Here is a 187,824-nt window from a genome sequence, read left to right as displayed (position 1 = left end):
AGGCCGCGCGGATCATCGACGCCATACCGCCCCAGCAGCGGCGGACGCGCTACCTTACGGCCGCGCGGATGGCACTGGACCTCGCCCCCGAGAACGCACGCTCGCTCCCCGCGGCAAAGGAACTACGCGAACTTATCGAAGGCGCCTAATGCCTTCTGACATGGCGGCGCTTCGCGGCCCGCGAGCCGCGAAGCGCCAACCGCGGACTGCGGCAGCGGGACAGACGCATGACACCACCCAGACAAACGACGCCTGACCGCACATTGCCCCAGCCCGGACGCCAGACACAACCCGACCTCCCACAGCGCACCCACAGAAGCAACGAACCCCCAGCACAGCAGATCGTTCTTGCAGACGCGCCGTGACCTGTGGGCGTCGCCAAGCGCCATGCGCCACTTGGTGCATAGGTGCGGGCGGTGTGCTGAGCCTGGACGGCCCGGTGCCTTGGAGTTGGAAGGCTCGGTATGTGAGGCCGCATGGTGCGGTGCTGCGGGCGCGGACGGCTCAGTGCTCTGGTTGGGGCCCCGGAGCGCGGTGTTCTGACGGCCGGTGCCTGAGGTGGGCCGCTCGGTGCGGCGATAGGAGGCATCTGCGACCGGCTGGAGGTCGTGGAGGTCGGTGGCCTCGGCCGCCCCTGCGCGCAGCTCGGCTGCGGCGGCGCGGTGGCGCGCGAGGTTGCGTGCGAGATCGTGGACGAGATCGCCGCGCCGGTCACCGGCTGCAGGAGCAGCACGCCCAGTTCACCCGCGTCCTCGATCTGATCAGCGTTGGAATGCTCGGGCGGTGTCGACGGGGGCACGACAGCGCCCGAGCTCGACGAGGACCATACAGGGCGCGCCGCGCGGCCGATCAAGCGGGGTATGCCCGTGTCGGTGTGGAATGCGGGTAGTGGCCGTTGAACAGGGGGTTTCCCGGATTGGCCATCCCGTCGCCCGGGTCGAAGTCGTCGAAGTCATCGTCCAGGTCGAAGTCGGGCATCAGGGTGTGAGTGCCCGGGTGCGAGGTCGCGCCGTTGCCTCCGGCGCCGCGCGGTGCATACAGGACGGCCCACACGGTGGTGACGCCCTCCTCGTGACGGACGCCCCAGCCCTCCGCGAGGGCCTCCACGATGCTGAGGCCGCGTCCGCCGAGCGAGGACAGGGTGCCCGGTCCCCGCCGGGGCTCGGTGCTGGCGCCGCCGTCGCTGACGGCGACCTCCAGCCGCTCCCCGCGCCGCACCCACGTCACGCGGATTTGCCCGGACGGCAGCGGCCTGGCGTGCCGCAGGGCGTTGCTCAGCAGTTCGCTGACGATGACGCCGGCGTCGTCCACGACCGACTCGAAGACCCCGGAGGCGAGCAGCTCGGAGCTGAGGCGCCGGCGCGCCACGGCAACGCTGGACGGCGCATGAGGCAACAATACGACGCTCGACGCCCTCACCTCCTTGTCGTCATCTCCGCTGGTCGGAGACCCGTCGCCCTCGTCGGTACCGACCGAAATGCCCTGATGATATTGTCCGGAAACCCGGGCGAATCACCCGTCTCTCCAACAACGAGCGACGTCCCCTTAGGTCACGCACACAGGACCATCACAGGATCTATCCACCCTCCGGGTGGTTACTCCTCCTGCGAGCGTTTCGTCCGTCACACTGAAGATTCACCGGACTTTCACCGGCGTATCCGGTTCTCCGGCTGTCACGGCATCCGTCCGAATCTGGTCAGCCGTCCTCCTCGGCCCGGCACAGCACCAGGCGCATGCGGGTGCCGCGGCCCTCGGGCCCCGGGTGGGCGCTGACGTGGCCGCCCTGCGCCTCCGTCAGGCGTTTGACGATGTAGAGGCCGAGACCGATACCCCCGAACCGGCGGCGGTCGCCCGCCTCGCCCTGGACGAACCGCTCGAACACCCGCTCGTGGTCGCCGGGCGCGATGCCGATGCCCTCGTCCTCCACCGTGACGACGATCGACCCGTCCTCCGGCCAGGCCCGCACGGTGACCGTGCCGCCCTCCGGGGAGTACTTCACCGCGTTCTCCAGCAGCTGGCCGAGGACGATGTCGGTGGCCATCGCGTCGCCCCGCGCCGGCGGCAGCCCGGGCGCCACCTCCAGCCGCACCGGGTGCGCCTCCGACAGCGACCGGAACCCCGCCACCACGCCCTCCAGCACGCGGGCCAGGTCGAACGTGTCGATGGTCACCGCCAGCTCGTCGCGTCCGGCCCGCGACCCCAGCAGCAGATGCTCCACGAGACGGCCGAGCGACTGGGCCCGTTCGGCGATCGTCGCGACGGCGGAGCGGCGGTCGGCGTCGGCCAGCTCGTCCCACCGGTTGACCAGCGTGCTGGCGAAACCCTGCACCACCGTGATCGGGGTGCGCAGCTCGTGGCTGGTGGTGGCCAGGAACAGGTCCTTGGCCTCCTCGAGCGCCTTGGCCTCGCTGACGTCGCGGAAGTCGACCACGACCTCGCCGGTCTCCTCGATCTCGGCGGCCAGCACGTTCAGCCAGATGCCCGATGGCAGCGGGAAGGTGGTCATCTCGCCGGGGGCGGGCGCCTCGAACGGCAGCGGCCGGCCGATCGCCTCCTGCGGCGGCACCCCGGTGAGGTGGTGCGCGGCCGGGTTCCACTGCCGCACCACGCCGTCGCGGTCGAGCACGGCGATGCCGTCCGCGCTGGAGTCGATCACGGCGCGTTCGTGCGCACGCTGCCGGACCACCTCGGCGTAGGCCACCGCGTTGCCGACCGCGACCCCGGCGTGCCCGGCGAGCAGCTCCAGCAGCTCCAGCTCGGTGTGCCCGACGCGGCGGCCGGAGAACAGCGCGTACAGCGCCCCGTACGGCTCGTTCTGCAGGAACGACAGGCCCAGCGCCACGGTGTGCAGCCCGGGCAGCTCGGACCAGATCAGGTCGTCCAGCCGCCGCTCCCCGCCCGCCAGCATCACGGTCTTGCCCGAGCGCAGCAGCTCCCCGACGAGGCTGGTGCGCAGGTCGGCGGTGGCGCCGCGCATGTGCTCGGGCAGCCCGTTGACGGTGACCAGCCGCAGCCGGTCCCGCTCCAGCCGCACGAAGCCGCCCGCATCCGCGCCGGTCAGCTCGATCAGCGCGCCGGTGATCCGGTCCAGCACCGTGTCCAGGTCCAGTTCGGCGTTCAGGTCGGCGACGATGTCGTTGAGCCGCCGCACCAGCCGGGCCCGCTCGGCCATGTGGTGCTGGACGACCTCGTCCTCCTCGACCGGGCGGTACACCCCGACCCAGCCGAGCAGCCGGCCGTCGCGGTCCTGCAGGACGCTGGTGTCGATGCGCACGTCGATGAGCCGCCCGTCGCGGTGCAGGCGCCGGGTGGCGATGGAGATCTGCCCGGTTTCGGCGCTCTCCAGGCCCTCGGCCCCGCGCCGGGTCAGCAGCCGCTCCTGGACGGCGTTGTGCTCGGCCTTCAGCTCGTCCGGCACGATCGGCGCGATGCGGCCGAGCACCTCCTCGGCCGTCCAGCCGAACATGCGCTCGGCCGCCGGGTTCCACACGGTGACGCGCTGCCGGTCGTCGACGGCCACGATCGCGTCGGCCGCGCACTCGACGACGGCGCGCGCGATCGGGCCGTGGACGTCGTGCTGCACGTCTGCCATCGTGCCACCGGACCTCGTCCCGCCGAGAGCCAACGACTTGCGAAAGGTTCTCACGTCGCGGCGCTCTCCGCCGGAAGAACGCGTCTGTTCGCCCTATCGGCCGCGGAACCGGGCGATCCGCCCCACCAGCAGGGTGACCAGCGCGGCCACCAGGAAAGACAGCAGCGACGCGCTCATCCAGGACGGCGGCGCGACCCCCAGCGCCTCCCGCACGTCCCGCCACAGCGCCGCCCACCAGCCGACCGACCCGGGGTTGACCAGCTGGTATGCCGCGAACCCGACCGCCCAGGCGGCGATCATGCTCCATCGGGCCGGGGCGGTGCGGGAGACGTCCCAGCCGGTGCGGCCGCGGCCGAGGAAGAAGTCGGCGGCCAGCACGCCCAGCATGGGAACGAACACCGACCCGATCAGCGACAGGAAACCGGCGTAGTCGCCGATGTTCAGCACCAGCGCCAGCGCGGTGGTGCCCGCCCCCAGCGTCACCGTCAGCCCCCTGCGGTCGGCGCGCGGCACCAGGTTCTGGATCGACACGGCGGTGGAGTAGACGTTGGTGAACGACTGGTCCGCCTCGCGCAGCACGAACACCGCGAAGACCACCGCCCCCAGCGTGACGTGCAGGAACGGGTCGAACACCTTCGTCGAGTCGCCCGCCACCAGGGCCAGCGCCAGCAGCCCGAGGACATAGGCGACGATCTGGGTGGCCGAGTAGCCGACGGCGGCGGCGCCGAACGCGCCGCGCACGCTGCGGGCGTGCCGGGTGTAGTCGGCCGCGACCGGCACCCACGAGATCGACACGGCCAGCGCCGCGTCCGCGCCGACCCAGAAGCCGCCCCACGACCCCTCGGTCAGGTCGGGCAGCGGCTCGCGCAGCAGCTGGACGTAGAAGTAGACCAGCGCGGCCAGCACCGCGACGGTGACGTACCGGCGCAGCAGCCGCACCGACCCGAGCGGACGGATCGTCAGCGCCGTGGTCAGCACCCCGGCGGCCACCACGTACGCCCACCGCGGCACCCCGTCGTACAGGGCCCGCGCCGCGTCCGCGATCACGATCAGCTCGAACGTGCCCCACCCGACGAGCTGGGCGACGTTCAGCACGGTCGGCGCGTATGACAGCCGCGCCCCGAACAGGCCGCGCAGCAGCACCATCGCGGGCTGCCCGGTGCGCGCGCCCGGCACCGCCGACAGGCCGAGCATCAGCCCGCCGATCGCGGTGCCGACGATCATCGCGACGATGCCCGCCGCGATCGACAGGGTCGGCGCGCCGTTCTCGTCGGGCGCCAGCACCGTGTACGCGCCGGAGAACGCGAACAGGCTGACGCCCAGGTTGGCCCAGAACGCGCTCTGGTCCCAGAAACCGAGGACCTTCGGCGCGGGCTCGTCGAGGGTGTAGGGGACCTCGTCGCGAGGAGTTGTTCCGTGGACGGCGGACGACGACGTCAAGGGTCACGCTCCCTACGCCGGCATTACCCGGACAGGTTCATGCGGTCGGCGACGCCGTGCGCTGCCCGGCCGGGTGCCGTTGCGGCGGCCCGGCCGCAGTCGCCCTCTCAGCCCGGTGTGTCGGCCCGAGCTCCCGCGGTCAGACGGTGAACGCTGCAGATCGTACAGTCAGCGTCAAACTCCGACAAAGACCCCCTCGGTCAGGCCACGTAGGCGGGTCCGTCGCCCGCGGCCACCATGGGCCGTCCGACCTCGGCCCAGCGCTTCATCCCCCCGTCGACGTTCTTGGCCAGCCATCCCGCGTTGTTGAGCGCGATGGTCACCTGCGCCGAGCGCATGCCGGAGCGGCAGATGACGTAGACGTCCCGGTCTCGCGGCACCTCGGCGGCGCGGTCGCTCAGCTCGCCCATCGGGATGTGCACCGCCTGAGGCGCGTGGCCCGCGTCCCACTCGTCCTGCTCGCGCACGTCCAGCAGGTAGGCGTCCTGCGGGACGTCCGCGGCGTCGACGGCGGGAACGTCTTCCCCGAAATTCATCACACCCCCATGGAACCGCGCGGAACCCCCCTGCGTCGAATCACGCATGCGGTACCGGACGCTCATCTTCACGACGACCGCACTCGCCACTCTCCTGTCCCTGTCGGCCTGCGGTTCCGAGCAGGTGGCGGATTCCCCCCGCGACAACGCCTCGGGCACCACGACCGTCCAGCCGTCCCGCTCCCCGGCCGCCCAGCTGACGGTCGAGGTGCGCGCATCGGCCAAGGCCGCCCCCAAGACCTGGACCCTGACCTGCGACCCCGCCGGGGGCGACCACCCCGACGCCGCCAAGGCCTGCGCGGCCCTGAACAAGGTCCAGGACCCGTTCAAGCCGGTCTCGCCGCAGCAGATCTGCACCGAGATCTACGGCGGCCCCCAGGAGGCCAAGGTCAAGGGCACCTGGCGCGGCAAGCAGATCGACACCGGCTTCACCCGCAAGAACGGCTGCGAACTCCACCGCTGGAACCAGGTGGCCCCTCTGTTCGGCGACACGGCCAAGGGAAGCTGACGAGTCCTTCCCGCTCGCACTCGCCACCCACCATCGCATCTGCGCCCACACACAAAGCGCACCACTCACACCAACCCCATGCCCGCCAACGCCGCGGGCAGCAACCGACCCAATCCCCTACCCGCAGCAAAGACAACTTCCGCCACCAAGCCACCGCACGGAGCCAGGGCCGCACGCCGCAGCACGTGTGGGCCAGCCTGCCCCCGCACCGCACGGTGTGAACTCCGCATCGGTGAGCGGCCTAGAAGCTCACCGATGCGTATGCCGCGGCCCTTGCGCTGCAGGAGTGGCGGCGCCGCTGCCCCGCCGAATTCTCCACGCCCACGCGCGCGTCGATCGGCTCGGCCGCCTGGGCGAACAGGTCCCGGACCGGTACCACCTTGCCCAGCCGCCCGGCTCAGCGCGGTGTGGGCGGCGGGTGGTCCGAACGCCTGCTGTCACGTGGCTCGTCTCGCCTGTGGACGTGAAGAGGCTATTTGAGGAGGCGGGAGAGGCGGCGGTCGGCCAGGGGTTTGCCGCCGGTCTGGCAGGTGGGGCAGTACTGGAGCGAGGAGTCGGCGAAGGAGACCTCGCGGATCGTGTCGCCGCAGACGGGGCATTTCTCGCCGGTGCGGCCGTGCACGCGCAGGCCGGTCTTCTTCTCGCCCTTGAGGTCCTGGGCGGCCAGGCCGGTGGAGCGGGCCACGGCGTCGCGCAGGGTGGTGGCGATCGCCTCGTGCAGGCCGGCGATCTCGTCGTCGGTCAGCGTGTCGGCGATCTTGAACGGGGACATCCGGGCGGCGTGCAGCACCTCGTCGGAGTAGGCGTTGCCGATGCCCGCGATGATCCGCTGGTCGCGCAGCAGGCCCTTGATCTGCGTACGGCGTCCCTTGACGATGCCGCGCAGCGTTTCGGCGGTGAAGCCCTCGTCCAGCGGGTCCGGGCCGAGCGTGGCGATGCCCGGCACCTCGGCCGGATCGCGGACGACGTACACGGCCAGGCCCTTCTTGGAGCCCGCCTCGGTGAGGTCGAAACCCGAGCCGTCGTCCAGGTGCACCCGTACCGCCAGGGGGTTCTTGCCGCCGGGCCGGGCGGGTCGGGACGGGACCTGCTCGCGCCAGCGCAGCAAGCCGGCCCGGGCCAGGTGGATGACCAGGTGCAGGCCGTCGACGTCGAGGTCGAGAAACTTGCCGTGCCGGGCGACGCCGGTGACCGACAGGCCGGCCAGCGCCGTGACCGGGGGATCATAGGTTTTGAGCGCGGAGACGGCGAGGACGTCGACCCGGGCGACGGTGCGGCCGACGGCTCGTCCGCGCAGGAATGCGGCGAGGGCCTCGACCTCTGGCAGTTCGGGCATGACACACAGTATCTGAGGCGTCGGACGAGCCGCCCGGCGCCTTTCCACAGGTTTCCACAGGGCTGTGGAAACCTGTGGACAACCCTGTGCACAACGCCGGATCGGCCCGCCCGGTGGGGGGTTTCACTCGAAATACCACTACAAACGACGCCTTTTGGTGTCGAGTCCCCCGCCGGCGGGCCCCGGAGGCCTGTGGATAACCTGGTTGACAGGGCGATGTGCCGTGAATCGCCCCGGTCGTCCGATAACCCCTAGGGGGTAGGGGTTGCGAGCGCTGTGCCGGGTGCGTAGCATGACCCTCGTCAGATACCCCTAGGGGGTAAAATCCAGGGATGAGGGGAACGTCGCGATGAGCACCGCCACCTATACCGTCACCGGGATGACCTGCGGTCACTGCGTCAGCTCCGTCAAGGAGGAGGTCGGCGAGATCGCCGGCGTGACCGCCGTGGACGTGGACCTGGCCAGCGGCCGGCTCACGGTCACCAGCGAAGGACCGATCGACGACGACAAGGTCCGCGCGGCCGTGGCAGAGGCCGGATACGAGGTGACGGCCTGACCCGGCCGTCTCCCGCACGCCCCGTCCCGGCGCGCTGATCCGCGCCGGGCGGAGGGGCACGACCGCATACGGCGGCCGCCGCGGCGAACGAGGGAAGCGAGCAGCAGACCATGAACACGGCGATCAAGCTGGGGGCGTTCGCCCTGGGCCTGGCGGCCGTCTTCGGCGGTGCGGCAGGGGTCGGCGCAGCCGTCGGGCCGATCGACGCCACCGCCGGCACGCACAAGACCGGGAGCACGGGCCGGCACGGCCCGAACACGTCCTCGCACGTCCCGGCGGGGCTCCAGGTGTCCCAGGACGGATACACGCTCACGCCCGAGACCACCACGATCACCCCGGGCGAGCGCACCGACTTCCGGTTCTCGGTGACGGGCCCGGATGGCAGGCCCGTCACCCGCTTCGAACCCCTGCACGGCAAGCCGCTGCACCTGATCGTGGCGCGCCGCGACCTGTCGGGGTTCCAGCACCTGCATCCGACCGAGGCGGGCGGCGGCGTCTGGACCGTTCCGCTGACGCTGCCCGAACCCGGCCCCTACCGGTTCTTCACCGACTTCAAGGCCGCGGGCGCATCCGGGCAGCTCACGCTCGGCACCGACGTGACGGCGCCGGGCGACTACCGGCCGCGAGCCGCGCCGCCCGCCGGGCAGGTCGCGAAGGTGGACGGCTACGAGGTGAAGCCGACCGGCACCCTGGTCCCGGGACGGTCGAGCAGGCTCACCCTCTCGGTGAGCCGGGACGGCCGACCGGTCACCGACCTGGAGCCGTACCTCGAGGCGTACGGGCACCTGGTCGTGCTGCGCGACCGGGACCTTGCCTATCTGCACGTCCACCCGGACGGCGCGCCCGGCGACGGCCGCACCCGCCCGGGGCCGGACGCGACCTTCGAGGTCGAGGTGCCGAGCCCGGGAAGATACCGCCTCTACCTGGACTTCCAGCATGCGGGCAAGGTCCGCACGGCCGAGTTCACGGCCGTGGCCGACAACACGGCCCCGCCGACCGCTCCGGCACAGGACGGCGGCGATGACGGACACGATCACGGGCACTGATCCCGCGGGCGATCGACGAGGAGGAACGCCATGAGCACGGGCGACGCGTCCGGGCGGATCGAGCTGGCGATCGGCGGGATGACCTGCGCCTCGTGCGCCGCTCGCATCGAACGCAAGCTGAACAAGCTGGACGGCGTGACCGCGACGGTCAACTTCGCCACCGAGAAGGCCACGGTCCAGGCGCCCCCGGGCGTCACGCCGGAGGAGCTGATCGCCACGGTGGAGAAGGCCGGGTACACCGCGACGCTGCCGCAGCCGCCGCGTGACGAGGCGGCCGAGGACGGCGAGGACGAGGCCGACAAAGAACTGCGCCCCCTGCGGCAACGGCTGATCACGTCGCTGGTGCTGGCCGTGCCGGTGATCGCGATGGCGATGGTCCCGGCGCTGCAGTTCGAGTACTGGCAGTGGCTGTCGCTGACGCTGGCCGCGCCCGTCGTCGTCTACGGCGGATGGCCGTTCCACCGGGCGGCCTGGACGAACCTGCGGCACGGCACGGCGACCATGGACACCCTGGTGTCGCTGGGCACGCTGGCGGCGTTCGGGTGGTCGCTGTGGGCGCTGTTCTTCGGCTCCGCCGGGGAACCGGGCATGCGGCACGGGTTCGAGTTCGTCATGACCCGCTCGGACGGGTCGGCCGACATCTACCTGGAGGCCGCCGCCGGGGTGACCGCGTTCCTGCTGGCCGGGCGGTACTTCGAGGCGCGGTCCAAGCGCCGGGCGGGCGCGGCGCTGCGCGCGCTGCTGGAACTGGGCGCCAAGGAGGTCTCGGTCGTCCGCGAGAACGGCCGCGAGGAGCGCATCCCGGTCGAACACCTGGCCGTGGGGGACGCGTTCGTCGTCCGCCCCGGCGAGAAGATCGCCACGGACGGGGTGGTCGTGGAGGGCTCCTCGGCCGTGGACGCCTCGATGCTGACCGGCGAGTCGGTGCCGGTCGAGGTCGGCCCCGGCGATGCGGTGGTCGGCGCCACCGTCAACGCGGGCGGCCGGCTGCTGGTGCGCGCGACCCGGGTCGGCGCGGACACGCAGCTGGCGCAGATGGCCCGGCTGGTGGAGGAGGCGCAGACGGGCAAGGCGGCCGTGCAGCGGCTGGCCGACCGGATCTCCGCGGTGTTCGTCCCGATCGTGATCGCGCTGGCCGCGGCCACGCTGGGCTTCTGGCTCGGTGCGGGCGCGCAGCCGGCGGCCGCGTTCACCGCGGCGGTCGCGGTGCTGATCATCGCCTGCCCGTGCGCGCTGGGCCTGGCCACGCCGACCGCGCTGATGGTCGGCACCGGACGCGGCGCCCAGCTCGGCATCCTGATCAAGGGCCCGGAGGTGCTGGAGTCCACCCGGCGCATCGACACCGTCGTGCTGGACAAGACCGGCACCGTCACCACCGGCGTCATGGGGCTGGTGGACGTGTACACCGCGGACGGCGTCGACGTCGGCGAGGCGCTGCGGCTGGCGGGCGCGCTGGAGCACGCGTCCGAGCACCCCATCGCCCGCGCCATCGCCGCCGGAGCCGCCGAACGCGTCGGCGCCCTGCCGCCCGTCGAGGACTTCGCCAACATCGAGGGGCTGGGCGTCCAGGGCATGGTGGACGGGCATGCCGTGATCGCCGGACGGCCGCAGCTGCTCGCCGAGTGGTCGCAGCACCTGACGCCCGAACTGGAGAAGGCGATGGCCGCGGCCCGGGAGCGCGGGCACACCGCCGTGGCCGTCGGCTGGGACGGCCGGGCCCGCGCGGTCATCGCCGTGGCCGACCAGATCAAGCCGACCTCCGCTGAGGCCGTGGCGCGGCTGCGCGCGCTGGGGCTGCGTCCGGTGCTGCTGACCGGCGACGACGAGACCGTCGCCCGCACGGTGGCCGGGCAGGTGGGGATCGGGGAGGTCATCGCCGAGGTGCTGCCCGCCGACAAGGCCGCCGTCGTCAAGCGGCTGCAGGACGAGGGCCGCACCGTGGCGATGGTCGGGGACGGCGTCAACGACGCCGCCGCCCTGGCGCAGGCCGACCTGGGCCTGGCGATGGGCACCGGCACCGACGTGGCGATCGAGGCGTCCGACCTGACCCTGGTGCGCGGCGACCTGCGCACCGCCGCCGACGCCATCGCCCTGTCGCGGCGGACCCTGCGCACCATCAAGGGCAACCTGTTCTGGGCGTTCGCCTACAACGTGGCCGCGCTGCCGCTGGCGGCCGCCGGGCTGCTCACCCCGATGATCGCCGGTGCGGCCATGGCGTTCTCCTCGGTGTTCGTCGTCAGCAACAGCCTGCGGCTGCGCCGCTTCCGCCCGGTCGGGGACGCCTCGGCGCTTCCCGGCGGGACGACCCGTCCCACCGCCCCGCGCGCGGAGGTGGGCGCCGACCGCTGACCCGCGGGCGCGGAACGCTCCGAAATGCGGAGGACCACGGCCTCGTCGCCGTGGTCCTCCGCCGTCCTGCCGGCGTCGGCTCAGCGCTGCCGCGGGACGATGGGCCCGGCCGGAAGCACCTTCACCCGCAGGCTGGTGCAGTTCTGGCAGACCGGGTCGATCCAGGGGGGCTGCGCGGCCACACCGTCCAGACGCCAGGCGACCGCGTGGCCGCCGTCGGCGTGCCGCGCCTCGTACAGGGCCTCCCACACCCGCATGCAGTGCAGGCAGTGGAAGCGCCATTTCTCCGTGACCACGTGAACGTTTCCTAGGCGCATGCGGAATCCCACTTCTGGACGTGACGGATCGCAGAAGTGCGGGCTGGGGCCGGGCACGGCCTTCCCGCGGCGCCTTTACGTGCGGGAGACGTTCAGTTCGATGAGCCGCCTGGCACCGGTGCCCCCGGTTGGGGTCTCGTCGGACCGCCGCGCCGTGGCGGGCGGCTGCGCGGACGCGTCCAGTGAGGCCGGCACGCGGAGGAGGGCGAACTGGCGCGTCCGACCCACCGTCTGCGGGCGGACGGCCTCGTGCTCCCCGGTCGACTCGCCGCGTCCGGTGTCGCGTTCACCTGGAGTGGCAGCGCGGAGCATCTCCTCATCGGCGACCACCGACGTGACGGCGGCGCACGGCGCCACCTCCGAGCACGACCCGGACGCCCCGGTCAGCAGGACGACCAGCGCCAGCAGGACCGGCCAGAGAACCGCCCCCGATGGGCCGGTCGCCGGTGTCCGCCGGATTCGGCTCGCTACCACACAGCGAACTCTACCTTACTCTCTGTATAATTACAGTAACTTTAAGTAATGTCAAGGGCGATCCTTGTCCTGCTCAGGACAAGTCCACGGGACCGCGCCCTGGTTCCCACCTGCGCAATGTCCAGCAAATCCAGGTTTGACCCTTTCGCCGTGTCGTATCTAGTGCGCGGGTGCCGACGTGGCCGGGCGCTGGCCGGGTGCGTCGGGTGCCGGACGAGCGGGGCGGGTTGCGGCCGTCCGCGGGAGTCGGCCGCCGCGTGCCGAGCTCCAGCGCGGGTAACCGCCCCGCGGCGGTCGCCTCTACCGGCGATGGGCTCAACCATCACCGACGCCTCGCCATGGTGCCCTCGAACTGGAGCGCTCGCCTCGCACCGGTTCGCGGTGTAGGGGGACGGCCGCCGTTCCGGCCTCACACGCACGGGGCGAGGCCTTGTGGCCGTCGCCGTCAAGCGCCGCGGCTTGACAGCTGTTCGCCGGGGAGTTGGTCGCGGCGTGCCTGGGCTCAGCGCTGGTACGGGTGAACCGCCTCGCTGTGGTCCGGAACCGCATGCTTCCGTCCGGGGTGCGGCGACGGTGTCGGCGTGTGGCCGCACACCGGACGGCGGTGCGGAAGGGCTACGGGACGCTCCAGAAGGCGAGTTCGTGACGCATGCCCTCGCGGAAGAGCTGTTCGGCGCGGGCGGGGTCGGGGTCGGCCTCGTCGATCATTTGGGCGATGCGCCGGGTGAGGGCGGCGAAGTCGGGGTCGGCGTAGGTGTCCACCCAGCGGCGGTAGCGGGGGTCGGCCGGGGGGTTCTCGGCGAGGCGGGCGCCCAGGGTGGAGTAGCCCCACATGCACGGGTAGAGGGCGGCCAGCCCGTCGGCGTAGTCGGCGGCGCTGTCCAGCAGGAATTTCGTGTACGCGGCGCAGGCCGGGCCCTTGACGGCGTTGTCCAGGTCGGCGCCGAACGGCTCGGCCAGGGAGCGGTGCAGGGATAGTTCCACGTGAAACGTCGAGTGCGCCAGGTCGACCAGGTCGCCCAGGTGGCCGGACGGCGCCTGCCACGCCAGGCGGCAGAAGACCCGCACGTAGTCCAGCAGGTACAGGTAGTCCTGCTCCAGCCAGGACCGGAACACCGCGTCATCGAGGTCGCCGCGGGCGATGCCCGCCACGGTCGGGTGCGCGAGCTGCTCCTCGACGAGGGGAAGGCCGATCTCCTCCAGATGTGCCGCAACGCTCATGGCCGTCAGTGTCCCATCATGCGTGGTCCGGGGCGGTCCGCGGGGAACCGCCCCGGACCGCCCGGAGCATCGTCTGGGATCAGACGGCCACCGCCTCGACGGCGGGAGTGCGCAGCGCGCGGCGGGTGGTGGCCAGGCTGGTGGCCAGGGCGAGCACGGCGGCCACGGCGACGACCCCGGCGTAGACGGCGGGGGTTTCGTCCGGCAGCGGGTCGCCGGTGCGGGCGAAGGTGAACGGGACGATCGTGCACAGGGCGGCGACCGTGCCGAACACCACGCCGACGACGGTCAGCACCGCGGCCTCCAGGCCCGTCACGGTGAGCACCTGGCGGGGCGTGGCGCCGGTGAGCCGCTGGCGGGCGAACTCGCCGCGCCGGTCCATGGTCGTGGCGATCAGCGTGTTGATCAGCATGATCGCCGCGAACAGCACCAGCATCCCGACGACGACGAAGTTGAGGGTCTTGATGTTGTCCTGCTCGACGGAGGCCCGCAGGCCCTCGGCGGCGAGCGCGGCGTCGTCGACGCGCTGCATGTAGAGGGTGCCGGTGGCGATGCCGGTGAACAGGATGATCGGCATCAGCGCCCCGGACAGCTGCTGGGTCCGTCCGCTCAGGTTGTGCCGGGCCAGGTACCCGGCGGCGCCCGCGACCGCCAGCGGCACGGCCAGCAGGCGGGCCGAGGCGCGCAGCAGCACCGGGCTGAGCAGGGCGAAACCGACGGCGACCCAAATGGACGTCTGCCCGGCGGTCTGCATGGCGTCGGAGCCCTCGCCGCGCATCACCGTGGCGGTGACGACGGCGAGGTCGGCGCCCAGCAGCAGGAACAGCAGGCCGAAGACGACGCGCTTGCGGCTGGTGCGGCCGCTGCGGGTGCCCGCCTCCAGCAGCGTCTCGGTGACCCGCATGCGGGTGGTGCGCCGCGCGGTCAGCAGGGCCGCGAACGTCGATCCGGCGAACGTCACCGCCGCCCCGGTCGTCAGGGCGAACGGGCCGAAGGCGTACTGCACGCCGGGCGCCACCTGGCCGGTGTCGATCAGCAGGTCCAGCAGCAGCCGCCCGCCGAGCAGGGCCGGGATGATCGCGGCCAGCGTGCCCGCCAGGCCCAGCGCGGCCGCCTCGCCGACGATCATCCGGCGGATCTGGGCGGGGGTGGCGCCGGCGCTCTTGAGCAGGGCGATCTCGTCGGTGCGCTGGCGCACGGCCAGCGACAGCGTGGAGGTGACGGAGAACGCCACCATGATCAACCCCCAGCCGCCCACCACGCCCGCCATGGTGATCAGGGTCTCCCGGCTGGTCGCCGGCACTCCGTCGGCGACGGCGGTGTCGAGCAGGGACGCGAACGCCATGACGAGCGTCCCGCCGAGGAACGTGGCGCAGAACGCGGCGGCGAACGCGCCGGTGCGGTGGCGCAGGGAACGCAGGGCGAGCCCGAACATCATGCCGGTCACACCCCCACGCGAAGGTCGTCGCCCAGGTGGGCCAGCCGCTCGGCGACGGCCTCGGGCGAGGGGGCGAGCATGCTCCCGGCCAGGCGCCCGTCGGCCAGGAAGATCACCGAGTCGGCGTGTGCGGCGGCGACCGGGTCGTGGGTGACCATCACGATGGTCTGCCCGTCCCGCCGGACCGTCTCCCGCAGCAGGGCCAGCACCTCGCGTGCGCTGCGGGTGTCCAGCGCGCCGGTCGGCTCGTCGGCGAAGACGACCTGCGGCTCGGTGACCAGGGCGCGGGCGATGGCGACGCGCTGCTGCTGGCCGCCCGACAGTTCGGCGGGCCGGTGGTTCAGCCGGTCGCCGAGGCCGACGCGGCGCAGCGTCGCGACGGCGCGGGCCTTGTCGACCGGCATCCCGGCCAGCCGGCGCGGCAGCAGGACGTTCTGCAGGACGGTCAGCGTCGGCATCAGGTTGAACCGCTGGAAGACGAACCCGATGCGCCGGCGCCGGAACTTGGTGAGCGCGGTCTCGTCGTCGCCGGTCATCTCCGTGCCGGCGACGAACACCCGGCCCTCGGTGGGACGGTCGAGCCCGGCCGCGCAGTGCAGCAGAGTGCTTTTGCCGGAGCCGGACGGTCCCATGACGGCGGTGAACGTTCCCGTGGGGAGGCTCAGCGATACGCCGTCGAGGGCGGTGACCGTCCCGTACTCCTTGCGCACGGCCACCAGCCGCAGCGCTTCGCCGTTGTGTGGGGTCATCGTGTTCGCCTCCGTGCGGCGTTCTAAGGGACTCGGTCGGTGTCGTGGTCGACGCTACGGAGCGGGTCCGGCCGTCTCGATGGGCGCAACACCTCTCCTGGGGTAGGGGAAAGCCCACCCCGAGATCTGTATCGACCGCTACATATCCTGGTCTAGGATTCTGTATCGACCGCTAAAGAACAGTGGAGGAGCAGCATGAGCACGTTCGCGCGCACCGTTCGCGGCACCGGCGGGCCGGGGGTGGCCCTCGCCCACGGCGCGGGCGGTGGCATCGAGCCCAACTACGGCCCGATCCTGGACGGCCTGGCCGAAGGCCGCACCGTCGTCGGCGTCGACTACCCGGGCACCGGCGAGACGCCGCGGTCCGACGTCCCGCTCACTGTCGACCGGCTGGCCGACGAGCTGGTCGGTGCCGCCGTGGACGAGGGCCTGGACACCTTCTCGATCGTCGGCTACTCGCTCGGCGGCCCCGTCGCGGTCCGCGCCGCCACCCGCCACCCCGACCGGGTGAAGGCGCTGGTGCTGACCGCGACGTTCGCCCGCCCCGACAACCACCTGCGCCTGGTCGCCGACCTGTGGGCGCGCCTGCTGGAGTCGGAGGACCGCACGCCGCTCGGCGACTTCCTCACCCTCTTCGCGCCGAGCCCGTCCGCGCTGGCCGCCCTGCCGGAGGACGCCCTCGCCGACACCGCGGCCGCGACCGCCGCCACCGTCCCGCCGGGCACGCCCGAGCACGTCGACCTTGTCCGGCGCGTCGACATCCGCGCCGAGCTGGCCGCGCTGACGATCCCCGCGCTGGTCGTCGTCACCACCGCCGACCGGCTCGTTCCGCCGCCCGTCCAGCGCGACGTGGCCGCCCGCATCCCCGGCGCCCGCGTGGCCGAGCTGGACACCGGCCACCTGCCGTTCGCCGAACGCCCCGACGAATGGCTGAAGCTGATCACAACGTTCCTCGACGAGACCGCCGCCTAGAGCCTGTCTCGAAATGCGGGGAGGGGCGGCATGTCACACGCCGGACGTAGTGACTTCGCGGCCACTATCCCCTAACCGGCCGGTCAGGTGGGCTGCCGACGTCGGCGCGGCGCCCGCGGTGGCCGATCACCCCGGGTTCGGCGAGCTCGCCGCCCGCTTCCAGGCCACCGTCCACATCGCCGTCAACGAATGGCTCCGGCCAACTTCGAAACAGGCCCTAGCCACATCCGGGGATCTTGGCATCCGGCTCTTGCGTGCGGGTGGGGGCCGGGTCGTGAGTCTGCGGCTTCGCCGCCGTCATGGCGAGCGGTCCGGTCCGGCGGCCGCCCTGCCGACGGGGCAACGCGGTCGGGGTCGCCCTGGTCACCGCACTGCTGCGGGCCCGTCGTGATCCACCGGACACACCCTAGGAGCAGCCGTCAGCCTCGCCGAGTAAACCCGCCAAACCCTCCGCCAACTTATGACGGGGAGAGAGGCGCTCGTGGCCGGCGATCCGCTCCTCCGCAATCGGCAAAGCGTATGGGGATCAGGTCGGCGGCGGCGAGGTGGTGCGGGGTCAAGCGGGGGAGTGGGGCCAGGCGTGCATGGCCATGGCGGCGACGCGTTCCAGGTCGGCGCGGGTGGCGCCGTCCTGGGCCTGGCGGGACATGCCCTGGATGATGGCGGCGAAGAAGGTGGCCAGCCCGGGGACGTCGGTCCAGTCGGGCAGCAGTCCGGTGCGGACGTCGGCGGCGATGCGGTCGGCGATCCGCTGCTTGGTGGCCAGCCGCATGGCGCGCAGCTCCTCGGCGACGTCGGCGCAGTCGGGGCCGTGGTTGGCGGTCGCGGTGATGATGAGGCAGCCGGGCGGGTGGGACGGGTCGGTGTAGTCGGCGGCCAACTCGCGCAGCATGCGGCCGATGGCGCGTTCGGCGGTGGGCTCCTCGGTGAGCGCGCGCGTCACCAGCGCCCCGTGACGTTCCTGGTAGCGGCGGACGCATTCGCCGAACAGCGCGCGTTTGTCGCCGAACGCCGCGTAGAGGCTGGGCGGCCGGATGCCCATGGCGGCGGTCAGCGTGGAGATGGACGTCGCCTCGTAGCCGTGCCGCCAGAACTCCACCAGCGCCTTCTCCAGCGCCGCGTCCCTGTCGAAGGCGCGCGGACGGCCCGGTGTCCTGGTGGTCATGGCACCCATTCTATAACGTTCGATACAAATCCCGATGTCCCGCCGCTTGACCTCGACTTCGGTTGAGGTCGCACCCTGGGGTCAGGCAGTCGGCCCAGTCGGGTGACAGATGCCCGCCGGCAAAGCCGCGCCTACCGTCATTCTCACCCGCGAAACATTCCTGACCAGCGCGAACGCCACGGAGGCAGACATGACCGAAAGCCCACTGCGCGTGGCGATCATCATCGGCAGCACCCGCGAGGGCCGGTTCGGCGCCCGGGTGGCGGACTGGTTCGCCGAGCAGGCCGCCGCCCGCTCCGACATGATCGTCGACGTTGTGGACCAGTCCCGGCGCCCCCTCCCCGAGGTCGGTGCCGAGCCGGCCGACGACGAGCAGGCCGACGCTGCCGCGTGGGTGCGGCGCACGCTCGACGCCGCCGACGCCTTCGTGATCGTGACGCCGGAGTACAACCACAGCTACCCGGCCCCGTTGAAAAACCTCATCGACCTGCACTACACCGAGTGGCGCGCCAAGCCGGTCGCGTTCGTGTCGTACGGCGGCATGGCGGGCGGACAGCGCGCGGTGGAGCACCTGCGGCAGGTCCTGGCCGAGCTGCACGCCACCACCATCCGCGACACCGTCAGCTTCCACAACGCGTGGGACGACTTCGACGCCGACGGACGCCTTCGCAACCCCTCCGCCTCCAACGCCGCCGCCAAGGTGCTGCTCGACCAGCTCGCCTGGTGGGCGCACGCGCTGCGCGAGGCCAGGGCCAAGCGCCCCTACGCCGCGTGAGCATCGGCGCACGGCGGGGCGACCCGTGGCGGCCCGGCCGACCGCCCGCACCGGCGCCGCCCGAGGCGTCGACGGCGGGCGCAGGGCGCGTCGTTCACTATCACCGCGGGTGAGGAAGTCGCCTACACCTTCGCCCTAGCGGGTTCGCGGAGACGCCAGCCGACCGCCTGCGCCTCACCCTCGAAACACGGCCGCCTTACGAACACCGCTCGTGCCCGTACGTCCCCCGGGCCCGTCACAGGTCGGGGCGGACGGCGTGGACGACGGAGTCGTCGACCGCGCAGTAGGCGATGCCGCCCACCACGGTGACCTGCTTCACCGAACCGACGACGGGAGCCGTTTCGGGGTCGAAGCGGTAGCGGACGCGGCCGCTCGCCAGGTCGGCCACGGTGAGCCCGTCGACCGCCCCGTAGTAGACCAGGGCCCCGGAAACGATCGGCCGTCCGCCGAGGCCCTGCCCGACGCCGAGTTCCCAGCGGAGCCGGCCGGAGGCGGCGTCCAGGGCGACGATGCGTCCCTCGTTGTCGGTGGTCACCACCAGGCCGCCGCTCACGGAGGGCTGCAGGAAGGCCCGCGAACCCGGATTGCCCTGTCCGTGCAGGACGGGTTGCCTCCACCGCAGACGCCCCGTCCCCGCATCGACGGCATACAGCGTGCCGTCCTGGCCGCCGACGTAGACGATGCCGCCGATGATCGTCACCGGCGCCTCCACCAGCATGCGGGCCGCCGCGCCGCTGCCCAGAGCCGTCTCCCACCGCTGCTTCCCGGTGGCCGCGTCGAGGCCGCGCACGGCGCCGTCCTCGCCGAGCACCGCCACCAGGCCGCCCGCCGCCGCAGGCGTCGCGCCGACGGCCGCGCCCGTGCGTCGCTGCCAGCGGGCACTGCCGGTCGCGGCGTCCACCCCGTAGACGAAGCCGTCCCGGGCACCGAAGTAGCACACGCCGCCCGCCACCGCCGCGTTCGTCATGACCTCGCTGTCGACGCGGTACCGCCAGGCCTCCCGGCCGCTCGCCGCGTCGAAACCGGACAGCCCGGCCTCCCCGGCGCCGTTGTAGGTCATGCACACGACGCCGCCGACCGGGACGATGGCGGGCACCTGCGTCTGGTTGCGCACCGTCTGCCGCCACAGGCTCCGGCCCGTCGCCGCGTCGAACGCCGTCAGCACCTGGTCGCCGCCGCTGCTCGCGCAGACGAACCCCCGGCCGTTCACCAGCACGGCGGGCGTGTCGCGGGCCGCCGTGAAGTCGCCGCGCCACCGCTGCCGCCCGGTGCGCGCGTCGAGCGCGAAGGTCCGTCCGGACAACGCGGCGGCGGTGAACGCGTACACGGTGCCGTCCGCCACGGCCAGCGGCGCCCGAACGTTCATGTCGTCGGGAATCTCGAACGTCCAGCGGACCGGGGAGTCACCGCGCCGCAGGAGCAGAACGCCCGCCGCACCCGCCAGCGCGGCGACGGCGACACCGCCCCCGCCGAGGGCCAGGAACAGGCGGCGGCTCGGCGCGCGTGGCACGGCGGTGTCTCCCCGCCGGACGACGTCGTGGGCGACGTGCGGCGGCAGCCAGTGCGTGCCCTGCGGGGCGGGCGCCTGCTCGGCCGCCAGCCGCGCCAGCAGCCAGTCGGGGCCGGGACGGCGCGCGGGGTCCTTCTCCAGGCACGCCGCGATCAGCGCGCGCAGGCCGGGATCGGCGACGCCGTCGAGGTAGGGCGGCAGGTGCAGCACGCGGTACAGCAGCTCGTGCACGGCTGCCTGACCGAACGGGCCCATGCCCGTCGCCGCATAGGTCAGCACGCCGCCGAGCGAGAACACGTCCGACGCCGGCCCGGCCTCCTCCCCGGACGCCTGCTCGGGGGACATGTAGGCGGGCGTGCCGAGGGCCGCGCCGGTCCGGGTGAGCGTCGTGGCCTCGCTCGGGCGGGCGATGCCGAAGTCGATGACCCGGGGCCCCTCGGGCGTGAGCATCACATTGGACGGTTTGAGGTCGCGGTGCACGACCCCGGCGCGGTGGATGGACAGCAGCGCCTCGGCGAGCCCGGCGCCGAGCGCGCGGACGGCGGGGGCGGGCAGCGGCCCGTGCGTCGCGACGGCGTCCTGCAGGGGCATCCCGCGCAGGAACACCGTGGCCAGCCACGGCGGGTCGGCATCGGGATCGGCGTCCACCACCGGCGCGGTGTAGGCGCCGCTGACCGCCCGGGCCGCGATGATCTCCCGCTGGAACCGGGCCCGGTACGCGGGCTCCTCCGCCATCCCCGGATGAATGATCTTGATGGCGACGGTGCGGCCGGATGGCGAGCGGCCGAGGAAGACCTGGCCCATGCCTCCCGCGCCGAGCCTGGCCACCACCCGGTACGGTCCCACCTGGCGCGGGTCGCCGGGACGTGTCGCGGGCATCGGTTCTCCGTTTCTCAGCCGGTCGCTGTGCCGGTTCCGCCGCGGGCGTCGAGAGCGTACAGGTAGCCGTCCTTGCAGCCGATGTAGACGGTTCCGTCCGCGATGGCAGGGCTGGACTCGATGCCCTCCTCGGCCTGGAACCGCCAGATCTTGCGGCCGGTGGCGGCGTCCAGCGCGTACACGCTGCCGTCGGAGTACACGCCGCTCGGGACGTACAGCACGCCGTCGGCCAGGACGGGATCGTCGTGTATGTGGCCTTCGGTTTGAACCTGCCACTTCATCGTGCCGGTGGCGGCGTCGAGGGCGTAGAACTTCTCGCCGTAGTCGCCCACGTAGACCACGCCGTCCACCACCACGGGACGGGCCGTGACGCTGTTGCCCGCGTCGTACGTCCAGCGCCGTTTGCCGGTACGGGCGTCCACCGCGTGGACCGTCTCGCCTTGGAAGTCGCCGAAGCACACCAGGCCGTCCGCGACCGCGGTGCTCCACACCCCCTTGGAGGACCTGTACGTCCAACGTGTGCGGCCGGTTGCGGCGTCGTAGGCGGTCAGGATCTTTTCGCCCGGCACGTAGATGACGCCGTCGGCGATCGCGGGGGATCGGCCGCCCCCGCGTCCCTGCCATCGCACCGAGCCGGTCCGGGCGTCCAATGCGTAGAAGTCGCCGGCGTACACCAGTCCGTCGGCCACGATGATGTCCGCGTAGCTCCTGCCGACCGTCCGCCGCCATTTGAGCCGGCCGGTCTTGGCGTCGACGGCGTAGAGGACGCCGTCCTGGGCCAGGGCGTAAACGACACCCGAGGCGACGGCGGGGGTGTTGATGCGCCGTCCGGTCCAATAGGTCCACAGGTGCTTGCCGGTCCGGGTGTCGAAGGCGCGCAGGTCCTCCTTCTCGCTGCCGATGAACACGCGACCGCCGGACACCACGGGGCTGATGCTCAGATAGTCGGAGCCGGTGAAGCGCTTCCACAGGATTTTGCCGTCGCGCATCGGCGCGGGCGACGCGGCGGTGGCAGGCGAGGCCGAAGCCAACGTCGGCCGGGGGCCGGGGTTCGCCCGCGACGAGCGCACCAGCGCCGTGGCGACTCCCCCGGCGCCGAGCGCCACGGCCGCGGCGGCCCCGCCGAGCAGCAGGACCCGCCGCCGGGTCGGTCCGGTCTGCTCTTCCATGGACGGCACGTCGGGGATGTTCGAGCCGGCCTGGGCGATGCGCTGCGCCACCGTGCCGGGCAGCCAGCCGACGCCGTGCAGGTCGGTGCTCTGCGGCACATGCCGGGCGAGCATCTCCAGCAGCCGCGCCGGAGTGGGGCGCCGGGCCGGATCCTGCTCCAGGCAGGCTTCGACGACGGCCCGCAGCGCCGGGTCGGGGACGCCGTCCAGCCGCGGCCGTTCGTGCACCACCCGGTAGATCAGCACATGGGGCGGCCCCTGCCCGTAGGGTCCGACGCCCGTCGCGGCGAAGACCAGGACCGCACCCAGCGAGAACACGTCGGCGGCAGGGCCCGTCACCCCGCCTCGGGCCTGCTCCGGGGCGATGAAGCCGGGCGACCCAACGGCGAAACCCGTCCGGGTGACGACGGCGGCGTCGGCCGCATGGGCGATACCGAAGTCGATCACCCGCGGGCCGTCCAGCCCCAGGATGACGTTGGACGGCTTGAGGTCGCGGTGCACGACCCCGGCGCGGTGGATCGACACCAGCGCCTCGGCGAGCCCCGCACCCAGCGCGAACACGGCCGGCACCGGCAGCGGCACCGCCCGGTCCAGCGGGACTCCCGGCAGGTACGCGGTGGCCAGCCACGGCGGGTCGGCGTCGGGATCGGCGTCGACGACGGGCGCGGTGAAGGCGCCGCTGACGGCCCGCGCGGCGCCGACCTCGCGCCGGAACCGCGCGCGGAAGTCGGGGTCCTCGGCCAGGTGCGCGTGCACGAGCTTGACCGCCACCAGCGTCCCGCCGGGCGACCGCCCCAGGAACACCTGCCCCATCCCGCCGGCGCCGAGCCTGCCCAGCAGCCGGTGGCCGCCGATGCGCCTGGGATCACCGGCCCGCAGAGCCTCCATACGCCGCCCCTCTCCCCGCCACGTCCGTGACCGGGTTCCAATGATTGTCCGGGAAGACAGACGCCGCTGCGCCCCCGTCTTGTTCGCGAAGGCACGTTGTGCGGCGACGAATCAGCGGTCGTCGAACGGTCGGAGGCACCGTCCGGCGCAGGAGACGAACGGCGCCGTATCCATACCGAGTTCGTTATTGAACCGAGTATGGTTATTGCCGTGGCGGGGCTTCGCGAGCGCAAGAAGGAGCAGACCAGGCGACGGATCGCCGAGGTGGCGCTGCGGCTGTTCACCGAGCGCGGTTTCGACGCGGTGACCGTCAACGAGATCGCCGAGGCCGCCGAGGTGGCCAAGGCGACGCTCTTCGCGTACTTCCCGACCAAGGAGTCGCTCGCCCTCCACGGCGTGGGCGGCGACCCGCTGGCCGAGATCGTCGCCCGGCGGCCGCCCGGCCAGACGTTCCTGGAGGCGCTGCGAGCGCACTACCGCGCGTTCGCCGCCGCGCAGCCACCGGAGGCGGACCTCGACGCGCTGCTCGCCCGGGTGCGCGTCATCCAGAGCAGCCCGGCGCTCCAGAACGCGGCGAACGCCCTGCTCTACCAGCAGCGCCAGGCGTTGGCGCAGGTCCTGGCGGACGAGTACGGCCCCACGGCGGCCGCGCTCATGGCGGCCCAGGTCGCCGCGTCCCTGCTCGCCCTCCAGGAGACGTACTTCCAGCGTCTGCTGAGCGGGGCGTCCGCCGAGGACGTCGCCCGCGCCCTGCGCCAGGACGTCGAGTTGGCATTCGACCTGCTGCAACACGGACTCGAATACGTGGAGGGGCGCTGACATGCGTGCGCGGGGCATCAACTACGACACCGGGCTCTTCCCCGGACTCGTCAGCCGGAAGACCTTCGACCCCGAGCAGGTCCGGCGCGACATGGCCGCGATCGCCGGAGACCTGCACTGCGACGCCGTGCGCATCTCCGGCGGCGACGCCGAGCGGCTGCACATCGCCGCCCGGCACGCGGCCGACGCCGGCTTGGAGGTGTGGTTCTCCCCGTTCCCCGTCGATCTGCACCCTCAGGAGATCCTGCCGTTCTTCGCCGATTGCGCGCGACGTGCCGAGGCCCTGCGGCAAGACGGCGCGGAGGTGGTGCTCGTCACCGGCTGCGAACTGAGCGCCTTCACCCGTGGCTTCCTCCCCGGCGACACCTATCTCGACCGTCTTCGCGCCATGGCCACCGCCGACGTGCAGTGGTGGACGTCCCTCGGGCCGGTGATAGAGCGCCTCAATGCCTTCCTCGCCCAGGCCGCGGCGACGGTGCGCGCCCACTTCGGAGGGAGCATCACCTATGCCTCCGGCCCCTGGGAACCCGTCGACTGGGAGCCGTTCGACTTGGTGGCCGTCGACGCCTACCGGACCGCGCAGAACGCCGACACGTTCCGCACCCACCTGCGCGAGTTCTTCTCCCACGGCAAGCCCGTCGCCATCACCGAGTACGGCACGTGCGCCTACCAAGGCGCGGGCGACCTGGGCGGCATGGCCTGGCAGCCGACGTCGGGCGCGATTGCGGACGAGGAGGAGCAGGTGCGCTACCTCAACGAACTGCTCGACATCTTCGAGAAGGAAGGCGTGGACACCGCGCTGTGGTTCTCCTTCGCCAACTTCGACAAGGCGGGCGACCGCGACATCGCGTCCTACGGCGTCGTCCGCATGCTCGACGAGACCCACTGGGAACCGAAGAAGGTCTTCCACACCATGAGCGCCAGATACCAACGCCCCAACCGGCAGTGACACTCCGGCCGCTGGTGTGGTTTCAGGCGTCCTGTGCGTTGTTCAGGAGTGCTCGGACGGCCGGTACGTCCGCGAAGGGTTTGAGCCGGTTGAGGACCACGTTGGCCCGTTCGGCGGTCCGCTCGCTCGCGACGTCGGCGGACAGCTCCCGCATGCGAGAGGCCGTGGCGGCGGCCTGCTCCGGCTCGTTCGCATCCGCCAGGGCGACCGCCAGCCACGACAGGTACAGCGCGAGTTCTCGCGTATGGGTCGTGTCGTATCGGCCGAGCACATCGACCAGCAGCGGCACGGCGCGCAGCGGGCGGCGAAGTTCCGTGTACGCCCGCGCCTCCATGATCTGAAGCTCACCGGCGTCCAGCCAGTAGAGGTAAGCGGGATCGCCTTCCGCAGTTCCGCCTTCGCCGAATGCCGCGCGGGCCTCGCCGAGTGCCCGCGTTGCGGTCTGTGCGTCCTGCGCGCGGGCGGCCGCCCAGGCGACGCGATCCCAGGCCAAGGCGCGTGCCCGTGGGGCGGCGTCCGGGCCGGCGGCGTCCAACGCCTCGTACGCGAGCGCAAGGGCCTCCCCGGCGCCTCCGATATAGGAGGTCTGGTAGGCCAAAGACCCGATCAGGTACGAGGCAAGCGTGCCGTCACCTGCCTCGCGGGCCGCGTCAATGCCCAGGTGGTAAGTGTCGGCGGCCCGCCGATACTGTCCGGCATCACCGGCGATCCATCCGGCGATCTGCGCGAACTCCCCGATCAACGCCAGCACTTTGCGGCCGACGTCCTCTGTGTACGTCGCTTCCTCGTGCACACGCACGGCGGCGCGCAACTCCCGGAAAGCGGGTGCCAGCAGATCTCCGCCGGCAAGAACGTCATCGGCCAGACGCAGGGCATGGACACGCGCGGAGAGATCAGCGACGACCCCCGAACCCACTCGCCCACCACCGATGGCGTCGATGCGAGCGGGCAGATCTCCCTGCGCGAAAAGATCGAGGTCCGCATCGAGCGAGAAGGGCGCATCGCCCCTCGTGCCGAACAGCTCGCCCTCGGTTTTGCCGAGCAGGCGGCAGTAGAGCGCGCGGTAGCGGGGGCGTGGGATCCAATTGCCGGTTTCCCACTGTTTGATCATGTCGGTCAGGTCGTTGACGTGTGCGATGTGCGGCAGTTCTTCAGGGGTGGCTTTGTCGCGCAGGAGCCGCGCCATCTCCCCGCGCGTCCAGTACGGGGTGCTTTCGCGTGCCTCGCGGAGTCGTGCACCAATGATCTTCTCTTCGGCGGACATGTCGTGACGCACCTCTCGCCGACGGACAGGGATCGGAGTCGAGTCGAGTTCTTCCCCGATCCTCCCTTGGCCGAGCGCCCGCGTACCGTGGACGGTGGGGGGCGGAACGACCACGAGGGTGGCCATGGCTCGACTCGTTGACGACGGTGCGCGGCGCATCGGGGAGAACGTGCGGAACGCGCGGGAGTACCGCGGTATGTCCCTTGAGGTGTTGGCCGGCCTGGTCGGCCGGTCCAAGGGCTGGCTCTCCAAGGTGGAGAACGGCAAGGCGCGACTGGAACGCCGCTCCGACATCCGAGCGCTCGCCGAGGCTCTTGAGGTCTCCGCGTCGGATCTGCTGGGCGAACCTGCTCCCATGATCCGGCCTCGCGACCGTGTGTACGGCGACGTCGTCCGCCTGCGGGAAGCATTGTTCGACTCGTCCCTCACCAACCCGCCCGACATCCCCGTACGCCCCCTGTCGGCGCTCGTTGAGCTGGTGAACGGGGACATCCGTGAGAAGCGCCGGGCGGCCGATGACGCGCGCCTGTCCACCCTGCTGCCCGGTGTTCTGGAAGAACTGCATGTTCACGCTGTCCAGGGAGACGAGCGCGAACGCCGCACGGCCCTTCGCCTGCTGGTCGACCTGTGCACGTCGGCGGTCAACGTGCTGCGTCACCTCGGACAGGTGGACCTGGCGTGGATCGCGGCCGACCGTGCGGAGAAGGCGGCCCGGCTCCTTGATGATCCGGTGATGCTCGGGGCGGCGGCGGTGGCGCAGGCGTCGGCGCGGCCGTCCGCCGGAATGTCTCGTCCCTTGCGCGAGGCCGAACGGATCGCAGGCACCATTGAGCAGGTGATCGGCGACAGCAGGACCGGCCACGAGGTCTACGGGATGCTGCTGTTGTTCGCGGCCCTCGCGCGCCAGCTCCAGGACGATGCCGATGGGGCGTCCGAAAGGCTGGCCGAGGCCGAGCGGGTCGCCGATCGCCTTGGGGAGCAGCCCGACGACTCCCCCGGAGAAGGGTGGCAGAGCTTCGGACCGGCGAATGTCGGTGTGTGGCGAACCATGCTGGCGGTGGAAGCCGAGCGCCCTGAAGCGGCGCTGAAGGCCGCTGCGGATGTCGAAGTGAACGCATTGCCTCGGCGCAGCCGGAAGGCCGCCCTGGCGATCGAACAAGCTCGGGCGCTCGCTATGCTCGGCCATAATGAGAGCGCTGTCCGACAAATCCGTCATGCCGAAAAACTGTCGGCTGTCGCCGTGCACAAGAACCCCATGGTTCGGGATCTCGTCGCCGATCTTTACGACCGTGCAGCCGGGCGTGACCTGCGCGGTTTGGCTTGGCGCATGAATTTGCGCTGACGATTGTTTCAATGGCAGCCCCGGATGCGGGGACCGCACGGCTCTGGCGTGCGACGAAGGGCTACTCAGGGGCCGTCGATCTTGTGAGCGGCGGGTGTGCGGAGTTCGCGGAAGGCCTCTCGGAGGTCGGCCGCTTGGGGGACGCCCCGTGCTTCCAGTGCATTGATCACTTCGGCTGCGCGCCAATGGCTGGATGGCACCAGGCGGCCGCTGGTGATGGCTTCCAGCGTCAGGTGCGCTGCTTCGTCGGCCTGGTCGGTGGCCAGCAGGGCGAGCGCCAGGTCGAGCCGCGCGGATGCTGCGCGCCGGGGGCGGGCCGGGGCTGCGGACGGCTGCTCCAGACGGGCCAGAACACCGCGCGCGTAGTGCTCGGCCGCGGGATCTCCCAGCCATGACAGCGTGGTGGCCATGTAGGCGTCGCTTTTGGCCGGGTCATACCGGTAGTGGTGTTCTGGCCGATCGGGCATCGGCAGGGGCGCGACGAGCCGTTCGACGCGCGCCAGAGCGTCACGGGTCTCAGGGGCGGCACCGAGCCGTGCCCAAGCCCGTCCTTCCTGCGCGTTCGCCTGGATGAACGCCGAACTCCCGCGCGGCGCGATCTCTTGTGCCCCCTGCGACAGCGTGACCGCCGCTTTGTAGTCGCCATCGGTGAGGGCCTGCCACGCCTGCGTCTCCAGCGTCCACGCGATGATCTCCGGGTGCTCGGCGTGCTCGCCGAGCTGCGCGGCGGTCCGCAGGCGCGCGGCGGCGGCCGGGCGTCGATCGAGGTCCACATCGCACGTCGCCGCGAGCAGCGACAGCCACCCTCCGACGACGATGAGGCGCCTGCGCTCAACCAGCGTCATCTGTGAGCGGAGGAGCCGGGAGACGTAGCCGATGTGCTGTCTGATGCGCGTCAGCAGCTCGGCCGGTGCGGCGCGCGGATAGGCGGACGCGAGATCGTCCACGGTCATTTCCAGCGCCGTCAGGGTCTCGTTTCCGACGTCGCTCGCGGCCACGCGGCGTGCCAGCTCCAGCGCCTCCAACTCGTCATCGGAGTCCGTGCCGTGAGCAGGAGGCCCAGGTGTTGGGGGCGACCGCAACGCAGCGAGCGCACCGTCCGTGCCGAAGAGTTCGGCCTCGGTTTTGCCGAGTAGGCGGCAGTAGAGCGTGCGGTAGCGGGGGCGTGGGATCCATTTGCCGGCTTCCCACTGTTTGATCATGTCGGTCAGGTCTTTGACGTGTGCGATGTGCGGCAGTTCTTCGGGGGTGGCTTTGTCGCGCAGGAGCCGCGCCATCTCCCCGCGCGTCCAGTACGGGGTGCTTTCGCGTGCCTCGCGGAGTCGCGCACCAATGATCTTCTTTTCGGCGGACATGTCGTGACGCACCTCTCGCCGACGGGCGGGGGAGGATCGGGGAGGAAGTGAGCTCCTCCCCGATCCTCCCCCATTCTGCCTCTCGTTTTCTGGCGTCCGCACTCGATTCACTAGCGGTGGCCGAATTGGTTCGCCATTAGTAGACGGCTCCAGGCCGCTGCGGCTACAGCGGAATCCCCGGGGCCTCGCTGGACGCTGGGAGGTCCGACATGAACGATCGTGCGGGCGGACACGGCTCGTACAACGCTCTGGCTGCGCTTGCCGTGCGCCTGTCCGCGCGCGGCTTGACGGTCGACTACGCCGCCGATGGGCTCCACGTCGCGAACTCGGACATGCTCGGGTGCTGCTCCGAAGTACGGCACACCTCGGACAAGATCACCTGCGGGCGGCGGCTGCAGGACGGCGGCGCGCGCTGGTTCAACTCGTCGTGGCGAGGGGCGATCGCACCGGCCGATGCTCCGGACGACGCGGCGTTGTTCGTCCTCGGCTACCTGTCGGGGCGGGCGCATCCCGAAGGACTGTCATGACCGTCGGGTCGGCGGGCGGGGTGCGCCCATGGGGCGTCGACCCGGTGCTCGACGCGTTGCGGCGCCGGTTCCCCGGTGTGGAGATCTGGCATGGGGCGTTCACCGGCAGCCTGTGGGCTCTGGTGTACGACCGGTCGGGCGGCGCGCACCTGATCGAGGCGGACACGCCCGCGGAACTGGGGCAACGCCTCTGTGAAGCGGGAGCCCGCCCGCACTTGGAGCCGATGGGGAGAACGGCTGACGTGCGTCCGGCTCCCACGTCCGCGCCTCGCTCTTCGGTGTCACCTCCGGTGCCCCGGCCACCGGGTGATGAGTCGCCCCAGTGGGCTTCACAGGCACGCGTGACAGCACCTCGGTCACTCGCGTCGAGGACATCGCGGCCGTCGCCACCCCCGCAGACACCGGCTGCTCGCCGGTACGCCATAGACGGGCAGGTCGCCGTCGGGGGCGAACACCCCGGACGCCGCGCACGGGCCGCGCGTCCGTCACAGCCCTTGCGTCAGGGGCGGCACTCCGCGCCGCCGGCGTCGGAGGTGCGGGCGGCGCGTGCAGTGCGCGGACGGCATGCGGGTGAACGGCGTCGAAGGTGGTTGCGGCGTCTTCTCGACCGCCTCACCTGGACCGAGTGCTGGTGACCAAGGGGCGGCTGCGCAGCGGATCGGGAGCCGTGTACGGGGCGCGCGGTCATCGCTGCCTTGTGTCAGGGGTGGTGTTCCTTGCCGCAGTCGTCGGGGGTGCAAGTGGGTGAGCTGTGTGGTTGGAGGGCGATGGAGGTGCGGCGCTTTTTCGATCGTCTGACCGAGGAGTGATGACCTGGGGGTGGCTGCGCGGCGGACACGTCTCCCGGCGCCGTCGCCTCCTATCTACGCCGCACCTCGGGACAGTGCGTCCACAAAATCCCGAGGTGCGGTAACCACGGCGGCGGCGCGGCCGGCCGATATGTCATCGATGCCGCGCCGCCGCCCCGAACGGCGGGCGGGTCCGGGCGCGGTGTGACCCGCCCGCCACGCGACGCGATCCTGGAAGCAGCGGCCGGGCTGCGCGGGCGGTGCGGCAGCGGGAAGACATGCGGTGTCGGGTTTCACCGGTTGGGTGCGTAGGTTCTGGTCTGGACGCAGTATTCGTTGCCGCGCGGGTGCAATGTGCCCGGGATCCTCTCGGGGAGGGAGGATCGGGGCACCGCCTGGGCTACCGGCCGTTGCTGGAGAAGTGCTGGTAGTCCTTGGCGCCGCTCCAGACGCCGCCCCAGCCCCAGCCGATCGAGGCGAACGCCTTCACCACCTTGTCGCCCTTGTGGATCACTCCGGGGTCGCGGCGGCTGCGGTTCTTGTACTTGACGCAGTGCTTGTGCGCCACGGTTCCGTCGGAGGAGACGTAGGGGTTCTCGCACGGGTTGATGTCGACCGCCAGCCCGTAGGCGTGCTGGGACCAGCTGCTCGACCCGGTGGCGGCGCGGCAGTTGAACGCCGAGGTGTTGTCGGCCTCGATGGAGTCGAAGTCGCTGCCCTTGTAGACGTCCACCGGCTCCATGCGCTTGATCGGGTACTTCATCCGGTACAGCTTTCGGAACACGGTGACCAGGTCGTCGGCCGCCTTGGCGTTGACGACCAGGCGCCCGTCGTCGTGCGGCCGCCCGTCCATGCCCCAGTACGTCATCTCGATCATCCGCAGGCCCGACACCGGCACCGGGCAGCCGCGGCGCCACGAGTACTTGAGCTGTCCCGCCGTGACCTTCTTGATCTGCGCGCGGAACGGGTGCGCGGAGGGCGTCCCGCTGCCGGACGGCGAGGCGGAGGACGCCGAGGGTGCCGAGGGCGCCGGGACGGGCGGTGTGGCGGACGTGGCGCCGCCGTCCCCGGAGTCGTCCGATCCCTGGCCGCAGCCGGTTGCGCCCGCGGTCGCGGCGGCGAACGCCGCGACGAACGCCAGCCCGCGAGAAGTCCATCTACCTGGCATGACAGCAGCATCGCATGCCCGTGCCCGGGTCTTCGGCATGACGCGGCGACGCGTCGCGCCGCCTTCAAGCGGTACGGGCCGGTTCGCTACCGTGCGTCTTGGCGCGTGGCTGTCGTTGCGGGGACGGGGGGCGGTCACGCGCATCCGTTTCGACCACACCCCCGCCGGGGACAGGGAGCCGGCATGGCGGATTCTGACGAGGACGGCCGCCCGAGCCGCCCGAGCCTGGAAGACGAGATCTTCGCCGTGGCGTCCACGGTGGAGGTGGACCGGCCGGAAGACGGGCCGCGCATCCGCGTGCGTGCGCGTCCGCCCTGGGAGTGGGCGCGAGGGCTGACGCGGCGCGACGTCGGCGCGACGCTCGCGGGGTTCCTGACGTTCGTGTTCGTCGACCTGGTGATGATGTACGCGCCGCTGATGGCCAGCCGCAGGCCGAGCCTGCTGCCGCAGATGATCACTCTGCTGGTGCTGGCGTTCGGGCTGGGCGGCCTGCTGGTGTGGAAGGTCGGCGGGGCGGGGCGGCTGTTCGGCATCGGGATGATGCTGGCGTGGGTGTTCCTGACCCTGGTGTCGGTCGGGTTCCTCACCGGTCTGACGCCGTGACCCCGGTAAGGCGTCAGTTCTCCTCGGCGATGCGCTTGACGACCGAGGTGAACGCCCGGCCGATCGCCGCCAGGTCGTCGGGGTCGATCACGTCGACGAAGAAGGCGCGGACCGTCCTGACGTGGTCGCGGGCGGCCCGTTCCAGCACGGCGAAGCCCTCGTCGGTGAGGTGGGCGTAGACGCCCCGCTTGTCATTGGGGCAGCTGCCGCGCACGACGAGTCCCTTGGACTCCAGCCGGGAGCAGGTGTGCGACAGGCGGCTGCGGGACTGGCTGGCGTGCTCGGCGAGTTCGGCCATCCGCAACCGCCGTTCGGGAGCCTCTGACAGCCGGACGAGGATCTCGTACTCTGGCAGCGACAGTCCGTGCTTGGACTTCAGGTCGCGGTCCATGATCTCGTTCAGCCGGATGCTGCCGTCCACGTAGGCCCGCCAGTCGCGTTGTTGTGCGGCATCGAGCCACCGTGGTTCGTCCATGGGTGACAGTATAGGGCCTCGTTTAACATTCAACTAACTTCTCCGGGGGACCCGCGCGGCGCGGAAATAGTTTATCTTTCAACCACGTTGCACCCGTGCGACGGCGCCCGCTCATCCGGAGCGGGCCCACCACCTTTCAAGGAGTACCGATGCCAGCCGTCACCGCGGACCCGCTGACCCTGCCCCGGCTGCCGCGCCTGCCCGAGGCCGACACCGGCTGGCGCCGCGTCGCCAAGGTCGTCACCGCCCAGCGCCACCTGGAGGGCGAGGGCTTCGAGGTCCGGCGCCCGTTCCCCGGCATGGACCTGTCCCTGGCCGACCCGTTCCTGCTGCTCGACCACATGGGCGCCGTCGAGTACGCCCCGGGAGAGGCGAAGGGCACGCCCTGGCACCCGCATCGCGGCTTCGAGACCGTCACCTACATCATGGACGGGGCGTTCCAGCACCAGGACACCACCGGAGGCGGCGGCCTGATCTCCGACGGCGCCACCCAGTGGATGACCGCCGGCGCCGGGATCCAGCACATCGAGCAGCCGCCGCCGGAACTGGTGGCCAAGGGCGGGCTGTTCCACGGCGTCCAGCTGTGGGTGAACCTGCCCCGTGCGCAGAAGTGGGTTCCGCCCCGCTACCAGGACATCGAGGCGCGCGACGTCACGCTGCTGGCCGCCGACGACGGCTCCTCGCTCGTCCGGGTGATCGCCGGGTCGCTCGGGGAGCACCAGGGGCCGGGTGTCACCTACACGCCGATCAACTTCCTGCACGCGACGGTCGCGCCGGGCGCGCGGCTGGCGCTGCCGTGGCCGCGCGAGTTCAACGCCCTGGTGTACGTGCTGTCCGGGCGCGGCACCGTCGGCGTCGAGGAGATCGCGCTGGACGAGGGCCGGCTGGCCGTCTTCGGAGGCTCCCACCAGGTGGGCGAGCAGGACGGCCTGGTCGTGCGGGCGGCCGACCGGCAGCCCGTGGCGGCGGGGAGCGGCTGGGAGATCCTCGTGCTGGGCGGGCTGCCGATCCGCGAGCCCGTCGCCCGGTACGGGCCGTTCGTGATGAACACCCGCGAGGAGCTCATTCAGGCGTTCGAGGACTTCCAGGCGGGCCGGATGGGCACCGTCCCCGCCGAGAGGGTCCCGCACCGGTCGGCCGCGGACACGTCCCTGACCTGACGGATGCGGATCGCCCGGAGCGGCTGACGGACGACGCGGGGATGCGCTACTGTGTTCGAATAGTCGAACAGAAGTTCGATGCCTTCGTTCGTACGCCCTCGCCTGGGAGGCGGCATGGTGGCGACGGTGACCGCGCATCCCGCGACGCGCCGCCCGGCGGTGCGTCGCGGGGCGCACGCGACACGCCGCAGCGGTTTCTATGCAAATCTACGGCCGCAGCTATATCGGCTCATAGAGTCCGAGAGCGTGGATCCCGTGCGCAATCCCTACGCCCCGGGCGCCGGGCAGCGTCCGCCCGAGCTGGCCGGACGCGACCGCGAGCTGCAGCAGTTCGAGGTCGTGCTGGAACGGGTCGCCCGCGGCCGCCCCGAACGCAGCATGATCATCACTGGGCTGCGCGGGGTCGGCAAGACCGTGCTGCTCAACGCGTTCCGCTCGATGGCGATCCAGCGGCTGTGGGGCACCGGCAAGATCGAGGCCCGGCCGGAGCAGTCGATCCGCCGGCCCGTCGCCTCCGCCCTGCACATGGCGGTGCGCGAGCTGGCCCCCCGGCACCGCGCGCCCGACCGCATCGAGCGGTTCCTCGGCGTGCTGAAGGCGTTCGCGCAGGCGGGCGAGGAGCCGTCCGGCCGGAGCCGGGCGCGGGCGCACCGCTGGCAGCCGGGCATCGACGTGCCCGCCGTGCGCGGCCGCGCCGACTCCGGCGACCTGGAGATCGACCTGACCGAGCTGTTCGTCGACGCGGCCTCGGTCGCCACCGACGTCGGCGTCGGCATCGCGCTGTTCGTGGACGAGATGCAGGACGTCCCCGGCGACGACGTGTCCGCGCTGTGCGCCGCCTGCCACGAGCTGTCCCAGATCGGCGGGCCGCTGATCGTCGTCGGCGCGGGCCTGCCGCATCTGCCCGCCGTGCTGTCGGCCAGCAAGTCCTACTCCGAACGGCTGTTCCGCTACTCGCGCATCGACCGGCTCGACCGCGAGTCCGCCGACATCGCGCTGCTCGCCCCGGCCGAACGCGAGAACGTCACCTTCACCCCCGACGCGCTGGACGCCCTCTACCAGGCGGCCGACGGCTACCCCTACTTCGTCCAGGCGTATGCCAAGGTGGCCTGGGACGTGGCGCCCGACAGCCCCATCACCGCCGAGGACGTGCGGGTCGCCGCACCGGAGGCGGAGAGCGAACTGGCGGTCGGCTTCTTCGGCAGCCGGTACGAGCGGGCGACCCCGGCCGAACGCGACTACATGCGGGCCATGGCCATGCTCGGCGACGAGGGCGACAGCCCGGTCGCGACCTCGGCGGTCGCCGAGGAGCTGGGCCGCAAGCCCTCCAGCCTGTCCCCGGCCCGCGACGGCCTGATCAAAAAGGGGCTCATCTACAGCGCCGAACGCGGCCTGGTCGCCTTCACCGTCCCGCACTTCGGCCGGTTCCTGCGGGCTCAGCCCACCTGACCGGCACCGCCCGAGCCCGCCCGAACCGGCGGAGCGGTCATCGCACCGGGTCGGGGCGCCTCGCGGCCACGGCCCACCGTGGATCACAGCCGGTCGCCGGCGTGCGGCGTTCCGGAGCCGTTGCCAGGACGGCGCGCGTGTGCGCCTACGCTTCTCTAGGCCTTTCTAGCGCTCATTCCAGAAAGCCCTAGAGAACGGTAGGCGCAGCCAACACGGGACGGGCGCCCCGTGCGCGGCGGCCCGTCAGCGTCACACGTCGGCTAGAAGCCGAAGCCGCCGCACCGGTTGGGAATGTCTAGGCGTCTCTACGTCCTCGCCTAGAAAGCGTTAGAGAACGCTGGGGTTGACCCGCGCTCAATTAGAGAGCAATCATTAGAACGAACTTCTAATATGTGGTAGGTCATCGGGGACTGCGGGGCGTCCGGCCGGCGGGCGCACGCCGTGTCGAACGAGCGAACGGAGCGCCGAGTGAAGGAGTTCAGCCGCGCCGCGGAGGTCAGACCGCGCAACGAGGGGAGCGACGCCGAGACCGGGGAGCGGCGTGCGGAGTTCGATGCCGACCTGGACGCGCAGTGGAGCGTCGGCGACAAGCTGCACGGCGGATACGTCCTGGCGGTCATGGCCCGGGCCGCCGCCCGCACGGCCTCCCCCGCGCATCCGCACCCGGTCGCCGTCAGCGCGACCTTCCTGCGGGCCCCCAAGCCGGGGCCGGTGGTGATCTCCGTCGACGTGCTGCGCGAGGGACGCAGCGTGTCGCAGCTGCATGCGCGGATGTCGCAGGACGGCCGTCCGATGGTCGATGCGCTGATCTGCCAGGAACGGCTGGGGGACGCCGACCCGTGGTGGTCGGCCGAGCCGCCTGCGGAGCTGCCCGACCGGCAGGACTGCGTCCTGGTGGGGAAGGAGCCGCCGGGGGGCGGCTTCCCGGTGCCGCTGATGGAGGTCGTCGAGGAGCACATCGATCCCGGCGTTCTGGGGTTCGCGGCGGGGGAGCCGTCCCGGCGCGGGCTCGTCCAGGGCTGGCAGCGGCTGGCCGACGGCACCGACTGGGATCCGTGCAGCCTGCTGGTCGCGCTGGACATGGTGCCGCCCGCCTCCTTCGACCTGGCGCTGCCGGGGCGGGCGCCGACCATCCAGCTCACCGCCTACATCCGGCGCCTGCCCGCCCCGGGGCCCGTCCGGGTGCGGATGCAGGCGACCGACGTCGGCGGCGGCCGCATGGACGAGACCGTCCACGTCTGGGACAGCAAGGACCGCCTCGTCGCCCAGGGCTCCCAGCTGGCCGCGGTCCGCATGCCGTCCTGACCCTCTGCACGTCTCTAGCCGCCTCTAGCGGAAGGGGTAGAGGCGGCTAGAGAACACCAGACCGTCAGCGGGAACGGGCGGCGGCGACGCCCGGCGCCTCCGACGGCTCGGCCTCCACGACGGCGTACCGGACGGTCCGGTGCCGCGCGGCCGTGGAGACGGCGAACACGATCTCCATGTCCCGGCCGTCCACCCGCGCCGGGAACACCAGGAACCGCCAGCAGCCCTCCCGCCAGACGTCCAGCGGCGCCGTGCTGACGATTACGTTCTCCCGGCTCAGCCAGGCCTCGCTCGCGTGCAGCGCCTGGTAGGTCTCGGCGAGCGGGCTTCGGCGGCGCTCGCACGGCGCGGCCGCGCGGGGACGCAGGCCCAGCCGCTCCAGCAGCGCCGGCAGCTCCGGCGACAGCGCCGCGAACAGCGCCAGCTCGGCCACGAAGATGAGGCCGACCAGCGCGTGCCCCTGCCGCAGCACGTCCGTCCCCGAGTGCGGGGCGCCCAGGGCGACGACCGCGGCCAGCGTGCACAGGCCCGTCCGCAGGACGCCGCGCCGCCCGACGGGCCCGCGGCTCAGCTCGCCGAAGCAGCCGCAGCCCGTGCCGGTGCCCTGTCTGCGCAGCTCACCGACCACCCAGGTGGCGGCGGCGAACATCACCGTCACCGCCAGCCGGACCGACACGTGCGCCGACACCATCATGGCCAGCCCCAGGCAGCCCTCGAAGACCCCGAGTCCGAGGGTGACCCGGCGGTCGAGCAGCGGTGACCGCCGGTCGGGCGCCGCGACCCCGTACACCTCGTCGGCCGCCGGAACACCATGCGCGTCATCGGCCGTCGGGACGTCGCGCACGCCGTGGGGCGCCGCGGGCACCGCCCGCGGCACGGTCAGTTTCGCCAGGCTCGCCGCCAGCAGGACGAACGCGAGCACCAGTACCTGTGTGCACTGGACGACGTGCAGCACGGCTCAACCCCCCAGGCCGGGCACGGCCCCGCCGACGGTCACGTTGAAGCAGCCGACGGCCAGGTCCCCGCCGAGACCGGCGAACGCGACCGGCGCCAGCTCGACGACCCGTCCCCGCGGCGACGTGCCGCACTGCACGCACCGGTCGCAGAAGCGGGCCGCCACGCACCCGCACTCGGTCACCGGGATGGACACGGCACGCCCGGTGCAGTCGTTGCGGACGGTCAGTTCGCTGCCCAAGGACACGTACGGAAGCGGCACGCAGGTGCTCGGCGTCTCGTGGCAACCGCCCGCGTTGCCCTCCGGATCCACGGCGGGATAGGCCAGGCCCGCGTCCCCGGTGCCGAACCAGGTCGCCGTCCCGTGCACCTCCTCCGGCACGGGCGCCGACGGGTCGGCCGCCGGGGGGTGGTCGGCGCGGTAGCCGGGCTGCGCGGTGCCCGGATGCGCCGCCCGGGGGCCGTCCGGGGACGCGACGCAGATGACGTCGATCAGATAGCCGGGTTCCAGCCGGGGATGGCGCACCAGCACCCGGCCGAGCACGTTCGGCGGGACGGCCACGTGGACCCGTCCCCGATGGGGCCCCATGTCCACCTCCACGGCGTCCCGGCCGCACGCCACGACCGTGCCCGCCACCCGGACGATGTCCACCCAGACCCGGTCGGCGCCGCGGCCGTCGGCGGTGCGGACGATCGCGCGGCGTCCCGGCCGCAGCGCGTCCGGCCCCCCGGGCCCGCCGTGCCACACCTCGGTCGCCTGCGTCATCGGCACCCGCACCTCGCCCCTGTCACCGGCCAGGACGAGCAGGTGCGGGCTGGCGTCGAGGATCGTCCCGGCCACGGCGCGCACCGGCAGGCCGCCGGACACCGCGCCGGGCCGGGACGGCCCGAGCACGGCCTCCCGGTGACGACGACGCCTGGCGGCACAGGGGTGGGACGGCATGCGACCCTCCGACATCGATCTCGGTTGCGACGGCCTGGTCGTACGGAACAGCGACTCAAGGTTCACGCACCGCCATCCAACTGTCGGCGGATTTGTCGGGACAAGTCAGCTGAGGGGTTGAGATATCTCACCCCGAAGAGGAGAATCGCACACCAGGTTGACCCGAATATATGTTTTTTGTTGGACCGAAATTACGATCTTCGTGCGATGGTCGAGAGGGCCGGGAGCTTGCCCGTTCAAGATCCCTCAATGGTACGGCTCGGCCGACGCCCTCCAACCCCTGGTTCGGTGGTGATGTGAACGCAACGCGGCACGAGGAGTTCCGCGAGTACGTCGCGTCCCGCGGCACCGTTCTGCTGCGCATGGCCATGCAGCTGACCGGCGACCGCGCCGAGGCCGAGGACCTGCTGCAGGCCGCGCTGGCCAAGACCTATCTGGCCTGGGACCGCATCAACCACCCGGCCGCCGTCGACGGCTACGTCCGCCGCGCCATGGTCAACACGCAGATCTCCTGGTGGCGGCGCCGGAAGCTGGAGATCTACCCCACCGACGAGCTGCCCGACCAGCCCGTCGACGACCACACCCGCCGCAGCGAGCTGCACGACGCCCTCGGCCGCGCCCTGGACCGCCTGCCCGAGCGCCAGCGCCTCGCGGTCATGCTCCGGTACTACGAGGACATGCCCGAAACCGAGATCGCCGAAGTCCTCGGTGTCAGCGTCGGCACGGTCAAGAGCACCGTTTCCCGCGCCATGGCGAAACTCCGCGACGACGCCGCCCTCGGCTCCCAGTTCCCCGACCTGCCTTCCCACCCTTACTGAACGATCTTTACTCTCGCCTCACCGTCTCCGAAAACTCACACAAGCCCCGCAAGTCCCAGAACTCACATACGCGCGATTTCACACCCGACCAACATTTTTCACACCAGAAACGGCAGTCCCTTCACATCAACACCAGTCGCAACGAACTCGCCCCCCTGGCGCCCCCGCCAGGGAGCAGCGCGACGGCCCCTCGGCGTCGCCCGGCGACCCGGACCAGCTGCGTGGCGCAGCACCTTGATGACGCGGACGACCGGTGCGGCCGCGATGCGTCGCCGCCCAGTCGGCGGGCGTCGCGTCGCGGGCCACACCCACCGCTATCAGCGTCCCGCCGGGCCGCCGCAGCTCGCGCATGCGCACCAGGGCCGCCTCGAAAACTTCGTGGTGCACCGTGGACACCGGGCAGATGAAGTCAAAGCCGCCGGCGGGCAGGCGGGCGGTCGGGAAGTCGCCGTGGACGAACGTGAGGGGTGACCGGCGGCGAGTTCGCGGGCGCGGGCGATCATCTCCGGTGAGCTGTCGATGCCGGTGACGCGGGCGGCCCGTCCGGTCGGCTTCGGCGCGAGCAGACCGTCGCCGCAGCCGACGTCCATCGCGTCGCCGCACGCCCCGGGGACGGCGCGGAGGATGCCGACGTGGCGGGCCGCGTTGTGTGCCAGCAGGGCGTCGGGACGGCTGGGCGCGTCGCGGTCAAGCGCGGCCGGCCGCGCTCGGCTGGGGCGAGCCCCATCCGCGTCCGCCTCACCGGCAACGCGACCTTGAGGGCCCCCAGGGCGATGGACAGGTTGGAAGCGGCGACGAACAGGGACGAGGCGGCTTCGCTCGCATCGCGCTGGGGCGACGGGCTCCGGGCGGGCTCGGCTGAGAGGAGCGCTGCGGGAGGCTTGTGGGGAAATAGGGGCCTCTATGGTGATGACAATCACACCGGCGCGGTTGAGAATCCGGTTCTGAGGGCCGTCGAGCTGGAGGTGTGCCGTGTGGAGCACCATGCAGGACCATCCCCTGACCATCACCTCGATCATGCGCCACGGCACGGGCGTGTTCGGGGACACCGAGGTGGCGACCTGGACCGGCGACGTGACGCGGCGGATCACCTACGCACGGCTCGGTGAACGGGTCGCGCGGCTGGCGGGAGCCCTGCGGGCGCTCGGCGTCGACGGTGACCAGCGCGTGGCGACGTTCATGTGGAACAACGCCGAGCACCTTGAGGCCTACCTCGCGGTGCCGTCCATGGGGGCGGTGCTGCATACGCTCAACATCCGGCTCTTCCCCGACCAGCTCGCCTACATCGCCGACCACGCCGAGGACCGGGTCGTCATTGTCGACGGGTCGCTCGTGCCGCTGCTGGCGCCGGTGCTGCCGCGGATGAAGACCGTGCGGGACGTGGTCGTCGTGGGGACGGCCGACACCGCGCCCCTGGCGGACACGGGCAAGGAGCTGCACTCGTACGAGGAACTGCTGGCCGCGTCCCCGCCCTCGTTCGACTGGCCGGAGATCGACGAACGCTCGGCCGCGGCCATGTGCTACACCAGCGGCACCACCGGCAACCCCAAGGGCGTCGTCTACTCGCACCGGTCGGCGTACCTGCACTCGATGTCGGCCTGCACGGCCAACGCGATGGGCCTCGGCGCCCATGACCGGGTGCTGCCCGTCGTGCCGATGTTCCACGCCAACGCCTGGGGGCTGCCGTACGCGGCGCTCATGGCGGGCGCGTCGCTGATCATGCCGGACCGCTTTCTGCAGGCCGAGCCGCTCGTCCGGATCATCGAGACCGAACGCCCCACCGTCGCCGGTGCGGTCCCGACGATCTGGAACGACGTGCTGCGGTACGCGCGCGACAACGGCGGCGACCTCGGCTCGCTGCGCCTGGTGACGTGCGGCGGATCGGCGGTGCCCGAGTCGCTGATGCGCGGCTACGACGAGATCGGGGTGCGGATCGTCCAGGCGTGGGGGATGACCGAGACGTCGCCGGTGGCGACGGTCGCGCATCCGCCCGCCACGACCGACGACGAGGAGGAGGTGTGGCGGTACCGCGTCACACAGGGCCGGGTGCTGGCCGGGCTGGAGGTCCGCATCGTCGGTGACGGCGACGAGGTGCTGCCCAGCGACGGCACGTCGGTCGGCGAGGTGGAGATCCGCGGGCCGTGGGTGACCGGCGCGTACCACCGCGACGAGGACCCGGACCGGTTCCACGACGGCTGGCTGCGCACCGGCGACGTCGGCACGCTGTCTCCCGACGGCTACCTGGTGCTGACCGACCGCGCCAAGGACGTGATCAAGTCGGGCGGGGAGTGGATCTCCTCGGTGGAGCTGGAGAACCAGCTCATGGCGCATCCCGACGTCGTGGAGGCCGCCGTGGTGGGCGTGCCGGACGACCGCTGGCAGGAGCGTCCGCTGGCCTCGGTCGTGGTGCGCGAGGGCGCGACGGTCGGTGCCGAGCAGCTCCGGGAGTTCCTGTCGGGCCGCGTCCCCCGCTGGCAGCTGCCCGAACGGTGGACGTTCATTCCCGAAATCCCCAAGACCTCCGTCGGCAAGTTCGACAAGAAGGTGCTGCGGCGGCGGTTCGCCGATGGCGAACTCGACGTCGTCCATCTGCGCTGAGCGCCGCCGGTCGGTCGGCCGCCCGGGCGGCCGACCGACCGGACTCTTGACGGTCTCCCACCGATTTGGGACTCCGGTGGCGCGAGAAAGCGAAAAATTTTCAATACCACCGGTCCCAGAAGCCTCACCTTCCGGTCATCCTTCTGCCGTTTTCGCGAGATCATGTGGTGCAGATGGTGCAGTGGGGTGTATTCAGGGTGGGCCGATTGTCCGGAAGGCTCCGTTGGGGCCGGACTCCCGTGCGGATGCGGGGAGCGCTCATGCCCAGATGGTCCTCGTTCGACGGCGCAGCCGACCGCAGGTTGGTGCAGGGTCTGAACGGTGGTGACAGGACCTCCCTGGCCGCGCTCTACGACGCGTACGCCGAGCGCCTTTTCGATTACTGCCTGTCAATGACGGGCGAAAAGAAAACGGCCGTCGACATCGTGCATGACACCTTCATCGACGCCTGGCGCCGCGCGCCGCGCATGCGCGATCAGATGCGGCTGGGATCCTGGCTGTACGCGGCGGCGCGGCGCCGCTGCCTCCAGCGCGGCCGGGCCCGGCACCTGCACTGGGAGGCCGGCCCCGACTTCGCCGACGCCCTCCCGGCCGACTGCACCGCGGACGCCGAGAGCCGGCCGGAGCCGCCGCCCGCCGCCGAACTGTCAGCGCTTCTGGAACGTTCGCTGGCCCGGTTGGACGCCTCCGACCAGGAGCTGCTGCTGCTCTCGGTGCGCCACGGCCTGCGCCCCGCCGACATCGGCGCCGCACTGGGGCTGTCGGCCCGGCGCGCGGCCGCCCGGACCGGCAGGGCGAGGTCGCTGCTGTGCGCCGCGTACGAGGCCGAGCAGGCCGTGTACGCCCGCTGCTGCCCGGGCGCCGGCCGCGCCGGTGACGCCGCGGCGACCAGACGGCACGGTGGACGGCCGCGGCGGGCCGTCGGCGTCCTCACCGCGCGCCGCTCGTCCGCGGCCGTGGCGTCCCACGCGCGGGACGACGGCGACGGCCGGGCCCACCACGAGGACTGCCCGGCGTGCCGCCGCCGTCGCCGGGTGGAGGTCGGGGCGCTGCTCGTCCACGCGCCGTCCCCGGTGCTGCCCGCCGCACTGCGGCACCGCGTCATGCACACCGCCACCGACCCCGAACTGGCCGGCTACCGGATCGACATCGCCGCGCGGGGCGGCACCCTGACCCCCGACGGCATGCCCAGCCAGCCCGACGTCCCGTCGCCCTACACCCGCCGCTGGCTGTTCGCGGGCGGCGGCATGGCCGGCGCCCTGGTCACCGCGCTGGTCGCGGCACTGCTGATCGGGCCGGGACTGCCGCCGTCCACGATCTCCTGGCCGCCCTTCCGGACGCATCCGCAACCGGCGGTGACGCCCGACCGGCAGAACAACGGGCGGCCGGACACGGGCGGGCAGTCCGGCGGCCGTCCGCCGCTCGCCCAGGCGCCCGCCGCGCCGGGCGTCCCGGCCGGACCGTCGCCCCAGCCGACGAGCACCGGCGCATACCGGGTGTCGCCGACGCCGTCGCCGACGTCGCCCGCGTCGCCGTCCCCGACCCCTCCGGCGCCGGAGCCCCCGGCCTCGCCCGGCATTCCGACCGTCGTGCCCGCCAAGGTCGAGCTGTACGGGACCAAGACCGCCCAGGTCCGGCTGACCGCTGAGAACGGCCCCGTGGTCTGGAGCTCGGTGTCGTCCAGCGACCGGATCAGCGTCTCCCCCGCCCAGGGCAGCCTTGAGAAGGGCGACTCGATCGACCTGACGGTCACCCTGCACACCACCTTCCTGAACCCGCCGGGCCAGGGCACCGTGACGTTCGTGGCGGACGACGGCCCCAGCCGCAAGCTGGACGTCGTCTGGGGCTTCTACATCATCTGAGCGCGCGGCTGGGGTCAGCCCGGGGGTGTCGCCGCCGCGCGACGAGGAGGCGTGGACGTGTATCCGGCCGGTCACCGCCCTCACCACGCGCCGCGCCCGGGTCCGCCTCACCGCCCGCGGAGACGCCCGCGAGCCGCCGGACCACCTGCTCGTTCACCAGGTCGCCGAAGCACCCGGCGATGACGTCGCAGCAGTCGCCGATCCGCTCGGCACCCGGAACCGATCGACCGACCGCCGCACGGCACGCGCCGCCTCCGCGCCCCGGCAGCAACAAGCGAACCAGCCCCCCAGGCGACCGCGCCAGGGACACCATCCGACCACGGCTCGGCCTGCCGGCGCTCCGGGTAGTGCGTTGCCGTCACTTGGGCGAACAGGGCATCCGCCCCGCGATGGCCGACCCCGGCGCCGCACCGTGCCCACACGCGAAGTGAGCCCAGGTGAATCCTCCTGATCCTGCCGCCTCCGTCCGCCCCCGGCGCATGTCACACGGCGCGTCCTGACACGGTATGAAAGACTCGGCCGCTTGAGCGTCTCCGCCGAAGGACCGAACGGGTTGAACAGGGAACTGCGCGTCACACGCCGCAACGCACGATTCCAGCAGTGGCAGGCCCTGCTGTCGAACCGCACCAAGCGGCAACGGGCGGGCGAGTTCATCGTGCAGGGCGTCCGCCCCATCACCCTCGCCGTCGAGCACGGCTGGACGATCCGCGCCCTGATCCACGACGACGCGCGCAAGCTCTCGACGTGGGCGGCCGGCATCCTCGACCGCGCTCCCGAGGCACAGCGCGTCGCCATGGCCCCCGACCTGCTCGCTGAACTCGGCGGCAAGACCGAGGACGTGCCCGAGCTGCTGGCCGTGGTCGCCCTGCCACCGGACGACCTGACCCGCATCCCGACCGACCCGTCCTTCCTCGCGGTCGTGTTCGACCGGCCGACCAGCCCCGGCAACATCGGCACGCTCATCCGCTCGGCCGACGCGTTCGGCGCCCACGGTGTGATCATCACCGGGCACGCCGCCGACCCCTATGACCCCAAGGCGGTCCGCGCGTCCACCGGCTCGCTGTTCGCGGTGCCCACCGTCAGGGCGCGTTCCCACCGCGAGGTGCTGCGCCGGCTGGACGACCTGCGCGCGGACGGCCTGCCGATCACCGTCGTCGGCACCGACGAGCACGGCGCGGTGGACATCGCCGACCACGACCTCACTGGCCCGACCCTGCTGGTCGTCGGCAACGAGACCAGCGGCCTGAGCGCCGGCTGGCGCGAGTCCTGTGACGTGACGGTACGTATCCCGATCACCGGCTCGGCCAGCTCCCTCAATGCCGCGTCGGCGGCCACCGTCGCCCTCTACGAAACCGCCCGCCAACGCGCCTGACCGGCGCGCCCCGCTCCTCCACGCCGGGGGATCATTCGGAACGCGCGGTCCGTGCTGCGCCGGGCACCCAGGATCATGTACGAGACCGAGCGGGCCGATGGCGCCGCCGTCCACCGTGAGGCGGGGCTTGTGCCCTCCGATGGACTCGGGCATTCAGGGGAGGACCGGGGCCCCAGCATGCCCGCGATCGCCGCGTCGGCGCCGTGGGAGGCGCCGACGACGGTGCGCGGGTTCCGCATCGTCACCGGTGGCTCGCCGCTCACGACACGGGCTGGCCGTCGGCGTTCGCCCCGGCTCCACGGCGCCGCCTTCGGCGCCGAACTCCTCCTGACCGATCGTGACCGTCGCGGCGCGGCAGCAGGTCACTACACAGTGCATTTGATCGCATACTCTCTGTGGCGATTTGCCGTTAAACATCCGATTTATAGCTAGTGATCGCTTTGATGTAATCTTGCTTCTTTTTGCTGATCTGGAGGTATTTGCCCGAGATGGTGCGGGAAAGCCTCTTCTCGGCGAGATGGAGCGAATTCCGCAATATCTCGTCTCGGTCGAAAACCCAGATAGGGGGAGACATGCGGAAGAACATTCGCACGGGAGTCGTCCTCGGCATCTCCGGCCTCGCGCTGAGCGGTGCCGCCGTGCTCACGCCCGCCGCCCAGGCGTCCACCGTCGGCCACACCACGGCCACGGGCCAGGCCGGCTCCACCGCCACCGCGCTGGCCTGCGGCCGCAAGCGCTGCAAGCGCTACAAGCACCACAAGCGCGTGAAGGTCGTGGTGTTCAAGCGCCACTACTTCGGCCCCCTGGGTGACATCCACCAGCGTGGCATCGGCATCAAGACCCGTGGCACGGGCTTCGGTGGCCTGGGCTTCGGTGGCTTCGGCTTCGGTGGCCTGGGGTTCGGTGGCTTCGGCTTCTAGCCGACGTGTGACGACCCTGACGGGCGTCCCGTGCGACCGCACGGGGCGCCCGTCCCGTGTTTCCGGAAGATCATCTGCGTGAACGGACGCGCGTTCGATCAACCCGATAAAAGACCCCTTCCAGACATCATCGATCTCCACCGCGCGGGCCAATTCTCCTCCCCGCGGAAGAGCCGTCCATCCCCCGAAAGGATGACACTCCCGCGAGAAATTCGCCGGGAAAACCCGCCGTCACCGACCAGACCGCCCCGTCGCAGCGGGTGTCCACACCTGGCAGCAGCGCGCCGTCACGGCCAGGTACGCCGCACTGCTCGCCGTGGGCTCCTGGCGGGCAGTCGGTTCGGAAGACGCGGTGACGGCGCCGCGAGGCTCGACCCCCGCGACCCGTCAGGGCCCCGTGACAGCGCCTCGCCCGAGAGGTCGGCGGCCGGCATCGACACCCGCGAAGACCAGCCATCATTTGGAAGCCTCACGAGCACGGCGAAGATCCATCTCACATCCGTCTCTGGCACGACGATCCCGGCCGCCCCGGACGCGTCAGACGGTGGCATCGGCGCTGCCCGGCAGGGGTGCGGTGAAAGTGATCGGCGCGATGCTGGGACGGTCCCGATCGTCGCAGTTACGGCCCGTCCTGCGCGGTGCCGCCGCGGCGACGGCGAGCACCCCGGCCATGGCGGCCGCGCTGACGGCGAAGCCGAGCACGAAGCCCCATTCGGCGGGGAACCTCCCGCCATCCGGCACCGACGCCGTGACGATCACGCGCTGACCTGCGTCCCCAGCGACGCCCCCACGGTGCGCAGCAGCGTGTTCACCCCGGCGGCCACCCCCGTGTGCGCCGCGGGAAGCCGCCGCGACGACGAGATCGGCCACGGACGCGTAGGCCGGCCCCAACCCCACTCCCCGCACGGTGCCGCCCGCGTATGATGGGCCCGCAGCAGTGCGGCGACCAGGGCGACCCCGACCACGTCGCTCCGTCGGCAGGGCGGCCGCCGCACCGGTCAGCTCGCCCATGACGGCGGCGAAGCCGCAGACTCGCAAGCACGCAGCGGACGACCCTGCCCCCACCCGCACGCAAGAGCCGGATGCCAAGATCCACCGGACATTGCCTAGCGTGGGCAGAGGCGTACAGCGACTCAGGGCGCTTCGCCACCTATGAGGACGGCCGGGCCTCCTGCGTCACGCAGCGGTTCGACATGCTCATGCCTTCCCCCACGCGCCCGGCGGCTTCGCCTGGGCGACCTTCGCCGGGTGCATGGGGCGGGATTCGCGCGGTTGCGGCTGGCGGGTGGTCTGGACCGCATCCCCGTGCTGGCGCTCAAAGCCGGCGCCGACATGCTGCTCAAACCGCCCGCCGACAGCACCGGGGCGGGAGCGCCACAGCACCGTCCGGTGCCGCCACTTCGACGAGGGGTGGCCGGCGGAACGGATCGCCCGGCGCCACCGTACCCCGATCGACGCGGTCCGGGTCGCGGAGGACGCGGCGGCCACGACCGCGGCGTTCGTGCCGTGCCGGAAGCGCGCCTGACGCGGTTGATGCCGCCTGTGTCAACGATGTGCCAACGCGGCCGCTGACGGGCCCAGAAACGGACCTGCGGGGATGCGTCGTACGACGCATCCCCGCAGGTCGAAAGCGGAGGATCGGGGATTTGAACCCCGGATGGGCGGTAAGCCCAAACCGCATTAGCAGTGCGGCGCCATAGACCGGACTAGGCGAATCCTCCAGGCTGAGCACAGGTTACCGGCTGGCGCACCAACCGGCAAAGAGCCCCGGGCCCCTCTAGAGCATAGCCGGATCCGGACATGGGACGGCGCCCGCCTCCCGCGGCCTCGGCGCGAGACGGACGTGACCACCTCGGACGCCCGGGCGGCTGCGTAGCTGCATCCGGTGGCGCACAGGCCCCTTGGGACGCTCCCGAGGGGCCTGCGACCTGTGGCGCCGCCGGACGGGATTCGCGAACCCCTGACCTTCTGAACCGTAGGTACCCAAACGATCTCCGGGATCGTTCAGATCAGTTCGCACGCTGGGCGAACGCCGCTCCGGCTGTCCGGACTCGTACGGCGGCTTTCAACCTCGTTCGGCCCGGTGGCTCCCACCGTGGCTCCCGGGAGCCACCGCCGTCTATAGACCAGGCACCGCGCATGACCAGTCAATCGAGGCCCTCGACAAACAGAAGCCTGCGGTCAAGGGCCTGCCCCCGGACCTTGAGCGCTTCGCCATACTCGCGTGACGAGTACCACCGCCGTGCCGTCTCCATGTCGGGGAACTCGACGATGACGAGGCGCCGCTGGTCTGGCCACGCTCCTTCAACGGCATCGGGCGCAGCACCTCGGACGATGTACCGCCCACCGTGGTGCTCGATTGAGTCCTCCGCAATGGCGCGGTATCGATCGGCCAGTTGCTCATCGAGCACTTCCACTTCGGAGATCACGTACGCGGTCATGTAATCGATCAGCTCCCAAAGAGACACGATCTCGGGTCATGTGCAGCATGGCGTCGGATCTACAGGACCCGCCCATACCTCACCCACCTCAGCCACTGACCCGGCACGCTCGGTGCCTGATCCATCCTGGAGCCTGAGGCCCCCGCCGGAGGCATCTTCGACAGAACCCCGTGACCCGGTGAGGAGGGCTGCCGTCTGATGGCCGTAGACCACCCGTAGGGCGAGCCGAGCGAGTCCGCCGGCGGCCCTGCCCGTTCCGTGACACGGTGCGAAGCTGATGGGCCGGATGAAATCAGCGGTTGGTACTTCGTCCGGTGGGCCGCCCGCTCCGGCGCGACCGGAGGGACCGGCGCCCACGCCGCACGCCCGTAAGGCGTGCCGGAGCAGGCGGCCTGCGGCGGCGCTTGCGCCGCCGCCTTGACAAGCTTTGGAAGGCCAAGCGAGAGGCCGGCTACAGCGCGAACAGCATCCGAATCATGAGGACGGTCCTGCGGAAGGCTCTCGGGCAGGCCGAACGTGAGGGCATCGTGCCGCGCAACGTCGCGTCCCTATCTTCGGCGCCGAGAATCCGTGCCAAGGAAGGCCGGACGTTGACCGTCGAACAGGCTCGTCGGCTCCTCGACACGGCGGCCGGTCATCGTTTCGAGGCGGCGGTGATGCTCGCGCTGGCGTACGGGATGCGACGCGGTGAGGTCCTGGGCCTGCACTGGTCGGCCTTGGACTGGGAGGCGAGCACACTGCGCGTGACGCACGGCGTCAAGGGCATCAAGAACCGGGACAAGGCGAGCGATCGGCGAACACGTCTCGTCGTGTCGGAGCTCAAGACGCCCACATCACGACGGACGCTCGTGCTCACGCCCGAGATCCTGGCGAAACTACGGGTGCAGCGGACTCGCCAGGCCGAGGCCAAGATGGCGGCCGGTCCGCTATGGCGCGAGCACGGGTTGATCTTCACGAGCGAGGTCGGTACACCGATGGACCCGGACAACTTCTCGCACGCCTTCTCCGGGCTCTGCCGAAAGGCCGGCCTCGGGCACTGGCATCCCCACGAGCTGCGCCACTGCGGCGCATCGCTGATGCTGGCTCAGGGCACGCCGCTGCACGTGGTCTCCGAGATCCTGGGCCACGCGAGCATCACGATCACCAAGGACGTGTACGGGCATCTGCTGGAGGGAGACAAGCGGGCGGCGGCGACCTCCATGAGCCGGGCGCTGTTCGGGTCATGACCCGGTGGCTCCCAGCGTGGCTCCCACGACCATGGTCAAAGGCCCGTTCCGTGATCGGAACGGGCCTTTGACCTGGGCGCAGCCGGAGGGATTCGAACCCCCCAACCTTCTGATGCGTGTCAGACGCCTCTGCGATCAGCCGAACCGGAAGCCGGTGCTGGCGAACCCGCACGCCTCACCGAGGTCCTTGGCGTTCTGCATCATCGAGCTGGTGTCCGGCCGGGTGCCCCCCGACAGGTTGCCCGAGCTGAGGCTGCGCAGCATGGACGCGGTGTTCTCCAGGTCCGAGGCGAAGCGGGTCGCCGCCGACTCCACGTCGCCGCCCGCCTTCTGCCCCTCGGCCCGGATCTTGGCCGCGGCGTCGGACCACTTCTGAGCGTTGGTCGCGGCCGCCGCCGTACCCGTCCCGCCGGACGTCAGCGACCGCAGCTCGCTCTCGATGTTCTCGCAGGCGGCCTTCTTTTCCCCGCCCACCAGGCCGCAGGCGGTGGTGGAGAGCAGCGCGCCACCGACGACCAGGACGCCGGCGAGCTTGGCGGCTGACATGCGCATGGGAGGTACTCCTTCAGGGGGTTGACTCACGGGCCCCGCGGACCGTGAACCTCATCTGTCTCGACTCCACCCTTTGGCGCGCCGCCCTCCCGAACGGTTCCACCGACCTGCTCACACGCGACTTCGGTAATCGATTCGCGGACTGGTCCCCACAACCGGTACAGTTAGGTCCCGCCAGCAGCCGTAGCTCAATGGATAGAGCATCTGACTACGGATCAGAAGGTTGGGGGTTCGAATCCCTCCGGCTGCGCCACCGGATCAGAGGCCCCTCGGGAGCATCCCGAGGGGCCTCTGTGCTGAGCACGGGGGAGCCACCAGCTCGCAAGCCCTGGACAGAGCCCCGCTCAATGCCTCTGCCGCCGCCCGCCCGTCGTCCACCGGCACATGCCTGTCGACGTCGGCGGTGATGGGGATGCCCGCGTGCCCCAGCATCGTCGGAGATGACGCTGGGACACCCCCTGCGCCGGAACCAGCGACACGCCGTACCCCGGTCCCGGTCGCCTGGCGTGCTCAGAAGGCGCGAGAGGAGTTGTCGTGATCCATGGGAGTTCCGACCTCGCTGGCGACGTGTGCAAGTCGACTTGCACACGTCGTTCATTCCGGACGGCCAGGCCGGTCACCGACAGCAGCGGGGCGGCTGCGGTGGTCGTCCACCCGCCTTCGGCCCCGGCCGCCATGCCGCGAAGTGCGGCATCAACCGTCTCAAGCGTCACCGGGCCGTGGCCATCCGCTGCGACAAGCTCTCCGTCCGCTACCAGGCCCCACCCTGGAGAGCGCCGCCATCAGCGAATGGCTCCGCCTACTTCGTAACACGCCCTGACGCGATTTCACCCTCTCGCATGCGGGCCCCGGCTGGCAGCGGCGGCGGACTTGCGCGACTTGGTCGGCCCCGCGCCGGTGTTACGGGGCGGTGTCGTGCTGTGCCGGCGTCTTGCCGGCGACGGTGTCGAGCAGCTGGGTGAGCAGGTGGCGGTCATCCGCGCTCAGACGGCTGGTGAAGGGCGCGAGGGCCGCGCGGATCTCCTGCTGTATCCGTTCGGCGAGTTCGCGGCCCTTCGGTGTGATGGACACGTCGACGACCCGGCGGTCCTCCGGTGACCTGCCCCGTGCCACGAGGCCCCGTCGTTCGGCGCGTTCGACGAGGCCGGACAGTGTGGACTTGTCCAGCCCCAGGAACGCCGCCAGTTCGGTCATGCGCGGGCGGCGGTCGCGCAGGATGCCGAGCAGCCGCAGCTGCGTGAGGGACAGGTCGTGCTCCGCGCCGATGCGGGTGAGCATGGCGGCCACCCGGAAGGACGTCCGGACGAGAGCGTCCTCCAGCGCGTCGTCGGAACTCATGCGCCGATACTACTTGACATGGTTTGTAGTACCAACCATCCTGAAGTTGTTGGTAATACAAACCAAGCGAAGGGAGGCGCCATGCGCGCCGCCGTGGTCAACGCGTTCGACGCGCCGCCGCAGTACGGCGAGTACCCCAGCCCGGTCGCCCGGGGTGAGCACGAGATGGTCGTGGACGTTCTCGCGGCCGGCCTGCACCAGCTCGTCCGGGGCCGGGCGAACGGCACGCACTACAGCAGCACCGGCACGTTCCCGCTCGTGCCCGGCGTGGACGGCGTCGTGCGCGACCAGGAGGGCACCCTCAGGTACGCGGTGCTGGACGACGGCCCCCTGGGCATGTTCGCCGAGCAGACCGTGATCGACGTCCGCCGCAGCGTGCCGCTGCCGAGCGACGTCGACGCGGTGCGCATCGCCGCCGCGATGAATCCAGCCATGTCCTCGTGGCTCGCGCTGCGCCGCCGCATCACGTTCGAGAAGGGGCAGAGCGTCCTCATCCTCGGCGCCACCGGCAGCTCCGGACGCATGGCGGTACAGATCGCCAAGCGGTTCGGCGCCGCCCGCGTGGTCGCCGCCGGACGGAACGCCTCCCGGCTCGCCGCGCTGCACGAGCTGGGAGCGGACGAGACGGTGACGTTCGAGCAGGCCGACCGCGCCGCCGATGTCGACGTCGTCATCGACTACGTGTGGGGGGAACCGTCGGCGGTCGCGATGACAGCGCTCATCAAGGCCCGTCGCGACCGCGGCGCCCCGCTGCACTGGATTCAGATCGGATCGATCGCCGGGCAGACGAGCCCGGTGCACTCGGCCGTGCTGCGCGCGGCGCGGCTGCAGATCTGCGGCAGCGGCATCGGCTCGGTGCCGCCCCGGGACATCCTGGAGGAGCTGCCGGAAATCGCCGAAGCGGTGCACGCCGGCGAGATCGACGTGCAGGCGCGTCCGGTGCCCCTGGCGCAGGTCGCCGAGGCGTGGAGCGTGCAGACCGACGACCGCATCGTTTTCGTCCCGTGACATCCATAGCGAGGAGAACCATGTCCGACGAACGCAGACGCTGCCTCATCGTCGGTTGCGGTGTCAGCGGTATCGCCATCGCGATCCGACTGCGCCAGATCGGCTGGGAACCGGTGATCGTGGAACGGGCGCCGGGCCGCCGGTCGGGCGGCTACTTCATCGTGCTCTTCGGCGCCGGCCGGGCCGCCGCGCGGCGGCTGGGCTTCGCCGACGCCATGCCCGACCGGGCCGTGCGCGACGGCAAGACCTACGTCGTCGACCGGTGGGGCGGCCGCAGGCCCGGGCTGGGGGCCGCGGAGATCCCGGGCGCACCGCACATGATGCTGCGCGGCGACGTCGAGCGGGCCGCGTACGAGGCGCTCCCCCGAGACGTCGAGGTGCGCTTCGCGACGCAGCCCGTCGCAATCGAGCAGGACGAGTCCGGTGTGCACGTCGCCCTCGAGCACGGCGGCACGACCACCACCGAGCGGTTCGACCTGGTCGTGGGCGCCGACGGCCTGCGGTCCACGGTCCGGCGGCTCGTCTTCGGCCCGCACGAGCAGCACCTGCACCGGCTCGGCTACATGATCGCGGCCTACGCCCTGCCGCACCCGCTCGACGGCGTGTCGCCGCGCGACGGCATCTGCCTGTTCGAGCCCGGCCGCGCGATGTGGCTGTTCCCGTTCACCGACCGGCCGCAGAGCCTGCTGTTCTCGTATCGCACGGACGACGTCGACGGGCAGTTCACCGGACGCCCCGCCGACCGGATTCGCGACGCGTTCGGGCCGGAGCCGCTGGGGCCGCTGCTCGAGCAGGCCCTGGACGTGCTCGACGACGCCGACGAGTTCCTGTTCGACTCCGTGGAGCAGGCGCGGATGGACTCCTGGTCCCGCGGCCGGGTCGTCCTCGTCGGCGACTCCGCCTGGTGCGTCAGTCTCTACAGCGGCATGGGCGCGTCCTCCGCGCTCGCCGGGGCCGACCTGCTCGGCACCATGCTGCGGCGGTACCCCGCCGATGTCCCCCGCGCACTGCGCGCCTGGGAATCGCGGTTGCGTCCGCACATCACCACCTACCAGGAGGCGGGGATCAGTAAGCGGTTCTTCTTCACCCCCGACAACCACCGGCAGATCGTGGGCCGGTCGATGGCCGCCCGCGGCCTCCGGCTCCCGGTGATCGGCGGCGCGCTGCGTTCGATCCAGAGCCGCAGCAGGATCACCCGGGAGAGGAATCTCGACATCGCCTGCGCGGGCGCGGCGGCCGCCTGACCCCGCACCGCCCGGCGGGGAGCCCGCCGGCATCGGCTCCGGCCATGTCGGCGGGCTCCCCTACGCGCCGTCGGCGGGCCGCCGGGAAGGCCTCGACAGGGGTGACCGGAGCGGTGGCTAGCCTGGTAGGTGTCCGCCCGCGCCGTCTGGATGACGTCCTTGTTGTCTCAGGGGCTCGGCTTGGGCCGGGCGGTATGCGGACGACGAGGATGGACGCCGTGACGACAAGGACGAGGACAGGGTTCCCCACCGTGAAGGGCCTGCTGCCGTGAAGGCGCCGCTGTATCAGCTGAAGGCAGAGTTCTTCAAGACGCTCGGTCACCCGGCGCGTATCCGGGTGCTGGAACTGCTCAGCGAGCGCGACCACGCGGTCTCGGAGATGCTGCCCGAGGTCGGGATCGAGCCCGCGCATCTGTCCCAGCAGCTCGCCGTGCTGCGGCGGGCCGGGCTCGTGGTGTCGCGCAAGGAGGGCTCGTCGGTCATCTACTCGCTGACCAGCCCGCGTGTCGCCGAGCTTCTGCAGGTGGCGCGCGCCATCCTGACCGGGGTGCTGTCGGGGCAGGCGGAGCTGCTGGACGACCTGCGCGCGGCCGGCGAACCGGCGGAGTCGGCCCGCAAGTACCGCTGACCGAGCCGCATCAGCGGCGGGAGCCGCGCGCACCGGTCGAACCCGCAGGTGGCGGGCTGGGTCGTAGGCGGGGGCAACTGTACGCACTGGTGGAGCCCGCGGGCGGTGGTCGGCTGCGCGTACCCGGGGGCGTTTGCGGCGGCAGCCGCATGTGCTGGTGGAGCCCGCGGGCGGTGGTCGGCCGTGCGCACTGGCAGGGGCGTGGGCTGTGGCAACTGCGTACACCGTAGGGCCCGGGGATGGCGGTCAGTTGCGCGTCATTGGCCGGGACGGCGCCGTCCTCGCTCCTCGGCGGCGAGGCGACCTCGGCGTTCGGGGCGTATAAACGAGTTGCTAAAGTCCGCAATTGCGCACAACGCAAGGTGAATGCGGGTGCGGGCTCCCTCGAAGCTCACCACCGAGGAATCTGGTGAAAGATCTGCTGCGCAAGATCCGCAAGACCGGCCGGGTCGCCGAGGATCCTCCCGAACGTCCTGCCGGGGACGTCCCGGACGCGCTCGGCGAGCTGGGAGGGTCGGTCCAGCTGCGGCATGTGGACGCGGGCTCCTGCAACGGCTGCGAGGTGGAGATCGCCTCGGCGTTCGGGCCGGTGTACGACGCCGAGCGGTACGGCGCGCGGCTGGTGGCCTCGCCGCGGCACGCGGACGCGCTGCTGGTGACCGGCCCGGTGACGCGCAACATGGAGGTCGCGCTGCGCCGCACCTACGAGGCGGTGCCCGCGCCGAAGGTCGTGGTCGCGCTCGGTGACTGCGCCCGCGACTGCGGGGTCTTCGCGGGCGCGTACGGGGTCGCCGGCGCGGTGCGCGACGTCGTGCCGGTCGACGTGGAGGTGCCGGGCTGCCCGCCCGAGCCGGAGGCGATCGTGGCCGCGCTGCGGGGGCTCACCGGCCGATGACGAGCGTGACAGGCGCCGCGCTGTCGGCGTCCCTCGGGGCGAGCCTGCTCGCCGCGGTGGCCGGGGCGGCGCTGCCGCGGCGGGTCCGCCCGGCCGGGGCGGGGCTGTGCACGGCGGTCGCCGGGGCGGCGGCCGTGGTGGCCGGGGTCGCGGCGATGACGGGACGGTCCTGGTCGGCGTGGCTGCCGGAGCTGCTTCCGCTGGCCGGGGTGCGGCTGGCGGTCGATCCGCTGGGCGGTCTGTTCATCGCCGTCACCGGTGCGGTGGCGGTGTGCGCGGCGGTGTACGGGGTCGGTTACGCCCGTCCGCCCCGAGACGGCCACGGGCACGGTCTGGACGGCCGCACGGTGCAGGCGGTGCTCCCCCTGTTCGTGGCGGCGATGCTCCTGGTGCCCGCCGCGGCGAGCGTGAGCACGTTCCTCGTGGCCTGGGAGCTGATGGCACTGGCCTCGCTGCTGCTGGTGGTGGCCGAGCACCGACACCGGGCGTCGGTGGGGACGGCCGGGCTCTGGTACGCGGTGATGACGCACCTGGGCCTGGTGGCGATCCTGGCCGGGCTGGCGGGGCTGGCCGCGGCGGCGCACGGCGAGTCGTTCGACCGGTTGCGCGCCGCGGCGGAGGGGCTGTCGCCGGCGGTGCGGGGCGCGGTGTTCGTCGCCACGTTCGCCGGGTTTGCGTCGAAAGCCGGAATCATCCCGCTGCATGTGTGGCTGCCGCGCGCCCATCCGGAGGCGCCGAGCCACGTGTCGGCGCTGATGAGCGCCGCGATGGTGAACCTGGGCGGGTACGGGATCGTCCGGGTCGGGTTCGACCTGCTGGGCGGCGGGCCGGTGTGGTGGTGGCTGCTGGTGCTGGCGGCCGGCGCGGTGTCGGCGCTGTACGGCATCCTGCAGGCGGCGGTCGCGACCGACCTCAAGCGGCTGCTGGCCTACTCGACGTGCGAGAACATGGGGCTGGTGCTGGTCGGCCTCGGGGCCGGCGGGCTGCTGCTGACCGCGGGCGCCCGGCCGCCGGCGGCGCTGGCGCTCACGGCCGCGCTGCTGCACGTGGTCAACCACGCGGCCTTCAAGACCCTGCTGTTCCTGGCGGCCGGGTCGGTGCTGCGCGCCACGGGTCTGCGGGACCTGGACGCGCTGGGCGGGCTGCGCACGCGCATGCCGCTCACCACGGCGGCGTTCGCCGTGGGGGCGCTGGCGGCGTCGGCGCTGCCGCTGGGCAACGGCTTCGTCAGCGAATGGCTGCTGCTGCAGAGCCTCATCGGCTCGCTTGGCGAGGGCGGGACGATCTCGGCGGTGACCATGCCGGTGGCGGTGGCGGCGCTGGCCCTGTCGGCGGGGCTGGCGGTCGCCACGTTCGTCAAGGCGTTCGGGACCGGGTTCCTGGCCCGTCCGCGCACACCGCAGGCGCAGGCCGCGGCGGAGAGCCCGGCGACGATGGGCGTGGGCATGGGCGTGGCGGCGGCCTGCTGCCTGGCCCTGGCGCTGGTCCCCGCGTTCACCGCCCCCGGGCTCGCCGGGGCCGTCCAGGTTGTCCTGCCGGGCCAGGACGCGCTGACCGGGCAGGTCACGCTGCGTCTGGCCGCGGCGTCCAGCACCGTGTCGCCCCTGCTCATCGCCGTGAGCGTGGTGGGCGCCGTGGCGCTGCTGCGGATCGCCATGATCCGGCGTGCGCGGCGGCGTGCGCGGCTGTGGGACTGCGGGATGGGCCCGCTGAACGCGCGGATGGAGTACACCGCGACCTCGTTCGCCGAGCCGTTGCAGAGGGTGTTCGACGACGTGCTCGCCCCGGAGACCGACCTGAACGTTACCCCGCTGGCGGAGTCCGCCTACCTGGTGGAAAGCGTGACCTACCGGGCCCGGGTGGGCGACCGGATCGAACGCCGCCTGTACCGGCCGGTGGTCGCGGCCGCGGCGGCGGTCGGCGAGGCGGCGCGGCGGCTGGCCAACGGCAGCGTGCACCGCTACCTCGCCTACGGCTTCGGCACCTTCACCGGAGTGCTGATCCTGCTGGCGGTGACCAGATGAGCGGCTCGATGAGCGTGGCCGGGACCGTGGAGGCGGCCGCGCAGGTGGTGCTGGTGGCGGCCGGATCGCCCCTGCTGGTGGGGGTGATGCGGCAGGTCAAGGCGCGCCTGGAGGGCCGGGCGGGCGCCGGCGTGCTGCAGCCGTGGCGGGACCTGCGCAAACTGCTGCGCAAGGAGGCGATCACCCCGGACGGCACCGGGCCGGTGTTCCGCGCGGCGCCGCTGGTCCTGACGGCAACGGCGCTGGTGGCGGCCGGCATTGTGCCGATCGCCACGACCGCGTCCCCGCTGGACGGCGCGGCGGACCTGTTCGCGGTCACCGCGCTGCTGGCGCTCGGCACGGTGGCGCTCGCGCTGGCCGCGCTGGACACCGCCACCGCCTTCGGCGGCATGGGCGCCAGCCGGGAGATGACCGTGCTGGCGCTGGTGGAGCCCACCATCCTGATGTCGGTGTTCGCGCTGTCGGTGCCGGCCGGCTCGACCAACCTCGGCGCGATCGTGAACTCCACGCTGCACGAGCCGCAGCGGGTGGCCTCGCCGGTCAGCCTGCTGGCGGCGGTGGCGCTGGCCGTCGTGGTGATCGCCGAGGCCGGGCGCATCCCGGTGGACAACCCCGCGACGCACCTGGAGCTGACGATGATCCACGAGGCGATGGTGCTGGAGTACGCGGGACCGGACCTGGCGCTGGTGGAGTGGGCGTCGGCGATGCGGCTGACGGTGCTGCTGGGCCTGGTGGCCAACCTGTTCGCGCCCTGGGGCATCGCCTCGGCGGACACGGCGGCGGCGGCGCTGGCGGCGCTGCCGCTGGCGCTGGCGGTGTTCGCCGTCAAGGTCGCCGTGCTCGGCGGCGCGCTGGCGGCCGGTGAGGTGTTCATGGCCAAGCTGCGCATGTTCCGCGTGCCCGAGCTGCTGGCCGGGTCCTTCGTCATGGCGCTGCTGGCCGTCGCCGCGTCCTTCTTCCTGGCGTGAAGGCGAGCGAAACGATCATGAGTGACGTCACCTACGTGCGGCTGCTCGACCTGGCCTGCGGCGCGTTCCTGCTCGCCGCGGTGCTGGTGCTGTGGCGGCGCGACCTGGCGGCGATCGTGCGGCTGTTCGCGATCCAGGGCGCCGCGCTCGCCGCCCTGGTCGCGGTGCTCGGCGTGCACGAGGGCCTGGACGGGCACGGCGCCGAACTGCTCGCGCTCGGCGCCGGCCTCGCGGTGCTGCGCGCCGTGGTGCTGCCCCGCCTGCTGCGCCGCGCCATCGTCGGCGGCGACGTCCGGGAGACCGAGCCGCTGGTCAACGTGGCCGCCTCCCTGGTGGTCGCGGCCGGGCTGGCGCTGCTGAGCTACGCGGTGACGCGTCCGGTGGTCGCGCTGGAGCCCTCGCCCGCCGTGCGCGCCGTGCCGGTGGCGCTCACCGTCGTGCTCATCGGCTTCTTCGTGCTGGTCACCCGCCGCCGCGCGCTGTCGCAGGTGGTCGGGTTCCTGCTGGTGGACAACGGCATCACCGCGGTGGCGTTCCTGACCACCTCCGGCGTGCCGCTGATCGTGGAGCTGGGAGTCTCGCTGGACGTGCTGCTGGCCGTGCTGGTGCTGCAGGTGCTCACCGCGCGCATGCGGGCCGCCTTCGGCGGCACCGACCTGGACGACCTTCGGGAGCTGCGGGACTGATGACCACGACGGCACTGCTGATCGCCCCGGTGGGCCTGCCGCTGCTGGCCGCCGCGTCCCACGCCGTGTTCGGCTGGCGGCCCAAGACCACCGCGTGGTCCGGCGCGGCCGCGGCGGCCGGGCTGCTGGCCTGCGCCGTCGCCCTGGCCGTCGCGGCGGTGGACCGTCCCCGCACCGGGCTGGGCGGGCTGCTGCGGGCCGACGCGCTCAGCGCCTACATGCTGGTCGTGATCGGGGCGGTGGCGCTGCCCGCGCTGCTGGCGAGCCCCGGCTATCTCGCCGCCGAGCGGGCCGCTGGGCACACCAGCGCCGCGGACGCGCGCCGCTACGGCATCCTCACCCAGACGTTCGTGGCCGCCATGGCGCTGGCGGTGCTGGCCGCCAACCTGGGCGTGCTGTGGGTGGCGGTCGAGGCCACCACGATCTGCACGGCGTTCCTGGTCGGGCACCGCCGCACGCGCCACGCCACCGAGGCGGCGTGGAAGTACGTGGTGATCTGCTCGGCCGGCATCGCGCTGGCGTTCCTGGGCATCGTGCTGCTGAACTTCGCCGCCCGCCACGCGCACGTCCCGTCCTCCGGCGCGCTGGACTGGGCCGAGCTCGCCCGGCACGCCACCGCCCTGGACGCCGACGTGACCCGCGTCGCCGTCGCCCTGCTGGTGCTCGGCTTCGGCACCAAGGCGGGCCTGGCGCCCCTGCATGCCTGGTTGCCCGACGCGCACAGCCAGGCCCCGGCGCCGGTGTCGGCGCTGATGTCCGGGGTGCTGCTGTCGGTCGCCTTCTACGCCGTCCTGCGGGTCAAGGTCATCGCCGACGCCGCGCTGGGCGTCCCCTTCACCCGCACGCTGCTGGCGGCCGTCGCGCTGGTGTCGCTGGCCGCGGCGGCGGCGCTGCTGCTCAAACAGCGCGACTACAAGCGGATGCTCGCCTACTCCAGCATCGAGCACATGGGCCTGATCGCGCTGGGCGCGGCCGTCGGCACCCCGCTCGCGGCGTCGGCCGTCCTGCTGCACATCCTCGGCCACGGGCTGGCCAAGTCGGTCGCGTTCCTGGCGTCCGGCCACATCCAGCAGGCGACCGGCTCGACCCGCGTCGACGGGGCGCGCGGCCTGATCGCCCGCGTCCCGCTGACGGCGGGCCTGTTCGGCGCGAGCCTGGCGGCGCTGCTCGGCTTCCCGCCGTTCGGCCTGTTCGCCAGCGAGCTGGGCATGTTCCGGGCGGGCTTCACCGCCGGAATGGGATGGGCGGTGGCCGCCGCGCTGCTCCTCATGCTGGTCGTCGTGGCCGCCGTCGCCGCCCACACCGGCCGGATGCTGCTCGGCGCCCACCGGCCCGGGCCCGGCGCCGCCGCCCTCGCCGGCGACGTCCGGCTCGCCCGGTCCGCCGCGCTCGCGCTCACCGCGGCACTGGTCGCCTGCGCGGCCCTCGGTGTGACCGCCTGGCCGCTGCACACCCTGCTCGACACCGCCGCAGCCATCATCGGAGCACACCCGTGACCCTTGAGTCCTCGCCCCAGGAAGCGGCCGCGCCGCGGCACGAACGCACGATCGTCGACGTCACGCCCGCGGAGCTGCCGGACCGGGTGGCCGCGCTGCTCGGCGACGACCACCGGCCGGCGCTCGTCGCGGCCCACCACGATCCCGACGCGCTGCGCGTGGTGTACCTGTTCACCGCGGCCTCCCCGGACCGCCGCACCGAGCTGCACCTGCGGCTCGACCCGGCCGACCCGGTGCTGCCCAGCGTGGCCGCCCTCAGCTTCCCCGTGGGCCGCTTCGAACGGGAGATGCACGACCTGTACGGGATCGTCCCGCGGGACCATCCGCTGCCGCGCCGCCTGGTCCGCCATCACCACTGGCCGCGCGGCTGGTACCCGATGCGCACCGACGCCGGACCGCCGCCCGACTTCGGCGACCCGGAAGGCCCCTACCCCTTCGTCAGCGTCGAGGGACGGGGCGTGTACGAGATCCCCGTCGGCCCCGTCCACGCCGGGCTCATCGAACCCGGGCACTTCCGCTTCTCCGTCGTCGGCGAGAGCATCCTCAAGCTCAAGGCCCGCTTGTGGTTCGTGCACAAGGGCTTGGAGAAGCTGTTCCAGGGCCGCCTTCCCGCGGACGCGCTGCCGCTGGCCGAACGCGTCAGCGGCGACACGTCCGTCGGGCACGCCCTGGCCTTCTGCCTGGCCGTGGAGGAGGCCACCGGCACGCAGGTCTCGCCCGGGGTGCAGCGCATGCGCGCCGTCCTGCTGGAGCTGGAACGCCTCTACAACCACGTCACCGACCTGGGCGCCCTGTGCAACGACGTCGGCCACTCCGTCCTCAACGCCCAGTTCGGCCGCGTCCGCGAACAGCTGCTGCGGCTCAACGCCGACGTCACCGGCAACCGGCTGCTGCGCGGCGGGGTGCTGCTCGGCGGCGCCGTCCTGCGGACGCTGCCCGACCCGGAACGGCTCACGGCCCTCGGCGAGGACATCGCCGAGATCGTCGACCTGGCGCTCGGGCACACCGTCGTCGCCGACCGGTTCACCGGCACCGCGCCGCTGTCCACCGCCGCGGCCCGCGACCTGGGCGCCCTCGGCTACGTGGCCCGCGCCAGCGGCGTGGACGTTGACGCCCGCCGCGACCACCCCTTCACCGACCTGCGCCCGACGCTGCGCGTGCCCGTCTTCGACACCGGCGACGTGCTGGCCCGCTTCCGCGTCCGGGCCGCGGAGATCACCGCCTCCATCGCGCTGATCAACGATCTGACCTGCGGCATGACGCCCGGCCTGGTCAGCTACTGGCCGCCGTCGACGGCGCACGACGGCCCCGCCTCCGGCGTCGGCATCGTCGAGGGCTGGCGCGGCACCATCACCCACCGGGTCGAGCTGGCCGCCGACGGCACCCTCACCCGCGTCAAGATCGTCGATCCGTCGTTCTTCAACTGGCCCGCCCTGCCGGTCGCGCTGAACGGCGCCATCGTCCCCGACTTCCCGCTGGTCAACAAGAGCTTCAATCTCTCGTACGCCGGAAACGACCTGTAACGATCAGGGCCCGACGGCGCGGCCGAGGGCCTCCGCCGCGATGCGGACGGCCGTGGCGCGCGTCGCATGGGCCAGCCGACCCGGGTCGAGCGTCGACGTGCTCGCGAGATGCCGGTCGTAGCGGAGCCGGACCGCGCCCGCACCGACGTCGGCGAGAATCGCGGCGGCGCCGTCGAAGTCGAGGGCCTTGCGGGTGTGCGGGGTCCGCACGGTGAACACGACGACCGTGCGGGCGATCAGATGGCCGAGCCCGGACGCGGCGACGAGGTCGAGCGCGCGTCCCGCGACGCGGGCCCCGTCCGGGGCCGGCGTCCCATGGGTCCTGCGGCTGCGGGAGGCGTCCATTGAGGGGCTGACTCCGCTTCAGGCGTTGCGCAAGTGGAAGGGGGCGCCGGAGGACCCGCGCGGTGGTGCCACCAAGGCTGACGCCCAGGAGCAGGAGGCCCCCAGTCTGGAAGCGTTGAAGGAACTCGCGGGGCAGCAGCGCGGGCCCGAGGCGACGTCCTGAGACCGGCTCGCGCCCGCTTTGCCCGGGTAGTGAAGGCTTCCAGTTGCTCCCCTTGAGGCCGGACGGTGGGATGGGCATGGCGCGACGAGGTGACCGGAGCGGTTTTCTGAGTCGAGCCTTGACGCGCTCCCCGGTCTGAAAGTCGGGGACTCAGCCTGTGCCGCGTGTGCGGTACTTCTGCGGCTTCCTGTTTCGCCGGGTCCGGTCCGCCGTCAGGTGGCGGGGCCCAGCGTCCCGCGCCAGTACAGCGAGCAGCATCCGAGCCCACCCAGACGCCGATCCGCCCCGTGGCGGATTGGCTTCTCCTGCCCCACTACACAGGGCGGTCGCCCCCCGAAGGTCGGAGTACTGCGGACGAATCAGGTAGCGGTGAAGGACGGCCGTCTCCTTCTACTGAGCTTTTCGTTAGTTCTGTGGGTGTGGAGAGGTGGGGTTTGTCAGTATCGCGGCATGCCCCCCAACGCTGAGTCTGACAACCAGGAAGAGGCCGTCCCGCCGTTACCCGGCCGCAGTTGGCCGAGGCGCGGCGGATGCGTGCGGCCGAACTGCTCGAGCAGGGCCGTCCCCAGGCCGAGGTCGCCCGGATGCCGGGGCGTGTCGGCTGAGAGCGTGCGGCGCTGGAAGCGGCGCATCCAGGCGGGTGGGGTGGCGGCGCTGCGGCGCCGCCCGGCCGCCGACCGCACCGGCCAAGCTCGATGACGCCCGGGTCGAGCAGGTGCGTGCCGCGTTGGAGCAGGGCGCCCGGGCCCACGGCTTCGAGGCCGACCTGTGGACCTTGGAGCGGGTGGGGCAGGTGGTCGAGCGCGTGTGCGGGGTGCGGCTGTCGCGGGCCTCGGTGTGGCGGCTGCTGACCGCCCGTCTGGGCTGGGGCCTGCAGCGCCCGCAGCGCAGAGCCGTCGAGCGTGACGACGCAGAGATCGCCCGGTGGGTGACGCACGAGTGGCCGCGCATCAAAAAGGGGGGGCCGTAGTAAAACGGGCATGGCTCGTGTTCGTCGATGAATCGGGTGTTTCGCTGCTGCCGCAGGTGCGGCGCACCTGCGCTCCCCGCGGCCGCACCCCCGCATTGCGCCACCGCCTGAACTGCAAAACGCGCCTGCATGGCCGCTGCGCTGGGCTACCACGCCGCCGACCCCGGGGCGCGGGGCTCGGCTGTGCTTCGATCTGAGGCCCGGCACCTGTGACACCGCCGCGCTGATCGGGGTGCTCACCCAGCTCAAGGCGTTCTACCAGGGTGAACGCGTGGTGCTGATCTGGGACGGGCCGGCCGCGCACTGGAGCCGGCGAATGCGGGGATGGGCGGCCGGGCAGGACCGGCTCACCCTGGAGCGGCTGCCCGCCCACGCCCCCGAGCTCAACCCGGTCGAGATGCTGTGGTCGAGCATCAAGACATGCGAACTGGCCAACCTGGCCGCGACCACCTTGCCGACGTCGCCGACGCCGCTGAGGCGGGCATCGACCGCATCTGCCAGGACGAACAGCTCGCATGGTCCTTCCTGGCCCACACCGGACTGGAAATCCGCCCTCCAACACCACACAACTAACGAAAGCTCAGTAGACGCGGGTTTCCCTACGGGAGAGCCGCCGCCCATGGGAAATCTGGCCGGATAGCGGCCGACGCTGGTGTTGCTGCGAGCCGCGTCGGCCGCTATCGGCGGGGCTCGTCAGGGAGCGTTCGGCGGGGTGCTCTGGGCGGTGATGTTGCTGACGCGGCCGTGGGGGTCGAAGGCGGCCTCGATCGTGAAGCCGGGGCCGGTGATGGTGAGTCCGCTGTGGTCGGGGGTGAAAGCGGCGCCGAGTCCGCGCAGGCGGGCGTAGCTGTGGATCGCGCGCCGGTGGTCGGTGAGGGGCGCCTCGGTGACGGCCTGCTGCAGGATGCGTATGACGCGGGGGAACTCCGGCGGCGGCAACTGGAATTCCGGGTGCTCGATGAGGAACGCGGCGCGGGTGCCGCGGCCGACGTCGGCGTGGTAGTAGGTCCAGACACCCGACACGACCTTGGCCGCGTCCAGGAGCATCGCGGCGACGCGGGCCGGTTCGAGGCGGAAGTCGGCGGGGCGGCCGGGCAGTGCGCTGAACGGGACCTCCGCGGACGCCAGCTCGGGGATGCCGTACTGCCGCCCGAAGTCGCGCACCTTCGCGGACGCGGCGGTCAGGGACTCGGGGTAGCCGGTCGGGTTCGCCCACGCCCACAGCCACGACTGCGGGCCGGGGGCGGCGCTGCCGAGCAGGTGGACGCGCGTGCAGGTCAGGTTGCGGCTGCCGGTGAACTCGAACCGCTGTTCCCGCAGGTCGACGCTCCAGTTGTGCTCGCCGACGACCTCCGCGAAGTGCAGCTGGTGCTCCAGGGAGAGTAGCGCTGCGTCATCGAGCACATTGGCAAGAGTGATCGTTTCGGACATGCGGGGCAGGCTAACGGACGGGTACGACGGGGCGGTGACCTGGGCGGACGCGGGCGCAAGGGGCGACGGGGAAAAGCGGGCCGGGCGATGTCGGAGGCGCGTAATACGCTTCCCGCATGACACGGCTTGTCTGATCGGGTCAAGGGTGGCGAGGAGGAGTCGTGACGGTCCGGATCGTCCATCGGCCCGCGCGGACCGTGCAGCCGCTGGCGGCGCAGGAGACACGGGAGGTGGAGGCGCCGCCGACCTTGCCCGAGGCCGGCGGGGTGGGCGGTCAGGTGTTCGCCATCCTGCCGATCGTCGGGATGATGGGATCGCTGACGGTGATGACCGTCCTGCGCAATCCGGCGTTCATCGCGCTCGGGGCGGTGATGCTCGTCGTGGCGGTGCTGGTGGGGGCGGTGCTGCTGCTCTCCCGGCGGGGGCAGGTCACCCGGCAGCGGCGCAACCAGCGGGAACGGTACCTGGAGTATCTGGAGGAGCTGCGCGAGGAGCTGGGCCGGACCGAGCGGGAGGCGCGGGCGCGGGCGCGGCTGCTGGATCCGCCGCCGGAGGCGCTGTACGACGTCGTGCGGGACCCGGCGCGGCTGTGGGAGCGGCGGCGGCGCGACCCGGACTTCCTGCGGGTGCGCATCGGCACCGGGACGATGCCGGGGGCGAAGCTGAAGCTGGGCGAGCGCGGCACGGCGCTGGCGCCGAGCGATCCGTTCATGCTGGCGGAGGCCCGGGGGGCGGTGCGCCGGTTCGGCACCGCCCCCGACATGCCGCTGACGGTGCCCCTGGACATGGCGGGCAACGTCAGCGTCATCGGGTCCCGGGACGACGTGCTGGCGGTGATGCGGGCGCTGCTGGCGCAGCTCGCCGCGTTCCATGCGCCGGAGGACGTCGCGTTCGCGGTGGCCGCCGACGCGGATCGGATCGGTGACTGGGACTGGGTGAAGTGGCTGCCGCACGTCCTGGATCCGAGGCGCAGGGACGGCGGGGCGCCGCTGCGTCTGGTCGCGCCGACTCCCCGTGCGCTGAGCGCGCTGCTGGCGGACGAGCTGAAAGAACGGACGGACTTCGCCACCGAGGTGCGGCGCGGCCTGGGCCATCGGGAGGCGTACCGGCTGCTGCGGCGGCTGGTGGTGGTGCACGACCTGTACGGGGGCGTGGCCGCCGACCTGGTCAGGCCGGACGAGACGATCGGCCCGGCGGGCCTGGCGGCGACGGTGATCCACCTGGTGGCGGACCGCACGCAAGAGCCCGGTGACGTGGGCGTGCGCATCACCGTGGACGGCGAGCGGGTGCGGGTGGAGGATCTGCGCGGCGACGTTCCGGCCGTTGCGGAGGGGACGCTCGACCGGGTGCCCGCGCCGACCGTCCTGGGGCTGGCGCGGATGCTGGCGCCGCTGCGGCTGTCGCGGGAGTCGGTGGAGGAGGAGTCGGCGTCGCAGGGCGGGACGCTGGACGTCACCAGGCTGCTGGGCGTGGACGAGCCCGAACGGCTGGCCCTGGCGAAACTGTGGGCGCCGCGCAGTGAGCGGGCGTTCCTGCGGGTGCCGATCGGGGTGGACGACGCGGGGCGGCCGGTCATCCTCGATTTGAAGGAGGCCGCGCAGCTCGGCATGGGGCCGCACGGGCTGTGCGTGGGCGCCACCGGGTCGGGCAAGAGCGAGCTGCTGCGGACGCTGGTGCTGTCGCTGGCGCTGTCGCATCCGCCCGACCAGGTGTCCATGGTGCTGGTGGACTACAAGGGCGGGGCCACGTTCGCGCCGTTCGAGAGGCTGCCGCACGTGGCGGGGGTCATCACCAACCTGGAGGACGACGCCGGGCTGATCGAGCGCGCCTACGCCAGCCTGTCGGGGGAGGTGCAGCGCAGGCAGCAGGTGCTGCGGGACGCCGGCAACATCGCCAACATCGGCGACTACAACTACCAGCGCGCCCACCACCGGCCCGACCTGCCGCCGCTGCCCCACCTGCTGGTGATCATCGACGAGTTCGGGGAGCTGCTGACGGCGCGGCCCGACTTCATCGAGCTGTTCCTGTCGATCGGGCGGATCGGGCGCAGCATCGGCGTGCACCTGCTGCTGTCGAGCCAGCGCGTCGAGGGCGGCAAGCTGCGCGGCCTGGACACGTACCTGTCGTACCGGATCGGGCTGCGCACGTTCTCGGAGGAGGAGTCCCGCACCGTCCTGGACACGCCGGACGCCTTCCATCTGCCCGCGCTGCCGGGGTTCGGGTACCTCAAGGTCGACACCAGCCTCTACCAGCGGTTCAAGGGCGGGTACGTGTCGGGGCCGTACCGGGGGCCGGTGGTGGAGGAGCCCAAGGACGCGGGGCCGGCGCCGGTGCGCCCGTACACCGTGTACAACGCGGCCGCCGACGCGCCGGACGTGTCCGCCGGCGAGGAGGGGCGGCTGCCGGAGCGGACGGCCGGGCCCACGCTGCTGGACGTGCTGGTGGGCCAGTTGACGGGCGAGCGCGTCCAGACCATCTGGCTGCCGCCGCTGCCCGCGGCGGTCACGCTGGACGCCGTCACCGGCCCGGTGGGGGTCACCGGTGACGGCATGCGCGTGTCCGCGCCGGTCGAGCCGCTGCGGGTGCCGGTCGGGCTGCTGGACGATCCGCGCCGGCAGTGGCAGGGCCGCTGGGACCTCGACCTGACGGCCGCGGGCGGCCACATCGCGATCATCGGCGGGCCGCAGACGGGCAAGACGACGCTGCTGCGCACGCTGGTGCTGTCGCTGGCGCTGACCCACTCCCCCGCCCAGGTGGCGGTGTACGGGGTCGACCTGGTGGGCGGCGGTCTGCAGGCGCTGGCGGGGCTGCCGAACGTCGGCGGCGTCGCCGGGCGCGCCGACCGGGAGCGGGTGCGCCGCACGGTCGAGGAGGTGCTGGGCATGCTCGACCACCGCCAGGAGGTCTTCCGGCTGCACGGCATCGACTCGGTCGCCGGGCTGCGGCGGCTGCACGCCGCCGGGCAGGTGCCCGAGCTGCCGTGCGCCGACGTCGTCCTGGTCATCGACGGGTTCGGGGCGCTGCGCGACGACTTCGAGGAGATCGACGAGCTGGTGTCGGACCTGCTGCAGCGCGGCAGCGGCTACGGCATCCACGTCGTGGCCGGGATGCTGCGCTGGAACGACGTGCGCATCGCCATGCAGTCGAACTTCGGGCAGCGGGTCGAGCTGCGGCTGAACGACCCGGCCGACTCGGCGATCGACCGCAAGCTCGCCGAGACCATCGCCGCGGACCTGCCGGGGCGGGCCCTCACCGACGGCAGGCTGTTCGGGCATGTCGCGCTGCCGCGGTTCGACGGCGTGCCCGACACCGACGACCTCGGCGGCGTGGTGGAGGCGGCGGCGCGTGCGATCCGCGCGTCCTGGACCGGCCCGGCCGCGCCGCCGGTGCGGGTGCTGCCCCACCGGCTGCCCGCCGCCGCGCTGCCCGGCCCGGCCCGGATGCCGGACGCGGTGCCGCTCGGCGTGGACGAGCGGGCGCTCGAACCGGTCGGGCTCGACCTGTTCGACCAGGACCAGAACCTGATCGTGCTGGGGGACGGCGGGTGCGGCAAGACGAACCTGCTGCGGCTCGTCGCCGAGGGGCTGGTCAGCCGGTACTCGCCGGAGGAGGTCGTGTTCGCGGTGATGGATCCGCGGCGCGGCCTGCGCGAGGTGGTGCCGGAGCCGTATCTGGGCGGCTACGCGGGCAGCGCGCGGCTGGCCGCGGGGCTGTCCGTGGGCGTCGCCAAGGAGCTGGAGGCCCGGATGCCCGACTCCGATTCGGCCGAGGGGCGCTGGAGCGGCGGGCCGCGGGTGGTCGTGCTCGTCGACGACTACGACCTGCTCACGACGGCCGGGCAGCAGCCGCTCGAACCGTTCGTGCCGTTCGTGCCGAGCGGACGCGACATCGGGCTGCACTTCGTGGTGGCGCGGCGGGTGGCGGGGGCCGCGCGGGGGTTGTACGAGCCGTTGCTGCTGGCCGTCCGGGAGACGGGCGCGGCGGCGCTGCTGATGTCGGGCGACCGGTCCGAGGGGCAGCTGTTCCCGCCGCTGTATCCGGCTCCGCAGCCGCCCGGCAGGGGGTTCTGGATCCAGCGGGGCGGCACGCCGCGGCTGATCCAGACCGCCGTGGCCGAGGCGCAACCCGACACGCCGCAGCCGACGGGCCGCGTTCCGGTGCCCGAGCGGGAGGGCGGGCGGTGATCCCCTAGGGGCTTGTTGCATATGATTCGCAGGTGCACTCATATCGCATAAGGATGGCGCGGGCGGACGATCTCGACGGGGCGCGGTCGGTGATGCTCGACACCGTGTACCGCGACTTCGGCACGGGCTACGTGCCGCGCTGGCACCGCGACATCATCGACCCGGAGGGCGCCTACCTGGCGTCTCCCCGGCACACCCTGCTGGTGGCGGTGGACGAGCGCGACGACGTGGTCGCCACGGCCGCGTTGGACTCGCGCGGGCCTGAGGCCCCGCCGAATCCGTTGCGCGTGGCCGCGCGGTTCCCGTCCGGGAAGACGGCGCAGTTGCGGCGGGTGTACGTGCGCCCGGAGCACCGGCGGCGCGGCCTGGCCCGGCGGCTGGTCGGCCGGCTGCTGGAGTTCGCGGCGGCCGACGGCGGTTACGCCGCGGTCTACCTGCACACCGACCCGTCCGTGCCGGGCGCGGAGAGTTTCTGGCGGTCGCTGGGCACCGTCGTGTGCGACGAGCGGGCCGAGGAGCCGGACGGCGGGCAGGGCATCGTCCACTTCGAGATCCCCATGCCCGGCCGGTAGACCTGTGGAAGGAACCATGCTCTCGCTGTGTCGCCGACTGGTGCCCGGTGTGCTGCTCGTCCCGCTGCTGTCCGGCTGCTTCGCCCAGTCCGGCGGGGGCTCGCCGGATTCCGGGGGCGGCGCGCGGCTGCGCGTCACGCTCGCGTTCCCGCCCACGCAGAACTTCTCGCCCTACGGCCAGGACGGCGTCACCCTGGCCCGGCTCGGCGTCGCCGAAGGGCTGACCCGGTTGGACGCCAACGGCACCGCCGTGCCCGCGCTGGCCGAGTCCTGGCACAGCGAGCGCGACGGCCGCAGCTGGCTGTTCACGTTGCGGGAGGCCACGTTTCAGGACGGCACCGAGGTCACCCCGGCCGCCGTCGCCGCCTCCCTCAACCGCGCGGCGCAGGCCAAGCCGGTTCCGGCCGCGCTGGCGGGTGTCACGCTGACGGCGCAGGCGGCCGAGGGGTGGCAGGTGCGGGTCAGCACCGCCGAACCCGACCCGGTGCTGCCGCTGCGGCTGTCCAACCCGAGCCTGGCGGTGTTCTCGGCGAAGGCGTACGCGGGCGGCCGGGTGAATCCGATCGGCACGGCCACCGGCCCGTTCCGGCTGGCGAAGGTCAGCGGCACGGGCGGCGCGACGTTGGAACGTTTCGACGGCTACTGGGGCGGACGCGCCCACGCTTCCGGCATCGACGCCCGGTTCGTTCCGGACGGCACCGCACGCGCCAACGCCGTGCGCGCGGGCGAGACGGACATCGCCGAGGCGGTCCCCGTCGCGCAGGCGTCGTCGCTGGACAAGGGCACCGCCCGGGAGACGGCCACGCCCCGCCTCACCGCGCTGTACCTCAACACCCGGTCGAAGGTGTTCGGCGACCCGGCGCGGCGCGCCGCCGCCCGCGCGGCGATCGACACCTCTGCGCTGGCCGAGGACGTGTACGAGGGGCACGCCGATCCCGGTGACGGGCTGTTCGGGCCCGCGCTGACCTGGGCGGCGGACCGGCGCGTGCAGCCGTCCGGGCGGGCGCGGCCCGGCGACCCCGGCGGCGCGGCCATCACGCTGGCCACCTACGACAACCGGCCCGAGCTGCCCGAGGTCGCCCAGGTGCTGCAGCAGCGGCTGCAGCGGGCGGGCTTCAAGGTGAACCTGGTCGTCCGGGACTACTCGCGGCTGGAGAGCGACGCCCTGGCCGGGAAGTTCGACGCGGTCGTCGCGGCCCGCAACATGATGCTCGACACCGGCGACCCGGCGTCCGTCCTGGCCGGCGACTTCACCTGCGACGGCGGCTACAACCTGGCGCGGCTGTGCGACGAGAAGGTGGACCAGGCCGTGGCGCGCGCCGCGTCCGCCGCCGGCACGGACGAACGGCGGGACGCGGTCATGGCGGCGGAGGCGGCGGTGCTGGGCACGGACGCGGTCGTCCCGCTCGTCCACCAGAAGATCATCACCGGGGTGGGGTCTGCGGTGCGGGGAGCGGTGCTGGACCCGTTCGAGCGGCTGCTGGTCGGCCCCGGAACACGGCGCTGAGCGGGCGCGGCGGGGGAAGCATGCAAGCCGCGGCGGGTGCTGCCAAGGGTTTCGCCAGGAGCAACGGGCCGGTTCTGCTCTGGCGGGGGGCGCTCGTCGCCGTGCTGCTGTGCGGGATCGGCCTGCTGCCCTGGCTGTCGCGCACCGACCCTGCGCTGACCGTCCTGAAGGCGCGTTCGGCCGAACGGGACCCCACGCCCGAGGTGCTGCAGGCGATCCGGGACGAACTCGGGTTGGACGCGGGGCCGTTGCGGCTGCTCGGCCGGTGGCTCGGCGGGCTGCTGCACGGGGACGCGGGCACGTCGTGGGTGTCGGGGACCGAAGTGCTGCCCGCCGTTGCGCAGGGTTTGGGCGTTTCCCTGCTGCTGATGGCCGGGGCACTGGTCGTCGCGGCGCTGACGGTGGCGGCGGTGTGCGCGCGCACGCTGTGGCTTGGGACGCGGCAACGGCCCGTCGGGCGGCGGGCCGGAGGCGGGGCGGCGGTGCTGGCGGCCCTGCCGGAGTTCCTGACCGCCTCCGTGCTGGCCACCGTGGTCGGTGTGCAGCTCGGCTGGCTGCCCGCGCTCGGCTGGTACGGGCCCCGGTGGATGGTGCTGCCCGCGCTCGCCCTGGGCCTGCCCACGGGCGCGGTGCTGGGACGCATGCTGGACGACCTCCTCCCCGGCGCGTTCGGCGAACCGTGGGCGCTGGCCGCCGCCGCCCGCGGCCTGCCGGGGCGGAGCATCGCACGGCAGGCGGTGCGGCGGGCCGTGCCCGGTGTGCTGCCGAACCTGGGGGTCTTCGCCGTAGGCCTGACCGGCGGCTCGGTCGCCGTGGAACAGGTCTTCGACATCCCCGGCCTGGGACGGCTCACCCTCGACGCGGCGATCGCCCAGGACCTGCCCGTCCTGCAGACCGGAACGCTCGCCCTCATCCTGCTCGCCGCCACCGCCGGAGGGGGCGCCCGGCTAGCGGCACGGCTGCTGCTGGGCCGCGCCCTGCGCGATAGGGCGCTCCAGTCGTTGCACCGTCCGGCGCCGACCGCGCCCCGGGTGCTGCCGTGGGTGTGCGGGGGGCTGCTGCTCGGCGTCATCGGGCTGGGGCTCCTGCACGACCCTCTGGCGGTGGACACCTCCGCCCGGCTCCAGGCGCCTTCGCTCGCCCACCCGTTCGGCACCGACGCGCTGGGACGGGACGTGCTGGCGCGCGTGGGGCACGGGGCGTTCCGCACGCTCGCCGTCGCCTGCGCCGTGAGCGCCGTCGCCCTGGTGGCGGGGGTGCTGCTGGGCCTGCTGCCCCGGCTGTCCGGCCCCCTGGTGGACACGGTCAACGCCGTACCGCCCGTACTGGCCGGGCTGCTCGCCGCCGGGATCGCGGGCGGCACCCCGTGGACGCCTGCCCTCGCCGTGGCAGCGGTCGCCTGGTCGCCGTTGGCCGCGCACACGTCCGCTCTGCTCCGGCAGGAACGCGCCACCACGCACCTGACCGCGACACGCGCGCTTGGGGCGGGACGCTGGTACCTGCTGCGGTACGAACTGCTGCCCGCGATCCTGCCCCCGGTCGTGCGGCACGCCCTGTTGCGGCTGCCGGGCATCGCCCTGGCTCTGGCGGCGTTGGGCTTTCTCGGACTGGGCACGCAACCGCCGTCCCCGGAATGGGGCCTCCTGCTCGCCGAGAACCAGCCGTACGCCGAACGCGCCCCCTGGGCCGTCCTGGCCCCAGCGGGCGCCCTGGCGCTGCTAGGCGCATTCGCGGTGACGGCGGTCGGCGGAGTGCGCCACCCGTGGCGACGCCGCCGACCGCACAACGCCGCGCAGACAACCGCGCCCACCGTGCTCTCCGGGGACGCCACGTGATCCGCCCCTTGCCCGCGGCCGCGAGATGGTTCCGTGGCGGGTTTCGGCCGGTGTGGGTGTGGCGGGGTTGGTCGGTGTTGCTGTGCCTGTTGGCGTTTTGGGGGGCGGTCGCTGTCTCCGGGGGACGGCGCGGGATCCGCGCCCTGGTTGTGGCCGCGAGACGGCCTCGCAGCGGGGTTCGGCGGGTGCGGAGGGGGTGGAGGCTGCTCGCGTTGTCGCGGCTGTCGGTGGCGTCTTGGAGAGCGCCTGCGGTCTTCGAGGAGGTTACGTGATCCGGCCTCTTGCCGCTGCTGGGAGGCGGGCTCGTGGTGGGGTTCGGCGGGTGGGGACGTGGCGGAGTCTGCCTGCGTTGCCGCGTCTGCTGATCCTCACGCAGTTCGCCTTCAATGTGGGGTTCTTCGCTGTTCTGCCGTTCCTGGCCGAGCACCTCGGCGGCACCGTCGGCCTGGCGGGGTGGCTGGTCGGGCTGGTGCTGGGGCTGCGGACGTTCAGCCAGCAGGGCCTGTTCGTCGTCGGCGGCGCGCTCGTCGACCGGTTCGGGGTGCGACCGGTCGTGCTCGTGGGCTGCACGCTACGGATCGCCGGATTCGCCTGGCTCGGGTACGCGCAGGCCGTCTGGGCGGTGGTCGGGGCCGTCCTACTGATCGGGTTCGCCGCCGCGCTGTTCTCCCCCGCGGTGGAGTCGGAGATCGCCCGGCAAGCGGTGTGCTGGGAGGAGGCGGGTGGCGGCCCACGGGCGAACGTGCTGGCGCTTTTCACCGTGGCGAGCCAGGCGGGGGCGTTCGTGGGGCCGCTGCTGGGCGCGCTGCTGCTGGCCGTGGACTTCCGCGCGGCCTGCCTCACCGGGGCGGGCGTGTTCGTTGTGGTGCTCGCCGGGCATCTCTGGCTGCTGCCCCAGCACATCCCCGGCCGCGCCAGGACACGCCTTGGCGGCGTGCTGCCGATGCTGCGCAACCGCCGCTTCCTGGCCGTGTGCGGCGCCTACGGCGCCTACCTGCTGGCGTACAACCAGCTGTACCTCGCCCTGCCCGAGGAGGTGGAACGGGCCGCGGGTTCGCAGGCTCCCCTGGCGTGGCTGTTCGCGCTGTCGTCCCTGCTGGTCGTCGTGGCGCAACTGCCGGTGACGCGGTGGGCGGCGGACCGGCTGGACCTGCGCCGCTCCATGGCCGCGGGCCTGCTGGCCATCTCGGCGGGGTTCGCGGTGGTGGCGGCGGCCCGCCCGGCCGGGTGGACCGGTGCGGGTGGGCTCGTACCCGCCGCGGGGTTCGTCGTCCTGCTCACCCTGGGGCAGATGATGGTCGCCCCTGCCGCGCGGGCGTGGGTGCCCGATCTGGCCGAGGACGGTCGTCTCGGCCTGTACACGGGCGCGATGTCGTCCATCTCCGGGCTCATCGTGCTCGTCGGCAGCGCGGCCACGGGCTCACTGCTCGATTCGGGGCTCCCCCCGGCTGTGCCCTGGCTCGTCCTTGCGGCGGTCCCTGTGGCGTCCATGGTGCTGCTGCCCCGGCCCCGGCGCGCATAAGGGCCGCACCCCTTTCCGTGCGGTTCGTCGTCCGGCCCCAGAATGGGGGCATGGGGAAACGTCGGGCGTGTCCGTGTGGGACGTCGGTGCCGTACGCGCAGTGTTGCGGACGGCTGCACGGGGGCGCCGCGCAGGCCGAGACGGCAGAGCAGCTCATGCGGTCCCGTTACAGCGCCTTCGCCGTAGGGGAGACGGACTACCTGCTCAGGAGCTGGCATCCCGCGACGCGGCCCCCGCATCTGGAGCTCGACCCCGGCATTCACTGGCGGCGCCTAGAGATTGTGCGTGTCGCCGACGGCGGGCCGTCCGATCTCAAGGGCACGGTGGAGTTCCGCGCCCACTACACGCAGGGCGGGCAGCCGGGTGAACTGCACGAGGTCAGCAGGTTCGTCCGGCACGACGACGCCTGGGTCTACGTCCGGGGCAAGGTGCTCTAGCCCGAGCCGTGGTTCAGCGGCGGGCCGTGATGCGGGTGGGCAGGGACGCGAAACCGCGGTCGTTGGAGGAGTGGACGCGCTTGACGGCGACGGCGTCGATCTCGTAGTCGGCGATGGCGCCGACCAGCTCGCCCAGGGCGATGCGGGCCTCCAGGCGGCCCAGGTTGGCGTCCAGGCAGTGGTGGCGGCCGCTGCCGAACGCCAGGGACGGCCCGGTGTCCCGGTCGAGGTCGAAGCGGTCGGGGTCGGAGAACACCTGCGGGTCGCGGTTGGCCGACCCCACCAGCAGCAGGACGCGCGAGTCCGCCGGGATCTTCACGCCGTGCGGTTCGACGTCCTCGGTGGTGGTGCGGGCCAGCGCCTGCGTGGGCGGGTCCCAGCGCAGGGTCTCCTCGATCCAGTCCTCGACGCGTCCGGCGAAGGTGCGGGCGCGTTCGTCCGGGTGCTTCCAGGCGGCATGCCAGGCGTTGCCGAGCAGCAGCATCGTGGTCTCGATGCCCGCGCCGACCAGCAGGATCAGCACCCCGACGATCTCCTCGGGGGTGAGCCGGTCGTCGCCCTCGGCGGCGTCCAGCAGGCCCGACAGCAGGTCGTCACGGCGTTCGCGGGCGCGCTCGGCCGTCAGCTCGGTGTAGTAGCCGACGAGCGCGCCGATGGCCTGCAGCGCCTCCGGCGGCAGGTCGGTGGCCTCCTCGTCCCGGTACATGATCGTGGCGCTGATGCTCGTCGCGATGCTGCACTTCCTGACCGATGACGATGACCCCTACGGCATCCTCGCCCGGCTGCTGGAGCCGCTTCCGCCCGGCAGTCACGTCGTGATCACGCACGCGACCGGCGACAATCTGACGCCCGAGCAGTACGCCGAGGCCATCGTGGCCAACGAACGCAGCGGAGTACCGTTCCGGATGCGCTCCCGGGACGAGTTCGCCCGCTTCTTCACCGGGTTGGGAGCTGCTGCCGCCCGGCATCACCTCGATCGTCGAGTGGCGTCCCGAGGACGCGCCGGAGGCGCGCCCGCCCGTCGACAAGGTCTCCATGTACGGCGGCGTGGCCTACCTCCCCTGATACGCCGCCGAACCGTCTTGCGCCGCGCAGCGCAAATATTGGCGCGGGCTTGGTTGGGAAACCGCAGCCCTTCCGCAAGCGTGGGAAACAGAGCCGCGCGCATGACGCCACGCGCATGGACTGCGCACATGTGCCATGCACACACCAGGCCATGGGCACGGGCCATGGGCACGGGCCGCGTGCACGACGGAAGTGGAGGGCACCCATGAAGGCGAGGCAACGGGGGTACGCGCTCGGCGCCACTGCGGCAGCGCTGCTGGTCACCGCGCCGGTGGCGGCCGCCGACACCATCACGCACGACGTCGTCCGGGTCGACGGGGCCACGGTGCTGAAGGGCGGGCGTGATGTGGCGGTGAAGGTGACGTACAGCTGCACCAAGGGGAACACCCTCAGCGTCGCCGTCGCGCAGACGGGGGACAAGCTGCCGCGGAGGGTCGCCGCCGGGAAGGTGCCCGCCTCGTGCAATGGGAAGCTCTACAGCAGCCCGGTGACGGCAAAGCCCATCGGGACTTTCGTGGGGTGGCAGAGGAAGACGGCGGCGAGCGTCGGAGCCGTCATCAGTATGGCCACCGACGGAACGGCGCAGCTTCGCGCCAAGGACTCAACGTCAGTGTTCCTGTGACGAGCCCCGCGGGGCCGCGGCTCAGGGGGAGCGCACGCCCGCCAGGCTTTCGGCGAGGGCCAGGTACCGCTGGTACGGGCCCTCGTACCGCCCGGCGCGGCCGGTGGGCGCGACGATGGCGTCGGTGGTGACCGACGGCGGGGGCAGGGGAAGCCCCGCGGCCGGCGCGGCGAGCATGGCCGCTCCCACGGCCGACGCGCTGCGCATCCCTACGGGACGCAGGGGGATGCCCAACACGTCGGCGAGCAGCGTGCGAAAGCCGGTGGCGGCGATCCCGCCCCCGACGAGGCGTGCGCATTCCAAAGGCGCTGACGGCAGCGCCTCCAGGGCGTGCCGGATCGCGAACGCCACCCCTTCGACGGCGGCCTGGGCCAGGGACGCGCGGTCGCTGGCGAGGTCCAAGCCCAGCCAGGCGCCGCGGGCCTCGGCGTTGAGCACGGGGGAACGTTCACCGGTCAGGTAGGGAACGAACGTCACCCCGCCCGCGCCCGGGGGGCCGTCCGCCGCCGCGTACAGCTCCTCCCAGCTCAGGCCCAGCACGCGCCGTGCCCACCCCAGGGCGAGCCCCGCGTTCTGCACGGCCGCCATCGCGTACCACCGGTTGTCTTCTGCTGCGGAGCGGTACAGGTGTGTACGCGGGTGCGGGGTGACGACGGGGTCGCGCACGGGACGAACGATCTGTGCACCCGTCCCCACGGAGATCTGCAGGTCCTGCGGGTCGGTGAGCCCGGTGGCCAGCAGAGCCGCCGCCGTGTCCGCCGCACCGACCGCCACGGGGACACCCGCATCCACCCCCGAGAGCCTGCCCCCCGCCAGCGCACCGGCCCGTGCGCCGGAGGGACGTACGGGCGGCAGCAACGCGGCGTCCAGGCCGACCCCCGTGACGACGTCCTCCGCCCAACCGTCGCCGGGGACGTCCCACAGCAGCGTGGCGGAGGCGTCGGACGGGTCCGTGGCGAACTCCCCGCCGGTGAGGCGGTGACGCAACCAATCCTTGGGGAGCAGGGCCGCGCGTGCCCGCTCGTAGGCGGCGGGCTCGTTGCGCAGCACCCACAGCAGCAGCGGCCCCGCCATGCCAGGGGAGAGAGGGTTGGCGAGCCTGTGCCGGAGCGGTTCCGGCAGCTCCTCCCACGCGGACACCTCGGACGTGGCGCGAGAATCGGCCCACAGCAGCGCGGGCCGTACGGGGAAACCGTCCTCGTCGGCGAGCACCAGGCCGTGCATCTGCCCGTCGAGCCCCACCCCGGCGACCTCCAGCGCCCCAGACGGCAGGGCCTCCCCCAGCGCCGCGACGACCGCTTCCCACCACTTCTCGGGGGGCGTTTCCGCCTGCCCTGGGGCGGGGCTGTGCACGGGGTACTCGCGGGCCGCCTCGGTGTGGACCACGCCGTCCAATCCGAGCGCCACCACCTTGACGCCGCTCGTGCCGAGGTCGATTCCGACCAGGACGGGAACACCCACGGCTCAGCCCCGCGGTCCCGCCGAGCCCGACCCGACGAACCCACGGGCGTGCCGGGCCAAGCGGGCGCCGTCCTCGTCGGACAGGGCGGGCGAGATCACCGTGGGCGGGGGGCTGTGGAACGTGGTCGCGTGTGCGTGCCTTGGTGTGTTCATGTCGCTTAGCCTTCGCTTCTTGCTTTTGCGCTGGGCCGCGGTGTTTGCAGTGAGGAGCGCGCGGGTGTGCTGGGGCAGGTGGGTGCCGTCGTCGTCGGGCTGGGCGGGCGAGATCACCGTGGGCGGGGGGCTGTGGAACGTGGTCGCGTGTGCGTGCCCTGGCGTGTTCACGTCGCTTCGCCCTCACTGCCGGCTTGCAGGCTGCGGTCACGGCGGCCGTGGCGATGAGCGCGTTCGCCGCTGCCGCCGTGACGCGCCGGTCGCCCACCCTACGACGATGTGGTCGCGACGCCACGGGTTCCCCTCCGCCGGGGGTGGAGGGGAACCCGTGCGTCAGGTGGAGGAGAGGCAGTCAGCCACCGTGGCCGTCAGCGGCGGAGGTAGACGTACTCGTAGCCCTGGTTGCCGTTCCACCAGCCGCTTCTACGCCAGGCCGACCAGTGGCCCGCGGTGCAGCTGACGACCCGCACCCGGGTGCGGACGGAGCGCTTGTTCCACGTGTAGCCGATCGCTCCGCGCGCCACGGCGCACTTGCCGTCGCGACGGGTGTCCTTGACCCGGATGGCGATGGAGGTCTGCTGCGTGCCCCGTATGTCCCGCCGGCACTCGTAGTACTCCATGCGGGCGCCCCTGATCGAAACCGGGCGGCCCTGCCAGCACATCTGCCCGAGCGTGGCGGCGGAGGACGCGCCCGCCTGGGACGCGGCAGAGACGGTGCTCGCGTGGGCGTCGGTCGGCGGGGCGAGGGCCACCAGGCCGATGCCCAGTGCCGTGCCCGCCACGATGCGGGCGGTGGTGGACAGCTTCATGAATTTTCTCCTTTTGCTGGTTTTGTCGATGACCGGATATCCCTCCGGGTTGGTGTGGCCGGCCCTTCTGAGATCGGTTGTAACGGCTGAAAGTTGTCCGGTGTCGGTGAGTGGACACCGGACAACAGGCCCCGGACAATGAACGCAGCGACGTCGACCATTTGGGGTGGCGATGCCTCGTCCTGAACGGCCGCTTGACGAAGACGGCGGGGTGGTGACGCGATTCGCCGCGGATCTGCGTCTGCTGCGCGCGAAAGCGGGCTCCCCGCCCTATCGCGAGCTGGCGCGGCGGGCGCATTATTCGGCGTCCACGCTGGCAGAGGCCGCGTCCGGACGCAGATTGCCCAGTTTGGCGGTCACGCTCGCATATGTCCAGGCTTGTGAGGGCGATGCCGCGGAATGGGAGGAGCGGTGGCGCCGGGCGGCCGAGGAACTGGCGGCCGACAATTCCGGCGAGCCCGACGAATCCTCCAATTCGGCTGCTGTTCCCTCCGGGTCCGGCAACGCCCGGGAAAGATCCCCCTATGTTGGTCTGGCATCATTTCAGCCGGAAGATTGCGAATGGTTCTTCGGGCGGGAACGGCTCACGGATGATCTGGTTTGCCGCGTCCGTGCGCAGCGGTTTCTGGCCGTGTTCGGGGCGTCCGGGTCGGGCAAGTCCTCGCTGCTGCGCGCCGGGCTGCTGGCCCGCATCCGCGCCGACACGGCGGCGTCCGGCGCCCCCTGGCCCACCGTCCTGGTGACCCCCGGCCCGCATCCGCTGGACGAGTGCGCCGTGTCGCTGGCGGCGGTCAGCGGCGGCTCGGCGCCCGCGCTGCGCAAGGAGCTGGCCGAAGACGAGCGCGCACTGCACCTGGCGGTGCTGCAGGCACTCGCCGAGCACCCGGCGGACGCCGACCTGCTGCTCGTGGTCGACCAGTTCGAAGAGGTCTTCACGCTGTGTGTCGACGAGGCCGAACGCGCCCGCATCATCGACGCCCTGCTCGCCGCCGTCCACGCCCCCAACAGCCGCACCCGCGTCGTCCTCGGCGTGCGCGCCGACTTCTACGCCCGCTGCTCCCAGCACCCCGGCCTGGTGGAGGCGCTGCGGGACGCCCAGGTGCCGGTCGGGCCGATGACGACCGACGAGCTGCGCCGGGCCATCACCCAGCCCGCCGTCCGCGCCGGATGCGTCGTCGAGGGCGCCCTGCTGGCCCGGGTGATCGGCGACGCGGGCGGCCAGGCCAACGCGCTGCCGCTGGTGTCGCACGCGCTGCGCGAGACGTGGCGGCGCCGCCGCGGCAACACCCTCACCCTCGCCGGCTACGAGGCCGCCGGAGGCATCCGGCACGCCCTGTCCCGCACCGCCGAGGCCGTCCACACCGGGCTGACCGCCGAGCAGCAGCGGCTGGCCCGCGGCGTCTTCCTGCGCCTGGTCGCCCTCGGCGACGGCACCGGCGACACCAAACGGCGCGTCCACCGCGACGACCTGGGCGCCGGGCATCCCGACGTCGACGCGGTGCTGGACGCGCTGGCCCGCGCCCGGCTGGTCACGCTGGACGCCGACACCGTCGAGATCACGCACGAGGCGCTGCTGGACGCCTGGCCGCGCCTGCGCCGCTGGCGCGACGAGAACCGCGCCGACCTGCTCACCCACCAGCGGCTGGCGGAGGCCGCCCGCACCTGGGACCGCGAGAACCGCGACCCGAACCTGCTGTACCGGGGCAGCCGCCTGGCCGCCGCCACCGAGTGGGCCGACCGGCACCGCGACGACGTGCTGCTCGGCGACCGGCTGCGCGACTTCCTCACCGCCTCGGCCCGGCACGAACGGCGCGCCGCCGTCCTGCGCCGCGCCGCCGTCGCCGCGCTGGCCGCGCTCGCGCTGCTCGCCTCGGTGACCGCCGCCGTCGCCGTCCAGCAGCGCTCGGCGGCCCGCACCGAACGCGACCGCGCCACCGCCGAGCGGATCATGACCGCGGCGGACCACCTTGCGAACACCGACCCCTCGCTCGCCGCCCGGCTCGACCTGGCCGCCTACCGTCTGCGTCCCACCAAGTTGGCGCGCACCCGCCTGCTCGACACGCAGAACATCGCCCTGTCCAGGCCGCTGACCGGGCACACCCAGCCGGTGTACGCGGTCGCCTACAGCCCGGACGGCCGCACCCTGGCCACGGGCGGGGTGGACACCACCATCCGCCTGTGGGACACCTCCGACCCGGTGCGTCCCCGCCCGCTGGGGGCGCCGCTCACCGGGCACACCAGCACGGTCAACTGGCTCCAGTTCAGCCCCGACGGGCGCACCCTCGCCAGCGCCGGCCGCGACCGCACGGCGCGCCTGTGGGACGTGTCCGACCGCGCCCATCCCAAGACGCTGGGGCAGCCTCTCACCGGCCACACCGGCTACGCGTTCTCGGTGTCGTTCAGCGGCGACGGCCGCACCCTCGTCACCGCCGGACACGACCGGACGGTGCGGCTGTGGGACGTGTCCGACCCCGCCCATGCCGAGCCTCTCGGCGAGCCGCTCACCGGCCACACCGACTCGGTCGCGTCCGCCACGTTCAGCCCGGACGGACGCACGGTCGCCAGCGCCGGCCACGACCACACGATCCGGCTGTGGGACGTGTCCGACCGCACCCGCCCCCAGGCGCTGGGGCAGCCCCTCACCGGCCACCGCTCGGACGTGTACGCGGTCGCGTTCTCCCCCGACGGCCGCACCCTCGCCAGCGTCGGCGACGACCGGACGGTGCGGCTGTGGGACGTGTCCGACCCCGCCCATGCCGAGCCTCTCGGCGAACCGCTCACCGGGCACACCGACACGATCCTCGCCGTGAATTTCAGCCCGGACGGCCGGACCCTCGTCACCGGCGGCGCCGACCACACCCTCCGCCTGTGGGACGTGTCCGACCCGGCCCGCCCGGCACGGCTGGGGCCGCCCCTGGTCGGCCACACAGGCTTCGTCGTCTGGGCCGTGTTCAGCCCCGACGGCCGCTGGCTGGCCAGCGCGGGCAACGACCGCACCGTACGGCTGTGGAACCTGCCGCAAACCGCCCTGACGGGCCACACCGACACCATCAACGCGGTGGCCTACGCACGCGACGGCCGCACCGTCGCCACGGCCTCCGCCGACCGCACCGTACGGCTGTGGGACCCCCGCACCCGCCGCCCCTGGGGGCCGCCCCTGACCGCGCACACCGACGACGTCACACGCGCCGTGTTCACCCCCGACAGCCGGATCCTCGCCACCGCGGGCCGCGACCGCACGGCGCGCCTGTGGGACGTGTCGGACCCCGCCCGTCCCCGCCCGCTGTCGTCGATCCCCATCGAGGACGACGACGTCGCCGACGCGTTGGCGTTCCACCCGGGTGGGCGCCTCCTGGTGACCGGGGGGCGCGACTTCACGCTACGGCTGTGGGACGTGTCCGACCCCTCGCACCCCAGGAAGCTGGGGCCGCCCCTCACCGGCCACATCAGCAAACTGCACTGGGCCGCGTTCAGCCCGGACGGACGCACCCTCGCAAGCAGCAGCTCCGACGACAAGGTGCGGTTGTGGGACGTCCGCGACCCGGCACACCCCCGTGCGCTGCCGTCCATCGTCACCGGTGACAAGGGCGGAATCCTGTGGGGCGCCTTCTCCGCCGACAGCGGGCTGCTGGCCACGGCGGGCGCCGGTCACGCCGTCCAGCTGTGGAACGTGCGCGACCCCGCGCGCCCCGCCGCGCTGGGGCAGCCCCTGGTCGGGCACAGCCTGCCCGTGCGCTGGGTCGGGTTCCTCCCGGACGGCCGCACCCTGGCCAGCGCGGGCGACGACGGCACGGTGCGGCTGTGGAACGTCTCCGACCCGACCCACGCTTACCCGTCCGGCGACCCCCTGACCGGCGGGCACATCGGCGCCCTCGACAGCGCCGCGCTCGGCTCCGACGGCCGCACCGTGGCCAGCGCCGGGGACGACCGCGTCCTGCGCCTGTGGTCCACCGACCTCGAACCGGCCATCGACCGCGTCTGCGCCAACACCGACGGGTCCCCGCTGCGCAGGTGGGCGCGGCGATTCTCGCTCCCCGCCGCCTGCGGCTGAACCCCGTGGTCGTACGGCGGCATCGACCAATCGGCTGATGGCAGGACGAGCGCCTCGGGCGATGCGGGCGGGCGCCCCCGAGGCGATGCTCGAAGCCATGCCCATCATCGAAGTCAGCGGCCTGCGCAAGGCCTACGGCGGCCGCCCCGCGGTGGACGGCGTCACGTTCACCGTCGAAGAAGGGGAGATCTTCGGAATCCTCGGCCAGAACGGCGCAGGCAAGACGACCACCGTCGAATGCGTGGAGGGCCTGCGCGCCCCCGACGCCGGCGCCGTCCGCGTCGCGGGCCTCGACCCGCGCACCGACCGCGACCGGCTCACCCGGACCCTCGGCGTGCAGCTTCAGGAGAGCGAGCTCCAGGAGAAGCTGACCGTGCGGGAGGCCCTGGAACTCTACGCCGCCCTCTATCCGGCCCCGGCCGACTGGCGCGGGCTCGCCGAACGCCTCGGCCTCACCGGAAAGCTCACCACCCGCTTCGGCAGGCTGTCCGGCGGCCAGAAGCAGCGCCTGTTCATCGCGCTGGCGCTCATCGGCCGCCCCCGGGTCGTCGTACTGGACGAGCTGACCACCGGTCTCGACCCGCGTGCCCGCCGCGACACCTGGAGCCTGATCGAGGAGGTCCGCGACGGCGGCGTCACCGTCCTGCTCGTCACCCACTTCATGGAGGAGGCCCAGCGGCTCTGCGACCGGATCGCGGTGTTCAAGCGGGGCCGGGTCGCCGCGCTCGACACCCCCGCCGGGCTGATCCGCCGCGGCTCCGGCGGCACCGTGATCTCGTTCGCCCCGTCCCGGCCGCTCGACCGCGACGACCTGGCCGGACTGCCCGAGGCCGCCACCGTCGAACGCCGCGACGGCCACGTCACCATCCACGGCACCGACACGACCGCCAACGCGGTCGTCTCCCTGCTCGCCCGCCGCCGGATCACCGCGCACCGGCTGCGGATCACCGACTCCACGCTGGACGACGCCTTCCTCGAACTCACCGAAGACCGGGAGAACTGACATGTCCGCCTCCGCCGCCGTCCTGAAAGCGGAACTGCGGCTCTTCGGCCGCGAGCCGTTCGCGCTGTTCTGGATCGTCGCGTTCCCCAGCATCCTGCTGGCGGTCCTCGGCCTGATCCCGTCGTTCCGGGACCCGGACCCCGGCCTCGGCGGGGCCCGGGTCATCGACCTGTACGTCCCGGTCAACGTGCTGCTCGCCATGATCATGGCCGGGGTGCAGGCGCTGCCGCCCGTGCTGTCCGGCTACCGCGAGCGCGGCATCCTGCGCCGCATGTCCACCACGCCCATGCGGCCCGCCGCGCTGCTGGCCGCGCAGATCGTCCTGCACTTCGCGGCCGCCCTGGGCTCGGCGCTGCTGGTCGTCGCCGTCGGGCGGCTGGCGTTCGACGTCGCGCTGCCCGGTCAGCTGCCGGGCTATCTGCTGGCGCTCCTGCTCGGCGCCCTGGGCGCGCTCGCGATGGGCGCCGCGGTCGCCGCCGTCACGCCCACCGTCAAGGCCACGACGGTGGTCGGCTCGGTCGTGCTCTTCCCGATGATGTTCGTCGCGGGGGTGTGGGGGCCCGTCCAGACCATGCCCGATCTGCTGCGCCGCATCGTCGAGTGCCTCCCGTTCGGCGCCGCCTCCCAGGCCCTTTACCGGGCGGCCGAGGGCGGTTCGCCCGACTGGGCGCACCTCGGCGTCACCGCCGCCTGGACGGCCGTGCTGATCGCGGCCGCCGTGCGCTGGTTCCGCTGGGAATAAGGAGAATGGTGGCGATGGCGACAATTCAGGAGCAATGGGAACGGTTCTACCGCTGGGGACCGTTCGGCCTGCTGCTCCTCGGCAGCCTGATGGCGCTGCTCGTCCGCGATGCCGTCATGTCGCCCGCCGAGCAGCGGACGGCCGTCACCCTCGTGCTCACCGCGCTGGCCCTCCAGATACTCCACGTCGCGGGGAAGATCCCGGGCCAGGTCCACTACTGGGCCCGCAGCGCCCTCGCCTTCGCCCTCACCTGGCTGAACCCCTTCTTCTGCGTCTACGCCGTGCTCGGGTACTTCGACACCGCGCACTACCTGCCCCGCCGCTGGGTTCCGGCCGGTTCCACCGTCACGGTGGTCACCATGGCCGGCGCCCAGGCGGGCGGCATGCCGCCGGGCAGCCTCCACCAGGCGGCCGCCTTCGGCGGCCTGCTCGCCCTCAACTCCGGGCTCGTTCTCTTCTTCGACCGCCTCAGCAGAAGGGAGGCCGAGCGGGCCCGCACCCAGGCGGAGACCATCGCCGAACTCGAACGGACCAACGCCCGCCTGCAGCAGGCCCTCGCCGAGAACGCCGCCCTGCAGGCCCAGCTCATCGTCCAGGCCCGCGAAGCCGGGGTCGCCGACGAACGCCGCCGCCTGGCCGCCGAGATCCACGACACCATTGCCCAGGGCCTGACCGGCATCATCACCCAGCTCCAGGCCGCCGGGGACGACGAGCACGTCCGCCGCGCCATCGCCCTCGCCCGCGAGAGCCTGCGCGAGGCCCGCCGCTCCGTCCACGACCTCGCGCCCGCCCAGCTGGAGCACGACACGCTCCCCGAGGCCCTCAAGAAGCTCACCGACGGCAGGGCCGGCCTCACCGTCACCGGAACGGCGGTACCCCTGCACGACGAGCTGGAGGCAGCCCTCCTGCGCATCGCCCAGGAGGCCCTCGCCAACGCCACCCGGCACGCGCATGCGAACCGCATCGGCGTGACCCTCTCCTACATGGACGACGAGGTGACGCTCGACATCCGCGACGACGGCCGGGGCTTCACCCGTCCCTCCCGCGGCTTCGGCCTGACCGCCATGCGCGAACGCGCCGAACGGGTCGCCGGGACCCTGGAGATCGAATCCGAGCCGGGCCGGGGCACGGCCGTGTCCGTCCGCGTACCGTTGATCCGCCATGGCTGACATCACCGTGCTGATCGTCGACGACCACCCGGTGGTCCGCGACGGGCTGCGCGGCATGTTCGCCGGCACCGCCGGCTTCCGGGTGGTCGGCGAGGCCGCCGACGGCCGCCAGGCCGTGGCCCTCGCCGAACGGCTCCGCCCCGACGTCGTCCTGATGGACCTGCGGATGCCCGGCGGAGGCGGCGTGGAGGCCATCACCGAACTCACCCGCCGTGGGCTGCCCTGCAAGGTCCTCGTCCTCACCACCTACGACACCGACACCGACACGATCCCGGCGATCGAGGCCGGCGCCACCGGCTACCTGCTCAAGGACGCCCCCCGCGACGAGCTCTTCGACGCCGTCCGCGCCGCCGCCGAGGGCCGCACCGTGCTGTCCCCGGCCATCGCCGCCCGCCTGGTCTCCCGCGTGCGCGAACCCCGCAGCGAGTCCCTGACCGCCCGCGAGCTGGAGATCCTGCGCCTGGTGGCCCGCGGCACCAGCAACCGGGAGATCGCCGCGGAACTGTTCATCAGCGAGGCCACGGTCAAGACGCACCTCACCCATATCTACGCGAAGCTGGATGTCAAAGACCGGGCCGCGGCGGTGGCCGCCGCCTACGAGCGGCATCTGCTGCCCTGACGAGCTCCGCGGCCAGGTCCTGTGCGCGGCGGGTCAGGAGGCGACGGAGACGATGTGCCGTATGGACGTCTCGTCGTCGACGAGGTCGAGCATGCAGGCCGCCAGGTCGGCCCGCCGGGTCTTCGTGCCGCCGCGCACGCTGCGGTCGACGGCGGTGCGCGGCCGGGCGCTGCGCGGACCGTCGACGAGCCGGGCCGGCCGCACGATCGTCCAGTCGAGCGTGGAGGTGCGCAGCAGCCGCTCGGCCTCCCGCAGGTCGTCGTAGGGGGCCCGGAAGATCCGCTGGATCAGCGGTTTGACCAGGTAGCGGGCGGCGGGGCCGTCACCCGCGTCGGCCTCCAGCCCGGAGGCGCTCACGAACAGCACGCGGCCCTTCCCGCCCGTCGCCCGGATGATGGCGCGGGCCCCGTCGGTGCAGACCGTCGTCGGCGCGCGCCCGGCCCGCGAACCGAGCGCGGACATCACCGCGTCGGCGCCCTCGACCGCCGCCGCCAACGCGTCATGGTCGGCGAGCCCGGCCCGCACGACGGTGACGCGGTCGCGGACGGCGGCCGGAAGCCCGTCCGGGCTGCGCACCACCGCGGTGACTTCGTGCCCCGCTTCCAAGGCCTGGCCCAGCAGCGCCCGCCCCGTGCCTCCGGTAGCGCCCAGAAGGGTGAGTCGCATACCCCTCATGTTCGCAGCGCAATTGTGGAGGGGGCGTGCGGCCCCCTCCCTTGTTGTTCTCGGCGTGACTTGCTGGTCGCGGTGACCGGTGGTCAGGTGATGGCCTTGCGGTCGATGGTGGCGCGCAGCAGGTCCCGGAACTCGGCGACCTGCGTGTCGGCCTGCCGCTGCGCGGGCACGTCCTCCAGGATGCGCCTGGCCAGGCCATTCACCATGGTGCAGCGGTTGTTGGGGGGGCAGGCCGGCGTAGACCTCGTTGGCCCGTCGCACGCCTTCGGTGACGTCGCCCGCGCGGACGTGCCCGATGACCTCCAGAAGCTCCACTTGGGCCTTGTACCGCGGGCTGTCCAAGGGGTGGACGTCGCGGAGGCGGCCGATGGCCTCGTCCAGCTTCCTGGAGTCACCGATGTGGCCGTACACCCACGACTCTGTGTAGCGAGTGCGGGACTCAGGCCAGCCTGCGATGACGGAGCGGGGTGAGTCGGGTGTGGTGACCGCCGGGGGCAGCTTTTCGAACATCTCGGTGCATACCCGGATTTCCGCGCGGGCCTGGCTGTCGGCGCCGTCGAGCGAAAGCAGCTGGGCGCGCGTGGCCTGGACGCCCAGCAGCCCGCGGCACGGGGTTTCCGAGGACTCGGCGATGATCTTGTCGGCCTCGCGAAGGAGGAGCGCGGTCGGCCGTCCCTCGTAGAGACCGTGGATCAGACGCTCCGAGTTGATCCACAGTTGAAGGTCCCGGTCGCCGGACGTCTCGGCGGCGCCGAGCGCGGTGAACCACCATTCGCGGGCCAGGCGCGGCTGGTCGAGGTTTGACAGCGTCTTGGCCATCAGCAACGAGAGACCGGCGCTCACCCGGCACCACGAGGAGTAGGCCGGGTTCTTCTCCTTTTTGCTGCGCGAGGTGATCAGCTGGACGGTCGCCAGGTCGGCGGCCAGGTCCAGCATGAGCTGACGAGGCGGGGCGAACCGGTAGGTGTGGCCGTAGTCGGCGACCGTCTGCTCCCACTCCTCCAGGTGGCCGTCCTCGTTGCGGCCTACGGCGCGGTCGACACCGGAGCGGATGGTTTGGAGCGCTTCGAGGCCCACGGCGACCGGAATGCCGAGCGCGACGAGCGCCTGTAGCAGCGTGCGTCTTTCCATCTCTTCGCCATCCTCGTCCCAGTTGTTCGGGTACGGGCCGTTTGAAGGTGGGGCCTCCACGGTACCCGCGGAGGCGGAATTCCGCTCCTCAACGAGGCCGGGAAAAAGATCTCGGACCTTCATTCCGAACGCCCGGGCGTATGCGTCGGCCCAGTCGCGGGGGAAGTGGTCGCCGCGTTCCCAGCTGTAGATCTGGCGGGCCAGGTTTTTGATCTTGTCGGGTGGGTGGTCGTTGATGCCCACGGCCTGGCGGAGTCGGCGGGCCAAGGCGAATGTTCCCCAGCCTCGCCGCTCGCGCTCGTTTTGGAGACAAGCAGCCCATTCCGGGCGTGCTTTTTCGATTATGGTGTCCACTCCCTTCGCGTGGGGAGAGAGGGGATGGAGGTCCCGTATCCCCATTGTCACCATGGAATTGCGGAACGTGCATGCCTTTCACTGGGAGTAGCGGGACGCGGGTGAAGTCGATCTGCGGCGCGGGCGGGTTTTTCGCAACCCGCGTCCTGCCCGAAGAACAAGGCGGCCCCGGGCGGTGTCAGCAGCACACACCCGGGGCCTAAGGGATCGACCTTCCCAGGAGGCCAACCCCCATGGGTACCGATCGTATGGGTGCGCACGACCGGCTGGCGGCGCTCGGCACGTTCATGGCCGCCAAAGGGCTGGTGACAAAGCTCACAGCGAACGGACTGCGCATCGCGAACCCGCAGGTCAACAGCGGTGAGGAGGCGGCGGACACGGTCACGTGCCGACCGCGTCCCGAGGACCGCGACGAGCTGTGGTTCTACAACGGCGGGCAGGAGCCGATCGCGCCCGCCTACAGCGTCATCGACGCGGCCCTCCACATCATCGGGCACCTCAACCGCCGTGCGGGCGGTGAGGAGCGGTGACGGCGATCGTCCCGGACGAGGTGCTCGCCGATCTGCGCGCCCGCTTCCCCGAAGCGGTGATCTGGCACGGCCGCTTCACCGGCAGCATGTGGGCACTCGTCTACGACCGGACGGGGGCGGCACGGCTGGTCGAGGCCGCCACCCCCGGCGAACTGGCGCAACTCCTCCACGCGGCCCGCATGCGGGCCTACCCTCCCCAGCGGCGTCCCCCCACGCCCAACCCGCCGGGACCGCCCGCGCGGAGTGACCACGGGGCGCCCGGACACCACGCGCCGACGACACGGGTGGGTGAGGGTCCGAGGCCGGGGCGGGGCGGGCGAGTGGTTGGGGGAGGTGTCGCGGTGGGGCCCGCCCCGAATCGCTACGGGTTGTCGGGGCCGTCTGGGCGGGGTGAGCACGGGGCGCCTGGGCACTACGGGCCGACGACACGGGTGGGTGAGGGTCCGAGGCCGGGGCGGGGCGGGCGAGTGGTTGGGGGAGGTGTCGCGGTGGGGCCCGCCCCGAACCGCTACGGGTTGTCGGGGCCGTCCGGGCAGGGTGAGCACGGGGCGCCCGGGCACTACGGGCCGACGACACCGGCGGGTGGTGGTCCAAGGACTCCGGTGCGGGGCGGGCAGGCGATGTGGGGGCACGCCGGGGCGAGGCCGGCCACGAATGACTACGCACCATCGGGGCCGGTCGGGGGAAATGGGCAGGCGATGCGAGGGCGTGACGGGGTGATGTCGGCTTCGGGCGTCTACCGGCCGCCGAGGCGGGACGCCGCGCGGGTGGCCGGGGTCCCCAGGGCGGTCGGGAAGAGGCCGTCGCGGTGGACCTCGCCCACGTCGCGAGGCGGAGGGCCAGGCGGGCAGAAGCCGCCTGCGTCGGGCGGGCGGAGGGCGTCGAGAAGGCGGCGGCGGGGATGGGGTGGGCTGCTGCGGCGCCTGCTGGTCGCGGCGGAAGCATGGTGAGCGCGCCTGTCTGAGGCGCGGGCGGCAGCGGCTGCGCTCAAAGCGTGAGGGGAACGGGGTGGCGTTCAGGTGGCTCGGGGGCGGGAGAGGCGGCGGGCCAGGTTCTGCATGGGGCGTTCGACGTGGCGGTAGGTGAACGCTGCGGCGGCGAGCAGGCAGGATACGGCTGCCGCGCCCCAGGCAAGGCGGTGTGCAAGGGCCATGTCGTCGGGTTCCCCCGTCAGGCGCCACACGACCTGGAGCACCAGCGGGTGCAGAAGGTACAGCGAGTAGCTGACGATGCCAAGCCAGGCCAAGACCTTCGGCATCCGCTGGTGCCGCAGGGCCCAGCCTAGCAAGAACGTCAGCCACGCCGCCGTTACCGCCACCGGCCAGCCCCAGGACGCGTCGCCCGAGGTGAGGGCGGGCCAGGCCCCGGCGGCGACGGTCAGCGCGGGCACCAGCGCGACCAGCGCCAGCCCTGGGCGGCGGGCGATCTGGCCGTGTTCGACCCGGTACAGGGCGGTGCCCGCGAACATCGTCGCCAGGATCGCCAGGCTCTCCATGCCGCCGATCCGGCTGTTGACGGTGAGCAGGACGAGCACGAGGACGGCCACGGCGAGCGCGCCGCACAGGCGCAGCCGCGCGGTGCCGTACATCACCGCCAGCAGGCCGCAGACGAAGACGAGCGCGGTGGCCGCGATCGAGCCCGTCGGCCAGTTGCCCGCGATGAGCCACATCGGCAGCGCGGCGCCCGCCACCGCGGCGGCGGCCGCGAACACCGCCGCCGCGCCCGCGCTCGCCCGGTGCACCCCGGCCGCGAACATCGCCGTCACCAGCAGGTAGAACGCCATCTCGTAGGAGAGGGTCCAGAAGACGTTGACGACGTTCGGCACGCCCAGCAGGTCCTGCAGCATGGTGGCGTGCGCGAGCGCGGAGATCCACGGGCGGTCGGTGAGCGGGGCGGGCAGCGGCCAGGCCACCCCGGTCGCCGCGAGCGCGACGCCGAGCAGGCCGGCCACCGCGAACAGCGGGTACAGGCGCAGGAAGCGGCCGATCCAGAACGCGCGCAGGTCGCCGCGCCGTTCCAGGGACGCGGGCACGATGTAGCCGCTCACCAGGAAGAACACGAACACGCCGTACCGGCCGAAGTTGAACCACGGGCTCGCGGTGCGGCGCACCTCGGGGAGCAGCACGTCCAGCGAGTGCTCGAAGACCACCACCATGGCCGCCAGACCGCGTAGGCCGTCCAGCCACGCCAGGCGCCGCGCACCGGGCGGTACGCGTTCGGTCGGTTGCGGGCGGGAGCGGTGGCGGGGCGCCGTGGCGGACGCGAGCGCGGGCACGAGCATCGGAGCAACGCTAGATGCGGACGCTCCAATGATGCTGACGTTTCCCTGAACGTTTCCTGAATATCAGGTGGTTGGTGGGACGATGGTCGCAATGCGTTACGTGGAGATCGAGGCCCTGGGCAACGGGCGCGCGCTCGGCCTGACCGTGGCACAGGGGCGGGTGCCGGGACTGCGCATGGAGGTGGCGCATCCACGTCGCATGCTCCTGCGGCAGGGACGCGACGCGGTGCTGCTCGGCCTGGTGGACGAGGACCGGTACGGCGTACGCGTCCTCCGCACGGGACGCTACGCCTCGCCCCTGCCGCCGTTGCGCGCCGCCGAGGCACGCGTACGCGAATACCGCGACTGGGCGTACCGGTTCGCCGCGTGGTTGGACGAGGCCGACACCTCCCCCTTGCACGAGGGCCGGTGGGTGCTGCGGATGTTCAACACGAGCGTCTGGGAGCCGCTGTCCTGGTGGTGGGGGTGGGGCCTTGTCGGCGCCGAGCCCGAACCGTCCGCCTACGTCGACTGGCTCGGCAACGGGTGGGGAGGCGTTCTGCCGTTGCGTCCGCTCTCCCCTCCGGACGCGGGGCGGGTGAAGGCGTACCGCAAGCTGGTACGGGAACGCGTGCTGCCTCCCGTGCTGCTGTGGGCCGTCAGCGGGTTGGACGGGCATGTGGTGCTGGACGGTCACGACCGTCTGGCCGCGGCACTCGCCGAGCAGGTCACCCCACCGATGCTCGTCCTGACACGGGGGATCGACGCCGCGGCCCAACGGGCGGTCCTGGACGCCGTGGAGGGCCACGTGACCGGCATCATCGAGAAGCTGCGGCGGCGGCCGGAACCCGGTGCGCAGCGGCAGATCGACGCGCTCGTCCAAGGGCTCGCTCGGACGGCCGCGGCCGTTCCCTACGACGAGGAGCGGACGCGGGCGTGGCCCCTGAAAGGCGGGGCCGGCGCGTGGGACGCCGAGGCCGCGGCCCATGGGTGGAGGTAACTGTCCCCAGGCCCTTGACGGCCCGCATCTCGGCCTCGTGCAGGGAGGCGCGAGTGGGGTGGGGGACGGTCGGTCGGTGCTGACGCCGCAGCGGCTCCGGCGGTAACGGCCCTGGTAGGGCCCAACGCCGCGACGAGGCAGGCGATTTCGCCGATGCCTGCGCGCGCGGGAGGTTGCACGCTCTCCACGTCGATATCCGTGTGAACCACGTCGCGGCTCCCACGTGCCGTGGTTCCTCCCCGAACAGGAGTGCATCGACGTGCAGTCCCGGAACACCCCATCTGACAGCGCCCCGCCCATCAGATCCGGGCTCCTGACCGCTCCGGCCCCCCGCCACCGTGCCCCCCGCCTCCGCGCCCTGCGGGCCGTCGCCAAGGCGGCCCTGGCGGTCACGCTGGCCGCCGGCACCGGCGCGCTCGCCGTCCCCGCCGCGCACGCCGCTCCCGCCGCCGCGTCCGCCGTCACCGCGGTGAGCCCGTACCAGCACGGGCCCGACCCGACCGAGGCCCTCATCGAGTCGCCGCGCGGCCCGTACGCGACGTCCCAGACCGTCGTCTCCGGCCTGAGCGTCACAGGCTTCGGCGGCGGCGTCATCTACTACCCGACCACCACCAGCGAGGGCACGTTCGGCGCGATCGCCATCTCGCCGGGCTTCACCGCCACCTGGTCGAGCCTGGAGTGGCTGGGCCCGCGCCTGGCCTCGCACGGGTTCGTGGTGTTCGGCATCGAGACCAACACGCTGCTCGACCAGCCGGACAGCCGCGGCTCCCAGCTGCTGGCCGCGCTGGACTACCTGACCCAGCGCAGCTCGGTCCGCAACCGGGTGGACGCCTCGCGCCTGGCCGTGGCCGGCCACTCCATGGGCGGCGGCGGCACGCTGGAGGCCGCCAAGGACCGTCCCTCGCTCAAGGCCGCCATCCCGATCGCCCCGTGGAACCTCGACACGACCTGGCCCGAGGTCCGCACCCCCACCCTGATCATCGGCGGCCAGGCCGACACCATCGCGCCCGTGGCCGCCCACTCCATCCCCTTCTACCTGACGCTGAGCAACGCGCCGGAGAAGGCGTACATGGAGCTGCGCGGCGCCAGCCACTTCTTCCCGCAGACGTCCAACACCACCATGGCCAAGTACATGATCAGCTGGATGAAGCGGTTCATCGACGACGACACCCGCTACAGCCAGTTCCTGTGCCCGGCCCCCAACGACCTGACCATCTCGGACTACCGCGACACCTGCCCCGTCTGAGCGGGTGACACATCCGCCCGGCGGCGGCCGCCTCCCCCCGCAGCGGCCGCCGCCGGGCCCTGACGTGCGGAAACGTCGAAGCGAGGTCGAACCATCGATGAGCGGCCGTCATCGGGTGCGCGGCATGGGCGGACGCCGGCGCCGAGCCGTCGTCGCCGTGTCCGCCGGGGCGGCGGTGCTGGCGGCGGCCGTCGCCTACGGCGTCGTTCGGGTGCGCGGGTGCGGCGGCCCGGACGCGCTGACCCTGGACGTCGCCGCCGCACCGGAGATCGCGCCCGCCGTGCGTTCGGTCGCCGCGCGGTTCGGCGCCGAGCGGCACGCCGTGGGCGGTCGGTGCGTGCGGGCGCGGGTGCGGGCCGTGGAGTCGTACGCGATGTCCGCCGCGCTGGCGGGCAACGCTCCGCTGGACGGCGGGCTTCGGCGGCCGGACGTGTGGATTCCCGACACCTCGGCGTGGGCGCACCTGGCGGGGGCGTCGTCGGGCGCGGTGGTGACGCGCACGTCGGTGGCGACGACTCCGCTGGTGGCGGTCCTGCCCGGGCGGCCGGCGGGCGGGGCGCCGCCGTCCTGGCACGACCTGCTGGGCACGCGGGACGACAAGCCCACCAGGCGGATCGCCGTGCCGGATCCCGCGCGCGACGGCGCCGGGATCGCCGCGCTGCTGCTCACCCCGGTGGCTGGTGCGCGGCACGCGGCGGCCGGACGCGGTGTTCGTCAACGTCGTGCGGGCCATGCGGCAGAACCTCACCCCGGACGCGCACACGACGGTGTCGGCCGACGTGGTGCTGACCACCGAGCAGGCGGTGTCACGTGCAGGCGGGCGGGCGGTGGCCGTGCATCCGAGTGAAGGGTCGTTCAGCCTGGATTACCCCGTCGTTTTGACAGCGCCGCGGCCCGGGGCGCGGGATGCGGCGGCGCGCATGCTGGAACGTGCGCTGCGGGACGGGCGGGCGCGGCGCGCCGTCCGCTCGCTCGGGTTCCGCGCCACCGGGCAGGAACCCGCGGCGCTCGACCCCGGCGAGGTGCGGGACGCGGTGCAGTCGTGGGCGCGGTTGTCGCTCGGCACGCGCATGCTGTCGCTGCTGGACGTGTCCGGGTCGATGGCGCAGACGGTGCCCGGTACGCACGCCACCCGCATGCAGATCCTCACGCGGGCCGCGCAGGAGGGGCTGGCGTTCCAGCCCGACGACACCGAGCTGGGGCAGTGGGTGTTCGCCACCGGGCTGGACGGTGCGCGGGACTGGCGGGAGAACGTCCCGGTCGGGCCGCTCGGCGAGCGCGTCGGGTCGGTGACGCGGCGGCAGCGCATCCTGAGCGCGCTGTCGGCGCTGCGTCCCGAGCCGGGCGGGCGCACCGGGCTGTACGAGTCGGTGCTGGCCGCGTTCCGGTACATGCGGCGCACCTACAAGCCCGAGATGATCAACTCGGTGCTGGTGATGACCGACGGCCGCAACGACGACGCCGACGGCCCCACACTCGACGCGACCGTGGCGGCGCTGCGCCGCGAGTACGACCCAGACCGCCCCGTTCAGATCATCGTGATCGGATTCGGTGCCGACGTCGATCCGGCCGAGCTGCGGCGGATCACGGACGTCACCCGCGGCGGGGTGCACATCGCCCGGAGCCCGGAGGACATCCGGAAGATCTTCGGGACGGCCATGGCCCGCCGCATGTGCGCCCCCGACTGCTGACCCCCGGCTTCCGGGCTGACCGCCTGAGCTCGGCGGTCGGCTTGCGACGGTGGGCCGCCGGGCGGCGCGGCGTTCAGTCGCCGGACAGGTCGCGGGAACCGAGGGCCAGGACGACCTCGACCAGGTCGCGGGGACGGGCCAGCCGCCGGCCGGTGAGGTTCTCGACGCGGCGCAGCCGGTTCAGCACGGTGTTGTGGTGGCAGTACAGGCGGGTCGCGGCGCGGGCGGCCGACCCGTCGCACTCCAGCCAGACGGCCAGGGTCTCGATCAGCACGTCGCGGGTCCCCGGATCCAGGTCGGCCAGCGGGCCCAGCACCCGCTCGTGCAGCCTGCCCGCCAGCTCCGGCTGCGACACCAGCAGCGCCTCGGGCAGGCGCCGGTCGATGCGGGCGATGTCCGGCTCGCCCGGACGGCAGGTGCGCAGCGCCAGTTCGGCGAGCCAGCGCGCCGTACCGAGGTCGGCCAGACCGTCCACGACGGCGCTGACGCCCGCATGCGCGTGCAGGTGCGGGCGCAGCGCCGCCTCCAGGTCGTCCAGGCCGGCCTCGCCGAGGTCGACCACCGCGACCTGTGCGTCGGCGCGCACCCGCCAGATGAACCGCATGCCGCCCGCGGCCGAGTCGCCGAGCCGGACCGGTTCGTCCTGGCGCAGCATCACCACGGCGTAGCGGCCGCTGGGCGGCAGGCCGAGCACGGACACCGCCGTGGCGATCAGGCCGCCGTCGCCGCGGCCCTCCAGCAGCGCGTCCACGACGGCGTTGACCCGCTCCACGCTGCGCCGCAGCAGCTCGTACTCGGTGCGGTGGTAGGCGGCCGCGGCGGCGCTGGACTGCTGGTCGATGGCCTGCCAGGTGCGGGTGGCCTGCCGGACGAGCGCGGGCACATGCGCGGGGTCGTCCTCAGTGACGGTCTCCACCAGCGCGTCCCAGAACACGGTGCCCGCCAGGCGGTAGGAGCGCAGCAGCCGGTCCAGCGGCAGGCCCTGCTCGGCGCGGCGCCGGCCGAGCTCCTCGGCCCACGTCAGGTCGGCGCGGCCCCGGCCGGAGTCGAGGATCGCCGCGAAGCCGTGGCCGAGGCCGGTGTGGCAGACCTCCCACAGGTCCTCGCGCGACCCGCTCGGACGGTCGCCGCCCTCGCCGCTGAGGATCTCGCCGACCAGCCGTCCCGCGAGGTCGGGCAGCCGCTTGCGCAGCCGCGCCACCGCCCGGCGGACGATCGCCCGGTCGGCGCCGTCGGGCACCGTCGTGAGCATCGCCATGCTCGCCTCCTCGAACGCCACCGCAGGTGCCGCCGCAGGGCGCTCATGGTCGCATCCGGGCGGGGCCGTGACCAGACCCAGACCCGCCGGATTGTGAGCGGTCACAACCGCGGGCGGCACCGGTTGCGTCCGCTCCCCGTATTAGAACGGCGCTCTAGACCTGCCCCGCCGACCCGTGTTGGTGTGAGCTCCCCCACCCCCCGCGAAACGACCGCGAGGAGGCACAGGTGCGCGTACGGCATGGCCCCGGGGCCGCCGCTTTGAGCGTGAGCGGCCTGACCGTCGACTACGGCCCCGTCCGGGCCCTGCGGGAGGTGTCCCTGGAGGTGCCCGAGGGCGGGTTCGTGGCGGTGCTCGGCGGCAACGGCGCGGGCAAGAGCACGCTGCTGCGGGCGGTGTCCGGCGTGCTGGGGTTCCACGGCGGGACGGTGCGCGCTGGCGACATCACCGCCGGCGGACGGTCGCTGCGCGGCCTGCGGCCCGACCAGATCGTCGCCGCCGGCGTCGTCCAGGTGCCCGAGGGGCGCGAGGTGTTCGCCCGCATGACCGTCGGCGAGAACCTGCGCGCCGGGGCGCTGGGCGTCCGGCGCGACCGGCGCCGGACGGCCGCCACCCGCGCGCGCGTGCTGGAGCTGTTCCCGGTGCTGGCCGAGCGCGACCGGCAGAAGGCGGGCCTGCTGTCGGGAGGCGAGCAGCAGATGCTCGCGATCGGGCGGGCGCTGATGGCCGAACCGCGGCTGCTGCTGCTCGACGAGCCGTCCCTCGGGCTGGCGCCCATCATGGTCGAGCGGATCGCCGAGACGATCGCCGCGATCAACCGGCAGGGCACCGCCGTGCTGCTGATCGAGCAGAACGCGGCGCTGGCGCTGGAACTGGCCGCGCACGCCTACGTGCTGGAGGTCGGCCGGGTCGCGCTGTCCGGGCCGTCCACCGAGCTGGCCGCGTCCGAGGAGATCCGCCGCCGCTACCTGGGCTCGGCCGGCGCGGATGACGACGAGCCGGCCGACGTCCCGGAGCGCACCCTGACGAGGTGGGCCGGATGACCGCCGCGCCCATCGCCCCCGAACTGGTGGTCACCGGCCTGACCGTGCGGTTCGCCGGCCTCACCGCGCTGGACGACGTCGGCTTCACCGTCACGCCCGGCAGTGTGCACGCGCTCATCGGCCCCAACGGAGCGGGCAAGTCCACCTGCTTCAACGTGCTGTCGGGCGTCTACCGTGCCGCCGCGGGCAGCGTCCGGTTCGGCGGCACCGAGCTGACCGGACTGCCGCCGCACCGCATCGCCGCGCTCGGCGTGGCCCGCACGTTCCAGAACCTCGCGCTGTCGCCCCGGCTCAGCACGGCCGACAACCTGATGCTCGGCCGCCACCGCCTCACCCGCGCCGGGTTCGTCGCCTGCGGGCTGCGGCTGCCCGCCGCGCGCCGCGAGGAACGCCGCCACCGCGCCCGCGTCGCGGAGATCGCCGAGTTCGTCGGCGTCGCCGAGCACCTCGGCCGACCCGTCGGGCTGCTGCCGTACGGGGTGCAAAAGCGCGTCGAGCTGGCCCGGGCGCTGTGCCTGGAGCCGCGCGTGCTGCTGCTGGACGAGCCGGTCGCCGGGATGAACGCGCCCGAGCGGCGCGCGATGGCCGCCGTGCTGCGCCAGGTCCGCGCCTCGCTCGGCATCTCGATCCTGCTGGTGGAGCACGACATGGACCTGGTCGCCCGGCTGGCCGACGAGGTCACCGTCCTGGACTTCGGCCGCCGCATCGCCACCGGCACCCCCGCAAGCATCCGCAGCAACCCGCAAGTCATCCGCGCCTACCTGGGCACCCCCGGCACCACCACCTGGACTGCCGACACCGTGGAGACCCCCGGCGCTGCCGGAGCCGCTGGCACGGCCGCCGGGACCGGCGGCACTGCTGGTGCTGTCGGATCCGCTGGTGCTGGTGGCACAGCCGACGCGGTCGGGACGGCCTCCCGGATCGCCGGCGCTGCTGGCACCCGCGAGACCGCTGGTACCGCTGGCGCTGCCGGAACTGCTGGCACGGCTGCCGGGGCCGATGGCACTGCCGGCACGGCCGGATCCGCTGGTATTGCCGGCGCAGCCGACGCGGTCGGGACGGCCTCCCGGACCGCTGGCGCTGCCGGCACTGGCGAGACCGCTGGTACCGCTGGCGCTGCCGGAACTGCTGGCACGGCTGCCGGGGCCGATGGCACTGCCGGCACGGCCGGATCCGCTGGTGCTGCTGGCGCAGCCGACGCGGTCGGGACGGTCTCCCGGATCGCTGGCACTGCCGGAACCAGTGGCACTGCTGGCACCGCCGGCGCTGGCGGCGCTGCCGGCGCTGGCGTAAGTGGCGAGGTTGATGGGGCTGCCGGGGCCTCGGCGGCGGCTGGGGAGGGGGAGCAGCGGTGAGCACGATCGTGGAGATTCTGGTCAACGGGCTCGCATCCGGTGCGGTGTACGCGCTCATCGCGCTCGGCTTCGTGGTGATCTTCAAGGCCACCGAAGTGATCAACTTCGCCCATACGTCGCTGCTGCTCGCGGGCGGCTACCTGGTCGCGGTGTTGCACGACGACATCGGCTTCGCCGGTGCCGTCCTGGCGGGCGTCGCGGCGACGGCGGTGCTGGCCACGCTGGTGGAGCTGGTGGTGCTGCGCCGCGTCCGGACCGGCGGGCACGCCACGCTGAGCATCGTCACGATCGGCGTGGACATCGTCCTCACCGTCGAGCTGACCCGCCGCATCGGCACCGAGGTGCTACCGCTCGGCGACCCGTGGGGCGACCGCGTCGTACGGATCGGCGATGTCACGATCGCGCAGACCCGCATCGCCGCGTTCGCCGTCGCGGTCGCCGTGATCGCCGCGTTCCTGCTGGCGTTCCGGTTCACCTCCTGGGGCGTGGCGATGCGCGCCGCCGCCGAGAACCGCCGGACGGCCGCGCTGATGGGCGTGCGGCTCGGCCGGGTCTCGGCGGGCGCCTGGGCCGTCGCCGGGGCGCTGGCCGCGCTCGCCGCGCTGTTCATGTGCGTGTTCCCCACCCCCGGTTTGGACCGGACGACGTCGCTCGCCGCGCTCAAGGCGCTTCCCGCCGCCGTGCTCGGCGGGATCGACTCCACCACCGGCGCCCTCGTCGGCGGCGTGCTGATCGGGATCACCGAGGCGGCCGTCGTCGGCTACCAGAACGACGTGGCGCTGTTCGGCGGCGGCTTCGCCGAGATCGCGCCCTACCTGCTGATGACCGTCGTGCTGCTGGCCCGCCCCGCCGGGCTGTTCGGAACCAGGGAGCCCGCCCGTGTCTGAGCGACGTGTGACGGCCGCCGCGGCCGCCGTCGGCCTGGCCGTGCTGCTGGCGGTGCCGTTCTACGCCGGGCCGTTCTGGCTGCAGGCCGGGCTGTTCGCGATGGCCGCAGCGATCGGCGCCATCGGGCTCAACGTGCTCACCGGCGCGGCCGGTCAGCTGTCCATGGGGCACGCGTTCTTCCTCGCCGTGGGCGCCTACACCTACGTGTGGCTGGCCGCCGAGCCGGAGGAGGCCGCCGGGCGCACCCTGTCCGGGCTGGGCTGGCCCACGTGGACGGCGGCGGTCGCGGCGGTCGCCGTCGCCGGTATCGCGGGCGGCGCGTGCAGCCCCATCGCCGGACGCCTCAAAGGCCCCGCGCTGGGCATCGCCACACTCGCGCTGGTCTTCCTCGGCCAGCATGTGATGCTGCGGGCCGACTCGGTGACCGGCGGTGTCAACGGACGCGCCGTCCCGCCGATGGAGCTGCTGGGATTCCGGTTCGCCGACACCCCCCAACCGCTGTACGTGCTGGGCGTGCCGTTCGGCGGGCTGGAACGGCTCTGGTACCTGGCCCTGCTGCTGCTCGTCCTCGCCGGACTGTTCGCGCGAGGCGTGCTGCGCTCCCGCCCCGGACGCGCGCTGAACACCATCCGCGACAACGAGATCGCGGCGGGCGCGATGGGCGTGCCGGTCGCGCGGTACCGGGCGGCGGCGTTCGTGCTGTCGTCCATGTACGCGGGGCTGGCCGGGGTGCTGGTCGCGCTGGCGTTCCAGCGGACGGTGCCCGAGTACTTCGGCCTGACGCTGGCCCTGGACTACCTCGCCATGATCGTCATCGGCGGGCTCGGGACGGTGGCGGGCGCGGTCACCGGCGCGGTGTTCGTGTCCGTGCTGCCCATGCTGCTCACCCGCTACGGCGACGCCGTCCCCCTGGTCGCCCCGCCCGGCTCGTCCGGCGGCATGTCGCCCGCCGAGGCGGCCCGGCTGCTGTACGGCGTCGCGTTCGTCGCCGTCCTGCTGTACCTGCCCGGCGGCGTGCTCGGCCTGGCCGCGCGGATCCGGATCCGCCTGCGCGCACGCCGCCGCCCCGCGTCCCCCCTCCCCTCCAGACCCGAGGAGACACCCGCATGAGAACCCTCACCGTCGCCGCGACGGCGCTGGCGCTCGCCCTGACGGCCGCCGGGTGCAGTGGCAAGGCCACCGGCGGCTCGTCCTCCGATGGCGTCAAGACCGGCCCCGGCGTCACCGACGACAAGATCACCGTGGCCGCGTTGACCGACCTCACCGGCCCGTACGCCGCGCTCGGCAAGGGCGTCACCCAGGCACAGAAGCTCTACTTCGACCAGCTCAACGCGGCCGGCGGGGTGTGCGGACGCAAGGTCGAGCTGGTCGTCCGCGACCACGGCTACGACGTGCAGAAGGCCGTCGCCGCCTACAGCGAGGTCGCCCCCCGGTCGGCGGCACTGCCCCAGGTCATCGGGTCGCCCATCACCAACGCGCTGCGCGCCCGGGTGGAGGCCGACCACCTGCTGACCATCCCGCAGGCGTGGGCGCACGACCTGCTCGGCAGCCGCTACATCCAGGTCACCGGCACCACCTACGACATCGACATGATCAACGGGCTGGCGTTCCTGGCGCAGGAGAAGGGCCTCAAGCGCGGAGACAAGGTCGGCCACATCTACCTGGAAGGCGACTACGGGCAGAGCGCCCTCGCCGGGTCCAAGTACGCGGCCGGCAAGCTCGGCATGACGCTGGTCGAACAGCAGGTCAAGGCGACCGACGCGGACATGACCGCGCAGGTCGGCGCGTTCCGCAAGGCCGGGGTGAAGGCCGTGCTGGTCAGCGTCAGCCCCAAGCAGGCCGCGTCGCTGGTGGGCGTGGCGGCGGCCGCCGGGCTGGACGTGCCGTTCGCGGCGAGCAACTCGGCGTTCGCGCAGCAGCTGCTGGCCACCCCGGTCGGCGCGGCGCTGCAGAAGGACTACTACGTGCTGACCGCCGCGCCGCCGTTCAGCGCCGACATCCCGGCCGTGCGCAAGCTGGCGGGTGAATACCAGGCGGCCTACAAGGGGCAGCCCCTGGACAGCTCCGTCTACTCGGGTTACACAACGGCTGCAATCGTCGGTGAGGCGCTCAAGAAGGCGTGCGCCGGCAAGGACCTCACACGTGACGGCATCGTCAAGGCCCACCGCTCCAACACCTCGTTCGACCTCGGGTTCGGCGGCGCGCCGCAGGACTTCTCCAAGTGGGACCGCCCCGCGTCCCGCGCCAGCTACGTCGTCAAGCCCGACGCCAAGGCGGTGGGCGGCACCCGCATGGTGCGCGACGCCGCCGAGTCCGACCTCGCCAAAGGGTACGCCGCGCCGAGCCACAGCTGACCGCGGGCGGCCCCGGCCGGCAAGCCACTGAGCCGTGAGCCGCATCGCACGAGCGGCATCCGGCTGGGAGGTGCGACATGACCCTCGGAACCGACCTCGCCCCCACGACCACCACCGCCCCCCTCTACGGGCGGGACCACGAGCTGGCGGCCCTGCGCGGGCTGCTCGCCCGGGCCCGCACCGGACACGGCGGCGCACTGGCGATCGCCGGGCCGCCCGGCATCGGCCGCACCGCCCTGCTGGAAGCGGTCGTCCGCCAGGCGCCGCCCCGGTTCCGCGCCGTCGGCACCCGGGGCATCCCGCAGGAGACCGCCGTGCCGTACGCGGGCCTGCACCGGCTGCTGCGCCCGCTGGTGGACGCGGCGCGGCGGTCGTCCCCGGCACACGCCTCCCGGCATGCCGACGTGCTCGCCCCGCTGCTCGGGCACGGCGGCGGCGTCACGGCCGCGCCGTTCACCCTGTACACCGCCGTGTGCGGGCTGCTGGCCGAGGTGGCGGCGGGCCGTCCGCTGCTGTGCTGGGTGGACGACGCGCACCTGCTGGACCGCGTGTCGCTGGAGGCGCTGACGTACGCGGCGCGGCGCGTCCGCGACGACCGCGTGGCCATGGTGTTCACCGTGTGCGGGCGGGACGGCCCGGCCGACGTGCCGCGGCTCACCGTCCCCCCACTGGACGACGCCGCCTCGATGCGCCTGCTGGACCGGCTCACCCGGGGCCTGATCCGGGAGGAACTGGCCGAGGAACTGGTCGAGCTGGCCGCCGGCCGTCCGCTGGCACTGGTCGAACTGGCCGAGGCGCTGACCCCCGGGCAGCTCGCGGGCACGGCGGCGCCGCCCCGGGCGCTGCCCGCCGGCAGCCGCCTGCGCGCCCGCTACCGGCGGCGCTACCTCGGCCTTCCGCCCGGGGCCCGGCGGCTGGTGCTGCTGGCGGTCGCCGACGACCGGCTCGACCTGGACACCCTCTCCCGCGCCGCCGGCCTCGCCGACCTGGACGCGGCGCTCGGCTCCGGGCTGCTGCGCGTGGACGGGCAGGCCGTGGAGGTGCCGCCGCTCGTCCGGTCCTCGGTGTACGCCGACGCCTCGCCCGCCGAACGGCGGTGGGTGCACGCGCGGCTCGCGGACGTCCTCGACCAGGAGGGGCAGCGGGCCCGGCGCTGCCGCCACCGCGCCGCCGCCGTGGACCGTCCGGACGACTCCCTCGCCGACGAGCTCGCCGACGCCGCCGCCTCCGCCCGCGCGACCGGCCAGTACCTGGACGCCTCGCGCGCCTGGCAGCGCGCCGCCGAACTCACCACGGGCCTGGACCTGAAGGCCGACCGGTACGTGTCCGCCGCGGCCGACGCGTGGACGGCCGGGCTGCCCCGCCGGGCCCGTGCGATGCTGCGTCCCGTGCTGCCGTTCGCCGACACCCCCGAGCGGCTCGGCCGCGCCCGGCTGCTCCAGGGCGAAATCGAGCTGTACGACGGGACGCCCGCCATCGCCGCCGGAATCCTGCGCGAGGCCGCCGACCGCCTGGCCGACTCCGACCCCGCGCTGGCCGCCACCACCCTGATGAAGGCCGCGCACGCCGCCGAAGCGGGCGGCGACCTGCACTCCTTCGCCGCCATCGCCGACCACGCGGCGCAACTGCACGCGCGGGGCCCGGTCGCCGAGCTGGTGGTCGCGCACCTCGTCGGCTTGGCGGCGACCTTCCGGGGACGGTTCGACGTCGCGTCCCGGAACCTGGCCAGGGCACTGGAACTCGCCGACCAGACCGACGACTGCACGGCCGTCATGTACGCGGCGTTCGCCGCCATGGTGTGCGGCGACGGACGGCGCGCCCGGGAACTGGCCGCACGGGCGGTGGCAAGCGCGCGCTGCGGCGCCGCCCCCGTGTTGGAGCCGCAGGCGCTCGCGATCCTCGCCCACACCGAACTGTTCCTCGGCCGCTACCCGGCGGCGACCGCCATCGCCCGGGAGGGGCTGCACCTGGCCCGCGCCGCCGGGCAGCGCAACATCGCCGCCGACCACCTGGCCACGATCGCGCTGGTCACCGCGTTCCGCGGCGACCGCGCCGCCACGCTCGGCCACCTGGACGGGCTCAGTGACACCGTGGGACGCCACGGGCTCGCCCGTCCCGCCGCGTACGGGTCCTGGGCCCTGGCGTGCCTGGACCTGGCCGACGACCGGCCAGCCGACGCGCTGCCCCGGCTGCGGCTGCTGACCGGCACCGACTCGGCCCATCCCGCCGTCCGCGTCCTGGCCACCGCGCACCTGGTGGAGGCCGCCGCCCGCTGCGGCCGCCGGGACGAGGCCCGCCGCGCGTTCGAGCTGTACGACCGCTGGGCGCGCGGCACCCGCAGCCCCGGACGGCGCGCGCTCGCCCACCGCTGCCACGCCCTGCTCGCCGACGACGAGGACACGGCCGCCGCGCACTTCGAGGAGGCGCTGCGGCTGCACGGCCACTGCGACGCGACGTTCGAGCTGGCCCGCACGGAACTGCTGTACGGGCACCGGCTGCGCCGCGACCGCCGCCCCCGCGAGGCCCGCGGCCACCTGCGCACCGCCGTGCAGATCTTCGCCGGCTACGACGCGGCGGCATGGGCCGAGCGCGCCCGTGCCGAACTGCGCGCAGCGGGGGAGGCGGTGAACGGCGGCGGCACGGCCGGCCTGGACCGGCTGACCGCCCAGCAGCTCCAGATCGCCCGGCTCGTCGCCGCAGGCGCCACCAACCGCGAGATCGCCGCCCGGCTCACCATCAGCCCCCGCACCGTAGATCACCATCTGCGGAACGTCTTCTCCCGGCTGGGCATCCGCTCGCGCGTGGAACTGGCCCGCCTGCTCACTTGACGCCACCGACGTCCTCCTGCAGGCCGCGGCCCCGCAGAATGCCCGGAGTCCCGTGCTGATCGGCATGATGGCGCAGGCGCTGCTCGACCCCGCGTTCGCCCACACCTTCCGCGACCGCTTCCTGGCCAGCCGCCGCGCCGCGATGCGCAAAATCCTGGAACGGGCCGCCGCCCGCGGCGAGGTCGCACCCGATGTCGACACGGAGACCGTGATCGATGTCGTGTGCTGTGGGACCGGCTGATGCTCGACCACGCCCCGTTGGACGAGACGGCGAGCGGCCACGTTGTTGACCTGCTGCTGCGCGGTATCACCCGCGAACGCTGAGACGCGTGCGCGCCGGCGTCTTCGTCCGCGCGACGGCCCCGATGTGAGCCTCGGGAAGAGGGCGGCGGCCGCGTTGACCTTGACGCCGGCGGCAGGGGTGCAGCGCGCATCGCCGCCCAGACCGCGGCCCGCGACCGGCCGGCCGCGGCCCTGCGCGCGGCGACCGGCCGGACCGGCGTCCGCACCGTCGCCTAAAAGATCACTGGTCGGGCTCGTCCGGGGTTTCGCCGGTGAGGGTGTCGAGCACCTGCCGGCCGTATTTGGCGAGTTTGGCCTCGCCGACGCCGTTGACACGGCTGAGTTCGGCGAGGGACGCCGGGCGGACGGTGGCGATCTCGCGGAGCGTGGCGTCGTGGAAGATGACGTAGGCGGGGACGCCCTGCTCCTTGGCGGTTGCGGCGCGCCAGGCGCGCAGGCGCTCGAACAGCGGCACCGCCTCCGCGGGCAGGTCGGCGGCGGGGGTGGACTTCTTGCCCGGTTTGGCGGCGGCGGCCTTGGCGGCGGGACGTTCGGGTTCGCGGCGCAGCATCACCTTGCGCTTGCCGCGCAGCACATCGGCGCTGCGGTCGGTGAGGGCCAGCGTCCCGTGGTTGCTCTCGACGGCCAGCAGCCCCTGCGCCAGCAGCTGGCGGATCACGCTCCGCCACTCGGCCTCGCGCAGCTCCGTGCCGACGCCGAACACCGTCAGCGCGTCGTGGTCGAACTGGATGACCTTGGCGGTCTTGCGGCCCAACAGGATGTCGATGATGTGGCCCGCGCCGAACCGCTGGCGCCGCTCGCGGTCGAGCCGCACCACCGCGGACAGGATCTTCTGCGCGGCGATCGTGCCGTCCCACGACTGCGGCGGCGACAGGCAGGTGTCGCAGTTGCCGCACGGCTCGGCGGACTCGCCGAAGTAGTCCAGCAGGCGGACGCGGCGGCAGTCGACCGTCTCGCACAGCGCCAGCATCGCGTCCAGGTGCAGGGACAGGCGGCGGCGGTGCGCCTCGTCGCCCTCGGAGCCGTCGATCAGCTTGCGGAGGTTGACGACGTCCTGCAGGCCGTAGGCGAGCCAGGCCGTGGAGGGCAGGCCGTCGCGTCCGGCGCGGCCCGTCTCCTGGTAGTAGCCCTCGACCGACTTGGGCAGGTCGAGATGCGCCACGAACCGCACGTCCGGCTTGTCGATGCCCATGCCGAACGCGATCGTGGCGACCATGACGAGGCCGTCCTCGCGCAGGAAACGCGCCTGGTTGGCGGCGCGGGTGGCCGCGTCCAGGCCCGCATGGTACGGCAGCGCCTCGATGCCGTTCGCGGTCAGGAACTCGGCGGTCTTCTCCACCGAGTTGCGCGACAGGCAGTAGACGATGCCCGCGTCTCCGGCGTGCTCGGTGCGCAGCAGCGTCAGCAGCTGCTTCTTCGGGTCGGTCTTCGGCTCGATCCGGTAGCGGATGTTCGGGCGGTCGAAGCTCGCCACGAAGTGACGGGCCCCCTCCAGGTCGAGGCGGGCGGCGATCTCGGCGCGGGTCGCCGGGGTGGCGGTCGCGGTGAGGGCGATGCGCGGCACGTCCGGCCAGCGCTGGTGCAGCCCGGACAGCATCAGGTAGTCGGGCCGGAAGTCGTGCCCCCACTGCGCCACGCAGTGCGCCTCGTCGATCGCGAACAGCGACACCGTCCCGCGGTCGAGCAGCTCCACGGTGGCGGGCAGCCGCAGCCGCTCGGGCGCCAGGTACAGCAGGTCCAGCTCGCCGGCGACGAACTGCGCCTCCACGACGCGGCGCTCGTCGAGGTCCTGCGTGGAGTTGAGGAACCCGGCCCGCACGCCGAGCGCGCGCAGCGCGTCCACCTGGTCCTGCATCAGCGCGATCAGCGGGGAGATCACCACCCCGACGCCCTTACGGACCAGCGCGGGGATCTGGTAGCACAGCGACTTGCCGCCGCCGGTCGGCATGAGCACCAGGGCGTCGTTGCCCGCGATCACATGCTCGATGATCTCCTGCTGGCCGTCGCGGAACGAGTCGTACCCGAACACGCGCCGCAGCACGTCCAGCGCGCCGCCGCCGGTCTGCACTTCGCTCGCGTGAGAGGACACCCGGCCATCCTAGGGGCGGGCTACGACGGGCAGCGCGGGTTGTCCACAGGCTCGTCCTGCGGGACGCCGAGCAGGGCCAGGAAGGCCGCGGCAGCGGGGCTGGGGCGCAAGCGGCTCCAGATGAGGTGCTCCACGCGGGCCGGAGCGTCGCGGACCCGGACGGTGGGCAGGTCGGGCAGTTCGGACGTGAAGGACGCCGGCATCATCCCGATGCCCAGGCCCTGCCGGATCAGCCGGGCCATGAAGTCCACCGTCGTCACCTCAAAGGCGACCTCGCGCCGGACTCCGGCCGCCGCGAACGCCTGGTCGGACTGGATCCGCGCGGCGGTTCCCGCGGGGAAGTCGACGAACGTCTCAGCCGACAGCTGGTGCAGGTCCAGATGGTCCTCCCCGGCCAGCGGATGGTCGGGCGCCATCACCGCGACGAGATCACCGCGCGCCAGCTCCCGGCCGCGCACGCCTTTGGGGCGCAGGCCCACCGGCAGCCCGAGGAACCCGATGTCCAGGCCGCCCTGCCGCACCTGCTCGATCAGCTCCTCGCTCGCGCCCGAGCGGAGGGTGATGCGCACCTGCCGGTGCCGCAGGTGGAAGTCCTTCAACGCGGTGGGGAGGTCGACCGCCGTGACGGTGGGGATGGCGCCGATGGCCAGCCGTCCGCGGATCTCGCCCGCGGCGGCCGCCACCTCGGCGCGGGCGCGTTCGGCGGCGTCCAGGGCCTGCCGGGCGGCGGGCAGGAACGCCTCGCCCGCGGGGGTCAGCCGGACGCGACGGCTGGTGCGGTCGAACAGCTTGGCGCCCAGCTCGCGTTCCAGCCGGGCGATCTGGTGGCTCAGTGCGGACTGGACGACCCGGCACTGCTCGGCGGCCCGGGTGAAATTTCGCGTCTCCGCGACCGCGACCACATAGCGCATCTGCTGAAGCTCCATGGATCAATCGTGATCGGAGATCGATGTCATGACAAACATGTGTTGGACTCATTGATCGTCCGTGCTCGAGGCTGGGGGCATGACGGCGACGAGACCTCATGCGGTCGGCGGCATGCCCCGCGGGCTGCTTCTGCTCATGTCGGTGGCGACCGGACTGGCGGTCGCCGGCAACTACTTCGCGCAGCCGCTGCTCGACTCGATCGGCCGGGAGCTGGGGACCGGGACATCGCAGTCGGCGCTGATAGTGACCGCTGCGCAGTGCGGATACGCGCTGGGATTGATCCTGCTGGTGCCGCTCGGCGACCTGGTGGACCGGCGCCGGCTGGCGGTGTCGCTGTACGCGGCGACCGCGGTGTTCCTGCTGGTGTCGGCGACCGCTGCCAACGGCACGGTGCTGCTGATCAGCACCGCTCTCACCGCGCTGACCTCGGTGGGCGCCCAGGTCGTCGTGCCGTTCGCGGCGGCGCTGGCGGACCCGGCCGAGCGCGGCCGGGTGGTCGGCACGGTGATGACCGGGCTGATGCTCGGCCTGCTGCTGGCGCGCACCGCGTCCGGAGCACTGTCCGAGCTGGGCGGCTGGCGGACGGTCTACTGGGTGAACGCGGCGCTGATGGCGCTGATGGCCGTGCTGCTGCGCGCCTTCCTGCCCCGGCTCGGCGCGGGCGGCACGCGCATGTCCTACTCGGGGCTGCTGCGCTCGACGGTGGCGATGTTGCGATACGAGCCGCTGCTGCGGTGGCGGGCGGCCATCGCCGCGCTGAGCCTGGCGTCGTTCAGCGTGCTGTGGACGGCGCTGACCTTCCTGCTGGCGCGGCCGCCGTACGGCTGGTCGGAGTCGGCCATCGGCCTGTTCGGCCTGCTCGGCGTCGCCGGTGCGCTGACCGCCACGGTGGCGGGACGGCTGGCGGACCGCGGGCACGTCCAGCGCGTGGCCGCCACCGGGACGGTGCTGCTGACGGCGTCCTGGGCGGCCCTCGCCGCCGGGGCGCACTCGCTGGTGCTGCTGATCGTCGGCGTGGTCGTGCTGGACTTGGCGCACCAGGCGGTGCTCAACAGCAGCCAGAACGTCATCTACGCGCTCCGGCCCGAGGCCCGCAACCGCATCAACTCCGCCTTCATGACCACCTTCTTCGTCGGCGGCGCGGCGGGATCCGCGCTGACCTCGGTGGCCTGGGCGCACGGCGGCTGGCCCGGCGTGTGCGTCCTGGGCGCCCTCCTCTCCACGGGGACCGTCGTGCTCCTGGGGTTGGAGCGCATCACTGTCAACCGGGCCGTCGGCCGGCCGCCCTCCGTTGACACCGGCCGTCTCCCCGTCACCACTGAAGGGAAGTGACTGTGCCGCGCACTGTGCTGATCATCGGAGCCACCGGAACTGTCTCCAGCGCGCTGCTCGATACGTTGCATGGGGGCGACGTGCACCTGCGGGCTCTCGTCCGTGACGCGTCCAGGGCAGCCGGCCTGCGCGGGCGGGGTGTCGAGGTCGTCACCGGCGACCTCGACGACCCCCGGTCGCTGCCGCCGGCCTTCGAGGGGGTGCATGACGTGTGGCTGCTCACCCCGAACGGCCCGCGCGCACCGGAGAACAACATGAACGCCGTGTGGGCCGCACGCCAGGCCGGTGTGGAACGCGTCGTGCGGCTGTCCGTCGTCGGAGCGGCGCACGACGCGCCGACCCGCAGCGGCAGGCTGCACGCGTTGTCCGACCGGGAGACCGAACGGTGCGGCATGCGCTGGACGATCCTGCGCCCCCACTGGTTCATGCAGAACCTTCTGAACGAGGCGGCCGACATCTCCGCCACCGGAACGTTCGCGCTGAACATGGCGTCGGCGCGGGTCGGCATGATCGACGCACGCGACATCGCCGGGTGCGCCGCCCGCGTGCTCCTCGACGACCCCGACCGCCACCACGGCCGCACCTACACCCTCACCGGCCCGCGCTCGCGGACGTTCACCGAGGTCGCCGACGAAATGAGCCGCGTCCTCGGCAGGCCCGTCCGGTATCTGCCGGCCGGCGACGACGCCAAGCGCAAGACCCTGCTCGGCCACGGCGTCCCGGAATGGATCGCCGACATGCTGGAGGAGTACGCGCAGGCCTACGCCTCCGGCTGGGGGGACTTCACCACCGACACGGTCGCCGACCTGCTCGGCCGCCCCCCGCGCGACGTCGCCGACTTCATCCGCGACCACGCCGACGCTTTCACCCCGCCAACTGGGGCCTGAGAAGAAAAGGAACACATCATGCGACGTTGGATAGTGTCCGCTGCGATCGTGCTCAGGCTGGTCACCGTGGTGAGCGTCGGCTTACGCGTCCGCAGACCGCGCTGCCGCCGGCCACCGTTCCGGGGTGGCGTTCCCGACCACGATCCGGCTACCGGACGAGTTCCGTTCTGAGGGCATCGAGACCGGACCGAGGCCGTACGCCTACGTCGCGACCCGCCGGGTGGACCTGCACGGCGAGTCGCTGCGCGAGGGCGACGGCCTGCTGCTGCGCGGCCGGACGCTGTTGGCGGTGCAGAACCGGCTCAACGCGGTGGCCGTCCTGCGGCTGAACGCGTCGGGGACCGAGGGCCGCGTCGTGCGGCGGGTGAGCGACCGCCGGTTCGACGTGCCGGCGACCGTGGCCGCCTCCGGCGGGCGGCTGCATCTGCCCAACGCCCGCTTCGACACGCCGCCGACCTGGTACAACGCGGTCGCCCATCCCCGACCCTGAGCGGTCGTAAGCCTCGGAGCGAACATCTGATCCCCGGATCGGCCCGCGCCGGTCGCCTTCCGGCGGGCGGCGGTTCGGCCCGGTGGTCTGCAAGAACGGCGTGCGCTTGGGTCAGATGGTGGACCATTCGTCACCCGATGTGGTGGCCTCCTCTCATTTGCGGACAGAACGCACAAGTTTCCGGCGGTGTCTGGCAGGGTGAGAGCCCCCGCTCGGCTCTGTGGCCGTTGGAGAGGAGAGTCATGACCTTCCTCGGAGTCCTGCTGATCGCCGTGGCCGCCGTCGTGGGCGTCGGCGTCGTGCTGGACAACCCCGGCGACACCACCCTGACCGTCTTCGGCAGCGCCGTCCCCGGTGTGAACAACCAGTGGCAGGTGTTCTTCGCCGGTGCCCTGTTCGCGGTGGTGCTGGTCATCGGGATGGTGCTCACGTGCATGGGGACGGCCCGCACGATTCGGACGCGCCGCGAGGTGCGCGCCCTGCGCGAGGAACGCGAGGAGTCGCTCACCACCCTGGAGATGGAGAAGCGGCGGCTCGAACGCGAACTGGCCCGCATCCGCAACAGCGCCGCCGCCTCCGCCGCCCGCCAGGCCACCGCCGCCCCTGCCTCCCCGGCCGCGCCCGCCCCGGCGCCTGGGCCTCGCTCCGCCGCGCGATCCCAGGTCAAGGCGGCGTCCCCGTTCTTCGACCGCTCCGAGTGACCGCTCCGGACGGACGAGCCGCGGATCGCCCCCGACGGTGACGCGGCCGTCCGGCGGATCGCCGCACGGAGTGATGACGCCGTCCGCGCCGCGCGCGCAGGATGGATGACGTGTCGATTCTCATCAAGACCGGGATCACCGCGGTGGCGCTGGCCGTGGCCGCGCTGGTGCTGGACGGCATCACCGTCACCGGAGACGACACCGGGCGCCGAGCCCTCGTGCTGGTCGCCGTCGCGGTCATCTTCGGCCTGGTCAACGCCATCATCAAGCCGATCATCAAGACCCTCGGATGCGCGTTCTACGTGCTCACTCTCGGGCTCATCGGGCTCGTGGTGAACGCCCTGCTGCTCCTGCTCACCAGCAAGATCGCCACCGCGCTCGACCTGGCCTTCCACGTCGCCGGATTCTGGGCGGCCTTCTGGGGCGCCATCATCGTCGGCGTCGTCGGCTGGCTCCTCAACCTCTTCGTGGACGCCGACGACTGATCCGTGCCGGCGGCGGATCGTGAGGGACGGTCTGCGCGCAGCATCCAAAGGGCCCGCCCGGAAGGGCGGGCCCTTTCGCGTATGCGCGGGGCGTCACCTCATTGATTTCCGGTGTTGCGGTCGGCCGGCCGCTCCTCCTGGGAGTTGGAGGCTGGTCCGGGCTCGTCCGGGGGGAGCGCCTCGGTGGCCGGACGCGCGTCGTCGGCTCCGGCCTGGGGAGTGGAGACGTCAGGCATGGTGACGTCTGCCGCAGTGGGGTACGCGGGGTCTGACGCGACAGGTGTGGTGGCGTCTGCTGTGCTGGGCGGTTCGGCGTCGTCGGTGGTCTGCGCGGGTGGGGGTGCGTCTTCGGCCCCGGCGTAGGGGGCGGGTGCGTCCGGCATGGTGACGTCTGCCGCGGTCGGGTACACGGACTCGGCTTCGGCAGGTGCGGGGACGGGCGCGGTGGTCCCGACTACGGCAGGTGGCTCGGGGACGTCGGTGGGTTGCGTGGGAGCGGGCGTGGTCTGGGGTTCGGCTGCGGTGTAGGGGGCGGGTGCGTCCGGCGTGGTGACGTCTGCCGCAGTGGGGTACGCGGAGTCTGCCTCGGCGGTGGGTGAGGCCGCCTGTTCGGTGGCGGGGGACGAGTCGGGTGCGGGTTCTGGCTCGGGTGTGTGAGCGGGGGCGCTTTTGGACGGGACGTCGTCCGTCAGGGTGGGCATGGCCACGGTTGCTTTGGCGGGCGTGGGCTCATCCCCGCTGGCGGTAGAGGCGGGGAGGGGCCTGGTCGCGTCGGCGGGTGCGGTCGGGTCTTCGGCGGCTTTTGGTTCGTGCGCGGACGCGGGTGTGTCCGCGGTGCTGGTGGCGCTGGGGGAGGAGTCGTGCGTGGGGGTGGGTAGGGGCGTGGTCGTGTCGGCGGGTGGAGTCGAGTGTGCGGCGGCTTTTGGTTCGTGCGCGGACGTGGGTGTGTCTGCGGTGCTGGTCGCGTTGGGGGAGGTCTTGTGCGTGGGGGTGGGTAGGGGCGTGGTTGTGTCGGCGGGTGGAGTCGAGTGTGCGGCGGCCTCTGGTGCGGGTGTGTCCTCAGCGGCGGTGGCGCTGGGCGGGGAGTCGTCTGCGGGGGTGTCAGTGGCCGCGATCGTGTCTTCGGGGTCCGATTCACTGCCGAGGGCCACGGCGTCGGGTGTGGCCGACTGTTCGGTGACGGCCTCGGCATCGCGGGCGGAGGCGGCCTCCTCGTCGGCGGCCCCGTTGTTGGGCGCGGGCTCGACCTTATCGGCGCCGGGGGTGGCGGAAGGCGTGCTCGCGTCGGCGGGTGTTGCTGGGGGTTCGGCGGTCTCGGCTTCGTGGGCGGGGGTGGGCGTGGGTGCGTCTTCCTCGGAAGCGGGCTCCGCTGGAGTGCTGGGGGTCGGGTCCGCGGTGGTGTGGCGGTGGAGCAGGTGGGGGGCTTGCTCCGCACACCGGGTGAAGGGGGTGCCGGGAAGGGTGGGCTCGTCGGTGTCCTCCGGGGGGCGGGTGGGGTCGCCCAGGAGGATCCAGTTGCGGGTGCGGACGGCGCCTACCAGGAACTGGGCGTCGGTGACGGCTTCGGCGCCCGTCACGACCAGGGTGTCGTACTCGGCGGACGCAGGGAGGGCGGCAGCGGCGGCGAGCGGGACGGCGCAGACCAGGTCGGCGGTGCGCAGGAGGATGTCTGCGGTCTCGCCTGAGGCGTCGTGCTCGCCCGCCTCCAGGTAGCCGGTGAGCTGCTCGATCCGTTCCATGGCGCGCCGCTGGTGGGTCTCCAGCCGGTCGGGGGCGGCGTCGGCGGGGTCGGTGCCGCAGAAGTCCTGGACGTGCTCGCGAGTGCGCTGGGCGGTCTCCTCGGCGGACGCCAGTTCGGCGGCGCGGGCGGCCTGCTCCTGCTCGGCGGCCGATTCCAGGTCGGCCAACTCGGCTTCGGCGTCCGCCAGGCGCTGCGCCGCGGTCGCCGCCAGGGCGCGGCTGCGTTCGCCCGCGGCCTGCGCCTCCTGGCGGGCGGTGCGGGCGGCCGCGAGGCGCTCCTCGATCAGGCGGACGGCCTGGTGCGCGTGCCGGGCCGCGCTGGACGCCTGGGTGGCCCGGTCGACGGCCTCGGCGGCCTCGCGGGCGCGTTCCCGGTAGTCGCCGGCGGCGGTCTCGCGTTCGGCCGTCAGCCGGATGATCTCGGCGTCCAGGCTCTGCTGGGCCTGGCGGGCGGCGGTCAGCCCGGCGCCGCCCTCGTTGACGAACCGGATCAGCCCGGAGCGGCGCAGTTCCGCCCGCTCGGCGGCCTGCTTGGCCTCGGCGGCGCGCACGGCGGCGTCGTCGGCCTCGCGCTTGCGGGCCTTGGCCTCGGCGCGCAGGTCGCGCAGGTCGGGCGGCGGGGCGGCGACGTGCAGGCGCTGGCCGAGGGTCAGGGTGCGGCGCCGTGCCGACAGCGCCGACTCGGCGGAGACGGCCCGGTAGTAGGCGGCATGGGCCTCGGCGGCGGCGTCGGCGGAGGCGGCCTGCAGCCGTTCGGCCTCGGCGCCGGCGACGGGCAGTTCCTGATGCGCCTTCTCCAGCTGGTCCGCGAGGGTGATCTCCTGCTCGCGGGCGGCCTGCAGTTCGGTGCGCGCGTGGGCGAGCCGGGCGTCGATCTGGGCGCAGTGGGCCTGCGCGGCGTCGGCGGCCTGGGAGAGGCGGTCGGCGGCGGCCGCCGCCGCGTCCGCCGCGGCCTGGAGGCGTTGCGCCTCGGCGCGCGGCTCCACCAGCTCGGCGGTGATGCGGTCGACTTCGGCGGCGAGCCGTTCGTCCTCGCGGCCGGCCTCCGCGACGGCCTGCTCGGCCGCGCCGACGGCGGTCCGCAGCTCGTCGATGCGGGTGCGCAGGCCGGTGCGCCGGGCGTCGACCTCTGCGCGGCGGCGCCGGTCCTCGGTGCGCAGGGATTCGAGGGCGGCGGCGTCCCGCGGCCACTGCTCCAGCCACACCAGGCCGCGGCGCAGGAAGCGGATCTCGGTCTGCCACGCCTGCCGCCACGCCTCGCCGACCGGGCGGATGGTGGCGGCGCGTTCGGGTGCCGGTGATCCGCTGGACGGCGCGTCGGCCACCGTGGGCAGGGGCGCGGTGCCGGTGGAGCCGGCGGGCTTCTCCTCGGTGGCGGGCTGCAGCGGGAGCGTCCCTTCCGAGCCCTGCGGCTGCGGCTCGGCTGCCGTGTCGAGCCGGACGACGAAGGTGCCGTGGTCGTCGGCGTAGCCGCCCGCGATCTGCTCGACCTCGCCGGCGGTGGGCGCCAGCAGGAGGACGCGTTCGCCCCGGGCGAGCAGGGGCGTGACGATCTCCTGCGCGGCGTCGGCGGAGCCCCGCGCCGCCTCGACCAGTCTGACTACGGACGTGCCGAGCGACGCCGGAGCGACCAGCAGGCGCGCCAGCTCGTCCCAGTCGCCGACGACGCGCCGCTCACGGAAGGCGCGCAGCGCGTCGACGTAGGCCGGGCGCGTACCGGTGTCCTCCGGCCGCTCGTACGCCTCGGTGAGCGGCCCGTAGGTCTCCTCGACGGCCGCGCGCAGCCGCTCGGCCTGCGGAGTGTCGTCGTTGGTTCCGCTGCCCTGTCCTGACTGCTCCACCGCCGCCATCCCGCTGCTTCCGATTCGGCTCGCGCCCGTATGTCTCCTATCCGTCCCGGGACTAACGTCTCATACGTTGCCGATCAACGATGCCCCGTCAGGACGGCGTGATGGTCGATTCCGTCACGTGGCTGCGGGTCGGCGTGGACGGCGGCGCCCGCCAGCCGGGGCAGCGCGTGCATCAGGCCGTGCTCGGCGTCCACGGCCACCCGGTGTGCCGCGACCACGTCGAGCCCCGGATCGACGACGACGTCGCATTCGGCGCGCAGCCGGTGCCCCACCCAGCGCAGCCGCACCTGGCCTACGCCCAGCACACCCGGGGTGGCGGCCAGGACGGTTTCGGCCCGTTCCACGAGCGCCGGGTCGACCGCGTCCATGAGCCTGCGCCAGATCTCGCGGGCGGCCTGCCGCAGCACCAGGAGGATGGCCGCGGTGATGACGAGGCCGACGACGGGGTCTGCCCACGTCCAGCCCAGGGACGCCCCGCCCGCGCCAAGGAGCACGGCCAGGGACGTGAACCCGTCCGTGCGCGCGTGCAGGCCGTCCGCCACGAGCGCGGCCGAGCCTATGCGGCGCCCCACGCGGATGCGGTAGCGGGCGACGAGTTCGTTACCGACGAAGCCCACCAGCCCGGCCAGCGCCACCGCCCCAAGGTGCGACACCGGCTGCGGATGGGTGAGCCGTTGGACCGCCGCGTACCCGGCCCCTACGGCGGACGCGGCGATCGCCACCGCGATGACGATTCCGGCGAGGTCTTCGGCGCGGCCGTAGCCGTAGGTGTAGCGGCGCGTAGGGGGACGCCTGCCCACAAGGAACGCCACGGCCAGCGGGACGGCGGTCAACGCGTCCGCCGCGTTGTGCAACGTGTCCCCCAGCAATGCGACCGACCCCGACACCACGACCACGAGCGCTTGCAGCACCGTTGTCAGCCCGAGCCCGGCCACGGAGATCCACAGCGCCCGCATCCCCTCGGCACTCGACTCCAGCGCGGAATCCACCTTGTCGTGCGCCTCGTGCGAATGCGGCCGCAGCAGATGGGTGACGCGCGCCCCCATTCCGTGCCGGTGTCCGTGATGGTGATGACCGCTCATACCCCTCACCATGACTCACCGATCGGATTGCAGCATCTCGACAACAACGCAGGTCAGGCAGCGGCACATCGTTCGCAGATGCACGAGCCGCGCGAATCGGGATGCCGTCCGGGAAAGCGGTCCGGTCGTGGCCGTCTGCGGACCGATGGCCCCGAGCAGGCCCATGTCACCGACCCCCGCCATCGGTGATCGCCGTCTTGTGCAGCGGCTGACGCGGCGAACGCGGCCGAACATGGTGCTTCGCAATCCGCGTCGGCCGGGTGGTCTCGAGCAGGGCCACGGCACCGGGTGTTCGTTGACCGGTGGGCGTGGTGAAACTGCCGCTTCGAGGACCGCTTTGCGGCGATGCCTGCCCGATATCGGGCAAGAATGTTGGCGTTGAGCGGGTGGGATCGGCAAGATTGTTGGTCATGGCCGCCCACCCCCATGACGAGCTCGTCGCCCACCTGTGCCGCACCAGCCCGCTCCGGCCCGGCGAGGCCGCCCGCGTCATCGCCGACGTGCTGGCGTACTTCGGCGAGCCGGTGGAGGAGTTCGTCCGGCGCAGGCATGGCGAGCTGCGGGCGCGCGGGCTGACCAACGACCAGATCTTCGAGCGCATCGCGGCCGAGCTGCCGTCCCGGCGGGTGGCGCCGCCCGAACTCTCGCTGCGCCAGCTGCGTCGCATCATCTACGGATAAACGCCTCAAACGGAGACATCGTGTGCGGAATCGTTGCCTACGTCGGTCCCCGGGACGCCGTTCCCGTCCTGACCGAGGGACTGACGCGCCTTGAGTACCGCGGGTACGACTCGGCGGGCCTGGCCGTCATCGCCCGCTCCGGTGAACTCAAGGTCCGCAAGGCCAAGGGGCGGATCGCCGAACTGGCCGCCGCGCTGCCCGCCCGCTTCAAAGGGCGCACCGGCATCGGCCACACCCGCTGGGCCACCCACGGCGAGCCCAGCGACGTCAACGCGCACCCGCACGTGTCCGGGCCGATCGCGGTCGTGCACAACGGGATCATCGAGAACGCCGACGAGCTGCGCGCCAAACTGGAGGCCGACGGGGTCGTCCTGACCTCGCAGACCGACAGCGAGGTGCTGGCCCACCTGATCGCCCGGTCCGGCGCGGACGAGCCGGAGGACGCCGTGCGCGAGGCGTTGTCGCAGGTCGTGGGCACGTACGGGATCGCGGTCCTGGACACCCGCCACCCGGACGTGCTCGTCGTCGCCCGCAACGGCAGCCCGGTCGTCCTCGGCATCGGCGAAAAGGAGATGTTCGCCGCCTCCGACGTGGCGGCGCTCGTCCGCTACACCCGCCAGGTCGTCCACCTGGACGACGGCGAACTGGCCACCGTCCGCGCCGACGGCTTCCGCACCTCCACCCTCGACGCCCGCGCGACCAGCAAGAAGCCGTCCGTCATCGAGACCGACGAGGCGGCCTACGACGCCGAGGGCTACACGCACTTCATGCGCAAGGAGATCCACGAGCAGCCCGCCGCCGTCGAACGCGCGCTCGGCGGACGGCTCGACGACCGCTTCCACACCGCGCACCTCGGCGGTCTCAACCTCGACCCGCGCGAGGCGCGCGGCGTCCGCCGCGTCAAGATCCTCGGCTGCGGCTCGGCGTACTACGCCGGGCAGGTCGGCGCCCAGCTCATCGAGGAGCTGGCCCGCATCCCGGCCGACGCCGAACCGGCCTCGGAGTTCCGCTACCGCAACCCGGTCGTCGAGCCGGACACGCTGTACATCGCCGTCAGCCAGTCCGGCGAGACCTACGACACGCTCGTGGCCGTCCAGGAACTGCGGCGCAAGGGCGGACGGGTGCTCGGCGTCGTCAACGCGGTCGGCAGCGCCATCGCCCGCGAGTGCGACGGCGGCGTCTACCTGCACGCAGGCCCTGAGATCTCGGTCGCGTCCACCAAGGCGTACACCTCCACCGCCGTGGTGTTCGCCCTGCTCGCCCTGCACCTGGGACGCATCCGCGACCTGTCGCCCGCCGACGGCCGCCGCATCGCCGCCGGGCTGCGCGCGCTGCCCGGCCAGATCACCGAGATCCTCGCCCAGGAGGACCGGATCGCCGCGCTCGCCGCCGACCTGGCGACCTACCGCAGCATGCTGTTCATCGGACGCGTCCGCGGCTGGCCCGTCGCCCGCGAGGGCGCGCAGAAGCTCAAGGAGGTCTCCTACGTCCACGCCGAGGCTTACCCGGCCAGCGAGCTCAAGCACGGGCCGCTGGCGCTGGTCAGCCCCGAGCTGCCGACCGTCGCGATCGTCCCGGACGACGAGCTGCGCGACAAGAACCTGTCCACCCTCGGCGAGATCCGCGCCCGCAAGGGCCGCGTCGTCACGGTCGGGCACCGGGACCTGGGCGACGACTCCCTGGTCGTGCCCAAGAACGAACCCGAACTCGACCCGATCCTGCTGACGATCCCGTTGCAGCTGCTGGCCTACCACGCGGCCGTCGCCCTGGGCCACGACGTCGACAAGCCCCGCAACCTCGCCAAGAGCGTCACAGTCGAATGACCGTCCTGACCTTCGCCGGCGTCGCGGCCCTGCTGACGCTCATGCCGGGCCCCGACTCCCTGCTCGTCCTGCGCACCGCCGTGGCCCACGGCCGCCGCCCCGCCCTGCTGGCCGCCCTCGGCATCCAGACCGGCTGCCTGTGGTGGGGCGCCGCGGCCGGCCTGGGCCTGTCCGCCGTGCTCGCCGCGTCGCAGACCCTCTACACGGCGGTGCGCTGGGCGGGCGCCTGCTACCTGCTCTACCTCGGCGTCCGCCTGCTGCTCCAGCGCGCCGACGCCGACGACGCCGTCGAGCCGCCAGGCCGCCGCCACTTCCTGCGCGGCCTGCTGACCAACGCCCTCAACCCGAAGGTGGGCGTCTTCTACGTGTCGCTGCTGCCGCAGTTCGTCCCGCACGACGCCCCCGTGGCCGCGTGGAGCCTGCTGCTGACGGGCGTCCACGTCGCCGAGGGCCTCCTGTGGTGCACGGCGATCGCCGTCCTGGCCGACCGCCTGGGGCACTGGCTGCGCCGCCGCTCCCTGCGCCGTGCCCTGGACCGCCTGTCCGGAACGGCGTTTGTGGCCTTCGCCGCCCGCCTGGCCCTGCACCCCTGACGGTCCCGCGTCGTTCCCGGTCACCGGGAACGACGCTCGGCGTAGAGACGGCCGACGAGCGCCCCGAGGCGGACGACCCCCACCGGCATGTCATGTTGGTTTCACGGACGCGCGTTCCCCGTCGTCCGCTCGCGGTCTGCCAGGCCACCCGTCGGCCGCGCGGTTCACCCGGTCAGAACCTTGGCCTTGGCGCGCCGGTACTCCTCCGCCGTGAGATCGCCGTGCTCCTTGAGCGCGGCGAGCCGGTCGAGCTCCTCGGCCTGACTCGGGACGCGACCTGCCATGGCAGTGTGGAACCGGGCCTCGCGCGCACGCACCGCGGCGACCTCCCGATCGCCCATTCCCCTGCCCCGGACGACCAGATACGTCAGCACGCCGACGACCGGCAGGACGATCACGAAGATCGTCCAGCCGGCCTTGGCCCAGCCGTTGAGCGAGTCGTCGCGGAACACGTCGGTGATGACCCGGAACAGCAGCAGGAACCACAGGGCCAGCAGGAACAGCCACAGCATGGTCAGAAACGCGTTGAGCAACGGATAATTCATGATTTCGTCCTGTCGTCGAATCCGCCGCGCGACGTGACGGCGCGCCGCCGCACATCCGGTGCCGGGGTCCGGCGCCCGAGGACCACACGCCGCGGCCCACAGGGATCTCTCCGCTCCCCGCGCCGCCGCCGACGACGCCATGCCATGCGCTCGGCCCCCATGCCGGGCATCGCCCACGGCCCGGCGGAGATCCTTCCTCTCACCTCGTGTAATGGGTGAGTGCCCAGGCGCGGGGCGCATACTCAGCGCCGATGCGCGGCACACCTCCTCGGCGGCGGTGCGCATGGGCCTGCCCAGTGTCGTTCGTCCGCCCATTGACAAAGATGAGTGGAGACTCATATTTTTCTTGAGTCATCACTCAGGTTAGGGTCGTCGAAGGAACCGCCCCATGTCCACACCGACCCCGCGGGACCTGTTCGCCCGCTTCCAGCGCAACGTCCTCGCCGGTGAGGCCGGCCTGGACGAGGGGATGCTGGCCGAGAACGTCGTCGTGGAACAGCCGTTCGCCCCCGCCGGGCACCGCAGGACCGAGGGCCGGGACGCGGTCTTGGCCATGACGCGGGCGGGCCGCGAGGCCCTTCCCCTCGAAGTCGAGGAAATCCGGGACGTGGTGATCCACGAGACCGCCGCCCCGGAAGTGATCATCGTCGAATACCAGATGGTGGCCGCGCTTGCGGGCGCCGGCACACGAGCGCAGGCCGCGTTCGTGCTGGTCCTGCAGGCTCGGGACGGACGCATCGTGCGCTGGCGCGAATACCAGGACCGCGCCGCGATCACCGAAGCCCTGACCTGATCTTCTCCCGAGACCCGGGCCGCGCGTCATTTTCCTGCGCGGCCTCCCCACCCGATCGCACTCACCGCACGCCCTGCGCGCCTCACTCGACGGGGATGACGTAGGAAAGCTCGTACCGGTCGACCGGGACGATGATGTCGGCCGTCTCCACGGGCCGCTCGGCGGTCGAGTACGTCCGCTGGATCACCATCACGATGGAGCCGACCGGCTCGTCCAGCTCCTCGGCCTCGGCCGCGGTGATCGCCCGCGCCGTGATGACCTCGTTCGCCATGCCGATCTCGTGGCCGATCGCGCGCATCCGCGCGACCACGCCGGCGCCCGCATGCGGGCCTTCTTCGGGGAGCATGACGGACGTGCCGCGGGTCAGCTCCAGCGGCTCCCAGCTCGTGGAGAGCATGACGGGCTCGTCGTCGGCGAGGAACACGTAATGGGTGCGCATCACGGGATCGCCCTCGGCGATGCCCAGCCGCTCCGCCACCGCGGGCGGGGCCGTGTCGCTCTGCGAACTCGACCGCCATGTTCCGGCGCGCCCCTGCGCCTCCATGTCGGCGCGGAACGGGCTGTCGGCACGGCCGCGGGCCTCGCGATACCAGGAGCGCGTCAACCGGCGCACGGCGGGACGTCGACGCACGTACGTGCCCGACCCCGACCGTGATTCGACATACCCCTCGGAGATCAGCAGGCGTACGGCCTCCACGGCGACGCGGTCGGACACGTCGTACTGCCGCGCGAGCTGGTGCCGACTGGGAATCCTGTCGCCCGGCGCCAGCCTTCCGGCGACGATCTGGCGCCGCAGATCATCGGCGATCCGCAGGTAGGCGGGCTGCATAGGAACTCCGGGGTGACGGTTGCGAGCGGTTGCTCAGGACAGCTTGACAACCTGAGTACTCAGGTCGCAACCTGAGTACTCAGCTTACCGAGAGTCGGCAAGCGATCACAGTGAGAGGTGTCGTGCCATGGAATGGACACAGACCTACCCGGGGTTGCCGTCCATGGTGCCTGCCATCAGGGTGTTCGTGCGCAGCCTGCTCGGTGACACGCCCCGCGCCGACGACGCCGAACTTGTCGTTTGCGAACTCGCCGCGAATTCCTTGCGCCACACCCCCAGCGGTGGCGATGGCGGCAAACTCACCGTGGCTGTCACCGTCCGCACCGGGTACACGCGCCTTGCCGTGACCGACTCAGGAGACGGCGGCTGGTCGAGGCCCGGCATGCCGGATGAAACCGCTGAGTACGGCCGTGGCCTGCTCATCGTCGAGGCATGTGCCGACAACTTCGGCCACGTCGTGGACACCGACGGGCAAACCATGTGGGCCGAATTCATCTGGCGAGATTCATGAAGCCGCGAACTTTCACGTTCCGCAGACAGCAGGGACTCGCCGCTCGCATTCGCTGTCCATGTGCGCGCGGTTCTCGGGTGGGCGCTCAACTGAGAGATGTCACCTGCTGCACGGTCCGGCCAAACCTGGAATTGCTGCCGCTGGCCGTGCATCCCTGTCTCAACGCAATCGGAGGACACCGTGTCTGACACCTATCGGCAGGACGCTGCCGCGTGGCAGAGGGAGCTCGCGGCGCTGGAGCGCGACTTTCCGGGTGTGCAGGTGTGGTTCGGCTGTTATACGCGGCGCTGGTGGGCGCTGTACGCCGGACGCCTGCTGGAGGGGCGGACGCCCGCGCACATCGGCGAGCAGATCGTCCGTGCTCGTCAGGGGGCGGACGTTCACGGTGCCGACCCGAGGTTGCCGGAGGGGCCCCACCGGTACATGTCGTAGGGCCCGGCGGTGCGCGGGGTGCCTTCGGACGATGCGCAGATCCTGGGCGCCGAATGGTGCGTGATCTCGGCCAGACGTGCGACGGGTGGCGGGTGATTGTGGCGTGCGGAAGCTTGAGGATGGCTGGCGTAGAACCAGTGTCCCCGGCTCTGCTACCAGCGCAGGAAGGGCGTTCCGGCATGGCGGTCATTCCGATCGATCTCCTCGCGTGCTCCATCCGTCTCCAGCAGGGCGGTCGAATCAGCGCCGACAGCAAGACAGCGGACATCGACCAGGACGGCTGGCGGTTGCGGGCCTTCCACGCCAAGACCGATGCCGACGTCCGCGCCGACCACTGGGAGGTTCACCCCGAGGCCGAGGAGGTCGTGTCCTGCCTGATCGGGAAGATCCGCCTCTGCCTCCGTCCGGAGCGGGCGGGCCAACAGGAGGAAGAGATCAGCCTGACGGCCGGGACCGCCGCCATCGTCCCGCGCGGGCGGTGGCACCGGATCGAGCTGGTCACGCCCAGCAGCATCATGGCCGTCACCATGCCGCGCGGCAGTCGGGTGGAGGAGCGGGCCGAAGCGTAGACGGCCGGTGCGCCGTCCAAGCGGGTCACCGGCGGGACCGGCGGCGCCATGCCGTGTGCCGGAGGGCCGCCCGCGCCGGGGCAGGGCCGGGCGCGGGCGGGACTCGCCGGTCAGTGCGGGTTGGCGGCCAAAAGCTCGGCCAGCAGGTCGTCCAGGGTGACGATGCCCATGTAGTCGCCGCCGGGGGAGTTGACCACGGCCAGTTGGGCGCGGGCCCGGCGCATCAGGGTGACCGCGTCCAGGACGGTCGTGCCCGCCACCAGCGCCGGGGCCGGGTGGGCCAGGTCGGCGGCGGTGCGGGTGCCGTCGGGGTTGGTCACGGCGGCGCGGACGTGGACGATGCCGGCCACCGCACCGTCGCCGTCGCGGACCAGCAGGCGGCTGTGGCCGCTGGCGGTCGCGACGCGGCGGACGTCGGCCGCGGTGGCGTCGGCGGCGATCGTCGTGACCGAGGTGGCCGGGACCACCAGGTGGTCGACGGTGACCTCCCGCGCCGAGATGGCCCGGCGCAGCAGCTCGTGGTCGTGCCGGCCGATCAGGCCCAGGCGGCGGGACTCGCCGACCAGGTGGCTGAGGGACTGCGGGTCGGTGTGCTCCTCCAGCTCGTCGCGCGGCGGGATGCGCGCCAGGCGCAGCAGCGCGTTGGTCGTGGCGTTCAGCAGCGACAGGATCGGCCGGGAGACCTTGGCGAACGCGCGGAACGGCAGGGCCAGGACCACGGCCGAGCGTTCGGGGTGCGCGATCGCCCACGACTTGGGCGCCATCTCCCCGACGACCATGTGCAGGAACGTCACGACGGCCAGGGCGGTGGCGAACGCGACCGCCCTGGCGCCGGCCTCGGGGACGCCCAGCGCGTGCAGCGGCGGCTCCAGCAGGTGCTCGAACGTGGGTTCGGTGACGATCGCCAGGCCCAGCGAGCACATGGTGATGCCGAACTGGGCGCCCGCCAGCATCAGCGACAGCTCCCGCGTCCCCGCCAGGGCGGCGGCCGCCGGGCGGCTGCCGCGCGCGGCGGCGCGTTCCAGCTGGCCGCGGTTGGCGGCGACCAGCGCGAACTCCGCGGCGACGAAGAAGCCGTTGCCGAGCAGGAGCAGGACGGTGATCAGCAGGGTGGTCAGCGGGTCCATCAAGACTCCACCGCCGCCATGTCGGTGGCCATGTCCGGGGCGAGGACGCGCAGCCGCACATGGCGGGCCACCCGGCGCGCCACGCTGACCACCTCGATCTCGGCGCGGCCGGCCGGGTCGAGATCGACGGTGACCCGGTCGCCGGGCGCGGGCAGGCGCCGCAGCCGCGCCATGACCAGCCCGCCGAGGGTGTCGTACACCTCGTCCTCGGGCAGCGCCAGCCCGGTCAGGCGGACGATCTCGTCGATCCGCATGCCCGCGTCCACCAGCCACGACCCGTCGGGGCCGGCGGCGGGGACGCTCTCGTGCACGTCGGTCTCGTCGGCGATCTCGCCGACCAGCTCCTCGGCGACGTCCTCGAAGGTGAGGATGCCGGCCAGACCGCCGTACTCGTCGACGACGCAGGCGAACTCCTCGCCGGTCTCGCGCATCCGCTCGATCACCCCGTACAGCGGCTGGCTGCCGGGGACCAGCAGCGCGGGCCGGGCGATCCGGCGGACCGGGGTGGCCGGGTCGAGGCGGTCGTCGGCGACCTCCCGCACGCCCGCCACGCCGATCACGTCATCGACCTCTCCGTCGTAGACGGGGTAGGCGGTGTGGCCGGTGCGGCGGATCAGTTCGACCAGGTCGGAGACGGGGGCGTCGCCGGACAGCGCCCGGACGCGGGTGCGCGGCACCATCACCTCGTCGGCGGTGCGCTCGCCGAACGTGACGGCGCGTTCCAGCAGCCCGGACAGGTCGGCGGGCAGGTGCCCGGCGCTGTGCGAGCGGCCGATGATGTCGCCGAGCTCCTCCAGGGTGGCGCCGCCGTGCAGCTCCTGCACCGGTTCGACGCCGACCGCCCGCAGCAGCCGTTCGGCCGACTTGTCGAACAGCCGGATCAGCGGGCCGAACACCGCCAGGTAGACGAGCGTGGACGAGGCCAGGGCGCGGGCCAGCGACTCGGCGCGGGCCAGCGCGAGGTTCTTGGGGAACAGCTCACCCAGCAGCATCTGGATGAGGGTGGCCAGGACGAAGCCGGTCGCCAGGGCGATCGCGCCGGCGGCCCCGGCGGGCACGCCCACCAGCGGCAGCAGCGGCTCGATCAGCTCGGCCAGGGCGGGTTTGGCGATGAAGCCGACCACCAGCGTGGTCATGGTGATGCCGAGCTGTGCGCCCGACAGCATGAACGACAGGCGGCCGAGGACCTTCACGGCCCGGGCGGCGGCCTTGTCGCCGCGCTCGGCGGCCTGGCTCAGCCGCGACCGGTCGGCGGAGACGTAGGCGAACTCCTGGGCGACGAAGTACCCGGTGGCCGCGGTGAGCAGCACCACGGCCAGCACACCCAGCGCCGCGCTCACCACGGGGCACCGGGTCTATGACTGGGGTCCGACACTGCGGACGCTCAACTCCTCTCTGGACTGCCTCATGTACGCAAACGCAAGCTCACACCAGGTCGTTCCCGAAAACAAGACGGGAGGTCGTGTGATGACCACCGCTTGTGCCCGAAAGTGTCACCGATCACACTGATTGGTAAGTGCCTGCCGGATTCTTGACGCTGCGGGTGGTCTTTTGCTCCCGGGCCGCCAGCGGGGGAACGGGGCGGGGACGAGCGAATGCAACGGGGGTCGGGCGGATCGAAGCGCGGAGCGAACGTGAACGACAGCGGGGCTGGGGCGGGCGCACCCATGAGCCGTGAGGGCGTCGACCACGCCCTGCGGACGTTGCGTGAGGAGCACGAGCGGATCGCCGACTCGCTGCTGGAGGTGGAGGCGCACCAGGGGTATCGGCTGCTCAAGGGCGCCGTGCTGTCCGGGGAGACGTGGCGGCGCTGGGAGGAGACGCAGCGCCGCCTCGAACGGCTGTGGCTGCTGTTCGACGCCTGCCGGCAGGTCGTGGAGGCGGCCGAGCGGCTGCGGGCCCGCCGCAGCCGTCCCGACCCGGCGACGCTGGCGGAGCTGACCGAGCTGCTGGCGGGCCCGTCGGTGGAGGCGCCCGAGGGCGAGATCCCGCTGGAGCAGCGCACCCTGCTCGGCCCGGACCGGCGGCGGCTGACGCTGAACGAGGCCGTCGCCACGATGGAGGAGACGTTCGACCGGGTGGTCGAGGTGGTCGTCGCGGCGGACGCCGCGTGGACGGCGCTGCTGGTCCCGCTGGACGAGGTGGAGGGCGACTGGCGGGAGGCGGCCCGGCTGGCGCAGGAGCTGGACGGCGCGCGGCGTCCCGAGATCGACCGGCTGGGGCGCGAGCTGACCGCGTTCGGCCGGCTGGCCCGCACCGATCCGCTGTCGCTGGTGCGGGACGGGCGGGCCGACACCTCCCGGCTCGACCGGCTGCGCGACGCGCTGGACGTGCTGCGCGAGTCGCTGGGCGAGGCGGTGCGGCTCAAGGAGGACTACGAGCGGCGCGTGGCCGATCTGCGTGCGTCCGTCGACGGCGTGGCGGAGGCCGAGCGGCTGGCGGCCCGGGCCCGGGACGAGGCGCTGCGCAAGATCGCCGCTCCGGTGCCGCCCGAGCCGGGCCCGTCGCGGGCGGCGGCGCTGCGCGAGCAGGTGGCGACGCTGGACGGGCTGCGCCGCGCGGGCCGCTGGACCGAGCTGGCGGGCCGGGTCACCGAGCTGGACGCGGCGGCCCGCCGGGCCCTGGCGCAGGCCCGGGACGAGCAGCGGCTCAGCACCGGCCTGCTGGACCGGCGCGGCGAGCTGCGCGGCCGCCTGGAGGCATACCGGGCGAAGGCGGCCAGGCTGGGCCTGGTGGAGGACGACACGCTCACGACCCTGTACAAAAGGGCGCGTGACCTGTTGTGGTCAGCCCCGTGCGACCTGCGACGGGCGACGGTGGCGGTGGCGGACTATCAGCGGGCGATCAAAGTGCGGGAGAGCGAGGCGGGGGCGGGGCGATGACACGGTGCACCCAGCCCGACTGCTCGGGCACTGTCGGTGAGGACGGGTTCTGCGACGAGTGCGGCATGGCCCCGCCCGCCGGAGGCGCGGTGCTGTCGGTCACCGGGCCGACCGCAGGGGCGGCTGCAGGGGCGGCCGTCTCGGCCGCGTCCCCGGCTTCGGTGCCGTTGGCCGCCCCGCCTGCCGTTCCGCCCGTCACGCCCCCGACGGGCGGCGGGTCGGGCGCGGGAGCGGCCGCGGCGCCCAGCGCCCCGTCACATGGGGCCGCCGGGAGCGGCGCAGGGGCGCCCTTCCAACCGCCGGGGCAGACCGCGCCGCAGGCCTCCTCGCAGCCGTCGGGCGCGGGCTCGCAGGGGTCCGGGCCGTCCAGCGGGGGGCGGACGCTGTGGCGGGGGTCGCGGTCGTCGGGCACCTCGGGCGGCTCAGCGCGGCGCGGCACCCTGGGCGAGGGGCTGGTGAACGTGCCGCCCGTCCCCTACCGCGACCCCGCGTCGGCGATCATGGGACATCCGGAGGTGCCGGAGAAGCGCCGGTTCTGCAGCCGCTGCGACGAGCCCGTCGGCCGCAGCCGCGACGGGCGCCCCGGCCGCACCGAGGGCTTCTGCCGCAAGTGCGGGCACCCGTTCTCGTTCACGCCCAAGCTCAAGCCCGGCGACCTGGTCGGCGGGCAGTACGAGGTGCTCGGCTGCCTGGCGCACGGCGGGCTCGGCTGGATCTACCTGGCCCGCGACCACAACGTCAACGGCCGCTGGGTGGTGCTCAAGGGCCTGCTGGACACAGGCGACGCCGACTCGCTGGCCGCGGCCGCCGCCGAACGCGCCTTCCTCGCCGAGGTGGAGCACCCTAATATTGTCAAGATTTACAATTTCGTGCGGCACGGGGACTCCGGCTACATCGTCATGGAGTACGTCGGCGGCCAGTCCCTCAAGGACATCCTGCTGCAGCGTCGCAAGCAGGAGGGCGAGGAGGCGGCGCTGCCGCTGCCGCAGGTCCTCGCCTACGGATTGGAGGTGCTGCGCGCGCTGGGCTACCTGCACGGCGTGGGCCTGCTGTACTGCGACTTCAAGCCCGACAACGCCATCCAGTCGGAGGAGCAGCTCAAGCTGATCGACCTGGGCGGGGTGCGGCGGGCCTTCGACGTCGACAGCCCGATTTTCGGCACGCCCGGCTACCAGGCCCCGGAGATCTCCGAACGGGGCCCCTCGGTCACCTCCGACCTGTACACCGTGGGCCGGGCGCTGGCGGTGCTGAGCTTCCCGTTCCGCGGCTACACCCGGCGGCACCTGCGCAGCCTGCCGCCCCGCCACGAGGTGCCGCTGCTGCAGCGGCATGAGTCGTACTACCGGCTGCTGCGCCGCGCCACCCACCCGGACCCGGCGGCCCGCTTCCAGAGCGCCGCCGAGATGGCCGACCAGCTGACCGGGGTGCTGCGCGAGGTGCTGGCCGCCGAGGACGGCAAGCCGCGCCCGGCGCCGTCCACGCTGTTCGGGCCGGAGCGGGACGCCGCCGGAACGGAGATCGCCGACAGCGGCGCCGCGGTGCAGGCGGCCGCGGCCGGGCCGGGGGTGCTCGCCCCGCTCGACCCCGCCGAGGCCGTCGCCGCCCTGCCGGTGCCGCAGGTGGCCGACAACGATCCGGCGTCGGCGTTCCTGGCCGGGCTCACCTCCCGCGACCCCGACTCCCTCGCCGCCGCGCTGGCCGCCTCGCCGCTGCCCTCGGTGGAGGTGGACCTGGCGCTGGCCCGGGTGCGGATCGAACGGGGCCACCTGGCGGACGCGGCCGGGCTGCTGCGCCGCGTCGCCGACCGGCACCCCGACGACTGGCGCGTCGACTGGTACCGGGGGACGCTCGCGCTGGCGGGCGGGCAGTGGGCGCAGGCCCGCCGGATCTTCGACGAGCTGTACGACCTGATGCCCGGCGAGACCGCGCCCAAGCTGGCGCTGGCGTTCTGCGAGGAGTGCGACGGCCGCCGGGAGCCCGCCGCCCGCTTCTACGAGACGGTCTGGCGCACCGACCCCACCTACGTCAGCGCCGCGTTCGGCCTGGCCCGCGTGCGGCTGGCCGCCGGCGACCGGGCGGGAGCCGAACGCGTCCTCGACTCGGTGCCGCCGGTGTCCAGCCACTACCTGGCCGCGCAGCTGGCGGCCGTGGCGACCGCGGTGCGGGGGCGGCGGGTCGAGGAGCTGACCGCCGACGTCCTGACCGGGGCGGCGCGGCGGCTGCAGGCCCTGCGGCTGGACACCGAGCGGCACGCCCGGTTCGCCGCCGAGGTGCTGGAGGCCGCGCTGACCTGGGTGCGCACCACCACCGCCCCGAGCGGCGCGACCGCCGAGGTGCTCGGCACCCCGCTGGTGGAGTCGCGGCTGCGGCGCAGGCTGGAGGAGACCTACCGCACGCTGGCCAAGCTGGCGGACGGCGCCGAGGACCGGCACGCGCTGGTCCGCCGGGCCAACGCCGTCCGCCCGATGACCCTGCTGTGATGCCGCTGTGACGACGTACGCGGACGGGCAGGCGGGCAGCAGGGCGGGCGGCGCTGCGGCGTGCGCCCGGTGCGGCGAGCCGCTCGCCGAGGACGACCGCTTCTGCGAGGCGTGCGGCACGCCCAGCCCCGCCTACGCCGCCGCGGCCCAGGCCCCCGAGGTCGGCGTGCCGCAGGCCCGCTACCCGGTGCGGGTGCGGCCGGACGAACCGTCGGTGTCGACCGCCCGCCGCGCGCCCGACAAGCCGTCCTGCGGCGACTGCGGGGCGACCGCGATCAGCGAGGACGGCTTCTGCGAGGTGTGCGGGCTGCGCCAGCCCGGCGACCGGGACCACGTCCAGATCGAGCTGGCCGCCGACGGCGATCCGCAGGGCGGGCGAAGGCCCGCGCAGGCCGCCGGGATCACCGACCGGGGCCTGCGGCGCGCCCGCAACGAGGACGCCCTGGCGATGATCGCGCTGCCGCGGGCGGTGTGCGTGGTGGTGTGCGACGGCGTCGCGACCGTCCCGGGGTCGGAGGAGGCCGCCCGCCTGGCCTCGGACACGGGGGTGGCCGTGCTCGCCCGCGCCCTGTCGGCGGGCGTCGCGCCCGTCACCGCCACCCGCACCGCGATCGCCGCGTCGGGTCGGGCCGTCGCGCGGCTCGGCGAGACGGGCGGCGGACGGCCCGAGGACTCGCCCGCCTGCACCTACGTGTCGGCCGTGGTGACCTCCGAGGACATCACGGTCGGGTGGGTCGGCGACAGCCGCGCCTACTGGCTGGCCGGGCCGTCCGGCGGGGCGCGCCCGTCCGCGCTGCTGACCACGGACGACTCGTGGGCGGCGCAGATGGTGTCGCGCAACGCGATGAGCAGGGCCGCCGCCCGCGCCGACCCCCGCGCGCACCAGTTGACCGGATGGCTCGGCGCGGCCGCGTCCCCCGATCCGCACGACGCCGTCTTCCGGCCGGGCGGCCCCGGCGTGCTGCTGCTGTGCAGCGACGGCCTGTGGAACCACCTGCCCGAGCCCGGCGACCTGGCCGAGGCGCTGGCGGACGGGCCCGACGCGTCCGGCGATCCCCTCGGCGCCGCCCGGCTCCTGGTGCGCGCCGCCCTGGACGCCGGGGGCCGCGACAACGTGACCGTGGCCGTCGTCCCGTTTCCGCCGGCCGCGTCCGCCGTGCCTCCCACCCCGACCGCACCGATCAGGGAGCAGTCATGAGCGACCTTCCCGAGTTCACGATCAGAGTCGACCAGAACCCGTACCTGCCCGCGGGCGGGCGGGAGATGCACGCCATCGTGACCGTCGGGGCGACCGGGGCGAACGCGGGCAGGGCGCCGACCGCCGGGTCCGTCGCGCCCGCGGCCCGCGCGGAGATCATCATCGTGGACACCTCGGGGTCGATGTCGTACTCCGGCAAGATGGCCGCCGCCAAGCGCGCCGCCCGCGCCGCCCTCAACGTGATCCGCGACGGCGTGCACTTCGCCGTGATCGCGGGCGCCAACGGGCCGCGCATGATCTACCCGCGCGGGGACCGGCTGGTGCGCATGTCGCCCGAGACGCGGCGGCAGGCGCTGACCGTGGTCGGCCGGCTGGACGCCGCCGGGGGCACCGCCATCGGCTCCTGGCTGTCCATGGCCGGTCGGCTGTTCGCCGGCCATCCCGGCGCCGTCCGGCACGCGATCCTGCTCACCGACGGCAAGAACCAGCACGAGACCGACGAGCAGCTCGACGAGGCGCTGGCGCGGTGCGCGGGCGTGTTCGTGTGCGACGCGCGCGGCGTCGGCACCGACTGGGACCCGGCCGAACTCCGCAAGATCACCTCGGCGCTGCTGGGCGGCTTCCTGGACGTGCCCGACCCCGACGACCTGGAGCACCACTTCCGCGAGATGACCGAGTCGGCCATGGGCAAGCAGGTCGCCGACGTGGCGCTGCGGGTGTGGACGCCGCGCCATGCCAAGCTGCGGTTCCTCAAGCAGATGGTGCCGACCGTGCAGGACCTCACCGGCAGGCGCGTGGAGTCGGGGACGCAGACCGGCGACTACCCGCTCGGCGCGTGGGGCCGGGAGGAACGCGAGTACCACCTGTGCGTGGAGGTGCCGCCCGGCGACGTCGGACGGCAGATGCGCGCCGCCTGGGTCAAGCTCGTCGTGCCCGGGGCGGCGCCGGACGCGCCCGCGCAGGAGCTGGCCATGGGCAACGTGCTGGCCGAGTGGACCGACGACGAGGCCAAATCGACCCGCATCAACGCCCGGGTGGCGCACCACACCGGGCAGCAGGAGCTGGCCGAGGCGATCCAGGAGGGCCTGGAGGCCCGCCGCCGGGGCGACGAGGACACCGCCACGGCCCGCCTCGGCCGCGCCGTCGTCCTCGCCCACAAGGTCGGCAACGAGCAGATCGCCGGGCTGCTGGACCGGGTGGTGGACGTCCTCGACCCCGCCACCGGCACCGTCCGGCTGAAGAAGGACGTCTCCAAGGCCGACGAGCTGTCCCTGGACACGCGGTCGATCCGCACCGTACGGACAGGCCCCGGCGCCAGGTCCGGGCCGGACGCGACGCAGGGCTGAGCCATGCCCGTCCGCATCCACGCCGGCGCGCGGACGACCGCCACCCTGCACCCGCACGGGGAGGGCCCCACATGACGACGCCACCGAGCAGCCCCCCGGCCGTCGCCACCGCCGCGGGCGGCGCCCCCGCCCCGCAGGCCGAGCCCGCCGCCCGCCGCCCGCGCCGGTTCCGGGTGGTCGGGCTGCGCACGATCCCCGGCCGGATCCGCCTCTACACGGCCGCGTCGCTGCTGTCGGTCGTGCTGCTGCTGGGCGTGACGATGGCCGCGGTCGGCAACGCGCGCGACGGCGTGCAGACCATCGGGCACGACGCCGGGCCGCAGGTGATGGCGACCGGCACGCTGTACTTCGCGCTCAGCGACATGGACGCCCAGGTCGCCGACATCCTGCTGATCGGCCGCGAGCACGACCTGGGCATCGGCCGCGCCGAGTCGCTGCGCCGCTACGAGCAGCGCCGCGCCGAGGCCGACCAGGCCGCCGTGCAGGCCGCGCAGATCGCCGGACGCGACGAGGCGCGCCGCCGCACCGTCCGGGAGGTGCTGGACGGCCTCGGCCGCTACGAGCGGCTCGTCGGCGAGGCCATGCTGCTGGACCGGCAGTCCGCCCACCCGGCCGGGGAGCTGCCGCAGAACGTCATCGACACCTACCGGCAGGCCACCGATCTGATGAAGATGGAGCTGCTGCCCCGGGCGTACAACCTCACGCTCGACAGCGGCGCCACCGTCCGGCAGTCCTACGAGACCGACCGGGACGCCGTGCTGGACGGGCGGCTGCGGGTCGGCCTGGCCGGGGCGCTCGCGCTGGCGCTGCTGATCGCGCTGCAGGTGTACCTCGCCGGGCGGTTCCGGCGGCTGGTCAACCCGGCGCTGGCGCTGGCGACCGTGCTGGCCCTCGCGGTCGTGGCCGCGGGCATGGCCATGCTGTCGGCGCAGGCCGGGCACCTGCAGCGGGCCAAGGAGGAGGGGTTCGACTCCATCCTCGCGCTCAACCGGGCCCGCGCGATCAGCCACAGCGCGTTCGCCGACGAGAGCCGCTATCTGCTCGACCCGGGCCGCGCCGACACCTACGAGCAGGTCTTCCTCGACAAGGCCCTGTCGGTGCTGTACGTGGACCCGGGGCTGCGCCCGCTCAACCTGGAGACGTACTACGGCCTGCTGCCCGGGGCCGTCCGCAGCTACGAGCGCGATCCCAGCGGCCCGCCCGTGGAGGTGCTGGGCCTGTTCGGCGAGGAGAAGGACAAGAACCTCGCCGAGTTCGAGGAGAGCCGGCTGCGGCTGACCGTCCAGGCGTACCAGCGGGTCATGGACAACGACCGCCGCATGCGCGAGCTGGCCGCCGCGGGGGACCGGCGGGCCGCGATCGAGCTGCGCATGGGCCGCCAGTCCGGGGCGATCACCGCGTTCGACAGCTATGACCAGCAGCTCACCTCGTTGATCCAGGCGCACCGCGACGAGTTCGACCGGGCGGTGCGGGCGGGCGACGACGGGCTGGGCGGCTGGGACGTGCTGCCGCCCGCGGCGGCGCTGGCCGTCGCCGGGCTGGTCCTGGCCGGCGTCCGTCCCCGCCTGGCCGAGTTCCGCTGAGACCGGCTGAACGGAGGGTCTTGAGTCATGCACAACCGGCGCCTTCCGCGCAGGGGGATCGCCCTGGCCGCCGCGGCCGCCGCCGTCGCCGCCCCGGCGGGGTGCGCGCTGGAGCCCGAGGCCGACACCATCGTCGGCGCGCGGTCGCTGACCATCGGCGTCAAGGCCGACCAGCCGCATCTGGGGCTGCGCCGCTCCGACGGCCGCTACGAGGGCTTCGACGTGGACGTGGCCGTCTACCTGGCCGGACGGCTCGGTGTGCCGCCGGAGCGGATCCGCTTTCGCACCACGCCGTCCTCGGTCCGCGAGCGGGCGTTGCAGGACGGCACCGTCGACATGATCGTCGCCTCGTACTCCATCACCGCGCCGCGCAAGACGAAGGTCACCTTCGCCGGGCCGTACTACGTGCCGCACCAGGACACCCTGGTGCGCGCCGACGACACCTCCATCCGCAGCGTGCGCGACCTGGAGGGCAAGCGGCTGTGCCAGGTGACGGGCTCCAATTCGTGGCGGCGCGTCACCGAGGAACGCGAGATCAAGGCCACGCTGGTGCGCGTCGACACCTACAGCGAGTGCATGGACCTGCTGGACCAGCGCCGGGTGGACGCCGTCTCCACCGACGATCTGATCCTGGCCGGGTTCGCCGCGGGCCGCAGCGGCAGGATCCTCAACGCCCCGTTCACGGACGAGAAGTACGGCATCGGCCTGCACAAGGGCGATCTGGCGGGGTGCGAGGCCCTCAACCGCGCCATCACCCGCATGTACCAGGACGGCACGGCCGCCCGCCTGCTCGACAAGTGGTTCGGCAAGTCGGGGCTGAAGCTCACCACCAGCATCCCCCAGTTCGAGGGCTGCTCCTGACCCGCGCGCGGGCGCGGGCCGGCTCCCCTCAGGAGGTGGCGGTGGACGGCAGGGCGCCGATCGCCTCCCGCAGCGTCTCGTAGGTCGGGACGAACCCGTCCACGCCGGTGATGCGGAATACGCGCCGGACCCGGGGCGGCAGCGCGGCCAGCGCGATCGGCACGCCGCGCTCGGTCGCCCGGCGACCCGCCGCCACGACCGCGTTGAGGCCGGTGGAGTCGCAGAAGGTGACCTGCCGCATGTCGACGATCATGGGGCGGCCCGTGTCGATGACCTCGAACATGGCGTGTTCGAAGCGGGGCCGGGAGACCAGGTCGATCTCTCCCTGCACCCGCACGAGGGTGCAGCGGTCGTGGTGCATGAGGTGCACGTCGAAGTCCATGGGCAACCTCTCGTTCACTGCCCGGAAGAGGTCCCGTCCCTCGCCTGTCGAATGCCTGTCGCCTCAGCATCGCGCAACCGGGGCCCCGAGCCAAGCGCCTGCGGGATCCCGGCGCCCCGGCGGGCCCCTGGTCCCCGGCGGGGCCGGGCTCCCCGCGCCGCCTGCGCAGGGCCGCCGGTGGACACGGGCCCGGGAAAGCTACCCATTGGGAACCTACCCTGCGGTAAGAAATGCGCTGCAGGTCGGCGCCGTCCCCTATATCAAAGACTGCGCCGCTCCGCGCGATATGGTGGGTCATATCATCGATCAGCGGCCTTGACCTGCGATGGGGCCATTCCTGGTGGTGCCGGAGGGGGAAACAGCGGTCCCTAAGCGGGGCCCCGGTTCGGCCGGCGGGTTACAGTAGCGGTGCCGAATTGGGGAGGCTGGGTGTTCTACACTTTCATGTCGCGCGTGGTCGCTCCGATCCTTCGCCTGCTCTTCCGGCCGCGGGTCGAGGGGCTGGAGAACGTCCCGCACTACGGTCCGCTGATCGTGGCCAGCAACCACCTGTCGTTCATCGACAGCTTCATCATCCCCCTGGTCATCCCCCGCCCGGTCACCTACATCGCCAAGGCCGACTACTTCACCGGCCGCGGCCTCAAGGGGCGGTTCGTCCGCTGGTTCCTCACCACGCTCGGGCACATCCCGGTCCGCCGCGGCGCGCAGCGGGCCGCGATGGGCGCGCTGGAGCAGGGCCTGCAGGTGCTGGAGAACAGCGGCGCGTTCGCGATCTACCCCGAGGGCACCCGGTCCCCCGACGGGCGGCTGTACCGGGGGCGCACCGGGGTCGGCTGGCTGGTGCTGGCCTCCGGCGCCCGCGTGCTGCCGGTCGGCGTGATCGGCACCGAGAAGATCCAGCCGCTCGGCGCGTCCATGCCGCGCGTCTTCGGGCCCCGCCCCACCGTGCGCATCGGCCAGCCCATGGACTTCTCCCAGTACCGCGACCTGCCGCCCGCCCGGGCGCGCCGCGTCATCACCGACGAGATCGTCGCGACGATCCAGAAGCTGTCCGGCCAGGAGTACACCGGCACCTACAACGAGCGCGCCGACAAGGGCTGAGCCGCCCCGCGGCCGCGTCCGCCCGGGGCCGCATGCGGCCCGACGGCGTGTCGTCCCGGGGGACTCGCCCCGAGTGCCCCTTAAGGTCGCCCCATGGCGCACAGGCTCCTTCCGCTGGCGGTGCTCACGGCGGCGGCGCTGTCGGCGACGCTGGCGTCCTGCGCGGACGACGGCGGCGGCGCCGAGCCCCTCCGCACGACCGACCGGGCCGTGCCCGTCGGCACCGGCTACACCTCCGACCAGCTCGAACAGGCCCTGCTGACCGAGGTGTCCGGCTACGAGCGGGCGGGCGAGCCCGACTCCGGCGAGTACGGCTCGCTCAAGGCCATCCAGAACTTCGACCAGCTCCAGGACCAGGTCACCCTCGACAAGCCGCGCTGCGCCAACGCGGCGGGCCGTCCGGCCGAGGTCGACAGCAGCACGCCCACCGCGATCGTCACGTTCGCGCGCGGCAACGGCCAGACGGCCACCGAGACGCTGATGGCGATGACCGCCGCCGCGGCCGAGCGGCAGGTCAAGACGCGGGTGCCGGCGGGCTGCCTGACGTTCCGCACCCGCGTGGGCTCGCAGTGGTCCGAGCACCGCGTGTTCGAGGCCCCGCCCGGCGACCTCGGCGCCGGCTCGCGCACCGTGGGCGTGACGACGACCAGCGGCGGCGCCCACACAAAGACCTGGTACGTGGTGTTGAGCGGCCGCCGCTTCCTGGCCACGATCAGCCTGTACGGGCCGAACGCCACCCGTGCCGAGGCCGAGCAGCTCGCCCGCGCGGCCTACGACCAGGCCCGCCGCATCCTCCCCTGACCGCCCGCCCTCCCGCACGCGCGACGGGCGCCCCGAACGCGGGGGCACTGAACGCGGGGGCATGGTCGCAATGGGGCGGTTGGAACGGATACCGTTCCCCTACGCGGCGCTGGCGCGCGGCGGCGCATGCCCGGACGGGCGGGCGCGCCGCCTCCGGAGCACGGGAAGCAGCAGGGGGAGCCCTTGATCGGCAAGGAGGGCCGGGTCACCGGCAAGATCGGCCCCGGTCTGGTCGGGGAGGTGATGATCCCCGTACGCGGCGGGGTCGAGGCCTTCTACGCCCATCCGGTCGATCCACGCGAGGAGATCCCGGTGGGGAGCATCGTGGTCGTCGTCGAGTACCACCCGCCCCGCACCGTCTACGTCGCTCCGGCCATGGCCTGACCGCCCCCGCCGGCCCGCGGTCCCGGTCCGACGCGGCCGTTCACGGTCTTTTTCCCTGGTAGCCAAAACCGTTTCGGGTTTTACTGCGTCTATTGGACGAGTCGAGTCGCATCGGGGGGTCCCGGACCGGTAGGAGGCCGCATGTCCCTAGCAATAACCGTCGCGGTGGTCGTCGCGCTGATCGTGCTGATCATCCTGTTCAAGATGGTCTGGCGGGTCGCCGAACCCAATGAGGCGTTGATCATCTCGGGGCTGGGCGCGCGGTCCAAGCCGATCGACGGCGTGGACAGCCTGGGCTTCAAAATCGTCACGGGCAAGGGCACCGCGGTGCTGCCCGGGTTCCAGGTGGCGCGGCGCCTGCGGCTGGACAGCCGGGCCGCCAACCTCGAGGTCAGCTGCGTCACCCAGCAGGGCATCCCGGTCCGGGTGCGCGGCGTCGTGATCTACAAGGTGGGCGACGACTTCGTGTCCATCGCCAACGCCGCCCGCCGCTTCCTGGAGCAGCAGGGCTCCATGGACGGCGCCATCCACGAGCTGTTCACCGGCCACCTGCGGTCGATCATCGGCGGGCTGACCGTCGAGGACCTGATCCTCAACCGGGAGCGGCTGACCAGCGAGACGCGCAGCTCGGCCGCCGACGAGATGAGCAAGCTCGGCCTGGTCGTCGACTCCCTGCAGATCCAGGAGATCGACGACGAGACCGGCTACATCATGAACCTCGGCCGCCCGCACGCCGCCCGGGTGTCGTCGGCCGCCCGCATCGCCGAGGCCGAGCGCGACCAGGAGGCCACCGAGCGCGAGCAGGAGGCCGAGCGGCAGAAGGCCGCGGTGATCCGGGACACCGAGATCAAGAAGGCCGAGTACGAGGGCCAGGTGCGGCAGGCCGAGCAGCAGGCCCGGCAGGAGGTCATCCTCAAGGAGACCCGCAACGCCGAGCTGGAGGCCGAGCGCACCGAGAAGCGGCTGGAGAGCGAGATCCGCAAGCCCGCCGACGCCCGCGCCTATGAGCGGATCAAGCTGGCCGAGGCCGAGCGCGAGGAGCGCATCCGCCGCGCCGAGGCGCAGGCCACGGAGATCCAGCTCAAGGCGCAGCGGGAGGCCGAGGCCACCCGCCTGCTGGGTGAGGCGCAGGCCGAGGCGACCCGGCAGAAGGGTCTGGCCGAGGCCGAGGCGATCAAGGCGCGGGCCGCGGCGCTGGCCGAGAACCAGGAGGCCGTCATCGCCCAGCAGCTCGCCGAGAACTGGCCGAAGATCGTCGAGGCGGGCGCCAAGGTGTTCGGCAACGTCGACAACATGGTGGTGCTGAACGGCGCCGAGGGCATGGAGGACATGCTGGCCAAGGCGCTCACCCTCGGCGGCACCGGGCTCGGCCTGGCCCGCCAGCTGCTGGCCGGGATGAACACCGCGTCCACCCCCAACGGCCGCACCCCGGCCGTCACCGACGCCGTCAAGGACGGCAAGGACGCCTGAGAGCACGACCCCCCCGAGAACACGGCCCGGTCCGCGGGCGCCCGCGAGTAGCGGCCGCCCGCGGCGGGCCTTTTCGGTCGGGCGGGCCGCGCGAGCACCGGTCACCGCGTACCGGCAGCCGGTAACGTCTGTGACATGACCGTGCCCCGCCTCGCCGTGACCGTCGACCTCGTCGTGCTCACCGTGCGCGGGCATCGGCTGTGCGCGCTGATGTGGCGGCGCGACCGCGACCCCTACAACGGCTGCTGGTCGCTGCCCGGCGGGTTCATCCAGCTCGACGAGGACCTGCCGGTGGCCGCGGCGCGGCTGATGGCCGAACGCGCCGGGCTGGCCGACGTGCGCATCCACCTGGAGCAGCTGGCCACCTACGGCTACCCCGACCGCGACCCGCGCCAGCGCGTGGTCAGCGTCGCCTACCTGGGCCTGGCGCCCGACCTGCCCGCCTCCAGCCGCGCCCAGGTGCTGTGGACGCCGGTGGACGACCTGATCAACCGCGACCACGCCGCCTTCGACCACCGCCGCATCCTGTGCGACGGCGTCGAGCGGGCCCGCGCCAAGCTGGAGTACACCTCGCTGGCCGCCGCGTTCTGCCCGCCCGAGTTCACCGTGGCCGAGCTGCGCCGGGTCTACGAGATCGTCTGGGGCTGCCCGCTGGACCCGCGCAACTTCCACCGCAAGGTCACCGGGGCCGACCGCTTCTTGATCCCGACCGGCCGCACCACCACCCGCGACGGCGGCCGCCCCGCCCAGCTCTACCGCCGGGGCGACGCCGAGCAGCTGCGCCCGCCCATGCTCCGCCCCCGCCCCGACCGCGCCGCCGCCCCCCAGCCGCTCACCCACACCTGACCCCGGCGGCCGGTCACGCAGGGCGACCGGCCCGGCCGCGGCCGTGCGGGCGGGAGCGCGGCGCGTGATCATCAACTGACCGGGCGCGACGCGCGCGGATTTTATTGAAACGGGTTTCGACGCCGGCGTCGCGGCAGGTGGCGGGCGTTGCTAGCTTGTCGCCATGGATGATCTGTCGCAGGAGCTGGGCCTGCTGGTCCGCGACATAGGCGAGGCCGGCGTCGCGGAGATGGCCTGCTCGCCCGCGCTGGTCGCGGCCGTCGACCAGCACGCCGCCGAGATCCGTGACATGCGGCTGGCGCCCGGCCGGTCGCAGACCGAGGCGCTGCTGGCCTACCTGCACGACTTCACCGAGGAGGTGTTCCGGCGCGGCTGGCGCCCGAACGGTACCCGGGACTGGGAGTTCATCAGAATCGTTACTATTTGCTGGATGCTGCGTCAGGTGTCCGGTTCATAGATTTCTCCTAGGTCCGTTTTCGCTCGGGTGGCCGGTTCGTCCCCGGACCCCACCACCCCGTCGCTCTGGAGGACAACGGTGTCCGAGGCATCGTCCAAGGCAGGCACGCCGCGCTTCCGCTCCGTCCTCGACCGGTTCGTGGCCTACAAGCCCGGTAAGAAGGTCGTGTCGCCGGACGGCCGGTCGTTCAAGCTGTCGTCCAACGAGTCCCCGTTCGGCCCGCTGCCGTCGGTGGTCGAGGCGATCTCACGGGCCGCCGGGCAGGTCAACCGCTACCCCGACAACGCCTGCGCCGAGCTGGTCGAGGCGATCAGCGCCCACCGGGGCGTGCCCGCCGACCACATCGCGGTGGGCTGCGGCTCGGTCGGGGTCACCCAGATGCTGCTGGAGGCGGTCGGCGAGCCGGGCGCCGAGGTGGTGTACGCCTGGCGCTCGTTCGAGGCCTACCCGCTGCTGGTGTCGCTGTCGGGCGCCACGTCCGTCCAGGTCCCGCTGCGCGACGAGACGCACGACCTGGCCGCCATGGCCGATGCCATCACCGACCGGACCCGCCTGGTGTTCGTCTGCAACCCCAACAACCCCACCGGCACCGCGGTGCGGCGCGCCGAGCTGGAGGCGTTCCTCGACCGGGTGCCCGCCGACTGCCTGGTCGTGCTGGACGAGGCGTACCGCGAGTACATCCGCGACGCGGACGTGCCCGACGGCCTCACCCTGTACGGCGACCGGCCCAACGTGGCCGTCCTGCGCACCTTCTCCAAGGCCTACGGGCTGGCCGGGCTGCGCATCGGCTACCTGGTGGCGCACCCGGTGGTGGCCGGGGCGATCCGCAAGACCTACCTGCCGTTCTGCGTCAGCAGCGTCGCGCAGGCGGCCGCCGTGGCCTCGCTGGGCGCCGCCGACGAGCTGCTGGAGCGCGTCGAGCAGACCGTCAAGGAGCGCGCCCGGGTCCGCGAGGCGCTGCTGGCCGACGGCTGGACGGTGCCGCCCACGGAGGCCAACTTCGTGTGGCTGCGGCTCGGCGAGCGCACCATGGAGTTCGCCGCGGCCTGCGAGGCCCAGGGCGTCAGCGTGCGGCCGTTCGCGGGCGAGGGCGTCCGCGTGTCGGTCGGCGCGCCCGAAGAGAACGACGCCTTCCTGGCCGTGGCCGCGGCCTTCCCGCACCGCTCCTGACGGCGGCCCGGCGGGTCAGGTGCCCGCCTTGGGCCCCAGCTTCTCGACGATCAGCCGGTAGAGCTGGCGCGGACGGCCGGGCTGCGGCGTGCGGTTGGGCGGCAGCGGCCAGGCCAGGCCCTCCTCGACCAGCGTGCGCAGCAGCCGCCGGGCGGTGCGCGGGGTGACGCCGAGCATCTTGCCGGCGTTCTCCGCGTCCACGATCAGCGGCTGGTCCTGGTCGCCGAGCTTGTCGGCCAGCCGCGCCAGGATCTCCAGCCCCTTGGGCTTGGCCTGCGGCTGGCTGCGCGGCGGCGTGCGCGGCGCGGGGACCAGCGCGCGGCCGTCCCGGTCGAGCGCGAACCCCTGCGCGCGCTGCGAGCTCTGCGACCGGGCCAGCGCGGCCCGCGCGTGCGACTCGGCCTCGTGCGCGGTGCGGCCCATGCCGATGCCGACCTCGACGGCCAGCCCCAGCTCCTCGCGCACCCGCTCGACGAACGGCGGGGTGCGGAACCCCTCGGTGCCCGCGGTGACCGACCCGCGCGTGGCGATGACCAGGTAGCTGTGGTCGTCCAGCGGCCACACCGAGGCGTTCATGCGGTGCGCCTCCTGCAGCAGCACCCGGTGCAGGGCCAGCTTCAGCTCGTCCCGCCAGTAGCGGGGGGTGACCCGGCGCGGCGTCTCGCGCAGCGTCGGCACATCTACCAGGACGACCACCAGCTGCGACTCCTCCAGCCGGTGGTGCGCGCCGAGCAGCGCCGCCGTCTGCAGCGAGCTGCGGATCGCGGCGCCGGTCGGGCGGACCCGGATGGTCGGCACCCCGGCCATCTCCATCCGCTCGGCGGTGGCGTGCACGCACGTCATCGCCACCGTGGTGGCCCCGCGCCGCCACAGCCGCTCGTGGAAGGCGGCCAGCGTGCCGGGCCCGGCCGCCTCCTCGCGCAGATGCACCTGGTCGGTGGCCAGGTTGATCTCCGCGTACGCCTCCTCGACCTCGGCCCGGCCCAGCACGTCGATGCTGACCCGGGCGGGGTCGTACCGTTCGTCCAGCGAGGCCCGCAGCAGCGCGCCCTGCAGGGCCGCGCCGTTCAGCGGGACGAAGGTCGCCGGCATGGTCAATACCCCGGCCTTGCGGGCGAAGTCGTACGGCACCGGGCTGGCGAACAGGCACACGTCCACCCCGGAACCGAGCCGGACGACCTTGTCGGCCGCCTCCTGCTCGTCCCGGTAGGCCGCAGCCACCAGCCTGCTCGGCACCGGCGTCGGTCCGTGCCCCATCAGCATGACCCGTTCGACAAGGTCATGCGGGCCTACGACGCCGATCGTGAGCTCCGGTGTCACCGATCCCGTCCGCGCGGCGGTCATCGGCGACCGCCCGCTGCCCGCTCGGCCCCTCGGCGGGGCCCCTGCCCCGGCCCTGCGTTCACGCACGCTCCGCCCAACGGTTGACTCATGGCTTGTCGCCCCTGCCTTCTGACCCAGCACCGCAGTTCCCGTGCGATTCGTTCCTCAGTGGGCAGATCGGGTCAGGGCGACGTTGTGTGACGCCCAGACGCGAAATCGAATCAAGAGTGCGGCGAAAAAGTAACCTACGCGACCCCTCAGTCAGTAATTTGTCACCATTCGGTCAGTCTTGATCCTGCATCTTCGGTCGTCCGAAGATGAAAGGCAAGACCCGAAAACGCGGCAACAGCACCGCAGTTGCGCTGATGTGCATTGGGAAGACCCTCTTAGCGTACGTTTGGTTTACCTGTGGGCTGAACTTCGTCCATTTCATGGTTTTCATCGCCAAAAATCAAGCGAAACGTCAGTTTGGACACCCGGAAGGCGCCGTTCCCGGGTCTGGCGGCGCCCCTCCGCCCGTTGGTCAGCCGTCCTGAGGCGGTTCGGGCGACGATCCGCTGACACTTCCCTTCTGTGTACCGCTACCCTTACCCTGCGTGAACGCGGTCGTGTCAGGTGGCTATGTCGGTGAATTTGTTACGGTCGTGACTGAGTTGCAGCGGATCAGTAAGGACGTCGCTCAGAGCGGGCGACGTTACTGGCGATCTTGACAACGCATGCGGCTCCGGAGCGTCCCGGAGAAGGCCGACGACAGGGAGGAAACCGGGTGAAAAGGCAAACCGCCCGCGCCGCGCTGAGGCGGGCGGGCGGCCGGCGGAACCCGGGGCCCGGGTCAGAGGGTCTCGCGGACGATCTCGGCGCCCAGCTGGGACAGGCGCTCGGCGGTGTGGGCGTGGCCGCGGTCGAGGTAGTAGGCGGAGGTGATGGTGGTCTCGCCCTCGGCGGCCAGCCCGGCCAGCACCAGGGCGCTGCCGCAGCGCAGGTCGTGCGCCTGCACCTCGGCGCCGCGCAGCGGACGCGGGCCGTTGACCTTGGCGCGGTTGCCGTTGACCTCGATGTCGGCGCCCATCTTGCGCAGCTCGCCGGCCAGCTTGAAGCGGCCGTCGAAGATCCGCTCGTAGATGTAGGACTGGCCGTCGGCCAGGCAGGACACCGCCATGATCGGCGACTGCAGGTCGGTGGCGAAGCCGGGGTACTCGTCGGTGATGACGTTGATGGGCCGCAGCGGGCGCTCGCGGCGCACCTGCAGCACCGCGCCCTGCTGGTGGAACTCCACGCCCATCTGCTCCAGCTTGTCGGCGGCCACGCCCAGGTGCTCCAGCGAGGCGCCCACCAGGTTCAGCTCGCCCCCGGTGATCGCGGCGGCCATGACGAACACGCCCGCGTCGATCCGGTCGGGCATGACGGTGTGCTCGACGGCGTTCAGCCCGTCCACGCCCTCCACGGTGATGAAGCCGGTGCCGCCGCCGCTGATGCGGGCGCCCATGGCCTGCAGCAGCGCGATGTGGTCGAGCACCTCCGGCTCCAGCGCGGCGTTCTTGATCAGCGTGGTGCCGCGGGCCAGCGCCGCAGCCATGATCAGGTTCTCCGTGCCGGTGTGCGACGGCGTGTCGCAGTACAGCGTGCCGCCGCGCATGTCGCCGGCCTTGATGTGGATGATCCCGTTGCCGCCGCCGTCCATCTGCTCGGTGACGGTGGCGCCGAGCCGCTTGAAGCCGTTGTAGTGGAAGTCCAGGTTGCGGCTGCCCAGGTTGCAGCCGCCCACGCCCTCGATCACCGCCTCGCCGAGCCGGTGCAGCAGCGCGGGGACGAACAGGAACGAACCACGGAAACGGGAGGCGATGTCGGCCGGCAGCACCGGGCTGTCCAACCGGGACGCGTCGATCACCAGGGTGCGCTCGGCCTCGTGCAGCTCGGCCTTGGCGCCCACGGCCCGGGCCAGTTCGACGGCGCGCCGCACGTCCTCGATGATCGGGACGTTGCGCAGGACCGTGCGGCCCGTGGCGGCCATCAGCGAGGCGCCGATCATCGGCAGGACGGCGTTCTTGGCGCCCTGGATGAAGACGGTGCCGTGCAGTCGCCGCCCGCCGCTGACGCGGTAGCGGACCTCGTGGCCCATGGTCATCCCGACTGACTCCTTTAGCTGCGAAAACGGTGTGTCGTGAGGCATGTGTGACCGGCCCGCCCGCCCCCCGCAGGTGGAGACGGGGGTGGTGCGCCGAAGGCGCCGGACGGTGTCCCTGTGCGTCGGCGCGCCCAAGTAAACCACCGTGACGCCCCTGAGACGTCCGGACCGGGGACCTCGTTCCGCCGGTCACTTCGTTAGATCGCACGTCGGCCCCCAGGGTTCGGATCGAGTGCTCCCAGGGTCTCCTGTTTCGCCGTAACGTGTCCCCCATGTCGGACTAAGGTGACGGTCTATGGATGAAACTTCCCCCGGCTGGGATGCGATCGACAGTGCACTCGCCCGAATCTACGGCGATACCGAGCCCTACCACTGGGGGGCGATCATCAAGTGGGCGCTCGGCGGACCCGACCCGCTCGACGGCATCAGCGCCTATCGGCGCGACGACCCGGTCCCGCATTGGCATTACGTTTCCTACGGGATGACCGAGCTTTACGAGAAGCAATCCGACAATCCCGACGAATCGGGCTGGGGCTTCGAGTTCACCTTCCGGCTGGCGCGTGACCCCGCCGAGCCCGCCGACGCCGAGCCGCCGGTCTGGCCGGCCAACTTCCTGCAGAACCTCGGCCGGTACGTGTTCCAATCGGGCAACTGGTTCGAGACCGGGCACCACATCGACCTCAACGGCCCGATCGCCGCCGACCGCGACGACACCGCGATCCGCGCCGCCGCGTTCGTCCGAGACCCGGAACTCGGCGCGATCTCCACACCGCACGGCCGCGTGGAATTCCTGCAGGTGGTCGGGCTCGCCTACGACGAATACGAGGCGGCCCGCAGCTGGAACACCGAATCGCTGCTGGAAGCGCTGAGCCCGCACCTGCCGCTGTTCGTCACCGACATCGAGCGGGCCTCGCTGATGGCGGTCCCGGACGTGGCCGAGGCCGTGCGGCAGGGCGCCGCGCGCGACGGTTCCAGCCAAGGCGCGGTGTTCGTGGACGTCGTGGGCTGGACCCGGGAGGCCGACGCGGTCACGATCCGCTTGGGCGCGCTGCCCGCCCCGTCCATCGCCGAGGCGCTGCGCCGCCGCCTGCCGTACGGCCGCGACCTGATCGTCCAGGGGACCGACGCGCGGCTGTGGTTCCGGCCCGGCGACGCCTACTCCGCCGTGGAGATCGACGACGAGGCGCTGGCGATCACCGTCCCCGAGGCCGAACTGGAGGCCGTGCTGGACGACCTGGCCGCCGCCCTGCCCGCCGAGGCGGGCCGCCGGACGGTGCCGTCCCTGCCCGGCCTGGTGATCGACGTCGAGCGGTCGGTCATCCGCGACTCGCGCTCGGGCGAGGCGACCGGCCGGGTCGTCGGCTGACGGCCGCTACCGTGCCGCCAAGACCTCGACGGGGTCGCCGACCGTCAGGGTGCCCAGGGTTCGCGGTACGCCGTTCTGGCCGAAGCGTATGCCGCGACCGATGGTCCGGTAGGACGCGAGGGTGCGCAGCGGCTCGCGTCCGCGTACGCCGGTGTCCTGGTCGGTGGTGGTGATCACGCAGCGGGCGCACGCCTTGACCAGCTCGATCACCGTCGGCCCCACCCGCAGCAGCCGCACCGAGTCCTCGGCGAACGCGCCCAGCCCCTCGATCACCAGATTGGGCCGGAACCGGTTCATCGGCAGCGGCTCGGCCAGCCGCGCGTTCAGGTCCGCCAGCGACTCGGCGGAGATCACCAGCAGCGGGTAGGCGTCGGCGAACGCCACCCGGCCGTCGCCCCGCGAGGTCGCCCGGTGGCCGGTGAAGCGCACCATGCGGCAGTCGGTGCCGAGCACCGCCGAGAACCAGGCGGCCGCCTCGTCGCCCTGGTCGATCCCCTCGCAGGCGGACCGGTGCACGTACACCTCGCGCACCGGCCCGTCGGCCACGGCCTTGTGGACGAGCGGCGCGACCCCGGCCGCGGGATCGGCGAACTCCACGGTCAGCACCACCCCGTCGTAGGACGGCCGCAGCAGGGCCATCCGGGGGAGGTCCCGCTGCGACAGGAAACGCCCCTCGGGGGTGACGAGCATGAACTCCCGGTCGTGCGGCAGCCCCGTGGGGGTCAGCTCGGCGGTGTGCAGGGACGTGCCACGGCCGCTCTTGAACGGGTAGACGTTCAGCTCGGTGAGCACTCCACGGGGGTGTTCCTCCCCCCGCGCGGGTAGCGTCACGGCGACTCCTAGGGATGCTGCGCGCGCCCCGGGCCGGTGCGCGGTGCGCGCTCGGTGCGGATCAGGTGAGGTCCGCCAGGCGGTCGAAGACGGGGCCGAGGCGCTCGACGAACCGCTCGGGGCGGCACACCTCGTCCAGCCGCGCCTCGTCCAGGGCCAGCCCCGCCCCATCGTTCCAGGCGGCGGCGTGCTTGCGCAGCGTCTCGCGGAACGGCACGCCCGTCTGCCAGGTCTCCATGGCGGCCTTCTGGACCAGCGGATAGGCCTCGTCGTCGCGCGACATGCCCATCTCCACCAGCTCCAGCAGCACCGTGGAGGTGTAGATCAGCCCGCCGGTCGACTCCAGGTTGGCCCGCATCCGGTCGGCGTCCACCACCAGCCCGGACATGAGCCGGTTGGTCAGGTGCAGCATGTAGTCCAGCGCGATGGACGCGTCCGGCAGCGCGATCCGCTCGGTGGAGGAGTGCGAGATGTCGCGCTCGTGCCACAGCGGGATGCCCTCCAGCACCGGCACGATCTGCGCCCGGACGACCCGCGCCAGCCCGGCCAGCCGCTCGGAGATGATCGGGTTCTTCTTGTGCGGCATGGCCGAGGAGCCCTTCTGCCCCTTGCCGAACGGCTCCCACAGCTCGCGCACCTCGGTGCGCTGCCCGTGCCGCACCTCCAGCGCGATCGCCTCGCACACCGTCGCCATGATCGCCAGCGCGGACGCCCACTCGGCGATGCCGTCGCGCAGCACCACCTGCGTGGACACGTCGGCGGGACGCAGCCCGAGCCGCTCGGCCACCTGCCGCTCGATCGCCGGGTCGATGTTGGAGTAGGTGCCGACCGCGCCGGAGATCGCCATCACGCCGACCGCCTCGCGGGCGCGGCGCAGCCGGTCCCGCGAGCGCGCCATGCCGAACGCGAAGTCGGCGACCCGGTGCCCCCACACGTCCGGCTCGGCGTGGATGCCGTGCGTGCGGCCCACGCGCAGCGTGGCGCGGTGCTCCAGGGCGTGGTCGCGCAGCGTGGCGATCAGCGTGTCGGCCTTGGCCAGCAGGATGTCGGTGGCCTCCACCAGCTGCAGGGCCAGCGCGGTGTCCAGCAGGTCCGAGGAGGTCATGCCGAAGTGGACGTACCGGGCCGCCTCGCGGGGCTCGGTGTTGTCCGCCCACGCCGACAGGAACGCGATCACGTCGTGCTGGGTGACCGCCTCGATCTCGTGCACCGCCTCCGGGGTGGGCGGCGGCGCGTTGCGCACCGGCTCGACCACCTCCGCCGGGATCGTGCCCGCCGCGGCGTGCGCCTCGACCACCAGGGTCTCGACCTTGCACCACAGCTCGTACTTGTGCGCGTCGCTCCAGACGCGCCCCATCTCCGGAAGGGTGTACCGTTCGATCACGCCACGATTCTCGCAGGTCGCGCGAGGTGCCCGGGCCCTGGGGCGCGGCCTCAGCCGGACTGGGCGGCGGCCTGCAGGGCGATGTCGGTGCGGTGGTGCGAGCCGCGCAGGCCGATCCGGCCGAGCGCCTCGTAGGCGCGCTCGCGCGCCCGCGTCAGGTCCGCGCCGGTGCCGACGACGTTCAGCACCCGGCCGCCCGCCGACACCAGCCCGCCGTCGGGCCCGACGGCCGTGCCGGCGTGCAGCACGTAGGCGTCCGGCACCTGGGCGGCCTCCTCCAGCCCCGTGATCGCGTCGCCCTTGGCCGGGGACGCCGGGTAGTTCTCGGCCGCCAGCACGACCGTCACGGCGGCGCCCGGACGCCACTCCAGGCGCGTGGCCGGGTCGAGCCCGCCGGTCGCGCACGCCTGCAGCAGGCCGCCCAGGGGGGTGGCCAGGCGGTCCAGCACGACCTGCGTCTCGGGGTCGCCGAACCGGGCGTTGAACTCCACGACCCGCACGCCCTTGGACGTCAGCGCCAGCCCCGCGTACAGCACGCCGACGTAGGGCGTCTCACGGCGGCGCAGCTCGGTCACGGTGGGGCGCACCACCGCGTCCATCACCTCGTCCACCAGGTCGGCGGGCGCCCACGGCAGCGGCGTGTACGCGCCCATGCCACCGGTGTTGGGGCCCTTGCCGCCGTCGTAGGCGCGCTTGAAGTCCTGCGCGGGCAGCAGCGGCACGGCGTTGCGGCCGTCGCACAGCGCGAACAGCGACACCTCCGGGCCGTCGAGGAACTCCTCGATGACGACCCGCCCGCACGCGGCGGCGTGCCGCAGCGCCTCGTCGCGGTCCTCGGTGACGACCACGCCCTTGCCGGCGGCCAGGCCGTCGTCCTTCACCACGTACGGCGGGCCGAACGCGTCGAGCGCCGCCTCGGCCTGCTGCGCCGACTCGCAGACGTGCGACGCGGCGGTCGGCACGCCCGCGGCGGCCATGACCTCCTTGGCGAACGCCTTGGACCCTTCGATGCGGGCGGCCGCGCGGTCCGGGCCGAAGCAGGGGATGCCCGCCTCGCGCAGCGCGTCGCCCACCCCGGCCATCAGGGGGGCCTCGGGGCCGACCACCACCAGCTCCGCCTGGAGCCGCCGGGCCAGTTCGACGACGGCGGCGGGGTCGGTGGCGTTCAGGGCGTGGTTGTCGCCGAGCGCGGCGGTGCCGGGGTTGCCGGGCGCGCAGTGCAGGGCGGTGACGGCGGGGTCAAGGCTGAGGGCGCGGGCGAGCGCGTGCTCACGGCCGCCGGATCCAAGGACGAGTACTCGCACGTCACGCGAGCTTAGCCGTCCGCCGGGGGGGCGACCGCGGGGCGATGCCGGTCGAACCGGTGCGGGTGAAGGCGCGCTAAGACGGGTTGAGACGAGTTAAGGCTCGGTGCGAAACCGTCAAGCGCAGTTCAACGGCTGTCCTTGTGCAGGGCATACGCACGAGGCCGCAGACGTTGCGATAATGGTGTGGGCGTCTTGGGGGGGCGTAATGCACATGCCCCGGCGCCCGGCGTGCCCTCCCGGGCGAGTGACCACGAACACGTCGCGCGGCGCCAACCGAGTCGTTGCCCGCATCGTCTTATATGTCGGCTGGTACGCTACCGAGGCTGTGATCTGACGGCCGTGAGTGAAGGGAGGTGGTCGTGATGAGCCCTGGCGATCCTTGCAGTACGCCGGAACTCCCTCACAGTCCGATGCCGACTGTTCGTCCGACCGCCTCTTCCTGGCGTCCGGCCTCCGGCTTCGCGCGCTCTTCCCGCTGACGCACGGGTGGGCGCGCGCTGCGCGCGTGTGGCCGGCGGGTAAGGAGCCACCTCATGGCCATGACAAGGGTCCGTCCTGGTCGCGCGACAATGTCCCTCTTCCGGACGCGGGGACGACCGCACGCGTCCGCCTCCACCGACAACGGCCCGCGCCGCGACACCGCGGTGATCGACTGGGCCGCCTACATCGACGGCAACCGGGTCTCCACCGACACCGTCGCCGACGCCGTCCGCCTCATCCGCGACGGCCGCCTGACCTCCGACGGCGACAGCGCCGGCTTCGTCTGGGTCGGGCTGCACGAGCCGTCCGCCGCCGAGCTGACCGACCTGGCCGACGTGTTCGGCCTGCACCCCCTGGCCGTCGAGGACGCCATCCACGCCCACCAGCGGCCCAAGCTGGAGCGCTATGACGACGTCCACTTCCTGGTGATGAAGACGGTCGGGTACGTGCGGCGCGAGCCCGGCGGCGCCGAGGTCGTGGAGACCGGCGAAATCATGATCTTCTGCGGCGCCGACTTCGTGGTCACCGTGCGGCACGGCGCCCACGGCGAGCTCGGCCCGGTGCGGCGCCGCCTGGAGAAGAACCCCGAGCGCCTGGCGCTCGGCCCGGCCGCCGTCGTGCACGCCATCGCCGACAGCGTCGTCGACGCGTACGTGTGCGTCGCCGACGCCGTCCAGGACGACATCGACGAGGTCGAGGAGGCGGTGTTCTCCCCCGACCGCAGCGACGAGTCCCGCCGCATCTACCGGCTCAAGCGCGAGGTCATCCAGCTCAAGCGGGCCGTCGGGCCGCTGGCCGGGCCGCTGCGCAACCTGTCCGGTCGGCGCTTCGTGCCCGCCGAGATCAAGGAGTACCTGCGCGACGTCGAGGACCACCTGACCCGCGTGCGCGAGCAGGTCGAGTCCTACGACGAGCTGCTCAACCCGATCCTGCAGGCGCACATGACGCAGGTGACCGTCGGCGACAACCAGGACATGCGGCGCATCTCCGCATGGGGAGCGCTGTTCATGGTGCCCACCGCGATCGCCGGTATCTACGGCATGAACTTCGAGTTCATGCCCGAGCTGAAGTGGAAGTACGGCTACCCGATGGTCCTCGGGATCATCGCGGTCACCTGTGTGTCGCTGTACCGGGGCTTCCGGCGCAACGGCTGGCTGTGATGGGCTTCGGCAGCGGCAGGCCGTGCTCGGCGAGGACGGTGCGCAGCCGGTCGGGGTAGTCGGTGACGATCGCGTCCACGCCGTAGCCGATGAACCGCGACATCTCCGCCGGCTCGTTCACCGTCCACACCACCACCGGAAGCGCCAGCGTCTGCGCCTCGTCCACCAGCACGGGCGTGGTCAGGTGGTGCTCGGGTGACAGCGCCGTCGCGCCGATCCGCAGGGCGCTGCCGGCGGGGTCGTCGGGCGCCATCCCGGCCAGCCACGGGGAGCCCGGCACGAGCGTGCGCCGCTCCACCAGCGCGACCCGTCCGGCGGCGGGGGCGTGCCGCCGCGCCGCCGTCAGCACCCGCCAGTCGAACGCCAGCAGGCGGCTGCGGCCCGTCAGCCCGTACTCCGCCAGGACCTCCGCGACGGCGGCCGTGAAGCGCTCCACGTCGGCGTCCGGCCAGCTCGGGTCCGTCTTCAGCTCGACGGCGAGAACGACGCCGTACGCGCCGCTCAGCAGCGCGCAGGCCTCGGCCAGCGTCGGCAGGGCGGTGCCCGGCGTCGGAAGCTGCGTCAGCACGAACGGGTCGTCGTCGTCCAGCGGTCGGCGCACCCCGGCCTCCAGCGTCTTGACCTGCGCCAGCGTCAGATCGCGGATGGCCCTGCCCACGTACGGGAACATCGGGTCGCCGGGATGCACCGGCGCGGTGTCCGCCAGTGTCACCGGGGACAGCACCTGGTCGTGGTTCAGCACCACCACGCCGTCGGCGGTGATGCCGACGTCGAGCTCGATGGCGTCGACGCCGATTTCCAGGGCGTGCGCGAAACCCGCCAGAGTGTTCTCCGGTCGAAGTCCCCGTGCTCCCCGATGGCCGTGGAGCTCGACGGCTCCCCCGGTGAAAATCACGCGTGGAACGCTACAGCCTGGTCGCTAACGCCCGGTGGCCGACCGGTGAGAAACCGTCGAACCGCTGGTAAGACGGCGTCCGGCCGACGTTTTCTGCGATCGCGGACGCGGCGCTCAGACCAGCGGACGCAGCGACAGCGTCTGCTCGCGGCCCGGTCCCACGCCGATCGCGGAGATCTGCGCGCCCGCCATCTCCTCGATGGCCCGCACGTACGCCTGGGCGTTCTTGGGCAGGTCGGCGAACGTCTCGGCGCCGCTGATGTCCTCCTGCCAGCCGTCCAGGTACTCCAGGATCGGCTTGGCGTGGTGGAACTCGGTCTGCGACGCCGGCATCTCGTCGTGCCGGACGCCGTCGATGTCATAGGCCACGCACACCGGCACCCGCTCCAGGCCCGACAGAACGTCCAGCTTGGTCAGGAAGTAGTCGGTGATGCCGTTGACCCGGGTGGCGTAGCGGGCGATCACCGCGTCGAACCAGCCGCAGCGGCGGTCGCGGCCGGTGGTCACCCCGTACTCGCCGCCGGTCTTGCGCAGGTACTCGCCCTGCTCGTCCAGCAGCTCGGTCGGGAACGGCCCCGAGCCGACCCGCGTGGTGTACGCCTTGAGGATGCCGATCACCTTGGTGATCCTCGTGGGGCCGAGCCCGGACCCGGCGCACGCGCCGCCCGCCGTGGGGGACGACGACGTCACGAACGGGTAGGTGCCGTGGTCGATGTCCAGCAGCGTGCCCTGGGCGCCCTCCAGCAGCACGACCTTGCCCTCGTCCAGCGCCTTGTTGAGCACCAGCGCGGTGTCGGTGACGTACGGGCGGATCCGCTCGCCGTACTCGACGTACTCCTGCACGATCGGCCCGGTCTCGATGCGGCGCCGGTTGTAGACCTTGGTGAGGACCTGGTTCTTCTCGCGCAGCGCCAGGTCGAGCTTCTGGGTGAGGATGTTGGGGTCGAACAGGTCCTGCACCCGGATGCCCATGCGGTTGATCTTGTCGGCGTAGGCCGGCCCGATGCCGCGGCCGGTGGTGCCGATGCGGGCCTTGCCCAGATACCGCTCGGTCACCTTGTCCAGCGCCCGGTGGTGGGGCATGATCAGGTGCGCGTTGGCGGAGATGAGCAGCCGCTCGCAGGAGACGCCGCGCTCCTTCAGGCCGTCGATCTCCGACAGCAGCACGGCCGGATCGATCACCACCCCGTTGCCGATCACCGGGACCACGTCCGGGGACAGCACCCCCGATGGCAGCAGGTGCAGCGCGTAGCTCTCGTCGCCGATGACCACGGTGTGTCCGGCGTTGTTGCCACCCTGGTAGCGGACGACGTAGTCGACGTCACCGCCGAGCAGGTCGGTGGCCTTGCCCTTGCCCTCGTCTCCCCACTGGGCTCCGACAAGAACGATGGCCGGCATGCCGATCTTTCCTTCCCACGACGAAGGCCCCTGGTCGCAAGCGCGAAGGGGCCTCTTGCGATCGCATCGTACCCGCCGCCGGTGACAGAGGAAAACGCACCTCACAGCCGGGAGCGGCCGCATTTGCCGGATGCGGCCCCCGGGGCGGATGAGGTGGCGGACGGGGTCAGGAAGCCAGTGCCTTGGCGGCCGTCTCGCTGCTGTCGCGCAGGAAGGTCCGGCACCGCTCGGCCTCGTCCTCCTCGCCGATGGCCGCGGCGGCCCGGCCGAGGGCGTGCAGGGCCCGCAGGAACCCGCGGTTGCCCTCGTGCTCCCACGGGATGGGCCCGTGGCCCTTCCAGCCGGCCCGGCGCAGCTGGTCGAGGCCGCGGTGGTAGCCGGTGCGGGCGAACGCGTAGGAGTCGATGACGCCGCCCCGCGCGAAGGCGCGGTCGGCGAGCTCGGCCCACACGGCGGGGTAGTCCGGGTGACGGGCGGCGACCTCGAACGGGTCGACGCCGCTCTCCAGCGCCTCGCGGGCAGCGGGGTTGTCCGGAAGGTGGGTGGGGGGCGGGTCGCCGAGCAGGTTCTGGGTCATGCGGCTCATCGTAAGTGTTAGCAGGTCGCCCATATCAACTCGGCCTCCGGGGCGGCCCGGAGGCCGCCCCGGAGGGGCTCACTCGTCGAAGTAGTGGCCCTCGTCGAGATCGGCGATGAGCCCGGGACGCTCGGGCCGCCAGTCCATCAGCTTCCGGGTCCGCTCGCTGGAGGCCCGGATGTCCCGGGAGAAGAACAGGCCGAGGATGCCGAAGTGCTCGTCGGCCGCCTCGAGGGGCACGGAGGTCACCGGCACGTTCAGGCCCCGTCCGATCGCCTCGGCGATCTCCCGGACCGGCACGCCCTCCTCGGCGACCGCGTGCAGCCGCGTCCCGGCGGGCGCCGCCTCCACGGCCAGCCGGAACAGGCGCGCGGCGTCGAGCCGGTGCACGGCGGCCCAGTGGTTGGACCCGTCGCCCGGGTAACCCGAGACGCCCCGCTTCCGCGCGATGCGGATGAGCTGGGGGACGAAGCCGTGGTCGCCCCTGCCGTGCACCGTCGGGAGCCGGACCGCCGAGGCGCGCACGCCGCGCTCGGCGAACGGCAGCGCGGTCTGCTCCGAGAGCCGGGGCAGATCGCGGCTCAAAACGGTGTCCTCCGTCAGGACGCCGGCCTCCGAGCCGCCCACGGTCCCCGAGCTGACGACGAGCGGCCGGCCGGATCCCGCGAGCGCCTCGCCCATCGCCTCGATGGCGAGCCGGTCCTTGTCGGCGGCCGCCGCGTAGACGGCGAACTGGTCCGTCCCGCCGGCCGCGTCGTCGACGAAGTCGTGGACGAAGGCGGTGTGGATGACACCGTCGCAGGCGGCCGCGCCGGCGCGCAGGCCGTCGAGGTCGTCGAGGTCGCCGCGGTGCACCTCGGCCCCCGCGGCCTCGACCGCCGCGGCGGACCTGTCCGAACGGGCGAGACCGAGCACCTGGTGCCCCGCGTCCAGCAGTTCCCTGACGACGGCGCTGCCGATGAAACCGGACGCGCCCGTGACGAAGACACGCATGATCGAACTCCAGTGGCACAGGAAATGGGAACCGGCCCCGATGCGGCACTTGCGAGCGGTGCCGGGCCGGTGCTTCCACCTTGCGGCGCCGCCCCTCCCCGGTCCAATGAATGTTTCGCAAATCGCGATACGTCCGGCGTATCACTGCAGTTCCGGAGGGTGGCTACGCTAAGGGGCATGCCGTCCGCCCCGGTCGATCTCGATCTGCGGCTGGTGCGGTGCTTCACCGTCGTCGCCGAACATCGGCACTTCGGCCGCGCCGCCGAGGCCCTCCACGTCACCCAGCCGTCCCTGAGCCGCCAGATCCGCCGCCTCGAACAGCAGATGGGCGCCCGCCTGCTGGACCGCACCCCCCGGGGCACCCGGCTCACCGAGGCCGGCGAGGTGTTCCTCCCGCTGGCCGAGGAGCTGCTGCGCGCGGCCGCCAAGGCCGCGGCCCGCACCCGCGCCGCCGCCCGGCCCAGCCGCATCACCATCGGCTACACCGCGGGCATCATCGTCACTCCGGCCGTGCGGGAGCTGCGCCACCGCCACCCGGACGCCGACGTCCGCACCACGCATCTGCGCTGGAACGAACCTCGCGACGCCCTGCTCGACCACCGCGTGGACGCGGTGGTGACCCGGCTGCCGTTCCCCACCGACCAGCTGCACGTGACGGTGCTGTACGACGAGCCCCGGGTGGTCCTCGTCCCGCTGGACCACCGCCTGGCGGGCAAGGAGTCCGTCACGCTGGACGACATCGCCGACGAACCCCTGCCCCGGGTGCGCGACTCGGACGCCGCCTGGATGGCCTTCTGGCGCCTCGAACCGCGCCCCGGCGGACGCCCGGCCCCCGACGGCCCGATCATCGACGACATCGAGGACAAGATCGAGATCGTGGCCGCCGGCCAGGCCGTGGCCATCTCCGTCGACGCCCGCGCCCACAGCTTCCGCCCCGACCTCGCCGCGATCCCTCTGGAAGGCGTGGAGCCCAGCCACGTCGTCCTCGCCACCCGCGCCGACGACCGCAGCCGCCTGGTGGCCGCCTTCCGCAAATACGCCCGATCCCACCTGACCGCCCCGATCCAACCCCGGGACCACTGACCCGCCGCCACGACCGCTGCCCCCATGGCGCCGCCGCCTCAGGAGGGGGTCAGGGGGAGGTGGAAGCGGGCTGTGTTGCCGCTCCAGGTGGGGTGGGCGGTGGCCCACATGGTGCGCAGGGCGGCCAGGGCCTCCCGGTTCTCCAGGAGCAGGTCGGCGCGGAAGACGGTGATGCGGCGGCGCAGGGCCAGTTCGGCGAGGCAGGTGACCAGGATTCGGGCCAGGCCGTGGCGCTGCCAGGCGTCGGCCACCAGGACGGCCAGGTCGGCGTGGCAGGGGCGGGCGGTGTCGCGGACGTACTCGGCGATGCCGATCAGCTCGCCGTCCAGGACGGCGGCGACCGCCTCGCGGTCCCAGTGGTCCAGGGTGCGCAGGGAGCGGACGTAGCCGTCGGGCAGGTGCGGGACACCGGCGAAGAAGCGGTGGTAGAGGCTGCGGCGGGACAGCCGCCGGGCCATGCGCAGAAGGCGTTGCTCGTCGTGGGCGCCGTACGGGCGGATGCGCACGTCGTCCACGCTGGCCGGGCCGGTGAACCGGGGGCTGGCCACCATGAGTTGTGTCATGAAACTTTATTGGACCGCGGCTGGGTTGCGTCACGCAACTGGGTGAGCGGTCAGCCGCCGGGGCCGCGGTGGGCCTCGACGTCCCCGGGGCCGAGGGCGGCGCCGCAGGCGTCGCAGGCGAGGCGGGCGGTCAGCCTGCCGCCGCAGCCGCGGTGGGCGACGATGACGGGCGGCCCGTCGGGGGCGTAGTGGCGGTCGCCCCACAGCAGCAGGCTCATCACCGCGGGCCACAGCTCGACGCCCTTGCGGGTGAGCCGGTACTCGAAGCGGTCGGGGCGCTCCTGGTAGCGGACGCGGCGCAGCACGCCCTCCGCGCACAGCCGGGTGAGCCGGTCGGTGAGGACGTTGCGGGCGATGCCGAGGGCGTCCTGGAGGTCGTCGAAGCGGCGCACGCCCTCGAAGGCGCTGCGGATGATCAGCAGCGTCCAGCGGTCGCCCACCACCTCCAGGGCGCGGGCGACCGAGCAGTTCTGCGATTCGTAGGTGCGCGGCAGCACGCTCCCAGCGTAAGACGTTGCGTGACGCAACGGACCCCCGGACGGCGCGGCGCCGCCCGGGGGTCCGCGAAGAAGGCGTTACTTGATCTTCTTGCCGGCCGACAGCAGGTGCTCGCAGGCCTCGACCACCCGCTTGGCCATGCCCTCCTCGGCGGCCTTGCCGTAGGACCGCGGGTCGTACTTCTTCTTGTTGCCGACCTCGCCGTCCACCTTCAGGACGCCGTCGTAGTTGGTGAACATGTGCGCGGCGATCGGACGGGTGAAGGCGTACTGGGTGTCGGTGTCGATGTTCATCTTGACGACGCCGTACGACACCGCCTGCCGGATCTCCTCCAGGCTGGACCCCGAGCCGCCGTGGAACACCAGGTCGAACGGCCGCTCCTTGCCGTACTTGGCGCCCACCGCGTCCTGGATCTCCTTGAGCACCTCCGGACGCAGCTTGACGTGCCCGGGCTTGTAGACGCCGTGCACGTTGCCGAACGTGGCGGCCAGGATGTAGCGGCCCTTCTCGCCCAGCCCGACGGCCTCGGCGGTCGCCAGGGCGTCCTCGGGCGTGGTGTAGAGCTTCTCGTTGATCTCGCCGACGATGCCGTCCTCCTCACCGCCGACGACGCCGATCTCCATCTCCATGATCACGCGGGCCTTGGCGCACTCCTCCACCAGCTCGGCGGCGATCGCCAGGTTCTCGTCCAGCGGGACGGCCGACCCGTCCCACATGTGCGACTGGAACAGCGGCTCCTGGCCGCGCGCCACCCGCTCCTGGGAGATCTTGACCAGCGGACGCATGAAGCCGTCCAGCTTCTCCTTCGGGCAGTGGTCGGTGTGCAACGCGATGTTGACGGGGTACTTTTCGGCGACCACCCGGGCGTACTCGGCCAGGGCGGTGGCGCCGACGACCATGTCCTTGACCGTGGCACCCGACAGGTACTCGGCGCCCCCCGTCGACACCTGGATGATTCCGTCGCTCTCCGCCTCGGCGAAGCCGCGCAGCGCCGCGTTCAGCGTCTGGCTGGAGGTCACGTTGATCGCGGGGTAGGCGAAACCGTCCTGCTTGGCACGGTCGAGCATCTCCGCGTAGACCTCTGGGGTCGCGATGGGCATGGTGAGCGTCCTTTCTCACGCGATGGTGCCGCCGGGCATCCGGCCGTGTGGACCGCGTCGCAGGCTGGGCCCCTACAACGGAAAGGCCGGGCGTGACGCGTCGGCCACCGTGCCGAGTCTCCGCCCGGTCCGCGGACCGACGGGCGCCACAGCAGTCAGTATCTCCAATTTTCCGGGTCAGGCCAGCAGTGGGGGCCCACCGGGATGTCACCGGGCGCCGCCCGCCGCCGCCGTGCCCGGGGTATGCCCCGTGATCTGCGGGGACAACAGTGCCCTTCCGGAAGGGACCGAGCCATGTTTACGACGCGCCTACCTGGCGGCCGATAGTCTCGGTGCGTGGATCTGGCGCTCATCACCTCCAGCATCACCGAGTGGCTGCACCCCACCGCGTGGCTGCAGCTGTTCGGCACCTTCGCGACGATCGGCGTGCTCGCCATCATCTTCGCCGAGACCGGGCTGCTCATCGGCTGCCTGCTGCCGGGCGACTCGCTGCTGTTCACGGCGGGGATCCTGACCGCGGTCACCGAGGTCAACGGGGAGCAGTTCCAGCCGCTGTCGCTGCCCTGGCTGCTGATCGGCGGCCCGATCGCCGCGATCGCCGGCGCCCAGCTCGGGCACTGGCTCGGCGCCCGGTTCGGCCGGCGGCTGTTCGACCGCCCCGACTCCAGGGTGTTCCGCCAGGAGTGGGTGCACAAGGCCGAGTACTACTTCAACCGGTTCGGCCCGGCGCGCGCGGTGGTGCTGGCCCGCTTCATCCCCATCGTGCGGACCTTCCTCAACCCGCTGGCCGGGATGCTGGCCATGTCGTCCCGCCGCTTCCTGGTCTGGAACGCCGTGGGGGCCGTGCTGTGGACCGACGCCATGTTCCTGGCGGGCCACTTCCTCGGCACCAGCATTCCGGACATCGAGCGGTACATCCTGCCGGGCGTGGCGGTCATCCTGGTGCTGTCGGTCATTCCGATCATCCTGGAGATGCGGCGGGGAGGGGGCCACGGAACGAATAAGAATGGGTCTGAAGAGTCACGTCCGTCGCTCAGCAGTGACACTTATCGCTAACCTCCCCATGTGGGACGTCATCGGTCGGACCCTCGGGGTCTTGCGCGCATACTGATCGCGGCCGTGGCCGTGATGCTGGCATTAGCGCTTCTCGTCGTCGGCGGGGTCGCGCTGGTGAACGCGCTGAACTCCGACAGCCAGGGCGCCCCCCCGGGCGCGGCCGTCACGGCCGACACCGCCGGCACGCCCGGCACTGCGGAGTCCACCCCCACCAGCAGCGCCACGTCGCAGAGCGCCTCCGCCACCCCCCTGGTCATCCGGGTCGTCGGAGCGCCCACCAAGGTGGTCGTGACGATGCCGGAGACCGGCGAGGTGCTGCAGCAGGGCGTGCTGAACACCGGCGAGGAACGCCAGTACGACAAGGCTCCCCTGCAGGTGGTCGCGGCGGACGGCGGTGCCGTCGAGGTGCTCATCTACGGCCGTCAGCAGCCCCGCGCAACGGCCGGGGTGCGCAAGAACTGGTTCGTGCCCGCCAAGGGGTGACCCTCGCTCGGGAGGTGAGCAGCGTCGCGGACGGCGCCCGGTGCGCCCGGGCGCCGTCCGCCGTACCCGCGTGCGCCCGCCCTCAGGAGACGCCCAGATCGGCCAGGACGAACGGGTGGCGGTACTCCAGCCCCTCGGCGGCGATGGCCTCGGCCGCGCCGCGCTCGACGATCGTGGCCACGGCGACGACCTCCGCGCCCGCCTCGCGCAGCGCCCGCACGGCCGTCAGCACGGAGTTGCCGGTGGTGGAGGTGTCCTCCACGGCCAGCACGCGGCGGCCCGCCACGTCCGGGCCTTCGATGCGGCGCTGCAGGCCGTGCGCCTTGCCCTGCTTGCGGACCACGAACGCGTCCAGCTCCCGGCCGCGGGCCGCGGCGGCGTGCAGCATGGCCGTGGCCACCGGGTCGGCGCCGAGCGTGAGCCCGCCGACGGCGTCGTAGTCCAGGTCGGCGGTCGCGTCCAGCATGACGCGGCCGACCAGCGGCGCCACCCGGCCGGACAGGGTGACCCGGCGCAGGTCCACGTACCAGGACGCGCGCTGCCCGGACGACAGCACGAAGTCGCCGTGCACGACGGCCCGGTCCTTGATCTCTTTCAGCAGGTCATCACGATCGCTCACAGCCCCCCACCCTATTGGTGCCGTTCCGTGCCCTCATGGCCGCGCCGTCCCGTGTAGCGTTGCGGGGACCCGCCACGAGGCCGTGGGAGGTGGAGCGATGACGCCGGGGACCCTCGTGCTGCTGCACACCCCGCACGCCACCGCCGACATATGGGGCGACCTGCCCGAGGCGCTGCGCTCGTACGGGCTGGACGTGGTCGCACCCGACGTGCAGGGCGAGGACGGCCCCCGGTACGTGGCGCGGGCGTCGCTCATCATCGCCGCAACGGCGCCGTCCCCGCCGCTGGTGCTGGCCGGGCACGGCGCGGCGGGGCCGCTGCTGCCGGGCGTCGCGCTGGCGCAGCGGGCCGCGCACCGCAAGATCGGCGGGTACGTCTTCGTCGACGCCGAACTGCCGCGTCCGCAGGCCCACGCCCACGGCGTGCCGATGCCGCCCGACTGGCCGGAGGCGCCGTGCGGCTATCTGCGCACCCGGTCGGCGCGCGGCGAGCACGACCGGGCGATGCGCGAAGCGCGGCTGCGCGGCTGGACCGTCATGGAGCAGGCACCGCCGACCGGCGTCGCGCAGGCTCTCGGCGAGCTGATCGCCGCGCTGTGAGCGTTCAGTTGCCGTTGTTCTTCAGCAGGTCGTCCAGGAGGGCGTCGTAGTCGTCCTCCGGGCGGCCGAGGTCGACGCGGGCGCGGTAGCGCAGCCGCAGCAGGGCCTCCAGGCTGTCCTCGGCGATGGCCACGTCCTCGGGGCCGGGCTCGTCGCCGGCCCGGTCGGGCGCCGTGCCGGCGACGACGGCCTTGCCCGCGGTCGCCGCGTCGGAGCCCGCGCCCATGCCGGTGCCGACCGCCCGGTCGCGCAGCGCGAGCACCACGTCGACGCCCCTGGTGGCCCACTCGTGCGCCCCCGCGGCGTCGCCCTGGGCGTACAGCACCTCCGCGACCGCCCGGTAGACCTCCGGGTCGCGCGGGTCGTCGGCGCGGATCTCCTCGACCAGCTTGCGGGCCTCGTCGACGCGGCCCAGCTCGAACAGCGCGTCGGCCAGGTAGGCGCGCGGGTCGCCGTAGGTCTCGCCGCCGTCCTCGATGGCCATGCGGTAGGACTCGGCCGCCTTGTCGTGACGGCCCGCGTGCTGCCACTGCTCCCCCGCGCGCAGCAGCACCTTGGCGCGTGACACCCCGCCCGACACCGATTCGGCGAGCTCGGCGAGCCGCCGCGCCGCGCTGACGTGGTCGCCCGTGCGCAGGGTGTCGAACTCCAGGTCGTCGAGATCGTCTTCCGTCACATGGGTCACACTTCAACGCTACCCGTCACCCGGCGAGCGAAGCGGGTGAATCACGGATGATCGTGAGTTATCTACATGTTCGGCGAAGGATTCCGCCGCGGCGGCTCAGCGGCGGGAGCGTTCGAGGGCGTCCCAGAAGCCGCGGCGCAGCGCGTGCCGGACCTCGTCGTGCAGCAGGAAGTCGATCGGCAGCGAGGAGCCCTGCAGCAGGCGGGCCTCCAGGTCGGAGGGCATGCGCGGCTTGCGGGCCAGCACCGCCTCCAGCCACAGCGCGGGCGCGTCGCGGGCGACCGACTCGCCGAAGTCCTGCCCCTCCTGGTGCGCCGCCTTCACCGCGTCGGCCAGGGTGGGCGTGTTCTGCTGGACGGCGGGCACCGGCGCGATCTGCTGCGGGCCGGTGTACGGGCCGACCGGCTGGGACGGCCCGGTCGGCTGCCCGGCCGAGGACGACGGGATGTACTGCGGGCCGGTGGTGTTCTGCGGGGCGGCGGTGTTCTGCGGGGCCGTGGTCTGCGCGGTGGGGGCGGGTGCGGGCGGTGCCGACTGCAGGGGACCGGTGGTGGACGGCGACGGCGGCGGCGCTCCCGGCACGGACCCGGGGGTGTAGCCGCCCGCTCCCGTGCCGAAGTCGGAACCCGAGCCGAGGCCGGACGCCGCGGACGAGCCCAGGCCGGAGCCCGAGCCGATGCCGGAGGCCCCGGGTTTGGCGGCGCCGATGCCCGAGCCGATGCCCGACCCCGCCCCGGACGCCGAGCCGGACGCCGAGCCGATGCCGGAGGAGGAATCGAGCCCGGAGGCGGAGCCGATGCCCGAGCCGGAGCCGATGCCCGAGCCGGAGCCGATGCCCGACCCCGGGCCGAGCGCGGGCGGGCCCGAGCCGGAGTCGGAGGAGCCGGGTTTGGCGCCGATGCCGGAACCGATGCCCGACCCCATTCCGGATGCCGAGCCGCCGCTCGCGCCGATGCCGGACGACGACCCGATGCCGGAGGACGAGCCGATGGAAGACGAACCGATGGGCGACGACGAGCCCACCCCCGACGAGCCCGCCCCGGAGGAGCCCATGCCGGAGGACGAGCCGAGACCGTAACCGCCCGACGACGACCCCGATCCGCTGCCGGACCCCGGGCCCACGCCGGACGACGGCCCCGACGACGGGCCGGTCAGCTGCGGCGGTCCGGTGAGCGGCGTGGCGGGCGGCGGACCGCCGGGCGAGACGCTCCGCAGCGGGCCGAGCGCGCCGCCCGCGCCCGAGCCGGTGCCGTGCCCGTTGGACAGCGGCCCGGCGGGCAGGCCCGACGAGCCCGTGCCCGACTCCACGCCCGCCAGCAGGTTCACGTACGGGCGCAGCTGCCCGGCCGCGAGCTCGATGAGGTCGTCGCACTCCTGGCGCAGCACCCGCGAGATGGTCCAGTTGCCGTCGACCGCCACATGCACCACGGTGACCCGGACGCCGAGGTCCTGCGCGTCCGCGACGACCTGGGCGAGATCCTCGTCACCGCTGACGATCACCGCGTCGGCCAGCGCGCCGTTGCGGGCCAGCGTCATCAGATCGCGGTGGATCTCGGTGTCGACGCCCTCGCGGCGGCCGGGGCGGATGCGGCCGAGGCGCAGCTTGAGCCCGGGCAGGTCGGCCAGCGCCTCGTGCTCGGGGGAGCGGCGGCCCTCCACCGTCGCCTCGTACCAGTAGCAGCGCAGCAGCGGCAGGCCGGTGCGCTCGCGGGCGAGGCCGCCCAGCAGCTGCAGCAGGCCGCCGAAGTCCCAGGAAACGGTCTCCCGATGGCGGGTGCCGTGCACCGCCATGGCGCCGTCCGCCAGCAGATAGCCGGCGTCCACGAACAGCGCGCAGCGATCCATGCGGCACCGCCTTTCCTCAACTCGGGACCTCTCCGGTGACCCACTGCACGGTCAGGTTGTTCGGGGTGACCATCTCGGATGGCCGCCCTTGCCTGCTCGCCCGGACGTGAGCCGCGGAAATGACCCGGCGCCTATAGCGTAGTGAAGGCCGCTGGCCACGTAAGCCCATACGGCGATTCGCCACTCTTTCACGACGGGTGGTCGGGCGCGAGCCCGCGCGGCGGCGAATCCGGCGGTCGGCCACCCCACCCGGCTTCCGCGGACGATCAGCGCGCGACGCTACCAGCCGTTCCGGTCTGTCCATAATGCATCCGCATGATCTTTACGAGAAGAATCGGCTTCGCGGTTCAGCCGTGGGGTGTCGGTAACCAGAAGTTAACCGGGGAAGGGCGCGGCGACGGTCACGACTCCGGCAGGCAGGCGTCCCGCCAGGTGGCGAAGGTCACCGTCCCGGCGCGACGGAGAAACGCCGGGAAGACATCGACATCTATCCCGAAGGACAGAGCCCGGCCGAGCGCGCCGTCCGCGGAGCCGTCCAGGACATTCCGGGGGATCCCGGTCGCCCGACGCGGGGGGTGAGCGGACGTCCGACCAGCAGCAGCCGATCGCCGGGCAGGGCCGCGTCGCCCTCCCCGGCCACCGCGCCGACGCGGCCGGGTCGCCCGGGCAGCCGCACCCGGGCCGCGCTCGACGCCTTCGTCGCGGGTGAGCCGTCCTCGTCCAGGCGGCGCATCCGCCACCGGTCGCTGTCGCGGCGGTCGCCCTCGCGGCGCAGTGCGCGGCGGCAGCCGGAGTGGGAGCGGTCGCAGGTGAGCAGCGCGTTGCCCGCGTGGACGACGCGGGTGCCGCCGGCGGCGAATCGGGCGGGCAGGCCGTCGCGCATGAGGCCGTACGGGGCACTGGCCGTCGCCGCGGGCGGCGGCTGGGCGGCGGGCGACTTCGGTGCCTTTCTCGGCAATACGGGAGAAGGAGACCGGGTGGGCGGCCCGGGCGCCGGTCGGATCGGCGCGCTTCCCGACATCAGCACCAGCACGAGCCCGACCAGCGCCGCCAGGACCGCCGCCGTCCCGCCGCCGAGCGTCCTCCACCGCCTCTTCAGCCGCCACAACCGGCCGAGAACACCGCCCAACACCGACCCGCCCTTGGCGGCGCCGATATACGCGGCGGTCGCCGTGCCCAGGAACAGCGGGCCGATGACATCGCGCAGCGCCGAGTTGATGACGGTCATCTCCGCGTAGATCGCCTTGCAGCGCTCGCAGCCGTCCAGGTGGCGGCCGACAAGACGCGACTCGCGCCGCGGCAGGCCGCCGCGCACGTACGGGCCCAGCTTGTCCAGCGTCGCGCGGCACTCTGCGTCCAGCGGGGCGGCGGGCGCGCTGGGCAGGTGCATCTGCAGGTACGCCTGGCGCAGCCCCTCCCGCGCCCGGTACGCCAGCGCCGCCACCCCGTTGGGGGTGAGACCGAGCAGCGGCGCCACTTCGGCCGGCTTGGCGCCCTCGACCTCGGTGTGCCACAGCACCGTCTGCCAGCGCTCGGGCAGCGACCGGAACGCCCGCGCGATCATCGAGCGCTCCAGCCCCTCCAGCGCCGGATCGACGAACGGGACACCCGTGTCGTACATCTCGATCTGGTCGGTGGACTGCAGCCGCCGCTCGCCCCGGTACCGGTCGTAGACGGTGCGGCGGACCGCCGTGAGCAGGTACGGGCGGAACCCCGAGCGTGGCCCGCCGCCGCGGCGCAGCACGTCCAGGACCTTGGCGAAGGCGTCCTGCACGACGTCCTCGGCGGCGTCGGCGCCGATCAGGTGCCGCGCCAGGGTCCGGGCGGCGGCCAGGTGCCGCTCGTACAGCTGCGCGTAGGCCGACATGTCCCCGGCGCGGATGCGCGAGATGAGGGCCGCGTCGCTCGCCTCCGTCGCGGCGGGCTCCGGCGACGCGGCATCGCTCACGAGAACCTCCCGGGCCGATCGAGGCGGCCCCCTGCCGGGGCCGCTCCGCTTCACCGGATACTTATCGTGACTTTGCAGACACGTAAAGTCGCGCGAGATGTTTCCGCAAACCGCGTCATGACCCAACGGTTTCGCCGTCTGTATCGGCGATGGTGCACCGGCGGACGTCCGCCGGTGACCGGTCCTCCGGGCGAATGAAGCGAGACGGCGAGCGGAGACGGCATGAGGCCCCCGGCCAGGAGATGCGCGGCGACACATGCGGAGAAAGCACGCGGGCACCCCGCCGGTCCGGCGACGTCAGCCCCGCGCGGCGGCGAGCGCTTTGCGCGCCGCCCTCAACAGCGGACGAACGTTCACACCGACCGACACGAGACACGCCGCCGTGCGCCCTACTCACCGGGACATACCGCCCCGGCTCGTTCGCGGCCCGCACCCGTGAGGAGGACGCGTGCGGGTTCGGCCGTCCCGGCGGCGCGGGGTGAATCGGTCGATGGCGAACTGGGCGGAAATGGGGCGATCGGCGGCGAAGCCATCAGCGTCGAACCGGTCATGGGAGGCCGGCCCGCCCCGTTCGCCGCGGGGCGGGCACGTCTCGGGGCCTCAGAAGGTTGACGGTCCGGGGTCCGGGGCCGCGGTGGACGGAAAGGCCGCGGCCGTCCCGTGACCGCGCAGGCGCCATCGTGTCGTCGGTGCCCCGAAGAGGGGGCGGGGCAGGCGCCGATGGCCCGGTGGGAGGCGTCCGTCCCGTCGGAGGGGGCGGGACGGACGCAGCCCCCGGCGCGGCCGTGGTCAGCCCGTGAGCTGGACGTCGCGCAGCTCGGACAGCTCGGTCTCGGTGCGGGGTGTGCGCCAGCGCACCCGGCACTCCCGGCCCGACAGCTGCACCGTCGCGATCGCGTTGTCGAACCACGGCCCCTCGGTGACGCGCCACCGCAGCGGCGGCGGGGCGACCCTGGCAAGCCGCGCCAGCAGCCGGAACGCCCACGCCGTGCCCGGCACGGCGGCGACCTTGTTGGCCCATCGGATCGTGCCCTGCAGCTGGTTGCGGAACGGTGAGCACACGATCTGCGAAATCGTCGACCGGGTGTCCGGGGAGGTGACCCGCGCCAGGTAGGAGTAGTGGACGTCGCCGGACAGGAACGAGATGCTCGCCGGGGCGGCGCCGCGCTCGCCGCGCGCCACCGCGAGCACGTCCTCGGCCACCAGGCGGAACGAGGCGTTGAACGCGGCCCAGTGCTCCAGGTCGGCCGCCTGCCGCATCCGTTCGGCGATCCACGCGCCCTTCTGCCCCCAGGCGCCCTCCGCCATCGCCTCGTTCCAGTTCTCGGCGTTGTGGATGGTCCGCGGCAGCAGGTACGGCAGCGAGCTGGCGATCAGCAGGTGGTCGCGGTCGCCCTGGCACTGCTCGTCCAGCCAGCGGAACTCCTCGTCGTCCAGCATGCCGCGGCGCTCGGAGGTCAGCAGCCGGGAGCAGCGGCTGTCCACGACGATCAGGCGGGTGCCGCCCCAGTCGTGCGCGTAGCTCCAGCGCGCGGACGCCGGGTCGCGGTCGGCCCGGTCGGCGAACTCGTCCAGGATCTCGCCGCCGTCGCCGCCGTTCTCGGACGCCGCCACCACCGCCTTGTACACCGGGTCGGCCGCGCGCTCCTCCGGCGACAGGTTGCCCAGGTGCTGGTAGATCCAGTACGAGCCGATGCCGCCGATGATCCGGTCGCGCCACCACGGCGTGGCCTCCATCTGCTGCCGCCACGCGTAGGAGGTGTTCCAGTCGTCCCGGATGTCGTGGTCGTCGAAGACCGTGTAGGTGGGGACGGTGGACAGCAGCCAGCGCACGGCCGGGTCCTCGCGCCACGCCAGCCGGTACAGGTAGGTGTAGTCCTCGAAGTCGGCCAGCTCGTCGTAGGGCTCCTGGCCGGGCTTGCGGCGCTGCGCGATGAACGCGCGCATCTCGTCGCTCAGCTCGTCGGCGTACACCTGGTCGCCGACCATCAGCAGCACGTCGGGCCGCTCGCCGCCGCTCGCCATGACGTGCCCGTAGGCCGACAGCGCGTCCAGCCCGTGCCGGTTGGCCTTGTCGGGGGAGCGGCGGCACGACCCGAACGCGATTTTCAGCGTTTCGGGTTCGCGCGCCATCGTGCGGATGACGCTCGGCGGGTACGTGGACCGGGGCTCCGGCCACACCGTCTCACCGTCGAACGTCACCTCGTACGGCACCGTCGAGCCGGGCTCCAGGTTGTCGACGTCGACGATGGCGTAGTGGTGCCCGTGCAGGGTGAACGTCCGCGCTGCGGCGTCCACGCCGTGTTCCCGTGACACGACGCGCACTTCGCAGGGGGCGTCGGTCTCCACCCAGACGGTGGCGGTCCGTTCGCTCACGTGCCTGAGCAGGGGCCCGAGTACCAAGGCGGTCATAGTCGGCTCTCTATCGAACGGGGGATGGCCAACGTCCATCATTCCGCTCGATCCGCGTCGGCTCCCGGGCCCCGGCCGAAATACTCAGCGAGCGTTCACGGACACGACGTTGTAGGGCGTGGTCGGAGTGGGGGTGGTGGTGAAGCGCGCGTTGGGCAGGTACAGGCGTCCCTTGAACGCGGCCACGGTCGTCGGTACGTCGAAGCGGGGGTCGGTGATGCGGCGCAGCACCTTCGCGGACGTGCCCTTGTCGTTCACCTTCAGCACGGCCACGGCGTTGGTGCGGTTCTGCACCACGTACAGGGTGTTGCCCCGCAGCAGCAGGCCGTCGCCGTTGACCACCGACTCGCCGCCCAAGTCGACGGTGCGCGCGACCCCCGTCTTGGGATCGACCCTGAACAGCTTGCCCGTGGTGCTCTGCACGACCAGCAGGCCCTTGCCGTCGGGCGTCCTGGCAATGCCGTTGGCGTTGTGCCCGGACGGGTCGTAGACGAAGTCGCCCGACAACGGAAGGCGCTGCGCGGCCTTGGGGAGCTTGCCGCCGCGTCCCAGCGCGAGCTTGTAGAGGGCGGGCTGGGGGGACATCGAGTCGGTGAACCAGGCCGCGTCCCCGGTGAGCACCACGTCGTTGATGAACGTGGTGCCGCTGCCCAGCTGGTAGGACGCCAGCACCTTTCCGGTGCGGGTGTCGATGACGCGGGCGTCGCCGGCGCCGCCTCCGGAGGCGAACAACCGCCCGGCTGCGTCGATCTTCACCCCGGTCGTCGGGGTGCCGGGGCCCCGGCTGATCACCTTGCCCTTTCCGGTGCGCAGGTCGGCGCGGTAGATGCTGCCGTCCGCGAGCGAGCCCAGGTAGGCGTACGGCCCGGAGCCGATCGCGATGCCTTCGGGCCGGAACCCGTCCGGCAGCGCGAACGATGCCGGGTACGCCGCGTGGTGCCGCGCGACGACGCCCGCGGGGGCGGCCGCGGCGTGTGCGGCGGGCGCCGTGGCGGCGACCGGCCCGAGGGCGGCGAGCGAGGCCGCGGCCACGGTGAAGCGGCGGCTGATGGAGATCGTCCGTTCTCTCATGCGGTCAAGATTTCCAGGGACCGCACCGCTTGGGAAAGCCCTTTCCCGTGGCCGAACCGCGCCACCCGCCCCCGCCGCGTCGTCCCGCTGCGGCGCGCCGGCACCCGTCAACCTGCGGTGTCAAGCCGGCAAGGCAAAGGCCATGTAGATCAATTTCCCTCTGGCGTAGATCTGTGTCAGAGTCTTTCCCTCACCGACAGGGTTGACGTTTACCTATCAGGTGCATACTTAAGGGGAGGCCGACGGTTGAAGGTGTACTTCGCCGATCGGCGACTGCGCGATCGATGTGCTGACGATCGGGAACTGCGGAGGGAGTACGGCGCCGAGGGAGCCAGGAAGATCAAGTTGCGGCTCGCGGCCCTGGCGGCGGCCGAGTCGCTGGACGATGTCATGCGCGCCCCTGGCAAGTGCCATCCCCTGCACGGGGACCGCGCGGGCTGTTACGCAATGACGCTGCATGCGGGCTGGCGTCTGGTCTTTCAGCTGCTCACGGGGAGGGATGGTGAGGAGAGCGGGTTCCGGCTGATCGCCATCGAAGACGAACGGGAGGCGCCGAGCGCCCCGGGCGAGGTGGCCGCGCTGGTCACCGAGATCGTTGACTACCACGAATGAATGACCGGGATCGAGGGGAGGAGGAGCGACGGTGACCAAGGAACCGGTGGTTGACGTCTATCCGGCGGGTGAACCGGACTACGCCGTGCCTCCCGGCGAGACCATCAGGGAGTTCCTGGACGAACTCGGCATGAGCCAGCGGCAGCTCGCCGTCCGGCTGGGGCTGACGGCCAAACATGTCAACCAGCTGATCCAGGGGCTGGTTCCGCTGTCCCCCGAGGTGGCCCAGCGGCTCGAACTGGTCACCGGCATGTCGGCGCGGATGTGGAACCGGCTGGAGGCCGACTACCAGTCCGCACGGCAGCGTCTGCGGCATCGCGGGGACATGGCGGAACTGACCGCATGGCTGGCGGAGCTGCCCGTCTCCGACCTGGTTCGGCGCGGTGACCTCCCCGCTGAGCCGGACGACCCGCGCGACCGCGTACACCAGCTTCTGATGTTCTTCGGCGTCGCCCACGTGTCGACCTACCGGGAGCTGTACGAGGCACCCGCACTCGACTTCCAGCGCACCAAAGCCCCCGGCGCCAGACCGGGGGCGGTCGCGACGCTCCTGCGGCTCGCCGAGCTCAAGGCCCGCGACATCTCCTGCAAGCCGTACAGCCGTCAGGGGCTGGAAGCGTCGCTCGACAAACTCCGGCAGCTGACGTTGCAGCCGCCGGGTGTGCTGCTGCCGCTGATGCGCGACATCTGCGCGCGCAACGGCGTCGCGGTCGTCATCGTCCCGGATTTCGCCGACACGCACGTCAAGGGCATGACCCGATGGCTGTCGGCGGACAAGGCGATGGTCGCGCTGAGCACTCGCCACGACAGTGCGGGTGAGCTGTGGTCCACCTTCTTCCGGGCGATCCACCAGGTCCTCAAGCACGGCCGGAGCAAGTCGATGGTGTGGATCCATGACGGCCGCCCCGGCGTCGACCCGAGGGAGCGCGAGGCGGACGCGTTCGCGCGCGACCTGCTGATCCCGCCGGACCAGGCGGCCGCCCTGGACTCACTGGACGGCCCGGACGAGGTGCGGAAGTTCGCCGACCGGATCGGTGTCGGCGTGAGCGTGGTGATCGTACGCCTGCCCGGCAAGGCGCGCATGCGGGGCAAGCACACCCGCGAGATCGACTTCTCCGAGTTCTGCCCCGCCTAGGTGTGTCTCTCCTTGTGATGCGGCCGCCGAATGCGGTGTGGCCGCCTTGACGTCAAGACGTGCAGCCAGGACGTGAGGCCGGAGGGCCGACGGTGCCGGGCAGGCGTCTGCCGCCACCCAATGGGCGCATGCAGGGGAGCGGTGGGACGATGATCGGCATCCTGCGCGAGGCGGGCCTCGACGACCGCGACGCCGTGTGGGCGGTGGACGCCCTCACCTATTACGTCGTCGGCCACGCCGCTGAAGAGCAGCTCGCCGCCGCGACACCTCAGCCCGCCGCCGAGCGTCTCACCGGTGCGCTCGACCCCGATGCGCCACCCGCACATGCCGGCCGCGGCGGACCACCTGGCCGCGCTGCACCGGAGGAGCACTGCACCTAAGGACTGCGACTCCTCGTCGAGAAGATTCGTCAGTTGTAGATGGCGGCGCCCCTTGAGCCGGTGATCCGGTCCTTGTCGCCGTCGCGGGCCTTCGGCTCGAAGCGGACGACGGCGCCCGTGTGGTCGATCTTCCGCACGGTGACGGTGAGTCCCGCGTCCAGGCTGAACCTGCCGGTGCCCCGTTGGAAGGCCTGTGTGGACTCGCCGTTCGTCCGGATGACGACGTAGGTCACCTTGTCGGGCGGCACGTGGGTGAGCAGGAACGTCGTGATGCCGAACTTCTGATCCAGCGGGATGGCGGTGGACCTGCCCCGGACGACGATCTCGCAGTCGGCGTCCTTGCACGCCTTCACGTCGGCGTCGTCCGCGCCGGTCAGCTCGGGATGCGGCAGCGGAAGCAGCGGGGTGGCGGTCGCGCTCTTGTCCGCCGCGGGCCGGTCGGACGACGAGGAGCAGCCGGCCGCCGCGAGCACGGCGACGAGCAGCGGGAACGCACGCCTGACGAGCGTGATGTGACTCATGGTAGGCCTTCATAGCAGAACGTGACCGAGCATGATCCCGAACCTGCCCGCGCGTCAGAGATACGAACCCGTTCATGGGCTTGGCGGACGAGAAGTTCGGCGGACTCTTGGAAATCGATGAGGGGGTGTCGGACGCAGCGGCCCGCTTCGGGGCGCCGGCAGAAGTGCTGTGGGAGGACCCAGACGCTCTTCGCCCTATCACCTACGCGTCCCACGGAAGCCGGCGCCACGGCGACGGTGTCTCCGCGGTGGAGCCGCCCGAGCCGAATTGGTCGTCCGCATGTCGGCCGATGGTGCTGACTGACGGCCTGGCTCGTCGGCGATGGGGATGATCTTGGGGATCGGTGTGGGGCCCTCAACCGGAGGGCACGGAAACCTTTCCTTGGAGCCATGCGGCCGTCGCCGTGGGGGCCTGGCTGGCCCCGGTGGTTTCAGCCGCTGCGGTGGCGGTGGTGAAGCCAGAAGCTCGGACGGCGACTGCGGGCGCTGCTTCCAGGGCGAGAGCTCAGAGAAGCGCGACGAACCGTCCAACAGCCCGGCGTTCACAGGTCCTGTGGCGTGCCGGGGTGGTGATGCCAGGACGGGGCTGGTGGGGCGGTGTTGCGGTGGGGCGGTGGGCGGGGGTGCTTTCAAGGTGGCGGACGAGGAGTTCGGCGGTCTCTTGGAGGTCGATGAGGGGACGTCGGACGCAGCGGCCCGGCGCGGGCTGCCAGCAGAAGTGCTGTGGGAGGACCCAAACGTTCAGCCCGGGCAGTTCCACCACGGAGACGCCTTGCTCGTCGCTGCTGCGTCTGCCGGTGTAGCCGCGTTTGCTCAGGTTCAGTGTCAGCGTCTGCGCGGCGGTGCCGGGGTGTATGCGCAGGTGGCGGCCTGGCCAGCGGAAGGGCAGGGGCAGCGCGAACCAGACGGTCTTGCCGGGCGTGCGCTGCGTGGACAGCCGCGATCGAGACGGGCCGGTTCCCCAGTCGGCGGTGACCGCGGCGACGAGATCGAGGCCCTTGCCGTGCTCGTCCAGCAGACCGGTGCCTGCGGTGCGGGGGAGGGCGTGTCTGGCGCAGTCGAAGATCGAGACGACGAGTTGCGGAGCGGGGACCGTCCGGGCCCATATCCACAGCTCAGGGGCGGTGCTGCGGTTCCCGCGGAGACCGTGTGCGGCTGCGCGTGCCTCAGCGCGTTGGTGGCCGTCTCGGATACCGCGAGCTTGCCGTCCTCGATGAGGCCGCGCTCCAGGCCGAGCCCGGCCATGACCTGATGCAGCAAGAACCGCGCCGCAGCCGGCCCGCTCTCGTCCACCGGAAGCCGCCAGGCACACGCCCCACCCGCGGCCAGGTTGGGCGGACGAAACCTCACCATCGGGAGCCACCTCCTTGGCAACGTCTTGGCTTGAGCAGGTGTCGCAAAGTGGGACAGACGTCCCATTCCATTGATCACCCTGTGTATTCAAGGTGTTGCTGTTAGTGTTGACTGAGACGGGTGCGCTGTGCAACGTTTCTCTTCAAGACGTTTCATGATTTTTTGGCCATCACGCACTGAGTGGCGCTGTGCAAGCGGGAGACTCCAGCCATGGCGACGAGGATCGAAACGTTTCGCGGGCGGCAGCTCCGTCGCGAGTTGTTGCGCCTACGCGAGCAGGCCGGACTTTCGATGGAGGATGCAGCAGCGCGGCTTGACTGGTCCAAGGCCAAGATCTCGCGTATCGAGACTGGGCGGACTCGAGTGACGCCCGGCGACGTGCGCCTCATGCTGGAGGAATATGGGCTTGCGGACGATCAAAAGCGTCAAGCCTTGATCACCTTGGCGAGGGAGGCTCGCAAGCCGGCGTGGTGGCACAAGTACTCCGATGTGATCGCCAGCCCCTATGTCGGCTTCGAGGCGGAGGCCTCTGCCGTGCGGACCTATCAAGCCCAAGTGGTCCCGGGACTCCTGCAAACCAGGGGCTACATCAAAGCGCTGCTCAGGTCTGTGCGGCCTGCCCTGCCTGACAGTGTCATCGACCGCCGTATGGAGGCACGCATCGCAAGGCAGGCCCGCCTCGCAGGGGATAACCCCCTTCACCTGTGGGCGGTCATCGACGAGACGGTGCTCCACCGGATGGTTGGTGGGAGGGAGGTCATGAACGAGCAGTTGGACCGGCTACGCGAGGTGGCAAGCCTCCCCAACGTCACGCTCCAAGTCCTGCCGTTCGAGGCCGGTCTCCACTCGGCGATGGGTGTCCCCTTCGCGATCCTGGACTTCGCCGGGCCGATGCCGGTTAGCGGTGTGTATCTGGAACACCTCACCGGCGAGCTGTATCTTGAGGACGAGTCTGATGTCTACAGATATAACCAGGTTTTTGATCACCTTCGCGCCAAGGCGCCAGATCCAGAACGATTCATTGCCTTGATCGACAAGATCGCGGCGCGACTGTAGACGAGAAAGAAGGTTAGTCATGAAGGTTTCGGATCTTAAGGCGGCTGCGTGGCGCAAGAGCTCCTACAGTCTGCCGACGCAGTCGGACTGCGTTGAGGTTGCGCGGGTTGGGGCGGTCAACGCGGTCCGTGACTCCAAGGACCCTGAGGGTGCGTTCTTGATCGTGACGCGTAGCGCGTGGAGCGGCCTGCTGTCACAGATCAAGCAGGGAGCCTACGACCTGTGAGCCTGGCGCCTGCGCCAGGCGGAAGGGTGGGCGTAGTGCCCATGAGGGATGATCCGCGCTGCGTCGTGTGGCGCAAGAGTTCTCGCAGTGGCAGCTCGGGTGGCGAGTGCGTTGAGGTGGCGCGGCTGGAAGACGCGTGTGGTGTGCGTGATTCCAAGGCGCCCCAGGTCGGGTACCTGGCCATCGACCGTGGCCGGTGGGTGGCCCTGCTGGCGGAGATCAAGCAGGGCACCTACGACCTGTGAGCCTGGCGCCTGCGCCAGGCGGAAGCGAGGTGACATGCTCCTGGCGAATCTCACCGAAGTCGTCTTCCGTAAGAGCAGCTACAGCGAAGGATCTGGCTGCGTAGAGGCCTGTGCTGTCGGCAGCCACCGCCTGGTTCGGGACTCCAAGAACCCGGGCGGTGGGTTCCTGACCTTGGATGCCGCCGCGTGGGGCGGGTTGCTTTCGAAGATCAAGCGCGGGGACTACGACTTGTAGGCGCCTCGTGGAGGGGGGCTCAGGAGGAGGCGAGGAGCATGCCTCGAAGTCAGGCGGGCGGCGTTGTATGGCGCAAGAGTTCCTACAGTCTGCCGACGCAGTCGGACTGCGTTGAGGTTGCGCGGGTTGGGGCGGTCAACGCGGTCCGTGACTCCAAGGACCCTGAGGGTGCGTTCTTGATCGTGACGCGTAGCGCGTGGAGCGGCCTGCTGTCACAGATCAAGCAGGGAGCCTACGACCTGTGAGCTTGGCGCCTGCGCCAGGCGGAAGGGTGGGCGTAGTGCCCATGAGGGATGATCCGCGCTGCGTCGTGTGGCGCAAGAGTTCTTACAGTGGCAGCACCGGCGGCGAGTGCGTTGAGGTGGCGCGGATTGAAGGCGCACGCGGTGTGCGTGACTCCAAGGCCCTCGAGGTCGGGTACCTGACCATCGACCGTGGCCGGTGGGTGGCCCTGCTGTCGGAGATCAAGCAGGGGACCTACGACCTCTGACGGCGGGTGCGTCTCTGATTTGGGCTGACGCCGACGCGGCCGGATTGATCAAGGCCGTTGGTTGTGCCGGTGGCCTTGTCTGGTGTCGTCTGCACCCGTCACAGTACGTGAAGGTATGCAGACGCACTGGGCGGCTGTGTTCACGCTGAAAGAGGCTTTGGAGTCGGCCGGGAAGGGTTTAAGCGCTCTCGTGGACTTGAGGATGCTGCGTGACATCGCCGCCATCGCCGATCCGATCGAGCGGGCGCGGGCGGTCAGTCGCGCCATGACCGAGCAGCAGGGGCTCATGGAGGAGGCGGCGCGGATCCGCCGTGGCGCGATCGCCGAGGCCCGCGAGGCGGGGCACAGTCTGGAGGAGATCGCTCGGGCGCTCGGCGTCACGCCCGGGCGCGTCTCGCAGATGCGCAAGGGCCCGGCGGCCAAGGCGCCGGCGGCGCCGGTGAGCCAGGGGCCGAAGGTCATCGTGCAGCGCGCGTTGCCGACCGACCCGGCGACGCGCGGGTCGGCCTCGCTGTTCATGACCGAGGCCGAGCGGCAGGGGATCCGGCCCGGGCGCCGCATGCTGTACGTCGGCCTCGAGCCCGCGTCCGAGCACGTCGCGGCGTGTCTGCGGGTGCAGCCGGGGGACGAGATCATCGCGCGGCGCAAGATGATGACCGCCAACGACGTCCCGGTGCGGATCGCCACGTCCTATTTCCGGGCCGACCTCTTCGGCGGCACGCGCATCGCCGAGCCCGAGTTCGTCAAGCCGTCTCTGCAGGCGGCGATCGAGGCGCTCGGGTATGCCTTCGGGCATGCGGAGGAGACGCTGACCGCGCGTCCCGCGACGCGGTTCGAGGCCGACACGCTCGAACTGGACCCGGGCGAGTGGGTGGTGCAGGTTCTGCGGGCGTCCTACTCCACCGAAGACACTCCCGTGCACACGCTGGAGACGATTTGCTCCGCCACGCGGCATATCTTCACCATCGGCCAGGTCGGCGGCCTTGACGAGTTTTAAGGCCATGCTTGATCCCGTGCAGATCCTGTCGGATCTGCACGGGCGCCTCTGGTGAACGCTTGTCGTGGTTTTGTGGTTTGTGCAGGTTGAGGGGTGTTTTGTCAGGAGGTGTCGGGGCTAGACGGGTTTTGTCGCGTAGTAGTAGAGCGAGATGTCTTCCGGGGCGTGGAGTCGCTCTTCGCCGTCTGCGCCAATCATGAGCACCCAGCCTTTCGGCGGTGAGCCGTAGGCCGGGCCGGGTTCCGTGATGGTGAACGGTCCGGTCCCGTTCTGGGCCCAAACTGTGGCGCCGAAGGTGACCTTGTGACCGTCACGGGTGCGGTATTTCGCCATGTGCCGTTGATATCAGGCTGACATGCCGCCGCCAAGGCTTTCGGCTTGTTCGGCCGTCGCATTTCAGCGTTTTGTGCGTTTGATGTGGGGCGCGCCGCCCTGCTTTAGGAGCCGTGGACGAGGTGGCGCAGCGTGCGTTCGAGTTCCGTGCGGATGATGCGGCCCGCCTCGGCGGGGGAGCGGTCGCGGATCGCCTCGACGAGGGCGGCGTGGGCGGCGTGGCCGTTGGCGTCGGCCGCGTGGACGTCGACGAGCTTCACCAGGTCGAGCAGGCCGTCGCGCAGCACGGGGACGAACGTGGCGAACAGGTCCGACAGCACCGGGTTGTGCGCGGCGGAGACGACGGCGACGTGCAGGGCGATGTCGGCGTCGATGAACGCGGCGTCGTCGCCGCTCGCCTCGGCCTCGCGACGGGCGGCCAGCCGGGCGTCCATGGCGGCGATGTCGGCGTCGGTGCGGCGTTCGGCGGCGAGTTCGGCGGCGCGGATCTCGACCATCAGGCGGATCTCGTAGACGTCCGCGACCGAGGCGCGGCGCAGCCGGGTCGCGAAGTCCTCGACCGGCTCGGTGGCGACGACGAACACGCCCGCGCCCTGCCGGGTGCGCACCAGGCCGGCCCCGGCAAGAGCGCGGATGGCCTCGCGGACGGTGGAGCGCCCGACGCCCAACTCCCGGGCCAAGGTCGTCTCGCCGGGAAGCTTGCAGCCGACCGGCCAGTCACCTGCGGCGATCCGCTCGCGCAGGTGCCGGACGGCCTGGTCCACCAAGGGGCTCGGACGAAGCACCGCAACACCTCTGCTTGTCTGACAAGCTGACAGATGGCTAGAGTACCCCGCATGCCGACGCGTGGTCTGCTTCTCGTCCGCCGCGGCGGGGCCTGACCGGACCGGCACCCCGCCGCGGGGATCGACGCCGCCGGTCCGTCGACGACCGGTCTCGTCAAGGAGGACACGTGAAAGCGTTCCCGACCCTGCACACCCCCGAAGGCCCGGTGCCCGACGACGCGCCGTGGTGGAACCCGCAGCGCGGCAGCGCGATGCCGTACCACCGCTACCGCCCGGCGCACGAGCGCGTACCCCTGCCCGTCATCGACCGCACCTGGCCTGACAAGCGCATCGAAAGCGCGCCCCTGTGGGTGCCGGTGGACCTGCGCGACGGAAACCAGGCCCTGGCCGAGCCGATGGACCCCGCGCGCAAGCGCGAGATGTTCGACCTGTTCACGGCCATGGGTTTCAAGGAGATCGAGGTCGGTTACCCATCGGCCAGCCAGACCGATTTCGACTTCGTCCGGCACCTGGCCGAGGCGGACGCGGTGCCCGACGACGTGACACCGGTGGTGTTCACCGCCGCCCGCGCCGACCTGATCGAGCGGACGTTCGCTTCGATCGAGGGGCTGCCGCGCGCGGTCGTCCACCTGTACACCGCCACCGCGCCGACCTGGCGCGAGGTGGTGCTCGGTCGCGATCGGGCCGAGCTGCACGCTCTCATCCTGGAGGCCGCCGCGCACGTCGGACGGCTGGCGTCCCGGTGTCCCGGGGTGCGCATGGAGTTCTCGCCGGAGACGTTCATGCTCACCGAGCCGGACTACGCGCTGGAGGTCTGCGACAGCCTGACCCGGCTGTGGGAGGCGTCGCCCGACCGGCCCGTCATCCACAACCTGCCCGTCACCGTCGAGATCGCGACGCCCAACGTGTACGCCGACCAGATCGAGTACATGCACCGCCACCTGGCGGACCGCGACGCGGTGATCCTCTCGGTGCATCCGCACAACGACCGGGGCACCGGGGTGGCGTGCGCCGAGCTGGCGCTGCTGGCGGGCGCGCAGCGGGTCGAGGGGTGCCTGTTCGGCAACGGCGAGCGCACCGGCAACGTCGATCTGGTGACGCTGGCGCTGAACCTGCACGCGCAGGGCGTCGATCCCCAGATCGACTTCTCCGACATCGACGAGATCCGCCGCACGGTCGAGCACTGCAACCGGCTGCCCGTGCACGCACGCCACCCGTACGCGGGCGACCTGGTCTACACCGCGTTCTCCGGCACCCACCAGGACGCGATCGCCAAGGGCATGGCGCACCACGCGCGCCGCGCCGCCGACCTCGGCGTGCCGGAGCGGGAGGCGCCGTGGGACGTGCCGTACCTGCCGATCGATCCGGCGGACGTCGGCCGCGACTACGCCGCGGTGATCCGCGTCAACAGCCAGTCGGGGAAGGGCGGCGTGTCGTACCTGCTGCGCAGCGAGTACGGGGTGGACCTGCCCCGGCGGCTGCAGATCGAGTTCTCGCAGGTCGTGCAGCGTTTCACGGACGACAGCGGCACGGAGGTCACCGCCGCGCAGCTGTGGGACCTCTTCCGCGCCGAGTACCTGGACAGGGCGGACGAGGGGCCGGTCGTGCCGGTGGAGTGGCGCACCGTCCACACCGGGCCCGAGCGGCACGACTTCACCGGTGTGCTGCGCGTCGACGGGGAGGAGGGCGAGTACACGGGCACGGGCAACGGCCCCTTGGACGCGCTCACCGACGCGTTGGCGAATGCAGGCATCAAGGTGGACGTGCTGCAGCACGTCGAGCAGGCCGCGCAGCAGGGGGCCGACGCCACCGCGGTCGCATACGTCGAGTGCCGTGTGGACGGGTTGGTGCGCTGGGGCGCCGGTCTCGGCACGTCGCTGCTGACGGCGTCGGTGCGGGCGCTGCTGTCGGCCGTGAACCGCGCGCGATGACCGGGTGCCCGCGCCCGGCCGGATCCCGGCATGCCGGTTGGCGCTGGTGCGGGTTTCTGATCTCTTGTACTTTGTCGGTGACCGTCGCGAGGAGCGATCATATGATCACACGTGGCAGGTGGCCGCTGGCTTTGGCCGCCGTCATGCTTCTGTCGGCCGCCTGCTCGTCCGAGGACGAGCCGCACACGCTCACCCTCGACGTCACCGGCGAGGGCAAGGTCTCCATCACCTACGAGATCAACGGCGATTCCACGACCGAGTCCCAGGTCACGCTGCCCTGGCGTAAGGAGATCAAGCTCACCAAGCAGGGCACGGACACCTGGAAGGTCGCCATCCAGCGCAAGGACGACGGCCAGGTGAGCGCTGTGGCCTACGTCGACGGCCGCCCCATCACCCGCGCCGAGGGGACGGGCAGCGGCACCAGCAACCTGAGCGGCTCCGTACGCTGACGTTGACGTCCTCCCCGCCCTGAAGGGCGGGGATTCCTGCCGTGCCGCTCATGCGGCACCTCGGTGGGTTCCTGCTTCACCGACCTGCGCCACCGCGAGCGGTGGTCTTACCCGTCCGAGCTAATTCGTGGGTATCACTCCTGTATTGACCGTTGTTCGGCGCTGGTTACGGGGAGCAGCATGGGCGACAGGGCGCGCTGGCGCAGGAGGTGGCATCGGACCGGCGGGTCGGACAGCGGGCGGCAGCCGTGGCTGCTGCCGGACGGGCAAGAGCGGCTGCCGCATATTGCGAAGACGCTGTTCAAGGGGCACTGGGGGCGGAATCTGTCGGTACTGGGCTTGGACCAGATTTCCCCATTCGAGGAAAACGAGGTGACGGTGCCGAAACCCGGCAGCATCTACGGCCGTCGGTACCACATGACGTGGCAGGCCCCGTGTGTGATCCTGCGTCGCTGCCGTCCCGCTGCCGAATGGTTCCCCCCGATCTACGAGGAGCGGCTGTCGGCGCTGTGCGACCTGTACGTGGCCTCCTACACCAAGGCGCGGACGTGGGGCCCTACCTTGAGCATCCAGGTGTCTGCGGACGCCGACCCCTACACCTTCGAACCGTCGGTTGAACCCTGCCGCAAGGCGGGTTTCGCCGACGACGACCCGTATGCGGCCCCGGTGGTGGGGACGGTCCACATCGCGGCGGAAGACAGGGACATCAAGCGCTGGCAGGACGCCGCCATCGCGTATCTCACCGAGATCGACGACGTGGTCGAACGGCTCAGCCGCGTCTGGTGCGATGACGGGAAGCGGATCTCGCCGTCGCCCTGGCGCACCCGCCGGCGGTTCGCCCGCTGGCAGTCGGCGCTGGCCGACGGGTACGACCGCCTTCTGCGCGCGTCCGAGCAGTATCGGCCGGTCCACGACGAGGTGCGCGCCCAGGCGGAGGAGACCGCGAAGGCTTTTCCGCGGATGGGCGCGCAGATCGCCCGGCTCTTCGCCTGGCAGCAGCGGGAGCTGTGGTACCTGGCGCCCGCCGAAGGGGACGAGTTCCGCATCACCCGCTCCGACGTGGTGGCGCCCGCCGAGACCGGCCAGAAGCTCAGCGGGCTCGGGGACGTCATCAAGGAGGCGCAGGAAAAGCGCTTTCGCCTGCACCTGGTGGACTGGGACGAGGAAGCGGTCCGCGTCTCCGAGCGTGAGCTGGCCGCCATCGCCGAGCGGCTGCCGCCGTACGCCGGGACGACCCCGGCGGGAGAACCGATCGCCCCGAAGTTCCCCTCCTCGCTCCTCGACCTGGCCGAGGACTGGTTCGGGCCCGGCGTGGCGCGCCTCAACGACCGTGACGAACTGGAACGCGACCGCGAGTTGCGCGCCGAATGGGAGCGCGAACGGGCCCAGAGACCGCCCCGCCGGACGACGCACTACTACGGCGGCCACGGCAGCGACTACGGGTTCGGCATCCACACGTGACGCCCGCCCGGCGGCGGGCGGGGTCGGGTTGGCCCCACTCGGGTTCGGGGAGCTGGCTCCCTGGGGCGGAGGGTCGGCGCCGCCTACATTCGCAGGCATGAGCGGACGCAGGCGGATGAGAATCCTGATCGCGCTGCTGGTCGCCGTGCTGGCGGCGGGTGCGCTGCCGCCGCCGCGCAACCCGGCGAACGCGCTGACCGGTCACCGGTACGAGGGCCGGTGACCGGTCAGCGGGCATCACACGGCCGGGATCAGATGGCCGCGGTCACTTGGCCAGGTCGACCGCGCGGGCGGGCGCCACGGTGAGCGCGTCGGCGTCCCCGGCGCGGTCGACCACCACCTCGTCGCCGTCGCGGACCTCGCCCGACAGCAGGGCGCGGGCCAGCTGGTCGCCGATGGCCGACTGCACCAGGCGGCGCAGCGGACGGGCGCCGTACTGCGGGTCGAACCCGGTCAGCGCCAGCCACTCGCGGGCCGCCTCGGTCACGGTCAGCGTCAGCCGGCGGTCGGCCAGCCGCCGCCGCAGCCGGTCGATCTGCAGATCGACGATGCCGGTCAGCTCCTCGGTGGACAGCGTGTCGAACACGATCACCTCGTCCAGCCGGTTGAGGAACTCCGGCTTGAACGACGCCCGGACGGTCTCCATGACGGCCGACCGCTTGGCGGTGTCCGACAGGTCGGCGTCCATGAGGAACTGCGACCCCAGGTTGGACGTCAGGATCAGGATCGTGTTGCGGAAGTCGACCGTGTGGCCCTGCCCGTCGGTCAGCCGGCCGTCGTCCAGCACCTGCAGCAGGATGTCGAAGACCTCCGGGTGGGCCTTCTCCACCTCGTCCAGCAGGATCACCGAGTACGGGCGGCGCCGCACCGCCTCGGTGAGCTGGCCGCCCTCCTCGTAGCCGACATAGCCGGGCGGGGCGCCGACCAGCCGGGCCACGCTGTGCTTCTCGGAGTACTCGCTCATGTCGATGCGGGTCAGCGCCCGCTCGTCGTCGAACAGGAACTCCGCCAAAGCCTTGGCCAGCTCGGTCTTGCCGACGCCGGTCGGGCCGAGGAACAGGAACGACCCGGTCGGCCGGTCGGGGTCGGAGATGCCGGTGCGGGCGCGGCGCACCGCGTCCGACACCGCGCGCACCGCGGCGGTCTGCCCCACCAGGCGCTTGCCGATCTCCTCCTCCATGCGCAGCAGCTTGGCGGTCTCGCCCTCCAGCAGGCGGCCCGCGGGGATGCCGGTCCAGGACGCGACGACCTCGGCGACGTCGTCCGGGCCGACCTCCTCCTTCACCATCGCCTCGCGGGTCTCGGCCTGCTCGGCGGCCTCCCGCAGCTGCTTCTCCAGCGCGGGGATCTCCCCGTACATCAGGCGGGCCGAGGTCTCCAGGTCGCCGTCGCGTTGGGCGCGCTCGGCCTCGCCGCGCAGCTGGTCGATGCGCTCCTTGAGCTCGCCGACCCGGTTCAGCCCGGCCTTCTCCCGGTCCCAGCGGGCGTTGAGCGCGTTGAGCTGCTCCTGCCGGTCGGCCAGGTCCTTGCGCAGCCGCTCCAGCCGCTCCCGGGACGCCTCGTCGGTCTCCTTGGCCAGGGCCAGCTCCTCCATGCGCATCCGGTCGACGGTGCGCTGCAGCTCGTCGATCTCGACCGGACGCGAGTCGATCTCCATGCGCAGCCGGGATGCGGCCTCGTCCACCAGGTCGATCGCCTTGTCCGGCAGGAACCTGGCGGTGATGTACCGGTCGGACAGCGACGCGGCCGCCACCAGCGCCGAGTCGTTGATCTGCACCTTGTGGTGCGCCTCGTAGCGGCCCTTGAGACCGCGCAGGATCGCGACCGTGTCCTCCACCGACGGCTCGCCCACGTACACCTGCTGGAACCGGCGCTCCAGCGCGGCGTCCTTCTCGATCCGCTCGCGGTACTCGTCCAGCGTGGTCGCGCCGATCATGCGCAGTTCGCCGCGGGCCAGCATCGGCTTGAGCATGTTGCCGGCGTCCATCGCGCCCTCGGCGCCGCCCGCACCGACCACGGTGTGCAGCTCGTCGATGAACGTGATGATCCGGCCCTCGGCGGCCTTGATCTCGTTCAGCACCGCCTTGAGGCGCTCCTCGAACTCGCCCCGGTACTTGGCGCCCGCCACCATCGCGCCGAGGTCCAGCGCGACCAGCCGCTTGTCGCGCAGCGACTCGGGGACGTCCCCGGCCACGATCCGCTGCGCCAGGCCCTCCACCACGGCGGTCTTGCCGACGCCGGGCTCGCCGATCAGCACCGGGTTGTTCTTGGTGCGCCGCGACAGCACCTGCACCACGCGGCGGATCTCGGTGTCGCGGCCGATCACCGGGTCGAGCCGGCCCTCCCGGGCCCGCGCGGTCAGATCGACGCCGTACTTCTCCAGCGCCTGGTAGGTGTCCTCCGGGTTCTCGCTGGTGACGCGGGCGTGCCCGCGCACCCGCTCGAACGCCTCCAGCAGCGCCTGCGGGGTGGCGCCGAACTCCTTGAGCAGGTCGGCCACCGTCCCGCCGTCGGACGCCAGGCCGACCAGCAGGTGCTCGGTGGAGACGTACTCGTCCTCCAGCCGCCGCGCCTGGTTGGCGGCCGTGTTCATCGCCACGATCAGCTGACGGGACAGCTGCGGGGACGACACCGTCGCGCCCGCCGCCTTCGGCAGCCGCTCCAGCAGCTCCTCGGCGCGGCGCCGCACCTGTCGCCAGTCGGCGCCGACCGCCTCCAGCAGCGGCACCGCCGTCCCGTCGGTCAACCCGATCAGCGCCGAGAGCAGGTGCGGCGGCTCCACCTGCGGGTGGCCCTCGGCCGCGGCCCGGCGGACCGCGACCGACACCGCCTCCTGGCTCTTGTGCGTCAGCTTGTAATCCATGGTGCGATCAGCTCCCCCTCGGCCCGGACGGGGCCGTTCGCGGCGGCGCTAGTCGGAGCGGCGCTCGTGCCACAGCACCACGCTGGTGCGGCGGATCGGCACGAGGTCGCCGCCGGAGGTGCCGCCGGTGTCACCGCGACGCCGCTGCTGCGCCAGGCGCGCCGCGACGGCGCGGGTCGATTCGAGTTCGTTGGTCAGCTCCTCCAGCGCGGCGCGGGCCGCCGCCAGCTCCTCCTGGAGCCGGACGTTCTCGCGCTGCAGTTCGAGGATGTGCTTGATGCCCGACAGGTTGATGCCCTCCTCCTGGGAGAGCCGCTGGATCTCGCGCAGCTGCACGATGTCGCGCATCGAATAGCGGCGGCCGCGCCCGGCCGTGCGGCCGGGCGACACCAGCCCCAGCCGGTCGTAGGTGCGCAGCGTCTGCGGGTGCAGGCCGGACAGCTGCGCCGCCACGGAGATCACGTAGACCGGGGTGTCGTCGCCGAACGGTTCCATGGAACGCTCACTCCTCCCTGGCCTGCCGGAGCAGCTCGCCGCGCAGCTCGTCACCGCCGCCCGCGGCCCGCAGCCGTTTCAGCGCCTCGCGCGTCGGGTCGTCGACCTTCTGCGGCACGTGCACCTCCACGGTGACCAGCAGGTCGCCCTTGGTGCCGTCGCGCCGGGTCGCACCCCGGCCGCGCACCCGGAAGGTGCGGCCGTTGGGGGTGCCCTCCGGCAGGCGCAGCGTCACCGGCTGCCCGCCGAACGTCGGCACCTTGATCTCGGCGCCCAGCGCGGCCTCCGGGAAGGTCACCGGGACCGTCAGGGTCAGGTTGTCGCCGCTGCGGCCGAACACCGGATGCGGCCGCACCTTGATGTTGACGTACAGGTCGCCGGCCGGGCCGCCGTTCTCGCCGGGCGCCCCCTTGCCCTTGAGCCGAATCTTCTGCCCGTCCTTCACCCCCGCCGGGATGCGGGCCTGGATGGTGCGGGTGCCGGCCGCCCGGCCGCTGCCGCGGCAGTTCGGGCACGGGTCGTCCACCACCAGCCCGCGGCCGCGGCACTCCTTGCACGGCTCCTGAAAGCCGAAGCTGCCCAGGTTGCGGGTCTCCAGGCCGGTGCCCTCGCAGGACGGGCACACGCGCGGCACGGTGCCGCTGCGGGCGCCGGTGCCCCGGCAGTGCGGGCACGCCGCCTCGCTGGTCAGCCGCAGCGGCACGGTCGCACCCGACAGCGACTTGCCGAACGACAGCGTCACCTCGGTCTCGACGTCGGTGCCGCGCCTGGCCCGGCGTCCGGCGCCGGTGGTGGTGCGGGTGCCGCCGCGTCCGAACAGCCCGCCGAACAGGTCGCCGAGCCGCTCGCCGGCGCCGCCGCCCGCGCCCCCGGTCTGCCCGAAGAGGTCCCCCAGGTCGAAGCCGAAGCCGCCGCCCGGCTGGCCGCCGCGGAACCCGCCCGGCATCGACCGCAGCGTGTCGTACTCCTTGCGCCGCTTCTCGTCGGACAGGACGTCGTAGGCCTCGGACACCTCCTTGAAGCGGTCCTCGGCGTCGGCGTCGCCCTTGTTGGCGTCCGGGTGGTACTTGCGGGCCAGCCTGCGGTAAGCCTTCTTGATCTCGTCCTGCGAGGCCGTCTTCGAGACACCGAGGACCTTGTAGTAGTCCTTCTCCAGGTAGTCCTTGGTGCTCACGATGCCCCGCTCTCTGCTCGCGCCACGTTCTTCGTTCGTCCTGGACGGTCCCGCCCCGATCATCGTCGCCGAGGCGGGACCGTCGCGGAAGGGGTCTACTCGCCGTCGCCGGCCTTGGGCTGCCCGCCGCTTCCGTCGGCGGACGCGCCGCCGGAGTCGCCGCCGGACGCGCCCTCGGACGCGCCCTCAGCGGCATCGCCGCCCTCGGCGGCGGCCTGCCCGGGGGCGGGCTCGGCCACCGCGACGCGCGCGGGCCGCAGCACGCGCTCGCCGATCCGGTAGCCCGGCTGCAGCACGTCCACGCAGGTGGTGTCGGTCACGTCGGGCGAATAGGAGTGCATGAGCGCCTCATGCACCATCGGGTCGAAGGGCTCGCCCTTCTCCCCGAACTTCTCCAGCCCGAGCTTGCCGACCACGGCCTCCAGCGCTTCGCCGACCGACTTGAACCCGCCGGTCAGCTCGTCGTGCTCGCGGGCGCGGCCGATGTCGTCCAGCACCGGCAGCAGCTCGTTCAGCACGTTGGCCAGGGCCTGCTCGCGGACGGCCTGCCGGTCGCGCTCGACCCGCTTGCGGTAGTTGTCGAACTCGGCCTTCAGCCGCTGCAGGTCGGCGGTGCGTTCGTCGAGCTGGGCGCGGAGCTCCTGCTCGCCGGCCGAGGTCCCCCCGCCGGGTGGCGCCTGCCCCGAGTCGGCCGCCCCCGCCCCGCCGGAGTCCTTGGCGGACTCCGGCGCGGCCTGGGCGCCCTCGCGGACCTTGCCGGTCTCGGGGTCGATGCGCCGCCGGTCGCGGATGACCGGGGCCTCGCGCTCCTCGCCCTCGCCCTTGGTGGGAGGGGTCGTCACGCGGCACCACCCTTCGGCTTGTCCTCGTCGACGATCTCGGCGTCGACGACCTCGTCGTCCTGCTGGGCCTGCCCGTCACCGGACGCCCCCGCGTCGGCGCCGGCGGTCGCGCCGTCGCCCGCGGACTGGTTCTGGGCGTAGATGGCGGCGCCCATCTTCTGGCTGACCTGCGCGAGCTTCTCGGAGCTTGCGCGGATGGCGTCGACGTCGCTGCCCTCGAGGTTCTTCTTGACCTCGGCGATCGCCTCCTCGACCTCCTTCTTGACGTCCTCGGGCACCTTGTCGGTGTTCTCCTTGAGGAACTTCTCGGTCGAGTAGGCCAGCGTCTCGGCCTGGTTGCGGGTCTCGGCCTGCTCCTTGCGCTTGCGGTCCTCCTCCGCGTACTGCTCGGCCTCCCGCATCATCCGCTCGATGTCCTCCTTGGGCAGGGCCGAGCCGCCGGTGATGGTCATCGACTGCTGCTTGCCCGTGCCCAGGTCCTTGGCCGAGACGTTGACGATGCCGTTGGCGTCGATGTCGAAGGTGACCTCGATCTGCGGCACGCCGCGCGGCGCCGGCGGGATGCCGGTCAGCTGGAAGGTGCCCAGCTTCTTGTTGTAGGCGGCGATCTCCCGCTCGCCCTGGAAGACCTGGATCTCCACGGACGGCTGGTTGTCGTCGGCGGTGGTGAACACCTCCGACCGCTTGGTCGGGATGGTGGTGTTCCGCTCGATGATCTTGGTGAAGATGCCGCCCTTGGTCTCGATCCCCAGGCTCAGCGGCGTGACGTCCAGCAGCAGGACGTCCTTCACCTCGCCCT

At 72.5% G+C, this 187,824-nt stretch carries 171 protein-coding genes and 2 tRNA genes; 103 read left to right on the top strand and 70 right to left on the bottom strand.

Annotation, left to right across the window (positions count from 1 at the left end):
• Positions 1-608: 608 nt before the first annotated feature.
• Positions 609-761 (top strand): hypothetical protein, encoded by a 153-nt coding sequence (locus QSK22_RS21650; protein ID WP_285496099.1) that lies wholly within the window; start codon positions 609-611, stop codon positions 759-761.
• Between the two features lie 88 nt (positions 762-849).
• Here QSK22_RS21650 and QSK22_RS21645 read toward each other — a convergent pair whose 3' ends face one another.
• The 4 genes from QSK22_RS21645 to QSK22_RS21630 form a co-directional block, all read right to left on the bottom strand.
• The gene (locus tag QSK22_RS21645) at positions 850-1,419 is read right to left on the bottom strand and encodes an ATP-binding protein (RefSeq protein WP_285496098.1); all 570 of its coding nucleotides are present in this window, start codon (positions 1,417-1,419) and stop codon (positions 850-852) included.
• 277 nt (positions 1,420-1,696) lie between these two features.
• Positions 1,697-3,592, bottom strand: a complete 1,896-nt coding sequence (locus tag QSK22_RS21640) for a PAS domain-containing sensor histidine kinase (RefSeq protein ID WP_285496097.1) — start codon at positions 3,590-3,592, stop codon at positions 1,697-1,699.
• Positions 3,593-3,685: 93 nt separating this feature from the next.
• A complete protein-coding gene (locus tag QSK22_RS21635) occupies positions 3,686-5,032 on the bottom strand; it encodes a purine-cytosine permease family protein (RefSeq protein WP_285496096.1) in 1,347 nt (448 codons plus the stop codon).
• 200 nt (positions 5,033-5,232) lie between these two features.
• Complete coding sequence (locus tag QSK22_RS21630; protein WP_285496095.1) at positions 5,233-5,568, bottom strand: rhodanese-like domain-containing protein; 336 nt, start codon at positions 5,566-5,568, stop codon at positions 5,233-5,235.
• 46 nt (positions 5,569-5,614) lie between these two features.
• On the opposite strand from QSK22_RS21630, the gene QSK22_RS21625 reads away from it, so the two are divergent.
• Positions 5,615-6,076, top strand: a complete 462-nt coding sequence (locus QSK22_RS21625) for an SSI family serine proteinase inhibitor (RefSeq protein ID WP_285496094.1) — start codon at positions 5,615-5,617, stop codon at positions 6,074-6,076.
• Positions 6,077-6,548: 472 nt separating this feature from the next.
• Here the strand turns inward: QSK22_RS21625 and QSK22_RS21620 are convergent, their stop codons facing one another.
• Entirely contained in the window at positions 6,549-7,412 is an 864-nt protein-coding gene (locus tag QSK22_RS21620) for an Fpg/Nei family DNA glycosylase (RefSeq protein ID WP_285496093.1), read from the bottom strand.
• A 349-nt stretch (positions 7,413-7,761) separates the two neighbouring features.
• On the opposite strand from QSK22_RS21620, the gene QSK22_RS21615 reads away from it, so the two are divergent.
• The 3 genes from QSK22_RS21615 to QSK22_RS21605 all read left to right on the top strand — a co-directional run bounded on the left by QSK22_RS21615 (position 7,762) and on the right by QSK22_RS21605 (position 11,363).
• Complete coding sequence (locus QSK22_RS21615) at positions 7,762-7,968, top strand: heavy-metal-associated domain-containing protein (RefSeq protein ID WP_285496092.1); 207 nt, start codon at positions 7,762-7,764, stop codon at positions 7,966-7,968.
• A 110-nt stretch (positions 7,969-8,078) separates the two neighbouring features.
• Positions 8,079-9,014 (top strand): DUF8832 domain-containing protein, encoded by a 936-nt coding sequence (locus QSK22_RS21610; protein WP_285496091.1) that lies wholly within the window; start codon positions 8,079-8,081, stop codon positions 9,012-9,014.
• Between the two features lie 30 nt (positions 9,015-9,044).
• Complete coding sequence (locus QSK22_RS21605; RefSeq protein WP_285496090.1) at positions 9,045-11,363, top strand: heavy metal translocating P-type ATPase; 2,319 nt, start codon at positions 9,045-9,047, stop codon at positions 11,361-11,363.
• 80 nt (positions 11,364-11,443) lie between these two features.
• Here QSK22_RS21605 and QSK22_RS21600 read toward each other — a convergent pair whose 3' ends face one another.
• The 5 genes from QSK22_RS21600 to QSK22_RS21580 all read right to left on the bottom strand — a co-directional run bounded on the left by QSK22_RS21600 (position 11,444) and on the right by QSK22_RS21580 (position 15,562).
• Positions 11,444-11,659, bottom strand: a complete 216-nt coding sequence (locus tag QSK22_RS21600; protein ID WP_285496089.1) for a hypothetical protein — start codon at positions 11,657-11,659, stop codon at positions 11,444-11,446.
• 96 nt (positions 11,660-11,755) lie between these two features.
• Entirely contained in the window at positions 11,756-12,154 is a 399-nt protein-coding gene (locus QSK22_RS21595) for a hypothetical protein (protein WP_285496088.1), read from the bottom strand.
• 615 nt (positions 12,155-12,769) lie between these two features.
• Positions 12,770-13,375: a TenA family protein gene (locus tag QSK22_RS21590; RefSeq protein WP_285496087.1), complete on the bottom strand. Its 606-nt coding sequence runs from the start codon at positions 13,373-13,375 to the stop codon at positions 12,770-12,772.
• Between the two features lie 79 nt (positions 13,376-13,454).
• Entirely contained in the window at positions 13,455-14,813 is a 1,359-nt protein-coding gene (locus QSK22_RS21585) for an ABC transporter permease (RefSeq protein ID WP_285496106.1), read from the bottom strand.
• A gap of 5 nt (positions 14,814-14,818) precedes the next feature.
• A complete protein-coding gene (locus QSK22_RS21580) occupies positions 14,819-15,562 on the bottom strand; it encodes an ABC transporter ATP-binding protein (RefSeq protein ID WP_285496086.1) in 744 nt (247 codons plus the stop codon).
• Between the two features lie 195 nt (positions 15,563-15,757).
• On the opposite strand from QSK22_RS21580, the gene QSK22_RS21575 reads away from it, so the two are divergent.
• A complete protein-coding gene (locus QSK22_RS21575) occupies positions 15,758-16,534 on the top strand; it encodes an alpha/beta fold hydrolase (RefSeq protein WP_285496085.1) in 777 nt (258 codons plus the stop codon).
• 556 nt (positions 16,535-17,090) lie between these two features.
• Here QSK22_RS21575 and QSK22_RS21570 read toward each other — a convergent pair.
• Positions 17,091-17,699 (bottom strand): TetR/AcrR family transcriptional regulator, encoded by a 609-nt coding sequence (locus QSK22_RS21570; RefSeq protein WP_285496084.1) that lies wholly within the window; start codon positions 17,697-17,699, stop codon positions 17,091-17,093.
• A gap of 190 nt (positions 17,700-17,889) precedes the next feature.
• On the opposite strand from QSK22_RS21570, the gene QSK22_RS21565 reads away from it, so the two are divergent.
• Entirely contained in the window at positions 17,890-18,474 is a 585-nt protein-coding gene (locus QSK22_RS21565) for an NADPH-dependent FMN reductase (RefSeq protein ID WP_285496083.1), read from the top strand.
• Positions 18,475-18,709: 235 nt separating this feature from the next.
• Here QSK22_RS21565 and QSK22_RS21560 read toward each other — a convergent pair whose 3' ends face one another.
• Complete coding sequence (locus QSK22_RS21560) at positions 18,710-20,863, bottom strand: outer membrane protein assembly factor BamB family protein (protein ID WP_285496082.1); 2,154 nt, start codon at positions 20,861-20,863, stop codon at positions 18,710-18,712.
• A 14-nt stretch (positions 20,864-20,877) separates the two neighbouring features.
• Positions 20,878-22,920, bottom strand: a complete 2,043-nt coding sequence (locus QSK22_RS21555) for a serine/threonine-protein kinase (protein ID WP_285496081.1) — start codon at positions 22,918-22,920, stop codon at positions 20,878-20,880.
• A 210-nt stretch (positions 22,921-23,130) separates the two neighbouring features.
• Here QSK22_RS21555 and QSK22_RS21550 point away from each other — a divergent pair, with 210 nt between their 5' ends.
• Both QSK22_RS21550 and QSK22_RS21545 read left to right on the top strand, forming a co-directional pair.
• Positions 23,131-23,739, top strand: a complete 609-nt coding sequence (locus QSK22_RS21550) for a TetR family transcriptional regulator (RefSeq protein ID WP_285496080.1) — start codon at positions 23,131-23,133, stop codon at positions 23,737-23,739.
• Position 23,740: 1 nt separating this feature from the next.
• A complete protein-coding gene (locus tag QSK22_RS21545; RefSeq protein WP_285496079.1) occupies positions 23,741-24,688 on the top strand; it encodes a glycoside hydrolase family 113 protein in 948 nt (315 codons plus the stop codon).
• 22 nt (positions 24,689-24,710) lie between these two features.
• On the opposite strand, the gene QSK22_RS21540 is transcribed toward QSK22_RS21545, so the two are convergent.
• On the bottom strand, positions 24,711-25,952 hold the full coding sequence (locus QSK22_RS21540; protein WP_285496078.1) for an NsdA family TPR-like regulatory protein: 1,242 nt from the start codon (positions 25,950-25,952) through the stop codon (positions 24,711-24,713).
• A 124-nt stretch (positions 25,953-26,076) separates the two neighbouring features.
• Here QSK22_RS21540 and QSK22_RS21535 point away from each other — a divergent pair, with 124 nt between their 5' ends.
• The gene (locus tag QSK22_RS21535) at positions 26,077-27,294 is read left to right on the top strand and encodes a helix-turn-helix domain-containing protein (protein WP_285496077.1); all 1,218 of its coding nucleotides are present in this window, start codon (positions 26,077-26,079) and stop codon (positions 27,292-27,294) included.
• A 65-nt stretch (positions 27,295-27,359) separates the two neighbouring features.
• Here QSK22_RS21535 and QSK22_RS21530 read toward each other — a convergent pair whose 3' ends face one another.
• Complete coding sequence (locus QSK22_RS21530; protein WP_285496076.1) at positions 27,360-28,649, bottom strand: NsdA family TPR-like regulatory protein; 1,290 nt, start codon at positions 28,647-28,649, stop codon at positions 27,360-27,362.
• A 209-nt stretch (positions 28,650-28,858) separates the two neighbouring features.
• Between QSK22_RS21530 and QSK22_RS21525 the strand changes: the two genes are divergently transcribed.
• Positions 28,859-29,176: a hypothetical protein gene (locus tag QSK22_RS21525; RefSeq protein ID WP_285496075.1), complete on the top strand. Its 318-nt coding sequence runs from the start codon at positions 28,859-28,861 to the stop codon at positions 29,174-29,176.
• 1,188 nt (positions 29,177-30,364) lie between these two features.
• Here QSK22_RS21525 and QSK22_RS21520 read toward each other — a convergent pair.
• Positions 30,365-31,132, bottom strand: a complete 768-nt coding sequence (locus QSK22_RS21520; RefSeq protein ID WP_285496074.1) for a M15 family metallopeptidase — start codon at positions 31,130-31,132, stop codon at positions 30,365-30,367.
• A gap of 183 nt (positions 31,133-31,315) precedes the next feature.
• Here QSK22_RS21520 and QSK22_RS21515 point away from each other — a divergent pair, with 183 nt between their 5' ends.
• A complete protein-coding gene (locus QSK22_RS21515; RefSeq protein WP_285496073.1) occupies positions 31,316-31,735 on the top strand; it encodes a hypothetical protein in 420 nt (139 codons plus the stop codon).
• Positions 31,736-31,748: 13 nt separating this feature from the next.
• Here QSK22_RS21515 and QSK22_RS21510 read toward each other — a convergent pair whose 3' ends face one another.
• Positions 31,749-32,210 carry a MarR family winged helix-turn-helix transcriptional regulator gene (locus QSK22_RS21510; protein WP_285496072.1) on the bottom strand — a complete coding sequence of 154 codons (462 nt, stop codon included), beginning with the start codon at positions 32,208-32,210 and terminating at the stop codon, positions 31,749-31,751.
• 149 nt (positions 32,211-32,359) lie between these two features.
• Here QSK22_RS21510 and QSK22_RS21505 point away from each other — a divergent pair, with 149 nt between their 5' ends.
• The 3 genes from QSK22_RS21505 to QSK22_RS21495 all read left to right on the top strand — a co-directional run bounded on the left by QSK22_RS21505 (position 32,360) and on the right by QSK22_RS21495 (position 36,124).
• Positions 32,360-33,370, top strand: a complete 1,011-nt coding sequence (locus tag QSK22_RS21505) for a pirin family protein (protein ID WP_285496071.1) — start codon at positions 32,360-32,362, stop codon at positions 33,368-33,370.
• 246 nt (positions 33,371-33,616) lie between these two features.
• Positions 33,617-34,819, top strand: coding sequence for a DUF8462 domain-containing protein (locus QSK22_RS21500; RefSeq protein ID WP_285496070.1), 1,203 nt, complete (start codon positions 33,617-33,619; stop codon positions 34,817-34,819).
• Positions 34,820-35,287: 468 nt separating this feature from the next.
• Entirely contained in the window at positions 35,288-36,124 is an 837-nt protein-coding gene (locus QSK22_RS21495; protein WP_285496069.1) for a thioesterase family protein, read from the top strand.
• A 64-nt stretch (positions 36,125-36,188) separates the two neighbouring features.
• Here QSK22_RS21495 and QSK22_RS21490 read toward each other — a convergent pair whose 3' ends face one another.
• Positions 36,189-37,079, bottom strand: a complete 891-nt coding sequence (locus tag QSK22_RS21490; RefSeq protein ID WP_285496068.1) for a hypothetical protein — start codon at positions 37,077-37,079, stop codon at positions 36,189-36,191.
• A gap of 3 nt (positions 37,080-37,082) precedes the next feature.
• Positions 37,083-37,973, bottom strand: a complete 891-nt coding sequence (locus QSK22_RS21485; protein ID WP_285496067.1) for a hypothetical protein — start codon at positions 37,971-37,973, stop codon at positions 37,083-37,085.
• A 344-nt stretch (positions 37,974-38,317) separates the two neighbouring features.
• Between QSK22_RS21485 and QSK22_RS21480 the strand changes: the two genes are divergently transcribed.
• Positions 38,318-38,839, top strand: coding sequence for a SigE family RNA polymerase sigma factor (locus tag QSK22_RS21480; RefSeq protein WP_285496066.1), 522 nt, complete (start codon positions 38,318-38,320; stop codon positions 38,837-38,839).
• 317 nt (positions 38,840-39,156) lie between these two features.
• Here QSK22_RS21480 and QSK22_RS33795 read toward each other — a convergent pair whose 3' ends face one another.
• Positions 39,157-39,429, bottom strand: a complete 273-nt coding sequence (locus QSK22_RS33795; RefSeq protein ID WP_352231467.1) for a methyltransferase domain-containing protein — start codon at positions 39,427-39,429, stop codon at positions 39,157-39,159.
• 394 nt (positions 39,430-39,823) lie between these two features.
• Between QSK22_RS33795 and QSK22_RS21475 the strand changes: the two genes are divergently transcribed.
• The 4 genes from QSK22_RS21475 (at position 39,824) to QSK22_RS21460 (ending at position 45,591) form a co-directional block, all read left to right on the top strand.
• The gene (locus QSK22_RS21475; protein WP_285496065.1) at positions 39,824-41,437 is read left to right on the top strand and encodes a long-chain fatty acid--CoA ligase; all 1,614 of its coding nucleotides are present in this window, start codon (positions 39,824-39,826) and stop codon (positions 41,435-41,437) included.
• A gap of 260 nt (positions 41,438-41,697) precedes the next feature.
• A complete protein-coding gene (locus QSK22_RS21470) occupies positions 41,698-43,299 on the top strand; it encodes an RNA polymerase sigma factor (protein ID WP_285496064.1) in 1,602 nt (533 codons plus the stop codon).
• 553 nt (positions 43,300-43,852) lie between these two features.
• Positions 43,853-44,671 (top strand): TrmH family RNA methyltransferase, encoded by an 819-nt coding sequence (locus QSK22_RS21465; protein WP_285496063.1) that lies wholly within the window; start codon positions 43,853-43,855, stop codon positions 44,669-44,671.
• A 572-nt stretch (positions 44,672-45,243) separates the two neighbouring features.
• Positions 45,244-45,591 (top strand): hypothetical protein, encoded by a 348-nt coding sequence (locus QSK22_RS21460; RefSeq protein ID WP_285496062.1) that lies wholly within the window; start codon positions 45,244-45,246, stop codon positions 45,589-45,591.
• 537 nt (positions 45,592-46,128) lie between these two features.
• Here the strand turns inward: QSK22_RS21460 and QSK22_RS21455 are convergent.
• From QSK22_RS21455 to QSK22_RS21440, 4 genes are all read right to left on the bottom strand, one after another.
• Positions 46,129-46,350 (bottom strand): hypothetical protein, encoded by a 222-nt coding sequence (locus QSK22_RS21455; protein ID WP_285496061.1) that lies wholly within the window; start codon positions 46,348-46,350, stop codon positions 46,129-46,131.
• Entirely contained in the window at positions 46,347-46,556 is a 210-nt protein-coding gene (locus QSK22_RS21450) for a hypothetical protein (RefSeq protein ID WP_285496060.1), read from the bottom strand. Before QSK22_RS21450 ends, QSK22_RS21455 begins: the two co-directional genes overlap by 4 nt.
• Before the next feature lie 666 nt (positions 46,557-47,222).
• A tRNA-Ser gene (locus QSK22_RS21445) sits at positions 47,223-47,312 on the bottom strand.
• Between the two features lie 426 nt (positions 47,313-47,738).
• A complete protein-coding gene (locus QSK22_RS21440; protein WP_285496059.1) occupies positions 47,739-48,059 on the bottom strand; it encodes a DUF1330 domain-containing protein in 321 nt (106 codons plus the stop codon).
• 449 nt (positions 48,060-48,508) lie between these two features.
• Here QSK22_RS21440 and QSK22_RS21435 point away from each other — a divergent pair, with 449 nt between their 5' ends.
• A complete protein-coding gene (locus tag QSK22_RS21435; RefSeq protein ID WP_285496058.1) occupies positions 48,509-49,258 on the top strand; it encodes a tyrosine-type recombinase/integrase in 750 nt (249 codons plus the stop codon).
• 135 nt (positions 49,259-49,393) lie between these two features.
• On the opposite strand, the gene QSK22_RS21430 is transcribed toward QSK22_RS21435, so the two are convergent.
• Positions 49,394-49,810, bottom strand: a complete 417-nt coding sequence (locus QSK22_RS21430) for a hypothetical protein (protein WP_285496057.1) — start codon at positions 49,808-49,810, stop codon at positions 49,394-49,396.
• Between the two features lie 177 nt (positions 49,811-49,987).
• On the opposite strand from QSK22_RS21430, the gene QSK22_RS21425 reads away from it, so the two are divergent.
• Positions 49,988-50,063 (top strand) — tRNA-Arg (locus QSK22_RS21425).
• A 647-nt stretch (positions 50,064-50,710) separates the two neighbouring features.
• Here the strand turns inward: QSK22_RS21425 and QSK22_RS21420 are convergent.
• Positions 50,711-51,148: a MarR family winged helix-turn-helix transcriptional regulator gene (locus tag QSK22_RS21420; protein ID WP_285496056.1), complete on the bottom strand. Its 438-nt coding sequence runs from the start codon at positions 51,146-51,148 to the stop codon at positions 50,711-50,713.
• Between the two features lie 81 nt (positions 51,149-51,229).
• Between QSK22_RS21420 and QSK22_RS21415 the strand changes: the two genes are divergently transcribed.
• From QSK22_RS21415 to QSK22_RS21375, 9 genes are all read left to right on the top strand, one after another.
• On the top strand, positions 51,230-52,156 hold the full coding sequence (locus QSK22_RS21415; RefSeq protein WP_285496055.1) for a quinone oxidoreductase family protein: 927 nt from the start codon (positions 51,230-51,232) through the stop codon (positions 52,154-52,156).
• Between the two features lie 20 nt (positions 52,157-52,176).
• Positions 52,177-53,400 carry an FAD-dependent monooxygenase gene (locus QSK22_RS21410; protein WP_285496054.1) on the top strand — a complete coding sequence of 408 codons (1,224 nt, stop codon included), beginning with the start codon at positions 52,177-52,179 and terminating at the stop codon, positions 53,398-53,400.
• Positions 53,401-53,668: 268 nt separating this feature from the next.
• Complete coding sequence (locus QSK22_RS21405) at positions 53,669-54,028, top strand: ArsR/SmtB family transcription factor (protein ID WP_285496053.1); 360 nt, start codon at positions 53,669-53,671, stop codon at positions 54,026-54,028.
• A gap of 409 nt (positions 54,029-54,437) precedes the next feature.
• Complete coding sequence (locus tag QSK22_RS21400) at positions 54,438-54,923, top strand: NADH-quinone oxidoreductase subunit B family protein (RefSeq protein ID WP_285496052.1); 486 nt, start codon at positions 54,438-54,440, stop codon at positions 54,921-54,923.
• On the top strand, positions 54,920-56,947 hold the full coding sequence (locus tag QSK22_RS21395; protein ID WP_285496051.1) for a proton-conducting transporter transmembrane domain-containing protein: 2,028 nt from the start codon (positions 54,920-54,922) through the stop codon (positions 56,945-56,947). Before QSK22_RS21400 ends, QSK22_RS21395 begins: the two co-directional genes overlap by 4 nt.
• 8 nt (positions 56,948-56,955) lie before the next feature.
• A complete protein-coding gene (locus tag QSK22_RS21390) occupies positions 56,956-57,915 on the top strand; it encodes a respiratory chain complex I subunit 1 family protein (protein ID WP_285496050.1) in 960 nt (319 codons plus the stop codon).
• A 17-nt stretch (positions 57,916-57,932) separates the two neighbouring features.
• Complete coding sequence (locus QSK22_RS21385) at positions 57,933-58,601, top strand: hypothetical protein (protein ID WP_285496049.1); 669 nt, start codon at positions 57,933-57,935, stop codon at positions 58,599-58,601.
• Positions 58,601-60,097 (top strand): proton-conducting transporter transmembrane domain-containing protein, encoded by a 1,497-nt coding sequence (locus QSK22_RS21380; RefSeq protein WP_285496048.1) that lies wholly within the window; start codon positions 58,601-58,603, stop codon positions 60,095-60,097. Before QSK22_RS21385 ends, QSK22_RS21380 begins: the two co-directional genes overlap by 1 nt.
• On the top strand, positions 60,094-61,620 hold the full coding sequence (locus QSK22_RS21375; RefSeq protein ID WP_285496047.1) for a hydrogenase large subunit: 1,527 nt from the start codon (positions 60,094-60,096) through the stop codon (positions 61,618-61,620). The genes QSK22_RS21380 and QSK22_RS21375 overlap by 4 nt, the downstream gene beginning before the upstream one ends.
• A 3-nt stretch (positions 61,621-61,623) precedes the next feature.
• Here the strand turns inward: QSK22_RS21375 and QSK22_RS21370 are convergent, their stop codons facing one another.
• A complete protein-coding gene (locus QSK22_RS21370) occupies positions 61,624-61,965 on the bottom strand; it encodes a hypothetical protein (RefSeq protein ID WP_285496046.1) in 342 nt (113 codons plus the stop codon).
• Positions 61,966-62,768: 803 nt separating this feature from the next.
• On the opposite strand from QSK22_RS21370, the gene QSK22_RS21365 reads away from it, so the two are divergent.
• Together QSK22_RS21365 and QSK22_RS21360 are read left to right on the top strand one after the other, a co-directional pair.
• Entirely contained in the window at positions 62,769-63,098 is a 330-nt protein-coding gene (locus QSK22_RS21365) for a helix-turn-helix domain-containing protein (protein WP_285496045.1), read from the top strand.
• Positions 63,099-63,330: 232 nt separating this feature from the next.
• Positions 63,331-63,738: a transposase gene (locus tag QSK22_RS21360; RefSeq protein WP_285496044.1), complete on the top strand. Its 408-nt coding sequence runs from the start codon at positions 63,331-63,333 to the stop codon at positions 63,736-63,738.
• A 53-nt stretch (positions 63,739-63,791) separates the two neighbouring features.
• Here QSK22_RS21360 and QSK22_RS21355 read toward each other — a convergent pair whose 3' ends face one another.
• Complete coding sequence (locus QSK22_RS21355; RefSeq protein ID WP_285496042.1) at positions 63,792-64,529, bottom strand: DUF6882 domain-containing protein; 738 nt, start codon at positions 64,527-64,529, stop codon at positions 63,792-63,794.
• A gap of 161 nt (positions 64,530-64,690) precedes the next feature.
• Between QSK22_RS21355 and eccCa the strand changes: the two genes are divergently transcribed.
• The 6 genes from eccCa to QSK22_RS21325 all read left to right on the top strand — a co-directional run bounded on the left by eccCa (position 64,691) and on the right by QSK22_RS21325 (position 74,586).
• On the top strand, positions 64,691-68,713 hold the full coding sequence (eccCa, locus tag QSK22_RS21350; protein ID WP_285496041.1) for a type VII secretion protein EccCa: 4,023 nt from the start codon (positions 64,691-64,693) through the stop codon (positions 68,711-68,713).
• Positions 68,714-68,766: 53 nt separating this feature from the next.
• Positions 68,767-69,285 carry a GNAT family N-acetyltransferase gene (locus QSK22_RS21345; RefSeq protein ID WP_285496040.1) on the top strand — a complete coding sequence of 173 codons (519 nt, stop codon included), beginning with the start codon at positions 68,767-68,769 and terminating at the stop codon, positions 69,283-69,285.
• 16 nt (positions 69,286-69,301) lie between these two features.
• Complete coding sequence (locus tag QSK22_RS21340; protein ID WP_285496039.1) at positions 69,302-70,792, top strand: ABC transporter substrate-binding protein; 1,491 nt, start codon at positions 69,302-69,304, stop codon at positions 70,790-70,792.
• Positions 70,793-70,812: 20 nt separating this feature from the next.
• The gene (locus tag QSK22_RS21335; RefSeq protein WP_285496038.1) at positions 70,813-72,627 is read left to right on the top strand and encodes an ABC transporter permease subunit; all 1,815 of its coding nucleotides are present in this window, start codon (positions 70,813-70,815) and stop codon (positions 72,625-72,627) included.
• 349 nt (positions 72,628-72,976) lie between these two features.
• Positions 72,977-74,149, top strand: a complete 1,173-nt coding sequence (locus QSK22_RS21330) for an MDR family MFS transporter (RefSeq protein ID WP_285496037.1) — start codon at positions 72,977-72,979, stop codon at positions 74,147-74,149.
• Between the two features lie 86 nt (positions 74,150-74,235).
• On the top strand, positions 74,236-74,586 hold the full coding sequence (locus tag QSK22_RS21325) for a YchJ family protein (protein ID WP_502872347.1): 351 nt from the start codon (positions 74,236-74,238) through the stop codon (positions 74,584-74,586).
• 13 nt (positions 74,587-74,599) lie between these two features.
• Here QSK22_RS21325 and QSK22_RS21320 read toward each other — a convergent pair whose 3' ends face one another.
• A complete protein-coding gene (locus tag QSK22_RS21320; RefSeq protein ID WP_285496035.1) occupies positions 74,600-75,292 on the bottom strand; it encodes a cytochrome P450 in 693 nt (230 codons plus the stop codon).
• Here QSK22_RS21320 and QSK22_RS21315 point away from each other — a divergent pair.
• Together QSK22_RS21315 and QSK22_RS21310 are read left to right on the top strand one after the other, a co-directional pair.
• Positions 75,291-75,860 (top strand): SAM-dependent methyltransferase, encoded by a 570-nt coding sequence (locus QSK22_RS21315; RefSeq protein WP_285496034.1) that lies wholly within the window; start codon positions 75,291-75,293, stop codon positions 75,858-75,860. The genes QSK22_RS21320 and QSK22_RS21315 overlap by 2 nt on opposite strands.
• Positions 75,857-76,273, top strand: a complete 417-nt coding sequence (locus tag QSK22_RS21310) for a hypothetical protein (protein WP_285496033.1) — start codon at positions 75,857-75,859, stop codon at positions 76,271-76,273. The genes QSK22_RS21315 and QSK22_RS21310 overlap by 4 nt, the downstream gene beginning before the upstream one ends.
• A 21-nt stretch (positions 76,274-76,294) precedes the next feature.
• Here the strand turns inward: QSK22_RS21310 and QSK22_RS21305 are convergent, their stop codons facing one another.
• Together QSK22_RS21305 and QSK22_RS21300 are read right to left on the bottom strand one after the other, a co-directional pair.
• Complete coding sequence (locus tag QSK22_RS21305; RefSeq protein WP_285496031.1) at positions 76,295-77,734, bottom strand: xylulokinase; 1,440 nt, start codon at positions 77,732-77,734, stop codon at positions 76,295-76,297.
• Between the two features lie 521 nt (positions 77,735-78,255).
• On the bottom strand, positions 78,256-78,696 hold the full coding sequence (locus QSK22_RS21300; protein WP_285496030.1) for a hypothetical protein: 441 nt from the start codon (positions 78,694-78,696) through the stop codon (positions 78,256-78,258).
• 172 nt (positions 78,697-78,868) lie between these two features.
• On the opposite strand from QSK22_RS21300, the gene QSK22_RS21295 reads away from it, so the two are divergent.
• The 5 genes from QSK22_RS21295 to QSK22_RS21275 all read left to right on the top strand — a co-directional run bounded on the left by QSK22_RS21295 (position 78,869) and on the right by QSK22_RS21275 (position 86,280).
• Positions 78,869-82,747 carry an nSTAND1 domain-containing NTPase gene (locus QSK22_RS21295; protein ID WP_352231466.1) on the top strand — a complete coding sequence of 1,293 codons (3,879 nt, stop codon included), beginning with the start codon at positions 78,869-78,871 and terminating at the stop codon, positions 82,745-82,747.
• 97 nt (positions 82,748-82,844) lie between these two features.
• On the top strand, positions 82,845-83,750 hold the full coding sequence (locus QSK22_RS21290; RefSeq protein ID WP_285496027.1) for an ABC transporter ATP-binding protein: 906 nt from the start codon (positions 82,845-82,847) through the stop codon (positions 83,748-83,750).
• A gap of 1 nt (position 83,751) precedes the next feature.
• The gene (locus QSK22_RS21285) at positions 83,752-84,492 is read left to right on the top strand and encodes an ABC transporter permease (RefSeq protein ID WP_285496026.1); all 741 of its coding nucleotides are present in this window, start codon (positions 83,752-83,754) and stop codon (positions 84,490-84,492) included.
• A 14-nt stretch (positions 84,493-84,506) separates the two neighbouring features.
• Positions 84,507-85,661, top strand: a complete 1,155-nt coding sequence (locus QSK22_RS21280; RefSeq protein ID WP_285496025.1) for a sensor histidine kinase — start codon at positions 84,507-84,509, stop codon at positions 85,659-85,661.
• Positions 85,654-86,280 carry a response regulator gene (locus tag QSK22_RS21275; RefSeq protein WP_285496024.1) on the top strand — a complete coding sequence of 209 codons (627 nt, stop codon included), beginning with the start codon at positions 85,654-85,656 and terminating at the stop codon, positions 86,278-86,280. The genes QSK22_RS21280 and QSK22_RS21275 overlap by 8 nt, the downstream gene beginning before the upstream one ends.
• A gap of 33 nt (positions 86,281-86,313) precedes the next feature.
• Here the strand turns inward: QSK22_RS21275 and QSK22_RS21270 are convergent, their stop codons facing one another.
• On the bottom strand, positions 86,314-88,329 hold the full coding sequence (locus QSK22_RS21270; protein ID WP_285496023.1) for an NAD(P)-dependent oxidoreductase: 2,016 nt from the start codon (positions 88,327-88,329) through the stop codon (positions 86,314-86,316).
• A gap of 344 nt (positions 88,330-88,673) precedes the next feature.
• Here QSK22_RS21270 and QSK22_RS21265 point away from each other — a divergent pair, with 344 nt between their 5' ends.
• On the top strand, positions 88,674-88,970 hold the full coding sequence (locus tag QSK22_RS21265) for a hypothetical protein (RefSeq protein ID WP_285496022.1): 297 nt from the start codon (positions 88,674-88,676) through the stop codon (positions 88,968-88,970).
• 1,015 nt (positions 88,971-89,985) lie between these two features.
• Here QSK22_RS21265 and QSK22_RS21260 read toward each other — a convergent pair.
• Positions 89,986-91,251 (bottom strand): acyltransferase family protein, encoded by a 1,266-nt coding sequence (locus tag QSK22_RS21260; protein WP_285496021.1) that lies wholly within the window; start codon positions 91,249-91,251, stop codon positions 89,986-89,988.
• Positions 91,252-91,342: 91 nt separating this feature from the next.
• Between QSK22_RS21260 and QSK22_RS21255 the strand changes: the two genes are divergently transcribed.
• The 4 genes from QSK22_RS21255 (at position 91,343) to QSK22_RS21240 (ending at position 95,167) form a co-directional block, all read left to right on the top strand.
• Positions 91,343-92,230 carry a hypothetical protein gene (locus tag QSK22_RS21255; RefSeq protein ID WP_285496020.1) on the top strand — a complete coding sequence of 296 codons (888 nt, stop codon included), beginning with the start codon at positions 91,343-91,345 and terminating at the stop codon, positions 92,228-92,230.
• A 358-nt stretch (positions 92,231-92,588) separates the two neighbouring features.
• The gene (locus QSK22_RS21250; protein WP_285496105.1) at positions 92,589-93,476 is read left to right on the top strand and encodes an alpha/beta hydrolase family protein; all 888 of its coding nucleotides are present in this window, start codon (positions 92,589-92,591) and stop codon (positions 93,474-93,476) included.
• Between the two features lie 97 nt (positions 93,477-93,573).
• Positions 93,574-94,323 (top strand): substrate-binding domain-containing protein, encoded by a 750-nt coding sequence (locus tag QSK22_RS21245; RefSeq protein WP_285496019.1) that lies wholly within the window; start codon positions 93,574-93,576, stop codon positions 94,321-94,323.
• The gene (locus QSK22_RS21240) at positions 94,208-95,167 is read left to right on the top strand and encodes a VWA domain-containing protein (protein WP_285496104.1); all 960 of its coding nucleotides are present in this window, start codon (positions 94,208-94,210) and stop codon (positions 95,165-95,167) included. The genes QSK22_RS21245 and QSK22_RS21240 overlap by 116 nt, the downstream gene beginning before the upstream one ends.
• Positions 95,168-95,240: 73 nt before the next feature.
• Here QSK22_RS21240 and QSK22_RS21235 read toward each other — a convergent pair whose 3' ends face one another.
• A complete protein-coding gene (locus QSK22_RS21235; protein ID WP_285496018.1) occupies positions 95,241-96,425 on the bottom strand; it encodes a PucR family transcriptional regulator in 1,185 nt (394 codons plus the stop codon).
• Between the two features lie 227 nt (positions 96,426-96,652).
• On the opposite strand from QSK22_RS21235, the gene QSK22_RS21230 reads away from it, so the two are divergent.
• The 7 genes from QSK22_RS21230 to QSK22_RS21200 all read left to right on the top strand — a co-directional run bounded on the left by QSK22_RS21230 (position 96,653) and on the right by QSK22_RS21200 (position 105,134).
• Positions 96,653-97,468 (top strand): ABC transporter ATP-binding protein, encoded by an 816-nt coding sequence (locus QSK22_RS21230; RefSeq protein WP_285496017.1) that lies wholly within the window; start codon positions 96,653-96,655, stop codon positions 97,466-97,468.
• Positions 97,465-98,823: an ABC transporter ATP-binding protein gene (locus QSK22_RS33790; RefSeq protein ID WP_352231465.1), complete on the top strand. Its 1,359-nt coding sequence runs from the start codon at positions 97,465-97,467 to the stop codon at positions 98,821-98,823. The genes QSK22_RS21230 and QSK22_RS33790 overlap by 4 nt, the downstream gene beginning before the upstream one ends.
• On the top strand, positions 98,820-99,710 hold the full coding sequence (locus QSK22_RS21220) for a branched-chain amino acid ABC transporter permease (protein WP_285496016.1): 891 nt from the start codon (positions 98,820-98,822) through the stop codon (positions 99,708-99,710). Before QSK22_RS33790 ends, QSK22_RS21220 begins: the two co-directional genes overlap by 4 nt.
• Entirely contained in the window at positions 99,703-100,821 is a 1,119-nt protein-coding gene (locus QSK22_RS21215; RefSeq protein WP_285496015.1) for a branched-chain amino acid ABC transporter permease, read from the top strand. Before QSK22_RS21220 ends, QSK22_RS21215 begins: the two co-directional genes overlap by 8 nt.
• The gene (locus tag QSK22_RS21210) at positions 100,818-102,065 is read left to right on the top strand and encodes an ABC transporter substrate-binding protein (protein WP_285496014.1); all 1,248 of its coding nucleotides are present in this window, start codon (positions 100,818-100,820) and stop codon (positions 102,063-102,065) included. Before QSK22_RS21215 ends, QSK22_RS21210 begins: the two co-directional genes overlap by 4 nt.
• Positions 102,066-102,142: 77 nt before the next feature.
• Positions 102,143-104,893 carry an AAA family ATPase gene (locus QSK22_RS21205; RefSeq protein ID WP_285496013.1) on the top strand — a complete coding sequence of 917 codons (2,751 nt, stop codon included), beginning with the start codon at positions 102,143-102,145 and terminating at the stop codon, positions 104,891-104,893.
• A gap of 52 nt (positions 104,894-104,945) precedes the next feature.
• Positions 104,946-105,134 (top strand): TetR-like C-terminal domain-containing protein, encoded by a 189-nt coding sequence (locus QSK22_RS21200; protein WP_285496012.1) that lies wholly within the window; start codon positions 104,946-104,948, stop codon positions 105,132-105,134.
• A gap of 282 nt (positions 105,135-105,416) precedes the next feature.
• Here QSK22_RS21200 and recQ read toward each other — a convergent pair whose 3' ends face one another.
• Entirely contained in the window at positions 105,417-107,285 is a 1,869-nt protein-coding gene (recQ, locus tag QSK22_RS21195) for a DNA helicase RecQ (protein WP_285496011.1), read from the bottom strand.
• 20 nt (positions 107,286-107,305) lie between these two features.
• On the bottom strand, positions 107,306-108,211 hold the full coding sequence (locus QSK22_RS21190) for a LysR family transcriptional regulator (RefSeq protein WP_285496010.1): 906 nt from the start codon (positions 108,209-108,211) through the stop codon (positions 107,306-107,308).
• Between the two features lie 79 nt (positions 108,212-108,290).
• On the opposite strand from QSK22_RS21190, the gene QSK22_RS21185 reads away from it, so the two are divergent.
• The 5 genes from QSK22_RS21185 (at position 108,291) to QSK22_RS21165 (ending at position 112,107) form a co-directional block, all read left to right on the top strand.
• Complete coding sequence (locus QSK22_RS21185; protein WP_285496009.1) at positions 108,291-109,544, top strand: MFS transporter; 1,254 nt, start codon at positions 108,291-108,293, stop codon at positions 109,542-109,544.
• Positions 109,545-109,546: 2 nt separating this feature from the next.
• Positions 109,547-110,431, top strand: a complete 885-nt coding sequence (locus QSK22_RS21180; RefSeq protein WP_285496008.1) for an SDR family oxidoreductase — start codon at positions 109,547-109,549, stop codon at positions 110,429-110,431.
• Positions 110,432-110,555: 124 nt separating this feature from the next.
• Entirely contained in the window at positions 110,556-110,921 is a 366-nt protein-coding gene (locus QSK22_RS21175; protein WP_285496007.1) for a hypothetical protein, read from the top strand.
• Positions 110,922-111,163: 242 nt separating this feature from the next.
• Complete coding sequence (locus tag QSK22_RS21170; RefSeq protein WP_285496006.1) at positions 111,164-111,622, top strand: hypothetical protein; 459 nt, start codon at positions 111,164-111,166, stop codon at positions 111,620-111,622.
• 110 nt (positions 111,623-111,732) lie between these two features.
• A complete protein-coding gene (locus tag QSK22_RS21165) occupies positions 111,733-112,107 on the top strand; it encodes a phage holin family protein (RefSeq protein WP_285496005.1) in 375 nt (124 codons plus the stop codon).
• Positions 112,108-112,205: 98 nt separating this feature from the next.
• Here QSK22_RS21165 and QSK22_RS21160 read toward each other — a convergent pair whose 3' ends face one another.
• The 3 genes from QSK22_RS21160 to QSK22_RS21150 all read right to left on the bottom strand — a co-directional run bounded on the left by QSK22_RS21160 (position 112,206) and on the right by QSK22_RS21150 (position 117,191).
• Entirely contained in the window at positions 112,206-115,688 is a 3,483-nt protein-coding gene (locus tag QSK22_RS21160; RefSeq protein ID WP_285496004.1) for a coiled-coil domain-containing protein, read from the bottom strand.
• 83 nt (positions 115,689-115,771) lie between these two features.
• The gene (locus tag QSK22_RS21155; RefSeq protein ID WP_285496003.1) at positions 115,772-116,779 is read right to left on the bottom strand and encodes a cation diffusion facilitator family transporter; all 1,008 of its coding nucleotides are present in this window, start codon (positions 116,777-116,779) and stop codon (positions 115,772-115,774) included.
• A 166-nt stretch (positions 116,780-116,945) separates the two neighbouring features.
• Positions 116,946-117,191 (bottom strand): hypothetical protein, encoded by a 246-nt coding sequence (locus QSK22_RS21150; protein ID WP_285496002.1) that lies wholly within the window; start codon positions 117,189-117,191, stop codon positions 116,946-116,948.
• Between QSK22_RS21150 and QSK22_RS21145 the strand changes: the two genes are divergently transcribed.
• From QSK22_RS21145 to QSK22_RS21135, 3 genes are read left to right on the top strand one after another with little or no spacing between them, the layout of a single operon-like run.
• Positions 117,190-117,459: a hypothetical protein gene (locus QSK22_RS21145; RefSeq protein ID WP_285496001.1), complete on the top strand. Its 270-nt coding sequence runs from the start codon at positions 117,190-117,192 to the stop codon at positions 117,457-117,459. The genes QSK22_RS21150 and QSK22_RS21145 overlap by 2 nt on opposite strands.
• 20 nt (positions 117,460-117,479) lie before the next feature.
• Positions 117,480-119,282 carry a glutamine--fructose-6-phosphate transaminase (isomerizing) gene (gene glmS / locus QSK22_RS21140; protein ID WP_285496000.1) on the top strand — a complete coding sequence of 601 codons (1,803 nt, stop codon included), beginning with the start codon at positions 117,480-117,482 and terminating at the stop codon, positions 119,280-119,282.
• A complete protein-coding gene (locus tag QSK22_RS21135; RefSeq protein ID WP_285495999.1) occupies positions 119,279-119,875 on the top strand; it encodes a LysE family translocator in 597 nt (198 codons plus the stop codon). Before glmS ends, QSK22_RS21135 begins: the two co-directional genes overlap by 4 nt.
• 164 nt (positions 119,876-120,039) lie before the next feature.
• On the opposite strand, the gene QSK22_RS21130 is transcribed toward QSK22_RS21135, so the two are convergent.
• Positions 120,040-120,420 carry an SHOCT domain-containing protein gene (locus tag QSK22_RS21130; RefSeq protein ID WP_285495998.1) on the bottom strand — a complete coding sequence of 127 codons (381 nt, stop codon included), beginning with the start codon at positions 120,418-120,420 and terminating at the stop codon, positions 120,040-120,042.
• Between the two features lie 388 nt (positions 120,421-120,808).
• Here QSK22_RS21130 and QSK22_RS21125 point away from each other — a divergent pair, with 388 nt between their 5' ends.
• Positions 120,809-121,213, top strand: a complete 405-nt coding sequence (locus tag QSK22_RS21125; protein WP_285495997.1) for a nuclear transport factor 2 family protein — start codon at positions 120,809-120,811, stop codon at positions 121,211-121,213.
• A gap of 82 nt (positions 121,214-121,295) precedes the next feature.
• Here QSK22_RS21125 and QSK22_RS21120 read toward each other — a convergent pair whose 3' ends face one another.
• Positions 121,296-122,042, bottom strand: a complete 747-nt coding sequence (locus QSK22_RS21120) for a GntR family transcriptional regulator (RefSeq protein WP_285495995.1) — start codon at positions 122,040-122,042, stop codon at positions 121,296-121,298.
• A gap of 127 nt (positions 122,043-122,169) precedes the next feature.
• On the opposite strand from QSK22_RS21120, the gene QSK22_RS21115 reads away from it, so the two are divergent.
• From QSK22_RS21115 to QSK22_RS21105, 3 genes are all read left to right on the top strand, one after another.
• Positions 122,170-122,553, top strand: a complete 384-nt coding sequence (locus tag QSK22_RS21115) for an ATP-binding protein (RefSeq protein WP_285495994.1) — start codon at positions 122,170-122,172, stop codon at positions 122,551-122,553.
• A 180-nt stretch (positions 122,554-122,733) separates the two neighbouring features.
• The gene (locus tag QSK22_RS21110) at positions 122,734-122,985 is read left to right on the top strand and encodes a hypothetical protein (protein ID WP_285495993.1); all 252 of its coding nucleotides are present in this window, start codon (positions 122,734-122,736) and stop codon (positions 122,983-122,985) included.
• Between the two features lie 179 nt (positions 122,986-123,164).
• On the top strand, positions 123,165-123,554 hold the full coding sequence (locus QSK22_RS21105; protein ID WP_285495992.1) for a cupin: 390 nt from the start codon (positions 123,165-123,167) through the stop codon (positions 123,552-123,554).
• 110 nt (positions 123,555-123,664) lie between these two features.
• Here QSK22_RS21105 and QSK22_RS21100 read toward each other — a convergent pair whose 3' ends face one another.
• Entirely contained in the window at positions 123,665-124,681 is a 1,017-nt protein-coding gene (locus tag QSK22_RS21100) for a hemolysin family protein (protein WP_285495991.1), read from the bottom strand.
• On the bottom strand, positions 124,681-126,021 hold the full coding sequence (locus tag QSK22_RS21095; RefSeq protein ID WP_285495990.1) for a hemolysin family protein: 1,341 nt from the start codon (positions 126,019-126,021) through the stop codon (positions 124,681-124,683). The genes QSK22_RS21100 and QSK22_RS21095 overlap by 1 nt, the downstream gene beginning before the upstream one ends.
• Positions 126,022-126,348: 327 nt before the next feature.
• Between QSK22_RS21095 and QSK22_RS21090 the strand changes: the two genes are divergently transcribed.
• The 6 genes from QSK22_RS21090 (at position 126,349) to QSK22_RS21065 (ending at position 135,031) form a co-directional block, all read left to right on the top strand.
• On the top strand, positions 126,349-127,563 hold the full coding sequence (locus QSK22_RS21090; RefSeq protein ID WP_285495989.1) for a hypothetical protein: 1,215 nt from the start codon (positions 126,349-126,351) through the stop codon (positions 127,561-127,563).
• A complete protein-coding gene (locus tag QSK22_RS21085) occupies positions 127,560-130,043 on the top strand; it encodes a serine/threonine-protein kinase (protein ID WP_285495988.1) in 2,484 nt (827 codons plus the stop codon). Before QSK22_RS21090 ends, QSK22_RS21085 begins: the two co-directional genes overlap by 4 nt.
• A gap of 7 nt (positions 130,044-130,050) precedes the next feature.
• On the top strand, positions 130,051-131,241 hold the full coding sequence (locus QSK22_RS21080; protein WP_285495987.1) for a PP2C family protein-serine/threonine phosphatase: 1,191 nt from the start codon (positions 130,051-130,053) through the stop codon (positions 131,239-131,241).
• Positions 131,238-132,587 carry a vWA domain-containing protein gene (locus QSK22_RS21075; RefSeq protein WP_285495986.1) on the top strand — a complete coding sequence of 450 codons (1,350 nt, stop codon included), beginning with the start codon at positions 131,238-131,240 and terminating at the stop codon, positions 132,585-132,587. The genes QSK22_RS21080 and QSK22_RS21075 overlap by 4 nt, the downstream gene beginning before the upstream one ends.
• 71 nt (positions 132,588-132,658) lie before the next feature.
• A complete protein-coding gene (locus tag QSK22_RS21070; RefSeq protein WP_285495985.1) occupies positions 132,659-134,170 on the top strand; it encodes a GlnX family signal transduction membrane protein in 1,512 nt (503 codons plus the stop codon).
• Positions 134,171-134,197: 27 nt separating this feature from the next.
• Positions 134,198-135,031, top strand: coding sequence for a glutamate ABC transporter substrate-binding protein (locus tag QSK22_RS21065; protein ID WP_285495984.1), 834 nt, complete (start codon positions 134,198-134,200; stop codon positions 135,029-135,031).
• A gap of 28 nt (positions 135,032-135,059) precedes the next feature.
• Here QSK22_RS21065 and QSK22_RS21060 read toward each other — a convergent pair whose 3' ends face one another.
• Positions 135,060-135,413: an STAS domain-containing protein gene (locus tag QSK22_RS21060; protein ID WP_285495983.1), complete on the bottom strand. Its 354-nt coding sequence runs from the start codon at positions 135,411-135,413 to the stop codon at positions 135,060-135,062.
• A gap of 429 nt (positions 135,414-135,842) precedes the next feature.
• On the opposite strand from QSK22_RS21060, the gene QSK22_RS21055 reads away from it, so the two are divergent.
• From QSK22_RS21055 to hisC, 7 genes are all read left to right on the top strand, one after another.
• Positions 135,843-136,514 (top strand): lysophospholipid acyltransferase family protein, encoded by a 672-nt coding sequence (locus QSK22_RS21055; RefSeq protein ID WP_285495982.1) that lies wholly within the window; start codon positions 135,843-135,845, stop codon positions 136,512-136,514.
• Positions 136,515-136,607: 93 nt separating this feature from the next.
• Complete coding sequence (locus QSK22_RS21050) at positions 136,608-137,315, top strand: hypothetical protein (RefSeq protein WP_285495981.1); 708 nt, start codon at positions 136,608-136,610, stop codon at positions 137,313-137,315.
• Between the two features lie 183 nt (positions 137,316-137,498).
• On the top strand, positions 137,499-137,699 hold the full coding sequence (locus QSK22_RS21045; RefSeq protein ID WP_285495980.1) for an NfeD C-terminal domain-containing protein: 201 nt from the start codon (positions 137,499-137,501) through the stop codon (positions 137,697-137,699).
• Positions 137,700-137,840: 141 nt separating this feature from the next.
• A complete protein-coding gene (locus tag QSK22_RS21040) occupies positions 137,841-139,169 on the top strand; it encodes an SPFH domain-containing protein (protein WP_285495979.1) in 1,329 nt (442 codons plus the stop codon).
• Between the two features lie 135 nt (positions 139,170-139,304).
• Entirely contained in the window at positions 139,305-140,015 is a 711-nt protein-coding gene (locus QSK22_RS21035) for an NUDIX hydrolase (RefSeq protein ID WP_285495978.1), read from the top strand.
• A 163-nt stretch (positions 140,016-140,178) separates the two neighbouring features.
• Positions 140,179-140,472, top strand: a complete 294-nt coding sequence (locus QSK22_RS21030; RefSeq protein ID WP_285495977.1) for a DUF6401 family natural product biosynthesis protein — start codon at positions 140,179-140,181, stop codon at positions 140,470-140,472.
• Positions 140,473-140,550: 78 nt separating this feature from the next.
• On the top strand, positions 140,551-141,642 hold the full coding sequence (hisC, locus tag QSK22_RS21025; RefSeq protein WP_285495976.1) for a histidinol-phosphate transaminase: 1,092 nt from the start codon (positions 140,551-140,553) through the stop codon (positions 141,640-141,642).
• Positions 141,643-141,657: 15 nt separating this feature from the next.
• Here hisC and QSK22_RS21020 read toward each other — a convergent pair whose 3' ends face one another.
• Together QSK22_RS21020 and murA are read right to left on the bottom strand one after the other, a co-directional pair.
• Positions 141,658-142,905 (bottom strand): transcriptional regulator, encoded by a 1,248-nt coding sequence (locus QSK22_RS21020; protein WP_502872348.1) that lies wholly within the window; start codon positions 142,903-142,905, stop codon positions 141,658-141,660.
• Between the two features lie 892 nt (positions 142,906-143,797).
• Complete coding sequence (gene murA, locus QSK22_RS21015) at positions 143,798-145,084, bottom strand: UDP-N-acetylglucosamine 1-carboxyvinyltransferase (protein WP_285496103.1); 1,287 nt, start codon at positions 145,082-145,084, stop codon at positions 143,798-143,800.
• A 301-nt stretch (positions 145,085-145,385) separates the two neighbouring features.
• On the opposite strand from murA, the gene QSK22_RS21010 reads away from it, so the two are divergent.
• Positions 145,386-146,456, top strand: a complete 1,071-nt coding sequence (locus QSK22_RS21010) for a suppressor of fused domain protein (RefSeq protein ID WP_285495973.1) — start codon at positions 145,386-145,388, stop codon at positions 146,454-146,456.
• A gap of 6 nt (positions 146,457-146,462) precedes the next feature.
• On the opposite strand, the gene QSK22_RS21005 is transcribed toward QSK22_RS21010, so the two are convergent.
• The 3 genes from QSK22_RS21005 to purD all read right to left on the bottom strand — a co-directional run bounded on the left by QSK22_RS21005 (position 146,463) and on the right by purD (position 149,975).
• Positions 146,463-147,287, bottom strand: a complete 825-nt coding sequence (locus QSK22_RS21005) for an MOSC domain-containing protein (protein WP_285495972.1) — start codon at positions 147,285-147,287, stop codon at positions 146,463-146,465.
• A 61-nt stretch (positions 147,288-147,348) separates the two neighbouring features.
• Entirely contained in the window at positions 147,349-148,671 is a 1,323-nt protein-coding gene (purB, locus tag QSK22_RS21000; RefSeq protein ID WP_285495971.1) for an adenylosuccinate lyase, read from the bottom strand.
• Positions 148,672-148,721: 50 nt separating this feature from the next.
• A complete protein-coding gene (gene purD / locus QSK22_RS20995; protein ID WP_285495970.1) occupies positions 148,722-149,975 on the bottom strand; it encodes a phosphoribosylamine--glycine ligase in 1,254 nt (417 codons plus the stop codon).
• Positions 149,976-150,547: 572 nt separating this feature from the next.
• On the opposite strand from purD, the gene corA reads away from it, so the two are divergent.
• Positions 150,548-151,618, top strand: coding sequence for a magnesium/cobalt transporter CorA (gene corA / locus QSK22_RS20990; RefSeq protein ID WP_285495969.1), 1,071 nt, complete (start codon positions 150,548-150,550; stop codon positions 151,616-151,618).
• On the opposite strand, the gene QSK22_RS20985 is transcribed toward corA, so the two are convergent.
• The 4 genes from QSK22_RS20985 to QSK22_RS20970 form a co-directional block, all read right to left on the bottom strand.
• Positions 151,569-152,513, bottom strand: a complete 945-nt coding sequence (locus QSK22_RS20985) for a glycerophosphodiester phosphodiesterase family protein (protein ID WP_285495968.1) — start codon at positions 152,511-152,513, stop codon at positions 151,569-151,571. The genes corA and QSK22_RS20985 overlap by 50 nt on opposite strands.
• 114 nt (positions 152,514-152,627) lie before the next feature.
• On the bottom strand, positions 152,628-153,911 hold the full coding sequence (locus QSK22_RS20980; protein WP_285495967.1) for an adenylosuccinate synthase: 1,284 nt from the start codon (positions 153,909-153,911) through the stop codon (positions 152,628-152,630).
• A 166-nt stretch (positions 153,912-154,077) separates the two neighbouring features.
• A complete protein-coding gene (locus QSK22_RS20975) occupies positions 154,078-154,497 on the bottom strand; it encodes a DUF3151 domain-containing protein (RefSeq protein ID WP_285495965.1) in 420 nt (139 codons plus the stop codon).
• A gap of 69 nt (positions 154,498-154,566) precedes the next feature.
• A complete protein-coding gene (locus QSK22_RS20970; protein ID WP_285495963.1) occupies positions 154,567-155,481 on the bottom strand; it encodes an SDR family oxidoreductase in 915 nt (304 codons plus the stop codon).
• Positions 155,482-155,658: 177 nt separating this feature from the next.
• On the opposite strand from QSK22_RS20970, the gene QSK22_RS20965 reads away from it, so the two are divergent.
• Positions 155,659-156,564 (top strand): LysR family transcriptional regulator, encoded by a 906-nt coding sequence (locus tag QSK22_RS20965; protein ID WP_285495962.1) that lies wholly within the window; start codon positions 155,659-155,661, stop codon positions 156,562-156,564.
• Positions 156,565-156,602: 38 nt separating this feature from the next.
• On the opposite strand, the gene QSK22_RS20960 is transcribed toward QSK22_RS20965, so the two are convergent.
• The 3 genes from QSK22_RS20960 to fbaA form a co-directional block, all read right to left on the bottom strand.
• Entirely contained in the window at positions 156,603-157,127 is a 525-nt protein-coding gene (locus QSK22_RS20960) for a GNAT family N-acetyltransferase (protein WP_285495961.1), read from the bottom strand.
• Positions 157,128-157,177: 50 nt separating this feature from the next.
• Positions 157,178-157,624 (bottom strand): winged helix-turn-helix transcriptional regulator, encoded by a 447-nt coding sequence (locus QSK22_RS20955; RefSeq protein WP_285495960.1) that lies wholly within the window; start codon positions 157,622-157,624, stop codon positions 157,178-157,180.
• Between the two features lie 78 nt (positions 157,625-157,702).
• The gene (fbaA, locus tag QSK22_RS20950; protein WP_285495959.1) at positions 157,703-158,725 is read right to left on the bottom strand and encodes a class II fructose-bisphosphate aldolase; all 1,023 of its coding nucleotides are present in this window, start codon (positions 158,723-158,725) and stop codon (positions 157,703-157,705) included.
• Between the two features lie 336 nt (positions 158,726-159,061).
• Between fbaA and QSK22_RS20945 the strand changes: the two genes are divergently transcribed.
• Both QSK22_RS20945 and QSK22_RS20940 read left to right on the top strand, forming a co-directional pair.
• The gene (locus QSK22_RS20945) at positions 159,062-159,781 is read left to right on the top strand and encodes a DedA family protein (RefSeq protein WP_285495958.1); all 720 of its coding nucleotides are present in this window, start codon (positions 159,062-159,064) and stop codon (positions 159,779-159,781) included.
• A 72-nt stretch (positions 159,782-159,853) separates the two neighbouring features.
• On the top strand, positions 159,854-160,264 hold the full coding sequence (locus tag QSK22_RS20940; RefSeq protein ID WP_285495957.1) for a hypothetical protein: 411 nt from the start codon (positions 159,854-159,856) through the stop codon (positions 160,262-160,264).
• Positions 160,265-160,346: 82 nt separating this feature from the next.
• On the opposite strand, the gene pyrE is transcribed toward QSK22_RS20940, so the two are convergent.
• Positions 160,347-160,883 (bottom strand): orotate phosphoribosyltransferase, encoded by a 537-nt coding sequence (pyrE, locus tag QSK22_RS20935; RefSeq protein WP_285495956.1) that lies wholly within the window; start codon positions 160,881-160,883, stop codon positions 160,347-160,349.
• A gap of 97 nt (positions 160,884-160,980) precedes the next feature.
• Between pyrE and QSK22_RS20930 the strand changes: the two genes are divergently transcribed.
• Entirely contained in the window at positions 160,981-161,481 is a 501-nt protein-coding gene (locus tag QSK22_RS20930) for a hypothetical protein (protein WP_285495955.1), read from the top strand.
• Between the two features lie 4 nt (positions 161,482-161,485).
• On the opposite strand, the gene QSK22_RS20925 is transcribed toward QSK22_RS20930, so the two are convergent.
• The 5 genes from QSK22_RS20925 to QSK22_RS20905 all read right to left on the bottom strand — a co-directional run bounded on the left by QSK22_RS20925 (position 161,486) and on the right by QSK22_RS20905 (position 169,442).
• Positions 161,486-162,166, bottom strand: coding sequence for a tetratricopeptide repeat protein (locus tag QSK22_RS20925; RefSeq protein ID WP_285495954.1), 681 nt, complete (start codon positions 162,164-162,166; stop codon positions 161,486-161,488).
• Between the two features lie 96 nt (positions 162,167-162,262).
• Entirely contained in the window at positions 162,263-164,011 is a 1,749-nt protein-coding gene (locus QSK22_RS20920) for an NYN domain-containing protein (RefSeq protein WP_285495953.1), read from the bottom strand.
• Positions 164,012-164,498: 487 nt separating this feature from the next.
• Positions 164,499-165,959 (bottom strand): sigma-70 family RNA polymerase sigma factor, encoded by a 1,461-nt coding sequence (locus tag QSK22_RS20915; RefSeq protein WP_285495952.1) that lies wholly within the window; start codon positions 165,957-165,959, stop codon positions 164,499-164,501.
• 789 nt (positions 165,960-166,748) lie between these two features.
• Positions 166,749-168,371, bottom strand: a complete 1,623-nt coding sequence (locus QSK22_RS20910) for an alkaline phosphatase D family protein (RefSeq protein WP_502872345.1) — start codon at positions 168,369-168,371, stop codon at positions 166,749-166,751.
• Between the two features lie 84 nt (positions 168,372-168,455).
• On the bottom strand, positions 168,456-169,442 hold the full coding sequence (locus QSK22_RS20905) for an SMP-30/gluconolactonase/LRE family protein (protein WP_285495950.1): 987 nt from the start codon (positions 169,440-169,442) through the stop codon (positions 168,456-168,458).
• 246 nt (positions 169,443-169,688) lie between these two features.
• Between QSK22_RS20905 and QSK22_RS20900 the strand changes: the two genes are divergently transcribed.
• The 3 genes from QSK22_RS20900 to QSK22_RS20890 all read left to right on the top strand — a co-directional run bounded on the left by QSK22_RS20900 (position 169,689) and on the right by QSK22_RS20890 (position 171,569).
• The gene (locus tag QSK22_RS20900; protein WP_285495949.1) at positions 169,689-170,054 is read left to right on the top strand and encodes a type II toxin-antitoxin system RelE/ParE family toxin; all 366 of its coding nucleotides are present in this window, start codon (positions 169,689-169,691) and stop codon (positions 170,052-170,054) included.
• A 31-nt stretch (positions 170,055-170,085) separates the two neighbouring features.
• Complete coding sequence (locus QSK22_RS20895) at positions 170,086-171,189, top strand: HigA family addiction module antitoxin (RefSeq protein ID WP_285495948.1); 1,104 nt, start codon at positions 170,086-170,088, stop codon at positions 171,187-171,189.
• 149 nt (positions 171,190-171,338) lie between these two features.
• Positions 171,339-171,569 carry a TetR/AcrR family transcriptional regulator C-terminal domain-containing protein gene (locus QSK22_RS20890; protein WP_285495947.1) on the top strand — a complete coding sequence of 77 codons (231 nt, stop codon included), beginning with the start codon at positions 171,339-171,341 and terminating at the stop codon, positions 171,567-171,569.
• Between the two features lie 29 nt (positions 171,570-171,598).
• Here QSK22_RS20890 and QSK22_RS20885 read toward each other — a convergent pair whose 3' ends face one another.
• Positions 171,599-172,090, bottom strand: coding sequence for a hypothetical protein (locus QSK22_RS20885; RefSeq protein WP_285495946.1), 492 nt, complete (start codon positions 172,088-172,090; stop codon positions 171,599-171,601).
• Positions 172,091-173,653: 1,563 nt separating this feature from the next.
• On the opposite strand from QSK22_RS20885, the gene QSK22_RS20880 reads away from it, so the two are divergent.
• The 7 genes from QSK22_RS20880 to QSK22_RS20850 all read left to right on the top strand — a co-directional run bounded on the left by QSK22_RS20880 (position 173,654) and on the right by QSK22_RS20850 (position 176,692).
• Positions 173,654-174,499: a helix-turn-helix domain-containing protein gene (locus QSK22_RS20880; protein WP_285495945.1), complete on the top strand. Its 846-nt coding sequence runs from the start codon at positions 173,654-173,656 to the stop codon at positions 174,497-174,499.
• A gap of 19 nt (positions 174,500-174,518) precedes the next feature.
• Positions 174,519-174,725 (top strand): DUF397 domain-containing protein, encoded by a 207-nt coding sequence (locus tag QSK22_RS20875; protein ID WP_285495944.1) that lies wholly within the window; start codon positions 174,519-174,521, stop codon positions 174,723-174,725.
• Positions 174,726-174,766: 41 nt separating this feature from the next.
• The gene (locus QSK22_RS20870; RefSeq protein WP_285496102.1) at positions 174,767-174,970 is read left to right on the top strand and encodes a DUF397 domain-containing protein; all 204 of its coding nucleotides are present in this window, start codon (positions 174,767-174,769) and stop codon (positions 174,968-174,970) included.
• 34 nt (positions 174,971-175,004) lie between these two features.
• Positions 175,005-175,205: a DUF397 domain-containing protein gene (locus QSK22_RS20865; protein ID WP_285495943.1), complete on the top strand. Its 201-nt coding sequence runs from the start codon at positions 175,005-175,007 to the stop codon at positions 175,203-175,205.
• A gap of 38 nt (positions 175,206-175,243) precedes the next feature.
• A complete protein-coding gene (locus QSK22_RS20860; protein WP_285495942.1) occupies positions 175,244-175,450 on the top strand; it encodes a DUF397 domain-containing protein in 207 nt (68 codons plus the stop codon).
• A gap of 41 nt (positions 175,451-175,491) precedes the next feature.
• On the top strand, positions 175,492-175,695 hold the full coding sequence (locus tag QSK22_RS20855) for a DUF397 domain-containing protein (RefSeq protein ID WP_285495941.1): 204 nt from the start codon (positions 175,492-175,494) through the stop codon (positions 175,693-175,695).
• A gap of 115 nt (positions 175,696-175,810) precedes the next feature.
• On the top strand, positions 175,811-176,692 hold the full coding sequence (locus QSK22_RS20850; RefSeq protein ID WP_352231463.1) for a UTRA domain-containing protein: 882 nt from the start codon (positions 175,811-175,813) through the stop codon (positions 176,690-176,692).
• A 117-nt stretch (positions 176,693-176,809) separates the two neighbouring features.
• Here QSK22_RS20850 and QSK22_RS20845 read toward each other — a convergent pair whose 3' ends face one another.
• On the bottom strand, positions 176,810-177,025 hold the full coding sequence (locus QSK22_RS20845; protein WP_285495940.1) for a hypothetical protein: 216 nt from the start codon (positions 177,023-177,025) through the stop codon (positions 176,810-176,812).
• A 104-nt stretch (positions 177,026-177,129) separates the two neighbouring features.
• Positions 177,130-177,810, bottom strand: coding sequence for a FadR/GntR family transcriptional regulator (locus QSK22_RS20840; RefSeq protein ID WP_285495939.1), 681 nt, complete (start codon positions 177,808-177,810; stop codon positions 177,130-177,132).
• Positions 177,811-178,061: 251 nt separating this feature from the next.
• On the opposite strand from QSK22_RS20840, the gene leuA reads away from it, so the two are divergent.
• From leuA to QSK22_RS20820, 4 genes are all read left to right on the top strand, one after another.
• Positions 178,062-179,741, top strand: coding sequence for a 2-isopropylmalate synthase (gene leuA, locus QSK22_RS20835; protein WP_285496100.1), 1,680 nt, complete (start codon positions 178,062-178,064; stop codon positions 179,739-179,741).
• 101 nt (positions 179,742-179,842) lie between these two features.
• Positions 179,843-180,190, top strand: a complete 348-nt coding sequence (locus QSK22_RS20830) for a hypothetical protein (RefSeq protein WP_285495937.1) — start codon at positions 179,843-179,845, stop codon at positions 180,188-180,190.
• Between the two features lie 180 nt (positions 180,191-180,370).
• Positions 180,371-181,651, top strand: a complete 1,281-nt coding sequence (locus tag QSK22_RS20825; RefSeq protein ID WP_285495936.1) for a hypothetical protein — start codon at positions 180,371-180,373, stop codon at positions 181,649-181,651.
• Between the two features lie 97 nt (positions 181,652-181,748).
• The gene (locus QSK22_RS20820; protein ID WP_285495935.1) at positions 181,749-181,874 is read left to right on the top strand and encodes a hypothetical protein; all 126 of its coding nucleotides are present in this window, start codon (positions 181,749-181,751) and stop codon (positions 181,872-181,874) included.
• 42 nt (positions 181,875-181,916) lie between these two features.
• On the opposite strand, the gene clpB is transcribed toward QSK22_RS20820, so the two are convergent.
• The 5 genes from clpB to QSK22_RS20795 all read right to left on the bottom strand — a co-directional run.
• A complete protein-coding gene (clpB, locus tag QSK22_RS20815; protein ID WP_285495934.1) occupies positions 181,917-184,514 on the bottom strand; it encodes an ATP-dependent chaperone ClpB in 2,598 nt (865 codons plus the stop codon).
• A 48-nt stretch (positions 184,515-184,562) separates the two neighbouring features.
• A complete protein-coding gene (locus tag QSK22_RS20810; protein ID WP_285495933.1) occupies positions 184,563-185,009 on the bottom strand; it encodes a heat shock protein transcriptional repressor HspR in 447 nt (148 codons plus the stop codon).
• A gap of 7 nt (positions 185,010-185,016) precedes the next feature.
• Entirely contained in the window at positions 185,017-186,183 is a 1,167-nt protein-coding gene (gene dnaJ / locus QSK22_RS20805; RefSeq protein ID WP_285495932.1) for a molecular chaperone DnaJ, read from the bottom strand.
• A 95-nt stretch (positions 186,184-186,278) separates the two neighbouring features.
• The gene (gene grpE / locus QSK22_RS20800) at positions 186,279-187,025 is read right to left on the bottom strand and encodes a nucleotide exchange factor GrpE (protein WP_285495931.1); all 747 of its coding nucleotides are present in this window, start codon (positions 187,023-187,025) and stop codon (positions 186,279-186,281) included.
• Positions 187,022-187,824: Hsp70 family protein (locus tag QSK22_RS20795; protein WP_285495930.1), on the bottom strand; the 803-nt coding region annotated here is incomplete at its 5' end. The genes QSK22_RS20795 and grpE, both read right to left, overlap by 4 nt.

The sequence above is a fragment of the Actinomadura sp. NBRC 104425 genome, from assembly GCF_030269545.1.
GTDB classification, from domain to species: Bacteria; Actinomycetota; Actinomycetes; order Streptosporangiales; family Streptosporangiaceae; genus Spirillospora; species Spirillospora keratinilytica.
The sequence above is the reverse complement of the archived record's forward strand: the minus strand, read 5'-3'. Positions and strand labels throughout refer to the sequence as shown.

Coding starts and splice junctions, on each gene's coding strand:
- QSK22_RS21525 (WP_285496075.1), top strand. CDS start 28,859: ATGAACGATCGTGCGGGCGGACACGGCTCGTACAACGCTCTGGCTGCG.
- QSK22_RS21630 (WP_285496095.1), bottom strand. CDS start 5,568: ATGAATTTCGGGGAAGACGTTCCCGCCGTCGACGCCGCGGACGTCCCG.
- QSK22_RS21155 (WP_285496003.1), bottom strand. CDS start 116,779: ATGAGCGGTCATCACCATCACGGACACCGGCACGGAATGGGGGCGCGC.
- QSK22_RS21125 (WP_285495997.1), top strand. CDS start 120,809: ATGTCCACACCGACCCCGCGGGACCTGTTCGCCCGCTTCCAGCGCAAC.
- QSK22_RS20905 (WP_285495950.1), bottom strand. CDS start 169,442: ATGAGAGAACGGACGATCTCCATCAGCCGCCGCTTCACCGTGGCCGCG.
- QSK22_RS21120 (WP_285495995.1), bottom strand. CDS start 122,042: ATGCAGCCCGCCTACCTGCGGATCGCCGATGATCTGCGGCGCCAGATC.
- QSK22_RS21260 (WP_285496021.1), bottom strand. CDS start 91,251: ATGCTCGTGCCCGCGCTCGCGTCCGCCACGGCGCCCCGCCACCGCTCC.
- QSK22_RS21410 (WP_285496054.1), top strand. CDS start 52,177: ATGTCCGACGAACGCAGACGCTGCCTCATCGTCGGTTGCGGTGTCAGC.
- QSK22_RS21620 (WP_285496093.1), bottom strand. CDS start 7,412: ATGCCCGAACTGCCAGAGGTCGAGGCCCTCGCCGCATTCCTGCGCGGA.
- QSK22_RS33795 (WP_352231467.1), bottom strand. CDS start 39,429: ATGGACGTCGGCTGCGGCGACGGTCTGCTCGCGCCGAAGCCGACCGGA.
- QSK22_RS21085 (WP_285495988.1), top strand. CDS start 127,560: ATGACACGGTGCACCCAGCCCGACTGCTCGGGCACTGTCGGTGAGGAC.
- QSK22_RS21315 (WP_285496034.1), top strand. CDS start 75,291: ATGATCGTGGCGCTGATGCTCGTCGCGATGCTGCACTTCCTGACCGAT.
- QSK22_RS21150 (WP_285496002.1), bottom strand. CDS start 117,191: ATGACCAACAATCTTGCCGATCCCACCCGCTCAACGCCAACATTCTTG.
- QSK22_RS21295 (WP_352231466.1), top strand. CDS start 78,869: ATGCCTCGTCCTGAACGGCCGCTTGACGAAGACGGCGGGGTGGTGACG.
- QSK22_RS21245 (WP_285496019.1), top strand. CDS start 93,574: ATGAGCGGCCGTCATCGGGTGCGCGGCATGGGCGGACGCCGGCGCCGA.
- QSK22_RS21545 (WP_285496079.1), top strand. CDS start 23,741: ATGCGTGCGCGGGGCATCAACTACGACACCGGGCTCTTCCCCGGACTC.
- QSK22_RS20980 (WP_285495967.1), bottom strand. CDS start 153,911: ATGCCGGCCATCGTTCTTGTCGGAGCCCAGTGGGGAGACGAGGGCAAG.
- QSK22_RS21540 (WP_285496078.1), bottom strand. CDS start 25,952: ATGTCCGCCGAAGAGAAGATCATTGGTGCACGACTCCGCGAGGCACGC.
- QSK22_RS21585 (WP_285496106.1), bottom strand. CDS start 14,813: ATGATGTTCGGGCTCGCCCTGCGTTCCCTGCGCCACCGCACCGGCGCG.
- QSK22_RS21235 (WP_285496018.1), bottom strand. CDS start 96,425: ATGGCGATGCTCACGACGGTGCCCGACGGCGCCGACCGGGCGATCGTC.
- QSK22_RS21335 (WP_285496038.1), top strand. CDS start 70,813: ATGCAAGCCGCGGCGGGTGCTGCCAAGGGTTTCGCCAGGAGCAACGGG.
- QSK22_RS21100 (WP_285495991.1), bottom strand. CDS start 124,681: ATGGACCCGCTGACCACCCTGCTGATCACCGTCCTGCTCCTGCTCGGC.
- QSK22_RS21065 (WP_285495984.1), top strand. CDS start 134,198: ATGCACAACCGGCGCCTTCCGCGCAGGGGGATCGCCCTGGCCGCCGCG.
- QSK22_RS20965 (WP_285495962.1), top strand. CDS start 155,659: ATGCCGTCCGCCCCGGTCGATCTCGATCTGCGGCTGGTGCGGTGCTTC.
- QSK22_RS21010 (WP_285495973.1), top strand. CDS start 145,386: ATGGATGAAACTTCCCCCGGCTGGGATGCGATCGACAGTGCACTCGCC.
- QSK22_RS21565 (WP_285496083.1), top strand. CDS start 17,890: ATGACCGAAAGCCCACTGCGCGTGGCGATCATCATCGGCAGCACCCGC.
- murA (WP_285496103.1), bottom strand. CDS start 145,084: ATGGGCCACGAGGTCCGCTACCGCGTCAGCGGCGGGCGGCGACTGCAC.
- QSK22_RS20880 (WP_285495945.1), top strand. CDS start 173,654: ATGGCGACGAGGATCGAAACGTTTCGCGGGCGGCAGCTCCGTCGCGAG.
- QSK22_RS21170 (WP_285496006.1), top strand. CDS start 111,164: ATGACCTTCCTCGGAGTCCTGCTGATCGCCGTGGCCGCCGTCGTGGGC.
- QSK22_RS21370 (WP_285496046.1), bottom strand. CDS start 61,965: ATGGACGCCTCCCGCAGCCGCAGGACCCATGGGACGCCGGCCCCGGAC.
- QSK22_RS21615 (WP_285496092.1), top strand. CDS start 7,762: ATGAGCACCGCCACCTATACCGTCACCGGGATGACCTGCGGTCACTGC.
- leuA (WP_285496100.1), top strand. CDS start 178,062: ATGCCGTACCACCGCTACCGCCCGGCGCACGAGCGCGTACCCCTGCCC.
- QSK22_RS21430 (WP_285496057.1), bottom strand. CDS start 49,810: ATGCGCATGTCAGCCGCCAAGCTCGCCGGCGTCCTGGTCGTCGGTGGC.
- QSK22_RS21605 (WP_285496090.1), top strand. CDS start 9,045: ATGAGCACGGGCGACGCGTCCGGGCGGATCGAGCTGGCGATCGGCGGG.
- QSK22_RS21265 (WP_285496022.1), top strand. CDS start 88,674: ATGGGTACCGATCGTATGGGTGCGCACGACCGGCTGGCGGCGCTCGGC.
- QSK22_RS21535 (WP_285496077.1), top strand. CDS start 26,077: ATGGCTCGACTCGTTGACGACGGTGCGCGGCGCATCGGGGAGAACGTG.
- corA (WP_285495969.1), top strand. CDS start 150,548: ATGTCCCTCTTCCGGACGCGGGGACGACCGCACGCGTCCGCCTCCACC.
- QSK22_RS21090 (WP_285495989.1), top strand. CDS start 126,349: ATGAGCCGTGAGGGCGTCGACCACGCCCTGCGGACGTTGCGTGAGGAG.
- QSK22_RS21380 (WP_285496048.1), top strand. CDS start 58,601: ATGACCACGACGGCACTGCTGATCGCCCCGGTGGGCCTGCCGCTGCTG.
- QSK22_RS21590 (WP_285496087.1), bottom strand. CDS start 13,375: ATGAGCGTTGCGGCACATCTGGAGGAGATCGGCCTTCCCCTCGTCGAG.
- QSK22_RS21190 (WP_285496010.1), bottom strand. CDS start 108,211: ATGGAGCTTCAGCAGATGCGCTATGTGGTCGCGGTCGCGGAGACGCGA.
- QSK22_RS21240 (WP_285496104.1), top strand. CDS start 94,208: ATGCGGCAGAACCTCACCCCGGACGCGCACACGACGGTGTCGGCCGAC.
- QSK22_RS21205 (WP_285496013.1), top strand. CDS start 102,143: ATGACCCTCGGAACCGACCTCGCCCCCACGACCACCACCGCCCCCCTC.
- QSK22_RS21075 (WP_285495986.1), top strand. CDS start 131,238: ATGAGCGACCTTCCCGAGTTCACGATCAGAGTCGACCAGAACCCGTAC.
- QSK22_RS20845 (WP_285495940.1), bottom strand. CDS start 177,025: ATGGCGAAATACCGCACCCGTGACGGTCACAAGGTCACCTTCGGCGCC.
- QSK22_RS21285 (WP_285496026.1), top strand. CDS start 83,752: ATGTCCGCCTCCGCCGCCGTCCTGAAAGCGGAACTGCGGCTCTTCGGC.
- QSK22_RS21580 (WP_285496086.1), bottom strand. CDS start 15,562: ATGACCCCACACAACGGCGAAGCGCTGCGGCTGGTGGCCGTGCGCAAG.
- QSK22_RS21290 (WP_285496027.1), top strand. CDS start 82,845: ATGCCCATCATCGAAGTCAGCGGCCTGCGCAAGGCCTACGGCGGCCGC.
- QSK22_RS21040 (WP_285495979.1), top strand. CDS start 137,841: ATGTCCCTAGCAATAACCGTCGCGGTGGTCGTCGCGCTGATCGTGCTG.
- QSK22_RS21210 (WP_285496014.1), top strand. CDS start 100,818: ATGAGAACCCTCACCGTCGCCGCGACGGCGCTGGCGCTCGCCCTGACG.
- QSK22_RS21470 (WP_285496064.1), top strand. CDS start 41,698: ATGCCCAGATGGTCCTCGTTCGACGGCGCAGCCGACCGCAGGTTGGTG.
- QSK22_RS21555 (WP_285496081.1), bottom strand. CDS start 22,920: ATGGAGGCTCTGCGGGCCGGTGATCCCAGGCGCATCGGCGGCCACCGG.
- QSK22_RS20875 (WP_285495944.1), top strand. CDS start 174,519: ATGAAGGTTTCGGATCTTAAGGCGGCTGCGTGGCGCAAGAGCTCCTAC.
- QSK22_RS20930 (WP_285495955.1), top strand. CDS start 160,981: ATGACGCCGGGGACCCTCGTGCTGCTGCACACCCCGCACGCCACCGCC.
- QSK22_RS20885 (WP_285495946.1), bottom strand. CDS start 172,090: ATGAGTCACATCACGCTCGTCAGGCGTGCGTTCCCGCTGCTCGTCGCC.
- QSK22_RS21385 (WP_285496049.1), top strand. CDS start 57,933: ATGAGTGACGTCACCTACGTGCGGCTGCTCGACCTGGCCTGCGGCGCG.
- QSK22_RS21530 (WP_285496076.1), bottom strand. CDS start 28,649: ATGTCCGCCGAAAAGAAGATCATTGGTGCGCGACTCCGCGAGGCACGC.
- QSK22_RS20890 (WP_285495947.1), top strand. CDS start 171,339: ATGATCGGCATCCTGCGCGAGGCGGGCCTCGACGACCGCGACGCCGTG.
- QSK22_RS20855 (WP_285495941.1), top strand. CDS start 175,492: ATGAGGGATGATCCGCGCTGCGTCGTGTGGCGCAAGAGTTCTTACAGT.
- QSK22_RS21575 (WP_285496085.1), top strand. CDS start 15,758: ATGAGCACGTTCGCGCGCACCGTTCGCGGCACCGGCGGGCCGGGGGTG.
- QSK22_RS20975 (WP_285495965.1), bottom strand. CDS start 154,497: ATGAGCCGCATGACCCAGAACCTGCTCGGCGACCCGCCCCCCACCCAC.
- QSK22_RS21275 (WP_285496024.1), top strand. CDS start 85,654: ATGGCTGACATCACCGTGCTGATCGTCGACGACCACCCGGTGGTCCGC.
- QSK22_RS21395 (WP_285496051.1), top strand. CDS start 54,920: ATGACGAGCGTGACAGGCGCCGCGCTGTCGGCGTCCCTCGGGGCGAGC.
- QSK22_RS21320 (WP_285496035.1), bottom strand. CDS start 75,292: ATGTACCGGGACGAGGAGGCCACCGACCTGCCGCCGGAGGCGCTGCAG.
- clpB (WP_285495934.1), bottom strand. CDS start 184,514: ATGGATTACAAGCTGACGCACAAGAGCCAGGAGGCGGTGTCGGTCGCG.
- QSK22_RS20860 (WP_285495942.1), top strand. CDS start 175,244: ATGCCTCGAAGTCAGGCGGGCGGCGTTGTATGGCGCAAGAGTTCCTAC.
- QSK22_RS20810 (WP_285495933.1), bottom strand. CDS start 185,009: ATGGAACCGTTCGGCGACGACACCCCGGTCTACGTGATCTCCGTGGCG.
- QSK22_RS21030 (WP_285495977.1), top strand. CDS start 140,179: ATGGATGATCTGTCGCAGGAGCTGGGCCTGCTGGTCCGCGACATAGGC.
- fbaA (WP_285495959.1), bottom strand. CDS start 158,725: ATGCCCATCGCGACCCCAGAGGTCTACGCGGAGATGCTCGACCGTGCC.
- QSK22_RS21145 (WP_285496001.1), top strand. CDS start 117,190: ATGGCCGCCCACCCCCATGACGAGCTCGTCGCCCACCTGTGCCGCACC.
- QSK22_RS21185 (WP_285496009.1), top strand. CDS start 108,291: ATGACGGCGACGAGACCTCATGCGGTCGGCGGCATGCCCCGCGGGCTG.
- QSK22_RS21510 (WP_285496072.1), bottom strand. CDS start 32,210: ATGGACGAACCACGGTGGCTCGATGCCGCACAACAACGCGACTGGCGG.
- QSK22_RS20910 (WP_502872345.1), bottom strand. CDS start 168,371: ATGACCGCCTTGGTACTCGGGCCCCTGCTCAGGCACGTGAGCGAACGG.
- QSK22_RS21255 (WP_285496020.1), top strand. CDS start 91,343: ATGCGTTACGTGGAGATCGAGGCCCTGGGCAACGGGCGCGCGCTCGGC.
- QSK22_RS21520 (WP_285496074.1), bottom strand. CDS start 31,132: ATGCCAGGTAGATGGACTTCTCGCGGGCTGGCGTTCGTCGCGGCGTTC.
- QSK22_RS20865 (WP_285495943.1), top strand. CDS start 175,005: ATGCTCCTGGCGAATCTCACCGAAGTCGTCTTCCGTAAGAGCAGCTAC.
- QSK22_RS21345 (WP_285496040.1), top strand. CDS start 68,767: ATGGCGCGGGCGGACGATCTCGACGGGGCGCGGTCGGTGATGCTCGAC.
- QSK22_RS21115 (WP_285495994.1), top strand. CDS start 122,170: ATGGAATGGACACAGACCTACCCGGGGTTGCCGTCCATGGTGCCTGCC.
- QSK22_RS21435 (WP_285496058.1), top strand. CDS start 48,509: ATGAGGACGGTCCTGCGGAAGGCTCTCGGGCAGGCCGAACGTGAGGGC.
- QSK22_RS20920 (WP_285495953.1), bottom strand. CDS start 164,011: ATGGATCGCTGCGCGCTGTTCGTGGACGCCGGCTATCTGCTGGCGGAC.
- QSK22_RS20825 (WP_285495936.1), top strand. CDS start 180,371: ATGGGCGACAGGGCGCGCTGGCGCAGGAGGTGGCATCGGACCGGCGGG.
- QSK22_RS21570 (WP_285496084.1), bottom strand. CDS start 17,699: ATGACCACCAGGACACCGGGCCGTCCGCGCGCCTTCGACAGGGACGCG.
- QSK22_RS21515 (WP_285496073.1), top strand. CDS start 31,316: ATGGCGGATTCTGACGAGGACGGCCGCCCGAGCCGCCCGAGCCTGGAA.
- QSK22_RS21070 (WP_285495985.1), top strand. CDS start 132,659: ATGACGACGCCACCGAGCAGCCCCCCGGCCGTCGCCACCGCCGCGGGC.
- QSK22_RS21105 (WP_285495992.1), top strand. CDS start 123,165: ATGGCGGTCATTCCGATCGATCTCCTCGCGTGCTCCATCCGTCTCCAG.
- QSK22_RS21035 (WP_285495978.1), top strand. CDS start 139,305: ATGACCGTGCCCCGCCTCGCCGTGACCGTCGACCTCGTCGTGCTCACC.
- QSK22_RS20940 (WP_285495957.1), top strand. CDS start 159,854: ATGCTGGCATTAGCGCTTCTCGTCGTCGGCGGGGTCGCGCTGGTGAAC.
- QSK22_RS21415 (WP_285496055.1), top strand. CDS start 51,230: ATGCGCGCCGCCGTGGTCAACGCGTTCGACGCGCCGCCGCAGTACGGC.
- QSK22_RS20850 (WP_352231463.1), top strand. CDS start 175,811: ATGCAGACGCACTGGGCGGCTGTGTTCACGCTGAAAGAGGCTTTGGAG.
- QSK22_RS21020 (WP_502872348.1), bottom strand. CDS start 142,905: ATGCTGATGGGGCACGGACCGACGCCGGTGCCGAGCAGGCTGGTGGCT.
- QSK22_RS21420 (WP_285496056.1), bottom strand. CDS start 51,148: ATGAGTTCCGACGACGCGCTGGAGGACGCTCTCGTCCGGACGTCCTTC.
- QSK22_RS21050 (WP_285495981.1), top strand. CDS start 136,608: ATGGCGCACAGGCTCCTTCCGCTGGCGGTGCTCACGGCGGCGGCGCTG.
- QSK22_RS21300 (WP_285496030.1), bottom strand. CDS start 78,696: ATGAAGCTGTCCACCACCGCCCGCATCGTGGCGGGCACGGCACTGGGC.
- QSK22_RS21340 (WP_285496039.1), top strand. CDS start 69,302: ATGCTCTCGCTGTGTCGCCGACTGGTGCCCGGTGTGCTGCTCGTCCCG.
- QSK22_RS21060 (WP_285495983.1), bottom strand. CDS start 135,413: ATGGACTTCGACGTGCACCTCATGCACCACGACCGCTGCACCCTCGTG.
- QSK22_RS33790 (WP_352231465.1), top strand. CDS start 97,465: ATGACCGCCGCGCCCATCGCCCCCGAACTGGTGGTCACCGGCCTGACC.
- QSK22_RS20870 (WP_285496102.1), top strand. CDS start 174,767: ATGAGGGATGATCCGCGCTGCGTCGTGTGGCGCAAGAGTTCTCGCAGT.
- QSK22_RS21280 (WP_285496025.1), top strand. CDS start 84,507: ATGGCGACAATTCAGGAGCAATGGGAACGGTTCTACCGCTGGGGACCG.
- QSK22_RS21310 (WP_285496033.1), top strand. CDS start 75,857: ATGAAGGCGAGGCAACGGGGGTACGCGCTCGGCGCCACTGCGGCAGCG.
- QSK22_RS20830 (WP_285495937.1), top strand. CDS start 179,843: ATGATCACACGTGGCAGGTGGCCGCTGGCTTTGGCCGCCGTCATGCTT.
- QSK22_RS21390 (WP_285496050.1), top strand. CDS start 56,956: ATGAGCGTGGCCGGGACCGTGGAGGCGGCCGCGCAGGTGGTGCTGGTG.
- QSK22_RS21130 (WP_285495998.1), bottom strand. CDS start 120,420: ATGAATTATCCGTTGCTCAACGCGTTTCTGACCATGCTGTGGCTGTTC.
- QSK22_RS21505 (WP_285496071.1), top strand. CDS start 32,360: ATGCCAGCCGTCACCGCGGACCCGCTGACCCTGCCCCGGCTGCCGCGC.
- QSK22_RS21610 (WP_285496091.1), top strand. CDS start 8,079: ATGAACACGGCGATCAAGCTGGGGGCGTTCGCCCTGGGCCTGGCGGCC.
- QSK22_RS21460 (WP_285496062.1), top strand. CDS start 45,244: ATGCGGAAGAACATTCGCACGGGAGTCGTCCTCGGCATCTCCGGCCTC.
- QSK22_RS21640 (WP_285496097.1), bottom strand. CDS start 3,592: ATGGCAGACGTGCAGCACGACGTCCACGGCCCGATCGCGCGCGCCGTC.
- QSK22_RS21625 (WP_285496094.1), top strand. CDS start 5,615: ATGCGGTACCGGACGCTCATCTTCACGACGACCGCACTCGCCACTCTC.
- QSK22_RS20820 (WP_285495935.1), top strand. CDS start 181,749: ATGAGCGGACGCAGGCGGATGAGAATCCTGATCGCGCTGCTGGTCGCC.
- QSK22_RS21355 (WP_285496042.1), bottom strand. CDS start 64,529: ATGTCCGAAACGATCACTCTTGCCAATGTGCTCGATGACGCAGCGCTA.
- QSK22_RS21560 (WP_285496082.1), bottom strand. CDS start 20,863: ATGCCCGCGACACGTCCCGGCGACCCGCGCCAGGTGGGACCGTACCGG.
- QSK22_RS20960 (WP_285495961.1), bottom strand. CDS start 157,127: ATGACACAACTCATGGTGGCCAGCCCCCGGTTCACCGGCCCGGCCAGC.
- QSK22_RS21475 (WP_285496065.1), top strand. CDS start 39,824: ATGCAGGACCATCCCCTGACCATCACCTCGATCATGCGCCACGGCACG.
- QSK22_RS20970 (WP_285495963.1), bottom strand. CDS start 155,481: ATGCGTGTCTTCGTCACGGGCGCGTCCGGTTTCATCGGCAGCGCCGTC.
- QSK22_RS21135 (WP_285495999.1), top strand. CDS start 119,279: ATGACCGTCCTGACCTTCGCCGGCGTCGCGGCCCTGCTGACGCTCATG.